210 protein-coding genes, 3 tRNA genes and 1 pseudogene (2 of these 214 only partly in view) are annotated in these 230,686 nt (G+C 36.2%); 112 read left to right on the top strand and 102 right to left on the bottom strand.

Annotation, left to right across the window (positions count from 1 at the left end; all coding sequences use genetic code 11):
- A protein-coding gene (locus tag AC06G9_RS17805) for a phosphoribosyltransferase family protein (RefSeq protein ID WP_045755329.1) crosses the window boundary here: on the bottom strand, nucleotides 1-249 show its 5' portion. Its footprint begins 264 nt before the window's first position; the window shows 249 of its 513 coding nt (coding positions 1-249); it begins with the start codon at nucleotides 247-249; its stop codon lies off the left edge, out of view.
- 104 nt (nucleotides 250-353) lie between these two features.
- A complete protein-coding gene (locus AC06G9_RS17800) occupies nucleotides 354-938 on the bottom strand; it encodes a C40 family peptidase (protein ID WP_045753017.1) in 585 nt (194 codons plus the stop codon).
- A 529-nt stretch (nucleotides 939-1,467) separates the two neighbouring features.
- On the opposite strand from AC06G9_RS17800, the gene thrA reads away from it, so the two are divergent.
- The 5 genes from thrA to AC06G9_RS17775 all read left to right on the top strand — a co-directional run bounded on the left by thrA (nucleotide 1,468) and on the right by AC06G9_RS17775 (nucleotide 8,829).
- Nucleotides 1,468-3,915, top strand: coding sequence for a bifunctional aspartate kinase/homoserine dehydrogenase I (thrA, locus tag AC06G9_RS17795; RefSeq protein WP_045753016.1), 2,448 nt, complete (start codon nucleotides 1,468-1,470; stop codon nucleotides 3,913-3,915).
- Between the two features lie 54 nt (nucleotides 3,916-3,969).
- Nucleotides 3,970-4,950, top strand: coding sequence for a homoserine kinase (locus tag AC06G9_RS17790; protein ID WP_045753015.1), 981 nt, complete (start codon nucleotides 3,970-3,972; stop codon nucleotides 4,948-4,950).
- A gap of 7 nt (nucleotides 4,951-4,957) precedes the next feature.
- A complete protein-coding gene (gene thrC, locus AC06G9_RS17785; protein ID WP_346568006.1) occupies nucleotides 4,958-6,265 on the top strand; it encodes a threonine synthase in 1,308 nt (435 codons plus the stop codon).
- Nucleotides 6,266-6,393: 128 nt separating this feature from the next.
- A complete protein-coding gene (locus AC06G9_RS17780) occupies nucleotides 6,394-7,581 on the top strand; it encodes a class I SAM-dependent rRNA methyltransferase (RefSeq protein WP_045753013.1) in 1,188 nt (395 codons plus the stop codon).
- Between the two features lie 45 nt (nucleotides 7,582-7,626).
- Complete coding sequence (locus AC06G9_RS17775) at nucleotides 7,627-8,829, top strand: MFS transporter (RefSeq protein WP_480956870.1); 1,203 nt, start codon at nucleotides 7,627-7,629, stop codon at nucleotides 8,827-8,829.
- Between the two features lie 52 nt (nucleotides 8,830-8,881).
- Here AC06G9_RS17775 and AC06G9_RS17770 read toward each other — a convergent pair whose 3' ends face one another.
- The 10 genes from AC06G9_RS17770 to AC06G9_RS17725 all read right to left on the bottom strand — a co-directional run bounded on the left by AC06G9_RS17770 (nucleotide 8,882) and on the right by AC06G9_RS17725 (nucleotide 17,395).
- Nucleotides 8,882-9,643 (bottom strand): SGNH/GDSL hydrolase family protein, encoded by a 762-nt coding sequence (locus AC06G9_RS17770; protein WP_045753011.1) that lies wholly within the window; start codon nucleotides 9,641-9,643, stop codon nucleotides 8,882-8,884.
- A gap of 37 nt (nucleotides 9,644-9,680) precedes the next feature.
- On the bottom strand, nucleotides 9,681-10,868 hold the full coding sequence (locus AC06G9_RS17765) for an aspartate aminotransferase family protein (RefSeq protein WP_248755729.1): 1,188 nt from the start codon (nucleotides 10,866-10,868) through the stop codon (nucleotides 9,681-9,683).
- A 56-nt stretch (nucleotides 10,869-10,924) separates the two neighbouring features.
- On the bottom strand, nucleotides 10,925-11,353 hold the full coding sequence (locus AC06G9_RS17760; RefSeq protein WP_045753009.1) for a hypothetical protein: 429 nt from the start codon (nucleotides 11,351-11,353) through the stop codon (nucleotides 10,925-10,927).
- Nucleotides 11,353-12,186, bottom strand: a complete 834-nt coding sequence (locus tag AC06G9_RS17755; protein ID WP_480956869.1) for a hypothetical protein — start codon at nucleotides 12,184-12,186, stop codon at nucleotides 11,353-11,355. Before AC06G9_RS17755 ends, AC06G9_RS17760 begins: the two co-directional genes overlap by 1 nt.
- Before the next feature lie 34 nt (nucleotides 12,187-12,220).
- Nucleotides 12,221-12,766 (bottom strand): RNA polymerase sigma factor, encoded by a 546-nt coding sequence (locus AC06G9_RS17750; protein ID WP_094771427.1) that lies wholly within the window; start codon nucleotides 12,764-12,766, stop codon nucleotides 12,221-12,223.
- Nucleotides 12,767-12,791: 25 nt separating this feature from the next.
- Nucleotides 12,792-13,745 carry a transketolase family protein gene (locus AC06G9_RS17745; RefSeq protein ID WP_045753007.1) on the bottom strand — a complete coding sequence of 318 codons (954 nt, stop codon included), beginning with the start codon at nucleotides 13,743-13,745 and terminating at the stop codon, nucleotides 12,792-12,794.
- Between the two features lie 114 nt (nucleotides 13,746-13,859).
- A complete protein-coding gene (locus tag AC06G9_RS17740; protein WP_021192485.1) occupies nucleotides 13,860-14,708 on the bottom strand; it encodes a transketolase in 849 nt (282 codons plus the stop codon).
- A 363-nt stretch (nucleotides 14,709-15,071) separates the two neighbouring features.
- On the bottom strand, nucleotides 15,072-15,626 hold the full coding sequence (locus AC06G9_RS17735) for a NifU family protein (protein WP_045753006.1): 555 nt from the start codon (nucleotides 15,624-15,626) through the stop codon (nucleotides 15,072-15,074).
- A gap of 74 nt (nucleotides 15,627-15,700) precedes the next feature.
- Nucleotides 15,701-17,050 carry an adenylosuccinate lyase gene (gene purB / locus AC06G9_RS17730; protein ID WP_045753005.1) on the bottom strand — a complete coding sequence of 450 codons (1,350 nt, stop codon included), beginning with the start codon at nucleotides 17,048-17,050 and terminating at the stop codon, nucleotides 15,701-15,703.
- A gap of 126 nt (nucleotides 17,051-17,176) precedes the next feature.
- Entirely contained in the window at nucleotides 17,177-17,395 is a 219-nt protein-coding gene (locus AC06G9_RS17725; protein ID WP_094771375.1) for a hypothetical protein, read from the bottom strand.
- A 125-nt stretch (nucleotides 17,396-17,520) separates the two neighbouring features.
- On the opposite strand from AC06G9_RS17725, the gene AC06G9_RS17720 reads away from it, so the two are divergent.
- Together AC06G9_RS17720 and AC06G9_RS17715 are read left to right on the top strand one after the other, a co-directional pair.
- Nucleotides 17,521-17,778, top strand: coding sequence for a hypothetical protein (locus tag AC06G9_RS17720; protein WP_480956868.1), 258 nt, complete (start codon nucleotides 17,521-17,523; stop codon nucleotides 17,776-17,778).
- Nucleotides 17,779-18,000: 222 nt separating this feature from the next.
- Nucleotides 18,001-19,350 (top strand): acyl-CoA dehydrogenase family protein, encoded by a 1,350-nt coding sequence (locus AC06G9_RS17715; RefSeq protein ID WP_346575912.1) that lies wholly within the window; start codon nucleotides 18,001-18,003, stop codon nucleotides 19,348-19,350.
- 392 nt (nucleotides 19,351-19,742) lie between these two features.
- Here the strand turns inward: AC06G9_RS17715 and AC06G9_RS17710 are convergent, their stop codons facing one another.
- From AC06G9_RS17710 to AC06G9_RS17695, 4 genes are all read right to left on the bottom strand, one after another.
- On the bottom strand, nucleotides 19,743-20,561 hold the full coding sequence (locus AC06G9_RS17710; RefSeq protein ID WP_094771377.1) for a ZIP family metal transporter: 819 nt from the start codon (nucleotides 20,559-20,561) through the stop codon (nucleotides 19,743-19,745).
- 340 nt (nucleotides 20,562-20,901) lie between these two features.
- Entirely contained in the window at nucleotides 20,902-22,095 is a 1,194-nt protein-coding gene (locus tag AC06G9_RS17705) for a dicarboxylate/amino acid:cation symporter (RefSeq protein ID WP_480956867.1), read from the bottom strand.
- Nucleotides 22,096-22,288: 193 nt separating this feature from the next.
- Nucleotides 22,289-22,765, bottom strand: coding sequence for a Cys-tRNA(Pro) deacylase (gene ybaK, locus AC06G9_RS17700; RefSeq protein ID WP_045754695.1), 477 nt, complete (start codon nucleotides 22,763-22,765; stop codon nucleotides 22,289-22,291).
- A gap of 396 nt (nucleotides 22,766-23,161) precedes the next feature.
- Nucleotides 23,162-24,217, bottom strand: a complete 1,056-nt coding sequence (locus AC06G9_RS17695) for an outer membrane beta-barrel protein (protein WP_293924113.1) — start codon at nucleotides 24,215-24,217, stop codon at nucleotides 23,162-23,164.
- 328 nt (nucleotides 24,218-24,545) lie between these two features.
- Between AC06G9_RS17695 and AC06G9_RS17690 the strand changes: the two genes are divergently transcribed.
- The 6 genes from AC06G9_RS17690 (at nucleotide 24,546) to AC06G9_RS17665 (ending at nucleotide 31,369) form a co-directional block, all read left to right on the top strand.
- Nucleotides 24,546-25,850, top strand: a complete 1,305-nt coding sequence (locus AC06G9_RS17690; RefSeq protein WP_045755626.1) for an ammonium transporter — start codon at nucleotides 24,546-24,548, stop codon at nucleotides 25,848-25,850.
- A gap of 415 nt (nucleotides 25,851-26,265) precedes the next feature.
- Nucleotides 26,266-27,405, top strand: a complete 1,140-nt coding sequence (locus tag AC06G9_RS17685) for a sensor histidine kinase (RefSeq protein ID WP_045754697.1) — start codon at nucleotides 26,266-26,268, stop codon at nucleotides 27,403-27,405.
- Between the two features lie 602 nt (nucleotides 27,406-28,007).
- Nucleotides 28,008-29,249, top strand: coding sequence for a quaternary amine ABC transporter ATP-binding protein (locus AC06G9_RS17680; RefSeq protein WP_248755734.1), 1,242 nt, complete (start codon nucleotides 28,008-28,010; stop codon nucleotides 29,247-29,249).
- A 2-nt stretch (nucleotides 29,250-29,251) separates the two neighbouring features.
- On the top strand, nucleotides 29,252-30,079 hold the full coding sequence (locus tag AC06G9_RS17675) for an ABC transporter permease (protein ID WP_346567995.1): 828 nt from the start codon (nucleotides 29,252-29,254) through the stop codon (nucleotides 30,077-30,079).
- A 10-nt stretch (nucleotides 30,080-30,089) separates the two neighbouring features.
- On the top strand, nucleotides 30,090-30,920 hold the full coding sequence (locus AC06G9_RS17670) for a glycine betaine ABC transporter substrate-binding protein (protein WP_260948412.1): 831 nt from the start codon (nucleotides 30,090-30,092) through the stop codon (nucleotides 30,918-30,920).
- A 143-nt stretch (nucleotides 30,921-31,063) separates the two neighbouring features.
- Nucleotides 31,064-31,369, top strand: coding sequence for a hypothetical protein (locus AC06G9_RS17665; RefSeq protein WP_045754700.1), 306 nt, complete (start codon nucleotides 31,064-31,066; stop codon nucleotides 31,367-31,369).
- A 155-nt stretch (nucleotides 31,370-31,524) separates the two neighbouring features.
- Here AC06G9_RS17665 and AC06G9_RS17660 read toward each other — a convergent pair whose 3' ends face one another.
- From AC06G9_RS17660 to AC06G9_RS17635, 6 genes are all read right to left on the bottom strand, one after another.
- Nucleotides 31,525-32,820 carry a TonB-dependent siderophore receptor gene (locus tag AC06G9_RS17660; RefSeq protein WP_480956866.1) on the bottom strand — a complete coding sequence of 432 codons (1,296 nt, stop codon included), beginning with the start codon at nucleotides 32,818-32,820 and terminating at the stop codon, nucleotides 31,525-31,527.
- Between the two features lie 70 nt (nucleotides 32,821-32,890).
- Complete coding sequence (locus tag AC06G9_RS17655) at nucleotides 32,891-33,937, bottom strand: TonB-dependent receptor plug domain-containing protein (protein WP_480956865.1); 1,047 nt, start codon at nucleotides 33,935-33,937, stop codon at nucleotides 32,891-32,893.
- A 325-nt stretch (nucleotides 33,938-34,262) separates the two neighbouring features.
- Nucleotides 34,263-34,799, bottom strand: a complete 537-nt coding sequence (locus AC06G9_RS17650; protein ID WP_480956864.1) for a dihydrofolate reductase family protein — start codon at nucleotides 34,797-34,799, stop codon at nucleotides 34,263-34,265.
- A 119-nt stretch (nucleotides 34,800-34,918) separates the two neighbouring features.
- Nucleotides 34,919-36,211 carry a DUF3108 domain-containing protein gene (locus tag AC06G9_RS17645; RefSeq protein WP_480956863.1) on the bottom strand — a complete coding sequence of 431 codons (1,293 nt, stop codon included), beginning with the start codon at nucleotides 36,209-36,211 and terminating at the stop codon, nucleotides 34,919-34,921.
- Between the two features lie 370 nt (nucleotides 36,212-36,581).
- Entirely contained in the window at nucleotides 36,582-36,764 is a 183-nt protein-coding gene (locus tag AC06G9_RS17640) for a hypothetical protein (RefSeq protein ID WP_045754703.1), read from the bottom strand.
- A gap of 68 nt (nucleotides 36,765-36,832) precedes the next feature.
- Nucleotides 36,833-37,117, bottom strand: a complete 285-nt coding sequence (locus AC06G9_RS17635; RefSeq protein ID WP_248755738.1) for a Bor family protein — start codon at nucleotides 37,115-37,117, stop codon at nucleotides 36,833-36,835.
- A gap of 429 nt (nucleotides 37,118-37,546) precedes the next feature.
- Between AC06G9_RS17635 and AC06G9_RS17630 the strand changes: the two genes are divergently transcribed.
- From AC06G9_RS17630 to AC06G9_RS17615, 4 genes are all read left to right on the top strand, one after another.
- Nucleotides 37,547-37,792, top strand: coding sequence for a hypothetical protein (locus tag AC06G9_RS17630; protein ID WP_293924994.1), 246 nt, complete (start codon nucleotides 37,547-37,549; stop codon nucleotides 37,790-37,792).
- 81 nt (nucleotides 37,793-37,873) lie between these two features.
- Entirely contained in the window at nucleotides 37,874-38,323 is a 450-nt protein-coding gene (locus AC06G9_RS17625; protein WP_045754706.1) for a lysozyme, read from the top strand.
- A 5-nt stretch (nucleotides 38,324-38,328) separates the two neighbouring features.
- On the top strand, nucleotides 38,329-38,706 hold the full coding sequence (locus tag AC06G9_RS17620; RefSeq protein WP_480956862.1) for a hypothetical protein: 378 nt from the start codon (nucleotides 38,329-38,331) through the stop codon (nucleotides 38,704-38,706).
- On the top strand, nucleotides 38,663-39,166 hold the full coding sequence (locus AC06G9_RS17615; RefSeq protein ID WP_346567988.1) for a hypothetical protein: 504 nt from the start codon (nucleotides 38,663-38,665) through the stop codon (nucleotides 39,164-39,166). Before AC06G9_RS17620 ends, AC06G9_RS17615 begins: the two co-directional genes overlap by 44 nt.
- A gap of 219 nt (nucleotides 39,167-39,385) precedes the next feature.
- Here the strand turns inward: AC06G9_RS17615 and AC06G9_RS17610 are convergent, their stop codons facing one another.
- Complete coding sequence (locus AC06G9_RS17610) at nucleotides 39,386-39,823, bottom strand: hypothetical protein (protein WP_260948418.1); 438 nt, start codon at nucleotides 39,821-39,823, stop codon at nucleotides 39,386-39,388.
- 448 nt (nucleotides 39,824-40,271) lie between these two features.
- Between AC06G9_RS17610 and AC06G9_RS17605 the strand changes: the two genes are divergently transcribed.
- A complete protein-coding gene (locus AC06G9_RS17605) occupies nucleotides 40,272-41,078 on the top strand; it encodes a helix-turn-helix domain-containing protein (protein WP_248755743.1) in 807 nt (268 codons plus the stop codon).
- A 441-nt stretch (nucleotides 41,079-41,519) separates the two neighbouring features.
- Nucleotides 41,520-41,942 carry a lipocalin family protein gene (locus AC06G9_RS17600; RefSeq protein WP_248755744.1) on the top strand — a complete coding sequence of 141 codons (423 nt, stop codon included), beginning with the start codon at nucleotides 41,520-41,522 and terminating at the stop codon, nucleotides 41,940-41,942.
- Between the two features lie 427 nt (nucleotides 41,943-42,369).
- Here the strand turns inward: AC06G9_RS17600 and AC06G9_RS17595 are convergent, their stop codons facing one another.
- Entirely contained in the window at nucleotides 42,370-42,732 is a 363-nt protein-coding gene (locus AC06G9_RS17595) for a hypothetical protein (protein WP_480956861.1), read from the bottom strand.
- A gap of 330 nt (nucleotides 42,733-43,062) precedes the next feature.
- Between AC06G9_RS17595 and AC06G9_RS17590 the strand changes: the two genes are divergently transcribed.
- The 20 genes from AC06G9_RS17590 (at nucleotide 43,063) to AC06G9_RS17495 (ending at nucleotide 59,207) form a co-directional block, all read left to right on the top strand.
- Nucleotides 43,063-43,452, top strand: coding sequence for a hypothetical protein (locus AC06G9_RS17590; protein ID WP_094771383.1), 390 nt, complete (start codon nucleotides 43,063-43,065; stop codon nucleotides 43,450-43,452).
- Nucleotides 43,453-43,543: 91 nt separating this feature from the next.
- Nucleotides 43,544-43,891: a hydrogenase maturation nickel metallochaperone HypA/HybF gene (locus tag AC06G9_RS17585; protein ID WP_045755029.1), complete on the top strand. Its 348-nt coding sequence runs from the start codon at nucleotides 43,544-43,546 to the stop codon at nucleotides 43,889-43,891.
- A gap of 6 nt (nucleotides 43,892-43,897) precedes the next feature.
- Nucleotides 43,898-44,626 carry a hydrogenase nickel incorporation protein HypB gene (hypB, locus tag AC06G9_RS17580; protein WP_248755746.1) on the top strand — a complete coding sequence of 243 codons (729 nt, stop codon included), beginning with the start codon at nucleotides 43,898-43,900 and terminating at the stop codon, nucleotides 44,624-44,626.
- A gap of 5 nt (nucleotides 44,627-44,631) precedes the next feature.
- The gene (locus AC06G9_RS17575; protein ID WP_293924999.1) at nucleotides 44,632-45,114 is read left to right on the top strand and encodes an urease accessory protein UreE; all 483 of its coding nucleotides are present in this window, start codon (nucleotides 44,632-44,634) and stop codon (nucleotides 45,112-45,114) included.
- Nucleotides 45,098-46,099 (top strand): ABC transporter substrate-binding protein, encoded by a 1,002-nt coding sequence (locus AC06G9_RS17570; RefSeq protein WP_480956860.1) that lies wholly within the window; start codon nucleotides 45,098-45,100, stop codon nucleotides 46,097-46,099. Before AC06G9_RS17575 ends, AC06G9_RS17570 begins: the two co-directional genes overlap by 17 nt.
- A gap of 2 nt (nucleotides 46,100-46,101) precedes the next feature.
- Entirely contained in the window at nucleotides 46,102-47,112 is a 1,011-nt protein-coding gene (locus AC06G9_RS17565) for a FecCD family ABC transporter permease (RefSeq protein WP_045755026.1), read from the top strand.
- A complete protein-coding gene (locus AC06G9_RS17560; RefSeq protein ID WP_045755025.1) occupies nucleotides 47,109-47,888 on the top strand; it encodes an ABC transporter ATP-binding protein in 780 nt (259 codons plus the stop codon). The genes AC06G9_RS17565 and AC06G9_RS17560 overlap by 4 nt, the downstream gene beginning before the upstream one ends.
- On the top strand, nucleotides 47,888-48,472 hold the full coding sequence (locus AC06G9_RS17555) for a GNAT family N-acetyltransferase (protein ID WP_248755750.1): 585 nt from the start codon (nucleotides 47,888-47,890) through the stop codon (nucleotides 48,470-48,472). Before AC06G9_RS17560 ends, AC06G9_RS17555 begins: the two co-directional genes overlap by 1 nt.
- Nucleotides 48,473-48,517: 45 nt before the next feature.
- Nucleotides 48,518-50,956 carry a TonB-dependent siderophore receptor gene (locus AC06G9_RS17550; RefSeq protein ID WP_480956859.1) on the top strand — a complete coding sequence of 813 codons (2,439 nt, stop codon included), beginning with the start codon at nucleotides 48,518-48,520 and terminating at the stop codon, nucleotides 50,954-50,956.
- 113 nt (nucleotides 50,957-51,069) lie between these two features.
- Nucleotides 51,070-51,465: a hypothetical protein gene (locus tag AC06G9_RS17545; protein WP_293925002.1), complete on the top strand. Its 396-nt coding sequence runs from the start codon at nucleotides 51,070-51,072 to the stop codon at nucleotides 51,463-51,465.
- 172 nt (nucleotides 51,466-51,637) lie between these two features.
- On the top strand, nucleotides 51,638-51,940 hold the full coding sequence (gene ureA / locus AC06G9_RS17540) for an urease subunit gamma (RefSeq protein ID WP_021192450.1): 303 nt from the start codon (nucleotides 51,638-51,640) through the stop codon (nucleotides 51,938-51,940).
- Between the two features lie 21 nt (nucleotides 51,941-51,961).
- On the top strand, nucleotides 51,962-52,336 hold the full coding sequence (gene ureB / locus AC06G9_RS17535) for an urease subunit beta (protein ID WP_045755022.1): 375 nt from the start codon (nucleotides 51,962-51,964) through the stop codon (nucleotides 52,334-52,336).
- On the top strand, nucleotides 52,333-54,054 hold the full coding sequence (ureC, locus tag AC06G9_RS17530) for an urease subunit alpha (protein WP_094771386.1): 1,722 nt from the start codon (nucleotides 52,333-52,335) through the stop codon (nucleotides 54,052-54,054). The genes ureB and ureC overlap by 4 nt, the downstream gene beginning before the upstream one ends.
- A 61-nt stretch (nucleotides 54,055-54,115) precedes the next feature.
- Nucleotides 54,116-54,706, top strand: a complete 591-nt coding sequence (locus AC06G9_RS17525; RefSeq protein WP_293925003.1) for a hypothetical protein — start codon at nucleotides 54,116-54,118, stop codon at nucleotides 54,704-54,706.
- Between the two features lie 2 nt (nucleotides 54,707-54,708).
- Nucleotides 54,709-55,206: an urease accessory protein UreE gene (locus AC06G9_RS17520; RefSeq protein ID WP_293925004.1), complete on the top strand. Its 498-nt coding sequence runs from the start codon at nucleotides 54,709-54,711 to the stop codon at nucleotides 55,204-55,206.
- Between the two features lie 5 nt (nucleotides 55,207-55,211).
- A complete protein-coding gene (locus tag AC06G9_RS17515) occupies nucleotides 55,212-55,901 on the top strand; it encodes an urease accessory protein UreF (RefSeq protein WP_045755018.1) in 690 nt (229 codons plus the stop codon).
- Nucleotides 55,902-55,915: 14 nt separating this feature from the next.
- Complete coding sequence (gene ureG / locus AC06G9_RS17510; protein ID WP_045755017.1) at nucleotides 55,916-56,554, top strand: urease accessory protein UreG; 639 nt, start codon at nucleotides 55,916-55,918, stop codon at nucleotides 56,552-56,554.
- 1 nt (nucleotide 56,555) lies between these two features.
- On the top strand, nucleotides 56,556-57,347 hold the full coding sequence (locus tag AC06G9_RS17505) for an urease accessory protein UreD (RefSeq protein WP_480956858.1): 792 nt from the start codon (nucleotides 56,556-56,558) through the stop codon (nucleotides 57,345-57,347).
- A gap of 50 nt (nucleotides 57,348-57,397) precedes the next feature.
- A complete protein-coding gene (locus AC06G9_RS17500; RefSeq protein ID WP_480956857.1) occupies nucleotides 57,398-58,294 on the top strand; it encodes an urea transporter in 897 nt (298 codons plus the stop codon).
- Between the two features lie 109 nt (nucleotides 58,295-58,403).
- A complete protein-coding gene (locus AC06G9_RS17495; RefSeq protein WP_480956856.1) occupies nucleotides 58,404-59,207 on the top strand; it encodes a DUF2490 domain-containing protein in 804 nt (267 codons plus the stop codon).
- On the opposite strand, the gene AC06G9_RS17490 is transcribed toward AC06G9_RS17495, so the two are convergent.
- The 7 genes from AC06G9_RS17490 to rplS all read right to left on the bottom strand — a co-directional run bounded on the left by AC06G9_RS17490 (nucleotide 59,204) and on the right by rplS (nucleotide 67,945).
- Nucleotides 59,204-60,091 carry a helix-turn-helix domain-containing protein gene (locus AC06G9_RS17490; protein ID WP_094771390.1) on the bottom strand — a complete coding sequence of 296 codons (888 nt, stop codon included), beginning with the start codon at nucleotides 60,089-60,091 and terminating at the stop codon, nucleotides 59,204-59,206. The two genes, AC06G9_RS17495 and AC06G9_RS17490, sit on opposite strands and share 4 nt — an antisense overlap.
- Nucleotides 60,092-60,298: 207 nt before the next feature.
- Nucleotides 60,299-61,084: an META domain-containing protein gene (locus tag AC06G9_RS17485; RefSeq protein ID WP_480956855.1), complete on the bottom strand. Its 786-nt coding sequence runs from the start codon at nucleotides 61,082-61,084 to the stop codon at nucleotides 60,299-60,301.
- Between the two features lie 131 nt (nucleotides 61,085-61,215).
- Nucleotides 61,216-63,027 carry a membrane protein insertase YidC gene (gene yidC, locus AC06G9_RS17480; protein WP_045755011.1) on the bottom strand — a complete coding sequence of 604 codons (1,812 nt, stop codon included), beginning with the start codon at nucleotides 63,025-63,027 and terminating at the stop codon, nucleotides 61,216-61,218.
- A 15-nt stretch (nucleotides 63,028-63,042) separates the two neighbouring features.
- The gene (locus AC06G9_RS17475) at nucleotides 63,043-64,677 is read right to left on the bottom strand and encodes a CTP synthase (protein WP_045755010.1); all 1,635 of its coding nucleotides are present in this window, start codon (nucleotides 64,675-64,677) and stop codon (nucleotides 63,043-63,045) included.
- 163 nt (nucleotides 64,678-64,840) lie between these two features.
- Nucleotides 64,841-65,965 (bottom strand): acyltransferase family protein, encoded by a 1,125-nt coding sequence (locus tag AC06G9_RS17470; RefSeq protein WP_293925010.1) that lies wholly within the window; start codon nucleotides 65,963-65,965, stop codon nucleotides 64,841-64,843.
- Between the two features lie 201 nt (nucleotides 65,966-66,166).
- Complete coding sequence (locus AC06G9_RS17465; protein ID WP_066852724.1) at nucleotides 66,167-67,261, bottom strand: carbohydrate-binding family 9-like protein; 1,095 nt, start codon at nucleotides 67,259-67,261, stop codon at nucleotides 66,167-66,169.
- Between the two features lie 336 nt (nucleotides 67,262-67,597).
- Nucleotides 67,598-67,945, bottom strand: coding sequence for a 50S ribosomal protein L19 (gene rplS, locus AC06G9_RS17460; RefSeq protein WP_094771394.1), 348 nt, complete (start codon nucleotides 67,943-67,945; stop codon nucleotides 67,598-67,600).
- A gap of 339 nt (nucleotides 67,946-68,284) precedes the next feature.
- Between rplS and AC06G9_RS17455 the strand changes: the two genes are divergently transcribed.
- Nucleotides 68,285-68,358: transfer RNA gene (locus AC06G9_RS17455), tRNA-Pro, on the top strand.
- 131 nt (nucleotides 68,359-68,489) lie between these two features.
- On the opposite strand, the gene AC06G9_RS17450 is transcribed toward AC06G9_RS17455, so the two are convergent.
- Nucleotides 68,490-68,621 carry a transposase gene (locus AC06G9_RS17450; RefSeq protein ID WP_411028114.1) on the bottom strand — a complete coding sequence of 44 codons (132 nt, stop codon included), beginning with the start codon at nucleotides 68,619-68,621 and terminating at the stop codon, nucleotides 68,490-68,492.
- A 469-nt stretch (nucleotides 68,622-69,090) separates the two neighbouring features.
- Here AC06G9_RS17450 and AC06G9_RS17445 point away from each other — a divergent pair, with 469 nt between their 5' ends.
- The 7 genes from AC06G9_RS17445 to AC06G9_RS17415 all read left to right on the top strand — a co-directional run bounded on the left by AC06G9_RS17445 (nucleotide 69,091) and on the right by AC06G9_RS17415 (nucleotide 78,600).
- The gene (locus AC06G9_RS17445) at nucleotides 69,091-72,258 is read left to right on the top strand and encodes a SusC/RagA family TonB-linked outer membrane protein (RefSeq protein ID WP_480956854.1); all 3,168 of its coding nucleotides are present in this window, start codon (nucleotides 69,091-69,093) and stop codon (nucleotides 72,256-72,258) included.
- Between the two features lie 45 nt (nucleotides 72,259-72,303).
- Complete coding sequence (locus AC06G9_RS17440; protein ID WP_293925012.1) at nucleotides 72,304-73,779, top strand: RagB/SusD family nutrient uptake outer membrane protein; 1,476 nt, start codon at nucleotides 72,304-72,306, stop codon at nucleotides 73,777-73,779.
- 23 nt (nucleotides 73,780-73,802) lie between these two features.
- Nucleotides 73,803-74,957, top strand: a complete 1,155-nt coding sequence (locus AC06G9_RS17435; RefSeq protein WP_248755763.1) for a DUF4859 domain-containing protein — start codon at nucleotides 73,803-73,805, stop codon at nucleotides 74,955-74,957.
- A 3-nt stretch (nucleotides 74,958-74,960) separates the two neighbouring features.
- Entirely contained in the window at nucleotides 74,961-75,929 is a 969-nt protein-coding gene (locus tag AC06G9_RS17430) for a hypothetical protein (protein WP_045753506.1), read from the top strand.
- 26 nt (nucleotides 75,930-75,955) lie between these two features.
- Nucleotides 75,956-77,812: a DUF6055 domain-containing protein gene (locus AC06G9_RS17425; protein ID WP_480956853.1), complete on the top strand. Its 1,857-nt coding sequence runs from the start codon at nucleotides 75,956-75,958 to the stop codon at nucleotides 77,810-77,812.
- A 212-nt stretch (nucleotides 77,813-78,024) separates the two neighbouring features.
- Nucleotides 78,025-78,098: transfer RNA gene (locus AC06G9_RS17420), tRNA-Pro, on the top strand.
- A gap of 136 nt (nucleotides 78,099-78,234) precedes the next feature.
- A complete protein-coding gene (locus tag AC06G9_RS17415; protein WP_480956852.1) occupies nucleotides 78,235-78,600 on the top strand; it encodes a hypothetical protein in 366 nt (121 codons plus the stop codon).
- Nucleotides 78,601-78,603: 3 nt separating this feature from the next.
- Here AC06G9_RS17415 and AC06G9_RS17410 read toward each other — a convergent pair whose 3' ends face one another.
- A complete protein-coding gene (locus AC06G9_RS17410) occupies nucleotides 78,604-80,163 on the bottom strand; it encodes a Fic family protein (RefSeq protein WP_480956851.1) in 1,560 nt (519 codons plus the stop codon).
- A 485-nt stretch (nucleotides 80,164-80,648) separates the two neighbouring features.
- On the opposite strand from AC06G9_RS17410, the gene AC06G9_RS17405 reads away from it, so the two are divergent.
- Nucleotides 80,649-81,050, top strand: coding sequence for a hypothetical protein (locus tag AC06G9_RS17405; protein ID WP_480956850.1), 402 nt, complete (start codon nucleotides 80,649-80,651; stop codon nucleotides 81,048-81,050).
- A gap of 300 nt (nucleotides 81,051-81,350) precedes the next feature.
- On the opposite strand, the gene AC06G9_RS17400 is transcribed toward AC06G9_RS17405, so the two are convergent.
- The gene (locus tag AC06G9_RS17400; protein WP_480956849.1) at nucleotides 81,351-83,462 is read right to left on the bottom strand and encodes a nitrite reductase; all 2,112 of its coding nucleotides are present in this window, start codon (nucleotides 83,460-83,462) and stop codon (nucleotides 81,351-81,353) included.
- 366 nt (nucleotides 83,463-83,828) lie between these two features.
- The gene (locus AC06G9_RS17395; protein WP_045753514.1) at nucleotides 83,829-84,338 is read right to left on the bottom strand and encodes a GNAT family N-acetyltransferase; all 510 of its coding nucleotides are present in this window, start codon (nucleotides 84,336-84,338) and stop codon (nucleotides 83,829-83,831) included.
- A gap of 386 nt (nucleotides 84,339-84,724) precedes the next feature.
- On the opposite strand from AC06G9_RS17395, the gene AC06G9_RS17390 reads away from it, so the two are divergent.
- A complete protein-coding gene (locus AC06G9_RS17390) occupies nucleotides 84,725-85,852 on the top strand; it encodes an MFS transporter (RefSeq protein ID WP_260948471.1) in 1,128 nt (375 codons plus the stop codon).
- Nucleotides 85,853-86,322: 470 nt separating this feature from the next.
- Here AC06G9_RS17390 and AC06G9_RS17385 read toward each other — a convergent pair whose 3' ends face one another.
- The 3 genes from AC06G9_RS17385 to AC06G9_RS17375 are packed head-to-tail and all read right to left on the bottom strand — an operon-like array spanning nucleotide 86,323 to nucleotide 87,848.
- Entirely contained in the window at nucleotides 86,323-86,643 is a 321-nt protein-coding gene (locus AC06G9_RS17385) for an NAD(P)-dependent oxidoreductase (RefSeq protein WP_480956848.1), read from the bottom strand.
- A 30-nt stretch (nucleotides 86,644-86,673) separates the two neighbouring features.
- A complete protein-coding gene (locus tag AC06G9_RS17380) occupies nucleotides 86,674-86,970 on the bottom strand; it encodes an NAD(P)-dependent oxidoreductase (RefSeq protein WP_480956847.1) in 297 nt (98 codons plus the stop codon).
- 26 nt (nucleotides 86,971-86,996) lie between these two features.
- Nucleotides 86,997-87,848: a DsbA family oxidoreductase gene (locus AC06G9_RS17375; protein ID WP_260948474.1), complete on the bottom strand. Its 852-nt coding sequence runs from the start codon at nucleotides 87,846-87,848 to the stop codon at nucleotides 86,997-86,999.
- Nucleotides 87,849-87,963: 115 nt separating this feature from the next.
- On the opposite strand from AC06G9_RS17375, the gene AC06G9_RS17370 reads away from it, so the two are divergent.
- Both AC06G9_RS17370 and AC06G9_RS17365 read left to right on the top strand, forming a co-directional pair.
- Complete coding sequence (locus AC06G9_RS17370; protein WP_045753517.1) at nucleotides 87,964-88,317, top strand: winged helix-turn-helix transcriptional regulator; 354 nt, start codon at nucleotides 87,964-87,966, stop codon at nucleotides 88,315-88,317.
- Nucleotides 88,318-89,036: 719 nt separating this feature from the next.
- The gene (locus tag AC06G9_RS17365) at nucleotides 89,037-90,326 is read left to right on the top strand and encodes a sensor histidine kinase (RefSeq protein WP_045753518.1); all 1,290 of its coding nucleotides are present in this window, start codon (nucleotides 89,037-89,039) and stop codon (nucleotides 90,324-90,326) included.
- A gap of 151 nt (nucleotides 90,327-90,477) precedes the next feature.
- Here AC06G9_RS17365 and AC06G9_RS17360 read toward each other — a convergent pair whose 3' ends face one another.
- Nucleotides 90,478-91,281, bottom strand: a complete 804-nt coding sequence (locus AC06G9_RS17360) for a DNA alkylation repair protein (RefSeq protein WP_045753519.1) — start codon at nucleotides 91,279-91,281, stop codon at nucleotides 90,478-90,480.
- Complete coding sequence (locus tag AC06G9_RS17355) at nucleotides 91,278-91,916, bottom strand: peroxiredoxin-like family protein (protein WP_045753520.1); 639 nt, start codon at nucleotides 91,914-91,916, stop codon at nucleotides 91,278-91,280. The genes AC06G9_RS17360 and AC06G9_RS17355 overlap by 4 nt, the downstream gene beginning before the upstream one ends.
- Nucleotides 91,917-92,008: 92 nt before the next feature.
- On the opposite strand from AC06G9_RS17355, the gene AC06G9_RS17350 reads away from it, so the two are divergent.
- From AC06G9_RS17350 to AC06G9_RS17335, 4 genes are all read left to right on the top strand, one after another.
- Nucleotides 92,009-92,350, top strand: a complete 342-nt coding sequence (locus tag AC06G9_RS17350) for a winged helix-turn-helix transcriptional regulator (RefSeq protein WP_045753521.1) — start codon at nucleotides 92,009-92,011, stop codon at nucleotides 92,348-92,350.
- A 41-nt stretch (nucleotides 92,351-92,391) separates the two neighbouring features.
- Nucleotides 92,392-92,898 (top strand): GNAT family N-acetyltransferase, encoded by a 507-nt coding sequence (locus AC06G9_RS17345; protein ID WP_260948479.1) that lies wholly within the window; start codon nucleotides 92,392-92,394, stop codon nucleotides 92,896-92,898.
- Nucleotides 92,899-93,101: 203 nt separating this feature from the next.
- Nucleotides 93,102-93,524 carry an NUDIX hydrolase gene (locus AC06G9_RS17340; protein ID WP_045755405.1) on the top strand — a complete coding sequence of 141 codons (423 nt, stop codon included), beginning with the start codon at nucleotides 93,102-93,104 and terminating at the stop codon, nucleotides 93,522-93,524.
- Between the two features lie 167 nt (nucleotides 93,525-93,691).
- Nucleotides 93,692-94,123 carry a nuclear transport factor 2 family protein gene (locus AC06G9_RS17335; protein ID WP_045753522.1) on the top strand — a complete coding sequence of 144 codons (432 nt, stop codon included), beginning with the start codon at nucleotides 93,692-93,694 and terminating at the stop codon, nucleotides 94,121-94,123.
- 157 nt (nucleotides 94,124-94,280) lie between these two features.
- Here AC06G9_RS17335 and AC06G9_RS17330 read toward each other — a convergent pair whose 3' ends face one another.
- Both AC06G9_RS17330 and AC06G9_RS17325 read right to left on the bottom strand, forming a co-directional pair.
- Complete coding sequence (locus AC06G9_RS17330; RefSeq protein ID WP_045753523.1) at nucleotides 94,281-94,718, bottom strand: RrF2 family transcriptional regulator; 438 nt, start codon at nucleotides 94,716-94,718, stop codon at nucleotides 94,281-94,283.
- A gap of 44 nt (nucleotides 94,719-94,762) precedes the next feature.
- Nucleotides 94,763-95,125 (bottom strand): cupin domain-containing protein, encoded by a 363-nt coding sequence (locus tag AC06G9_RS17325; protein ID WP_094772277.1) that lies wholly within the window; start codon nucleotides 95,123-95,125, stop codon nucleotides 94,763-94,765.
- A gap of 124 nt (nucleotides 95,126-95,249) precedes the next feature.
- Here AC06G9_RS17325 and AC06G9_RS17320 point away from each other — a divergent pair, with 124 nt between their 5' ends.
- From AC06G9_RS17320 to AC06G9_RS17305, 4 genes are all read left to right on the top strand, one after another.
- Nucleotides 95,250-95,642 (top strand): group III truncated hemoglobin, encoded by a 393-nt coding sequence (locus tag AC06G9_RS17320; protein ID WP_045755096.1) that lies wholly within the window; start codon nucleotides 95,250-95,252, stop codon nucleotides 95,640-95,642.
- A gap of 348 nt (nucleotides 95,643-95,990) precedes the next feature.
- Nucleotides 95,991-96,413 carry a Fur family transcriptional regulator gene (locus AC06G9_RS17315; protein ID WP_045755095.1) on the top strand — a complete coding sequence of 141 codons (423 nt, stop codon included), beginning with the start codon at nucleotides 95,991-95,993 and terminating at the stop codon, nucleotides 96,411-96,413.
- 60 nt (nucleotides 96,414-96,473) lie between these two features.
- Nucleotides 96,474-97,460 (top strand): P-type ATPase actuator domain-containing protein, encoded by a 987-nt coding sequence (locus AC06G9_RS17310; RefSeq protein ID WP_480956846.1) that lies wholly within the window; start codon nucleotides 96,474-96,476, stop codon nucleotides 97,458-97,460.
- Nucleotides 97,396-98,532, top strand: a complete 1,137-nt coding sequence (locus AC06G9_RS17305; protein ID WP_480956845.1) for a heavy metal translocating P-type ATPase — start codon at nucleotides 97,396-97,398, stop codon at nucleotides 98,530-98,532. Before AC06G9_RS17310 ends, AC06G9_RS17305 begins: the two co-directional genes overlap by 65 nt.
- A gap of 74 nt (nucleotides 98,533-98,606) precedes the next feature.
- Here the strand turns inward: AC06G9_RS17305 and AC06G9_RS17300 are convergent, their stop codons facing one another.
- Nucleotides 98,607-99,482 carry an SIR2 family protein gene (locus tag AC06G9_RS17300; RefSeq protein ID WP_045755707.1) on the bottom strand — a complete coding sequence of 292 codons (876 nt, stop codon included), beginning with the start codon at nucleotides 99,480-99,482 and terminating at the stop codon, nucleotides 98,607-98,609.
- Nucleotides 99,483-99,846: 364 nt separating this feature from the next.
- Here AC06G9_RS17300 and AC06G9_RS17295 point away from each other — a divergent pair, with 364 nt between their 5' ends.
- From AC06G9_RS17295 to AC06G9_RS17285, 3 genes are all read left to right on the top strand, one after another.
- Nucleotides 99,847-100,569 carry a ferritin-like domain-containing protein gene (locus tag AC06G9_RS17295; RefSeq protein WP_094772279.1) on the top strand — a complete coding sequence of 241 codons (723 nt, stop codon included), beginning with the start codon at nucleotides 99,847-99,849 and terminating at the stop codon, nucleotides 100,567-100,569.
- 20 nt (nucleotides 100,570-100,589) lie between these two features.
- Nucleotides 100,590-101,423 (top strand): ferritin-like domain-containing protein, encoded by an 834-nt coding sequence (locus AC06G9_RS17290; RefSeq protein ID WP_045755092.1) that lies wholly within the window; start codon nucleotides 100,590-100,592, stop codon nucleotides 101,421-101,423.
- A gap of 621 nt (nucleotides 101,424-102,044) precedes the next feature.
- Entirely contained in the window at nucleotides 102,045-102,314 is a 270-nt protein-coding gene (locus AC06G9_RS17285) for a hypothetical protein (RefSeq protein WP_045755091.1), read from the top strand.
- A gap of 24 nt (nucleotides 102,315-102,338) precedes the next feature.
- Here the strand turns inward: AC06G9_RS17285 and AC06G9_RS17280 are convergent, their stop codons facing one another.
- Nucleotides 102,339-103,103 carry an SDR family NAD(P)-dependent oxidoreductase gene (locus tag AC06G9_RS17280; protein ID WP_045755090.1) on the bottom strand — a complete coding sequence of 255 codons (765 nt, stop codon included), beginning with the start codon at nucleotides 103,101-103,103 and terminating at the stop codon, nucleotides 102,339-102,341.
- A gap of 82 nt (nucleotides 103,104-103,185) precedes the next feature.
- A complete protein-coding gene (locus tag AC06G9_RS17275) occupies nucleotides 103,186-103,593 on the bottom strand; it encodes a helix-turn-helix transcriptional regulator (RefSeq protein ID WP_094772280.1) in 408 nt (135 codons plus the stop codon).
- Nucleotides 103,594-103,888: 295 nt separating this feature from the next.
- On the opposite strand from AC06G9_RS17275, the gene AC06G9_RS17270 reads away from it, so the two are divergent.
- Nucleotides 103,889-104,131, top strand: a complete 243-nt coding sequence (locus AC06G9_RS17270; protein ID WP_045755088.1) for a hypothetical protein — start codon at nucleotides 103,889-103,891, stop codon at nucleotides 104,129-104,131.
- Between the two features lie 54 nt (nucleotides 104,132-104,185).
- Here AC06G9_RS17270 and AC06G9_RS17265 read toward each other — a convergent pair whose 3' ends face one another.
- Nucleotides 104,186-105,178 (bottom strand): GlxA family transcriptional regulator, encoded by a 993-nt coding sequence (locus AC06G9_RS17265; RefSeq protein WP_045755087.1) that lies wholly within the window; start codon nucleotides 105,176-105,178, stop codon nucleotides 104,186-104,188.
- 129 nt (nucleotides 105,179-105,307) lie between these two features.
- On the opposite strand from AC06G9_RS17265, the gene AC06G9_RS17260 reads away from it, so the two are divergent.
- The 4 genes from AC06G9_RS17260 (at nucleotide 105,308) to AC06G9_RS17245 (ending at nucleotide 107,659) form a co-directional block, all read left to right on the top strand.
- Nucleotides 105,308-105,730 (top strand): SRPBCC domain-containing protein, encoded by a 423-nt coding sequence (locus AC06G9_RS17260; RefSeq protein ID WP_045755086.1) that lies wholly within the window; start codon nucleotides 105,308-105,310, stop codon nucleotides 105,728-105,730.
- A gap of 21 nt (nucleotides 105,731-105,751) precedes the next feature.
- Nucleotides 105,752-106,201 carry an SRPBCC family protein gene (locus AC06G9_RS17255; protein WP_045755085.1) on the top strand — a complete coding sequence of 150 codons (450 nt, stop codon included), beginning with the start codon at nucleotides 105,752-105,754 and terminating at the stop codon, nucleotides 106,199-106,201.
- A 10-nt stretch (nucleotides 106,202-106,211) separates the two neighbouring features.
- On the top strand, nucleotides 106,212-106,631 hold the full coding sequence (locus AC06G9_RS17250; RefSeq protein ID WP_045755706.1) for a VOC family protein: 420 nt from the start codon (nucleotides 106,212-106,214) through the stop codon (nucleotides 106,629-106,631).
- Between the two features lie 116 nt (nucleotides 106,632-106,747).
- Nucleotides 106,748-107,659, top strand: a complete 912-nt coding sequence (locus AC06G9_RS17245) for an NAD(P)/FAD-dependent oxidoreductase (protein ID WP_248755783.1) — start codon at nucleotides 106,748-106,750, stop codon at nucleotides 107,657-107,659.
- A gap of 158 nt (nucleotides 107,660-107,817) precedes the next feature.
- On the opposite strand, the gene AC06G9_RS17240 is transcribed toward AC06G9_RS17245, so the two are convergent.
- Nucleotides 107,818-108,174 carry a hypothetical protein gene (locus AC06G9_RS17240; protein WP_260948490.1) on the bottom strand — a complete coding sequence of 119 codons (357 nt, stop codon included), beginning with the start codon at nucleotides 108,172-108,174 and terminating at the stop codon, nucleotides 107,818-107,820.
- A 54-nt stretch (nucleotides 108,175-108,228) separates the two neighbouring features.
- On the bottom strand, nucleotides 108,229-108,738 hold the full coding sequence (locus AC06G9_RS17235) for a ClbS/DfsB family four-helix bundle protein (RefSeq protein ID WP_045755082.1): 510 nt from the start codon (nucleotides 108,736-108,738) through the stop codon (nucleotides 108,229-108,231).
- 306 nt (nucleotides 108,739-109,044) lie between these two features.
- Here AC06G9_RS17235 and AC06G9_RS17230 point away from each other — a divergent pair, with 306 nt between their 5' ends.
- Both AC06G9_RS17230 and AC06G9_RS17225 read left to right on the top strand, forming a co-directional pair.
- Nucleotides 109,045-109,629: a DUF3267 domain-containing protein gene (locus tag AC06G9_RS17230; RefSeq protein ID WP_045755081.1), complete on the top strand. Its 585-nt coding sequence runs from the start codon at nucleotides 109,045-109,047 to the stop codon at nucleotides 109,627-109,629.
- Between the two features lie 298 nt (nucleotides 109,630-109,927).
- A complete protein-coding gene (locus AC06G9_RS17225) occupies nucleotides 109,928-110,209 on the top strand; it encodes a hypothetical protein (protein WP_260948493.1) in 282 nt (93 codons plus the stop codon).
- A gap of 66 nt (nucleotides 110,210-110,275) precedes the next feature.
- Here the strand turns inward: AC06G9_RS17225 and AC06G9_RS17220 are convergent, their stop codons facing one another.
- On the bottom strand, nucleotides 110,276-113,023 hold the full coding sequence (locus tag AC06G9_RS17220) for a substrate-binding domain-containing protein (RefSeq protein WP_045755079.1): 2,748 nt from the start codon (nucleotides 113,021-113,023) through the stop codon (nucleotides 110,276-110,278).
- A gap of 269 nt (nucleotides 113,024-113,292) precedes the next feature.
- Here AC06G9_RS17220 and AC06G9_RS17215 point away from each other — a divergent pair, with 269 nt between their 5' ends.
- The 5 genes from AC06G9_RS17215 (at nucleotide 113,293) to AC06G9_RS17195 (ending at nucleotide 122,079) form a co-directional block, all read left to right on the top strand.
- Nucleotides 113,293-114,654 carry a sugar porter family MFS transporter gene (locus AC06G9_RS17215; RefSeq protein WP_281046826.1) on the top strand — a complete coding sequence of 454 codons (1,362 nt, stop codon included), beginning with the start codon at nucleotides 113,293-113,295 and terminating at the stop codon, nucleotides 114,652-114,654.
- 2 nt (nucleotides 114,655-114,656) lie between these two features.
- Nucleotides 114,657-115,607, top strand: a complete 951-nt coding sequence (locus tag AC06G9_RS17210) for a carbohydrate kinase family protein (RefSeq protein WP_045755077.1) — start codon at nucleotides 114,657-114,659, stop codon at nucleotides 115,605-115,607.
- Nucleotides 115,608-115,673: 66 nt separating this feature from the next.
- Complete coding sequence (locus tag AC06G9_RS17205) at nucleotides 115,674-118,766, top strand: SusC/RagA family TonB-linked outer membrane protein (RefSeq protein WP_480956844.1); 3,093 nt, start codon at nucleotides 115,674-115,676, stop codon at nucleotides 118,764-118,766.
- Between the two features lie 128 nt (nucleotides 118,767-118,894).
- Nucleotides 118,895-120,505 carry a RagB/SusD family nutrient uptake outer membrane protein gene (locus AC06G9_RS17200; RefSeq protein WP_480956843.1) on the top strand — a complete coding sequence of 537 codons (1,611 nt, stop codon included), beginning with the start codon at nucleotides 118,895-118,897 and terminating at the stop codon, nucleotides 120,503-120,505.
- 83 nt (nucleotides 120,506-120,588) lie between these two features.
- Nucleotides 120,589-122,079, top strand: a complete 1,491-nt coding sequence (locus AC06G9_RS17195) for a glycoside hydrolase family 32 protein (protein WP_045755075.1) — start codon at nucleotides 120,589-120,591, stop codon at nucleotides 122,077-122,079.
- A 66-nt stretch (nucleotides 122,080-122,145) separates the two neighbouring features.
- Here the strand turns inward: AC06G9_RS17195 and AC06G9_RS17190 are convergent, their stop codons facing one another.
- A complete protein-coding gene (locus tag AC06G9_RS17190; RefSeq protein WP_045755074.1) occupies nucleotides 122,146-122,385 on the bottom strand; it encodes a hypothetical protein in 240 nt (79 codons plus the stop codon).
- Nucleotides 122,386-122,500: 115 nt separating this feature from the next.
- Here AC06G9_RS17190 and AC06G9_RS17185 point away from each other — a divergent pair, with 115 nt between their 5' ends.
- Both AC06G9_RS17185 and AC06G9_RS17180 read left to right on the top strand, forming a co-directional pair.
- Nucleotides 122,501-123,310 carry an alpha/beta hydrolase gene (locus AC06G9_RS17185; RefSeq protein ID WP_045755073.1) on the top strand — a complete coding sequence of 270 codons (810 nt, stop codon included), beginning with the start codon at nucleotides 122,501-122,503 and terminating at the stop codon, nucleotides 123,308-123,310.
- A gap of 47 nt (nucleotides 123,311-123,357) precedes the next feature.
- Nucleotides 123,358-124,551 carry a metallophosphoesterase gene (locus tag AC06G9_RS17180; protein WP_045755072.1) on the top strand — a complete coding sequence of 398 codons (1,194 nt, stop codon included), beginning with the start codon at nucleotides 123,358-123,360 and terminating at the stop codon, nucleotides 124,549-124,551.
- A 29-nt stretch (nucleotides 124,552-124,580) separates the two neighbouring features.
- On the opposite strand, the gene AC06G9_RS17175 is transcribed toward AC06G9_RS17180, so the two are convergent.
- The 5 genes from AC06G9_RS17175 to AC06G9_RS17155 form a co-directional block, all read right to left on the bottom strand.
- Complete coding sequence (locus tag AC06G9_RS17175) at nucleotides 124,581-125,171, bottom strand: HD domain-containing protein (RefSeq protein ID WP_045755071.1); 591 nt, start codon at nucleotides 125,169-125,171, stop codon at nucleotides 124,581-124,583.
- A gap of 158 nt (nucleotides 125,172-125,329) precedes the next feature.
- Nucleotides 125,330-126,343, bottom strand: a complete 1,014-nt coding sequence (locus AC06G9_RS17170; RefSeq protein WP_052627710.1) for an SMP-30/gluconolactonase/LRE family protein — start codon at nucleotides 126,341-126,343, stop codon at nucleotides 125,330-125,332.
- Nucleotides 126,344-126,752: 409 nt separating this feature from the next.
- Nucleotides 126,753-127,265, bottom strand: a complete 513-nt coding sequence (locus tag AC06G9_RS17165; protein WP_045755703.1) for a hypothetical protein — start codon at nucleotides 127,263-127,265, stop codon at nucleotides 126,753-126,755.
- Nucleotides 127,266-127,553: 288 nt separating this feature from the next.
- Complete coding sequence (locus tag AC06G9_RS17160) at nucleotides 127,554-128,267, bottom strand: response regulator transcription factor (protein WP_045755070.1); 714 nt, start codon at nucleotides 128,265-128,267, stop codon at nucleotides 127,554-127,556.
- An 11-nt stretch (nucleotides 128,268-128,278) separates the two neighbouring features.
- Complete coding sequence (locus AC06G9_RS17155; protein WP_094772283.1) at nucleotides 128,279-129,676, bottom strand: sensor histidine kinase; 1,398 nt, start codon at nucleotides 129,674-129,676, stop codon at nucleotides 128,279-128,281.
- A gap of 141 nt (nucleotides 129,677-129,817) precedes the next feature.
- On the opposite strand from AC06G9_RS17155, the gene AC06G9_RS17150 reads away from it, so the two are divergent.
- Nucleotides 129,818-131,224, top strand: a complete 1,407-nt coding sequence (locus tag AC06G9_RS17150) for an alpha-L-fucosidase (RefSeq protein WP_045755068.1) — start codon at nucleotides 129,818-129,820, stop codon at nucleotides 131,222-131,224.
- Between the two features lie 184 nt (nucleotides 131,225-131,408).
- Here the strand turns inward: AC06G9_RS17150 and AC06G9_RS17145 are convergent, their stop codons facing one another.
- Nucleotides 131,409-133,739, bottom strand: coding sequence for a carboxylesterase family protein (locus tag AC06G9_RS17145; protein WP_480956842.1), 2,331 nt, complete (start codon nucleotides 133,737-133,739; stop codon nucleotides 131,409-131,411).
- 616 nt (nucleotides 133,740-134,355) lie between these two features.
- Here AC06G9_RS17145 and AC06G9_RS17140 point away from each other — a divergent pair.
- A complete protein-coding gene (locus AC06G9_RS17140; RefSeq protein WP_094772551.1) occupies nucleotides 134,356-135,708 on the top strand; it encodes an FAD-dependent monooxygenase in 1,353 nt (450 codons plus the stop codon).
- 122 nt (nucleotides 135,709-135,830) lie between these two features.
- Here the strand turns inward: AC06G9_RS17140 and AC06G9_RS17135 are convergent, their stop codons facing one another.
- The 7 genes from AC06G9_RS17135 to AC06G9_RS17105 all read right to left on the bottom strand — a co-directional run bounded on the left by AC06G9_RS17135 (nucleotide 135,831) and on the right by AC06G9_RS17105 (nucleotide 144,706).
- The gene (locus tag AC06G9_RS17135; RefSeq protein ID WP_480956841.1) at nucleotides 135,831-137,996 is read right to left on the bottom strand and encodes a TonB-dependent siderophore receptor; all 2,166 of its coding nucleotides are present in this window, start codon (nucleotides 137,994-137,996) and stop codon (nucleotides 135,831-135,833) included.
- Between the two features lie 405 nt (nucleotides 137,997-138,401).
- Complete coding sequence (locus AC06G9_RS17130) at nucleotides 138,402-138,743, bottom strand: hypothetical protein (RefSeq protein ID WP_480956840.1); 342 nt, start codon at nucleotides 138,741-138,743, stop codon at nucleotides 138,402-138,404.
- Nucleotides 138,744-139,639: 896 nt separating this feature from the next.
- Nucleotides 139,640-140,935 carry a TolC family protein gene (locus AC06G9_RS17125; protein ID WP_480956839.1) on the bottom strand — a complete coding sequence of 432 codons (1,296 nt, stop codon included), beginning with the start codon at nucleotides 140,933-140,935 and terminating at the stop codon, nucleotides 139,640-139,642.
- 1 nt (nucleotide 140,936) lies between these two features.
- Complete coding sequence (locus AC06G9_RS17120) at nucleotides 140,937-142,070, bottom strand: ABC transporter permease (protein ID WP_045755063.1); 1,134 nt, start codon at nucleotides 142,068-142,070, stop codon at nucleotides 140,937-140,939.
- A 1-nt stretch (nucleotide 142,071) separates the two neighbouring features.
- Nucleotides 142,072-143,019 carry an HlyD family secretion protein gene (locus tag AC06G9_RS17115; RefSeq protein ID WP_170114502.1) on the bottom strand — a complete coding sequence of 316 codons (948 nt, stop codon included), beginning with the start codon at nucleotides 143,017-143,019 and terminating at the stop codon, nucleotides 142,072-142,074.
- Nucleotides 143,000-143,701 (bottom strand): ABC transporter ATP-binding protein, encoded by a 702-nt coding sequence (locus AC06G9_RS17110; RefSeq protein WP_045756057.1) that lies wholly within the window; start codon nucleotides 143,699-143,701, stop codon nucleotides 143,000-143,002. Before AC06G9_RS17110 ends, AC06G9_RS17115 begins: the two co-directional genes overlap by 20 nt.
- Nucleotides 143,702-143,926: 225 nt before the next feature.
- Nucleotides 143,927-144,706 carry an alpha/beta fold hydrolase gene (locus AC06G9_RS17105; RefSeq protein WP_045752133.1) on the bottom strand — a complete coding sequence of 260 codons (780 nt, stop codon included), beginning with the start codon at nucleotides 144,704-144,706 and terminating at the stop codon, nucleotides 143,927-143,929.
- Between the two features lie 336 nt (nucleotides 144,707-145,042).
- Between AC06G9_RS17105 and AC06G9_RS17100 the strand changes: the two genes are divergently transcribed.
- Nucleotides 145,043-145,609, top strand: a complete 567-nt coding sequence (locus tag AC06G9_RS17100) for a Crp/Fnr family transcriptional regulator (RefSeq protein WP_480956838.1) — start codon at nucleotides 145,043-145,045, stop codon at nucleotides 145,607-145,609.
- Between the two features lie 51 nt (nucleotides 145,610-145,660).
- On the opposite strand, the gene AC06G9_RS17095 is transcribed toward AC06G9_RS17100, so the two are convergent.
- Together AC06G9_RS17095 and AC06G9_RS17090 are read right to left on the bottom strand one after the other, a co-directional pair.
- On the bottom strand, nucleotides 145,661-146,044 hold the full coding sequence (locus AC06G9_RS17095) for a DUF6268 family outer membrane beta-barrel protein (RefSeq protein ID WP_052627423.1): 384 nt from the start codon (nucleotides 146,042-146,044) through the stop codon (nucleotides 145,661-145,663).
- Nucleotides 146,045-146,096: 52 nt separating this feature from the next.
- Nucleotides 146,097-146,846, bottom strand: coding sequence for a lysophospholipid acyltransferase family protein (locus tag AC06G9_RS17090; RefSeq protein ID WP_045752135.1), 750 nt, complete (start codon nucleotides 146,844-146,846; stop codon nucleotides 146,097-146,099).
- Nucleotides 146,847-147,134: 288 nt separating this feature from the next.
- On the opposite strand from AC06G9_RS17090, the gene AC06G9_RS17085 reads away from it, so the two are divergent.
- Entirely contained in the window at nucleotides 147,135-148,160 is a 1,026-nt protein-coding gene (locus AC06G9_RS17085) for a saccharopine dehydrogenase family protein (RefSeq protein ID WP_045752136.1), read from the top strand.
- Between the two features lie 172 nt (nucleotides 148,161-148,332).
- On the top strand, nucleotides 148,333-148,911 hold the full coding sequence (locus tag AC06G9_RS17080) for an NAD(P)H-dependent oxidoreductase (protein ID WP_045752137.1): 579 nt from the start codon (nucleotides 148,333-148,335) through the stop codon (nucleotides 148,909-148,911).
- A 206-nt stretch (nucleotides 148,912-149,117) separates the two neighbouring features.
- On the opposite strand, the gene AC06G9_RS17075 is transcribed toward AC06G9_RS17080, so the two are convergent.
- The 4 genes and pseudogenes from AC06G9_RS17075 to AC06G9_RS17060 form a co-directional block, all read right to left on the bottom strand.
- Nucleotides 149,118-150,545, bottom strand: coding sequence for a TolC family protein (locus AC06G9_RS17075; RefSeq protein WP_260948524.1), 1,428 nt, complete (start codon nucleotides 150,543-150,545; stop codon nucleotides 149,118-149,120).
- A gap of 76 nt (nucleotides 150,546-150,621) precedes the next feature.
- Nucleotides 150,622-153,760 (bottom strand): annotated as a pseudogene (locus tag AC06G9_RS17070) (efflux RND transporter permease subunit).
- Nucleotides 153,761-153,780: 20 nt separating this feature from the next.
- On the bottom strand, nucleotides 153,781-154,977 hold the full coding sequence (locus AC06G9_RS17065) for an efflux RND transporter periplasmic adaptor subunit (protein ID WP_094772288.1): 1,197 nt from the start codon (nucleotides 154,975-154,977) through the stop codon (nucleotides 153,781-153,783).
- Nucleotides 154,978-155,055: 78 nt separating this feature from the next.
- On the bottom strand, nucleotides 155,056-155,655 hold the full coding sequence (locus AC06G9_RS17060; RefSeq protein ID WP_045754343.1) for a TetR/AcrR family transcriptional regulator: 600 nt from the start codon (nucleotides 155,653-155,655) through the stop codon (nucleotides 155,056-155,058).
- A 354-nt stretch (nucleotides 155,656-156,009) separates the two neighbouring features.
- Between AC06G9_RS17060 and AC06G9_RS17055 the strand changes: the two genes are divergently transcribed.
- Both AC06G9_RS17055 and AC06G9_RS17050 read left to right on the top strand, forming a co-directional pair.
- On the top strand, nucleotides 156,010-156,723 hold the full coding sequence (locus AC06G9_RS17055) for a hypothetical protein (protein WP_045754342.1): 714 nt from the start codon (nucleotides 156,010-156,012) through the stop codon (nucleotides 156,721-156,723).
- A 65-nt stretch (nucleotides 156,724-156,788) separates the two neighbouring features.
- On the top strand, nucleotides 156,789-157,064 hold the full coding sequence (locus tag AC06G9_RS17050) for a hypothetical protein (RefSeq protein ID WP_186812849.1): 276 nt from the start codon (nucleotides 156,789-156,791) through the stop codon (nucleotides 157,062-157,064).
- Nucleotides 157,065-157,206: 142 nt separating this feature from the next.
- Here AC06G9_RS17050 and AC06G9_RS17045 read toward each other — a convergent pair whose 3' ends face one another.
- The 4 genes from AC06G9_RS17045 to AC06G9_RS17030 form a co-directional block, all read right to left on the bottom strand.
- Entirely contained in the window at nucleotides 157,207-158,757 is a 1,551-nt protein-coding gene (locus AC06G9_RS17045; protein WP_045754340.1) for a SusD/RagB family nutrient-binding outer membrane lipoprotein, read from the bottom strand.
- A 5-nt stretch (nucleotides 158,758-158,762) separates the two neighbouring features.
- Entirely contained in the window at nucleotides 158,763-161,945 is a 3,183-nt protein-coding gene (locus tag AC06G9_RS17040) for a SusC/RagA family TonB-linked outer membrane protein (protein WP_480956837.1), read from the bottom strand.
- A 355-nt stretch (nucleotides 161,946-162,300) separates the two neighbouring features.
- Nucleotides 162,301-164,469 (bottom strand): S9 family peptidase, encoded by a 2,169-nt coding sequence (locus AC06G9_RS17035; protein ID WP_480956836.1) that lies wholly within the window; start codon nucleotides 164,467-164,469, stop codon nucleotides 162,301-162,303.
- Between the two features lie 16 nt (nucleotides 164,470-164,485).
- Nucleotides 164,486-165,880 carry an aminopeptidase P family protein gene (locus AC06G9_RS17030; RefSeq protein ID WP_045754337.1) on the bottom strand — a complete coding sequence of 465 codons (1,395 nt, stop codon included), beginning with the start codon at nucleotides 165,878-165,880 and terminating at the stop codon, nucleotides 164,486-164,488.
- A gap of 223 nt (nucleotides 165,881-166,103) precedes the next feature.
- Here AC06G9_RS17030 and AC06G9_RS17025 point away from each other — a divergent pair, with 223 nt between their 5' ends.
- The 4 genes from AC06G9_RS17025 to AC06G9_RS17010 are packed head-to-tail and all read left to right on the top strand — an operon-like array spanning nucleotide 166,104 to nucleotide 173,312.
- A complete protein-coding gene (locus AC06G9_RS17025) occupies nucleotides 166,104-169,331 on the top strand; it encodes a SusC/RagA family TonB-linked outer membrane protein (RefSeq protein WP_260948534.1) in 3,228 nt (1,075 codons plus the stop codon).
- Nucleotides 169,332-169,343: 12 nt separating this feature from the next.
- Nucleotides 169,344-170,843, top strand: a complete 1,500-nt coding sequence (locus AC06G9_RS17020; protein WP_045754336.1) for a SusD/RagB family nutrient-binding outer membrane lipoprotein — start codon at nucleotides 169,344-169,346, stop codon at nucleotides 170,841-170,843.
- Nucleotides 170,843-172,036 (top strand): alkaline phosphatase family protein, encoded by a 1,194-nt coding sequence (locus tag AC06G9_RS17015; protein WP_480956835.1) that lies wholly within the window; start codon nucleotides 170,843-170,845, stop codon nucleotides 172,034-172,036. Before AC06G9_RS17020 ends, AC06G9_RS17015 begins: the two co-directional genes overlap by 1 nt.
- Nucleotides 171,975-173,312: an alkaline phosphatase family protein gene (locus tag AC06G9_RS17010; RefSeq protein WP_480956834.1), complete on the top strand. Its 1,338-nt coding sequence runs from the start codon at nucleotides 171,975-171,977 to the stop codon at nucleotides 173,310-173,312. Before AC06G9_RS17015 ends, AC06G9_RS17010 begins: the two co-directional genes overlap by 62 nt.
- Before the next feature lie 92 nt (nucleotides 173,313-173,404).
- Here the strand turns inward: AC06G9_RS17010 and AC06G9_RS17005 are convergent, their stop codons facing one another.
- On the bottom strand, nucleotides 173,405-174,550 hold the full coding sequence (locus tag AC06G9_RS17005) for a calcium:cation antiporter (RefSeq protein WP_480956833.1): 1,146 nt from the start codon (nucleotides 174,548-174,550) through the stop codon (nucleotides 173,405-173,407).
- Between the two features lie 277 nt (nucleotides 174,551-174,827).
- On the opposite strand from AC06G9_RS17005, the gene AC06G9_RS17000 reads away from it, so the two are divergent.
- Complete coding sequence (locus tag AC06G9_RS17000) at nucleotides 174,828-175,829, top strand: 3-keto-disaccharide hydrolase (protein WP_045754333.1); 1,002 nt, start codon at nucleotides 174,828-174,830, stop codon at nucleotides 175,827-175,829.
- Between the two features lie 43 nt (nucleotides 175,830-175,872).
- Here AC06G9_RS17000 and AC06G9_RS16995 read toward each other — a convergent pair whose 3' ends face one another.
- From AC06G9_RS16995 to AC06G9_RS16970, 6 genes are all read right to left on the bottom strand, one after another.
- Nucleotides 175,873-176,328 (bottom strand): PepSY-like domain-containing protein, encoded by a 456-nt coding sequence (locus AC06G9_RS16995; RefSeq protein WP_052627629.1) that lies wholly within the window; start codon nucleotides 176,326-176,328, stop codon nucleotides 175,873-175,875.
- Between the two features lie 12 nt (nucleotides 176,329-176,340).
- The gene (locus AC06G9_RS16990; protein ID WP_045755547.1) at nucleotides 176,341-176,772 is read right to left on the bottom strand and encodes a PepSY-like domain-containing protein; all 432 of its coding nucleotides are present in this window, start codon (nucleotides 176,770-176,772) and stop codon (nucleotides 176,341-176,343) included.
- A gap of 69 nt (nucleotides 176,773-176,841) precedes the next feature.
- Nucleotides 176,842-178,125, bottom strand: coding sequence for a sensor histidine kinase (locus tag AC06G9_RS16985; protein WP_045754332.1), 1,284 nt, complete (start codon nucleotides 178,123-178,125; stop codon nucleotides 176,842-176,844).
- Between the two features lie 68 nt (nucleotides 178,126-178,193).
- Nucleotides 178,194-178,865, bottom strand: coding sequence for a response regulator transcription factor (locus tag AC06G9_RS16980; RefSeq protein WP_045754331.1), 672 nt, complete (start codon nucleotides 178,863-178,865; stop codon nucleotides 178,194-178,196).
- 52 nt (nucleotides 178,866-178,917) lie between these two features.
- On the bottom strand, nucleotides 178,918-179,211 hold the full coding sequence (locus tag AC06G9_RS16975) for a Smr/MutS family protein (protein WP_045754330.1): 294 nt from the start codon (nucleotides 179,209-179,211) through the stop codon (nucleotides 178,918-178,920).
- Between the two features lie 65 nt (nucleotides 179,212-179,276).
- Nucleotides 179,277-179,681 carry a hypothetical protein gene (locus AC06G9_RS16970; RefSeq protein ID WP_094772291.1) on the bottom strand — a complete coding sequence of 135 codons (405 nt, stop codon included), beginning with the start codon at nucleotides 179,679-179,681 and terminating at the stop codon, nucleotides 179,277-179,279.
- Nucleotides 179,682-180,048: 367 nt separating this feature from the next.
- Here AC06G9_RS16970 and AC06G9_RS16965 point away from each other — a divergent pair, with 367 nt between their 5' ends.
- The gene (locus AC06G9_RS16965; protein WP_480956832.1) at nucleotides 180,049-180,765 is read left to right on the top strand and encodes a copper homeostasis protein CutC; all 717 of its coding nucleotides are present in this window, start codon (nucleotides 180,049-180,051) and stop codon (nucleotides 180,763-180,765) included.
- Nucleotides 180,766-180,807: 42 nt separating this feature from the next.
- On the opposite strand, the gene AC06G9_RS16960 is transcribed toward AC06G9_RS16965, so the two are convergent.
- Nucleotides 180,808-180,987, bottom strand: coding sequence for a hypothetical protein (locus AC06G9_RS16960; RefSeq protein ID WP_045754327.1), 180 nt, complete (start codon nucleotides 180,985-180,987; stop codon nucleotides 180,808-180,810).
- A 32-nt stretch (nucleotides 180,988-181,019) separates the two neighbouring features.
- Nucleotides 181,020-181,090, bottom strand: a tRNA-Cys gene (locus AC06G9_RS16955).
- A 287-nt stretch (nucleotides 181,091-181,377) separates the two neighbouring features.
- Between AC06G9_RS16955 and AC06G9_RS16950 the strand changes: the two genes are divergently transcribed.
- The gene (locus AC06G9_RS16950) at nucleotides 181,378-182,031 is read left to right on the top strand and encodes a porin family protein (protein WP_045754326.1); all 654 of its coding nucleotides are present in this window, start codon (nucleotides 181,378-181,380) and stop codon (nucleotides 182,029-182,031) included.
- Between the two features lie 126 nt (nucleotides 182,032-182,157).
- Nucleotides 182,158-183,267 carry an AI-2E family transporter gene (locus AC06G9_RS16945; protein WP_094772293.1) on the top strand — a complete coding sequence of 370 codons (1,110 nt, stop codon included), beginning with the start codon at nucleotides 182,158-182,160 and terminating at the stop codon, nucleotides 183,265-183,267.
- A gap of 263 nt (nucleotides 183,268-183,530) precedes the next feature.
- Here the strand turns inward: AC06G9_RS16945 and rpsJ are convergent, their stop codons facing one another.
- The 5 genes from rpsJ to AC06G9_RS16920 all read right to left on the bottom strand — a co-directional run bounded on the left by rpsJ (nucleotide 183,531) and on the right by AC06G9_RS16920 (nucleotide 189,041).
- A complete protein-coding gene (rpsJ, locus tag AC06G9_RS16940) occupies nucleotides 183,531-183,836 on the bottom strand; it encodes a 30S ribosomal protein S10 (protein WP_013667229.1) in 306 nt (101 codons plus the stop codon).
- A 76-nt stretch (nucleotides 183,837-183,912) separates the two neighbouring features.
- Nucleotides 183,913-186,030, bottom strand: a complete 2,118-nt coding sequence (gene fusA / locus AC06G9_RS16935; protein ID WP_045756103.1) for an elongation factor G — start codon at nucleotides 186,028-186,030, stop codon at nucleotides 183,913-183,915.
- Between the two features lie 128 nt (nucleotides 186,031-186,158).
- Nucleotides 186,159-186,626 (bottom strand): 30S ribosomal protein S7, encoded by a 468-nt coding sequence (gene rpsG / locus AC06G9_RS16930; RefSeq protein WP_045756100.1) that lies wholly within the window; start codon nucleotides 186,624-186,626, stop codon nucleotides 186,159-186,161.
- 19 nt (nucleotides 186,627-186,645) lie between these two features.
- The gene (gene rpsL, locus AC06G9_RS16925) at nucleotides 186,646-187,059 is read right to left on the bottom strand and encodes a 30S ribosomal protein S12 (protein WP_002993550.1); all 414 of its coding nucleotides are present in this window, start codon (nucleotides 187,057-187,059) and stop codon (nucleotides 186,646-186,648) included.
- Between the two features lie 131 nt (nucleotides 187,060-187,190).
- Nucleotides 187,191-189,041 carry an acyltransferase family protein gene (locus AC06G9_RS16920; RefSeq protein WP_045756101.1) on the bottom strand — a complete coding sequence of 617 codons (1,851 nt, stop codon included), beginning with the start codon at nucleotides 189,039-189,041 and terminating at the stop codon, nucleotides 187,191-187,193.
- A gap of 247 nt (nucleotides 189,042-189,288) precedes the next feature.
- On the opposite strand from AC06G9_RS16920, the gene AC06G9_RS16915 reads away from it, so the two are divergent.
- Nucleotides 189,289-189,855 (top strand): DUF1572 family protein, encoded by a 567-nt coding sequence (locus AC06G9_RS16915; RefSeq protein WP_248755840.1) that lies wholly within the window; start codon nucleotides 189,289-189,291, stop codon nucleotides 189,853-189,855.
- 222 nt (nucleotides 189,856-190,077) lie between these two features.
- Here the strand turns inward: AC06G9_RS16915 and rnr are convergent, their stop codons facing one another.
- From rnr to fsa, 3 genes are all read right to left on the bottom strand, one after another.
- Nucleotides 190,078-192,207, bottom strand: a complete 2,130-nt coding sequence (gene rnr / locus AC06G9_RS16910) for a ribonuclease R (protein WP_045753708.1) — start codon at nucleotides 192,205-192,207, stop codon at nucleotides 190,078-190,080.
- A 513-nt stretch (nucleotides 192,208-192,720) separates the two neighbouring features.
- Nucleotides 192,721-193,179, bottom strand: a complete 459-nt coding sequence (locus tag AC06G9_RS16905) for a Fur family transcriptional regulator (protein ID WP_045753709.1) — start codon at nucleotides 193,177-193,179, stop codon at nucleotides 192,721-192,723.
- 100 nt (nucleotides 193,180-193,279) lie between these two features.
- Nucleotides 193,280-193,939 carry a fructose-6-phosphate aldolase gene (fsa, locus tag AC06G9_RS16900; RefSeq protein ID WP_021188478.1) on the bottom strand — a complete coding sequence of 220 codons (660 nt, stop codon included), beginning with the start codon at nucleotides 193,937-193,939 and terminating at the stop codon, nucleotides 193,280-193,282.
- Nucleotides 193,940-194,108: 169 nt separating this feature from the next.
- Here fsa and AC06G9_RS16895 point away from each other — a divergent pair, with 169 nt between their 5' ends.
- Nucleotides 194,109-195,329, top strand: a complete 1,221-nt coding sequence (locus AC06G9_RS16895) for an MFS transporter (protein ID WP_045753710.1) — start codon at nucleotides 194,109-194,111, stop codon at nucleotides 195,327-195,329.
- On the opposite strand, the gene AC06G9_RS16890 is transcribed toward AC06G9_RS16895, so the two are convergent.
- From AC06G9_RS16890 to AC06G9_RS16870, 5 genes are all read right to left on the bottom strand, one after another.
- A complete protein-coding gene (locus AC06G9_RS16890) occupies nucleotides 195,315-195,758 on the bottom strand; it encodes an aspartyl protease family protein (protein ID WP_045753711.1) in 444 nt (147 codons plus the stop codon). The two genes, AC06G9_RS16895 and AC06G9_RS16890, sit on opposite strands and share 15 nt — an antisense overlap.
- A gap of 62 nt (nucleotides 195,759-195,820) precedes the next feature.
- On the bottom strand, nucleotides 195,821-196,345 hold the full coding sequence (locus AC06G9_RS16885) for a helix-turn-helix domain-containing protein (protein WP_480956831.1): 525 nt from the start codon (nucleotides 196,343-196,345) through the stop codon (nucleotides 195,821-195,823).
- Nucleotides 196,346-196,395: 50 nt separating this feature from the next.
- Nucleotides 196,396-197,334, bottom strand: a complete 939-nt coding sequence (locus AC06G9_RS16880; protein ID WP_045753713.1) for a malate dehydrogenase — start codon at nucleotides 197,332-197,334, stop codon at nucleotides 196,396-196,398.
- A gap of 129 nt (nucleotides 197,335-197,463) precedes the next feature.
- Nucleotides 197,464-199,767 (bottom strand): translocation and assembly module lipoprotein TamL, encoded by a 2,304-nt coding sequence (gene tamL, locus AC06G9_RS16875; RefSeq protein ID WP_260948583.1) that lies wholly within the window; start codon nucleotides 199,765-199,767, stop codon nucleotides 197,464-197,466.
- Nucleotides 199,757-205,030: a translocation/assembly module TamB domain-containing protein gene (locus AC06G9_RS16870; protein ID WP_480956830.1), complete on the bottom strand. Its 5,274-nt coding sequence runs from the start codon at nucleotides 205,028-205,030 to the stop codon at nucleotides 199,757-199,759. Before AC06G9_RS16870 ends, tamL begins: the two co-directional genes overlap by 11 nt.
- A gap of 281 nt (nucleotides 205,031-205,311) precedes the next feature.
- Here AC06G9_RS16870 and AC06G9_RS16865 point away from each other — a divergent pair, with 281 nt between their 5' ends.
- Nucleotides 205,312-205,746: a Dabb family protein gene (locus AC06G9_RS16865; protein ID WP_045753716.1), complete on the top strand. Its 435-nt coding sequence runs from the start codon at nucleotides 205,312-205,314 to the stop codon at nucleotides 205,744-205,746.
- 41 nt (nucleotides 205,747-205,787) lie between these two features.
- Here AC06G9_RS16865 and AC06G9_RS16860 read toward each other — a convergent pair whose 3' ends face one another.
- The 4 genes from AC06G9_RS16860 to AC06G9_RS16845 all read right to left on the bottom strand — a co-directional run bounded on the left by AC06G9_RS16860 (nucleotide 205,788) and on the right by AC06G9_RS16845 (nucleotide 210,191).
- Nucleotides 205,788-206,081 (bottom strand): DUF4342 domain-containing protein, encoded by a 294-nt coding sequence (locus AC06G9_RS16860; RefSeq protein ID WP_045755435.1) that lies wholly within the window; start codon nucleotides 206,079-206,081, stop codon nucleotides 205,788-205,790.
- A 69-nt stretch (nucleotides 206,082-206,150) separates the two neighbouring features.
- The gene (locus AC06G9_RS16855; RefSeq protein WP_480956829.1) at nucleotides 206,151-206,345 is read right to left on the bottom strand and encodes a YqaE/Pmp3 family membrane protein; all 195 of its coding nucleotides are present in this window, start codon (nucleotides 206,343-206,345) and stop codon (nucleotides 206,151-206,153) included.
- A 136-nt stretch (nucleotides 206,346-206,481) separates the two neighbouring features.
- A complete protein-coding gene (locus AC06G9_RS16850; protein WP_480956828.1) occupies nucleotides 206,482-207,354 on the bottom strand; it encodes a hypothetical protein in 873 nt (290 codons plus the stop codon).
- 221 nt (nucleotides 207,355-207,575) lie between these two features.
- The gene (locus tag AC06G9_RS16845; RefSeq protein ID WP_480956827.1) at nucleotides 207,576-210,191 is read right to left on the bottom strand and encodes a valine--tRNA ligase; all 2,616 of its coding nucleotides are present in this window, start codon (nucleotides 210,189-210,191) and stop codon (nucleotides 207,576-207,578) included.
- Nucleotides 210,192-210,529: 338 nt separating this feature from the next.
- On the opposite strand from AC06G9_RS16845, the gene AC06G9_RS16840 reads away from it, so the two are divergent.
- The 12 genes from AC06G9_RS16840 to AC06G9_RS16785 all read left to right on the top strand — a co-directional run bounded on the left by AC06G9_RS16840 (nucleotide 210,530) and on the right by AC06G9_RS16785 (nucleotide 223,379).
- Complete coding sequence (locus AC06G9_RS16840) at nucleotides 210,530-212,410, top strand: LTA synthase family protein (protein ID WP_480956826.1); 1,881 nt, start codon at nucleotides 210,530-210,532, stop codon at nucleotides 212,408-212,410.
- A 9-nt stretch (nucleotides 212,411-212,419) separates the two neighbouring features.
- Nucleotides 212,420-214,351 (top strand): LTA synthase family protein, encoded by a 1,932-nt coding sequence (locus AC06G9_RS16835; protein ID WP_480956825.1) that lies wholly within the window; start codon nucleotides 212,420-212,422, stop codon nucleotides 214,349-214,351.
- Nucleotides 214,352-214,748: 397 nt separating this feature from the next.
- A complete protein-coding gene (gene mnmE / locus AC06G9_RS16830) occupies nucleotides 214,749-216,125 on the top strand; it encodes a tRNA uridine-5-carboxymethylaminomethyl(34) synthesis GTPase MnmE (RefSeq protein WP_346605033.1) in 1,377 nt (458 codons plus the stop codon).
- A gap of 163 nt (nucleotides 216,126-216,288) precedes the next feature.
- Nucleotides 216,289-217,419 (top strand): site-specific integrase, encoded by a 1,131-nt coding sequence (locus AC06G9_RS16825; protein WP_480956824.1) that lies wholly within the window; start codon nucleotides 216,289-216,291, stop codon nucleotides 217,417-217,419.
- Between the two features lie 12 nt (nucleotides 217,420-217,431).
- The gene (locus AC06G9_RS16820; protein WP_480956823.1) at nucleotides 217,432-218,199 is read left to right on the top strand and encodes a hypothetical protein; all 768 of its coding nucleotides are present in this window, start codon (nucleotides 217,432-217,434) and stop codon (nucleotides 218,197-218,199) included.
- Between the two features lie 93 nt (nucleotides 218,200-218,292).
- Nucleotides 218,293-218,595 carry a helix-turn-helix transcriptional regulator gene (locus tag AC06G9_RS16815; protein ID WP_480956822.1) on the top strand — a complete coding sequence of 101 codons (303 nt, stop codon included), beginning with the start codon at nucleotides 218,293-218,295 and terminating at the stop codon, nucleotides 218,593-218,595.
- A 104-nt stretch (nucleotides 218,596-218,699) separates the two neighbouring features.
- Nucleotides 218,700-219,872 (top strand): VapE domain-containing protein, encoded by a 1,173-nt coding sequence (locus tag AC06G9_RS16810; RefSeq protein WP_480956821.1) that lies wholly within the window; start codon nucleotides 218,700-218,702, stop codon nucleotides 219,870-219,872.
- A gap of 97 nt (nucleotides 219,873-219,969) precedes the next feature.
- On the top strand, nucleotides 219,970-220,851 hold the full coding sequence (locus tag AC06G9_RS16805; protein ID WP_480956820.1) for a toprim domain-containing protein: 882 nt from the start codon (nucleotides 219,970-219,972) through the stop codon (nucleotides 220,849-220,851).
- An 83-nt stretch (nucleotides 220,852-220,934) separates the two neighbouring features.
- Nucleotides 220,935-221,270: a plasmid mobilization protein gene (locus AC06G9_RS16800; RefSeq protein WP_480956819.1), complete on the top strand. Its 336-nt coding sequence runs from the start codon at nucleotides 220,935-220,937 to the stop codon at nucleotides 221,268-221,270.
- Entirely contained in the window at nucleotides 221,254-222,711 is a 1,458-nt protein-coding gene (locus AC06G9_RS16795) for a relaxase/mobilization nuclease domain-containing protein (protein WP_480956818.1), read from the top strand. The genes AC06G9_RS16800 and AC06G9_RS16795 overlap by 17 nt, the downstream gene beginning before the upstream one ends.
- A 35-nt stretch (nucleotides 222,712-222,746) precedes the next feature.
- Entirely contained in the window at nucleotides 222,747-222,956 is a 210-nt protein-coding gene (locus AC06G9_RS16790) for a hypothetical protein (protein ID WP_480956817.1), read from the top strand.
- 33 nt (nucleotides 222,957-222,989) lie between these two features.
- Nucleotides 222,990-223,379: a hypothetical protein gene (locus AC06G9_RS16785; RefSeq protein ID WP_480956816.1), complete on the top strand. Its 390-nt coding sequence runs from the start codon at nucleotides 222,990-222,992 to the stop codon at nucleotides 223,377-223,379.
- Between the two features lie 17 nt (nucleotides 223,380-223,396).
- Here AC06G9_RS16785 and AC06G9_RS16780 read toward each other — a convergent pair whose 3' ends face one another.
- From AC06G9_RS16780 to AC06G9_RS16770, 3 genes are all read right to left on the bottom strand, one after another.
- Nucleotides 223,397-223,957 (bottom strand): hypothetical protein, encoded by a 561-nt coding sequence (locus AC06G9_RS16780; protein WP_480956815.1) that lies wholly within the window; start codon nucleotides 223,955-223,957, stop codon nucleotides 223,397-223,399.
- Between the two features lie 95 nt (nucleotides 223,958-224,052).
- Nucleotides 224,053-224,640, bottom strand: coding sequence for a hypothetical protein (locus tag AC06G9_RS16775; RefSeq protein ID WP_480956814.1), 588 nt, complete (start codon nucleotides 224,638-224,640; stop codon nucleotides 224,053-224,055).
- Between the two features lie 46 nt (nucleotides 224,641-224,686).
- A complete protein-coding gene (locus tag AC06G9_RS16770) occupies nucleotides 224,687-225,142 on the bottom strand; it encodes a hypothetical protein (RefSeq protein WP_480956813.1) in 456 nt (151 codons plus the stop codon).
- 259 nt (nucleotides 225,143-225,401) lie between these two features.
- Between AC06G9_RS16770 and AC06G9_RS16765 the strand changes: the two genes are divergently transcribed.
- From AC06G9_RS16765 to AC06G9_RS16740, 6 genes are all read left to right on the top strand, one after another.
- Nucleotides 225,402-225,764 (top strand): hypothetical protein, encoded by a 363-nt coding sequence (locus AC06G9_RS16765; RefSeq protein ID WP_480956812.1) that lies wholly within the window; start codon nucleotides 225,402-225,404, stop codon nucleotides 225,762-225,764.
- Nucleotides 225,765-225,793: 29 nt separating this feature from the next.
- Nucleotides 225,794-226,540 (top strand): metallophosphoesterase, encoded by a 747-nt coding sequence (locus AC06G9_RS16760; RefSeq protein WP_480956811.1) that lies wholly within the window; start codon nucleotides 225,794-225,796, stop codon nucleotides 226,538-226,540.
- Nucleotides 226,541-226,629: 89 nt separating this feature from the next.
- Entirely contained in the window at nucleotides 226,630-226,827 is a 198-nt protein-coding gene (locus AC06G9_RS16755; RefSeq protein WP_480956810.1) for a helix-turn-helix transcriptional regulator, read from the top strand.
- An 85-nt stretch (nucleotides 226,828-226,912) separates the two neighbouring features.
- Nucleotides 226,913-228,460: a type I restriction-modification system subunit M gene (locus AC06G9_RS16750; RefSeq protein WP_480956809.1), complete on the top strand. Its 1,548-nt coding sequence runs from the start codon at nucleotides 226,913-226,915 to the stop codon at nucleotides 228,458-228,460.
- A complete protein-coding gene (locus AC06G9_RS16745; protein WP_480956808.1) occupies nucleotides 228,457-229,710 on the top strand; it encodes a restriction endonuclease subunit S in 1,254 nt (417 codons plus the stop codon). Before AC06G9_RS16750 ends, AC06G9_RS16745 begins: the two co-directional genes overlap by 4 nt.
- Nucleotide 229,711: 1 nt before the next feature.
- On the top strand, nucleotides 229,712-230,686 hold the 5' portion of the coding sequence (locus AC06G9_RS16740) for an AAA family ATPase (RefSeq protein ID WP_480956807.1). It continues 279 nt past the right edge of the window; only the first 975 of its 1,254 coding nucleotides appear in the window; it begins with the start codon at nucleotides 229,712-229,714; its stop codon lies off the right edge, out of view.

The raw sequence follows: 230,686 nt of genomic DNA, 5'->3' as shown, positions 1-230,686 counted from the left end.
TTGATCGGTCTCTGCTTTTAATGAACGACTTGTTTTACTCATCGTCACCTTTAAGAGCTCAATATTTTTATCTGATATTTCTTCTAATATTTTTTGCAAGCGTTGTGCAAAAACATAACCTCTATCCGCAATACCTACTAACACCAACGTATTTTCTTCAAAATTATCTTCTAAAATCTGATAAGCGATACGTATCGATTTTTGTTTGATTTGTTCTTTATCTAGTATGAGCGTTTTCTTTGACGACATAATGGTATTAAATTTATTTAAGCGTAAAAGTACTAAAATCTTTGCAAAAAAAAGTCCGAATGTCAATACATTCGGACTCGTTATCGTGGCGTGAAAAAATCAAATTAATTGAATTTATCTGCTTTTTCACCATTTAATATCTCAGCAGTAAGTGATTTGTTATCATCAGGTAATCTACCACCATCATAATAATAACGTCTCCAATATGCTTCTCCTAAGTTGCTAATCATAACACCTTTGCTTGAAGAAGCATGGGCAAATTTATTATCACCAATATAAACCCCAACGTGCGTAATACTTTTACTTCTGATCTTAAAGAACACCAAATCACCAGCTTTTAAATCATCTTTCTTTACTGGTTTTATTTGAGAATATTGGTTACGGCTATTATAGCCTAAAGTTGTATTAAAAACTTTATCGTACAATTCAAAAGAGAATTTTGAACAATCGATACCTCTTTTGGAGTCACCTCCTAAGCGGTAAGGAGTTCCTAACCATTCATAAACAAATTGATATAATTTTGTGTTTGTAGTTGCTGAAACCGCAACACCCATGATTTGGGAGAAGTATTCTTTAGCGAGATTGTCCGGGTCTGATTCCGGTTTAGATTGGGTTTTGGTTGATTGTGCCTGCGACACTAGACATAAGCCTATAAATAGCATTGAAGCTAATATTTTCTTTGTTTTCATTAAATCGCTTTTATGTACAACTTTAACTTATTCTTTTATTATTAGATGTTAACTATTTTGGACATCACTGTTGCGAATATAATACAACTCATCTTACTTTGCAAAAAATATGACAAGTATTTAACGAAGTTTTAACGTTTTTAACACTTTTTTTATTGAAACGCAATTTATCGAGGTAGAATAAATTGTAAGCATCCAACGACAGGTATATGTGTATTATAAAAATTACATGTAGTACTTAATAATATGTTATTTATATATAAGATGAGCTTTTCTTAAGAAATATCAAAAAAAACATTAATTTATTTTGATACTTGATAAATAATCCCTTATATTTACGAAAGTAAAATAAAAAAGAATGAAAACGACTACAATTATTACATCGATTATTATTACCACCGGGATAAAACTTAGGAGGAGGTAGTTTCGTTGTATAGAAATGTAGACAAGATATTTCGCAAACGCCTTCCTCTCTGAGTGAAGGCGTTTTTTTTTATGCTTTAAAACAAACAACTAAACAGTATACATTATGAAAATTTTAAAATTTGGAGGAACGTCGGTAGGCTCTGCAGATAGCATCAAAGCAGTACTTCGTATTGTGAAGAAATCGTATGATTCCGGGGAACAACCGTTGGTAGTTTTATCGGCCATGTCGGGAGTCACAAATTTATTATGTAAAATGGCCGTAGATGCTTCTGAAGGAAAATCATTTCATGAAGATTTAGCATTAATCGAAACCAAGCACTTTGAGGTGATCAAGAAATTAATCACAGTTAAATATCAAAATCCAGTATTCACGAAACTAAAATTATTTTTCAATGAAATTGAAGAGTTATTACAGGGGATCTATGCGCTAAGGGAGCTGAGCGAACAAAGTAAGGATTTGATCGTCAGTTATGGCGAACGTTGTTCGACTTTTATGGTATCTAAGATTTCGGAACAAGATTTGGCGGCATCACTATTTGTCGATGCATCGCATTATATTAAAACCGATTCTCATTTTGGACATGCACATGTCAATGACCAGTTGACAGAGCAACTTGTTAAATCTTTGTATCTAACAAATAGCGATAAACTCATGTTTGTAACTGGGTTTATAGCATCTAATGAGAACGGACGAATGACGACTTTAGGTAGAGGTGGGTCAGATTATACAGCTGCAATCTTTGGTTCTATTTTAAATGCAACAGCGATCGAAATATGGACAGATGTAAATGGTATGCTGACAGCGGATCCACGTATTGTTAAAAAAGCATTTTCATTGCCCGTTCTATCCTATACAGAGGCTATGGAGTTGTCCTATTTTGGTGCTAAGGTCATCTATCCGCCCACTATGATTCCTGCTTTTCTAAAGAAAATACCAATTGTTATCCGCAATACTTTTGAACCTGATTTTGCAGGTACTTTTATTCAATTTGAAAGTGGTAAAACAACTTTACCAATAAAAGGTATCTCTTCGATCGAAGAAATATCTGTTATCAATCTTACGGGTTCGGGTATGATTGGTAAATCTGGATTTAGTGGTCGATTATTTACTTTATTAGCGCGAGAGCAGATCAATGTGGTTTTGATTACGCAGTCTTCGTCTGAGCACAGTATTACTTTTGCAGTCAATCCTGAGGATGCATTACGCGCCAAGAGTTTGATCGAGAATGAGTTTGAATTGGAAATACAAGTTAATAAACTCATCCAACCAGAGATCGAAAACAATTTATCTGTTTTAGCCATAGTAGGTGAGAATATGAAAAAAACTCCAGGAATGTCTGGCCGGTTATTTTCCTCTTTGGGAAGAAATGGGATCAATGTACGTGCTATAGCTCAGGGATCTTCGGAGTATAATATATCTGTTATTATTTCAAAGAGTGATTTATCAAAAGCACTGAATGCTGTGCATGATGCCTTTTTTGCGGAACTTAAAAAAACGCTTTATGTGTTTAATTTGGGAACAGGAAATATTGGTTCTACTTTATTTAAGCAATTGGAGAGTCAATATGATTTCTTGTTGAGTAAAAACGATCTTGAGATCAAGGTTGTCGGTATTTCAAATAGCAAGAAAATGTTGTTTAAACTAGATGGTGTTGATTTAGCAAATTGGGATACGGAACTAATGGAGCAAGGGGAAGATGCTGACCTAGCCGTTTTTGTAGAACGTATGAAAGGCTTTAATCTTCCAAATTGTGTATTTATAGATAATACAGCAAGTCGATTGCCTTCTACTTATTACGAGGGAATTTTTCAATCTAATATTTCGATCGTGACGTGTAATAAAATTGCTAATTCTGGAAAGTACGAACAATATAAAACACTACGTGAAACTGCTCATAAGCATGGTGTGGACTTCTTTTATGAAACCAATGTTGGTGCTGGTCTGCCTATCGTGCGTGTTTTGAAAGACCTGATGTTAAGTGGTGACCGTATCGTTAAAATCGAAGCTATTCTTTCTGGAACGATCTCTTATATCTTTAATAATTTTAAAGACGATGTATCTTTTTATGATGTGGTAAAACAAGCACAAGATTTGGGTTATACGGAGCCAGACCCTCGTGACGATTTAGGTGGAGTCGATTTTATGCGTAAAATGTTGATTTTAGCGCGTGACGCAGGTTATACCATCGAAGCGGAGGATGTCAATTTAGGCGCCATATTGCCTGAAGCATGTTTGAAAGCAGATTCAGTAGAATCTTTCTATGAAGAACTTAAAAATGAGAACAGTTATTTTGAGGCCTTAAAAGAAAAGGCTCGTCTTGAAAATAAAGTGATCCGTTATATCGGGAAATTGGAAGATGGAGTTGTGTCTATTTCTGTACAGATCGTTGATGACAAGCATCCTTTCTATGCCCTGTCGGGAAGTGATAATATTATCTCGTTCACCACAGAGCGTTACAAAGAAAGACCATTGGTGGTTAAAGGACCTGGTGCCGGTGCTGAAGTAACAGCTGCAGGAGTATTTGCAGATTTAGTAAATGTAGGCGCTTAATCAAAAGTTTCACAGACCTGTTATTGCTTTGGATAACAGTCATAAAAATTAAATATGAAAACTTCTCTATCGAAGAAAAAGATAAATCTGGATAATATGTTGGATCACGTTCATGTTTTCGCTCCAGCAACCGTAGCGAATATGATTTGTGGTTTTGATATTTTGGGGTTCGCTTTAGATGAACCAGGAGATGAAGTAATCATGCGGAGAAAAAGTACTGCAGGTGTTGTCATCACTAAAATTACGGGTGATGACGGTCGTCTTCCTCTGGATGCAGACAAAAATACAGTGTCTGCATGTGTACAGTTTCTACTGCAGCATCTGGAGTTACATGATGAGGTGGGAGTGGAAATAGAACTGCATAAACATATGCCTATAGGATCAGGTTTGGGATCAAGTGCGGCAAGTACCGTTGCAGGTCTATTTGCTATTAATAAAATGTTGGGTGATCCACTTTCAAAAGAAGAACTATTGCCTTTTTGTGTGGAAGGCGAACGACTGGCATGTGGACATGGTCATGCGGATAATGTAGCGCCTTCGTTATTTGGTGGCATTACATTGATCAGAGGACATGACCCATTGGATCTAATTCCTTTACCTGTACCAGAAGAACTTGTTGCTGCTGTGGTGTTTCCGCAGGTTGATGTTCCCACACGCGATGCGCGTCAACTGATTAAAGAAAAGGTGCTGTTAAAAGATGCCGTCATCCAATGGGGAAATATTGCAGGATTAATAGCAGGATTGTTTAAAAATGATTATGATCTCATATCGCGAAGTATGCAGGATGTACTCATCGAGCCAACACGAGCGATCTTGATCCCCCAGTTTTATGAGATGAAGCAAATTGCATTAGAAAATGGTGCGTTGAGTTTTGGAATATCGGGTTCTGGACCTTCAGTTGTAGCTATTACAAGAGATAAGGAGGTTGCTAAGCAGATTGTTGATCAGATTAAAGCGCATCTCTCCGAATCAGAAATTGAAAGTTATGGTTATGTATCGGGTGTAAATGTTGATGGCCCTAAAGTATTAAATTAAGATTATTATGAAATTTTACAGTACCAATAATAAAGCATTACGTGTTTCTTTCAAAGAAGCAGTTTTTAATTCATTGCCTGCCGATAAAGGACTTTATATGCCTGAGGCCATTCCTCAACTGGATCCTTATTTTATAAAAAATATACAGCAATATTCGCTGCAGGAAATTGCATTTACAGTAGCGCAGGCTTTTATTGAAGATGATATTCCTGCAGATGTGTTGAGGGATATTATCGCGGATGCTATTAATTTTGAAGCACCTGTCAAGTTTTTGAGCCCAGATACTGCGGTATTAGAACTATTTCACGGTCCTTCGTACGCCTTTAAAGATTTTGGAGCTCGGTTTATGAGTCGTGTAATGGCTTATTTTTCGGGTGCAGATGATGCTTTATTGGATGTTCTGGTCGCGACATCTGGAGATACGGGTGGAGCCGTTGCGTTAGGTTTCTTGGGGGTAGCAGGTACACGTGTCACCATCTTATATCCAAAAGGTAAGGTTTCTGAAATTCAGGAATTACAGTTGACCACCAATGGACAGAATATAAGAGCCATTGAAATTGATGGAACGTTTGATGATTGTCAAGCATTGGTTAAACGTGCTTTCAACGATCCGGAGCTTAATGAACATCTGAGATTAACTTCCGCTAATTCCATTAATATCGCACGTTTGATCCCACAGACATTTTACTATTTTTATGCTTATGCACAGTTGAAGGCACAGGGTTCAGATCGAGTTGTCTTTACGGTTCCAAGTGGTAACTTTGGTAATATCGGTGCCGGGTTATTGGCTTTCAAGATGGGTCTTCCGGTCGAGCAGTTTGTTGCTGCTACCAATGCGAACGATACCGTGCCCCGTTTTATTAAATCTGGAAAATATGAACCCAAGCCATCTGTACAAACATTAGCCAATGCTATGGATGTTGGTGATCCTAGTAATTGGGTTCGTATTCAAGATTTATTTGATAATAATCTCGATGACTTAAAGAGCATGATCACTACTTATACCTATACGGATAAGGAAACTAAGGCTGCTATGGAACAGTTACATCATACTTATCATTATGTTGCTTGCCCACATACCGCTATTGCTTGGTTAGGTTCACAAGCCTACCGCGGCGAACATCCAGGTTCTTATGGATCGGTGTTTCTATCCACAGCGCATCCTTGTAAATTTCCGGATGCTATTTCTGAGCAGGTATTCAGTAAAATTAAATTGCCTGTAGGGGTAGAACAGTTACACAACAAACCTAAAGTTGTAGAAGCTTTTTCTGCTGATTATGCTGTTTTTAAGAATTACTTAATTACGCATAAATAATTGAAAAGGCCCATTGAGATGGGCCTTTTCAATTCTCATGCTCTTCGTGATGAATTTGGATTTAATTTTCTGATAAATTTAATTAGCAAGATGTTTCAAATAACTTGAAAACCTGTACTTTTGTTGCGATGAAAAAAATTATTCTGAATAAGGGGAAAGATAAGGCAGCTTGGCAACTTCATCCTTGGGTGTTTTCTGGTGCAATAAAACGGATAGATGGTACACCCGATAATGGGGATGTTGTTACTGTTTTTAATGCAGAAAATGAGTTTATTGCTTTCGGACTTTTTCACGATTCATCTCGTGTAGCTGTTCGTTTATTAGAATGGCACCCTGATCAGCAAATCAACGAACAATGGTGGAGAAAGCGTATTCAAAAAGCTGTAGACGCACGCCGCCATTTATTAATTGAGGGAAAGAATGATACGGCAAGGTTGATCTTTGCTGAAGCAGATTTTGTGCCGGGATTGATTGTCGATAAGTATGCTGATTTTATTTCAATACAGGTGCATGCAGCTGGTATTGAAAAAATCAAGGATGTGGTTATAGATGAACTTAATACATTATTAAGTCCTAAGGGAATATATGAGCGTTCAGATCTGAAGTCGCGTGAACATGAGGGATTGCCCGATACAAATGGTTTACTTTTTGGTGAACTCCCTCCTGAATTTGTAGAAATTATTGAAAATGGTATCCGTTATCAGGTCAATATTATTGATGGCCAAAAATCAGGTTTTTATTGTGACCAACGAGAGAATAGGGCGTTAACAGCTCAATATGTGAAAGGTAAAAAGGTCTTGGATTGCTTTTGTTATTCAGGAGGTTTTACGTTAAATGCTTTCCATGAAGGTGCGGCAAGTGTTACATCTGTAGACAGCTCTGCTTTAGCGATTGAAACGTTAAGACGCAATATACTGTTAAATGGCTATAGTGAAGAGAACCATATCGCGATCCAGTCGGATGTGAATAAGCAATTGAAAGTTTTTGCTGAAGAGCATCAAAAATTTGATGTCATTGTCTTAGATCCACCAAAATATGCTCCTTCCAGATCTTCACTGGAACGTGCATCACGTGCATATAAGGATCTTAATCGGAGAGGTTTATTGCTTTTAGAATCAGGAGGCTTATTGGCCACTTTTTCATGTTCTTCAGCCATGGATATCGATACTTTTAAACAAGTATTGGCATGGGCAGCATTGGATGCGGGCAAAGAAATACAATTTATCAGACAATTTCATCAGCCAGATGATCATCCGGTGAGAGCATCATTCCCAGAAGGGGAATATTTAAAAGGATTATTAGTAAGAGTTATTTAAAAAAACAAAAGAGGTTTCTAATATGAGGGACCTCTTTTTTACGTTATGGAAGTACAAAATAATAAGATCAGACCTGAGTTTTCTATTTTACTCGCAGTTAGTTTTGCACATTTATTAAATGACTTGATTCAGGGAGTCATTCCATCAGTTTATCCCTTATTGAAAGAAGAACATCAATTAAGTTTTTCACAAATTGGTATGATCACATTTGTGTATCAAATTGCAGCATCGATTTTCCAACCTGTCGTTGGTTCTTTTACCGATAAAAATCCGATTCCTTATTCCCAAATTATCGGTATGACCTTTTCAATTGCGGGTATGGCGCTGTTTGCTTATGCACCTAGCTACGCACTGATTTTATGTGCTGTATTTCTAGTTGGAATAGGATCATCTATCTTTCATCCTGAATCCTCACGTGTGGCCTATATGGCATCAGGAGGTAAACGAAGTATGGCGCAGTCGATTTTTCAGATAGGAGGAAATGCAGGAACAGCATTAGCTCCTATTATTGTTGCTTATTTGGTTTTACCACAAGGACAGTCTTCTATTGCTTGGTTTTGTGCGATTGGGCTTATCGGTCAGCTTGTTTCGTTTTACATTGGAAACTGGTATAGTAGGAGGCTGAAAAATAGAGCCAAAAATGCTTTAAATGCTATCAAAATACCTGATCTCTCGGAAGCCCGAGTGGTGTCAACTGTTATTATATTGATGCTATTAATTATTTCTAAGTATTTTTATATCGCTAGTATTACCAATTACTTTCAGTTTTATACCATGGAAAAGTTCGGTATAACAGAGATTCAAGCACAAGTATATTTATTTTACTTCTTAATTGCTGTCGCAGCTGGCACCTTATTAGGTGGTTTATTTGGCGATCGTTTTGGAAGGAAATACGTCATATGGTTTTCGGTATTGGGAGTAGCACCATTTTCTTTACTGCTGCCTTATGTTGATTATACCATGACAGGGGTTTTAGTTGTGATTATTGGTTTAATTTTGTCTTCCGCTTTTCCTGCCATTATTGTGTATGCACAGGAGTTGTTGCCCAAGAAATTAGGTATGGTATCTGGATTGTTCTATGGTTTTGCTTTTGGTATGGGAGGTTTAGGTTCTGCATTGTTAGGATGGCAGGCCGATCACACATCGATTGAGTTTATTTATCATATCTGTTCTTATTTGCCTTTGATAGGTGTAGTTGCCTATTTCTTGCCCAATCTGCAAAAGACTCCATATAAAGAAGTTTTGTAAATCAGCTTAGCAGTTATATAAAATAAATAAAGCGCTCTATAGAGCGCTTTATTTATTTTATAACATCAAGCCAACCCTTGGCCATTAGACTAGCGCCTGCCAATGAAGTATGGACACCGTCTGTTGTCCAATAAGATCCAGAAGCTTTACGCTGTGCTTGATCAAAAATCGATTGGTACGAAATTAGTGCCGCATCAAATTCTTTGGAAATCTCAACACAAGCATTTTGATAAGCTAAGAAGTCTGGATACCAATCGTCAGTAACATGTTTTACATCTTTTACTCCAAATGGTTCTCCAATGATCAATTTCACTTGAGGTAATTTGGATAGTGTTTGTTGCAATAAATCTTGATATTGTTTTTTAAACAGTTCAGGTGTATTTGTTGCTCCACTATCTTTTGTTCTCCAAAAATCATTCACCCCAATCAAGATACTTAAAATAGTAGGTTGAAGATCGATGGTATCTTGCTGCCATCTATTTTGCAAGTCAGGTACTCGGTTGCCACTGATACCGCGATTGTATATTTTTAGATTTTTGTCCGCATATTTTTCAAGCAGACTTGCAGCAGCAAGATTGACATAACCTGATCCTAGGGCACCATTATCATTCACATTTTTATTGTTTCGATCTCGACCATTATCGGTGATCGAGTCTCCCTGAAATAGGATAATATCGTTCTGATTTATAGTAATCTTTTTTGATTTCTTTAAACTGGTCATACTTTCAGCCTGAGCAGAAAACAAATTAGCGTTCGTTAATAAGGTGGCGCCAACAATACTTTTGGTAATAAATGATCTCCTATTAGTTTTCATATTTGGTTATACGTTGATAGCTTAAATATAAAAAAAACTAACCATACTTTTCAATACCGTCAAGGATAATTTTACATGCCTTCTCAATTTCTTCGTTTGAAATGGTCAAAGGGGGAGCGACGCGCAACGCTGTTTCACAGTGTAGATACCAATCAATCATGATTCCTTGTTGTGCACAATAATTGCTGACATTATATACTTGTTCAAAGTTTTCAAGCTGCAGGCACATCATCAATCCTTTACCTCTAATTTCTTTAATTTTAGGATGTTGCAGGAGGTTTCTAAATAATTGTTCCTTTTCAGCTACTTGTTCCACTAATTGATCTTCTAGGATTACTTCTAAAGAAGCTTTTGCTGCAGCACAACTTACGGGGTGTCCACCAAAGGTCGTAATATGGCCCAGCATAGGATTATCTTTGATCACATCCATCACCTGCTTAGCTGCTACAAATGCACCTAGTGGCATGCCACCGCCAATACCTTTGGCAAGCATTAAAATATCAGGAACTATACCATAGTGTTCAAAAGCAAATAATCTGCCGGTTCTACCAAAGCCAGTTTGGATTTCATCGAATACCAGTAATGCTCCTGTTTCATCGCATCGTTTACGTAAAGCCTGCATATAGGCAACATCTGGTACACGTACTCCAGCTTCTCCTTGAATGGCTTCAATAATGACTGCAGCCGTTTTATCTGTAATATGCGCTAGGTCTGCGATATCATTGAAAGTTATGAATTCAATCTCCGGAAGTAGCGGTGCATAAGCCGTATGGTATTCTTCATTACCGATAAGACTTAAGGCTCCTTGTGTACTACCATGGTACGCTTTTTTTGCAGCGATAATTTGTCTTCTACCTGTAAAACGCTTTGCGACCTTCATGCTTCCTTCAACAGCTTCAGCTCCTGAATTTGTAAAATATACGGATTCAAAGTGTTTTGGAAGAACGGCTAGTAAATCGCTTGCAAATTCAACTTGTGGGGCTTGTACAAATTCACCATATACAGTCACATGTAGGTACTTCTCCAGTTGTTGTTGGATCGCTTGGATTACCTTAGGATTTCTATGTCCAATATTACTGACATTGAAACCAGACACCAAGTCCATATATTCTTCACCATTGGGTCCATATAAATAAACTCCTTCTGCTTTAGCTATTTCAATCATTCTAGGTGAATTAGATGTCTGAGCGGTATTGAGAAGAAAAAGTTGGCGGTTATTTAGCATCTTATGATTTGTTTAAAAAAAAGAAGAAGTCTTTTGGACTTCTTCTCATATGCGTATTAATTATTGTTTTTTCGATTATTGAGAGATTTGATCAAATATTCTCGGAACTCCTGCTCTACTTGAAAAAATTGAGAGGATCGCGAAGTTCCAATAACTTTAGAAAATTTCTCACGGTAATTTTTCTTGATCTCCAATTCTTTGGCATCATAAGCGATGACATCTCGAGACCCTCCTCTTAGATTATTTCGGGAAGGACTGTTTCCCGTTTTAGCTTTTTTAACGCTCCACATCTCCTTGGAGTATTCATTATAAATAGGAAAAAAATCTTGAGCTTCTTTGCGTGATAAATTTAGCTCTCTTGTAATAAAAGCAATTTTTTCATTTTCAATGATTTGAAAACGTTCATTGTCCTGTGCATAAGTTGTTGATAAACCTATGATACAGAAACAAAATATGATCATTATATTCTTAATTTTCGACATCATTATAACGTATATTTAAGATAATCCTCAATATCTTCGTCCTTAACTTTACTATTTGTTCCTACTATATCTTCATCGTCGATATATTTAGCAACATAGAGTAGATCGTCACTATTTCCTGTTTGTGCCAAGTAATTAATAATTTCCTGATCAGAAACATGACTCAGGTTTTTTTGTTCATCTTGAACGTTGTTATTTTGTATTCCAAAGTAACCACCTATACTTAAAACGGTTGCCAGAGATGCAGCTACCGCATATTTGTTCCAAGAAATTTTTCTTTTGATAGAACGAACAGTAGAAGTCTCAACAGGAATATCTAAATCCAAATCTGCACGAATCGTTTTAGTAATTGTAGCATTTAATGCTTCAAAATAACCCTTAGGAGCTTCAAAGCCATCTTTAGAAACGATTTGCCTTAAATTGTCCGTAGTTATTTTAGCGGATAGTTGATCATTGAATTCATTGAAATATAAAGACGGGGTTACAAATCCATCTTGAGTTACTTTCGATTTTAAATTATCTTCCGCTACTTTTATTAATATATCATTTTGTAAAGAAGAAAAGTAATGATCTGGATGACTAAAACCATCGGTTTTAACCTGATCTTTTAATTTTTCTTCAGATACTTTACTTAAGATATTTTGTTGAAGTTTTTCAAAATAGCCAACAGGTACATCGATATTTTTTTTCTGTAATGATTCCAATTTGACCTGGGAGATTAGAGACTCATGGAGATCTTTAAAGTATCCTTCAGGCACATCAAAAGGATTTACACGTAGTGAATCGGGTAGATTATTGGCTTCCATTCCCTCATGATATGTGTTATTTTCCTTCATAGTAAATCATTAGAGTATCTTAATCAAAAAAGGTTTAATCGTTGTTATGAAAAAAAGCTTCTATTTTTTTTACTGCTAAATGATACGATGCTTTTAAGGCACCGACACTTGTTCCTAATACTTGTGAGATCTCATCATATTTCATATCATCGAAGTATTTCATGTTGAAAACAAGTTTTTGCTTTTCTGGTAATGTTAATAAAGCTTGTTGCAATTTCATTTGTGCTTTATCACCACTAAAGTAACTACCACTTGATAAAGAGTCAGCTAAATAAGCAGAACTATCGTCATCCAACGATACGTTCTGCTTCAGTTTTTTCTTATTCAAGAATGTGATACATTCATTGGTTGCGATGCGGTAAAGCCATGTATACAATTGGGAATCCTCTCTGAAGTTTGCCAAATTGCGCCATACTTTGATAAATATGTCTTGTACAACATCATCCGCATCATCATGATCAATGACCATTCTTCTCACATGCCAATATATTTTTTGCTGATATTTAGTCAGCAGATGATTAAATGCTTCTTCACGCGTACTTTCGTTAGCAAATTTTGAAATAATTAAAGCATCTTCCATATAGTGACGTTGTGATCGTTGTTTTTTATTTTCTATTAATAACACGTTGTGCAGCCGCAACAATTGCAGCAGCATTCAAACCATATTTTTCCATTAATTGAGCGGGAGTACCTGATTCACCGAAGCTATCATCAACTGCAACAAATTCTTGTGGACTTGGTAAGTTTTTCGCTAATACTTGAGCAACACTGTCACCCAAACCGCCTAAACGATTGTGTTCTTCAGCAGTTACTACACATTTTGTTTTAGCAACAGATTTTAAGATCGCCTCTTCATCCAATGGTTTGATCGTGTGGATGTTGATGATCTCAGCATCAATGCCCAATTCTGCTAATTGCTCACCAGCTTGGATTGCTTCCCATACCAAATGACCTGTAGCGATAATCGTTACGTCAGTTCCTTCATTTAATGTTACCGCTTTTCCGATTACAAACTCTTGATCAGCAGGGGTAAAGTTAGGAACAACAGGACGTCCAAAACGTAAGTAAACAGGACCTTCAAATTTTGCAGCAGCAATTGTTGCAGCTTTAGTTTGATTGAAATCACAAGGATTGATCACTGTCATGCCTGGTAACATTTTCATCAAACCGATATCTTCTAATATTTGGTGAGTAGCACCATCTTCACCCAATGTTAATCCAGCGTGTGAAGCAGCTATTTTAACATTTTTGTCTGAATATGCAATAGATTGACGAATTTGATCGTAAACGCGACCCGTCGAGAAGTTGGCAAATGTACCTGTAAAAGGAATTTTACCACCAATTGTCAAACCAGCAGCAATTCCCATCATGTTTGCTTCAGCAATACCAATTTGGAAAAAACGCTCTGGGAATTCATTTATAAAATCGTTCATTTTTAATGAACCGATTAAATCAGCACATAAAGCAACAACATTTTCGTTTTGTTTACCTGCTTCTAATAATCCAGCACCAAATCCTGAACGGGTATCTTTTGATTCTGTGAAAGTATATTTTTTCATTTTTTACTAGTATGGAGTAGTTAGTATGGAATAGGTAGTATATAGATTTTTTTTAATGACGTTTGATGGTCAATTTCTAAATACTAATGTCTTAAATACTAATATCTAATATAATTAATAATCGCCCAAAGTTTCTGTTAACTGACCTAAAGCCGAAGCCAATTGATCATTGTTTGGAGCAACACCGTGCCATTTGTGAGATCCCATCATGAAATCAACACCATTACCCATTTCAGTATGTAATAATATAATAACCGGTTTACCTTTACCTGTATGCGATTTCGCTTCTTCAAGTCCAGCAACTACAGAGGTCATATCATTACCTTTTGCTACTTCTAGTACATCCCATCCAAAAGCTTCCCATTTCGCGCGAAGATCGCCTAATGAAAGAACTTGATCTGTAGAACCATCAATTTGAGCACGATTATAATCAACCGCTGCAATCAGATTGTCTACTTTATTATGAGGAGCATACATTGCTGCTTCCCAAACTTGACCTTCTTGCAATTCACCATCACCCATTAAAACATACACTAAATTTGTGTCTTTGTTTAATTTTTTAGCTTGAGCAGCACCAATTGCAGCAGAAAGTCCCTGACCTAAAGATCCAGAAGCAATACGAATTCCAGGAAGACCTTCGTGAGTAGTCGGGTGTCCTTGAAGACGAGAATTGATTTTTCTGAAAGTAGCTAATTCGCTTACTTCAAAGTATCCTGCACGTGCAAGTGTACTGTAGAAAACGGGCGAAATGTGACCATTTGATAAGAAAAATAAATCTTCACCGATGCCATCCATATCAAAAGATGGATTACGTTTCATTGCATTGAAATAAAGAGCAACTAAGTAGTCCGTACAACCTAATGATCCACCTGGGTGGCCAGATTGACAAGCATGTACCATGCGTACGATGTCACGTCTTACTTGTGATGCAATTTGTTCTAGTTTATTGATATCTGCACTCATTTTAATATATTGATTTCACAATTAGCCGTAAAGTTAGTCATTTTTAACAGAGTAGGGGTTATAAATTGTAAATTTTAAGGATAAAATAGCTATTCAAATAACGTCTTCTGGATCCCTATAAGAACAACATATATTTTTTTTGAAAACATGGCATTAAAAAGTCTTCCAAAAAAAATGTCCATGGAATAACTTTGATTGGGATTTTCTTGATTTCTTCCTCCATATGATTTCTTTTGTTCATATCCGAGCCCAATATATGGCGGTTAAAATTAGCGCAAGGGAGAGGTGTCCAAAGGTATTTTCAATCCATAAAAAAAGCCGTTCACAAGATGGAACGGCTTTATATTTGATATCGTTTTATACTTACATCGATTCAGCAACAACTTCTTCAACTTCTGGCACCATACGTTTTAATAAACCTTCTATACCAGATTTTAAGGTGATACTTGAAGAAGGGCAACCACTACATGATCCCCGTAGCTCTACTGTCACAATACCACTATCAAATGATTTGTATGCAATAGCACCACCATCTTGCTCTACTGCAGGACGTACATAATCATGCAATACCTGTTGGATCTTGATTTCGATATCCGACCCTTCAAAAGTAACATCCTCTGTATGTTCGATTGGTTTTACAGCAAGTTCAGATTCTATAGCACCTTTTATGAAGTCTTTTAATAGCGCTTCGATATCAGTCCACTCAGCATCATCACTCTTCGTAATGGTCACAAAATTACTTGCGAAAAATACGCCGTTTACAAAGTTAAATTTAAATAATTCCTTTGCGAAAGCAGATTCTTGTGCTTTATCCTTATCCGGATAATCCAAACTACCGTTGATCAACAATTTATTGACCAAAAATTTCATCGTAGATGGATTCGGAGTGGATTCTGTATATACGTTAATTGTTGCCATATTAATCAGTGTCTATTTCAAAAAACAAATATAAGCTAAATATCAGGTGATGTTAGTCATTAAAGCGTAAAAGCTTATAGACTTACACCGGTATAGTTAGCAGGGCTGATTGATTTTAATTCTGCCTTTACTTGGTCTGTCACCTTTAAGTTGTCCACAAATTCGGCTATAGTAACTTCCGTTACGTGCGTATTGGTACGTGTCAGATCTTTTAAAGCCTCGTAAGGTTTTGGATATCCTTCTCTTCTCAACACTGTTTGTATCGCTTCAGCAACGACAGCCCAATTGTTATTAAGATCCGCCTGTAGCGCAGTTTCATTTAAAATCAATTTGCGTAGACCTCGTAATGTAGATTTTATTGCTATTAACGTATGCGCAAATGGAACACCAATATTACGTAATACGGTTGAGTCTGTTAAATCACGTTGTAAACGAGAGATCGGCAATTTTGCAGCTAAATGTTCAAATAGTGCATTTGCAATCCCTAAGTTTCCTTCAGCATTTTCGAAATCAATAGGATTGACTTTATGCGGCATCGCTGAAGATCCTATTTGACCAGCTGTAATTTTTTGCTTAAAATACTCCATGGATACATAGGTCCAGATATCGCGACACAAGTCGATCAGAATTGTATTAATACGTTTGAATGCATCACAACTTGCAGCAAAGTTATCATAATGTTCAATTTGAGTGGTTGTTTGCGAACGGCTCAAACCAAGTGATTCATTGACAAATTTATTTCCAAAAGCGACCCAGTCGGTTTGTGGATATGCGACATGGTGCGCATTAAAATTACCCGTTGCTCCACCAAATTTGGCCGAGTAAGGCACTGCTTTCAGTTGCTCAAACTGACGTTCAATACGTTCTACAAAAACTTTAATTTCTTTACCCAAGCGCGTTGGGGAAGCGGGTTGACCATGCGTACGTGCCAACATGGATACGTTTGACCAATCTGTAGACAATTGTGTTAATTCTTGAATCAATTCTTCAATCGCAGGTGTGTAAACATGTGCAATAGCATCTTTCCATGAATATGGGATTGCTGTGTTATTGATATCTTGTGAAGTTAATCCAAAGTGGATAAATTCCAAAGAATCATGCAATCCTAATTTTTCAAATTTATCTTTCAAGAAGTATTCAACTGCTTTTACATCATGGTTAGTTACTTTTTCAGTATTTTTAATCCAAGTTGCATCTTCTTCTGTAAAATTTCTATAAAGGTCACGTAATTTTTCATTTAACGAGCCATCAAAATGACTTAATTGTTCAATTCCTGATTCAGAAAGTGCGATGAAATATTCAACTTCTACTAAAACTCGATATTTGATTAAGGCAAATTCTGAAAAATAAGCCCCTAATTCTTGAGTTGCGTTATGATAACGACCGTCTACTGGAGATACGGCGGTAAGTGATGATAAGGCCATAATACGTTTTTGTTTGTGCAAAGGTAAAAAAATGAGGGGAGCTTATCAATTTAAATCAGAGGTATATAACAAAAAAAAGCTCCAACAAGTGGAGCTTTTAATATTTTTAAAATCAGTTCCCTGAAATTAGTGAGCAGCTTTTGCTGAATCAATAGCAACTTTAGCTGAATCAACTACAGTTTTAGCTGAATCGATAGCTGTGTTAGCTGAATCAATAACAGTGTTAGCTGAATCAATAGCTAATGAATCAGAAGTAGTTTCTGATTTGTTAGCAGTACCATTACAAGAAGCGAAAGCTACAGTTAAAGCTAATCCTAAGAAAGCGAATTTGAATGAATTTTTCATTTTGATGTTATTAAATTTTATTAAATTTTTTTATTCATAGGTTTATACCTTAAATATGAAAAGGTAACCCATTTATTTTTATTTTTTTTTAAAAGAAAGCTTACATCACTAAAATGTAAGCTTTTATGTTGTCAACAGTACTAAATTATTTTTTAGTAACAGCAGAATCAACTTTCGCAGCAGCAGAATCAACTTTTGCAGCAGCAGAGTCAACTTTGTTAGCAGCTGAATCTAATACAGTAGCAGCAGAATCAACTAAAGCAGCAGCTGAATCAGCAGAAGCGTTAGTTTTAGTTTCAGCACCACCACAAGAAGCGAAAGCTACAGCTAATCCTAAGAAAGCGAATTTGAATGAATTTTTCATTTTGATTTTTCTAAATTAATGGAAACAAAATTGTTATTTAAACATTAATACTTAGAATGATAAAAGGTAACCTTCAAAATGGATTATTTTTTTATTAAATATTTATACGTTGATTATCAGTTATTTATATTTTATGTTTTTTGTAATTTATCTGTTGATTTTCTGTTGGAAGAACTTTTTATTTTAAATACCGTATATTGAAGAGACAAATTGTTGACAGTTAATTTTAAAGAAGGAGACTATGTTTGATAAAATGAAAAATATTTTAGACCTCTTGAAGGTCGTTGATTTAGAAAAACTGAACGAAATTTCTCAAAAAATTGATTTAGGTCAGGTATTGAATGCGGTATCCAAGATGGACGATCATCAGTTGAGGGGAGCGATGAAGCTGCTAACCGCATCCGGTAAGAAAAAAGAGTTGCCTCCTATTAACGGAGATTTCTATCATATTGAAGATAAGTTATCTACTGAAGACAAGATCATCCAACTGAAAGTGCGTGATTTTATGGAGAAAGAAATCAGCCCTATTGTTAATAATTATTGGTTAAGAGATGAGTTTCCGTTTGAAATTATTGAAAAGTTTGCGGCATTAAATATTTGCGGATATACCTATGAGGGCTACGGTTGTGCAGGCGGGAGCTCTTTGATGGAGGGAGTGATCGCTGCAGAGATCGCTCGAGTAGATGCATCGATAGCGACATTTTTCGGTGTGCAAAGTGGCTTAGCTATGGGCTCTATTTATATTTGTGGTTCAGAAGCGCAAAAAGAAGAATGGTTGCCGCGTATGCAGCAGATGAAAGTTATTGGTGCTTTTGGTTTAACAGAGCCCGAAGTCGGATCAGGTGCGGCAGGAGGGTTGACTTGTACCTGTAAAAAAACCGAATCTGGTTGGGTTTTGAATGGACAAAAGAAGTGGATTGGAAATAGTACTTTTTCAGATATCACCATTATTTGGGCACGAGATCTGGATGATGGACAGGTGAAGGGTTTTATCGTGCGTAAGGAAAATCCAGGTTTTGCCGTAGAAAAGATAAAAGGAAAGATGGCACTGCGAATTGTTCAGAATGGTTTGATTACGTTGACTGATTGTGTGGTACCAGAATCCGACCGATTGCAAAACGCCAATAGTTTCAAAGACACAGCTAAAGTGTTGCAGATGACAAGAGCGGGTGTAGCTTGGATGGCAGTGGGTTGTGCAAGAGGAGCTTATGAAAATGCACTTGATTATACGCGCAAGCGTGAACAATTTGGAAAACCGATTGCCTCATTTCAATTGATTCAAAACCATTTGGTCGAAATGCTCTCTAATTTAACGGCAATGCAAACCTTAGTTTATCGTTTATCTGAAATGCAAGATAACGGTGATTTAAAAGATGAACATGCTTCTCTAGCTAAAGTTTTTTGTTCATTAAGAACACGAGATATTGTATCCAAAGCACGAGAAGTAATGGGCGGAAATGGAATTTTATTAGAATATAATGTTGCTCGATTTTTGGCCGATGCCGAAGCAATATATTCTTATGAAGGAACAAAAGAAATTAATTCTCTAATTGTAGGGCGAAGCATAACGGGTTTCAGTGCATTTGTCTAACACATTATTTATGAAATAAAACTAAAAATAATTTTAGTGTTTTTGTGATTGCTGAAAGTTTGCTAGGTATAATTGAATTGTAAAATTTTTCAGTCTGCATTCTTTTGTCAAAAAATAGAAATACTGAAAGAAAGTGAGAATCAGGCTGTACACATTTGTTCTTGGATTAGAAATGTTATATGATTGCGTACTTAGGCGATTCTCTATCAATAAAAAAAGATCAGGCTAATAAGCTCTGATCTTTTTTTATTGACAGATGTACGATTTAGATGAGCACTCCTTGAATGATGTTCATTTTCTGTAGATCGTGTCGATTTTATTACAAATCTTTAATTAAAAACAAATTTCTGCCTGAAATAATGGTTGGTCATTTCTGTATACGCAGGACATTATTATCCTAAAGCGACATCCAATGTCATCATTAAAATAAATCCTCCAATAAATCCTATTGTTGCAATATCTGAATTTTTATTTTGTTGTGCTTCTGGAATTACTTCTTCTACTACGACAAAAATCATGGCTCCTGCCGCAAATGCCAGTGCGTATGGAAGTATCGGAGTAAAGGTGACTACAGCCATTGCTCCTAAAACACCAGCAATAGGTTCTACGATTGCCGATGCTTGTCCGTAGAAAAAACTTTTACGTCTGCTCAGTCCCATTCTTCTTAAAGGCATAGCGACAGCAATACCTTCTGGGAAATTTTGCAGTCCGATTCCTATTGCCAGTATAACTGCGCCTGCAATTGTCGCTTCTGGAACACCTGCTGCAACACTCCCAAAAAGGACACCCACGGCAAGTCCCTCAGGAATATTGTGAAGTGTAATGGCTAAAATCATTAGCGTCGTTTTCTGCCATGGGGTCTTTACACCCTCTACTTTCTTAAAATTGATATGTAGATGCGGTAAAACCTTGTCTATGCTAAATAGGAATGCGGCACCGATGAGAAATCCAACGACAGCTGGGACAACTTGTATAAAACCTGTTCCCTCACTCATGTCGATCGCCGGTATGAGAAGGCTCCAGACACTTGCAGCTACCATAACCCCGCCCGTAAATCCCAGCATGCCGTCCAGCACATTCTTATTCATTTCTTTAAAAAGAAACACAAAGGCAGCTCCTAAAGCAGTCACTAGCCAAGTAAACAATGTTGCATACAAAGCTGCTAAAATCGGGTCGATGCTTTCAAGGTAGGAGATAATTGATTCAATCATAGTATATGCTAATTCTTTATTTTATCCATCTTAAGATCTATTCGTTTATGGGTGCAACAGCGCTTTAACAAGGCGAAAATCTATTGATTTTGCTGGCCATTTTAGTTTAACTGTGTTTTAAAACTTCAAGCTTAAAAATATAATAAGTCCGAGATGGTATTTAACAAAAGTAATAAGTTAGATTGAACTAACAAATATATTTCTAACATTTTTGTTAGTTTGTGCTAATAATAATTAATTCAGCTATTATTAGCATGCAATTGCATTACCTTTAGAGGTCTCATTGTGTTGAATTGATTTTTAAAATATCCATGTCCCACGTTTTGACCGAGTTGCTTTTTTAAGCAGCTGCTTCCTGTGCTTGGTCTATTTTTCCTTTTTTAAAGATGGCATTTAATACAATTGCTATTGCGCCGTCTCCAGTTACGTTGCAGGCAGTACCGAAACTATCCATGGCGATGTATAACGCTATCATTAAAGCTTGATTTTCAGTATTGAATCCAAGCATACTGCCGATAATGCCTATAGCCGCCATAATGGCTCCACCTGGTACACCTGGAGCTGCAATCATCGTGACCCCCAGCATACAGATAAATCCCATCATTTGTACAAAATCTATAGGAATGCCTTGCATCATCATGAGTGCAAGTACACATGCAACTATTTTTAGTGTGCTACCCGCAAGATGTATTGTCGCGCATAAAGGGATACTGAAATTGGCAATATCTTCATCAACACCTAGTTTTTTTGTTTGTTTTAGCGTTACAGGAATCGTTGCTGCGGAAGATTGTGTTCCTAAGGCAGTGAAATAAGCAGGTAGCATACCGATCAATAATTTGAATGGATTTTGTTTAGAAGCTATACCTGCTATGATAAATTGAATGACAAGTAAAAGAATATGAATGACGAATATAATACCGATGATTTTAATAAAGACATGTAATATCGTGAATACTTTACCGGTATAAGTCATATCGTAAAAAATACCAAGAATAAAAAAGGGGAGTAGTGGTATGATCATTTTTTCAATGATAAAACTGATCACTTTTTCAAAATCAATAAATACTTTTTCTAATGTCGAGTTTTCCAATTTTGATAAACCGATGCCAATACAGAATGCAAGCACCAATGCAGACATGACATCAAATAGCGGTGGAAATTCAATGGTAAAATATGGGCTAAGTGTTTTCGTGCTTTCGGTAATGAGCTCGGTATTGATCTGATTTTGGAGCAAAGATGGAAATATGCTCATACTGACTGTGTATGAAAAAAGTCCGGCAAATAACGTAGATCCGTATGCGATCAGTACAGTCGTTAGTAATAGTTTTCCTGCAGTTTTTCCAAGTTGGGCAATTGATGGGATAATTAATCCAACGATAATCAATGGGATCAAAAATTTCAAAAATTGGTCAAAGAGAAAGTTATATGTTGTCAATATGCGCCCTAATGATTCAGGAAGATAGAGCCCTAGTAGAATTCCAGAAATAATAGCAATGATTACTTTAAAAAGAAGATTCTCCGTAATTTTTTTCATTTGATTCATAATTATATATTCATTTATCCCGTTTTCCTGTTGTAGAAATCAAAGGCGAAGTCACGAAAATAGGAATTTATAATTGAAAAGGTTGCTATTCTTTTTGGAATAAGTGGTCGATATTGGTTGCTTTTATAGGGTTAAAATGAAATCCTTCAATATTTTTTTTGTATTTTTATACAGTTGAATTGCGTTAGGCGATACAGATGATATCAGCAAAATTAGCATGTGTTACTTTGATCAAGTCATGGGGGTTGATTTCAATCTGTAGGCCCTTTTTGCCGGCGCTAATGATTATTTTATTTTCTAAGGAGGCGAGTTCTTCTAGGTATGTTGGAAATGCTTTTTTCATTCCTATAGGAGAACAGCCACCTCTGATATAACCCGTTACATGCTGCAGGTCTTTCATCGGGAGCATTTCACATTTTTTATTACCAGAGATATGAGCTAATTTTTTTAAGTCTACCTGTGCATTTCCTGGTATAACAGCGACGATATAGGGATCTTTCTGTCCAGTTAGCACTAGGGTCTTGTAGATCATTTCTACTCGAATTCCTAAAGTTTTCGCCACTTCCGTTGCACTTTGGTGCTCATCTTTTACTTCATAATTCTTTAATTCATAAGTAATGTCCAGGTTGTCGAGGATGCGAGCAGCGTTAGTTTTTACCATTTCTTTGAGATGTGTTTTTCTATAATCTAATAAGCGTCATGTAATAAAAAATGAATGTAACGATGTTTTTGTAAAAAAACAATTTGTAAATCTATGGTGTGAAATTTAAAAATTGGACTTTGATGATTATGGTGTTTTGGTTTTTATTGAAATACTAAGCGTTTGTTTTATGAAAAGTAATCGTATTGTTTTTGTGAATTATTAACAAAAAAGGGATTGAACAAATAAAATGAACAATCCCTTTTTTATTTAAAATCTTACTTCATTGTCAAAATAATATGTCCTGTTCTGAATGCTTAATTGTTCACATAAGCCTCCTGACTATTCCGAAAAACATAACCTATTATATTTTAAATAAGGGTTTTTGTATGGTTGACAGTCTGGTTATGTTATTTTTTAGAATGCATATACAAGTGCAAGTGAAAACTGTCCAGCATTTTTTGTTGGAGAAAGGTCTTGCTTGACAAACATTTGTGAATCGCTGTTGTCCAATCTAATTTCGGGGATAAATGTAAATCCATGATGTTTGAAGTTTGCTGTTAGAGTGGTTGCGATAATTTTATTACTGCTTGTTTCGGTTGCGGGCATTTCCTTTGTTTTGAAGTATTCTCCACGAATACCTATGCCAATATTTTCATTGATATTCACCTTTGGATATAGTGCTACTCCCGCATATCCACCTTCACCTTTTCTATTGTAATTTGTCGCATTTGCTCCTAATGAAAACATAGGGGAGAATGAATAGTTTCCTACGAAATCAATCAAGGTTCCGGAGCTATAATTAGCTGCGCCACCTTGTGAAGAACCCGTAAGAAAGTTTAGATAAAAACTTGATTTTTCATTTGGTGTTACTGATAATTGCGATCCAATGTGCGATACGCCATTTAGATCTTGGTATACATTCCAGTCATTAAAGATTCCAACCATCAGCCCCACTTTGTCAGAAAAAGCGTATTGCGCTTTTATTCCGGCATCTTGAAAAGGTCCGGCGCCAAAAAGATAAGAAGTAGAATAGTGAAAATTGAATGAAGGGCAAATAACCTCGTAGCCCACAAACGTACCCATAAATCCAGCTGTCAGACTAAGTTTTTCCGTAAGTGCGTACGATATATAAAGATTTTGAATATGAAAACTGTTTTTGTCATCTCCATCTTGACCATCTCCATTCAATATAGATCGATACTGGCCTCTTGGTCCAAAGGATAGTTCACCGACGAATGATGCTTTTCCAGTCGTTTTTTTAAGAGCAAGGTCGACCATTCCAATGGATACAGAATTGTTGTCTTCTGTAAAATAGGTATTGATATTCGGTTGTTTTTGAAAATCATATTTCCAATATGTATCTACCGAGCCTGATATTTCCAAGTCTAATAAGTCGTATTTTTTACTTTGCGCGTATATTTTTCCAAAAAATATGACTAAAAATAATGTTGCTGAGATGATTTTTTTCATTTTTTAATGTTTTTAAATGTTTGTTTTTAATTTTTACTCATTTAAAATCACTAAAACCTCTAGTTGTTATATGTATTTGTGCTGCATGTAGATTTTTTTTAATTAAAATTTATAGTTTTTAGCATTTATTCTAGTTGTTTTTGTGTTTTTAGGTTGATTATGTTTAGGATCCTACTGTAAATATATGATTTTTTTTATATTTTATTGATTTTTTAATTATTTGAAGTTATATTTGAATAAAATAAAATCAATTACATTTGTTTTTGGTTATTTTGTAACAAAAAATAGTATTATTTATGAAATTATTAAACTTAAATCTTTGAATATTATGAAAAAATTCATTCCTCTTATTATTTTGGTATGTTTAGCAATTGTCGGCTTACTTACACCTTCATTAGAAGTCACTAATGTAGCAGGTGTGGAAATTGACACAGGTGATACCGCCTGGTTGCTAGCATCGTCTGCTTTGGTATTGATTATGACTCCAGGTTTAGCATTCTTTTATGGTGGGATGGTCAGTAAGAAGAATGTAATCTCCACGATGATGCAAAGTTTCATCTGTATGTGTATTATTTCTGTGCTGTGGGTCATCTTCGGCTTTAGTTTAGCTTTTGGAGAGGATATTGGGGGTATTATTGGAGATCCTCGAACTTTTTATATGATGAAAGGCATGTTGGGTAATGTGTCTTGGTCAGCTCTGCCTACGATCCCGCTCGTATTATTTGCGATGTTTCAACTGAAATTTGCCATTATTACGCCCGCGCTTATTACAGGGGCTTTTGCCGAACGTGTTCGCTTTAACTCGTTTATGGTATTCATTATTTTGTTCAGTATTTTTATTTATATGCCCTTGGCACATGCTACTTGGCATCCAGAAGGTATACTAGCTAAATTTGGTGTTTTAGATTTTGCAGGTGGTACTGTTGTGCACATGTCTGCTGGATGGGCAGCGTTAGCATCAGCTATATATCTTAAGGGGCGTAAAAAGCCAACACACTCTCCAGCTCGTATTAGTTATGTGATTTTAGGAACAGCTTTGCTGTGGTTTGGCTGGTTTGGATTTAATGCTGGTTCTGCTGGTGGTGCAAATAGTCTTGCAGCATATGCTTTTGCTACAACAACAACCGCATCAGCTGTAGCGGCTATTGCTTGGATATTTGTAGATATCATTCGTGGCAAAAAACCATCTGCTATGGGCGCTTGTATTGGAGCTGTTGTTGGATTGGTGGCCATTACACCTGCAGCGGGTTTTGTTACCATTTCACATTCCATTGTTATTGGACTTGTAGCTGCTTTAGTCAGTAATTTAGTTGTGTTCTTACGTAGCAAAACAAGTATTGACGATACCTTAGATGTATTTCCTTGTCATGGAGTCGGTGGTATGGTTGGTATGATCCTTACAGGTGTTTTTGCTAATAGCAGTGTCAACAGTGTCGTGACGACCAATGGCTTATATTTCGGTGAAACGGGTTTGTTTATCGCGCATGTAGTGGCGCTTATTGCTGTGTCTGTATTTGCATTTTTCGGATCTCTTCTTTTGATTAAAATAACAGATCTAATCACGCCGCTTCGTGTACATGAAGTGGAGGAAGAACTTGGATTGGATATTACTCAACATGATGAGGAATTGTAACACTAACATTATTTGAACCAATATTAACTCTTGTAAAGGTGCAGTATTTGCTGCACCTTACTTGTTTTTAGGTCAGTTATTAATTTAATATCATCCTTTTTTTAATTTTCAGTCCTCACCGACCATCATTAATCTTTCTTTTCTATAGCTTTGATTAATGGTCTAATCTTGCTCCAGTATTTTTTATAGGAGGTGAACTTACCAAGTTTATTTTTTTATCTACATCCCTGTGAGAAACCAACAGTAAGCGCCATTGAGACATTTCTTCTGCTTCCTTTTTCGCTTGAGCATGTCTGTTGTTATTGTTAATTATAAAATTTCAGATAGGTGAAACGATTTGAATAGAAAATTTCAGATAACTTTGTTCAAAGATTACCCTATTATGTGATGGTGTGTGATCTAGACTTTGCGGAAAATGGAAGAAATCAATTATTCTGATAAAAATAGACGACTGGTGCCTACCCGTTTTAAACGGATGTTCTTGGTCGTATTTGCATTTGTTTTGCATTATTTAGTTTCTTACATCCTCGATCCGTATTCTGCCTATTGGCAAGATTATTTTAAAAGAAGCATCTCTGAGATTGTAGCAGAATGGGCGGTTTCTTTTTTATTTTGTTTTCTGATTTCTGAAGTAAGTATTTTTATCCATCGAAAGTTGAACATGCGCGTTCCTTGGACACAAAATAAATCGAAAAGGCTTTTCCTTGAAATCACCCTTAATTTCATCGCTGTACTGACGCTTATTTTGATGAATATGATTTGCTATGCGATCATAGATCCTCAGTCTGCTCAAATAGAATCAGTTCCTTCTATGGAGGAAATAAAAGATATTTTGCAATGGATCGTCGTGAGTTTAGTGATTTCTTTTATGATTATTTCCATCAATACCATGAGTTATCTGATCAACAATTGGATTGAAACAGCTACGGAAATGTCTGCCCATAAAATAAAAGCTGCTGAATTAAAACAAGCATCTGTAGAGGCTGAGCTTAATGCATTGAAGATGCAATTGGATCCTCATTTTATATTTAATAATCTCAGCGTACTTTCCGAATTGATATTGGAAGATCAACAGCTTGGATTCGAATATTCTGAAAATTTTGCTAAAGTGTATCGGTTTTTATTAGTGAATAGTAAAAAAAATATGATAACGCTCGATGAGGAAATTAGATTTTTAAATGCCTATATATTTCTAATAGAACATCGCGTTGGTAGTGGTGTCAATTTTACGATTGATATCCAAGATCATAGTCGTCATATGTATATTCCCTCATTGACTTTACAATTGCTCATTGAAAATGCAATTAAACACAATTCTACCAATAAGCGACGTCCTTTAATGATTCATATTTCTAATGCCGAAGTCGGCAAGGTTGTTATCGAAAATACGTTATCACCTCTTGATCATTCGGAAATTACATCGACTGGTATAGGGCTTAATAATATTACAAGCCGTTTTCAGTTGCTGGGAGAACAAGTTCCAGAGGTGACCAGAGATCAACATACTTTTCGCGTGAGTATCCAATTGGTAACCTATGATAGTGAACATACATAGGTATATGGTTGCACGGGTTACAGGATGTTGCCGTCGGTCAGATCAATTCAAATATTGAACCCAAACAGGAATTTCTATATTAAAATATGGAGAGCTGAATTGATTTGGATGAGCTTAGGAATAGTGTTTAAAAAACGGGGTGTAAAACTGTTTTGATACCCTTTTGATTTTTTAAATTGGTGATTATTAGTGCTATATTGGGTGCTCTGTAAGCCAGTGTTTTAATGGCATAAAATGTCATTTATTTTATTTTTCGTACCTTTGTGCCGTCATATGACACGGAGGCCATGTTTTTTTCCGTTAAGACAGTCTCCTTTTTGGAGCTCTGTCTGAGTTGTTCGCCATATACTTGTTAAGTATAAAAGAGGTATTATTTTTTTATATCTCGTCTTTTAAAAGATTCATTTCTTTTTCATGATTGCTCTTCATCGAACTAAGAGTAAAATGTATTTATTATCAAGTTGATTGAACAAGAAGTAGGTCTACGATCGAACTCAGCTTTAGGGATATGTTTGTGTTATTAAAAATAACATGAATGTATTTGCTATTTAAAATATGCCCAATGTGACGTGACAATTTGTTTCATATCAAAAAAAATAAAAATGGATAAAAACAGAAAAGTTAAGATAAAAGTTGAAGACTTGACAATTGTGTTCGGTAAACAAAAGAAGTTGGCTCTAAAATTACTGGGTGAAGGTTGTACAAAAAAAGAGATTCTAGAAAAAACCGGTTGTACGATCGGTATTAATGAAGCTAATTTTGAGATCTATGAAGGAGAGTTTTTTGTCATTATGGGACTTTCTGGAAGTGGTAAATCGACTTTACTAAGATGCCTGAACCGATTGAACGAGCCTACTATGGGTAAAGTTTTTATCAATAATGATGATATCACCAGTAAGAATAACAAAGAGCTTTTAGAAGTGCGGAGAACTGAAATGAGTATGGTCTTTCAGAAATTTGGATTATTGCCTCATCATACCGTTTTGACCAACGCTGCTTTTGGTTTAGAAATTAGAGGCGAGGACAAAATGTCTCGTGAAGCGAAAGCTCAAAAAGCGCTTGACATCGTCGGTCTGAATGGTTTTGAACAGCAGTTTCCAATCCAGCTGTCGGGTGGGATGCAACAACGAGTAGGCTTGGCTCGTGCTTTGGCAAATGATCCGGAAGTCTTGTTAATGGATGAAGCATTTTCAGCACTAGATCCTTTGATCAAAACCGAGATGCAGGATCAGCTATTGGACCTTCAAGATACTTTGCAAAAAACTATTGTATTCATTACGCATGATTTGGATGAAGCCATCAAGCTTGGTGACCGTATCGTGATTATGAAAGATGGTATAATTGAGCAGATTGGTACGGCAGAAGATATTTTAACCAACCCTGCGAGTGATTATGTGAAAGCTTTTGTGGATAAAGTCGATCGAAAATCTATTATCACTGCGGGTTCATTGATGACTGAGAAGCCGACATTGGTCAGATTTAAAAAAGATGGCCCTGAAGGAGCGCTCCGTAAGATGAGAACAACTGGATTGGAAATATTACCTGTAGTGGATATTCATGATACTTTCTTAGGCTTTGTCAATATTAATGAGGTTATTCAAGCTGCCAAGCGTAAAGATCCAACTGTAGAGTCTATTATTCATATGAATGTGCCGTCTGTATCAAAAGATGTGACGGTGGAAGAGATGTTGCCATTGATTTCTGAGACACGATCTCCAATAGCGGTGGTCAATGATCAGAATAGATTGTTGGGCATAGTGACACAAACGTCGCTCATTATCGAAGCAACAAAGTTTAACGAAGAGGAAATTAACGAATTAAAAGAAAAAGCAAATAATCAATAACAATGAGTAAAATAATAGATATAGGTCAATATATTGAAGTTGCAATTAATTGGCTTACAGAAAATTTTAAGCCTTTATTCGATTTTATAAAACATACTGGTAATTCATCCATTATCGGATTAGAGTGGATATTTTTAGCGATACCATTTTTTGTGGTGATTGCACTTTTTACAGGTTTGGCATGGTGGAAATCCGGCAAAGGAGTTGCGATCACAACTTTATTAGGACTGACGCTGATTTACATGATGGGGTTTTGGAGGGAGACGATGGAGACTTTATCATTGGTTTTGGTTGCAACGGCTACAGCTTTGATACTTTCTGTTCCCTTGGGTATTTGGGCTGCAAAAAATAAACTAGCTGCGAAGATTATCCGCCCCATGTTAGACTTGATGCAGACGATGCCTGCTTTTGTTTATCTGATACCGGCAGTGTTATTTTTTAGTATCGGTAAAGTTCCTGGAGCATTTGCGACTATTATTTTCGCTATGCCGCCAGCTGTTCGTTTGACGACTCTGGGTATCGATGCTGTGCCAAAGGATATTGTTGAAGCAGCACGTGCTTTTGGAGCTACCAATCGACAAATCTTGTTTAAGGTGGAACTGCCTTTAGCGATGAAAACTATTTTAGCAGGTATAAACCAGACTATATTATTGTCCCTATCCATGGTCGTGATTGCTGGAATGATCGCAGCAGGAGGTTTAGGAGAAAAAGTACTTGAAGGAATCAATAATCTGGATATAGGACTTGGATTTGAAAGTGGTTTGTCTGTCGTCATCTTAGCCATTATCTTAGATAGGATAACACAGGGTTTTGTACAGAATAAAAAATAATATGAAGAACATGAAATTAGCGTTAATCTGGGGTATTATCTTATTGCTAAGCGCTTGTCAGCCAGATGGTAACAAAAAATATATCAATGTAGGTATGGTGGATGGCTGGGCAGAAGGTGTTGCCATGACCTATGTTGCAAAGGCGGTTCTAGAAGAAATGGATTATCAACTGGTGATCCAGCGCGCTACACCCGATATGATATTAGCATCCATGAACAATGGCGATACAGATCTTTATATGGATGTTTGGCTTCCTTTGACTCATGGTTCTAAAATTGCAAAATTTCCCAATCTTGTTGATATCGGTACGAGTTATGCGCATGCCAGAAATGGTCTGGTTGTACCCGATTATGTGCCTATCAATTCGATAGAAGAGTTAAGAACACACGAAGGTCAATTTAATCATCAGATCATGGGTATTGAAAAAGGAGCTGGTATCACGGCTGCGGTAGATCGTACCATAAAAGACTATGATTTAAACTATCGACAGGTCAATTCATCCACCGTAGCGATGATCACTGAATTGCAGAATGCGATTAAAGAAAAACGCTGGATTGTCGTCGCGGCATGGCAGCCACACTGGATGTTTGGCAAGATGAAGTTGAAATTTCTAGAAGATCCGAGAGCATCTTTAGGAACCGCAGAGCAGATCAAGATTTTTACGCGCAAGGAATTTCCTGCTGAGCAGCCCGAGTTGACACGTTTCTTTTCTCAGGTTCATTTTGATATGGGCACTATGGCCAATTTATTGATGAAAATGGAAGAAAGTAAAGATAAAGAATCTACCGCAAAACAATGGGTTGCAGACCATCGATCTTTGGTCAATAGTTGGTTGCGATAGTAAAGATCTTGATGATTTTAATGGACTGAATTTTGTTTAATCTTTGGATTTTTGAATTTCATATAAAAAGCAAGTACTTTCGTATAATATTAAAATTTCTTCCTACCTTAAAGACTAGATTTGTTTAGCAGCATCGTTAATGTATGATGATTAATAATGCGGTATGGTTATATCTTAAATTAAGAATAATGATGGTCAAGCAGGTATTAATTTTTAAAAGCTCAGTAAAAACAAACGAAAAGAAAAACTTTTTAATGCAGATCTTAAAGGTTAATATGCCGGAAGTACAATCTGCAACCTTGGATCTGGATGACGAAGATTCTATCTTTCGTATAGAAACCGAAGGATGTTGTATGGATCGATTAATAAGTCTTCTACAAATTCATGACATTAAAATTGATTTCTTGGATCGATTTATAGTTGAAAATAGGAAAGCTGATACGGCATAAGGATACTTTTATGGTGTTTTCGCATAAAGATCTTTTTGTATGAAGATTGGATTTTCATTATTAATGCATAAAAATGCTTATTTTGTATTCGTATTTTTTTATTGGATAGTATTAAAACATAGAGGCTGCACTTTGGCAGCCTCTATGTTTTAATACTAAAAACGGTAGGCGATACTACCTAAGATATTTCTTGGCATTTGCGGATTGACCGTTGTCCAACCTTTAAAGTAAGTTTGGTTGGTCAGATTATTTGCTTTAACAGCAAACTCCATATGTTTGTAACCATAAGACAGGCTGGCGTTCAGTAATGTATAAGACGGCAGTACAAAAGTTCCTGTAGGGACACTGTTGGTAATGATATTTTCACTAGCGTGATTAATTCCAAAACCAATACCTATACCTTTTAACGTTCCTTGTTGTAAAGTATAATTTGCCCAGATATTCGATAGATGTTTTGGGCCAGCTTCAGTAGGACGAAGGTTATTCACAGTAGCAGCAGCTTTTTTTGTTTTACTATCATTAAAACTATAGCTTAGGATGATATTAAGGCCTTGAATAGGAGCTGCAGTGAAATCAAAATCAATACCGCGACTTAGGCGTGTTCCATCCTGTACACTGATGTTGTATTTTTGTCCGTCGATTTCTACTGTTTCAGGACGGATCATGTGGTCGACACTGATGTCATAGTAACTGGCAGTAAGACCGATTTTATCCTCAAGTAGATTGAATTTTACACCAGCTTCCCACTGCGAAGCCTGTTGAGGTTTGAAATCACCAGATATACTAGGGTGTGGTTGTACCACAGGTGATACGTTTTTAAAACCATTTTGATAGTTTGCGAAGAAGGAAACCTGATCTTTGATCGCTTCATAAACGAGACCGGCGCGTGGCGAAAAGGCTGTTTGGTTAAATGCTCCGGTAGTCGTATCCTTATCGATGTTATAAGTTCCTTTGTTATTGAAATAATCCATGCGTAAAGCAAGGTTTAAATGCAATTGTGAAGTTATGTCCAATACATTGGAAACATATGCACCAAATACTTCGGTGCGGCCGCGATTGTTGGTTTTTGAACCATTGGAAGCAGCAATTGCGGCGTCAATAAAAGCAGCGTTAAATTTGTAGTAATCCGGATCGTCGTATGAAGTATTGATCTGATCCGTCTGTACATAAGGAGAGTTGTGCGTTTCTGTTTTTTGAGAAAGAAAATCTAGGCCCACAAGTAATCTATTGCGCATACCACCGATATGAAAATCACCTGTAAAATTTTGTTGTGCATTGAAGTTAGTTGCTACATAATTTTGAAGAGCTGCATATCGGTTAATCAAGGTGTCGTTGGTATTTTGCAAGTACATAATGTATTGAAAGTAACCATCAGATTTACGTCTGTTATAATTGACAGTTGTGTTGGATGTCCACTTCTCATGGATACGGTAGGTCACATTTCCACGCAAGTTGGTACTTGGGTTTTTAAACGTTACATCATTGTTGGTGTAAGACTTGTTAAAGTTAAATTGTAATTCATCAGGCGTTCTTTGCGAACAATTGACGGGAACGATTGAGGAATACCATCATAGGATTAGTCGCTTTGCTCTGATAAATTTCCGCATCCAGTTGAATGTCTAATTTGTCATTTGGTCTGTAAAGTAAAGAAGGTGCAACAAAAAATGATTTATTAAATCCTGCGTCCTGGAATGTCCCAGTGTGCGAATATGCTGTATTGATACGGCCGAGAAGTTTTTTGTTTGCTGTCAAAGGGCCGTAAACATCTGCTGTCACGCGATGTTGTGCATAGCTACCAAAGATATAATTGACACGTCCACCTATAGTATCCAACGGTTTTTTAGTGATGTTATTGATCAATCCACCAAAGCCAACTGCAGCACCACCATACAAAGAACCTGAAGGACCTTTAATCACCTCGATTGTTTCTAAATTAGCGGGATCAGGATTCGTGCTGGCAATGCTGACCACTCCATTGACCATCGCTGCCTGTGTCGTAAATCCACGTAAGGTGTAGTAGGAGACTCCATCTCCGGGGCGACCGGTCGCTGCCCATAATTTGTCAATACCCGAAACATTGGCCAATGCATCGTCATAATTTGTATTTACTTGACTTTTTAGCAATTCTTTGGTAACAACAGCATAAGATTGCGAGTTTTCCATATTGCGAAGAGGCATTTTAGATACGTATAAGCTTTGTTTGCGCGTATACTTATTCTTGTTAGTGCCATTGATCACTATTTCTTCTAGTGTGGATTGGTTCTCGGTAAGATAGATGTCAGCAATGGTATTTCTTTTTTCTTCTATCTGGATCTCTCGGGTCTGAGATTGAATGCCAATGGCTGAGATATAGATTTGTGCAGGACCGGGTTTTACTGATTTTATGAGATAAGAACCGTTGGCTCTAGTAGAAACGCTGATGTCCTGAGGAAGTAGTTTGACCGTGATGCCTTCAACTGGCTTTCCATCCGCGGAGAATATCTTCCCATATATATCTGTTTTTTGTTGCGCCTGCGCTTGGAGAGCGCATGGAAGCAGCAGCATGAGGTAGATGATAATATTATTCATATTGTTTATTACTTTTTATTTAGATTAATTATAAACAGTGCAAATATATTATTCATGTTACACTTTTCAAAGCGTAATTTTATTATCCTTTATATTTATTGAAAAAAGACAGTTTGTGTTTTTTGGACGGTCACAATCGCGCTATATAAAATGCCCGAAAAGCTTATGTGGAGATCATGAGTGTGGTGAAGCGTTGACAATCATTTTATTTAAGATACTAATATTTTGTTGTCGTCTATGAAAATAGAGTCAATATGATCTATGGAAGATAAATTGACTCTACTTTTTAATCAACGATCTAATCAGAATATCGCAAGTAGCTCAATTACACTCCAATGCTTTTGTAATGCAGTTGCGTTAATCCTGTTTTGAACTGTTTGGTTGAGACAAGTTTTAGGTTTTGCTCCGGTCTCCCGTCCTGAAAGAGTTTGGTTCCATTTCCAACTAAGATCGGAATAATCGAAATCACAAATTCATCAATTAAATTGTCCCTTAAAAGCGCATTGATGATTTCAGCTCCACCATCAATAAAAATTTTTTTTCCGGCTTCACTTTTCAATTTTAATATGAGGTCCTTTAGATCCGCTGTGTAGAAACTGGTGTTGCCAATAGCTGGTTTTGGAGTTCTCGTTATGATGTAAGATCGCTTATCTGCATGGTGAAATTCCGGAACGTGCCTCATGATCCAATCATATGTTTTTCTCCCCATCACTACCGTATCTACAGATGCTATAAACGTTGCATAACCGTAGTCTTCACCTTCCTGTTCTACTAGGGATAAAAAACCCAGGTCATCATTTGGTTTAGCGATATAGCCATCTAAACTCATGGCAATATATAGGATTACTTTTCTGTCTACCATATGCTGTTTCTTTATTTTAAAATTATACTTCTTTCATTTACATACAATGGAAGTCAGGTTTCACTACTTTGATCTAGCATAGTAGGTTGAATCACGAACTTCTATATTTGATCATGGACTTAGTTATCTTTTAAGTTGACCTCTTTTTTTTCTCCATTTTTGTCTATGGTCACTCGTTTTTCTATATGAGCCTGATCCCTGTAATGCTGTCTAGCAGAGGCATAGTTAGTATTAGATCCGGTATATCCCCAGTAATTATAATAATTAGTATATCCAGTTACATACGAATAGTTATACGAGTTGGTAAAATCAAAACTGGCCATGATCACATATGTCCCAGGGAGAAGATCCGCAAATTCAAAATGTCCCTCATCATCATAAACCTTCGCTTTCTTAATTCCTGCTCCAAAATTTGAATCTAATGGTACCTCAGGTATTTTCCCTTGTTTTTTTATCTTTTTATTAACGGCGGTCCACTCTTCGTAGTATGCAGAATTTGGGAAAAGTGTGATTTCCGTACCCTTTGGAGCAAACTGTTTTTTGGCCGTATTGACCAGTCCGCCCAGTTTCTTGCCCGTGTTATCTTTTGCATAGGCCGTTCCTGTAATGACACTACTACCTGTTGTAATCTGCTGTACCGCCTGTTCTTTATTGAACTGACTTTTTATCGGTTGGTAGTCTAGTTCTTCATTGGTACAGATTTCCCACATGCCATTGCCCAAGGACATTTCCCGTTGCCATAAACGGTGATCTTTTTTGTCAATCACATAGTTGTAGATCGCTCCTGTGCTTTCTTCCAATACGGAGGCTAACCACGTATCATGGTTTCCGGTTTTAGGTGAACGATAAGCATAACTTTTAACCTCTTTGATGATGTAGTTGGAAGTTAAAGTATCCGAGTTGTCATCGTAATAAAACTGCGAAAAAGTTCCTTTATAGCCTACAGTGAGAGGTAAGGTAGTCATCATATTATCAGCTAGGTTGAAATCAATAAATGAACCTGGTGATTTTAAATTCAATATTTTATCCTTTTTGGTTTGTTTTGAATAATAATTCCCTCTTATGGTTTCTCCAAAATCGAGGTTGAATTTACTTCCGCTGCTTTCAGATTGGTAACTGATCGATCTTAGGGTCTTAGCATCTGCAACAGACGTTCGGATATTAGACCACTCATTACTTTTGTCTGTGTATTTGTAATGGAATATCAATTGATTGTTTTCGTAAGAGATGTCATAAGTCATCGTTCCTTTCTTTGTCCAGCTAGTATCCTTTACATAGTATACCGTGTATAAAGATTTTTGAGGTTTAAGATAAGACGTATTAATATCAGGACTGCCAGGTGCAATCATTTTTTGACAAAGTGCTATAAAAGGAAGCAGATTAAGTACGAGTATAAGAGTTTGTTTATTCATGTGCATTTTTACTATAAAAAAGATAAAAAGGGCGTTAAATATTCACTCATTTAATTTTTATCTAAGATAATAAAAATGTAAAAAAATAGAAGCACTTCAGTTCTTCGTATTTATCAAGCCACATTTATAGCCTATTTCTTTTTTTTCGGGTGCTGGGGATGTAATGATACTTATCTGAAGATATACTATGTTTATTACTTAATAGATATCTTGATGTTGCACTGTTTGATTTTGAAGTAATTAGATAATAGGATTATTAAAGTGAAGTACGCGGAGTGCAGAAGAATTTTAAATTTAAAAATTTATTTTTGATAGGTACAAGTCAGGTATAGCGTGTTAAAACTGAAATAGAGGTAGGCTGATATAGGACTTAATTTCTTTTGCGTATTGTTATGATAATAAAAATGAGGATGGTCAATAACAGAATTTTGCCTGCCAAAAAACCATAATCAAAACTGCTCATCGGAGTATTGCCGACAAATAGGATATTTAAAATACTGAATAGTATATATACACAAATTGCAATAGCTGTCCAGAAAAATACTTTTTTCATGATATAGATTATAGGATAGATTTAAAAGGCTGCCAGTAGACAGCCTTTCAAATTAAATTTAAGCGTTACTATTTCGTAACAGTCGTCACTGTTGGTGTGTAGATACCAAATGTGATTGCAGATAATAGACCATTTACAAAAGATTGTCTAGTATGTACGGTGTAATTTTCAGCACCTTCAGCCATTGCTTTTGAATCTGAAACTCCAACTGGAGCTAACCCGGCGATCACATAATGGTTCCATTTTGTTACTTGTTGACTTCCTTGTGCACCTTTTCCTACTACACTGGTGTAAGAATAACAAGAGGTTAGCATAGCAGAAACTGTTAAGACAGCTGCGAATTTGAAAAACATTTTCATTTATTTATAATTTAGTAATATATGTAGCTGATTTATTGTATATCTATATAGTTTAATTCCAAATATCGGTAGTCATTAATTTTTGGGATTATAAAATATAAATAGTGCAGCAAGATATTAATTTTAATTAATATTTATTGATAATCGTGATATTGAATTTAAATCTGTTATTCTACTGTAATTGATAAGCTACAGTAGTCATATGAAGATGAAAGCTCAATTCATTTTTATTTTACTTTAAAATAGCCTATTATTCTTTTCTTATTTCTCTGAATTTTAACACATTTCGATTGTTAAAGTGTGATTATATCTGACATTTTCGGTATCCCACCGATACCGCGTACAAAACATAGATATCCGGATTTTTTGTCTCATAACTGCTCTACTTTTGTAGTAGATATTTCAAACTAGTATAAAACAAAAATGAAAGAGAAAATTTCAGCAGCCCTTACAGCCCGATATAAAGAGCTGGGTTTTGAAGCAAAAGCAATTTCGGAAGTAGCCCATTATTTGGCTAAAAAAGTAATCTATGAAGAAGATATTGATGGTGCGATCCAAGATGTAAAAGGGCTGCTGGAAGTCTTTCAGCGTAATGCAAGTACACCAATTCGATGTGCTGTTATTAATCACAGCAAGTGTATCGGTCAAACTTCCATTTCATGCAAATAATCTAGGCGTTGGAATAGACGGCCATTAATTACAGATAAGCTCTCCGTCAGGGAGGGCTTTTTTTGACAAAAAGAAATGATTATGAAGATAGGACAAAAAGGATTACAACTGATAAAGGATTTCGAGGGTTGGTACAGCAAACCTTATCTCGATCCTATTGGGATACCCACTATAGGTTATGGATTTACCTATTATCTTCCCAGCAGACGGCGCGTCGCCATGCAAGATATTCCACTCACAAGAGAAGAAGGTGATCGGATGTTAACCGATATCCTTACATATTATGAAAATGATGTGCTGAGACTAGTGATGAAACCCCTCAAGCAATCACAATTTGATGCATTGGTATCTTTCACATACAATTTGGGTGCGACAAACTTAGGTAAATCAACATTGTTGAAGAGGATCAATCAAGATCCAAATGATAAGCGTATTGCAGACGAGTTTATGAAATGGGACAAAGCAGGAGGGAAGGTTTTACCTGGTTTGGTACGACGTAGAGCGGCAGAAGCAAAATTATATTTTAGTTAGGCGTGATGGAACTATTGGAATTAGTGGAACGATTTGGTACGCCTGTGATCACCGGAATAATTGGTTATTTCGTTGGGCGTCCAAAGCAGCAAGCAGAGGTGGAAGCCACCAATGTCGAAAATGCAGGAAAGGTGATTGATAAATGGGCAGGTTATGCAGATCGCTTGGAGAAGAATATCGAACAGCTACGCGCTGTCATTGACGATTTAAACGATGCTTTGCGCATTGCAAATGATGAGCATATAGCTTGTGCAAAAACATTAGCGAAGCTACAGGCGGAATATGATGACCTCATGAAACTTTTTAATGAATTACAAATTGAACTAAAGAAAATTAAAAATGAAGATAATAGCAGGAATGATCGTAGTCATACTTTTAGTTAATGGCTGTGGTTTATTTAAAAAAACCACAAAAATAAAGCAATCGGAAATAAATGAAAACATAAGCGCCATACAGCTTGATTTAAAAAAAGAGAATGAAACACTGGTGACAACGGAAACAGATTTGCAATCTTTTGTATGGCTGGATGGAGAGACTATGATACAATTAGAAGGAGAAAATGTTAGGATTGAGAAAGATGGTACCGTCCTTATGGGTAGAGGTAAAGTCCATCAGAAAAGCCGAGAGCAATCCAGTGCAGTGCAGTTGATGAGTAAAGCTACAAAATTGGAACAACATGAAAAGAAACAGACAGCGATTGAAACAAAACAAAAAAACACTTTCGAAAAGAAAGCTTCCAGTCGTGTCAGTAAGCTAGAATCGAGTATGATATTCTGGTTTTGCATCACTCTTTTTATACTAATTTTCAGTTGTGTACTCTGGATCAGGAAAAAGATCAGATAGAAATTGCACGATGTAAAAAAAGACCACTTACCTTTTGTTAAGATGGTCTTTTTTTTGTGTTCATGGACTACGAGTTTTGGACTTCTCGGGTTTTTACTTGCTCCATATTTCTGATATAATTTTGGAGATAAACTCATTTTTAATTGTATATAATGGGTGTTATCGTCTTCCGTTTCAGATTAAAAGTACCTGATGTTTTCGAACGATCACTTAAGGGCTCTATTTACTGTTATACCTCGTATGTATGAGGTAATAATTTGCGATCTGTTTAATTTCTTTTTTAAAATCACTGTACATGTCGTATTGATTACAGGCACAGATAATGGATTTTTGTAGAGTATCGTTACTAATATTCAGGTACGGGATAGTTTCCTTATAGATCGTGCTTTTTACTTTAGTCTTCAACGAAACCAATTTTTCCGGCTGAAAGATTCTGAGTACTACAGAAATGGCTTTGTACCGATGTTGGATGTCTTTATAGTTGATGAATTCACCTTTTATCTGTTCAGGATTGATTCCAACAAATGCGCAATAGCAATCTATTACTGCATGGATTTTGGATAGATCAGGTTCGTATATGCTATTGATCGTTTTGAGTACATCCGGGTGATTTTCTGTTAAAAAGTTCATAATAAAAGAATGATATAGTGTGTTCATGTTTTCAATTGTTAATGGTTTTATAACGCATTTAGTGGGCTAAAAAGCTTTGGTTATAGTATGTATGCTGATCGCTTTGCTTGTTCAACTAATGCCCGCAATAGGAGGAACATATTTTTTGAAGCTGCTTTCATGCAAGAATGGTATGGATTCTTTTCATCTGCTTATTTTTTTTGTGCTGTATACTGTTTTTATCGTTCAATGTAATTATTGAGTTAAACAAAGTTAAACAGAAAAGTTAAACTTCAAAGATTTTTTTAAATTATTTTATACACATATAGTTTTAATATAAATAATATTAAACTTTTTTGTTTATATTTAATATTCTTATAATCAGTATTTTAGATGATTATTATTGCTTATTGTTTGTTTGGGTTAACTAGATTGTGTAACTTAGCGTCAGGTTGTTATGTTTTTGTGTAACAATTGATTAAATACTATGAAAATCATGGAAACTTACCTAAATAATAATTTTGAGGTATTACGCTTGGAAATGAAAGTGACCAATCGCGAATTTGCGGCTATTTTAGGTGTGCGGGAACAGGTGTATTCGCGCATCAAAAAAGGCGAATATCCCATAGGTTTGACCATGAAAACCCGTATAGAAAATGCATTTCCGCAGGTCAATTATGATTGGTTGCTTTACAATCGTGGAAATCGTGAAAAGCGCGAATCCTTTGTTCAGTCGGATGCGGTTTCTATGGTCAGTGTAGGAAACGGAAAATCCATCGGTTATTTTTCTGATGAAGTGAAATTTATGGATGAAAATAAAAACAACATCTTTTTTGAAGTTTCCCCTGGCCGCTATTTGATGCAGACCAAATTGGTGACCGAAAAAGCAAAAGCGGGTTACTTATCTGGTTTTTCCGATTCTGAATATATGGATGAGCTGCCCGCACATTTTATCACGGTCAATGAGTTTCATAGGGGTGTATACCGTTCTTTTGAGGTTAGTGGTGATAGTATGACTGACGGTACAGATGCAAGTGTCTTGGATGGCGATATCGTTACCGGACGTTTGATCAAAAGGGAGTTGTGGCTATCTAAATTCCATACCCATAAATATCGCTATTGGGTTATTGTACATCGTTATGAAGGGGTCATTATTAAAGAAATCAGCCATCATGATGTAGAAAAAGGTATCCTTACACTGCATTCCCTGAATGCCGATAAAGTCAAATATCCGGACTTTACCATTACACTCGACGATGTCGATCAGATTTTTAATGTCGTGGATATCAGTCGGTCTTTATAATTCGATATCATAAAATGGCTTATTTATGCACTGAGATCCGATTGATTGTGCTGTTGCTGTTGTTGTATTATAAATAAAAATACATCGATTTTAGAGCTGTCTTGCTTTCTTAAATTAATTATTAAATATGTGGAATAAGCAGCATCTCTATTTTATCAAATAAATATACAGCAGGTGCAAGTTTGGGGTAGTCACTCGTAGATTATATGTTATTTGTAAATTTATTAGTTATAGACGAATGAAAAAAGAGCTGTTTTATAACCTTATCTTACTTTTTATTATCATTCCATAGAGTGGCTTGTAAGCCACAATTTGTGATTTAAAACTTGGATATTTCCGAGCTTTATTTAGTTTTGCGAAGATTTTGAATGAATATAAATCTTTGTGAAAGGAAATGGATTTAGTGATCAATATAAAATTAAATTAACCCCTATAGTATATATGAAAAAAATAGTAACAATTATTGTTCTTTTTGTAACGGTGTTTGTTGCATCTTGTTCAAAAGATGAGGCTTCCATAGATGGATCTGAAAGTATTGTTGGACGTTGGGTTCTGCAAGAGATGCAGGAGTTAAATACAATGAAAAAAGTTCCTTATACCGATGGAATCGAATATTCGTTTAAAGCTGACGGTACCTTCACAGGTATTACAGTCGAAATCGATTTTGACGAAATTGAACCCGTTTGGATAAAAGTCCCAGTTTCGGGTAAGTACAAATTTTCTTCGGATAGACAAGAAATCACAATAACAGAAAATGGTCGTCAACAAGAAGTATTTGATGTCTATACTCTGACAACAAAAAAGATGATTCTACGGGGTAAATATCAAGATTTTGAAGTGCAATCTACATTTACTAAAAAATAGATCAGCGTATCAAATTTTGTATAATTCTTAAATTTCAGCAGTTATATTTCTTAAAAAAATCTTAGGCTTACTTCTGCATTAATATGATTTTTGGAGAGGAGACGATTGCTTACGCTAACTTCGATAAACATATCTTTTATTTTGATCATACATATTTAATTTATCTATATCATTGGTTTATATACTTTTGTAGAATAATAGGGGACTATAAAAAGTAAAGTAATTTGAATATCTTGAAGAGAATGTATTGATAAGGCTAAGTACGTGTGACTATTCGAACTTGATTAGATCCGGTTCAAATCGTTTTTCAAATTAGAAAGTGCCTCAAAGTTGGACTACTTTTTAGCTTTGTCCATCCCTTAGTTGTGAAATAGTAAAACCTTTTTACAAATTTGCGAACACTTCTTGTCTAGAAGGGGATGATTATTTAGAAATTTCGATCCTTTATGGTAAAGTAAGGTTTACTATTTCCTAAAGTTGGTTCCCTATTTCTCAAAGTTGGTTCCCTATTTCCTAAAGTTGGTTCCCTATTTCTCAAAGTTGGTTCCCTATTTCTCAAAGTTGATTCCCTATTTCCTAAAGTTGGTTCCCTATTTCCTAAAGTTGGTTCCCTATTTCCTAAAGTTGGTTCCCTATTTCCTAAAGTTGGTTCCCTATTTCCTAAAGTTGGTTCCCTATTTCCTAAAGTTGGTTCCCTATTTCTCAAAGTTGGTTCCCTATTTCCCAAAGTTGGTTCCCTATTTCTCAAAGTTGGTTCCCTATTTCTCAAAGTTGGTTTGCTCTTTCTCAAAGTTGGTTCGCTGTCACGATAGTTTATTCCGACTTATTTTATCTAATGAGTTATTTACATGTTAGTTGGGTAATTGTTTCTACGCTTTTACCCCACCATATCAAGACTAATACATGTTGTTAAATATCAGTAGATGAGCATTAATTGTCATCGTACTTTTTAGAGGTCGTCTTTATAAGGATTTTTCATATGACCTATTAAAAGTTTAATAGACAAAACGAAGATTATCCTATTTCGTGAAACAAAATTCAAGATTTGTGCTATTTTACTTCTCATTTTTTGCTGTAAATTTGTTGAATTAAAAACAATGAGTTTTTAGAATCGTTATTTATGATGTTGAGACTAGTTATTTTTGTGCTGTCAGTATGGTTTTTTCCTTTGCAATCTTTAGGATCAACCACTCATGCTACAGTACGGAATCGTGCTAGTTCTAGCTCCTTCCAAAGGAGATTTGATCCTGTGGATCAGTTGATCGATCATGCAGACGACAAGCTATCTGACAAGAAAAATTCTCTTTTTCAAGAAATGTATTTTTGGGATATCGATTTCGATCTGGATAAGGATTTTAAATATGACACATTATTTGCCATCTACGATTTAACTGTTCGCTTGTTATTTCCCCATCAGACAGCATATCTGGATACCTATTCATCACAAGCTGATCTTCCGGTCCAATCCCGTAAATTCCTACTTTTTGAGCAGATAAAGATACCTTTTTAATCTGCTATCCTGACGTATATGTTATAGCGTCAAAAACCTGAATCGCTACACACAAAAATCAATTCTATATTATCTAAGATTAAACACTATTATGCACGAGCTTAGTATTGTAAAGGATATCTTCGATACACTGGAAGGCCATTATGGTTCTCGAGTGGAAGATGTTCAACAGATTCAAGTAACCGCAGGTCTGCTGTCAAATGTGCAGCCTGTTCTGATCCAGAATGCTTTTGATGCCTTTATTACTGAGAATAGGGGGTATGCAGATATGGAACTGGAAGTTATCGTTAACGATATCTTAGCATATTGTGATGACTGTCAAAAGAATTTTCCAGTTCATTACCACCGTTTTGTATGTCCCTGCGGACGCTCTTCATCAACAATTGTTCAGGGAAACGAATTGTATATTTCAAAAGTAATTTTTAAACAAGAAAAATAAGAAATTATGTCAACTAACTCATCTAATCCAAAAAGTGCTGGAAACCGCGTCGGTTCAGTACAATGTGATAACACAACATTACATTTATTAAAAGCCAATGATTATGTTGCAAATGCTATCCGCGAACGTTTAAAAGACGTTTGTGTCATTAATGTTTGTTCTTCTCCAGGTTCCGGTAAAACAACTCTGATGCAAGAAACTGGAAAACTACTTGCAAATGATCTTAATATTTCGGTATTGGTCGGTGATCCTGAAACGGAGCGCGATGCGATCAGAATGCGTGAGGTTGGTCTCAATGCCTTGCAGATCGTGACTGGTGGTATGTGTCATATCGAGGCGCAGATGATTTTGCAGGCGCTTGACCATATTGATATCACAGGGACAGATCTCTTATTTATTGAGAACGTCGGTAATTTACTTTGTCCTTCAGCTTTTGATTTAGGCGAAGATTACCGTGTTACATTATTAGCAACAACTGAAGGTGATGATAAACCGAAAAAATATCCACGTATGTTTCTAACGAGTGAATTGATGTTGGTATCAAAATCTGATTTATTGCCCTATGTGCCTTTTTCAGTAGATGCTGTAACGAAAGATGCTCGTGAGGTAAATCCGAATATTGAAGTGATTACTATCAGTACATTAAAGCATGAGGGTATTGAAGAGTGGTGCAACTGGTTGAAAGAAAAAGTGAAGCAAAAAAAAGAATCGAGACTTCAACCGGAAGTAAAATAGGAGCTATGCAAGCAGAGTCTGTATATATTGATGCTGTACTGCCACAGGGAGAGTTTGTTCAGGTTACTGAAGCGCTGCTTCAGCTGGAATGGTTTGAAGTGAATAAAAAAAGATTGACCAGGACAACAACTACTGGGCAAACTATAGTGATGGAATTAGGGAAAGGTAACGAATGGTGTTTTGGAGATGGTCTTTTCCATGACGGTAAATTGATTGCTACTATTGCGATCAAACCAACGTTGACCATTTGTTTTAATCCTGTCAATGCTGTGCAGGCAGCGGACTTTTCTTATTATTTAGGGAATAGGCATTTACCATTGTTTATGGATCCCGAAAGAGAGATGTACCGTGTTCCTTATGATGGTCGTTTATATGAACAGCTGCTTGCAAAATTTCAATCTCAGGTACAGTTGGAAGATGGGATGTTACTGTCAGAAAATCTCGTTAGGCAGTTGATAAAAAAATCAAGAAATGAAAATGAGTTATAAATTATTTTGCCTAGTAATCCTGTTATCAATAGTGACTATTGGTGGGTGTCGTCATGCTACTAAAAATGATCTATCGAAACCGATTAGTGCTACAGATAGTCGTGGAAAAGTAGTCAAGTTACCGGAGGTGGCGAAAAGGGTAGTGGTTTTATTTCCATCTTTACTTGATGAGGTGTATATGCTTCAAGCCGGTGATCAGGTTGTTGGTATTCCACAGCAGGTATATCAAATGGAAGATACTTATACCTTTTTATCAAAACTTGATCCGAGGATAGCCGCTAAAACATTGCCAACACCAACTTATGGGGGGCAGTCCAGTAATGTAGAGCGTATTATTGCTTTACAACCTGATCTGGTGATTACTTTCAATACCGATCAGGATCATATTCAACAATTAGAAGATCTTGATATCCCTGTTTTTACCTGTTCTTCTGCAGATGATAAAAGTATCATGGCTGAATTGCTTGGTATGGGAAAGCTTCTTGGAAAAGAAGAAAGAGCACAGGAAATCGTTGATTATGTTGATGCTGAACTCGATCGCATGCAGGTTCCATCGATTGAGAATGCGAAGTCCGTTTACTATGCTTGGTCAAAAGGTCGTGTGATGTCCACTTCTGGGAAAGGAAGTCTGATTGATATGGCAATCCGCCTTTCTGGGGCTGAAAATGCGTGTCTTTTACCGATGGAAGCGCCAAATATCAGTGCAGAAACGATGTATAAATGGAATCCTGATCTCATTATCTTGTGGAACTCTAAATTGTCAGATGTTTATGATCTGAAAGAGTTAGCAGATCTTCCTGCCGTGAAAAATAAACAGGTTTTCGTCATGTCACCATCGTTTCCTTTTGATCCACATACCGTTAAGTTTTTATTGTTTTCGAAACAAGTGCGTCATTGGAGCTTTCCAAGTTATTCGGAAGGTCAATTGAACACAGAAATGCAGGAAGCTTTTGAAGTCATGTACGGTAAAAAGGGTTTACTATAATCATGAAAAATATAAAAATCATCGTCCTGTTGATCCTATTTCCACTGCTGCTTTTTGTGCTGTCGCTTACCATTGGCTCTACACAACATATCGGTTTGGTCGAATTGTTCCAACGGATGTGTGTGCAATTGGGGTTGATACAAGATCAACATCTACTTGCAGATGGAAGTCTGAATACCATCTTATGGCAGGTGAGATTACCGAGAGTGCTGTTGACTTTTATGGTTGGTGCAGCTTTGGCTTCGTCAGGAGGAGTTCTACAAGCTATTTTCCGTAATCCAATTGTCGATCCGTTTACATTAGGTATTTCTTCGGGATCTGCTTTTGGAGCAGCACTCGCTATGTTGTTCCCGATTATGTCTGTTAATCTCTCCGCCTTTATTTTTGGGGTTTGTGCAGTGGGGCTGACTTATTTGGTTTCGTACTCTGGAGCAAGGACTTCCATTGTAGGGATGGTATTGGCAGGGATGGTGATTTCGGGTGTTTTCACAGCTCTTTTAACCTTACTACAGTATTTAAGTGATCCATATAAACTGCAAGCTATTGTCCAGTGGACAATGGGTAACTTACATACGGCTTCTTGGTCTAAGGTATATCACGCTATCGGACCAATTTCAGTTGGTTTATTTGTGATCGTACTCTATCGATGGAAGTTAAATCTTTTGTCTCTAGGCGATCAGGAAGCTTTAGCTATCGGTGTCAATCCTAGAGTGATCAAATTGATTTTGATCGGAGTAGCCACCATGATAACAGCATCTGCAGTAGCTGCAGTAGGGGTGATCAGTCTTTTTGGGTTGATTGTTCCACATATCAGCCGTATGATATTTGGCCCTAATAACAATATTTCGGTATGGGCTAATATCAGTATCGGTGGTAGTTTTCTACTCTTAATTGATGATTTTTCTCGTGCTGTCATGCCATTTGAGATTCCGATCGGTGTGTTTACCATGATCGTCGGAGCGCCCTTATTTATTTATTTGATGCGTCGAAACGCGATGAACTGGAACTCATGATACCTACGATTGCTACACAACAATTATCTTTCTCATATGGCAACGACGTCATATTGCGCGATGTAAATATCTCTTTTCCAAAGGGAAAATTATCGATCATACTGGGTCGAAATGGCAGTGGGAAATCGACCTTGTTTAATGTGATTGCGGGGTTGGAAAAACAATACAGCGGTCAGGTATTTATAGGTGATGTGGAACGGAAAAAGATCAAGGTCGGTAACAATGATCAGTTGCGCTTGGGTTTTCTCAATCAATTTCATCAAATGACTTTTCCTTATCAAGTGTTTGATGTGATCTTGACAGGAAGGGCTTCTTTTTCGCGGTTCTCACCAAGTCAAGAAGATCGTGAAGCGGTACATGCGATTTTAAAAAAGTTTGATCTGGAGCATTTGAAAGATAAACCGTATACCGAACTGTCTGGTGGAGAACGGCAGCTGATCTTGTTGTGCCGTGTGTTGGTGCAGCAACCTGACGTGCTGATGTTGGATGAACCTACCAATCACTTGGATCTCAACTATCAAATGGCGGTTTTACGAACAGCTAGGGAGCTTGTTAAAGAAGGTACAACAGTTTTATGCATTATGCACGATCCTAATCTAGCTTTTATGTTCGGTGATCAATTTTACCTCATGCGTGATCAAACTGTTCTTGATATTAACGGTCTGGAACGTGAAGAAGTGAAAAATTTGTTGGAAGAAACATATGAATTGCCTTTGTTGAGTTTAGAAAAACAAGGGAAATGGATTTTTGTTCCAATGCTTAATGAAAATCAATAATGAAAAATATTTCAATATATCATGTTGGATCCGAACATGTCGCGGAGGTACTACCCTATGTTCTGAATTTCAGAAGAAAACTATTTCCGATGTTGGATCCGAATCAGGTGCCTAAAGACCTAGCGGTATTTGAATATGTTTACTTACAGAACAGCGCCGGAACTTTTTTACAGGCAAGAACAGAGGATGGTAGATTAATCGGCGTGATCGGTATGCTCAATTACGATTACCGTTTTCCACACGTGGATATTGATGCGAGAAAAACGGTTGAAGTAGCCCGTTTATTTGTAGATCCTCACTATCGTAGGACTGGACTGGGGACAGCGTTGTTTCAAAGCTTACTCGTGGTAGCAAGGGAAAAACAGATCGAAAGACTTTATTTACATACCCATCCATTTTTGGAAGGTGCATATGAATTTTGGGTGCGGCAGGGTTTCCGACTGATAGAGTATTGTGATGAATCCGGATTTCCCACTATGCACATGGAGCTGATGGTGAGTGGATTGAAAGATCTTAACGCGTCGGATGAGGATTTGAAACTCGGAAGCATGCCATCAATAGAAGTTTGTAAGCTCGTGAAATAAGGACGATGTGTAGTATAAAAACAAATAATAGATAATTATCTCCCAATGAAATATAATATAATGACCTTGGCTTTTTCAATGGCTACAGGTGCTCTTTTCCCAATGGTTTTGCATGCGCAAAATAGTACTCAACTATTTGGCAAAACATATGATGAGGCAGGAGCTCTTGTCTCTGGAATAACATTGACTGTTAACGGTTCAAAGCAGGTGACAACTTCCAACGAGTCAGGGGAATTTACTTTTGGCGAAGCGATCACTTTTCCAGTCATCATCCATGCTTCTGCAATTGGTTATGTGGATCAAAAAATAACACTTTCGGCGAGTAACTGGAATGTAAAAAAAGGTCTATCTCTTGTCTTGATTAAAGATAATAAAACTTTGGATGAGGTGTTGATTACCGGGAGACGTAACAAATCATATCTCACCAATGATCTGGAATTGGGGGGTAAGTTTTCTGGGAAATTAAAGAATCTACCACAATCTGTTTCTGTTTTAAGTCGAGCGTTTATTGAAGATAAACAGGCTTTTACGACAGGTGCATTGTTTCAAGATCTGGCAGGGGTGACCGAAGCATCTTCTTATGATGACGTGGTTATCCGTGGTTTTAAAAGTGGATATGAAACCGGTGTGCGTTTGGTTAATGGTCTGCGTTCGGGATATGGTTATGGTAACAGTTACTACAATACACCATTGACATTGAACCTGGAAAGTCTCGAAGTCTTGAAAGGTCCGGGAGCTTCTTTGTTTGGTGATGTAGTACCAGGTGGTACGATTAATATGACCACAAAGAAACCTTTGGACACTTTTAAGGGGAATATCGGTTTTGCATCTGGAAGTTTTCAGACTATGCGTACAACACTGGATCTGGGAGGGCCTTTGGATAGTGCTAAGCGTATTTTATACCGTTTCAATGCGGGTTATGAGGACACGAAAACTTTTCGTGATGTCAATCGTCAAAAAAGAATTTTAGTCGCACCATCTTTTACTTTTAAACCACTAGCTGGTACACAGGTGGACGTTGATGTGGTTTATAATCAATTTAATGGTTATCTCGATCGGGGTATGGGAATTAAAGCAAATGATTTTTATGCTTTACCACGTTCATTTACATTAAGTCAACCTTCGGATTTTTATAATGCGAAGACATTTTCACTGAGCGGTAGGTTGTCCCAACAGCTTACGGAGAATTTAAGCTTTCACTTGAGCTATATGAAATCTGTGTATGAAGAAGATGTCAATGAACATCGGACCTTGAATACATTTGCTGATGCTCCTAAAAATACAATCATGAATATGCGTTTTTTTGATCGTCATGGTAAAGATTATACGGATAATGTCGTTGGTTATTTTAAATGGGATCATGATGGTGCTGTGGTAGATCATCACATCGTAGCGGGAGTTGATTTTGCGGAGTACAGAGGTGATCAGGAAAATCAGTTGCGGGAAGCTAGACAAAAGACGGTTAACGGACAGGTGGTACCTCTGACATTTGATTTGAACAATCCAACTTATACGACACATGATCTAACTTCTTACGTATGGCGAGAGCATGTAGCTTATCCATTTTTAAGTCCTTATAAAACTACAGGAAAATACATACAAGATCAGATGTCGATTGCTGATAAACTTAAAGTTATCGTAGGATTACGTCACGAGCATTATGCTTCCGAGACTATCGACGGGCAGAAGCGTTATCATGCTACACAAAATGCCTGGCTACCTAGAGCGGGATTAACGTACGAATTGAATAAGCAGATCAACTATTTTGCGAGCTATTCTCAGGGTTTCGTCCCGGTAGGTGCAAGTTTTATTCAGAATTACCAAGATTATGGTGCAGATAAACCTTTTATTCCGGAACGCAGTTTTCAATTGGAAACTGGCTTTAAAACTGGTTTTTTTAAAGATCAGTTGCAGATGGACCTTTCCTTATTCCGTATAGAACGTCAAAATATGATGATCGCAACGGGTGTGATATTAGATTCTGGATTTTCTGAATATCGTCAATCTGGAAAAGCCATTTCTGAGGGTATTGAACTGGATCTTCGTGGGCAGTTGACCAAAGAATTTCAGATTATGGCAAACTACACTTATAATCATACTGATGTGAAGGCATCATCGATCGCTTCTGAGGTTGGACAATCATTACCGGGAGCTCCTGAAAATATGGCAAGTGCTTGGTTAAAATATGTGTTTTCACAACATGCTTTGAAAGGTCTTGGTTTTGGTGCAGGGGCTTATTATGTGGATAGTCGTCGCATGGATAATAGTATCGGTAAAGATAGTGATGGTCAAGCGATGTGGGGTTACTGGCCTTCTTATACTACCGTGAATGCTGCGGTATATTACCATATCGGTGCATTGAAGATGGCTGTTAATGTCAATAATGTGTTTGATAAGTATTACTTTTTGGGTGGCTTTGATTATACACGTGCCTTTCCTGGAGCACCACGCAACGTGATGGTTTCGTTAGGTTATGCTTTTTAATAAAAAAACAGTTAAATCGTAGTTTAATACATAATATAGACTATTTTATTCAAGATTTGTGCTATTTAAAACTTGTTTTAGTTGGTACTTTTGTCTTGGTAATTAATTTAAAAATGAAAGCAATGTTTCGGAATGTATGGATACTTTTTGTGATGCTGTTCGCTTTGGCTACTGTCAATGGGAATACGCGATTGCATCTAGATGTCGATCAGTACAATCAGCTGGAGTTTTTATCAACACCTAATACTTCAATTCAGCTACCTGAAATCAGTTCCAATAGCCATCATATCGCATTATTTTCAGGTATGCTTGAAGCATGGGAGTGTAGTGATGCGCAAGAGCTCAAGGAAGTTGACCAATTGCTTTATTTTACCATCATTCCTATCTGGCTATCGGCAATGGGAGTCAGGTATGACAAAAAACAGGATTTCAGTTTCCCGACTGAACACATAGGTGTCATCCTCAATCCGAGATACATATTGTTCAAGTGTATCAAAATACCCATCTAATTTATTATCATTTTTTTCTTTTGCTAGGAGTCATGGAGGCTGATTAGGTCTTGTCATGTACTGTCTGGCGCTATCTGCACGTTTTTTTGCTCTAAACATCAAATCAGGATGTTGTGGATCAATGATATATATTTTAATTTTTACATATAAGTTAATATAAAACAGTAATTAAATGCATTTATTACCTAGAGAGACGGAGAAGCTGTTGCTTCATGTAGCTGGTGAACTCGCAAAAAAGCGTATGGCCAGAGGTGTCAAATTAAATTATCCAGAATCTATTGCGTATATCAGCAGTGAACTTATGGAGGGTGCACGTGATGGTCGAACTGTTGCAGAACTGATGCAATATGGAGCCACTTTGTTGACTCGTGAAGATGTGATGCAGGGTGTTCCTGAGATGATCCACGATATACAGATCGAGGCAACTTTTCCTGACGGAACCAAATTGGTGACCGTACATAATCCTATTCGTTAATTTAATAAGAACATTGAAAGTATGATTCCTGGAGAATATTTCATTCAAGATGGTGATATCATCTGTAATGAAGGTAGAGAAGTAACAACGTTGACAGTTGTCAATACGGGAGATAGACCGATTCAGGTGGGCTCTCATTATCATTTTTTTGAGGTCAATAAAATGATGGAATTTGATCGTTCGCTAGCGTTTGGAAAGCGATTGAATATTATCGCGAGTACTGCTGTTCGTTTCGAACCAGGGGAATCCAAAATTGTAGAATTGGTTCCTTATGCTGGTGCAAAAAGAGTATATGGTCACAACGATTTAGTGAATGGCGATACGGAAACAGAAGTAGGGAAAATGAATGCTTTGAAAAAAGCAGATGCAAATGGCTTTAAAAATAAAAAATCATGAGCTTAAAAGTTAGTAGATTAAATTATGCGGCGATATTTGGTCCAACAGGAGGAGATAAAGTTCGCTTAGGGGACACAGAAATCATCATTGAGGTCGAGAAAGATTATGCATACTATGGTGATGAGGCAAAGTTTGGGGGCGGTAAAACTATTCGTGATGGTATGTGTCAATCTTCGGTGCATACGCGTGATGAAGGTACATTGGATTTAGTGATTACAGATGCGATTATCATTGACCACTGGGGTATTGTAAAAGGTGATATCGGGATCAAAGACGGAAAAATCGTTGGTGTAGGTCGTGCTGGTAATCCGGATACGATGGATAATATCACACCAAATATGATTATTGGTGCTTCGACTGAAGTGCATGGTGGTGCTGGATATATTGTCACTCCAGGTGGTATCGATACACATATTCACTATATCAGTCCTACCCAAACAGAAACAGCTTTATACAGTGGTATTACGACTATGATCGGTGGTGGTACTGGCCCTGCTGATGGTACGAATGCGACAACGGTAACACCAGGTAAATGGAATATCCGGAAGATGATGCAAGCAGTGGAGGCTTTACCGATGAACTTTGGTTTCTTCGGTAAAGGTAATGTGGGTACAGAACAACCGATCGTCGAGCAGATCGAAGCGGGTGTACTGGGAGTGAAAATTCATGAGGATTGGGGCGCTACTCCTGCTACTATTGACCGTGCGCTTTCTGTAGCCGATAAATATGATGTGCAGGTAGCGATTCATACCGATACGTTGAATGAAGCTGGATTTTTAGAAGATACGATGGCAGCGATCAATGGTCGTGTCATCCATACTTTTCATACGGAAGGTGCTGGTGGTGGTCACGCACCGGATATCATTAAATCGGCGATGTACCCGAACGTATTGCCTGCGTCTACAAACCCGACTCGTCCGTTTACGAAAAATACGATTGACGAACATCTGGATATGTTGATGGTGTGTCACCATTTAAGTAAAGATATTCCTGAAGATGTTGCTTTTGCGGATTCTCGTATTCGTCCTGAAACGATTGCTGCGGAAGATATTCTACAAGATCGAGGTGTTTTCAGTATCATGAGTTCTGATTCTCAAGCAATGGGCCGTGTGGGTGAGGTGATTCTCAGAACATGGCAAACTGCGGATAAGATGAAGAAACAGACTGGTGCACTTCCAGAAGATGAGGGTACCGGAAATGATAATTTCAGAGTTAGACGTTATGTGGCTAAATATACGATCAATCCTGCCATTGCACATGGTATCTCTAAATACGTGGGTTCAATCGAACAGGGTAAAATAGCGGATATGGTGATCTGGCGCCCAGCTTTGTTTGGGGCTAAACCTGAAATGATCATTAAGGGCGGAATGATTATCGCTTCGAAAATGGGAGATGCTAATGCTTCTATTCCTACTCCTCAGCCCATCATTTTGCGCACGATGTATGGTGGTTATGGTAAAGCATTGACGGAGACTTGTTTCAACTTTGTTTCTAAAATTTCAATTGAAAAAGGAATTAAGGAGGAGTATGGACTAAATAAAACATTACTACCTGTGGAAAACTGTCGGAATATCTCCAAAAAAGATATGATCCACAATGATGCTACTCCAGAAATCATCGTGAATCCAGAAAACTATGAAGTGAGTGTCGATGGTGAGGTGATCAAATGTGAACCGATTGATCAGGTTGCTTTGGGACAATTGTATTTCTTGTTTTAACATGATCGCTAATTTTTATGGTGTGACACTAGGTCACACCATAAATTGTGAATAAATAATAATGAAAAATTTGAAACTATTATTAGCAAGCTGTTTAGCAATAGCATGCTTTTCGATACCATCTGCCTACGCACAAAAAGGTGGTGTTATGCTTTATGGTTCATTCAACTACCATGAAACTGAAGCAGGTCATCAGCTCAGTGCGGCACCACTGGGGATCGGTTATTTTTTTAATGATAATATGAATGTGGGGCTGAACTATGGTTTCAGTACTTCGAAAAATAAGGCATTGGATTTTACTGATCATTTTCATGAGGTCGGACCATTTTACAGCAATACTTGGCCTCTAGGTAAATATTTTAATTTAATCGGTCAGGTTGAGGCTCATTATATATGGGGAAATGAGCATGTTGTTAATGCTGGAGATGTGATGACGGACGGTAGCTATAACGGCTACTTGCTAAGAGCTTATCCTTTGGTGGGTATTAGCTTGGGTAAAGGTTGGGCATTAAAAGCAAAGGTTGCAGAGCTTTCTTATAAGAAGAAGCATAGTAAAGATGTTTCTATACCGAATGATCATGAAATTATCACTGGCATCAATGGTTCTACGGTTGGTCTTGGGATATCAAAAAATCTATTTATTAAGGGATAATAATGATTATTACAGAAATCACAAGAAATATCAAAAACGAGGTGGTCAATAAGCGTTGTGATCTGCTCATGATTGAATGGTACGAATCTACCAAACGTATTCAACGTTTGCGTACGGAGGAGGGTATGGATATCGCCTTTAAATTATTGGGAAACACTTCGCAATTGCATGATGGAGATATTCTGTACGAGGATGCTGACAAAATTGTTGTCATCGCCATCCGTGCTTGTGATGTGATCTGTATAGAAATGTTGAATTTTTTGGAGATTGCTTTTATAAGTTGTGAAATCGGAAACAAGCATTTGCCCTTATTTGTGAAGGGCAACGAATTACTGATTCCTTTTGAGCGAACGATGAAAAGCTGGCTGGATAAGCAAGGTATTTCTTATACACTTGCCTCTCGCCAATTACTGCGTCAGTTGAATGCTCATGTCGATGCAAATTATCATCGTCGGCTCAAATCTTCAACAAAGGGGATCCCTTTATTTATTAAAGCATAAAAAATATGGAAAATAAATTTCTAGGTAAGCTTCTTCATTTGTCAGATCCCACGTTACCGATTGGTGGATTTACCCATTCTAATGGATTGGAAACCTATGTGCAAAAGGAGATCGTGCATAATAAAGCTACCGCGGAGTCGTACGTGAGACACAATTTGTGGTATAACTTGAAGTATAATGATGCGGCTTTGATGCGCCTTGCTTATGATGCTACCCGCAATCTTGATATCGATCTGTTGCGGTCTTTGGATGAGGAGTGTACGGCATTGAAGAGTCCGAAGGAAATCCGTGAAGCGAGTAAGAAATTGGGTGTGCGCTTGTATAAGATTTTTTCACGATATCAGCAGCAACCGATATTGATTTCTTGGGGTGAATTGATTAAACAGAAGAAAGTGGATAGTCATTACTGTTTGGTGTATGGTATGTTGGCAGCTTTACTTGACATCCCAATCCGGGAAGCCTTGCATGGCTACTATTATAATGCCGCCATAACGATGGTGACCAATGCTGTAAAATTGGTGCCTCTTGGACAGTTGGATGGTCAGGATATTTTGTTTTATCTGCACGATGATCTGATGACTTTATGTGATGAAACGCTGGAAGTGGATCGTGATCTGATCGGTCTTTGTAATGTTGGATTTGATATCCGCTGTATGCAGCATGAACGGTTGTATACACGGGTTTACATTTCTTAATTAAATATGAACAAATGGAAAATAGAAAATATGTTAAGATAGGTGTGGGTGGTCCAGTTGGATCTGGAAAAACAGCACTGTTGGAGTGTTTATGTAAACGTTTGAAACATGAATTGAATCTAGCGGTTATTACCAATGATATCTATACGAAGGAGGATGCCGAATACATGGCTAAAAACAGCACGTTGTCTCCTGATCGTATTATTGGAGTAGAGACGGGTGGTTGTCCGCATACAGCTATCCGTGAGGATGCGAGCATGAATCTGGAGGCTGTGGAAGAACTTGCTGAGCGCTTTCCAGATCTTGAATTGATCTTGATCGAGAGTGGCGGTGATAATTTGACCTCAACTTATAGTCCTGATCTTGCGGATATCACCATTTTTGTGATCGATGTGGGTGAGGGAGAAAAGATGCCCCGTAAAGGTGGACCGGCGATTACCCGTTCAGATTTATTGCTGATCAATAAAATGGATTTGGCTCCTTATGTTGGTGCTAGTCTGGAGGTGATGGAGCATGATGCTCGTAAGATGCGAAAGGGGGCTCCCTTTTTATTTTCGAATTTGAAAACAGGAACGGGATTGGATGAAATCATTGGATGGATCAAAAAATATGCATTGTTGCATGATGTAGCTGAACCTAATTTATTGCGTTAATATGATCTGTTCTTTAAATATCAACGTCGCCCATCGTGAAGGAAAGTCTTATCTCAAGGATGCTTATGTCACACAACCTTTTCGTATCGTTCCGGTAGGACAATACAAGAGGGATAAAGGGGCATACTTGATGATTATGAGCTCATCACCGGGGTTACTGGATGGTGATGATCATCGGATCCAAATTACGATAGATCCTGGTGCTAAATTGCAATTGCAGACTCAAGCGTATCAGCGTCTTTTTCATATGAAAGGTAAATCGGTACAAAAAACAGAAGTGACGCTCGGCGAAGGTGCGGTGTTTTCTTTTGTTCCACACCCTATTGTTCCTCAAAATTCTTCTCATTTTCTCAGCCATAATATTATCCACATGCAAAAGAACTGTCACCTCATCTTGAGTGATATCGTGACTTGTGGACGGAAACTGTCGGGAGAGGTTTTTGAGTATAATCATTTTCAGAACCTGACCCAATGTTATGTAGATGGCGGACTGATATTGAAAGATAATGTGCTGCTGCAACCCGACAAAATGCCGATACAGGATATCGGGATATTGGAAGGTTTTACCCATCAGGGAACATTTATTTATCTCAATACGGCAGGGAAAGCTGTTGGGGACTGGATCGAAAAATTCCATCAGCAGTATGAGCATCTTACGGATATCGAATTTGGAATCAGTGCGCTACAGCAGGATGGGTTTATGATCCGAATATTGGGTTATGGTGCCGAGCAGTTGTTTACTATTTTTCAGGAGATCCAGCAGGAACTGTGGGATGCTGAACTCCTTATTTAATTATTTTAATGGGGCTATATTTTAGTCTTATCTTATCAATTTATCTCAAAATGAGGGATCAAGTTTTAGCTTATATAAAAGCTTTTTTTAGAGGTTTCGGACAGATCATGTTGCAGGCTAATGCTTGGACAGGCATATTATTTATCGGTGCTATTTTATATGACTCGACTTTGATGGGTACGGCTGGTATATTGGCCAATATTGTCGGATTCGCAACAGCGAAAATCTTAAAATACGATGAAGAGCATATCAATAATGGATTATTTGGTTTTAATGCTTCTCTATTTGGTGTCGCTCTGGTTTTCTACTTTGAGGCCAATATCTGGATCTGGATGACATTGATTGTTGGTTCCATGTTGACCACTCTGATGATGGGTTTTGCGCTCAAAAGAAATTTACCTGCTTTTACATTTCCTTTTATAGCAGTAACGTGGATTTCACTCTATATCTTGAGTATTCCACAGCTTGCTATGCCTACCGTATCACAACACTTTGTGGATATCCAAGAAATGGATGATTTCTTGATCGAGGGACATGCTTTCGGGCAAGTGATCTTTCAAGGAAGCCTGATTGCGGGATTGATCTTTTTCCTTGGGGTATTTATGAGCAATCCGATGGCTGCACTTTATGCTTTCGCAGCGGTGATCATCAGCATTTACCTATCTCATTATGGTCATGAATCGGAAACGATGATCAGCAACGGAACGTTTAGCTTTAATGCTGTACTCTGTGGTATTGCTTTAAGCGGTACTCGTGTACGGGATGGATTATATGTCCTTATTGCTGTCGTGATTGCTACTTATTGTGATCATGTGCTCGTGCACTATGGCTGGACAACACTGACTTTTCCTTTTGTAGTGGCTATGTGGGCTATGGAACCTGTTAAACGTCTGGATAAATGGATTGTGGGGCGGTTTGAAGAAACGTTTAAAAGCAGATTATCATAAAAATAACAAATGCTAGCTACTATATAAGCTGATCAATGGTGGAGTCGCCATTGGTCAGTTTGTACGGGTATAAAACAGGTCAATGTTCATAAAATAAAACTATTTATCGATGAAAAAAACGCTTTATAAAATATTATCCTTACTCTTCCTTGTTATCAGTCCATTTTTATTACTTCATGCTCAGATTAGTCCTCCTGGATTGGGAAAAGCAAAAACGGCCTCCTGGTCTGCCATTGGTCTTAAAACGCAACTGGATAGTACCGGTACGAAAGAAGCTTTGACTTACCTCGGCCTAGGAACCAAAAGTACACCTGATGATTCCAATCCTTTTCATAAACAAGCTATTTTTGTCCTCAATCATGAGGTCTATCACAAATTTGCTAAGAACCAGCAATATAGTTATGCGTTGAGCTATCGTCGTCAGAATGTATATGATGCAGATGCTCCTTATCATGGTGAAGGAGTCGAGCAGGAGTTTCGCTTGTATGGCCGCTATGCTTATACGTTCAGATTCGGTGAGCGCTGGAAATGGAAAAATACAGTTAGACAGGAATTTCGTAAATTCTTTACTGCGGATTTTAAGAAAGCAGAGGAGAATTTTCAATTGCGAACTAGACTTAAAACACAGGTGAATCTGAAGCTTTCGGATAAGAATAAACAGGAACTTGCGTTTAGTGCTGAGGGCTTGTTTGCGGTAAGTAAAATGTATGAGCCGAAAGATGAATGGTCAAAATTTGCTTATAAGGAATCGCGTTTGGCTTTATATTACATGACGGATATCCCGAATACTCCTTTGCACCTGGATGTAGGGTATATGAATGATTTAATCAAAGGCTATCGTCAAGCAGACTTTGGTGTTCATTATCTCGCTGTTGATCTGATCTGGAACCTTCCTTATAAAAAGAAACACTAATCGGATAGAAATTTATGTTTTCGATAATCACTGGGTGAATAACCGGTGACTTTCTTGAATAAACGGGTAAAGTAGGAGGGTGATTTATATTTCATTTCAAATGCAATGCCTGCAATATCCCTGGTAGCATCCTGTAGTAATATCTGGCTATGTAGGATACTGATTTCATTGATCCATTGTTTAGGAGGTTTATTGGTTGCTTCTTTCACACATTTGTTAAGGTAGTTTTCCGATATGTGCAATAAGTTGGCATAAAATAAAACATTCTTATGATCGGTGTGAAATTTCTGTACGAATTCTCTAAATCGAAATGCAATATCCAATTGTCTACTCATCGGTGCTTTTACTTCATAATCGGTTTTAATTATTTTTAACAAGACACATTGTAGCATCGATACACAGATTTCCATGACCTTTCCTTCGGTAAAAAGTTCTTCCTCTAAGAGTTCAAGCATTTTTTGGATCCATACAGAAACATGTTCTGAAAGAGGAGTAAAGGGATGTGAATTAAAAAATCGGATATCATTGATACCTAATTCAATATCTGTCACGATTTCATTTTCATAAACGATAAAAAAACCTTCGGCGTCATCAGAGATCGCTAACGTAGCGGTAATATTTCCTTGTTTTACATTAATCACCTGATTTTCTGCTAATGTATAGGATCCTGACTCGAGATGTTGTGTCAAGGTTCCTTTGGTTACAAAAATTAAAAAATTGAAGGTGGTACGGTATGGGATAACGGGCATGAGAATACTCCGTAGGTAATTTTCGATACGGTAGACTTGTATTTTGCTTTCATTGAAGAGATTATGCTCGGTTACATCAGGCAAAAAAAGCTTTTTGTATTCGTAATTGTTGATAATCTTAATCGACGATTTCATAGTGCTATTTCTGTAAAAAACCTTTTCATATCATGTTCATGAAAGAGATGGTGTATGTACAAATATACGATTTAGCGACCTAATTTACAGTGTAATCGTATCGATAAAATTTGTTTTAGTTTGAAGTGCTACGATATAATGGAGATAAAAAAAGCTCCAAATACTTGGAGCTTTTTTCTGTTTATTGTTTTTATTTGAGTTGATATTTTATTTTTTTTGAAAACGCATCATCGCAATATCCCCCATGATCAAAGTCAATGTAGTTCCATTGACATCGAATGAAGTTATTTTGCCTAGTGTGCTGAAATAAACGCTTTCTCCAGAGCCCTCACATGCCATTTTAGTCGATGCTAATGGACCAAAACTAATGTGATTATTTTCGGTTTTAAATGTACCATTGTAATTATTGCAGCTACTATTTCCTGATACTTTCTTTGTACTTAGATCAAATGTGATCGTAGGTTTTTCATTTGGATATAAACCCTGGAATGCAATACGTGGTCCAGAGATATAATCCAGTTCCCAAGTCCCAGCTAATGCTTGTTCGCCTTTTTCAGGTTTGATAAGTGTAAATTTAGCTAAGGTCTTAATACCTTTATTCAGACTCAATATTTCTCCAGCAATGGTGTAGCTATCTACAGCAATAATAGCTTTGGATAAGGATTGTTCGATATCAAATTCCGGACAAGCCATCATGGTAGAGATACCTTGTTCGAATTTAATTTTATTTTTTCCTACGCTATTTACTACTCCACCTAGCGTATTACAACCTGCATTGGCAGCATATCTGTTATCTTCAAATTGTAAGTAGGGAACGCGACCATTTACTTTTGCGGGTACTGTCTTGCCATCTACTTCGATTAATTGCCACTTGTTTCCTTTTAGCTGTATCACCTCTGCTGATGTTTCTTTATTCGTATTATTCTTGTAAATGGAACAACTGCTTAATCCCACGATCAACGTCGCCATGATTAAAATCTGATTGAATTTCATCTTTTATCTTTTTTGATATGTTTGTTTAACAATAGTTAGAACGTTTGGTTTGAACTTATGCTACATTTCATACGAAAAAAGAGGAAACCTATTCAGGTTTCCTCTTTCAATCAGCGATATAAAGTTCGCTATTATTTTTTATTTTGTTGTGCTTGACGCATCGCTTCTTCCATTCTTGATTGGAATGACGATTTTTTTTGCACTTTAGGATTCTTTTTATTGTCTTCTAATTTAGCTAAAATCTTATCATCATTAACCATTGAACGGATGATCAATTGTGTTAAGAAAGTAAGGATCGCACTCAAGAAGTAGTAATAGTTTAAACCTGCAGGGAAACTATTCAAAACGAAGAAGAAAATTAACGGCATAATATAACCGATATATTTCATCTGTCCTGTAGCACCTGAAGTTGCATTGTTATACCAAGTCGTCAATAGTGTAGTTAAGGTCATCAATACACACATTAAAGATACGTGATTCACGCCAAAAATTGGTGAGAATGAGAATAAGGTATCGTATGTCGACATGTCTTTCATAAACAGGAAGCTTTCTCCTCTCAGTTCGAATAAATTCGGGAAGAAGTAGAAAAAGGCAATTGTAAACGGCATCTGTAATACCAATGGAAGACAACCTCCTAATGGATTTACACCAGCTGTTTTATACAATTTCATTTGCTCCTGCTGTAGTAATACGGCATTGTCTTCACCGACCTTAGCTTTGATTTCATCCAATTGTGGTTTCAACACACGCATCTTTGCCATGGATAGGTAAGATTTGTATGTCAATGGTGATAAGACCAGTTTTAACAATAATGTCAGTACTAGGATCACGATACCATAGCTCAGGTGGAAATTGTCCAAGAAATCAAATACAGGTACAGTAATGAATTGGTTGATCCAGCGCATCGGTCCCCATCCCATATTGATGATCTTGTGAAAATCATGTCCCTCTGCTTTCAATGTTTTATATTGATTAGGGCCGAAAAAGAAATTTAACGAATAACTATTATCTTTTTGGGTTGCATAATCAAGGCGTGCTGTTGCGCTATAAAGTTTAACAACGTCGGCTTCGATTGTCGTTTTTACATTTACATCTGCTGTAGAGAAGCCTGTTTTGCTGGAAAGGATGTTGGAGAAATAGTGTTGCTTGAATGCAATCCATTCTACTTTTTCTTTAAGCTCTTTTTCTTCGTCTTTTGCTTCTGATAAATGATCTACATTACCTGCTTCTTTAAAATAGATGGTAGATTTTTGACGTTCAGAATCGATATTTTGTTCTTTCTGTAACAAAATTGTCTCCCAATCTAAAGCAATCGTTTTTTGATCGATCTTGTTTTGAATACCTTTTGTGTTGATATCAAGACCTAGGTTGTAACCATTACCTTTTATCGTATATATATATTCAATATACTGATCAGCTCCATAAGCCAATTGTAATTTAATCGATTTTGAATCTTCACCTGAAACTTTTACATCAGCATCTTCTGATGTGAAAAATAAATCATTGGTATTGATGTTCTCACCAGCGACATTGAATTTTAATCCAAATCTATTGTGGTCACCTTCGAATAATACTAATGGCTTGCCATTAAAATTTGTTTCACCTTTGAGTTGTACAGATTTTACACGACCACCTTTCGAACTTATTTTGGCGATGATTTTATCATTTTCTACGGTAATGATTTTTTCAGTTCCAACTTTTGTTGCTCCAAAAGGAAGTTTCAATGCTGCAGAATCAAGAGGTTTGGCCGCTTGTGCTGCTAGTTGTTGTGTATTCGCTTTTGTCGAGTCTGCCAAAGGCGCTAAACCTTTTTTAACGCGTGCTAACGAATCTTGTAGAACTTGTTCTTTCTTTATTTCTACTTCGGACGGTTTCATCAAATAAAATGAACCGGCTATGATTCCGAACATCAGAAGTAAACCAATAAGGGTATTTCTATCCATTTTTTTAAATTAAACTTACTTAATTGTTTCCTGCTTTTGTATCTTATTTTTCTTATTTGACAAAGCAGCGGCTACAAAGCTAACAAAAAGTGGGTGAGGATTTGCAACAGTTGACTTTAATTCTGGATGAAATTGTCCTGCCACGAAAAAAGGATGGTTTTTCAGCTCTACAATCTCCACTAAACCTGAAGTTGGATTGATACCTGAAGTAATCATACCTGCTGCCTCATATTGCTCCAAATAGTCATTATTGAATTCATAACGGTGACGGTGGCGCTCTGAAATTCTTGTTTTGCCATAAATGGCATATGCTTTTGTTCCTTTTTTGATATCACAGTCATAAGCACCCAAGCGCATGGTACCGCCCATGTTGGTGATATTTTTTTGATCTTCCATCAAATTGATTACTGGATGTGGTGTATCTGGATTCATTTCTGTGCTATTTGCATCTTTTAAACCCAATACATTACGACCAAATTCAATAACTGAACATTGCATACCTAGACATATACCGAAGAAAGGAATATTGTTTTCACGAATATATTTGATAGCCGCTAATTTTCCTTCTAATCCACGTTCTCCAAAACCTGGAGCAACGAGTACACCATCCATTTCTTTTAATTTATCCTGAACATTCTCATCATTCACACTTTCTGCTGCAATGTATTTTAATTTTACTTTACATTCATTGGATGCACCTGCGTGAATAAAACTTTCAACGATAGATTTGTATGCGTCTGGTAACTCCACATATTTACCCACCAAACCGATGTTTACTTCATTTGTCGGATTTTTTAATTTACCTAAGAAAGCCTTCCAGCTATCTAAATCAGGTTCATTTTTGTTCGAAAGTTTCAATTTAGCAAGAACGGTCTTGTCCAATTGCTCTTTCAACATATTTAAAGGAACGTCATAAATAGTTGGTGCATCAATAGATTCAACGACAGCATTGATGTTGACATTGCAAAACAAAGCTAATTTTTTGCGAATCTCTTGTGTCAATTTATGTTCTGTACGACACACTAAAATATCGGGTTGGATACCGTATTCTAATAATGTTTTAACGGAGTGTTGTGTTGGTTTTGTTTTTAACTCACCGGCTGCAGCTAAGTAGGGTACTAATGTTAAGTGTATAACAACAGAATCATGTGTGCCCAATTCCCATCTCAACTGACGAACAGCCTCGATGAATGGTAAAGATTCGATATCCCCTACAGTACCACCTAATTCTGTAATAACAATATCGTAATTTCCTGTTTCACCCAATAAACGCATGCGGTTTTTGATCTCATCTGTAATATGGGGAACAACTTGTACTGTTTTTCCTAAATATTCACCTGCACGTTCTTTTTGGATTACAGATTGATAAATACGTCCTGTAGTCACGTTATTGGCTTGTGAGGTAGGGACATTTAAGAAGCGTTCGTAATAACCTAAATCAAGATCTGTTTCAGCACCATCTTCCGTTACGTAACACTCACCATGTTCATATGGATTTAATGTTCCTGGATCAATGTTAATGTAAGGGTCAAATTTTTGAATCGTAACCTTGTAGCCACGTGCTTGGAGAAGTTTAGCAAGAGAGGATGCAATAATACCCTTCCCTAACGACGAAGTAACGCCGCCCGTAACAAAAATATATTTAGTCATATCAATAATGGATTTCAAAATATAAGGCCTAAAATGGCCTAAATATCTGCTTTATGTACGGGATACAAAGATAAGAATATTTGTGGAAGACAACGTTTTTTTTGTCTTTAATTTTTAAAAATTACTTTTTCTTATCATGCCACTGTTGGATTTATACTTTCTTCTAGTTTAATTTTGATCTGAATTTCATGAAAAAGTCCTCGAAATATTTTTTCGATAGATGTGCTGTAAGAAAGGTTCCTGTTATCACCAAAACATAGAAAATTAGGAAGCTGAGTTGTGAATCGAGTGCCAATAGGTACTTTTTTCCTAAGTGAATAACGGCAAATATCACGATCATATGATACATGTAGATCCCATAGGATATTTTCCCACCATAATCTAGAAATCGACTGCTAAATAAAGATGTTGTGTTTAATTTTACTCCAATATATAGGATAAGGTGAAGAAAGAGGGCATTAAGAATGATATAAGAAAAGACCCAATGCTCAAAAATATCGTATCCAATTAATGCCGTACAGGTATTTCTGAAAAAGAAATATACAAAAAGCAAGGCAAATAAAAGATAATTGACCAGGGCATACTTTTGATACCATGCTTGCAAGTTTAGGGTCGTACGGTATAAGAAATAAGCCCCAAGAGCCCCTATTGCCATAGATTCGAAGGCAAAAGTTTTAATGAGGTGTATGATTAATGGGTCGGTAATGATGTTGTTGAAACAAAGAACCAATAATAGGATCTTGATTAGAAATACGCTTATAATTAAAGCGAGCTTATTATTGATCCATTTAAATAAGGGAGCCCATATCATATAAAACCATTCTTCAACACCGATGGACCATAGAGGTTCCAATAGGTGCGAACCATATTTAAAGGTAACGAGACTGGGTAAAAATAGAATAAACAACAACCAAACTTGTCCTAGGGTATAGGGGAATGCATAGTTGATATGTAAGAACTGAAATAGAAAGGGAAAGATAACGATGCCTATGACAACCAATAAAAAATATAAGGGCCAAATGCGGATCACTCTTTTGAGGTAGAAATTTTTAATAGATATCGTGTTTTTATGATCTTTTTCTTTTAGCAACAAATAACTGATCAAGAAACCACTCAATACGAAGAAAAATTTGACAGCTGTGGTTCCATTTTGAAAAAAACTGAAATGTTCATAGCTAATGAAATCATTTTTTGCACGAATCACTTCTCCATGGTGAAAGATGACAAGCAGTGCTGCAAAAAAACGGAACGCATTTAGATTTGGAAAAAAAGATATATTCTTATACATTGTTGCCGTAAAAATAGTAATATTAGTTTATTTTCAGGTGTTATTTTTGTTCTTACAAATGGGCCTAACAGCCTTTTAAACACGATGTATTTGAGCCGATACGAGTATTCGGCTCAAACTAATAAGGTATGAACAGCATATTTTTTAGGATTGGGACACCCTTGAACCGTTGAAGGTACACTTTCGTATTTCTAAAGTATACTAGTAAAGATCAAAATTACCTCGGCTATCTAAGGATACCTGAATTTTTTTTGAATGTTTGTCCATAATTTTCATACTATAGCTCTGCTTATCTTTATTTATATCCAAAGTGACTTGAAAATCTTTTAAAGCAGGTAATAGGTATTGATTATACAGCGAAAGTGTAGTCAATTGATCACTATAGCGACGATTTTCTTTTTTAAACAATTGTTGTAAATAATGGATATTCCAAGCTAATTTGGTGACAGCGTAACTATCTGGAAGTGCTGGTTCTTGCTCTTGAGATTGTTCTACAAATTGTAGATATCCCCATCTCTCAGGATAGTGCATATTAATTAAACCGATGGGTGACCATACCCAATTGTCTTCTGGAAGGATTTTATTGTTTTCTTTTTTTCGACTATAACGGTTATTGTTGATGTCATGTTGCCACTGCACGCGCGAAAAGTTGCATAACCAATAATCATCTTTTTTTGGCATCGGAGAGTTTCCGAAGGCGTAGAGTGACTGATGTGGAATGGCAAATTCAACGGACCAGAAAGAATCGATATCGTGTGGATTGTTGAGCGAGCCATGGATATGTACGGCTGATTTTAGGTTTTTTACGTCCCAGTGTGTGATGGCTTGTCCGCCGAAGCGATAAGGTTTTGGTAGCATCAGATCAAAGATCGTATTTAGGGGATTGACTTCTATTTCATAATATTCCGCCTGTTGAAGGTTTGGTTTTAAAAATATTTCAAAGTCATTGTTGAGATAAATAATCTCGTCGTGCTGATCAATATCTCCCCAGATATGTGGCTCATATAATTTTGCATACACATATAGATAAGTGGAGTCCCAAAGCATTTTTACTTCGGTTTTATAGGAAGGTTTTTTAAAGTCACCGCCTTGTATATCTTCAAAATTGTTGATGGTCTTTGCTTTTGTCCAACTTTTTTCATCGTCTTTACCATCAATTGTTAGAGATTCGGTCGTTTTGAGGACTGCATAAGTTTTCGGAATAGATTGTAACGCTAAAAAATCTTGAATAGCGTTTTGAGCATAACTGTTATAAAAACAGCATAAGAATAGGAGACTGAAAATAGATTTGTTCATAATATACTTTTCTGCCCATAAGATAAACTAAAAAGATTTAGCATGAAAATGATTTTTGACATGTAAAGAAAATGTTGCTCATATTTAATGAGCTGCGGTAGTTTAGAGCTTGAATTGATTGGGGTTGAGACAGCGGGTTATACCATCCAAAAAAATAGGTAGACCAGTGGTCGAATGATACCTGATCATGTTTTTTAACCAAAAATGTCTTAGATTGAGTTGAAATAGGAGAAGCTAGAACCTCAGGTGTTACGATGTAAAAGTAGGAAGGGAAGAAAATAAAAAAAGGCATTTGAATTAATTCCAATGCCTTTTTTTATACTTGCGTAGTCGTGATTAGATTCTTTTAGATTTAATACGAGCAGCTTTACCAGTAAGACCACGTAAATAAAATAATTTAGCGCGACGTACTTTACCGTAGCTGTTTACTACAATTTTTTCAATGTTTGGCGAATTTATAGGGAAGATACGTTCCACACCAATGCCATTTGAAATTTTGCGTACAGTGAAAGTTGAATTAACACCTTCGCTGTTCAATTGGATAACCACACCTTGGTAAATTTGGATACGCTCTTTATTTCCCTCGCGAATTTTATAATGAACGCTTATGGTGTCTCCTGCTTTAAATGCGGGAACTTCATTTTTGATTACCGCTTGTTCTTCTACAAATTTTACTAAATCCATGATTTTGAGTAATTAAATACGATTATTAGCCTGTAAAAATCGGAATGCAATATTACAGCTTTTTTTTACTTTAAGAAATACTTTTTTCAAAAAGATGTAAGCTGCCTTAGTTTGTTGCAAAGATAGAAAAACCCTTTTAATATTTAGACCCCTAGGCTTGGATATATGATAAAAAGTTTTGCACATCCTGATTTTGATCTTTCCACATTTTATTAAATGTGGATATGATATTTTATTTCTCAATAAATCAGCTCTTTAATGAGGGAAGTGAAAAATAGTGTTGATACATTGAAAAATCGCTGTATATTTGCATCACAATAAAAAAAGGTGATACCTTTTCGGGGTGTAGCGTAGCCCGGTATCGCGCCTCGTTTGGGACGAGGAGGTCGTAGGTTCGAATCCTGCCACCCCGACAAAAGCCACTGATTATCAGTGGCTTTTTCTTTTTTAGACATTTTTCGGACAAACTTAATTGTTTTGGGGCAGTTTCAAAAGCTGTTGACCAAGCAAATAATCTAGTAATTCTGAACATCAATACTTCATGTCACCCCCTTCTATAAATAGGCTTCTTGAGATTTTTTATTCTTGCATGGAAAGATTCAACAGATGCATGTCCGATTTTGTTGTCGAAGTAGTTCCGTATGTTCTTGTGGTGTAATGGTATTGTGCTTGCCAAAGCGTTAAGGATTTAAAGCCTGCCTTTTCTACTTTTTTGATCCATCGTGATAATCGGATAAATCTGTGCTTCTTGTCCGTGGTTGTGCTGAATATCCAGGAAAGCTCCTGAGAATGCCTATATGTTTTTTTTAATATTTAGATGATCGTTCCAGCAGCATCGTTACCCTTTTTCCGCTGTTATACTGTCCACCCCTAAGAGCAATGATTATCCCCCCCCAGCTTTCTGATAAAAAAGTATCAATACCAACACTTTCTCCTATTTCTGTTAAAATATGAGCATGAGTTGGTAAAATTCGATGGAAATACTGTCTGTCCAAACACTAATTTTGGTCTATCAGAGTACAACTAATCAATTTAAGAAATACTATAATCGGCCTGATAGATTGGTATTTATATCGTGCTGTCCGTGCAAAATAGATGAAGTGACTGAACCTATGAAGAGCTGAATTACACCTGTTTAATAAATTATGAATATGTATGAAAATCCACCAAAAAAAAACCTATTTGGTATTTTAGTATTGTTGCTATTATTGTGCCAGCAGCTCAATGCGCAACAACAAAGAACGATAACTGGAATCGTTAAAGATGAAAAGGGAAAACCTTTGTCTGATCTGAGTATTGTGGAAAAAGGAATGGGAAATGCCTCCAAATCTGATGCTGATGGTAAGTTTTCCATGAAGCTCAAATCGGCAAATCCGACCTTGGTATTTAGCTATGTTGGCTATCTTAAGCAGGAGAAGCTACTAAGTGCTGGTGAAAATACGCTGCGGATCACGATGCAAGAAGATGGTACTGGGCTAGATGAAGTAGTTGTGATGGGGTATCAGGATGTGCAGCGTCGAAAGACAACCGGAGCGATCGCTACGGTAAAAGGTAAAGATTTTGAAAATACTCCTTATGCAACTTTTGACGCTATGTTACAGGGGCGTGTAGCTGGATTGACGGTATTGAGCACATCGGGCGAGCCAGGGACCAATAACATCGTTAATATACGCGGAACGAGTAACTTGGGATTGGCGGATAATGTCTTGCAGGCACCTTTATATGTGATTGATAATATCATCTACGATGTTAGTGATATTCAAGCAGCATATGGTAATACAAGTCCTTTGCAGGCTATAAACCCCAACGATATTGAGTCGGTCGATATATTAAAAGATGCATCTGCTTCGGCCATCTATGGTGCACGTGCTGCAAATGGAGTCATCATCATTAAAACCAAACGTCCAGCGCATGGTAAGCCTGAGATACGTATCTCTGCATACAACGGCGTTTCAAATCGCCCGGCGATGAAACCGATTACCGTAGGAGCTGCGGAAAGAAGAATGAAGATGAACTTACTGTATAATGGAGGAGCGTATGACTGGTTCAACAACGGATCGATTAGCCAGATGTTGACCGATAGTTTGAATCCTTCCTTTAATAATAATGTCGATTGGCAGGGACTTTTTCTGCAGTCTGCCAATATCAATAATGTGAATATGAGCATTGGCGCGACCATGGAGAAATTTATGTACCGTTTCTCTGCACAACGGTATTATGAGCAAGGGGTGATGATGGGATTTGAAAATGAGAACTTAACTCCTCGCTTGATGTTACAGGCCAATCCGACAGATAACTTCCAATTTGAGACCAATTTATTTGCAGGTTTTACAAAAGCTAAACACGGTTCTGGCGATGATCAGAAATACCCGTTCAGTACTTGGGGATTTCCTTCTTCTTTATATGAAATTACCGATGTTGAAGAACGGATTTATACTGGTCGTTATGATGGAATGATGGATCGCGACAACTCCTTCAGCCTGAATGGTAACTTTGCGGCTACACTTAAAAAATTTCTGATCAATGGGCTTACTTTGCGGTCTCAATTTTCATTCAACGTAAATAACAATACACGCGATCTTTTTCGTCCCAAACTTCTGACGGGAAACCGCAACTTTGCTCAAAATTGGGTTAATCAAAATAAACGATGGGAGTGGGAGACTTATTTCAACTACATCAAAAGTATTCGGAATATTCATAACCTAAGTGCAGTTTTAGGGACTGGTATCGAGCGTAATACCTCCAACAATAATTATATGTATGGATATAGTGATAATGGGGATTATGTGAAGACAGTTACCGGAATTCCTCCAGGATCCGATCTTTATGCTGTAACATCCATCAGTGAACGATCAAGGGTATCATTTTTCGGGCGCTTTGGATATGACTATAAGGATAAATACTTGGTTTCGGCAAGTTACCGTATGGATGCTTCCTCACGCTACAGTAAGGACAATCGGTGGGGTATTTTTCCTTCGATCTCGGCAGGATGGGTACTTTCGGAAGAGCCATTTTTTCAGGAAGTAAAAAATGTGGTGTCATTTTTTAAATTGCGAGGTAGTTATGGGTTGACTGGGCGCGATCCAGGATCGGTATATGCACGTTATAATACGTTGACATTTGATGCCTCCTACAATGGTTCGGTACTGGACAATGGTATCGAAGGTTCGTTATTGTCTTATAATGGTGTGCGAACCACCTATCCCAACTACGGTTCACCAGCGACGTCTGCTACTATTAAATGGGAACGGTCACCACAGCTAAACATTGGTTTTGACATGAATCTATTGCACGATCGGCTGACCGTGACATCTGATTTTTATATACGTGACTCAAAGGATCTGGTCTATGACCTGATGATGCCGATTACATCAGGCTATAGTAGTATCTCGAACAATTTTATTAGTGTCAGAAACAGTGGTGTCGAACTAACGCTTGTATCCCGCAATATGGCACCTGGATCGGCATTCCAGTGGACTACAAACTTCAATATTGCCTATAACAAAAATTACGTGACCAGCTTGCCTGATGGTGGAAAGGAAATACAGGTGGGCCCACCCTGGATGCAACGTGCATTGAATGTTGGCCAGCCTATTTTTCCGTTCAAGGTCTGGGATGTCGATGGAGTATATGCGACTAATGCTGAGGTACCTATAGATCCCCTGACCGGAAGAAGAATTTATCATTTCAATCAAAGTGTTCCTTATCAATCTGGAGACCCTAGACGTAGGGATGTCAACGGTGACTATGTGATTGATTATAACGATAAGATTGACATGGGAAATCCCAATCCTGATCTTGTGGGTGGATTTATTAACCAGTTTTCTTATAAAAACTTTAGCCTATCTACGCTGATAAGTTTTGTTGTTGGACGTTCTTTATGGAATGGTTATTTATCCGATAAGTTGCAGGATGCAGGATCTTCGTCTTTATATAATACATGGGGAACTAATTCTGCGATTGCTGGGGATTTCAAATCTAGTGATTTTTGGATGAAAGAGGGTGACCAGACCAAGTTTCCGAATTTGTTTCGCAACACGGTGGACAACTGGCATATAGCCAACAGTACTTTTGTAGAAAATGCCAGCTTTGTGCGTTTGAAAAATATACAACTGAGCTATACGTTTCCACAGGCAATGATCCAGAAACTTAAATTGAAAATGCTCCGCATCTATGGCGTGGTCGATAATGTGGCAATTAAGTCGTGGTCCTCAGTACCTGATCCTGAAGCTGTACAAGCCAATGGTTATTCAACAGGTAATGGCTATCCGATCCCAAAAAAATGGACGATAGGTTTAGATGTAACGTTTTAATCGTAGTCAACTCCGTCTGACCGATGGAAATAAAATTATTTACAGATGAAAAGAAAAATATTGTTTTTGATGCTGACTTCACTGTTGTATGTGGCATCCAGTTGCTCTAAGTTTTTGGATATTGAGCCTGTCAGCTCTGCTACAGATGAAAACTTTTGGAAGACGCAGGCCGATGCCAACGATGCAACGGCATCAATATATGCACTTTTGCGTAAGGCACTAAATCAGGCGAGTGGAACAGCCTTTTATGCGTATGGTGATCTATTGACTGACGAATTTACCTCTTCTTCGGATCAGGATTTTGCTCCGATTATCAATATGCAGCTGAATACGCCTGTGCCAGCGGGTGAATCCTTTAGGCCTATGTATCCACTACGTCGTTATGACATATTCTATCAGGTGATCGATCAGGCTAACCGAGTGATCCAGAAACTCCCTGAGATGGATGAAAGCTTGTTTGATGACTTATCAGTACGTGATTATTATATCGGTGAAGCGTATTTTATGCGCGCATTTGCTTATTTCTATATGGCAAGAGTATGGGGAACTGTCCCTATTATAACAGAGTCCGTGGCGCCAATCAATGCAGTCAACCTTGCCGTGAGTCGAGAAAGTGACGTGTTGGACCAGAGCCAAGCAGATCTGACCAAGGCTTTGACCTTGCTTAAATGGGAGAATATTGATAAGAATGATTTTGCGGTACGTGGCAGTATGGGAGCTGCGCTTGCACTGCAGGCACATCTAAGTGCCTGGAGAGGAGAATATCCCGACTGTATCCAAGCTGCAGAATCCGTATTGGAAAGTGGTCTCTATTCTTTTGTGGGTAGAGACAGCATCGGGTACCGGAGCATTTATCAGGGGAAATCTAATGAAGGAATTTTTGAAATCTCACAAAATGGAGTAAATGAGGGTTCGAGGAACGGAATAGGTTATTACACCTTGGCAGGACCTTACTATCGTATCCTGACCGATCCATTCTTTAGAATCAGTCAGGATTATATTAAAAATCTATTCAAAGACACCAAAGACAAGCGTTTTAAAAGTGTATTTGATGTGGAATATAATAGCAACTACGCGCTTTGTACCAAATATGCAAACGTCAGATATTCCAGTACCACTTCCAATGCTAATGCCGTATTTAAAAATAACATGGTGATCTTTCGGTATTCGGATATCAAATTATTGCTGGCCGAGGCTATGGCGGCCATCGGTAATAATGGTGCTGCGGAGACCATCTTGAATGAAATCCGTACACAAGCAGGATTGTCTGCTTACGACAAGGACGAACCACTAATTCAGGCGATCTTTAATGAGCGTGCACGCGAACTATTTTTAGAAGGGCACCGCTATTACGATTTGGTGCGACTATATAAGCATTTTGGTGTGTTTAAATTTCCAGAAGGCAAAATGAACCAATCGCAATTTAATGCAAAAAAATATTTTTGGCCCTTTGATCAAAGCTTGTTAGACGCTAATCCTATGCTTAATCAGACGCCATTCTGGGGAATGGTAAATATGTAATCCACTATCAAAACTTGAAATAAATGAAAACCTTATATCAATTAGCCCTACTGCTGTTCTTTGGCCTGACCATGGTCGCCTGTAAGAAGGCAGCGTACCTTACGGATGACGGGATCCATGTAGCTGAAGTGAATTTGTCTACTTATGACTACCTCGCAGCACATCCCAACGGGATGTTTGACACCTTGCTTTTGGTTATTGACCATTTTAAAATGAAAGATGAGATTAACCAGGCGAAAACATTTTGGGCACCGTCGGATTATTCTGTCAATCGGTATTACAAACAAAAGGCAGACTCTGTGAAGTTTGTGGATGAAAATGCACAATATTCTTTTACCCAATTTTTAAATGAAATTCCTGTTGATTCAGTCCGAGCTTACATCTATAATGATGCAGCCTATAATCTTGAGACAGCAACGACGAGTTACAAGGGGATTAGTAATTCGGGTAATTTTAATGGTTTTGTTTATCATAAACAAAAGCAAGGCAAAGCTGCCTGGTCTTCGCAGCCTGTCTATTACTTGTACTACGTTAAAGTACGGGGCGAGGCAGATCAGATTGGACCTGATGGTACCGTCACGGTCAAAGAAGATGATCAGTCAGATGTGCGTGTACGCTGTCAGACCACAGGTATCAGGACATCCTCCGGTACCATGCTCAACGTATTGGCTAATACCCACACTTTTATTGGTGATTTTGTGCCACGTCTACTTACAGGTCCCAAGATTGTGGAAAATGAGGCTGAAATTACGTTTGATTATGATTTGACTATCAAATATGATGCAGTCAGTTATACAGGAACTGCCGTGGATCTGTTATTGCCGCGTCTGGCCCGTTTTTACGGGATTCAAGCGAATCAGATTTCATCACTTGTGGGCAAAGATATCACTTACTATGCTGTTGAACCCAATGGTACATTAAATCCGAATAGTACCGCGAATGCACCGGGAAATTGGTTTGATTCAAAAGGTCAAACCTGCTTTTGGGGTACGGATGCACGAGTGGTCTCGGAGTTGGCTACTACGGCTGCAACAGGTGTCATGACCTTTAATATCCTGCAATATCCAGGACAAGCTGCCGTGGGTACAACCTATACCATAAAACAAGCGCTCGTGTATAAATCGAAATCAAAAGGCGACCTGAAAGCTGTTTTTGTTTTCCACATTAAGATCAAATAAATTATGAAAAAACGAAGTTTTATACTAGGCATAGCCAGTTTATCCATTTTGGTGTTTCAAGCTTGCAAGAGCGATCAAATTGGTTATTTGAGTGAAAATATGCGCTACAATGTGGCTAATTTACAGGTGAACCAAGGGATGGTTGTGTATACACAGTCTTTGATCGCAAATGGAAGTACAACTCCCTTGACAGTTAATTTACTGAACGTAAGAAATAAAGAAACAGGCGAATTGACAACCGAATTTTTTAAAGAACATGAGATTTCTACTTATTTGTCAGAAATCACGTGGCGAGATACCACGCTCGATCAACTGAACGCCAAGATTGGTAAAGCCAAATATGCAGCGATGACACTCAATACCATTGGGGGAAGGGTTGGTTTTTCGCCAGCCACACAATTTGTTAAACCTGGACAATACAGCATTGATGTGGAGGTAAGTAATATTGCAGGAAGTAGAACATTTAAAAATATCCTCGATTTTAATGTCATAGGAGCAAAAAAAGACTCGGTATTTTTTAAATCTTGTACGAGTTCGGATTATGGTGCGGAAGCCAACTTCTTACCTTATACAGATTATGAAATAACTATTGAACATCAACCTGAAGGGGAAAATAAGATTGTGTACATATGGGAAGATAAAAATGGGAAACCTTTTAATCCAAAAAAAGGAGAGGTCATTAAACGTGGTGACAGACCAACCTTCAAAAATTGGTCTCCTTATTATCCCGAACAAGTCAGCGATACAGCCTTGGTATATCGTTACCCAGACGTTTCGGGTCTAGTGTACCCCATTATGAATGGTACTTACGTTGGTTCAGAATATTGGTCTGGAGACCCAATTTCTTATTATCGAGTGATTGGTACTGCCACTAGTCTGGGGCGTAACCTTAACCCAGTATCCACTATCAAATTTTATAGAAGTGGTACTTACATTGTTCGGTTCAGGTTTTTAACGGTGACGCATAGTTGATCTCTAATTTATTAATAGCACAAATTATGAAAAGTATATTATATAAAATCTTGATGCTGTTTATTGTTTCTTTTTTGCTGATTTCGCAGGGGTGTAGCAAAAAGATGAATAACCTCAATGAAGAATTGCCTATCCAACCTACGGAGCCTTCTGTTGACAATAATGATTCGTTGAAGATCTATAAACCGAAGGAGTTTGCCGGCATGGATTATAACAATAAGGATAGTAAATGGGCGTATGCGCGAAGTCGTCAGTCGGAGCATTTTATCGTCTTTTGGGGGGCAAGCTATGGGAAAAATGATCCGAATGCCAGTGCTGTTCCCGAAGCGTATCGGGTCGATATAGATGATCTTCTTGCCAAAGCTGAACAGTTTTACCAATTGAATATCACAACCCTAAAATTTGCCGAACGTAAAATGAATCGGTCTAATCTAGATAAGTATAAGATGATGATTTTTGTTCATTATACGACCGATTGGATGGCTTATGGAGGTGGTTATGACGATACAATTGGCGCATTATGGATCAATCCAGCGACCTGTAAACCAGTGGGGGCTGTTATTGCACATGAAATTGGCCATAGTTTTCAATATCAGGTGTTTGCAGATCTGAAAGGAGGACATGGTTTTCGATATGGCTTTGGTGGCAAAAATGGTAACGGATTTTGGGAGCAGACGGCACAATGGCAGGCTTATCAAACCTATCCAGATCAGGCTTTTTCAGGACATGATTTTACGGTCTATACCGAAAACTATTATCGTCATATTCATCATGAAAAGTATCGTTATGCTAGCTATTTTATCCATTGGTATTGGGCTAATAAGCATGGAATAGATATGATTGGTCGGATTTGGCGCGAGGCTTTAAAACCAGAAGATCCGGTTCAGGCCTATATGCGTATAACAGGTATTAACGTGAATCAGTTCAATAGTGAAATTTATGAAGCTGCTACCCGTTTTGTGACCTGGGATCTAAATAGTATCAGGGAGTATGGGAAAAATTATATTGGTAAACTGACTACAAAATTTACAAGACAGTCCAATGGAAGTCTTCGCGTTACTTATGATCGTTGTCCAGGTACAACCGGTTACAATGTGATTCCTTTGGATCTACCAGTTGCCGGCACTAAGGTGACGACATCTTTTAAAGGATTGACCAACGTCCCAGGATTTAATACCGTAGATCCTACTCGTGCGGGCTGGAGATATGGTTATGTTGCTTTACTCAAAGATGGTACTCGGGTGTATGGTGAGATGGCACAGGGTGCTGATAATGAGGTGTCGTTTACTGTTCCTGTAAATTGTTCTAACTTGTGGTTTGTCGTTACAGGTGCCCCAACAGTTTACGAGCCACATGCTTGGGATGATGTAGATACCAATGATGAGCAGTGGCCCTATGAGGTCAAATTTACCAATACAACTGCAATAGGATATAATGATGTGATTAGTCAGCCGAAAGATATTACTTTTAATTATGATGTTAGCTTTGCTGCTGATGCGGCCTTATACTCCGGTACAAAAGTAAACGTTAATGCAACTCAACTCGGTGAGGCTTTTGCTATATCTTCAGCAGATCTAGCGGATTTGATGACCAGTGGAAAAATAAAATTTTACGCTGTGGAGTCGAATGGAAGTTTAAATCCAAATAATACGGCCACGGGCTACGGTCATTGGTTTACTGAGAAAGGTAATGTAACCCAATGGGGAGCTGCTTCAGCATTCTTTTCCGAATTTAATGCAGGTACAATCGGATTTTCAATAGGACAGTATCCAGGGGCTTTGACCGCTGGACAAAAATATACTTTCAAGCAAGCCATGGTGTATAATTATAATGGAACAAAGACAGTTCAAGCAACTTTTGTATTTACCCTCAATATCAAATAGCTCTGTTTTTAGTGATAATAACTTGGTTAAGTTTATTTTGTGAAATCATGTTCGTACAGTAAACAATAATAAAACGCTCCACACCTGTAATAATTTTACAGGGTGGGGCGTTTTTTTAGCCGATTATATGATGAATTTATTTAGGAGCATTTTACTTGCAAAAAATGAGTGAAAATATTATCTTTGCCTTTGTTAAAAAGGTGATACTTTTTCGGGGTGTAGCGTAGCCCGGTATCGCGCCACATTTGGGATGTGGAGGTCGTAGGTTCGAATCCTGCCACCCCGACTAAAACGACAAATGGTGCCATTGGAAGACAAATGGTGCCATTTTTCATTTTAATCCCTTTTTATTGCTATTACAAGGCTTTCTATAAAAATTCCCTTTAATTAAAGGTCTGATACCTGCTGCTAAAATCTCTACATTGATACAGGGCATATTTGTGGTATCTGTATCTGATAATTTCGATGAACGAATAGATAAAAAGATTTTCCATGCAGAAATTGTGGTGGACAATGATAAGGTTGCTGCTGAAGCCAAAGCCTACAAAAAGATACCCGAAATTTTATCCTTTGTAGATAGCCACGGAGAAGATAAGATGAAACAGGAAATTGAAGCTAACTACAGGCAAATTAAATTGGATATTGTCGATGTCATTGAAAGTGAACTGGAACGTATTAAGAATGATCCGGATTTACAGCATTTGGTACAGAGTTACAAAGCAAAAAGGATTGGCGGGATTGTCAATCCTTTTTGCTTTCAACATGATTATTTAACTTCGATGGATTAAAGGTTATGCCGGCAATTCAGCTACAGCTTTTCCTTTCATTCCCTCATTAACCAGATAACCAACAAAAGCAGCAAAAGGAGCAATATCCTGATCTACGCTTGCTTTTTCAAGCGCTTGCATATATTCATCTCTTCTTTCCACGGGTATCACTGTCCAAGGATAACCTCCAGAAGCCAACATGGCATTCATTAAGAACCTTCCTATACGTCCGTTACCGTCCATGTAAGGGTGAATGAATACAAATATAAAATGTCCTAAAACAGCCCTAACAGAAGCTTCTGGTTGTTCTTCGAGCATTTCAAACAATATAGGCATAGCATCTCTCATAGCGTCTACGCTAAGTGGAACATGCTTGGAATTACCTATATATACCTGATGGTTACGATAACCGGCAAGATCTGATGCTTTCAGTATTCCAGCAGTTACGCTTGGGTCAAACAGCTCTCTATACCATTTTGAATGATCCATATCTGCTTGTATACCGGCATTTTTCCCTTGTAAAACAGCTCTTATACTTTCTTTTACAGACAGGAAAGCTTGATAATAGCCCCTGGCGGCCATCGCATCACGTTGCTTTCGGTCTTCCTCATTTTCTTTGGCATTCCATTCGCCTGAACTTACCTTAGCAATAAGCTCGGGCGTTACTCGGTAACGCTCAATGGATAGTGAGTGGTAAGCATCTGTCAAATATATATCGTCTATATTTTTAATATACAAATCATGATTGGCTGGAATGCCGGGTGAAGCAGGAAAGTTTTTGATCACAACTTCACGCATTTGTGTCCACATCAGGCGTATACGGTTTGCGTAGGGTGACCGTTCACGGGTGGACAACTTTAGGTCCAGTTTGCTTTCAAAAGGGTCTTCTTCACGGATATCATAGTCTGCCTGCTTAAAAGTGTCTATAATTTGATCGGCTATCTTGTCCCTGTCAATATTACGGAAAGCGCCGGCAAGGCGTCCGGCTAAAGTAGTATGTCCGTTCTCTAGAAGTACTGGTAAAAGCTCCGAAGCATCGCGTATCAGCGACAATACTGTACGTGCATCAATAGCATTACGGGTATAGGTGCTGGCAGAACTGTATATTAATGCCGACTGTAGATTGTACATCCGGATACCGTTTGGAGTTACCATAAGCTGATCTGCAGATGGCAGTTCTCCACGCATATTGAACAATGAAGTATTATGTGGCAACGGCGTAGGATTGTTGTTTCCTTGTGGCGAACGAACAAGCAATTGCTGTGGTACCGACTGATTGGCCGCATGTAGCAATAGTGATTGATCGGCAGACAGGCACCAATTATCACCATACTTTCTTTCTAGAAATACAGCAACAAAATTCCAATAAGAGCTATACCAGGCTGTTGTCTCACCATCCTTTTCCTCCGGACTAGTGGTGATATACCATCCTTTAGCTACCTCTCGTATAAAACCATTTTTGGAAAGTATCTCACGGTATTTCCGGTTCGGCATATCATCGGTATGAATGCCTACAATCCCCTTTTCCTGTAGTTCTTGCAAGAATTTTAGGGCTTCTACAAATCTTTCACGTGGTGTTGCCATAACCTTATAAATTTATTAAACACTGCTGTGTTATTTTTATTAAAAACAGATGTGATAAATTTAGTAAATATTGTTGTGGTAATTATATTAAACCGTGTTATTTTTTAAATTAATACAGAGCTTTCGTAAACTTTACAATTTTGTAAAACTCATACTAAATGGAGGCATTTGAGCAACACCCGGAGAAGTTATGAAAGCCAGAGCACCGCCTTTACGGAGCATGTCCGTTCCCTTTGAAAAAAAATAGTTGTGAACACTGCGGACAGCTTTCGCTCTTGCAAGATCTTTCCCCTAGAATAGGAAAGGTCAAATACTGTAGTATCACCAAATGGAATATTGCTGGTAACCACATCGTAGCTTCCCTTTTCTTTTTGAGGTATCTCTTCAAATCCACATACACGGATCTGAAGTTCTTTTTCGAACGCTCCGCCTAAATCTCTTTTCTAAATCGGTGTGGATTAATTGAAAAAAACAATAAACAAACGATGGGTGATAAGAAAAAAACATTAAATGAGGTTACAGCAGGGGATCTTTCTGAGATTTTTGAAAATTTAAGAAAAGATGGATTTATATTCCGCGCAGATTTTTCGCAAATTTCGAAACGTCTGTTAAAGGAATGTTTATCGATAAATCCATTTTCAGAAGACTTCCAAACGCTGGATATTTCATATCTCGAACATATAGAATTTGATAAAAAAAGGAAAGATAAATTCGAAGATGAAATTTTCAAAGATTTTCGGAATGAGGAAAGAAAAAGAAAAAGAATATTGGCCGCAATTGAGAATGAAAAAGATTTTCATAAATACATCTGTAAGAACTATTTTGATTTAAAAAGAGAGCCCAAAGAGGAGCTGCTTGAAGCTTTTAATAAGTCGAGTAATCTGTAAGAAATAGACGAAACATTAGAAAAAATCCAAAAAATGATGGATGATATTTCGAAGAGGAATGATTCGGCAGAGCTTCAAGAGAAAAAACCAATTCTATATTACTATCAGGAACATAATGAAAAAGCAAAAGAATGAGATCCTTACTTTTTTAAAGAACGTGTCACTTCCTGATATTCCGGTGTTATATATCCGTTACATATTTCCCGTATTATATTTCCGTGATCGATCCATGATTTTATCAATTTAATGTTGTATGCGGCAGAGATCTCAACAATATAGTATTCTATAATTGTAGCTTGGTTAAGTGCTCTGAAGCTGTGACTCACGGTAAGCAATTGCTCTTGTATAAAAGTCCTCTACGATATTATAATAAGTATCTGCAAATTCAGAAGAGGATCCGTTTGTATTAATCTGGAATACAAGATCATGAAAAGAGCCGTCCCATTCAAACTCCTTACTTTCAATAAATGTAGGATCAAAGTTTTTTATCACACTGATGTGCGTATTGCAAGGCTTTTCTTTGGTTAATAATAACGCTTTCCCAGTATTTAATAGGGCAGTATAGCAATAATAAATACCTTCGACCCATTCTCTTTGGTTTATAGCCTCTTTAGCCCGATTTAAGGTTTCACGTACTTCTTCAAATACAACACCCACCATATCCATCATCGGAACGGCGCATTCACCAGTACCAATTTTAGTTTCGTAAATTTTTTCATTTCCCCAATCCATTAAATGGAATTGGTTAACTTCTTTCAGCTCGCCAAGAGGTTTTAAAAGAGTGTAAAAATGGTTCTTTCCCATTCGATTGTAATAATCGTTAAAGTTTTCATCGTCCTTCATGTTTTCCTGATAATTATTCAGTAGAGATCTTACAGCATCTGGAATACATTTGGATGGAAGTTTAATTATTTTTTCCGCGATGGCACCATTTCCGCTGCTATCCAGGCCTCCGCCTAACAATACCTGCATGGCAGGTAGGATATATTGACCGATCTTCATGGACATTCCGTGAAAACCGATTGATGCGATTGCATGATGTGCGCAACCGTTCATACAGCCAGAGATCTTTACTTTGATTTCCTTCTCAAAAACAATATCACCATATTCTTTTGTCAGCACTTTCTCAAGTTCCTCTGCCAATCCCACTGAACTTGCAATTCCGAGATTACAGGTATCCGTTCCCGGACATGCGGTAACATCATATAGAGTATCAAAACCAGGTTCGGCTAAATTTATTGTATCCAGCGCAATAAACAACGATTTTAAAGCCTCGGGTTTTACATATTTTAATAAAATACCTTGATTAACTGTAATGCGCATGTCAGCAGAGGCATGATCACGTGCTATTTTAGCCAGTTTCCGTGCATTTTCGGCATTGATATTACCTGAAGGAAGTTTAATCTGTACAGCACAATAACCTTTTTGTTTCTGTTCATATTGGTTGAGTCTTAACCAACGTTCATATTTTTGAAAATTTACAGGATCTTCAGAGCTCCATGCGGATCGTTCGGGAATCTCAGATGCGGTATAATCGTTCAGGTCAATAGGGAATGTTTTAACAGACAAAGATTCCCATTCGGTTTGAACCAGATCAAGGAATGGGTCTATACCCATATCCTGGATCAAGTATTTTAGTCTTGCTTTATGCCTTTTGGCACGTTCACCATATCGGTCAAAAATTCGTAAACAGGCTTCTGTGAAAGGAATAATCCTATCTTCTTCCATGAAATCCGTTATTCTATGTGCCATGAAAGGCTGTGCACCCAATCCACCCGCAAGTACAACACGGAAACCACGAACCAACTTTCCATTAATTTCCTTTTGTCTTGGAATAAAACCCAGATCATGGATAAAAGTAAATGCTGAATCTCGGTCAGAAGAAGAGAAGGCAATCTTGAACTTTCTTCCCAAATTCTGACATACAGGATTACGGAGGAAATAGTTGAATACAGCATTCGCATAAGGAGAAACGTCAAAGAGTTCTTCAGGATCGATGCCGGCATAAGGTGAAGCCGTTAAATTACGGATGGTATTTCCACATGCTTCTCTTAAAGTAATACCTTTTTCCTCAAGCTTTGCCCAAAGTTGAGGGGCACTGCTTAGATGTACATAGTGAAGCTGAATGTCCTGTCGTGTAGTAGCATGTAAATTACCACTTCCATAAGCTTCTGATATATCAGCTATCCGTTCAAATTGTTCAGGGTTAACGCGACCAAATGGCAGCTTGATGCGGATCATGTTGACACCATCCTGTCGCTGTCCATAAATTCCTCGGGCAAGTCTAAATGCCCGAAAACTTTCATCATTGATTTCTCCTTTTTTAAAGAGCTTGATCTTTTGATCAAGTTCTAATATGTCACGTAATGCTTTTTTATCAATATCTTCTGAAATTTCTAGGCTACTATTCATCGTTTATAAGTGTTTGTTATTTCAAAAATAAGTTCTTATAATCCTGATCCGTAGTAATTAATGTGGATTAAATAGTATTTATTACTTAAAGTACATAGAATAGGTAGATTATGTATGAAACAACAATAGTTTTCACGACTATTCTGCATGATTTATTGTAATAGTGTTTCCTAAATGCCTCCGGAGCAAGTTGCCTCTATTTTTTAAAAAATTTAATGAAATAGAGAAATTGATGATAAAAGGAATGTTTGTGCACTTTTTTATTGGTGGATTGTTCAATAGATAGCCTTTAAATCTATCTGTATTAAGAAGATTATTATATAACTTATTGATTATCGAATTTAGATGCCAAAAGTAGGGGATGTTCTATTCCTTATTTAAATAGGATTTTAATTCTATTTCCATCCAAATTGTGCAGGCATAATGGCCTGAATTACCAAGACATTTATCAATCGTCACAAATCCAATTTTTTCATATAAAGATACAGCCTTTTTTAGTTGTGGGAAACTCTCCAGATATAGTTTAGAATAGCCTAGTTTATTGGCACTTTCAATTGATTTTTGCAATAGTAATCTACCGATGCCCTTTCCTCTTGAATCAGGAGCAAGATAGAATTTCACCAATTCCGCATATCCTGAAGGTAGATCAACAGTGGGGTAAATACCACAACCGCCCAATAACACGTTATTTTGTTCAGCTACCCAGTAAACAGCATTTTCCTGATTAAAAAGAGAAAATAAATCATCTGTTGTAGGATCTGTATATACAGTACCTTCTTTTGTGAGCATAAATTCGTCAAAAGTGTTTCTGATAAGCTTGGCAAGTATCGGATTATCAGTTTTTTCAATGCTGCGTATATTGATTTTTTCCTTCATTTAGTATTGTCGATTTATTATTTTAATAATTTTGAAATATAAGATAAATGAAAATTTTAATGAAGTGTTAGATCTATATTAAATTGTACTTTTTAGGTATTTGTCATTGAGTTAACGCAGGTTACTGCTTTTTATAAACCTATTTGTTGCAATTCCAGTCTGTTTTAAAAAGGACTAATAAAAATGACTTGAATCTGTAAACCCAAAATCCTGTACGATTTCTGAAACAATGCCTCAAGCTGAACCGTTTTTATAAAAAAATATGGTTAAATGTACAAAAAAAGTAATCTTTTATACAATTTTTCCGTCATTCGGATTTCTAAATTTGCAGTCAAATAATCGAATAAATGTTAACGAAAAATAAGAGCCGACTGGTAATACCAATAATGGCGTTTTCAGCCGGGACAATTGTTGCCAATGTTTATTATAGTCAACCTATCTTAAAGGATATAGCGGATACACTCGGTAAACCCGAAGAATCAGTTGGGAAAATTGCAATGCTGGCTCAATTAGGATATGGTTTAGGAATGTTCTTCTTGCTTCCCTTGGGCGATAAACTCAACAGAAAAAAGTTAATACTATCCATCTGTGTGGCGCAGGTTTTTATGTTATTGTTGATAGCAAATACGCAAAACTTATCACTATTACTGATCCTAAGTTTTATTATTGGAATATGTTCAACACCAGCCCAGATCATCCTTCCAATGGCTGCGACACTTGGGAAAGAAAACCGAGGTAAAAACGTGGGAATTGTTTTTAGCGGGATTCTTTGTGGAATACTCGGATCACGTTTGATCAGTGGATGGCTCACAGATCTATGGGGATGGCAGAGTGTGTTTTTATTTTCAGCTCTACTTGTTTCAATAAGTATTTTATTGCTCTTTTTTCGATTGCCTGAAGTTCCGATTAAATTCAAAGGAAGCTATTTGGGTTTACTAAAATCAACTCTTGCATTGATCGGAAAATATAAAATTCTACGACAAGCTTCCTTACTTGGGGCGTTCACTTTTGGAGTCTTCTGTTCTTTCTGGACAACATTGACATTTCATCTCAGTGGACAACCTTTTAGTTTTCCGGCATCAACGATAGGTCTTTTTGGTATTATCGCAATTGGTGGAGCACTGGTCGCACCATATTTCGGAAAAATGGCAGAAAATGGTCAGGTATTCAAAAATTTATTCCTTACAGTTGGTATGCTGCTTTTAAGTATTCTCGTTATGTGGATATTTCCCCATTCCATATGGGTCTTAATCGTATCCATTTTCTTTTTAGATATTGGCGTGCAGGCTACGCAGATTACAAACTTTACCAGAATCTATTCTTTGGATGAAGCAGCTCACAGCCGGTTAAATACAGTCTATATGACAGCCTATTTTATTGGTGCTGGTATAGGTACATTTTTTGGTCTTTTAAGTTGGTCTTTAGGTGGTTGGGATATGGCATTAACGCAAATGCTGCTATGGAGCTGCGTAGCATTATTGATCGTTTGGTTGTCAAGTAAAAATAAACTTTAATAGTTTCCAAAAAACTTACAGTAATTAATGATTCAGGTAGCTATTATAAATGACATTCGTCGAAACCTGATTGTATTGCATAAAGTTTTTAAAGATAGCAAGAGCAGAACTATCAGACTAATCTCCACTGCGTCTTCTAAATTTATAAAAACTTAATCTTCTGTATACTTCATTGCATTGCAATTAAAATCATAAGAACATTTTGCAGCTCTCTTAATATTAATCGATTTGTTTCTAATAGTTGTCTCATGAGTATGGAGCGGACGATTAAACCATATCAACAGTGAAAATACAAAAAATGATCATCCAGATGACTAGGTCGTATAAGTATGGGTATCGTCTGATAAACTGGTGATCGTCTTTTTTTAATAGAAAATTGAGCTCGGTAGGAGCTTTTAGCTTTTTTAACAAATAACAGATACTCTTTTATTAGAAGGAGCATCTGTTATTTGTTAAGTGCTTCTAAAAAATTAATAGCCCGCCGTAAACCGAATCTGGTGGTGTTTAGGGTTCTCAACTTCATCTGCTATAACTACGGCTACATCTTCTACGGAGAGCATATTATTACCTTCATCGTCTAGTACAGGATAGTCTGTACCTAAACGGTATTTTCCTGTTCTACCAATAGTGATACTTGGATTCATTTGAAGAGCAGGGCTAAAATAGGCCCAATCCAATTCTTTCTCCTCTTTGATAATTTCAAAATAGTCTTTTGTAGCTTTTGCTTTTGGAATAAAATGTAGATCCTGCGGTAAAGTATCAATAATGGCCCTTCCGTCCGCCGTTAGCAAACTTCCACCTCCGCCAATGACGATAAAGCGTTACACACCTGCTTTTTTTACTGCTTCTTGTATTGCTTTCGAACCTTTCATAAATTCTTCGGCCAAATTGGAGCTTGAGGCAGCAGGACTAAATGCACTTATCACCACATCTGTACCTGTTAGAGCTTGGCTTAATGCATTGACATCTGCAACATCCACCTGTATATACTGAAGATTATTTTTGTCGGACTGATTCCCTTTTCTCGAAATCGCTACGACGTGAAGATTTCTGTCGATTAATTCATTGGTGATGTGGCTACCTACAAATCCGGTAGCACCGATAACAGCTATTTTCATTATTCTTAATTTTATACGTTTAAAAATTATTGATCACAAGTACCATCTGGTTTGCAAACGGCACCTTCTACGACTTCCAGTTTGGTTTGCGGGTTTTCGTTTCTCCACTCTTCAAATGATTTTTGTAGCATATCGAGAAATACTTGAGGATCCTGAGCTCCTGAAACGGCACGTTTTCTATTAAAAACAAAAAATGGAACACCATTTACGCCAATTTTATCTGCTTCTTGGATATCATTTTTTATAGCGTTTAAATAGGTCTGCTTTTCTAAAGCGCTTTTTAAAGCTGATCCGTCTAAACCTATCGATTTACCTAATTCGACCAAGGTATCCATGTCATCAATGTTTTTTCCATCGGTGAAGTACGCTTTGAACATCAGCTCTTCGGCTTCCACTCCTTTACCATTTGCTTTGGCAAAATGTTGGAACTGGTGCGCTTTTAGAGTATTTACCGGAACTGTTTTGTCAAAGTTGTAGGTCAGACCGACATCTTTTGCCATTTGGGTAGCGTACCCATTCAACTGTTTGGCTTGTTCCAAACTAATTCTTTTTTGATCTACTAACACCTCGTGGATACTTCTGTCTGGTTGAGTTTGTAAGCCGGGCATAATCTGGAAGCTTTTCCATTCTATCTCTACCTTGTTTTTAGCAGCAAATTCATTCCATGCTGTTTCAAATTTCTTTTTCCCGATATAACAGAAAGGACACATCACATCGCTCCATATTTCTACTTTCATCTTATTATCTGATTTGTGTTCTGAACTTATTTTTCTTTTTGGATTTGCAGTTAACGAGGCATCACTTCCCCACGCCGCAAATAAAAATCCACTGATTACGACGGTTGATGATAACAATCCGATGATTAGTTTTTTATTCATTTCAACGGCCACTTTTCGATTTGTTTTTATTATACAAATATACAATCTGATTACTTACTTTTGTATAGTGCTATACTAAAGTATAGTAAGATGGTTGACAGAAAATAATTAAAATATGGAATTGATCGATATTGACTTAATTCAGAAGTGTCCAGAAACATATCTTTTGGCTGTAAATGACACATTAAATGTACTGGCGGGAAAATGGAAACTGCCTATTATGGCATCCTTGCAATTTGGAAAAAAGCGTTTTAAAGATCTGGAAAAAGAAATTCCTAAAATTACTCCTAGAATGCTTTCAAAAGAATTGAGAGATCTAGAACTTAATGGAATGGTGACCAGAACTGTGCACGATACTTTCCCTGTCACCATAGAATATGAGTTTACAGAGTCGGGAAAATCATTTAAAAATGTCATCGACGCTATGATTGTATGGGGAATTGAGCACAGGAAGAAAGTATTGAAATAGGAATTTAGCCCAAATTTAATGATGCAGGTTAATTGGAACTTATTGTAACCTTAAAAGTTTTTTTTAAACATTATACAGCTACTATGCTTTTGTATAGTAATGTAAAGCAATTGGCAATGATCAGCCTATTATTCAGTACTTCCTTTTATTAAAGCTTACTGTTATTGTCCGGGGATGATAGATGTGATATTGCTGCCATATGAATTGTGAAAAATTGGGATGTCTTAAAAGCTCTAGTGCGCGTGCTTTTGGCAAAATATGTGAAATAAATCTTCTTCAAACATTTTAGTAAGCGCTGGATAGCTGATCCTGCTATCATGATGACAATTATAGGGTAAAATGGACCGCTAAAGATCTTTTGAGACTAGAAAGTAGATGTATAAGTAAATTAATTTAAAAATGCCTTTATTTATGGAAACTCATATCTGAAATATATTTGGTACAGAAGTGATCGATTTTAAATCTGTATGAAAAAGTTGTGAAGACCTCATAAATTTTACTAGTTTTGTTCCATAAAATTCGCGTCTCGTTTACTCGTTTGAATTGTATTGCAAAGAAGTGATGTGCACCTATATCGTATGCTCATCTTCATTCTGTTTAGCAGCAATAGTATGGATGTTACTATTTGCAAAGTATATAAAAACAAGTAAAGTATAATGAGAATTGCATAGCTATATGATTTAAAGCTATAACGAACTACCTAAAAAAATGTTCATTTAATGACCACTACGTTGTTTACATTCGTGAAACAAACCTTTAATAAACTCACGAATGTGGGGGTTTATCCAGATATGCCATATGTGGAGTCAAGATATACTAAATTGATCAACATATTGAATTGGATTGGAATGTGCTGCATGTTTACCTATGTTATTATCAATTTCACTAATGAACGCTATTTTCTCTCTTTTTTAAATTTGTTAAATGTATGTGATGCTGCTACTGTTATTTTTTTGAATAAATCAAGAAAGTATTTGAGTGCAAGATTAGTGATGGTCGGTTCAAGATTGGTTATTTACACCATCGCCGGATTGTATTTTCATAATGGGGGCGAATACTTTTTAGTGGCTTTATTGATTACAACTAGTCTCATGTTTGATACTAAATGGATCAGATTTTCTTTGTGTTCTTTAATTTTTGTAGCATGTGCAGCCGTTATTTTGTTTCCACAGCCGCCATTGCTCGGTTCACCAGTGCCCAAAGAGCAGGCTTATGTCAATATGATTGTAGGGATCATGCTGATCTTAGGTGTGGTCACTTATTTTAAGAGTATTCAAAGAAATTATCAACGAGAAGTGGAAAAGCAACGGCAAGCATTATTTTCTCTCAATAAGGACAAGGAAAAGATGTTTTCGATTCTAGCGCATGACATCCGTAGCCCGATGGCTACTTTAGAAAATCTACTGCAGGTCTTTCATCAAGACCTACTGACCGCTAATGAACGTGTTGAAACAATAGGACTACTAAAAAATCAGGTATCTCAACTGGGATCAGTTATTGATAATTTATTGCGATGGAGTGTACGTGGAATGCAGGGTATCCAAACCTTACCAGTTGTTTTTGTTCTCCAACCTTTGTTTAGAGAGATCCTTCAATTTTTTGACTTACTGATCAGGCAGAAACAACTCACGATTCATATCAATGTTCCTGAACGGTTAGCATTAGTAGCAGATTATGATCAAACAGCTGTTATTTTAAGAAATTTATTAAGTAATGCTGTTAAATTCAGTAAAACCGGTGGGCGCATTACGATTACTGCAGTCGATCGGGTTAATGAAATTGATATTCTTATTAAAGACGAGGGTATGGGAATGGATGACCGTCGCATAAATATGCTGTTTACATCATCACAATTTTCCTCCCGAGGGACAGCGGGAGAAAGAGGGTTTGGATTAGGATTGATTTTATGTGCCGAATTTACAAGATTGAATGGTGGTACAATTCATGTAAATAGTAAACCTAATAAAGGTTCCACCTTTACTGTTTCTTTGCCTAAAGGTGAAATTTAGTATTTATCAGCTCTGGTTGCCATGCTGACTATTCTATATCCTCTGCTCGCCCTATGATCTACTTCATGTCCATTGATTTATCACATCAAACCTGCACTAATTTTTAACGATTGAAACTATCCATGGCATAATTCAAGAATACTCTTTTACGCTAAGCTCCAATTGTCCTTAAAGCTTTCTTAATGATGTAATTGGTTTCTTTTGTTTCACTTTCTTTTTTCCAGCGTTGACATACCGAACGCACAAAATTTGCTTGTGTTTTACTGGCATCGTTGAGCCAGTTGCCTACACTATCCTGTACGTATCGCTCCGGATCAGATCGTAGTGGTTCTAAAATTTCCAGTGCTAACTCCGGATTTCGTTTGAGAATATCAATATGTTCGCACCAAACACCTCGTGGTCTTGTCGATTCGCTACTAAATCTTCTTATATTTTTGTCTTCATCTGAAGTCCAACGAGCGAGGATGCTGATACTGGTTATTAAATTGCTTGCGATCTGATGCCTTACTGCCATCCAACTAATTTCCCTTACTCCGAAATGTGTATCTGCAGAAAAAGGTTTAATCTGTTCCAATATTTGATCAATGCTCAGTTGTTGATTTTTACCAATCGTATAAGTTGCCCAACATCGAGCCATATCGGCTTGATGATGAGCTAGTATCTTTAAAAATTGCTGATCACCATTTTTAACTGACAGCTCAAAAAGAATAGTTCCGATAGCTTCATTGATGGTGTTTACCGTTTGTTTTTTCAACTGATCGATGGCTGATATAACTGGATCTAGATAAACTAACCGATTATGTTCATGTAATATATGTGCTAATAAAGAGCGTTGGTCAATAGCCAACCACTCTACGAGATTTGCTGTTTCTATTTCTCCACGATTTAATTGTATTAAAATATCTGGAGTAAGATCTTGAGTTGATCTTGCACCTTTTCTTTTTACTTCCATCATAACTGATCTATAAGGTCTTGAATATTTACTCTGTTCATATAGTTACTGTCAACAAATTGATAGATTATGGTATAGTCTGTGTCAATAATATATACAGCGGGAATGGGTAATTCGTTATGATCATTTTTGTTATAATCAGACAGGGAGATTCCTAGTTTCTCGTAAGTGTCGATTGCATATTTTGGTAGTTGAAATGAAATACCAAGCTGTTTGGCTAACAGATGATTTTGATCGGTCAATAAATCAAAATTCAATTTATGGCTAAGTTCTAATTCTTTATTATTATCCTCAGATTGAGGAGTTATTACCACTAATGTTACATCTTTTTGATGAAGAAGCTCTAAATGATCTTGCAGCGCTTTGAGTTGCAGATTGCAATATGGACACCAAGTGCCGCGAATGAAAGCGACGATTACTTTACCTTTTTTTAGCAGTTCATGTAAATGGATCAATTGATTATTGGTATTTCTTAAATTGAAATCAGGAAATTTATAACCCACTTGTATGCTGTTTTGGTCAATTTTGCTGTTTTTCAAATCTTCAATAGATTGACTAAAAACATTGATAATTTCTGCGGGTAACTGCTTTGCTAAGTTTTGGTTAATTTCTTCTATTTTCTTTGCTAAGTTTGTCATGCGATATGATTTGTTTTTGCAAATATTTAAAAGTAAATTCAGAATGACAATACCGCATATTATTATCCCTATGGGATAAAAAAGTCAATTTCATGAAAACAAAGCAACAAGCGATAATAGAAAAAATATGTCCATTGGAATTTGCTGTAAATACCATAAGTGGAAAATGGAAAATTCCCATTATTTGGCGAATCAATGAAGGGGAGAAGCGTCCAAGTGAAATGTTGAGAGGAATAGTAAGTGTGGACAGACGGGTATTGAATCAACAATTAAAGGAGCTGGAGGGGGATGGAATCTTAAGTAAAAAGAGCTTTAATGAATTGCCTCCTCGTGTTGAATATACGCTTACACCTCTTGGTGAAAAACTGGTGGAAGTGCTGTGGAAATTGAATGCTTGGGGAGAATTGTTAATGGAAGAAAAAGCAAATAATTAAGTCCACTGGATAAGGGTTCTGCTGTAAAATGTAATAGTATAATGATTGATAGTATAATGATTGATGTTTATTTGGTAAAGTTTAAATCACAGGATTTTGATGAATACTTTCAACTTGTAGGTGACGCTCGGGTTATGGAAATGATTACGGAACGAGCGATTCCAATAGAGGAGGCTCAAGTTGATTTTGAGCAACTGATCGATAATAATAAGTTGAATGAGAATTTTGGCAATTTCAAAATCTTAATCCTATCATCAAACGAGTTTGTTGGCCTTGCAAAATTAGCACTTCATGAGGAAGATCAGGTTGAAGCGGAGCTCGGGTATATGATTTTGCCTTACTATTGGGGTAAAGGAATCGCGAGTCAAGTCGCTAGACAATTAATCGAGCATGCGAAACAGCAGCAATCACTGGAAAAGTTAGTAGCCATTATTGATCCGAAAAATATTCCATCGAGAAAGATTCTGATCAATCATGGTTTTGTTTCGAAAGAGTTTAGGGATTTCGATGGATTGCCTGGTGAGATTCTGGAATTGGATTTGCAATGAAGGTGTGCTGAAAATCTCAGAAGTACTCCTATTACGTATTGATTTTTAGGAGCTCTTTACTGTGTGCTCAAGGAGAAAGATCATTATGCAGAAGATAAACCTTACTGCATTTATTTTTACAAAGTTTATAATAATTGAATCTTTCTATTGATTTTCATGTAAAAATTGGTAGATTATATTATCATACATTTAAAGTTTTTAATATGCATACAATATCATCACGTCTTCATACCGCAGGTCTGATCACACTAAAGGATCATAAATTATTGCTTGCTTATAGCAATAATAAAAAAGCATGGTATCTGCCTGGAGGTAAGGTAGATCAAGGAGAGAACTCATTGCAGTCGTTGAAAAGAGAAATAGAAGAGGAACTGATGATCGCGTTAGATCCTGAAAGGTTAAGATTTTATTGCCATATCACAGCTCCAGCATATGGTGAAATTCCTGTGGTGATTATGGAGCAAGATTGTTTTATATATGATCTTCAAGAAGATATCAAACCTAGTAATGAAATCGGAGAAGTTCGTTATTTCTCGCGAGCAGAATATTTAAAAGAACAATTTCAAGTTGTTGGTGTATTGATGGTTTTTGATCAATTGGAGGCTGACCATTTGGTAGGCGCTTAATACTTTACCTTTATTTTTCTGCTGTTTACCGAGTTTTAGCTATTGTTGATCTAAATGTAATAAAATTGATTGTTTACTTGTCTTAATTTTGAATCAGAAAGTTGAAAGAAATATTTGATTGACTAACTGATCACTAAAGAAAACTAAATCTATAAAATAAAGACATTATGAAAACATTAGTAAAAACATTCGCAGCAGCAGTATTGGTAGCAATTTCGACCTTGACCATCGCCGCTGAACGTCCGGAAAAAGCAATTAATCTATCAACTGCAGATTTTGCTATCACTCATTATGTAGAAGTGATCACGGAAGGGCAATCGCTTGGACTGGAACAATTATTTGCATCAGATTATAGTCAAAAGGTACATGGCAAAAATATCAAAACAAATAGTAGAGCTGAAGTGATCAGTTTTTTGAAGAAGCAAAAAGGGTATCAGTTAAACTGCAAAACAACAACTTCAATTTTAGAGAAGTTTGCAAACTATATGGTGGCAAAAATCACGATGCAGTTTGAAAATTTTACAAGAATGGAATTGGTTACCTTAATCAATGAAGGCGGTGTCTGGAGAGTTTCTGAATCAATCAATAGTTATTTGTAGGAATTGTTTAATTAAGTATCATATGTTTATGTAGGTCCTGTCGAGAGATAGGACCTTTTTTGTTGAGTTTTTCTTTTCAAATACGATCGTTCGATGTTACATGTATTATAATATGTTCGCTGTGAATACTCCTAAATAAAAATAAAGGAGTGAATTGTCATTTATATAAAGTAACACTTCCTTTTATGAGTTGGAGATTAAACTGTCCGATACTTGTCTTTTTGAGCATACTGCTTAATTGATTTCTTACTTTTTTAAAATCATGGTGAAGTGGACATGGATTTTTTTCCGAGCAATAATCTAATCCCATGCCGCAACCTGTAAAAATCTGTTCGCCATCTATGGCTAATACAATATCAGCAATGGGCTTTTTTAATCCTTCTGGATCAATAAAGAATCCACCATGGGGCCCTTTTGAAGATTGTATTATACCTACTTTACTCAAGTTTTGAAGAATTTTCCCTAAGAAGGGTTCCGGAGACTTTACTTTTTCAGCAATTTCTTTAATACCTACCTTTCGTCCCTCTTGAGAGCTTTGAGCGATATAAAATACCGCACGGATGGCATATTCACAGGTTTTAGAAAAAACACCCATTTTTTGATTCTATTAATTGTCGTATTTTATGCAAAGATACAGCTCTAATTGGTATTTAAGACATTCTGTACACGTTCCATATGATCCTTTTTATGTATGGAAAGCCTGATGATGCTATTCTCAGTTGCCTTAAGATTGTGAATTATGGCTCCTTCTATGCCAATGAGATCTCCTTTTGTCATGGTATGCATAACGCCTGCAATATTTAAGTTGATGGATCCTTCCTGGATGTGTATGACAATAGGAAAGGGGCTTTTATGATCGACCATCAGTACTCCTTTTGCTAGACATATCCGGAGTTCTTTGGTCGATGATGTTTCTAATAAAAGCGTCACTATTGGTTTTTCTGATGCATGAGATACTCCTTGATATAGCGATACAGGCGTGTTGTTTTTATTCATTTCCATGTCAGTTTTTTTTTGATTAATACAAATATAGTAATAAAAGACTTTTAACTCTTTTAATTATGATTATATTTGATCATACATATAATACTGAAAATAATCGTTTTATTAATTATGTACCGGGCATATGAAAAAGAAAGATATCACAACACTAGCAGATATTCAATTACTTGTTGATACATTTTATGGGCGGGTTCGTGAGGATTTGCTTATTGGGCCCATCTTCAATAATTTATTGGAAGGACGTTGGGAGGAACATTTAAAAAAAATGTATAGCTTTTGGCAAACTATTTTGCTGGAACAGCATAGCTACTTTGGAAGTCCATTTCCACCACATGCTGCCATGGCGCTTACTAATGCGCATTTTGATGCTTGGTTAAAGCTTTGGTATCGTACAGTGCACGAATTTTTTGAAGGAGAAAAAGCCGATGAAGCGATTCATAGAGGAGAGAAGATGGCCACTATGTTTTTATCTAAAATCAACTATTTTAATAACCTAAAGACTAAACCTCTCACTTAACACTCCCAAACCACCTTTTGAAAAGTAATTAAACCCTGTTGGCTCTACATTAGAGTATTGATATTTGAAGATATATGATCATGTTATGGATAAAATGTAATTAAAATATCATCCATTTTGCAAGGGCTAATGTTGACATCAGAAAGGTGGTATCTTAATTGTTGATGATAGTTTATTAATACATATCCATTTGAAATTATTAAGATGTACAGTTTATATATTTATATGTAAATTTCAGTAGCATAATCAATCATTTTTTTGATCGTATTTCTGTACAGCACGTTTGGTGGAAGATTAAATCTGGCTTTAAAAATTAAAATGGATGATATCCGGTTTAAAAACAAGTAAATGAATAGCGAAATTGAGAATAAACTTCGAGATAAAAATACGAAGCCAACGAGTATGCGGATTTTGGTTTACGATTTTTTGGCTTCACAACATATTGCTTTATCGTTGTCGGAAATGGAATCCCATTTCTATCCTGCAGACCGAATAACACTTTACCGCACACTCAAAACTTTTGAAGAAAAAGGTATCGTCCATAGTATACAAGAAAATAATACAAGTAAATACATACTCTGCCATGATGACTGTAATGAGGAAACCCATAAAGATTGGCATCTTCATTTTTATTGTAAGATCTGTAAGCAGACCACATGCCGGACAGATATCAGCTTTTCTTCACCCATTAATAGTGCAGTTCGAATGGATGAGGTTCGATTTTTTGCTAAAGGAATCTGTGAAAACTGTATGAATGAAACTATGCAATAGTATTGCATCTCATGAGTGAGTATCTTTGGTATTATTAATAGGTTTAAGAAATCTTATACAATGACTACACAACACAAACATACGTATGATCAGGCTGGAAATCAGCTTTGCTGTACAGAGGCGACAAAGATATATACACAAGCTGGTGCTCCTGAATTGGTTGACAATCAGAACAAATGTAAAGGTCATGATCATGAGGGACACGATCATACTAAACATAGTGATGATGATGGGCACAATCATGATCATGTAGCAGGCAGTCCATTGAAACTGTTTGCTCCTGCAATCATCTCTTTTGTACTTTTGATGGCAGCTATTGCTTTGGATAATTGGATGGCACAAGAGTGGTTTGAAGGTTGGATAAGGGTTGTATGGTATGTAGTTGCGTATGTTCCTGTGGGTTTTCCTGTTATTAAAGATGCGGTTGTCAGTATACGTAAGGGTGATGTTTTTTCAGAATTTTTATTAATGGTTATCGCTACCCTTGGTGCATTTGCTATTGGTGAATATCCCGAGGCTGTTGCGGTCATGCTATTTTATGCTGTTGGTGAAGTTTTTCAAACTTTAGCTGTATCAAGGGCTAAAGGAAATATTAAGGCGCTTTTGGATCAGCGCCCAGACGAAGTTACTATTTTGATCGATAATCAGCCACAAATCATAAAAGCTGCAAATGCAGAGATCGGATATATTATTCAATTAAAACCAGGAGAAAAATTAGGTTTAGACGGTGAATTATTATCGGATGAAGCTTCTTTTAATACAGCCGCTTTGACTGGAGAAAGTAAACCTGATCGTAAATCAAAAGGTGACTCTGTCCTTGCGGGAATGATCAATTTGAATATGGTCAGTATGGTTAAGGTAACGACTTCGTATACAGATAGTAAATTGAGTAAGATCCTAGAGCTGGTACAAAATGCAACGGCTCAAAAAGCACCTACTGAATTGTTCATCCGTAAATTTGCAAAAGTATATACGCCAATAGTTGTTTTTTCTAGCGATCGGTATTTGTTTATTGCCAGCGCTGTTTGTAGCAGATTACATGTTTAGTGACTGGTTATATCGGGCTTTAGTATTTTTAGTGATTTCTTGCCCCTGTGCTCTAGTTATTTCTATTCCTCTGGGTTATTTTGGAGGAATAGGTGCAGCCAGTCGCAATGGTATATTGTTTAAAGGAAGTAATTTTCTGGATACGCTAGCGACTATACAACATGTGGTCATGGACAAAACGGGCACCATGACTGAAGGGATCTTTCAGGTACAAGAAGTTAATTTTAATTCAGATTTTGATCAGGCAGTAATCTTAAAAATGGTGAATGCCTTAGAAAGTAAAAGTACCCATCCCGTCGCTACAGCTATCCATCAGTATGTCGGTGAGGTCGATCCCAACCTTCGCTTAGATCAAGTGGAAGAAATTGGGGGACATGGATTAAAGGCTGCAGTGGATGGAAAACAATTGCTGGTGGGCAATTTTAAGTTAATGGATAGATTTAATGTCCGTTATGATATTGACCCCGCGACGATTGTATATACGGTGATTGCTGTTGCGTATGATGGTCAGTTTGTTGGTTATATTACTATTGCGGATAGCATTAAAGCTGATGCATTGGATACCATTAAACAGTTGCACAAACTAAATGTAAAAGCAACTATGCTAAGCGGAGATAAAAGCACTGTTGTTCGCTATGTAGCTGATCAATTGGGTATTGATCAAGCTTTTGGAGATCTGTTGCCCGAAGATAAAGTAAATAAGCTAAAAGAAATCAAAGCACAACATCAACGGGTGGCATTTGTTGGAGACGGAGTCAATGATGCTCCGGTTGTGGCGTTAAGTGATGTAGGGATTGCAATGGGTGGACTAGGTAGCGATGCGACCATTGAAACTGCAGATGTAGTGATTCAAGATGATAAGCCATCCAAAATACCAGTCGCGATTCGTATAGGTAAGCAGACTAAACGCGTTGTATGGCAAAATATTACATTAGCTTTTGTGATTAAAGGAATTGTACTGATCCTGGGAGCAGGTGGGATAGCAACGATGTGGGAGGCTGTTTTTGCAGATGTCGGTGTATCTTTGATTGCTATATTGAATGCGGTACGAATTCAAAAAATGAAATTTTAATATGATCGTAATACGTTTGTTTATTTCAAAAAACAAACGTATTATATCTTTTATCTCTATATGATCGGTAGTCGCTATAATTTGAGCTTAATGCTGTTTATTATTTTTTGATAATACTTCGATTTATTTTCTTCATCGATAATCTCAACTTTCACATCATTAGCACGTAATAGCTGAATTTTATCGGATGAATCTTTTACATATTTGTGTGGGATGTAATAGTAGATCTGATTTTTTATAAAAGTATTTTTCTTATAAAATTTGTTTCTCGCTCGATAGGTCAAAAGCCACCACAGGTCGATCTCTACAAAATCTAATGAAAGTCCGAAAATATGAATGTCAGTAGTGAAGAAAAGGTCGATCCAGGATTGTAAAGCCATTTGTCTTCCTGCCTGTAACCTTCTGATCAGAGAAGCTTTATATATTTTTGTGCTTGCTGAATAATTTGGTCCATTGACAACGTAATCTCGCATTTTTTGTAATTGCCCGCAGTAATGTTCATAACCTAGATTAATAGAGAAGGGATTATTGCAATCTCCATGTATATGCCAGTAAGTCTTGTTTAAAGAATGATATTGTCTAAATACACTGTATGTCGTTTCATTTACCAGACTAGTTTTCTCTTTCGGATGTGTACCGGCTAAACTGAAATCATAATTGGTTGTCATGATATTTTCAACCGATAATTCCCTAATCAGTTCGTGAAGCTCATTTTGTTGGATATTAGAAACGGCATCAGCAATAAAGGTTTTAAGTTCCTTTTCATCCATGTGTTGTTGCTGTATGGCGCTTAAAAATATCTCTTCATAGAGCATAGGAAATGGTTTCCGACCATTTTCTAAAGTTTCAACATGGTATTTGTTTTTGATGCTAATTAACAGATCATTCCAACTTGTTCCTTTGTTGATATTGTTGATGTCGTTGCCAATGAGTAGTGCTGTATTAGTCATGATCATTAATTGTCTTGATAATAGCTTGATTAATCTATTTGATCTCTTGTAATATCGTTATTTTTTATTATTCTACCTGAAATTGATTTAATTTTATTATCCACAAAGTTATGCAACCGAAATGTCATGGAGGGCTACATCTGGTTTGGATGTATTTTTTTAAATCTAAGCACGCTAATAAACAGTTTTTTTGATTAATTGAACTAAAAAATATGAAGAGACACTGTTATTGTGTTGATATCTAATGATTTAAACGGGTTTTTAAATTATTTATTAAAAAAAGTAAAATTGTCCAATCCATGGAGTAACAGTTCTCGTATATAGTTTTAGAAACTAAAATTATACACTAAAAAACGAATATGTTATGGAAAAGATGTCATCTCAAAAAGAGTGTTTAATCGATGAAAAAGAACACCTCGATAAAAAAGACCTTCATAGAAGGGATTTCTTAAAATTTACTGGTGCTGGACTTGCCGGTGTCGCTTTGTTAGGTCTTTCAAGTTGTAAAAAGGATCGTAATGACGATGTTGATATGGGCGGTGATGGTTTTTATTTTGGTAGTGGCGACATTGCTATTTTGAATTATGCTTACGCACTGGAACAGCTTGAAGCTGCATTTTACATTAAAGTTGTAAACAGCCCTTTTTCTGGTATTACAGACATGGAAAAGAGCTTTTTTACAGACATTCGCGATCATGAAATTGCACATCGTGAGTTTTTCAAAAAAGCATTAGGAGACAAAGCAATATTAGATCTGGAATTTAACCTCTCGGGGATTAACTTTTCTAGCCGTGACAGCGTATTGGCTACAGCAAAAACATTTGAAGATCTAGGGGTATCTGCCTATAATGGCGCAGGATGGTTGATCAAGGATGTATCTTATCTACTGTTAGCAGGCAAGATCGTTTCAGTGGAAGCTAGACATGCTGCATGGATCAGAGATCTTATTGATAATGGAAGTTTCGCTAATCAGGAGGTCATCGATTCAAATGGTCTTGATGTTGCAAAAAGTCCTAGCATAGTGCTGCAAGCTGCTGCCCCTTTTATCAAATCTAAAATTGATGTAAAGGATTTACCTACTTACTAACTTTTTTAAATTTTATTGTTATGAATCTTTTAAATGTTTTTGACGAAATAAATAATGTTGATCCTGAATTTACAGATCGCATTAGCCCACGTAGAGAAGTTATTCGAAATATGACTTCATTTGGTAAAAAAATTACATTGGCTTCTTTGCCTTTCCTCATAAGTGATTTGTTTAAGAAAGCATACGGAGCTACTGCACCTACCGATGTGACTGGGGTGTTGAACTATGCGTTGACCTTGGAATATCTTGAAGCGGAGTATTACACGATGGGCGTGGCGGCTTCAAATCTGATTCCTTCAGGTAGACCATTGGGCGCCATCACGACGATTCGCGATCACGAAAATGCTCACGTTAAATTTTTGAAACAGGTGTTAGGTGATAAGGCTGTTTCTAAACCTACATTTGATTTTACAGCAGGTGGTACTTTTGCCAATGTATTTAGTGATTATGATACATTTTTAGCTTTAGCTCAGGCTTTTGAAGATACTGGTGTACGTGCTTATAAAGGTCAGGCTGGAATATTGTTAGGCAACAAGGTTGTACTAACTGCTGCTTTACAAATCCATTCTGTAGAGGCTCGTCACGCATCTCATATCCGTCAGATGCGAAGAGCTCGCGGAGGTGGAGCAGCCAATCAAAAGCCATGGATAACAGGAGCTAATGATAGCGGGATTGGTGCAGTTGTAGATCCTGTTTATATGGGTGAAGATAATAAAATGCAAGCAAATGTCGATATTACAACTTTAAAGGGAGTGTCGGGAAATATATCTCTTGCCGCAGCAACTCAGTCTTTTGATGAACCATTGGGTGCTGAAGCGGTACTTAATATTGCAAGTCTGTTTATTAAAAAATAGTGTATTAAATTTTTGTGAGATCGCTCCTCATTCATATTGAATGGGGAGCATTTTTTTAAAGATAAGAATTGGATCATCTTCACGATTTAAATCTCAAATATTCCACAACTCTCCCTAATGGTGGAATTAGTATTTTCCTGATTCTCCCCAAATTTAACTATCTCTCCATAAATCCGGATAGATCATTCGAAACTCGTCTTCTCTCGCTTCACATTTCAGTTACAGCCTTAAACTTTTAATTGTAAAATTGATGGTTCTTCGGATAATTTGAAATTTCATTTATTTTACCCCAAAAAGTTGAAACATTTCATCGTGAATAGTTGTTTGGCAATAAGAAGATTAATAAAAGGTCGGATCATAGAAGGTAGTGTAATAATGAAGTTTATCGTAAATTATTAATAAAATGTAAGGCTCGATATTTGAGTTATTGATCTCTAGAAAAATATTATTTTGGAACTTTTGTCGCATTTTGAAATATCCTGTCTTGTTTAAAAGATTTTCAAATATAGACGTTGCCTAAATTTTAAACGTTTGGCAATACATTATAAAGAGCATTTACGATTAAGTAATTAATTTTTATAAGAGCTGGATATTTCAACTGTATGCACTTTATTTTAATGTATGAATATGCAATTTTTACCTGTTAACTATCATTTATTAAGGCAGCTGCAAATTAGAGGTTATAATATTTTAGCATCCGCTCAAGGGATCGATCATGAAAATCCAAGTTACTATCCCATTCAGGTCACGGACGTGTGGGATTATCTAGTGCGCATAGATAGTACATCTAAAGTTGGTGAACCAGCATTAATTGTTATCGATGATGCGCTCAGGAATGTGGAAGAACAACATTTTGATGGTGCTGTTTTTGTCGATTTTGAAATGGATTAAGATGATGTTACTATCATTTCTCTGCTACAAAAACATACCTCCCGATACTTCAATACGTTGTGCATTGATCCATTTCGCATCTTCGGTACATAAGAATGCAACTACACCTCCGATATCATCTGGCAATCCTACTCTGCCGAGTGCTGTTTGCGCTGCAATGGCGCTGTTAACATGTTCGTTGTCGCGCACCATACCATTTCCAAAATCAGTTTCAATTGCACCTGGAGCTACAATATTGGCTCTGATTCCTCTTGCTCCAAGTTCTTTGGCTTGATATTTTGTTAATGTTTCCATAGCGCCTTTCATGGACGCATAGGCTGCATATCCTGGAGTTGAAAAACGAGCTAGTCCTGATGAAATATTCACGATAGCACCTCCATCTTGAAGAAGTGGTAAAGCTTTTTGCGTTAAGAAGAATGCTCCTTTGAAGTGAATATTTACTAAATTATCAAATTGTTCTTCTGTTGTTTCAGCGAAAGATGCATGTATTCCTATACCAGCATTGTTGATTAAAAAATCAAATCTATCCGTATTAAATACAGATTTTAGGATTGATTTTACTTCTGTAAAGAATGCATCAAAGATTTTGCTGTCAGCTACATTAAGCTGTAAGGAAGTCGCATTGACACCAAGTTTTTTTATTTCTTCAACAGTATTTTCTGCTTCTTTTTTTTGAGATTGATACGTTAAGATGATATCAATTCCTTTTGATGCAATTTTGAGAGCTGTATTTTTTCCTAGTCCACGGCTACCGCCAGTTACCAGTGCAATTTTATTTTTTGGTTCCATGTGCTTTTAAATTGAAAACAAAGTTAAGCGACCAATGTTGATAAAAATGGTGACTGTTTAAGTATTTATCAATGATTAAGGCTTATCCGTTAGTCCCATCAGGATTCTGAGATAAATTCAACAAAAAATCGGCTCGGTATTGTTTAGGAGTTTGTCCTGAAAAACGTTTAAAGAATTTAGTAAAGTTTGAGGGATCGTATGTTAGTGTCCTTGCAATTTCAGCAATCGGTATATTGATTTGCTGTAACATTGATTTTGAAATTTCCATTAAACGATTTTCCATAAAATAACAAGGAGAATGTCCTGTTGCAGATTTGATGGTATTACTGAGATGTATGGGATGAATATGCAGCACGGCAGCAAAATCTCTGATCTCATACATTTGGTCCTTATTGCCACATAATATATCTGAAAGATGATTATCTAGCGCTCTTAAAAAATCAGCAGTTATTTCCTGCTCACGGACGAAGAGTTTTTTTGGGATTTTCATATCTTCGAAAATGCAATTTCGTACTTGCTGTTTTAAAATAATACAAGTACTGTTTTATCTCATTTGTACACTTATATAAATGTAAGAATAAAAAAATATTTTTTTATTGTATTCTTGTATTTACGCTGAGTTTTTTGACAGTTCCTAATGACTATATACTGCAATTTCGGTGATTTATCCTTTAAAGTTTACAATCATGCATATGAATTATAAACAATGCAAATGATTAGAAATTTCTAGCAGAACATTGCTTCTCTATAAGTATGAAAATAAGAACTAAATAAGTTAAAGAAATATGAGTAATTATAATTTAGAGCGTATAGTCCCATCTCAATGGCGAAATTATAAGTTAATCAGAATAGAGGCTTTAAAGACAAATCCTGAATTGTTTGGAAGTACTTATGAGAAAGAAGCTTCATATCGTGAAGAGGACGGGCGAATAATGATGCTTCAAAAGCAGCAAATCAAAAATTTGGTTTTGAATACACACATTCTAAGAACACCGTTTGGTCAGATGGTAATGTGGCAGAAGAATTGATGTATGCATGGTTATTGTAAAGATAAATTAACAAAATTGTGTTTTTTTCAAGTACTAATGCTCTTTTGTAGTCAGCTCATTTCCAACTTTTGCAAAGTTATTTCTATATTCTATTGGACTAAGTCCTGTTATTTTTTTAAAAATATCTCTAAATGCTTTCGTGTCGGTATAACCTACCTGAAACATCACTTCGGAGACATTTTTTCTAGATGCTTCGAAGTACTTTTTAGCTGCTTCGATACGTACACGTTGAATATATTCAATCGGTGTGTTGCTTGTAGCATCTTTAAACCTTCTTTCGAATGTTCTACGGCCGACATTGATTAAGTTTGCTAGATCTTCAACCGTGATTTTATCATGATAATGCTCTTCTATAAAATCTTGGACTTTTTGGATATCGGTAAAATTATGATTTCTTTGACCTTTGAACATGGAAAACTGAGACTGACTATTTCTACCGATATCTAAGGCAAAATATTTCGATACCATTATCGCAGTTTCACGATCCGAATATTTCTCAACTAGATATAATATCAAATTCCACAAACTATTGGCACCACCGCTACTATAAATACGATCATGCGCTGTTATAATGGTACCATCTTCGATTTCAATATCGGGATATTTTTCTCTAAACTCATTGACGTAAGCCCAATGGGTAGAACATTTTTTTCCTTTTAACAGTCCTGTTTCAGCTAATAGAAATGCTCCTACACATAAGCTAGCAACAGCAGCACCCGCTTGATGAAGTGTTTTGAAGTAAGGTATAGCATCCGCATTGGCTCTAATACCTTCATCTATGTCTCCAAAAGTTGGCGGTATGATCAATAGATCCGTTTTAATAACTTCACTAAGCAATCGATTCGTTTTTATCGTGTACTCACCACTATTTGCATGTACATATTCATGTAGACCGACGTATTCGATATGGAATATCGGTTTCTTGCCGAAGAATGTCAAGAATTCATTGGCGGTGTGAAATGTTCGAAATGCAGGTGTAATACCTTCTATGGTACCATATTGTGGAACGAAAATGGAGATTTGCATCGTCTTTAGATTATATCATAAATATACAAATTGTTTTTGTCGCAATGCACCCTTAAAGTTGTCGTTTTTGCAATAGATCAAATTTTGTAAACTGTAGCATCTTTGTATAAGCAATATAAACATAGAACAATGACAACACAAACAAAGATTAACGTAACAGCGGTCGTGCATGCTTCTGCGGAAACGGTTTGGAAGATTTGGAATACACCCAGTGATATCATGCAGTGGAATTGTCCAGACCTGAGCTGGCACTGTCCGAAAAGCGAAAATGATGTACAGGTAAATGGAAAGTTCAAAAATAGAATGGAGGCAAGGGATGGCAGTTTTGGCTTTGATTTTGAAGGTACCTATGATGAAGTTGATTTATATAGGAAGCTATCGTATCGCTTGGCCGATGCTCGGAAAGTCACAACAATATTTACAGAATATGATGGTAAAACAACTGTAGTTACTACATTCGATGCTGAAACGGAGAATGATCTAGAAATGCAAAAGCAAGGATGGCAGGCTATTTTAACCAATTTTTCAAATTATGTCGAATCAAAAAATTAGTAAATCCTAAAATTTAGTGTTATGAAAAAGAATACAGTTTCCTTACATCGGATTATTCAGGCAAGTCCTGAAAAAGTATTTCGTGCTTTCTCAGATCCAATAGCGCTGGCAACTTGGTTACCTCCTTATGGTTTTATATGTACGGTGCAACAAATGGACTTTAAAGTAGGCGGTAACTTTAAAATGACCTTTATTAATTTCAGTACTGGAAATGGTCATTCATTTGGAGGAGAATATTTAGAGATTGTACCGAACGAATCAATTAAATATAGTGATCGTTTTGATGATCCTAATCTTCCGGGAGAAATGATAACCACAGTTTCATTGAATAAGGTGTCCTGCGGTACTGAACTTAAAATTGTGCAAGAAAATATTCCAGATATAATACCTGTAGAAATGTGCTATTTAGGTTGGCAGGAATCATTAGATAAAATGAAGAGATTGGTTGAAACTGAAATACCTGATGCTTAATGGAAATACAATGTTATTTAAAAATACCAACAAAGTGGTAAGTGGAATCTTCCTCACATTTTCTGGAAATTGTAAAGAAGCGCTAACATTTTACCATAGCTGTTTTGGTGGTACATTACATTTTGATACATTCACGAATCAATTACAGGATTTTCCAAAAAATCCTGTAACTTTTGGATCACTCATCTCTAAGGATATTGTTATTAACGGTTCGGATTTAGTTGCTGATGAAAGACGAATCATTGGGAACCATCTATCTGTCTTTTTAATGTGTGAAAATATTGTTTATAGAAATTTGTTAGTTGATAAACTCGCAAGCAATCATGATCATTTCCCTAAAAGGCATCATGATTTACAAAAACTAATTGAAATAAGCGATGCTTATGATGTGAAGTGGTTGTTAGCAATTTCCTGTGTCATGCAACCGTAAGAATTAAATTTATATTTTATAAAATTATTGCAACTTTATTGCAATAAAGACGGTAATCATTATCTTTATTAAAATTAGATCCTGCACTTGTTACTGGATCAATAAAACTATGATATATGATGAAAAAGGTTGAAATTTATGATGTTACTATTATTGGAGGCAGTTATGCAGGACTTTCAGCAGCACTGGCCTTAGGGCGTTCTTTGAGAAATGTGCTCATCATCGATAGTGGAATACCCTGTAATCGACAGACACCTTATTCCCATAATTTTTTGACACAAGATGGAAAAACTCCTTTAGAGATTGCAACGTTAGGAAAGGAACAAGTTGCTCAATATGAAACTGTACAATTTTATGAAGATCAGGTAATAAACGTGAAATTTTTGCCAGAAGGATTTGAACTTATAACAGCAGGTGGACATAATTTTAAAGCTAGGAAATTGATTTTTGCTACGGGAGTTACGGATATTTTGCCAGATATAAAAGGATTTGCTGCTTGCTGGGGTATTTCTGTTATTCATTGCCCATATTGTCATGGTTATGAGTTTCGTCATAAAAAAACAGGAATTATTGCACGTGGAGATCGTGCACTTCATCTTGCTTCACTAGTTAATAATTTGACTGATCAGTTGAGTATTTTGACAGTGGGGGAGGCTGATTTCAAAGGGGAGCAATTGGATAAATTAGGCCGCAATCATATTGATGTCATAGAGACGGAAATAGCTGAAATTATACATGATGCGGGGCAGGTCAAAGAAGTGATATTTAAAGATGGTACATCGCAACGTTTTGACGCAATTTATGCTGCGGTTCCATTTGTTCAACACGCTCTTATTCCTAATAAGTTAGGATGTGAGTTGACTGAACAAGGGCATATCAAAGTTGATAATTTTCAGAAAACTACCATTCCTGGTATCTATGCTTGTGGTGATAATAGTACGATGATGCGTTCTGTAGCCAGTGCAGTGAGTACAGGAAATATTGCTGGAGCGATCGCTAATATGGAATTGACATTAGAACGTTTTTAAATTGTTTGCTTTTATTCTGGAAATAGAATTATAATGACTTGCAACAAGGATAGGTAATGGACTATTATGGACTTCTATCTGTCATATAAATCAAAATAAAATCTGTAAAATGGTGCTCAAATAATATAAAACGCCATTTTACAGCTATGTTATAGCTCTTATTTTAATTTTATGTATTGATTTGAGATACCATCGTATAATAGCGTTAAGGTGTCTTTATTAATGGTATAGTTACACTCAGATTTTTCCTGACTTTCTTTTTCTACAGTTATGATTTTGTCTTTTTCAATTTTGTAACTTGATATTATGGTATGCTGCATCTTTCCTTCTCCTAGATGTTGGAGAAACTGTCCATCTTTAGTAAACTCTAAGATGATTTTTTCTACTAGTTTTCCTGTTTTTGCATCTTTAAGAGAACTATCCCATTTTCCAATGATCTTTGGATTTTCTTGGGCATTACAACTTAAGAACATACAGCATAAGATAACAAATACTTGCTTTATTTGATTTTTCATAGGAATTGGGATTAAGCTTTATCGTTCGTTAAAAGATTATTGATATGAATCCGATTAAATTTCTTTCTGTTTTTTCCATTTACGTATTCTTCCAGTTGCGTTTGCATAAGGTGATGAGGTATTAAATTGTATCATTCTTCCTAAGGTCCAATTTTCATACCAATTGATTTCATAGAGTTCTTGATTAGATTTTGTCGCTATGAGTGATAAAATCTGGTCAACATGGATGTCCAGATTTTGCTTTAAGGTTGTAAAATCGTCCGTTTGATAATCTTCGTAAAATTTTTGAGCTAGCCTGCCCAGCTCATTCCATTTATAGCCTGTTTCAGGAAAATCTACAGACTCATTGTTATCTTTCTTTAGGTTCCATTTTAAAACTAATGCTCCCCAACCGATCAGGTAAGCTAAAAGATTATTGATACTCATCTTTGTTCCTTTTGCGTGCCCTTCCAATTCCTGTATCCTTGTCAGCTCTTGTGGAATGCTGCTCAGTTCTTTTTTTAGTTTATTATAATTGATCTCGACAGCTTGCCGTAATTCTTCTTTGTTTGTTGGAATTGCCATTTTAATTGATTGATGTTAAGAACTGCTATTGATAACCACAGTTTCTGTTTTATTTGTGGTGAGAAGCATCTCCTCCTACTATAGGAATTGGGTTTACATATGGTATAGAATTTTATTTTATGGAGTTATTTTACTATTCAAAAATAGCTCTTTAATTTCTATGGTAATAATTTTATTCCTTTTTGTGAGAAAAAAAATTGTTGGTGTGATGCTTTATTTTTATCTTCAAGATTAATGTCGTATCCCATCATATTTTTTTAGATGATGATGGAAAAGTAACAAATTAACTATTAAACCGATTTTTATATGGAACCAGATTTTACAGAAAGCTATACTAAAGAAATGCGAACCATAGATCTATATCGCGCTAATGTTGTGGCGTTGTATTTATTTGCAATAGTGATCTTAGCATATGGTATTCCATTTTATTTCCTCTGGTCTACACAAGATTTTATCAGCATAATGAAAGATTCTTTTGGAGGTAACCTTATTTCTGCTCCTCTTCTTATCTTTTTGATTATGATTGTTGGAATTGTTCTGCATGAGCTGATCCACGGTATAACTTTTTCCGTGTATGCTAAACATGGATTTAAATCCATTAAGTTTGGTTTTTTAGTGAAAATGTTAACTCCATATTGTCATTGTAAAGAACCGTTAAAAGTGAACCATTATATTATAGGGGCTTTAATGCCAGGTATAATCCTAGGCATTATTCCAGCTTTGATTTCATTGATAACTGGAAATATATTCTTATTGTTATTTGCCATATTTTTTACTGGCGCAGCTGCAGGAGATTTTTTAATTGTCAAGCTTATTTGGAAGGAGGATCGATCATCGATGGTTTTAGACCACCCTTCAGAGGCAGGATGTTATATTCTTAAAAAAATATAGCGTTTGTTATTTTGTCATTTTTTTTGACTTCTCCTTGATTGGTAGGTATGTATCATCCTTTCATTAAATTTCCTTAATTTTATGGATATAACAAACCATTCGATTACTGTAATTGTTATTGAAAACAAAACTTATGGTTAGGTTATCTGTTCTTGTAATTTTTAGTATGTTTCTTATTCATACTGCCTGTGAGTCTCCTCACTCAAGGGAACCTCTACATGCAAATCAAAATTCAGAGGATAGCGTGACACAAGAACCATCTCATATTTCATTTTATGGTGGGAGCTTCTTGAAAAATATGAACAAAATATCTGGGATAACAGATACTATTTTGATCTCCGTAAATAAGCCTGATTCGGCCGTTATCACACTGCTTAGTCCAGCAGATACCGCAAATATTCGAATAGCCCAACTTTTCTCGCCAGACGGTACCGTTGATGGTCCATTTGGGAAAGACTTAAAATATCGATTTAAGGACACGGGAGATTATTACATCACGGTCAATGAGAACCTCATGGTGGGTAATCATTATACAGGTCCTTACCAAGTGAAGATGGTTATTACAAATCATAGTCATTAGTGCACATTTATAATCAAATGGATATAAATTGTTATAGATTTATTTGTCTATTATCATCATATCCATTTATTTAATTTTTTCCTTTTTAAAGGCAGATGGAGTAATTCCGTAATATTTTTTGAATGCGGATGTGAAATAAGCGGCTGATGAAAATCCGACCTTTTCTGCTATTTCATTAATATTAAGTCCTTCCATAATGAGGTGTTGAGCCTTTTTCATTCTTCTTTGCAGCAAATGTTCATTAACACTGCATTGTAGTAGGGCTTTTACTTTTCGGTACAATTGTACACGTGACATGTGGAGCTCTGAGCTAATATCTTCTACGCTTAGTTTTGGATCGGATAATCTAGACTCTACGACTGCAGAGAAGTTGTTGAGAAATCGCTTGTCCTGTTCCGAATACTCACGTTCGCTCAGATCATCAGATGGATCTATCTCACTCATATACCGTTCTTTTAAGCCTTTGCGTAGATATAATAAATTCTCGATTACAGCTTTTAAGTGATCTGTATTGAAAGGTTTAGTTAGGTATGCATCTGCCATAGCTCTCATACCTGCGATCTTGCCTTCATCTGAATCTATTGCTGTGAGCAAGATAATCGGGATGTGTGAAGTCTGTGCATCGAATTTTAGATATTTTAGTACTTCTATACCACTTTTGTCTGGTAACATAACATCGCAAACGATTAAGTCTGGATATTTAGTCGTGGCTAGCTCCACTGCACGATCATAATTTTCTGCTGTATAAATATTATACTCCTGTTTCAACAGATCCTTTAAAAACATCCGGATATCAGCATGATCATCGATAAGCAGTATGCTTGGAAGTCTGCTGGAGGTAAAACTGACCTCTTCGTCGAGCTGCTTCGAGTTGTAGGTCGATAATGCTTGTTTGGGAATTGATGCCGTTGATGGCACGGTCTCCCTAAGTTCATTGTTTTTGAGGTGTAGATGACCTATAGGTAGCCGTATGGTGAAACAGGAACCCTCATTTAGTTTACTACTGACAGTAACCTGTCCGTGATGAAGATTGATAATTTCCTGTACATATGAAAGTCCGATACCAGAACCATCAGGATTATAACCGCCCTGATAGAAAGGGTCAAATACATGATCAATATGTTCTGGGCTGATGCCTCTGCCATTATCGATGACGCGGAGGTAAACATAATCGCCAAAAGTATTGCGCTCCAAAATGATTTCGATCTTCCCGTTCTTCTCGGTAAATTTGATAGCATTCGAAAGTAGATTGGACATGACTTGCTCAAGCAGGTATTCGTCAAACCAGAGCTCTTTGATTTGTGCCCTATTGCTATAGGAAAGTGATATTCTATTTAGCGTTGATAAAGGTTTAAATGTTGCGATCACCTGATGTATAAAATGATCTATTGGTACAGGTGCTGCCTGTAATCTGATCTTGGATTTTGATATCTTATGCATATCAATAAGTTCATTTACAAGCTGGAATAATTTATGCGCGCTGCGTCTAATCCGTTGTAATTGTTCCTTAGCACTCACTGAAATTCCCTTTTCTTTCAATAATTCTTCTACAGGAGCTAATATCAGGGTAAGTGGAGTTTTAAATTCGTGTGATACATTAGTGAAAAAATTACTGCGTGCTTCAGAAGCTTCTTTGACTTGTTCGCTCATCTCGATGAGTTGCTGTTGCTGCTGTAAGATTTCTTTATTTTGGCTCTCTAAATCTTTATTTTTACTCCAGTTACTTTTGATCACAATGATGGACACGCCGCCAAATACCACAGCCATAACTAAACTTATGATCAGTACGTTAAGAATGGTTTTCTGATCGTTGTAGATTTTGCTCTGCTCCGTGATCAGCATCTGTTGCCTATCGATATCGCTTTGTTGCACTTCGATTTTTTCAGATTGGAGTGCCATCAAATTAGCATTGCTACTATCGATGACTAATGTGCCTAACAGATTGTCCCTTTGATAAAATTCCTTTTTTAGTATAGCTATTGCTGTTCTTATAGCTTCGGCTCCTCCGGTTGGATATAGTAGGGAAGCTTGCAGATAGCCTTTATTGATCTGTTCTAGTCCATTGCCGGAACCTGGTAGCGCATCTACACCGATGATGTTTTGATTAGCTTTGGTATCAAATCGCTGCAGAATTTCTCGTACTCCTAATGCCATCTGATCATTGAAAGCAAAAATGAGGTCGCTACTTGCTAATTCTTCCAAATGATCTTGGGCTAGCGTACGAGCCTTCGCTCGTTCCCAATCTCCTTCTAGAACATGGGTAATTTTTATGGCAGGGTGATCCCTTAGGGATTCGCGAAGACCTTTTTCTCGTTCTATGGATGCTGAGGTTCCTTTCAGCCCTGTGATGATCGAAATATTGCCTTTTCCTTTGAGTGTGTTTGCAATGTATTTGCCTGCCAAATTACCAATAGCTACATTATCGGCACCTACGTAAGCATTATATAGATTAGATGAGGTCTTACGATCAGTTACAATAACCGGAATATTCTGTTGATAGATGGAGTTGACTATCGGTGTAAGTGGATCTGCTTCGTTGGGAGATACGATCAGTAAGTCAATATCTTGTTTTAAAAAAGTTTCTATCTGTTGGATCTGCTGTTTGCTATTACCTTTTGCATCTGCATAGAGAAATGCTATTTCAGGATGGAAACTCAGTTCACGTTTCATCTCTTGCAGCATGGTTTGTCTCCATGCATCAGTCCCTATACACTGAGAAAAAGCGATGGTATATTTTTCTTGAGGTTGATGTTGCTGACAAGAAATAAAAAGCAACATGGACAAGAGGAATACATATATAAGACTTCTAGGCATACTTGATTATATAAACGAAAGGCAATATACATTTTTTTATTTTTTGAAGCTTCTCTATTCAAACTTAGTGTAAAAAGTACATTAGTATTATTGGGGTATAAAATGAATCAGGATTATAATTTTTTGTTCAATTTTCATTAATCAATACATGGGGGTCAATATTTAATCAACTGAAAGTCATTGTGTTTGTGGGTATTTTGTTTCATGTATCAAATTTTATTCAATTTGTCTGCTATTTGTATCTCTAAAGTAGACTTGGGCACATAGATTTGCTTCTAATCAATTATAAAAGTGATATGAACAAAAACATGGTGTTGGCCTGGTCATTTGTCGTGGCCCTGGGAGGATTTTTATTTGGATTTGATACAGCGGTAATTTCTGGAGCGGAGAAGGCAGTTCAGGTATTTTGGAATTTGACTGAGTTTGAGCATGGATTGACGATGGCTATCGCTTTGATAGGAACTGTTGTTGGTGCTGCTCTTGGTGCATTACCTTCTGATCGATTTGGTCGAAAAAATACGCTTTTCGCAGTTGCTTTACTCTACTTTTTCTCTGCTATAGGTACTGCGTTAGCCTATGACTGGTCGCTCTTTTTGATATTTCGATTTTTAGGAGGTATAGGTGTTGGCGTTTCCTCGGTCACCGCACCGATCTATATTACAGAAATCTCACCTGCCAAGTCTAGAGGTAAGCTTGTTGGTCTTTTTCAATTTAATGTCGTATTGGGTATACTCATTGCATATTTGTCCAATTATTTGATTGGACAATGGGGGGAGGAGTCATGGCGATGGATGCTAGGTGTCCAAGCTTTTCCAGCTGCATTATTCTTTATACTTATATTTTTCATTCCTGAAAGTCCAAGATGGCTTTTATTACATCGTAATAGACGTGAAGAAGCTGAGGAAACCATGAAGAAGATCAATGCGGACAATTATAAATATGAAGTACAGTTGATTATCGATAGTCGACAAAACAGTCAACGTGCAGGTGAACAGTCGAGTGCTCTTTTTTCTAAACAATATCGCACTCCATTGATCTTAGCCATATTATTTGCTGTTTTTAATCAAGTTTCTGGTATTAATGCAATCATCTATTATGCACCTCGGGTATTTGAAATGGCAGGATTAGGTGCTCAAAGTTCTTTGTTATCGAGTGTGGGTATCGGGCTTGTAAATTTTATATTCACGCTACTGGCTATCAATTTCATTGATAAAGTAGGTCGACGAAAACTCATGTTAGTGGGATCAATTGGACTTATCCTTTCGCTATCATTGGTTTCATTTGCCTTCTTTTCTGGGCATACAGAAGGGTTGTCTATTACTTTTTATTTGATGCTTTATATTGCTTTTTTTGCATTCTCTCAAGGAGCTGTGATCTGGGTGTTTATTTCCGAAATTTTTCCAAATGATGTTCGGGCTAAAGGGCAAACAATCGGGAGTCTGACACATTGGGTGATGGCTGCGCTTATTACATTTTGTTTTCCCGCGCTAACTGAATTTTTAGGGGGCGGATACACCTTCTTGATTTTTGCAGGCTTCATGGTATTGCAATTGATTTTTGTGATCCGTATGATGCCTGAGACTAAAGGAACTTCATTAGAAAATATGGATCAAACGATTAATTTACATTAAGGATGAGGAGAGAAAAATTAACCATTCGTGGACTTTGCTTTGGTGAAGTGCTGTGGGACAACTTACCCACAGGTAAAAAACTTGGTGGAGCTCCTTTAAATGTTGCTTATCACCTCAATAAGCTTGGCTTAGAAACTCAGATCATCAGCCGGGTGGGAAAAGATAGTGGTGGAGGTGAATTGATTACAGGGTGTGAAGAACGTGGTATTCCTACTAAACTTTTGCAGGTCGATGAGGAGCATGCCACTTCAACTGTGGAAGTACATGTGGATGAACAACTGGAAGTTACTTATGAGATTGTTTTTCCTGTAGCATGGGATTATATCCAGTTAACTGAAGATGATATCATTGCTGTTCAGCATGCTGATTTTCTAGTGTATGGGAGCCTTTCTTCACGTCATGAGGTTTCATATCGTACGCTAAAGGAACTATTAAAGTTGGCGAAGTACAAAGTGTTAGATGTTAATTTGCGAGCACCTTTCTATTCACAATCGCGCTTGTTGGATTTGCTGAGTTATGCTGATCTCGTGAAGATGAATAAAGAGGAACTCGGGATCATTGCGCAGTGGTTAGATCTACCTAAGGAAGACAATGATGGACAGTTGGTGGAGCAGATTATGCAACGATATGCTATTGATGAGGTCATTGTAACCTATGGTGCTGCTGGAGCAATTTATCACGCTAAACGAACGGGCGTCAGTTATCATTTTGCGGCATATCAGGTTGATGTGAAGGATACCATTGGGAGTGGAGATTCTTTTTTGGCTGCTTTTTTATCGAAACGTATGCGCAATCAAGTTGATATCAGTATTGAAGAAACCATGGGGTTTGCGGCTACGCTAAGTGCTTTTGTTACGCAAAGTACTGGAGCATGTCCAAGCTATGATGCGAGTACGATCAACAGATTTGAATGGATTCATTATTTGGGAAGAGGGGAGGCCAATTCAAGTTAAGAAAAAGATTGACCTAACCTATATCTTGATAAACGCTAATTATAAACAACTAAAATTTACTAAATTATGAGAAGAATAGTTTTTACACTATTGTTCCTGGGATGCCTGTTGTCAACGGTGTATGCCCAAGACATTCTGTTGTCTGGAAAAATTACCGATAACAAGGGACTTCCACTATCCGATGTGACAGTCACCATAATGGGAACACAGCATGTGACTGCTAGCGATGAAAATGGAAATTATAAAATAAATGCCACCAAAGGTACTCAGATCCGCTATACTCGTGTCGGCAAGAAAATAGTATATGTAACTGTGGGCGAGCAACGAGTCGTAAATGTGGTGATGGACGAAGGAGAAAACTTGGATGAGGTTGTCGTTACGGGATATCAAACGCAGCGTAAAGCAGATCTGACGGGGGCAGTCGCAGTAGTGAGAATGGATGAAATAAATGCACCCTTAACAGGCAATGTCATGAAAAGCCTTCAAGGTCGAGTACCTGGTGCATTTATTACGACTAGTGGTTCACCTGACGGTTCTGCCAATGTGCTCATTCGTGGAATTGGAACTTTGGGCAACAGCAGCCCTTTATATATTATTGATGGTATGCCAAGTACTAAATCCATGAATGAAATATCTGGACTTGATATTGAATCGATTCAGATTCTTAAAGATGCATCTTCATCAAGCATCTATGGCTCTCGCGCAGCTAATGGGGTAATCATTATTACGACAAAAAAAGGGGGTAAAGGTGCTACACGTGTAGATGCACGTGTATCTACTGGTATCAAAAATTATGCAAAATCATTGGACTGGCTGGATACCCAGCAACGGGGGCGTGTACAATGGCAAGCTGCACGTCATGATGGTACAGATCCAAACTTTGGAGTTTATACGTTTAAAGATGTGCAAAATAGTGATGGCAGCTGGCAACTGAATGAAATTACAGTACCCGAATATATTGATGATGCTAAGACAATGCGTGCTGCCAATACCGATTGGGTACAGGAAGTGGGACAGACGGCTTTAGTACAGAATTACAATTTAAGCTTAATGACGGGTAACGATAAAAGTAGAGCACTCTTTTCTGTGGATTATTTCGATAATCAAGGAACGGTTAAAGGAACGTATTTTGAGCGTCTGTCCGGTCGGTTAAATACAGATTTTAATTTACTGGAGGGTCGTGTGAAAATAGGTGAAAACTTATCGATCACCAAAATAAAACAAGATGTACTAGGCAATGTGTTAGATCGCACGCGTAATATACAACCGATCGTTCCTGTACATACTGTAGATGGTATGGGTTGGGGTGGTCCTGTAGCAGGGATGAGCGATCGTCAAAATCCGGTTAGACTGATCGCCGATAATGAGCAGAATAGACGAAATATGCTGCGTTTATTTGGCGATATGTATATCGAAGTGAAATTGTTAGAAAATCTAAAATTTAGATCCATGCTTGGGATGGACTATTCTTTCCTTTGGGACCGCAATATGCAGAAAACCTATGTTTCTGGATTCATGTCCGAAAATACAGCAAGTTTAAACAATGTTAATAATAGATGGGGTAACTATGTGTGGAATAATACGCTGACCTATAAATGGATCCTGAATGAAAAGCATCATTTTGATTTTTTGGCTGGTCAGGAGCTCATAGATTATTATGCTGAGAATCTGCAGGCAGGACGTCGTAAATTTGCTTCTGAAGATCCCGATTATATGTATCTGGATGCTGGAGAGGGTATCCAAACAAATAGTGGGAGTGGTACTGCCTACCGACTGCTTTCGTATTTTGGAAAAGTAAACTACAATTTAGCGGATAAATATTTGCTATCTGCAACAGCAAGATACGACGGTTCATCCCGATTTGGAGCTAACAATCAATTTGGTTGGTTCCCTGCTTTATCTGCAGGTTGGCGTTTAAGTCAAGAAGATTTCCTGAAATCTGTCGATGTCATATCGGATCTGAAAATACGCTATGGTTGGGGAAAAGTAGGTAATCAAGAGATTGGTGATTTCGCTTCTTATGGGATGTATCAAGCGAGTTATGCGACTAATCCAACATGGGATCCTGACAATGGAACCGCATACGACATCAAGGGTGCTGGTACAGGTACACTACCTTCTGGATATAGACGTGTACAGCAACCTAACCCAAATCTACGCTGGGAATCGGCTACTCAGCATAATATTGGTGTGGATTTTGGATTTTTTAATCAAAAACTAACAGGTTCATTCGATTATTTTAAAAAGAACACCTCGGATATCCTGATATCGCCACCTTTTATTGCCACTTTGGGTGAAGGGGGCAATCGTTGGGTAAATGGAGCAAGTATGTCAAATAGGGGATATGAATTTTTGTTATCCTATTCATCATCTCATAACAATTGGAAGTATTCCGTAACGGGAAACATGGCTGGATACCGCAATAAAATAGTCAAACTACCAGAAGATGTTATTAATTCTTATCCTGGAAATGGGGTAGATCAAACCATTTTAGGAAGGCCACTTAATTCCATGTTTGGATATGTAGCGGATGGTCTTTTTAGAACCATGGAAGAGGTGAATGCGCATGCAGAACAGGTCGGCAAAGGGTTAGGACGAATCAGATATCAAGATATCAATCAAGATGGTCGAATCGGTGATGAAGACCGAACTTGGCTAGGTATTGCCGATCCAGATTTTATTTATGGAGTAAATTTCTCGGTAGGCTATAAGCAATGGGACTTGAGTATGTTCTGGAATGGGGTTTATGGTGGTTTGGTTAACAATTCTGCTAAAGGTTATACGGATTTTATCAGCTTTTTTGGTGGTGAAAATTATGGTACACGCGTACTGGATGCATGGTCGCCTCAAAACTCGCAATCAGATATTCCAGCTTTATCATTTAACGATCTCAATAATGAAAAAAGATTCTCTAGTTACTTTGTAGAAAGCGCCTCTTATTTTAAGTTGAGAACACTGGAATTGGGATATAGTTTGTCCTCATCTGTATTGAAAAGAATTAAAAGTCAGGGAGTAAGATTCTATGTATTAGGCGAAAACCTGTTGGCATTTAAAAAGAGCTGGGGAAATTATAAATATACAGGTGTAGATCCAGAAACCCCAAATTCGGGGTATCCAATTCCGTTTTCAATTACCGCAGGTATAAATGTTTCATTTTAATCGTAACCTTGTCATGAAAAAATCAATATATATATGTTACACTGTGTTATCGCTAATATTAGTGAGCAGCTGCAGTGATTATCTGGATATCAATCCCAAAGGTCAATTGGGCGAAAATCAGTTGAATAATGTGGAGGCAGCAGAAAAATCTGGTCATTGCTGCATATTCTTCATTGGGTAATGAAAACTATAATAATAAAACAAATAGCCTATGGCCATATGGCGATTTGAGGAGTGGAGATGCTTACAAGGGAGGTGCTGGTACGGGTGATATGGAAGAATGGAACCTCTACGAGACCTTTGTCTCTATGCGGGTAGATGTTGGCGGATTGGATCAAAAGTGGTATCGACAATATGTTGCCATATCACGTGCAAACAATGCGTTACGAGTTATAAATGGTCTGAATGCAACTGACTATCCTAAGAAAGACATCCGCACCGCTGAAATGCGGTTTTTGAGGGCTCATTATATGTTTGAGCTCAAATTACTTTTCAAGTATATCCCTTTTGTAGATGAAAACTTAGCACCAGAGGATTATGTTACCCTATCCAATCGGGAGTATTCTGATACTGAACAATGGAATAAGATTATTGATGAATTTAGATTTGCAGCCACTACATTGCCCGAACAACAGGAGGGGCAGAAAGGGAGAGCTAATCAATTTATGGCTAAAGCATATCTAGCGAAGGCTTTACTATATGCGGCATATGAGCAAAATGAGCAACATCAGGTGACAGGTATTAATAGCCAAAAATTGGAAGAAGTGGTGAAGCTTGTCACGGAACTCGAGGGACGCTATGACTTGTCACAGGATTTTGCTTTTAACTTTCTGTGTGAATATGAAAATGGTCCTGAGTCTATTTTTGCAGTGCAGAATTCGCTGAATGATGGAACAGAATTTGGTCGTTTAGATTGGAGTGCTATGCTCAACTATCCCATGAACAATGAGTATGGTTGCTGCGGTTTCCATCAACCAAGTCAAAATCTAGTCAATGCATTCAAAACCGATAATGAGGGTTTACCACAGTTTACAGGATTTAACAATCTAGATATAACAACTGCTGCACAGGTGAAAACACAAAATGTGGATCCTAGATTATTGCATACGGTAGCTATCGTAGGTCTCCCATATAAGTATAAAACTGATTTTATCTTTCAGAATAGTTGGGTTCGCCAAATCGAAACTTATGGCAACTATATGTCATTGAAAGAAGTGGTGTTATATGATAACCCTTGTTTTAAAAAGGTAAATCCATTTATGAGCAGTAGTAAAAATAGGGATATTATCAGATTTGATGATGTCTTGCTCTGGAAAGCTGAGTCTTTGATCGAATTGGGTAGACATACGCAGGCATTACCCATTATAAATAAAATCAGGAAACGGGCAGCTGAGAGTACGTTTAGATTGGTGGATCGTGAAGGTGCGCCTACAGGTCAATTTAAAGTTGCCGCATATGTAGATGGGGTAAACTGTACTTGGAATCAAAATTATGCACGTGAGGCATTGCGTTGGGAGAGAAGATTGGAATTTGCTATGGAAGGGTTTCGGTTCTTTGATCTGGTACGTTGGGGAATTGCGGATACATATATCAATACTTACTTGCAGAAAGAAAAAACACGACGAAATTATTTGGCAGCTTCGGTATTTAAGAAAAGTAGAGATGAATATTTTCCGATACCATTGTCGCAAATCAATTTCAGTAAAAAACTATATGTCCAAAATTTTGGTTGGTATTAATAATATTAAATTGAACTATGGGAAAAAGGTGGAAAAGTAATGATAGATAATCTGGAATTTTATAAACTTAAAAGCATATGGTAATGAGGAAATTATTAGGTATTTTATTGGTTTTGACAGTATTTAATAGCTGTCATACGTCGTCGAAAACAAAGTCTGTAAAGAATGAAAAATATAGACCTACCTATCATTTTACTCCCAAAGCGGGATGGATGAATGATCCGAATGGAATGATATTTTTAGATGGAACTTACCATCTGTTTTTTCAACATAATCCAGATTCGACTGTATGGGGACCGATGCATTGGGGACATGCTACGAGTACGGATTTAATTCATTGGGAAGAACAACCTATTGCTTTATTTCCAGATAGCCTCGGGACTATCTTTTCGGGTAGTGCTGTAATTGACAAAGACAATACTGCTGGATTTGGTAAAGATGCCTTAGTGGCTATCTTTACACATCATAATCATAAAATCGAAAATCAGAAAACAGGGTTGCACCAATATCAAAGTATCGCTTACAGCTTGGATAAAGGAAAGTCATGGACGAAATATGAAGGTAATCCAGTGTTGCCAAATCCAGGGATTTGGGATTTTCGTGATCCAAAAGTGATGTGGCACGCCGAAAGTAAGCAATGGGTGATGACATTAGCTACCAAACAGTCGATTACTTTTTATGGTTCTCGCAATCTGAAAGAATGGGTCAGGCTCAGTGAATTTGGGAACGAAGTAGGCGCACATGGTGGAGTTTGGGAATGTCCAGATTTACTTCGCTTTTCGACGCCTGATGGTGAAAAATGGGTATTACTTGTGAGCATCAATCCAGGAGGACCTAATAATGGTTCGGCAACGCAATATTTTGTGGGTGAGTTTGATGGTAAAACTTTTACTTCGAATCAGCACGATATTAGATGGATGGATTATGGACCTGACAACTATGCTGGAGTAACTTTTTCTAATACTGGCGACCGCCATATCTTGATGGGGTGGATGAGCAACTGGGAATATGCCAATACTGTGCCAGCATCGACTTGGCGAAGCGGAATGACAATAGCAAGGACACTTCATCTACAACAGGTCAAGAACCATTGGTATTTGGTCTCGACACCGATCACAGGGACGGGCAGCGTGGAAGAGATTGGAGATGCAACGCTGGAAAATGGGTCATTAGATTTGAGTAAATATATAAAAGGAAGTAATGGTGCGTTTGAATTGTCATTTGTCGTCGATCAAGTTGCTCCTTTTAATATCATATTGGGTAATGAAAAAGGAGACGAATTAATGCTTGGATTTGACCAATCAAATCAGCAATACTATGTAGATCGGTCTAAGTCTGGAAATACTAATTTTAGTTCTGCCTTTATTCAACGTACGGTATCACCTCGTATCTCAGATCATAAAACGATCTCCTATAGATTATTGGTCGATCATAATTCGGTGGAGATATTTGCGGATGGAGGAATATCTAATCTGAGCAACTTATTCTTTGTTGAACAGCCTTTTGATGTATTGAATTTGAAGTCTTCACACCCAGTTGGTATTAAGGATTTGAAAGTAAAAATTATTAAGTAAATTTAACACTATTTTAATAGTACAAAGAAGTGCTGTACTATTAAAATAGTGTTGCTATTCAGTATGTTATTCTTTAGTAAAAGTAAATTCACCTCCGCCTTGTTTCAAGACCATTGTTTTTTCTTGTGGATCAAAAGATAATACAATACCCGCTTTCTCGAGTTTGAATGTATCTTTCTCACTAGGTTCTAACTGATTGGCAGCCTGTCCTGTGGCTTGTACAATGAGTGTGTGCCCAGATTTAGTTATGGTGAGTTTAATCGGCACCTGATTCGACGAATAAACTCCTATATATTGATCTAACATAGAGCGATCTACTTGATAAGTTGACCATTGCTGATGAAAGTTTCAGCGTATCTACTTTTGCTATATTTAATTTATTGATTAACTTTAAATTTAGTTTATTTTAAAATATATCAGCATGTTATACAAAAGCCTTATCTTCTTCTTCTTCGTACTCGCTCAATTTCCGCTTTCAGCTCAGGACTATAAATTGTTAAAGGATATTTCTTATGTAGAGAAGAGTGACTCCGATTTGTATAAACAAGAACGGTGTAAATTAGATTTGTATCTTCCGGAAAACAAATCTGATTTTGCTACGATCATCTGGTTTCATGGTGGAGGCTTAGAGGAGGGTGCTAAATATGTTCCACTGGAATTGCAGGGTAAAGGAGTGGCAGTTATTGCCGTAAATTATCGGTTAAGCCCTAAAGTTAAAGGGCCGGCTTATATTGAAGATGCTGCTGCTGCTGTTGCTTGGGCTTTTAATCATATTAGTCAATACGGGGGTGACCCTGCTAAAATTTATGTTTCCGGTCATTCTGCAGGAGGTTATTTGGCCTTGATGGTGGGGTTGAATAAGGCATATTTGAAATCTTATGGTATTGATGCCAATAACATCAAGGGATTAGCACCTATCAGTGCACAGACTAATACTCATTATACCATAAAGAAGGAGCGAGGCCAGTCAATGGAAATCCCTATCATTGATCAATATGCACCTTTAACTTTTGCTAGAAAAGATGCACCTCCTATTTTATTAATCACAGGAGACCCTAAATTGGAGATACCTGCAAGATTTGAAGAAAACGCTCATTTAGCTGCAGTGCTGTTAAGTTTAAAACACCCTCAAACTGAGTTTTTCCAGTTGCAGGGCTTTGATCATGGCGCTGTATATGCACCAGGATGCCTCTTACTGTTAAAGTGGATCGCTGCACTTGAAAAAAAATAAAGTAATTTGGCACGGCATTCGTCTACTCTATAAGAGCGTTTGACGATATGGCAAAAAGACTTATTTTATTTCTATTACTATTCTTGATCAGTGATATTTACTTTTATCAAGCTGTAGTTACACTTTTTTCGGGTTCATCAATTCCAATTTTTTATTGGTTTGTTGACGTTTTAATAATTGTCTCGATTGTATCAATTATTTATCTTCGCCAACGAATAAGTGATATTCAACGCATTGCTTCTATTTTGATTACAGCAATGTTGCTTGTTTTTATACCAAAGTTGTTTTCTTTTCCGATCCTATTCATAGAAGATATTGGACGATTGTTTCGCGGTTTTCCTGCACGAAGTGTTTATGTGAGTGAAATAGTCGTTTTTATTGCAGTAGCGATCTTTTTAGCTATTGTTTTTGGGCTTACCCGAGGTAGACATCTGTATCGTGTCAGAAAGGAAATTCTATATTTTTCAGATCTGCCCGAAGCATTTGATGGTTTTACGATTACACAGTTATCGGATATCCATTCGGGCAGTTTGAGTAATATAAGAGGGGTGCAGAAGGGTATTGATTTGGCTAATGCACAGAACAGCGATGTCTTATTATTTACGGGTGATCTGGTCAATAATATGGCATCGGAGATGGATCCTTGGATCGATACCTTCACAGGTTTAAAAGCCCCGTATGGTAAATATTCAGTGTTGGGTAATCACGATTATGGTGATTATATTAAATGGAATAATGCATCAAGTAAAGAAGCTAATCTACAGCGTGTAAAAGAAATACACAGGGAGATGGGGTTCAATCTGTTATTGAATGAAGCTGTAACACTTCAGAAACAAGGACAACGCATTGCATTAATTGGCGTGGAGAACTGGGGTAAGGGAGGTTTTCACCAATTTGGCAATCTGACTCAAGCAACGGAAGATATTCCTATAGATTCATTCAAAATCTTGATGTCTCATGATCCATCACACTGGGATGCGGTGACAGTTGATCATGAAAAACATGTCCATCTCACTTTAGCGGGGCATACTCATGGTATGCAGTTCGGAATTGAAGTTTTTGGTTTTAAATGGAGTCCGATTCAATATTTTTATAAGCAATGGGCAGGTTTGTATCAGCGTGATGGTAAATTTTTATACGTCAATAGAGGTTTTGGTTTTCATGGATTGAAGGGGCGGGTAGGAGTATGGCCTGAAATTACTGTACTGACTTTAAAACGTTCTGATTCTGCGACAGCATAAGACAAATAGCACAATACCTTGCTTAGGGCCTATTTTTTTAAAATCCCCTTTTCCACACTCTCATCAATTAGTTTTTCAGCAAAATCCCATATCGTCTTGGAACCTTCATCAATTATTTTCTTTTTATCGTATACTTTGCTGTAGTTAATGTCAAATTCATTCCAAGTTCCACCACTGTTTGAGGTGTTTTGTAGCAGTGGTTCTAAGCGATCCATTGCTCTTGCAAATTTGGCCTCATGAGTGAGCCCTGCTTCAAATTCTTCCCAGATTTCAATGAGCCCTTCTGCCTGCTTTTGTGGAAGTAATCCAAAAATCCGTTTAGCCGCAAGCCTTTCTTCGTCGGTGTTTGTATGATTTTTCTGAGTATCGTAAATAAAAGTATCACCTGCATCGATCTCCACTATATCATGTATGAGTACCATCTTGACAACTTTTAGAATATCAATAGGTTCGTTGGAATGCTCTGCTAATATAATTGCCATCACGGCTAAATGCCAACTATGTTCTGCATCATTTTCATTTCGATCGCTATTAAATAGCTTGGTTTTTCGTTGTATATACTTGACTTTATCAATTTCTTTAATAAAATCGATTTGTTGCTGTAAATTTTTAAGATCCATCTTGATGAAATAAAAGCTGTACTACAGTTCGTGTATTGATTGGTGTAATTTTTTATCTGCACGAGTTATTCCTTATATCCTGCGATTAATATAAATTTTGCACAGCTGATCGGAAAGTTTTTATTGACCATAAATATAGAAAAATTGCAGTACATGCATTAAATCTTTAGTAGCGGAATACGTAATAATTTATCTGATGCAGTTATATACAAGTATCCGTCTCCGCCGAAATTACAGTTCGCAGTAGCAATACCAAGTTTAATCCTGCCTAACAATAATCCCTCACTATTGAAGATAACGATTCCATTGCCAGCTGCTGCAAATAAATATCCACCAGCCTGTACTTTGATCCCATCAGCTGCCATCGGTTCTGATGGAAATTTTGACCTAAAATCTACGAAGATCTTACTATTAACAACTTCCAATTTATTATTGAGCGTATACTCCATAATTAAGGGCTGCTTATGATCACTGATGGCGACATATAATTTATCTTGTTTTTCAGATAAGGCAATACCATTTGGTCGAGTCAGGTTGGAGATGATCTGAGTAGCTTTTCCAAAACGATCCAATCGATATACACCGTTTTCTTTAATCTCCCTATTTACTGTATCGCGTTCTCTGTGCGGAAGTCCATAAGGAGGGTCTGTGAAGAAATAATCACCACGTTGATGCTGACAAATATCATTTGGTGAACTGAACCTTTTATGATTCCAGTGTGTACCCAATGGTTTAAGTTTTCGGGTAGTAAGATCAATTTGTACGATACGTCTATTTCCATGATCACACGCTATCAAATGTCCTTCCTGATTGATCAATAATCCATTTGTGCCCGGTTCGTCACTATAGATATCAGGGCCTTGATATCCGGCAGGTTCAAGAAATTTCTCAAGTCCATTTTTTAAAGACCATTTATATATGGTATTAAGTCTTGGATCGCTAAATAATAGGTAATTTTCATCGTAGTTCCATACGGGACCCTCCGTCCACTGCATGCCATCTGCTAGCAATTCTACCTTTACAAAAGGATCTATTATTTTATTAAGTTCAGGATGAAATACTTCAATGGTCGCACCATCTGAAAGTTTCGAATTACTTTGCCCGAACATGGTGATGGGAAATAGAATGGTCAAGATAAGTACAGCAACTGGGATCATTTTATTGGGTGTCATTCTTTTTTCTGTATTGATTTTTTTATTAAATTATTCTGAACAGCTTTAAATATATGATGTCATTTCTGACCTTTTCAAAGCGAATAATAACGTAATGATCATGAATTCGATCATTACTAGTACTTTAGGTTAAGTAAAGATAGGAATATTTATGGTTTAGTCGAATTTATGAATTTTTGTGGGTTTGTAGGATTAAATTTTTGTAAGAAATCGCTTGGAGGCATGTCTAAAATCTAATCTCAATAAATTATGAATAGATCAGGTTAATCACGGTAACGAATGTGTGCTGATCTATTCATAATCAGGGAGTCAAAAGTGATATCCTCTTGTAAAAAACAAAAACTCCTGAACTTCACAAAAAGTGATCAGGAGTTTTTGTTTTTTAATGCTTTTTAATAAAGCAAAAAAATTATTTTAAAACGAACTTAAATCCCATAGAAAAACTTGATGGATCAAAGTTAACGTCATGTGAAATATTCCACCAAGGTTTCCAGTCAAAATGCATCGCTAACGGTGCCGATGGAATTCTAAATTCTAAACCTAATGCGGGACGGATCGCAAAATCCACATGGGTGTCATCATTTTCCCAGTGGTAGTGTTTATATCCTTTGGTATAATCGATAAATGATACTTGAGGACCTACACCGACATACCAATATAGACCTCGAGCGCCCTGAATACGTCTGTTATAAGAATAGTCAACACCTAGGACAGTGATATGATCCCCAAATAATACCTGTGCATTTACTGCATCATTTCCGCCAAAATTGTGTTTAATCTGAGGGCCAAATAAAGTCTCCCCATCGCCCAAATCTATTCCCAACCCAATAGCTGTCCGATAGGGTGTTTGTGCATTTGCCTTTTGCTGCGTGGCAAAAAATAAAGTAAAAAGAGTAAGAAAAGGTAGAATTACTTTTTTCATGATCATTATAAAATATTTTAAGTGAGCGTTTTCAAAATGAAAACTTTCGCTGTTGCAACAAATAGTTTGCCAATTATACTCTGAAATAATTATTGGAATTTTATCATGTTGTTTATGAGGTGATTGCCCGTTAAATAGTTGTGATTACCCATTTTCAATAATCAACGAAGCTCTTGTTTATGATTAGGGGTGACTGGAGAACATGCTTATTTATAATTTGAATAAAAATTTAAATAGGATGGGTTTACGACTATTCCAGTACAATTGTTAGATCGGTCAGGTAATTTATTATGATTCTTCATACACAAATATATATCCAGCTCCATAGACACTATCAATTCTGATGTTTTTTTCAGAATTGACTAGTTTCCTTATTCGCGAAATGAACACTTCTAAGCTTTTTCCATTAAAATAATCTGTATTTCCCCACAACTGCAAAAGAATATCTTTTTTTAATACCAATTGATTCTGATTTTTAATTAATAAATCAAGAATTTCAGTTTCACGAACAGTTAATTTTTTCTGTTTGCCATTGGACATTGAAAGTAACATACGCTCTTTTATAAAGGTTATGCTTCCTACTGAAACAGGGGCGATAGTAGCCACTTTAATTGGAATTTCTTTCTTTAATTTTAAGAAGTTTTTAATTTTTAATATGAGCTCTTCCATTTCAAAGGGTTTCCCGATATAGTCAATCGCACCTAGCTCTAAGCCTTTCATTCGGTCGATTTTTTCATGAAGTGCAGTTAAAAAGATGATGGCCTGATTCTGATTAATTTTTTGAAGTTGTTTTGCTAATTCAATTCCGTTCATATCAGGAAGCTGGATATCGATAATTGCTAAAGTATATATTCTTTTTTTATACTCATCTAGAGCGATTTCAGCAGACGGGCTCCAATATACACTGATACCTTTAAATCGCAAATATTGAGATAATACTAAGCCCAAATCGGGTTCGTCTTCTACCAAAAGTATATCAAAATAATGGTTTTTATCATGCATACGTAGCGTGGTTATGGTTGTATTATTATTAATTTAAATCTGGATCCTTTACCGATCTTAGATTCCACTTTTAAATCCCAATCCAATAAGTCTATAATTGTTTTTACGTAATATAGTCCTAAACCTAAACCTGGTTTTTTACCACTTGATTTAGAGCGATAGAATTTCTCAAAAATATGTTTTAATTCTTCCTGATGGATACCAACACCATTGTCTTCAATATTTAAAATTAACTCATTTTGTGTCTCTTCCCAATAAAAAGAAACTTTCGGTGAAGCTCTTTGATTGAATTTTAACGCATTGTTCACCAGATTGTCTAAAATAGAAAAATATAAAGAAGAATCTATCCATATCTTTTTAGATAATGATAGGGGAGTATAACTGACTTCAATTTTTCCTGAATGGCGTAGCGATATATCTTTTAAAAACTCTTTTGTTAATGAACATATATCTTCTTGTTTTAAATCAGGTTTCTGTTTTGGCAAAGAGACAGATTCTAAGATTTGTTTAAAATAAGTTTTCAATCGATCGGCTTGCCGCTCTATCACATTGCCTAAAGATCCAATCTCGGCGGTATTTAATATGGCCTTTTGTTCCTTTAGGGTTTCTGCACAGATCAAAATGGTCGTGATGGGAGTATTAAATTCGTGCCGTATATGATTTAAGAATTCAGTTTTTAATTCCGTTTCTTTCCTTTGATCGATCCAATTTTGATAGGTGAGGTAGTTAATTGTGATAATCAGTAGGATACATAAGATCGAAAAACATAATACAGGCAGCATATCCATCAATACTCTTGTCATTCTGTCGGGGTAATCGACATATAGACTGTAGGTAAATCTATAGGCGACATGACTCGCTACACTGACGGATAATTGGAGTATCTTGTTATTATTATTTATATCTTTTAAATTTCCGGCTATCTCGGTATTAATCTTTCCGTCATCTTTAAGGAAAAAAGTCTTCCAATCATGTCCATTTGGTAATAATAAATCCAATCGATCAAATACTAACTTATATGATAATGTGGTATCCAAATGATGTTTTGCTAATATTTCATTAAACACCATATCCATGTTTTGATATCGGCGCAATTCTCCCAAAAAAGAGGATAGCACCTGCTGTTGTTCCTGTTGTAGTGCCTTTGGATTATTTGCTAATGTACGATATAGACTTGATAACTGTGGCTCTAAAAACTGTTGAAACAGTTTATTTCCGCCAGGGAATAGTTTGTCATTCATCACATATTGACCATATGATTTTTCGATTTTCTGTTTTTGAATATTTTGAAAATTTTTATCCTTGTATTGATAAGTATTGAATACCAAAAAACCAATCAATAAGCAAAGCATAAAAAAACTACAGCATAACACCCATTTATAAAATCTGGGATTGTGTCTTAATATCATATTATAAATCTAGGATAATTTCAGTTATCCTAATCATCATTAACCTTTTATTAGGTTTTCATTATCCTTCTATTAATCACTTGAGCGTATTATAAAGGTTATTTTTGAAGCATAATTAAATTATAAATCTATTGATGTCATATGAAAAATAACAAATTTTTGACCGCAGTGTTACTTATCTTAGGCTTAATGCAAGTAAACACGATTGTGGCTCAAGTAAAGGAATCTGAATTAAGGAAGCAACAACTTGATTTTGTAAATCTAGGCTTTGGAATGTTTATCCATTATGGAATGCCAACCTATATGGATCAGGATTGGTCAGATCCGAATGCTTCGCTAAGTTTGTTCAATGCTCCTAAATTGGATGCAAACCAATGGGCTCTCGCTGCAAAGTCAGCTCATATGACTTATGGCTGCCTGACTACGAAACATCACAGTGGATTCCCGATCTGGGATACTAAGACCACAAACTATAATGTGATGAATACTCCTTTTGGACGTGATGTAGTGAAGGAATATGCTGATGCTTTCCGTAAAAATGGATTAAAAGTGATGCTTTATTATTCTATTTTAGATACGCATCAAGAAATAAGACCTAACCATATAACCAGCAACCATATTCAGATGATCAAGGATCAATTGACGGAACTGTTAACTAATTACGGTGAAATTAATGCATTAGTAATTGACGGTTGGGACGCTCCATGGTCTCGTATTTCTTATGATGATATTCCTTTTGATGATATTTATTACCATATTAAATCTCTTCAACCTCAATGTTTGGTTATGGAACTTAATTCTGCGAAATACCCTGGTGATGCGTTATTCTATTCAGATATTAAATCATATGAACAGGGTGCTGGACAGTTTATCTCCAAGGAGCATAATAAACTTCCTGCGATGGCTTGCTTACCACTTCAACAGAATTGGTTTTGGAAAAAATCATTTCCTAAAACTCCCGTTAAGGAGGTCAAGAGTCTTGTCAATGATTTCATAATCCCTTATAATGGTGCCTATTGTAATTTTATGCTTAATGTAGCTCCTAATGCTGACGGACTTATTGATGAAAATGCATTGATCGCACTCCAGGAGATCGGAAACTTATATAAAAATAAACCCTCTTATTCGGAATTACCGGCTTATGAAAGTCCTGTAATAGGAAGTAATATGGCACTAAAAGCATATACAAATTCGAGCTGGAGTGACGATATGAATCTTATGGATTTTGCAAATGACGATAACTTTGGGAGTTCTTGGGTGTCAAATGCTGCCGCTTCTGCTAGTCCATGGTGGGAACTTGCTTTTGAACGATCAAAAGCATTCAATACAATTGTGATTACAGAAGGAAAAGATCATCCATCGGTTTACAATCTAGTTTATTTTAAAGACGGAAAGTGGTACCCAATCCTTGCTGAGCAGAAAGATCAAGGACGTATCAAGATATTCAAATTTAAGACTGTGATAGGTCAAAAAGTGCGGTTGAATATGAAGCCAAAAAACGGGAAAGTTGTACTGGCAGAGGTAGGGATATATCATGAAAGAACATAAATTTTGCCATTAAATATAAAGACATTCAAGAGTAATAATTTTTATTACTCTTGAATGTCTACTTTGAGCGAAAATTTTATCCATGATAATAAGATAGCTATACGATTTGGTACTTAATTCGCTGCAGGATCGATAAGCTCATTGCTAAGGGATATAAATTTTAAAAGATTATATCTCAATTCGTTTATTTTTGATTTACTTTCCATTCATTTGTGAAGAATCCCGCGTCTATAATTCCTGCTGGTCCATTTTTTAACATAGTTAAGTTGAAAAACATATAATCAGGAAAACTACTTGCGCCAGCAAAATATTGATTTGCCCCTGCTGCTTGCATACCACTAAGTCCTGTGCCGGTAATCACCCCAACAGCTCTTGATTGTGTGCCTGGTTTTTTCCAATAAAAATATCCGCCTAGATCACTTCCATTATAAATTTGTTTATCTATTTTGATCTGACCTGGGAGTACCGTAATTGGACAGTCTTTTAATAAAATATCCCAAGCACTGTTTGTTTTTGAATTACCAATGAGTATGATGTTATGTTCCGTATATTTATTTGCTTCAAAATCACGGTCAGCGATTATTTCAAATGCTCCATTTCCTCTATAATACCAGGCTTCTGCATCATGGCGTACTTTTTCTAATGCCCACTTATTTTCTTCCTTGGTACCCATGGTTCCATAAACATATACCATCCCATGGTTAAATGCTTCTTTAAAAGTACCATTACGATGTGGCCCCTTTTGATCTAATGATGGCTTTGTTATGATGCTCCAGATCTGATCTTTTTTTTGTAAAAAGATGAAAGACTCGTTCGTTGTATTCCTTTGGTATGTAATGGTATTTAAACTATCGAGGTCAATAGTCAATGCAACATTTTTATCAAAATCTGCTAAATCCAACGAGAGCACCTCTACATTCTCTGTTTTGCCGATTATGGTTCCTCTCTCCCGATCTCGTGTTAGGACAATATGTGAATAATCTAGTGGCTTTTCCTGTTGATATACTGTACCCCAATAGTAGGAGGAGGATATCCCAGGATTAGCGGTTTTAAAATCGATATGATTGACGTCAATGGCAGCTTTTCGTTTATGTATTTTAAAATAATCAAATAAAGGTTTCCAGTCTACACTTTCATTACTGTACCAATGTGATCCACCAGGATATTCATAATAATTGAAATCGGGATGGAATGTACCCAATAACTTACGCATCTGACGAGCATAATCTACGGATACTGTACGGTCTGCATCACCATGCAATACATATATCCCAAGTGGCTTATAATTGGTTGCATATGCTACTACGTCGCTTTGATTGCCAGATCGTAATAATATATTTTCTAAGGCATTTCGTCCTTTTTCTGGAATCAATCCGTCGGCAGAACCGTAACCCTTTAAGGTTGGATATCCTGCACATGGTGCTATTGCAGCCCATTTGTCAGGATACGTTGCCCCCAAAAACCAAGTGCCATGTCCTCCCATAGAATGGCCTGTTAGATAGATTTTTTGCGTATCTGGTTGCAAAGTTTGTTTCGCTAAACTGAGCACTTCCAACGCATCTATTCTCCCCCAATCTTCCCAGTTGAATCCTCGTGGTCGACGATTGGTCGGTGCCACCAGAGTTCCCCAGTCTTTTGCCTGATATGCTTGTGCTTGACCAATGGCTTCTACTCCAGCTCCATGAACGGATAAAAAAAGCGCATCATCAGATTTTTCGCCACCCAATGCTGGATTTACCGCATAGTATTGTAAACTATTGTCTATCGTACTTATAAAGGTGACCCGATATGGCGTATTACTATTGACACTTTTCAATGGAATTTTTTTCTGATCGATTAATTGACTTTTATTCCAAATTGAAATATCCGAAAGAATCTCTCCTAAGCTATGGATTGTTGAGGCATCGATAGGAACAATAACTTTTCGAGTACTATGCGCCCTGATTACGGGTGAGATGACAGATGCTTTTTGATTTCCTGTGTTGCTCTGTATCTTTAGATTATGTACATCTTTATTACTATTGTTGATGATTACAATACCTAAGAGCAAATGTTGGTTATTTTTGCCTTGTACAATATCGGGTTGCGTCAGATCTTCGGTACCGATGATGAGCTGGTTTTTAATGAAACTCAGCTGTGCCGCGATGGACGAACCTCTAACATAAAATTCATTTAAACCTTTTTTTAACTGAATTGGAATATTTAACCATCCCATGCGGTATGGATCTCCAGTATGCAATTCTCCATTAATTAATACAGCACTATTTCCTCTAATATTAAGTAATGCAGACTGTACTTTGTCGGATTGATAAGTGAGATATAGATAACTTGAACGAGGACCTCTATAAGTGGTCGACATCGACCTGCTGGTTTGATCTTGTTGAGCTACACGGCCAGGCCCTGGAGGATTGTTGGGTTGCTGCAGGTTGGCATCCATATTTTGCTGACGCCTAAAAAAACCATTTGTATCTGCTTTTGCAGCAATCCATAAAGATTTTTCTGAAGTTCCATCCATGTTTTTCCAGCTATGGGACGAGGGAGTCCATGTTGGTAATATTGTGACAACAGCTCATCAGTATATACTGCTTCCCGACCATAACTGTAAGGAATATCTACCGTAAGTCCTTCTGTGAATTTATATGTATTTTGTGCAGAAGAAAGGGTGGAGATTACAGTTAAACATAAGCATATACATATAGTTTTTACACTTAATCGTAATAAATGGTATTGCATAATAAAAGGGTTTAGTACGTCTAATATACGGATCTTTATTTTATCTCCTTTCTATTTCAGTATAAAACAAAGCCAAAAATCTTCTCGATGAGCATCGAAATATCGACTTGAATAAAAATTAGCGCATAAGTTTTCTTTTTATCGGATTGTTAATCACTATTTGTCTTAGATTTGTTTTATTCTTATAAACTATTATCTGTTCAATAGGTATAAGTTTATCGTAAGTCTAGTTGAAAATGAACTTTTTAATGTGTAATAGTTGTGGAAAAGATCTCATTATATAGCAGTAAAAATAAAATAGAAAGCAGGTGAAAGAAGCTGAAATTGAACGAATAAATTGGTGTATTTGTCAGGAATGCCAGGGTCGGGGGAAAAAAAGTCGAAAGCTTAATAAAAAAATGCGACTGAACTACCAAGCAGCATATGATCAATTTGAAAAAACGGGTGGTAATGGTACAGCTCCTGTTAAACCAAAAGGACATCTTTCTCTTTGTTTGAACTGCAATGGTTCTGGTTTAATACAGTCATCAAGTTGTCCGCTCGCCAATAATGAAAATTATCCTCACGTTGCTATTGTAGGTGGTGGTATCGGTGGAGTAGCATTAGCCGTAGCTTGTCTGCACCGGGGTATTCCTTATACGCTCTATGAGCGTGATCTTAACTTCAATGCGCGTTCTCAAGGTTATGGTCTCACCTTGCAGCAGGCTAGTAAAGCGATTTCAGGGTTAGGCATTCTATCATTAGAGGATGGGGTAATATCTACAAAACATGTCGTTCATACGATTGACGGAAAAGTGATTGGTGAATGGGGAATGAGAAAGTGGGTACCTGAAAAAACAAACACAGGTGATAAGCGTTCAAATGTGCATATTGCACGACAATCCTTGCGTTCAGCCCTTTTAGATCAATTAGGTAGTCATGATGCGGTTCTGTGGAATCATCAATTGGTAGATTTTAAAGAAACGGAGTCGGATGGTCTTTTGCTAAGCTTTCAAGTTGATGGAGAAGTGAAAACTGCCAAAGCCGATCTTTTGGTCGGAGCTGATGGCATTCGCAGTTCTGTCCGGAGATTGTTAATAGGAGAAGATATTGCTCCTTTACGTTACTTGGGCTGTATCGTTATATTGGGTATATGTCCTTTGAGTGCTTTAGAAAATTTTCATAGCCCTTTACTCGATTCTGCAACTGTGTTTCAGACTGCTAATGGTAATGAACGCATCTATATCATGCCTTATTCATCGGACTCAGTCATGTGGCAGCTTAGTTTCCCTATGAGTGAAAATGAAGCTAAAGCGTTGAGCGATCGAGGATCACAAGCCCTTAAAGAGGAGGCATGTCGACGGACGCTATGGCATGATCCGATTCCTCAGATTTTAGCTGCGACCCAGGCAGCTCAGATCTCTGGCTATCCTGTGTATGATAGAGAAATTCTTGATGCAGAATGGTTGAAAGGAAAGGTGACACTTATCGGAGATGCAGCTCACCCAATGAGCCCATTTAAAGGTCAGGGGGCAAATCAAGCGTTGCTGGATGCACTTGCGTTAGCGAGAGGCATATCAAGCGCATGTGGGTCATCACATTGGAAAAAAGATGGTATTAGAAAAGCGGTACTGGTTGATTATGAAGAAGAGATGATCGTGCGCAGTGCGATTAAAGTGAAAGATTCAGCTGATGCAGCAAAATTTTTACATTCTGAAATGGTGCTGATAGAAGGAGATGAACCCAGAGGAAGCTGTGTCAAGAAGAATTAATCTAACTTGTTGATGAATAAGAAGTATTGGAGTGGGGAAGCTGAAATTTTAAATGTATGGATCATCTTATTTAATCAGTTGGATGATCGTCCTCTTTAAGCTAAAAGAGGACGAATGGATTTTTAGAAATGTAAGCGCATAGATAATATACATTGACGTAAATTTCCTTGCGTGATAAATCCTCTTCCTCCATAATAGTAACGTTGGTTGAACAGGTTCTCTGTGGTAAAGTTACAGGAAAATTGCTTGTACTGATATCCAATAGTACTATTAAACAGTGTATAATCGTCTGTAGAGAAGCTTCCTGCCGTTTTGCTGTTGATGATTAAATCCTGACCTACATAATTACCACCGATACCCAGTATCCATTTACTTGCATTGACGATTGCTGTTTCATAATTCACATACCAAGTTGCTGACCATGTAGGACCGGAGTTAACGGGTCTCAAACCTGTTGTTGAGTTTTCAGCTTTTGTTATTTTACTTTCATTGTAGGCAGCACCACCATGTATGAATAGATTTTGAATAGGTTGTATCTGGATATCCAATTCTATACCTCGGCTGTATTGTTTACCATCCTGAATATATGTTGTGGCATCATTTTGATCCGCCATCACGGTATTACGGACGTGAATATTATAATAACTAAATGTTGCATCTAACAATTGATGAAGGCCAGATATTTTAACTCCTGATTCCCATTGTGTACCATATTGAGGTTTGAAATTATATAAAATTCCATTGATACTTGTGGGAGCAATGTTCTGAAATCCGCTCATATAGTTCGCGAAAAAAGTAAATGTTTTAGGAATGATCTGGTAGGTCATACCTATTTTTGGTGTCATAGATGTCTGTTTATATGCCCCTGTTGTGATTGCTGTAGATACATCTTTTGTCCCGTTGTTGATTAAGCTGCTGTATCTAGCACTTAGCATGATCGATAATGCATTAAATGGTTTGATAACATCCGAAATGTACGCTGAATAGGTGTTTTGAGGTGATGTAGTATGGTTAGGTTGTTGGAACAGCACTATTTTCGTAATCAGGTCAGCATTAAATAAATTGGCAGACAGGGAGGGATTATCTATAGATACGGTATCGATATAGCCTGCACTTTTATAATTTGCCATATAACTATAGCGATAGTAATCCAGTCCAATCAGGAGTTTGTTGTCCCAATTGCCAATGCTGAAATTACCGATAAAATTTTGTTGTACTTGGTGGTTGGTGATATCTTCGGCGTCGTACCGCAACACCTTTCTTGCTACAGCCGTATTATTGGTTACTAATAAATTGGTTTGATAAGTGCCATTTGAAGTACCGTACGTCGTAGCAAGATTGGTTTCTGATTGCCAATGGTCGGAAATTAAGTAACTTATTTTTGCATAGAAATTGATCGATGTTGTTTTCCATAATAAGCTATTATCCGTATACGATTTGTTATAAGCGAGGTCCAAATCTTTAGAGTTCTGTACATTGACCAATTGACTATTTATGAGTGGGCTGGCGGGAGTAAATAGCGGACTATTGGTCGCGATTTTACGTAAAAACTCGGCTTCAAGCTTAACTTTTAACTTGTCATGGAGTTGGTAAGTAAAACTTGGTGCCAAAAAGATGTTTCTATTTAATCCTTGATCTTGAAAGCTTTTTCTGTCAGAATAGGTGCCAAAAATGCGAAATAGCGCTTTATGGCTAGAATCTAAAAGGGAGTTGACTTCTATGCTTGAGCGTTGCAAATTATTATTACCTGCCGCAAGTGAAAAATTTGTAAATGAACTATCGATGGGTGCGTAAGTTTGTACATTGATAAGACCTCCAAAAACCATATTTGCGCCACCGAACAAGGTTCCGCTTGGACCTTTGATCACATCTAACTGTTGTATGTTACTGTTATCATCACTGTATTGTAGGTAAGCATTTAAACCATTTCTAAAATTGCTTCGGGTTCTAAAGCCACGAATTGAAAAATTTGGAGCTAATCCAGCCCAACTTGGAGTGACCCCGGTCGCATTGGACAACAGGGCTGTTTGGGTATAATAATTTCTGTTTTGAGTAAGTTTGGGTCCTACACTAGTTGTCACCTGTGGATTTTCATAATCAGTAATATTTAATCTTGCTGTTTGAATGCTTGATCTGTCTTTTTCGCTGACACGAGCTTTTACGAATACCGAATCTAATTGCTTTAATATAGGTTGGTCTTTGGACTGTGCGTGTGCTGTATGAATGGAAAGAAAAATGATAATTGCATTGACAATTAAAAGTGTAAAATGTGTTATGCGTATGAACATAAGTACTTGCGTGGTAAGAAAAATATGGAGAATTATTTGGAATCAGTACCCTAGACCTAACCTGCTAAAATTTGGATTAGGATCGGGTATTTGCTTATGTATATTTGTAGCAAAATCGATTTTGGTTAAACTCGAACTTTTTGCCTTGCTTTAAAATCAATTCCTGTACTTCAGCACATCTAACTATTGTGCTTCGTATTTAGAATTGCATATGATCTTTTTGTTCTGTGCAAGGATATGGCGCAGTTTAAGACTATGTGCGCATAGACCCAAAATAGGACTTCGTAATTTCTATTTTTTAAGAAGTCGATATAAAAAATGACAGAGAAGACACTATGTTTTAGAATAATGCAGATCGCTCAGCTAGATAAATCGAGAAAAGGCATTTTTAAGGAAATAAATCGATTATGCCATATAACCTGTAGGAGGCTTGAGTTGTCTGTTAAAAACGTACAGCTTCCACATCGGGGTGTTGGATAGTCGCACATGATTTTGAGATGTAATTGGAAAATACTGACTGTCTTTGACGACTGGGAATTGATGATGACAGATTAATAAGGTAGATTTTGAAAAATTTTCTTGAAGATCTTTATGCTTTTGTGTATCTTTTTTCAAGGCTCTCATCAAGAAGCAATTACCGTTGCAGTGCATCGTGATATTGTGCTTGTTGATACAATATTTTGTAGCAATTTCACTTCGGTTTGCATAAAAACTCAATACAATAAATGCCTTGCTAAAAGTCATCATGGTGATGGATATCAAGAGTAATATTGTCGTAATTAATTTCAAAATCTGTTATTCGATGATTTAGTGAGCTGTTGCGAATATAGCTGATTTTTTTTAAATCTTCTTTTAGCGATCGCTAATTTATACTAATACCTCGTACAAATTTTTCAACTGCTATTTGAAGCTTTTATAAATTCAGTATTGCGCCTGCTTACGTGTAGCGATACGTTATCATTTAGCAACGTTTTATCAACCCAAAAGCTACTGATGACAGTAGCTCTTTAGTAGCTTTTTAGTATATCTTCAGTACATCTCCAGTACACTATTGGTAGGGAATTAGTACACTCCCGGTACACTCTTCGTACACTTTTCGTATGTTAATTGTGATTAATTTGCGCAAATAAAAATGATGTATCCTGTCATATAACGCCTGATCATGCCTATTTCTGCCATTTTGGTCATATGATGCCATTGTGGATATCTTTTTTCTTTCCACTCTTCATCTTTGTGTTGTCAACAAAAAATTAAAATCATGGTAAAACAAAAAAGTTTAATCAAGTGTATAGTGGATTTTTTCTTTATCAAACCTTGTCATCAGAGTGATGTAGTTCGTATGAAAAGCGGTTTATACAAATCTCAAATCTACACGTATTCCAATTTTAAGATGAAGCTTGAAAATATGGTTACATTTTGTCCTGTGGTGCGTAAGGCTCTTCTGTATGTACGATTAAACAATTTGCTGATGCTACTCATAAGTAACAGATTGTCTTTGCTGGTTTATCGGAATCAGAATGCCAAGGTGATCAATGGAGGCGAAAGGCATATGGGAGGTAAATATTCATGTTGATCCGATGAGGTGTATCTTGATTGATGCAAGAGTGTCAAAGCGAGGATGATGTTTTTGTACTTATGTATTTTTAATTAATAGAAGGATTGTTGTCTGAATCATCCAATAATAACTTGATCAAATCGTATTCTGCCTGCCAAATATCTTTTTTGGCTTTTTGGTAACTAAGGACTGATTCGTGGTATTCTGTCAAGATCAATCTACCTCCACGATAGGCAGAATCTTGTTCTTTTACAGCTTGAGCGACTAATTTTTCAATGTGGTGAAGGCGATCAATCTTCAGCCGTGCAGTCTTAATTTTAGTATTCTGTTGCTGTGTTTTGATCTGGTCAATGTGCTGTTCTTCTTGTAATTGCAATTCCAAAACATGAGCATTTAGTATTTCTTTTTTTAATGTAGGTTGCGCTGTGAAATAAGCAGAAAGGGGGATACGGAGTGCAATATTGACATAACTATTTCCATACCAAGCATTATTTTTATCGAGGCGAAATTCATTGCTGAAATATTGTTTTCCTAAATAGGCATTTGCAGTTAATGTCGGTAGTAGTTGCTTTTTAATGCTCCTTCTCTGCAAGAGATTGATCTGCTGATCAAGCGCTATAGATTTGATGGCAAAATTTTCTTTTTTGAGGTGTTCGACAAAGCCCTTGATAGCTTCGATATTTGAACTTAAAGTCTGTGTGTTTTCTAAGTTGGTATATTTACGTAGCTCTAGGTCTGCATCTATGAGAACAGACCATGCTTCATATAGAGTAATGCGTTTGCGCTCGTATTCTTGTTGGGCGCTAAGGTATTGATTGGATGGAAGTCGTCCCTCTTCATAACGCGCTTTGCTAATCTGTAAAATATCCGCATAAGATGCAGAATCTTTTAATGCCATTTCATATTGTTGTGTGGCGAGTACAACAGAAGCGTATGCTAATGTCGCATCATGTTTCCAATCATGTTTATGTTGATCTCTAATGATTTCCGCTTTTTGGATTTCTAGGGACTGCTGTTTTTCATTAAGCTGTCGTTTAGGATCAAATAAGCTCCACTCCATTTGGATCCCAGCTTTAGAAGACCATTTAGTAGCAAACTTTAAGGGTATAATAGCTCCATCCAATGCATTGGGGTCAAAAGCGATGGCGGGTACTGGTGTTGTTGGAATAATGAGATTGCGCTGCAAATTTGCATCTATATAAAATACTGGAATACGATTGCTTTTTATTTCTTTTAATTCCTGTTCTTTGATTTCTTTACGTAGTAAATCTTGCTGGTGAGTGAGGCTTTGATCGACATTGTTCCATAATTGTTCTATGCTCAAGGCCTGCGCTTGAACGAAGATTGGAAAAATGGCCAGTATAATGATTACAATCTTTTTCATACTAAAAAACAGACGCTGGTTCCAGTTTAGCAATTTTACGAACCGCAAATAATGAACCGCCAACTGAAATAATTAAAGTGATCAATAATAAAAATAAAGCAAATATTGGTGAAATATCAATAACTAAACCTGATCCTGCTACACCAAACTTGAATCCGATAAGTAAAAGCATGGCAATCAAATAACCTATTATAGCATATAAAAAAGCTTGTGCTATAATGAGCTTGTTAACATAACTTTTTTTCGCTCCAATAGCTTTTAATGTACCATAGTCTTTGATTCTGTCTAAAGCTGAAGAATAGAGGGTGAGCCCAATGATGAAAAATCCACTGATCATGGCAAAAAGGACCAATGTACCGAAGCTCATGCCCATATTGGATGTTACCAAGATTTCTTTGATTGTAGATTTTTGCAATTTTTTGGCATCCCAAGCCCGTAATTGTGGAAATAGTTGCGTAATCTCATTACTGATCTTTTCTTTATCTGTTCCGGGTTTTAATCTAGCAATGATGATATTCACTTTAAATGGTGGGACATTTCCTAAGAGTCTTGCATTGTTGGTGGAGGTGTACATCAGACTGGCTCCGAATGCTTGTGCTTGTTTCGTTATCAAACTTATTTTAGCCCTTTGTCCATTGATTTCAATAGCTTTGTTGACGAATAGGGTGGTATTCCAGGTTTTTGAACTAAAAAATTCAGCTGATACTGAGCCTGGATCTGTGAGTGAGGATAATATCCCTTCTTTTATCCGATCTTGATCAGGACCCATAACATAATCTGGAGCATCGGCTCCAACTAAAGTCACTGAAGCTGTTTTTCCATCTAAAAAAGTAGCTCGAGCTGGTGCTAGGATCACTGGAAAAGTTTGCGCTATATCGGGTAAGCTTCCGATTTGTTGTACTAATCGCTGATCGAGACTATTGACTGTATTGATATTGCTACTCTGGGCTTCTATGATCCATAGATCGTTATCTTGAACAGGAGCGTTTCCTACTAGATTACCCATTAGCCCCATTAGAAAAAAAAGAAGTCCCAATTGTTGACCGATTAGAAATATACTGATCACAATAGCGGTGATAATACCGACACTTTTTGCTCGGTCGTATTTGATGAATTTATAGGCCAATCTCAACATATTACTTGATCTTGATCGTACAGTCTACTTTTGCGTTAATGGCCAGTTCGTTGTTCGTACTTAGCTGTATTTTGATTTTTCGAACACGACGGTCTTCGCCTTCATTGGCGGTTTCATGAAGGATGGATTTATTGGATAATATAGGACTTGTATAAATGACATGTCCCTCTATTGCTTTATCTTTTCTTCCCACTTGGGAAATGGTGACCAACTGACCAACTTTCACGTCTTGCGCAAATAATTCATCTACTTCGGCCTCTACAATTGGTTCAACTACATTTACTATTTTTCCAAGCTCAGTCGTACTACTGATACTTTGTCCAACATGAGCAGTTAAATCCATGACGATTCCTGATTTACGCGCTTCAATAGTAAAATCTGTAACCAGATTTTTTGTTTTCTGTATCTGTAAATATTGTTCCTTTTCGGCAATCTGTTGAGCTTTGTATTTTTTTTGAAGTCCTTCTAGTATAAATTCTTCTTGACGCCAGTTGGAGTAATCTGTTTCCATTACTTCTCTTGTCTCCGCATTTTTGGAAAATAGTTGTTTTGAAGTTTCATATTTATCTTGCAATTCTTGCACATGTAGTTTCCCTCTATGGATATCCTCCAGTGATATTGCGTTTTGAGCTTTTATACTGTTGAGCTTTGCCAGCTCCTGTTTGATATCCAACGGAGCATTTCCTTGCTCAAGCTGGATAAGAATCTGTCCTTTTGTTACCGAATCACCTTCTTTGACCAATACTTCCTTAATCAGTGCTGGGGTGGTACTAGCAATAAGGGCCCAATCTTCTGCTGGAATAATTTTTCCTATTGCCTTTACTTCGCTTACCTGTTTTAGGATCTGGTCGCTGCTTTGGGTAGCTTTTGGTTTCTTATCCGAACTGCATGCACCTGCAATCATGGCAATGACCATCATGATCGTTAACCTATTTGTAATCTTCTTCATTTCTAATTGCATCTGAAACTTTTCCTTCTTCGACATATATTACTTTGTCCGCATATTGGCGCAGTCGTAAATCATGAGTGACGATGACGACTACTTTGTTTTTAGAAGCTAGTGTTTTGAGCTCTTTCATAATGCTCTCAGCGCTTTTTGCATCTAATGAAGCTGTAGGTTCATCACAAAGAATCATGGATGGACTTGTTACTAAAGCTCGTGCTATGGCCACTCGTTGCTTCTGTCCACCACTGAGTCTTTTTGGAAGCGTATACATACGGGTATCTAATCCGACTTCTTCCAAAGCTATTTTTGCTCGTTTGGTCGCCTCATTTATTTTTATCCCTTGTAATATAAGTGGTTGCATGACATTTTCTAAAGCGTTTAATGGTTCGATAAGGTTAAACTGCTGGAAAATAAAGCCTATTTCATGTAGGCGTAACGTCGCTAAATCTGATTCTTTTAATTCGCTCACTTTTTTGCCTTTATATACGACTTCACCTTCTGTTGGATAGATCACAAAACCTAGAATAGATAATAGCGTAGTCTTTCCGCTGCCCGATGGACCCATAATTAAGGTCAATTTATTCGTTTCAAAACTGATAGTCGTGCTGTCTAATGCAGTTATGGTCGTATCGCCTGTCTTATAAATCTTTTTGACATTTTCTAATGTGACGATTTGCTCTGGCATATCATATTTTAGTAAAAACAACTATAGTGAGGCCATGTTTGCCTTAGATATACGAATATCGACAAAATTTTAGACACCAAGAAAATGTAAAAAAAAACAATCTTTGGGATTTGATAATAACACTCCCGTACTTAACGTATAGGAGTGTTTTTAAGCTTCATTTAATGATTTTTTGGTACAAGAATCGTTTCCTCTAAAATGGGGATGTTCATGTCCTAAGTTTTGTTACTGATCCAAAAACTCAGCAACAAAAGTGTCGAAGGCTTGTGGATTTTCTGCTTGTACCCAGTGACCGGAATTGGGAATAGTTTTGATCGTAGCTTTTGGAAATTGAATTTCGATGTTTGTCTTGTCTTCTGGAAGTATATATCGAGATTTTTCGCCTGCTAAGAATAAAGTTGGGCCTTCAAATACTCCTGATTTGATCCCTACTGTAATGAAATCAGTATATTTTCCTTTTAAAACATCTAAATTAAAACGCCAACCTAGTTTTCTATTTTCTTTGATGTAGACGTTTTTTAATAAAAATTGAATTACGCCGGGCTCTTTGATATATTTTTCAAGCGCGGTCTGCACATCTTTTCTATTTTCGACATTTTCAATATTTACGGCACTTAGGGCATTGAATATATCTTCATGATGCGGCGGATATGGTTTCGGTGCAATATCTGCCACAATAAGCTTTCTTACTTTTTCGGGATGATCGATTGCAAATTGCATCGCAACTTTACCACCTAGTGAATGCCCTAAAAGATCAATTTTATCTGCTCCAATTGCTTTGATATAAGTATATAAATCATTGACCATAGCTTCTATAGACATCTCATCGCTATGAAAACTCCGACCATGATTACGCAGGTCCAGCAGATGTACCTGCCTTTTTTCACCGAAACTGCGACCAAAAGTCCCCCAATTGTCCGACATGCCAAATAATCCATGTAAAACCACTAAAGGAATACCTGTGTTTTGTGCTCCATATATCTTGCTGTATTGTAGTTCTTCCAATGTTAATCTGTTTTAATAAATGCTTCAGTTCTTATTCAAAATTACTAAAATTAATTTATAGGGTTGTACTATAAATCCATTTGCATCACTTAAATTGGTTGTAAGTGAGATCGATTTTATAATAAATATTGCTCGTAACTCCATCCGAGTAAACTGCTGCTCATATGATTTTGTAAACTGGTGCCTGCAGTATCTTTTTATGATGGCCGTACGTTTTTACATACTGTCGGAAGTAAATGGCTGAATAGATGATAGCATCAATTGCTGAAAATATTAATGTAGATTTGTACTACTAAAGAGGCTAGATGGTCTGAAGAATATATATAATAAGCAGTAATGATAGCAGATTTTTTTCGCGATTTTGAAATATTTACAGAACAGGAAATTAGTAAAGTGATTCAACTTTTTGAATTGAGGGTTTTGGATAAAGGTGATTATTTTGTTCGAGAAAATCAAAGATGTAATGAAGTCGCATTTATACAATCGGGAATTTTTCGTTCATTTTATACAACTCCTAAGGGCGATGATATTACGTATTGTTTTCGATTTCCAAATGATTTGATTGCAGCCTATTCATCTTTTATAACAGGAAATCCAAGTGTAGAAGCGATACAGGCTATTTCTCAGGTGTCACTGCTGGTGATTCAAAAAAATAAACTTGATGAATTAGTGCTTGAAAATCAGATCTGGACCCAATTTCTTAAAGTTATTGCAGAGCAGCAGTATCTTGAATTGGAAAAACGGGTGTTTCAATTGCAAAAGGAAACTGCTGGACAACGATATGCTTCTTTACTCAAAAATCAACCGCAATTTATTTTACAAATCCCGTTACACTATTTAGCTTCTTATCTCGGAATTACCCAACGCCATTTGAGTCGTATTAGAAAAGAGATCACTTTTTAGTTGTTCATGTGCTATTGATTCATAAACGTGATACCTAGCTCTTTAGTTTTATTATAAATGCATCTTTAAACCTGCAGATGCGTAGGGAGATGCTCGGAAGTAATATTCTTTATCTTGAAACATACTTTTCAATGTTCTATCTGTGATCTGAGCTGGTCGCCACAGATTCATGCCAATGGTTAGCGGTATTGATATCTTTTTTCCGATTTTTATTTCTGGGCGAAAACCAGCAATCATATATAAATGTGAAAACATTTTGTCTTTTCCTTCTTGTTGTAGTAAGGCTGTTTGCCCATTCATTTCTGCAATAAGATTCAATCTTAGGTTTTTCGTAAAATCGTATCCTAATGACATTTCTAAACCTTGCATTAGAGCTATCCTTACCGCATATTTTCCTTCGGTTTTCCAATTGAGGTAAAGGGCAGGAAAGACCATTGGGAAATTTGATTTTTATTAAGACAATTGGTAGGTACTTTACCCTTTATTTTTATTTCCAATGACGATGTGTCCACAACCACCAACTAGGGTCTTCTTGTATACTTTTTTCCAGCATGGACGCAAATTGCTTAGTTATCAATCCTTCTGAAGTTGCTGCTGCATGATCACATATCGGTTTAATATCAAGTTCCCATACTTGTTTATTTAAAGGTTTTAAGGAAACATACCCTACATAAGTATCTAACTGTCTTGCTAGTTTTTCGGCACCTGAAAACATAAAGGTCGGTTGCTGTAAAAATTCAACAGCAATTCCATTGTCGTGTCCAGGAAATTGATCAGCAATAAAAAATGTGATGGAAGGAGTTTGTTTTTCGCGTAAAAGTGTTCTTAATGCATGCTGAGCAGGTAATAGACGCATACCATGCTTTGTTCTTTTTTTATAACTTAAATAGTTGAAAATTTTGTTTTTTAAGGGTTTATACAAGGCTTGTATTGGTATATGGGTCAATTGTGGAATTTTTGCTATCACCTCCCAATTTCCGTAATGTCCCAATAGAAATATAGTTTGGCGTCGTTGTTTCTGGAGCTTATTGATGATTTCAAGTGCTGATTCCGATAATTGCACTTTTACCTGACTGGAATTGAAATTTTCCCATATAATACGGGCGAGATTTCTATAAAAATTATCACGGTGCGTGTTAATTTCATGATAAGATAGGTGAGGAAAGGAGCGTGCAAGATTTTGTACGCATACGCTTAACCGATATTTGCAAATCTGTCCAATGAAATAGCCTAACATAATGATTGTGTTTTATTGTTCTGTAACGTTTTTATACTGTGATGTAATTGGTGGAAATTGTAAATTCTATGGTATCAGAAATTCAATAAGCATCCCTTTTTATCTATGACAATCGTATGCTTCTTTACCCTTATTCATTTTTATAAAAAAGTAGAGGTCTACGATTGATTGTAGTACTGTCAAGAAAATTAATCTTTATAGTCAAAACTGTTCTTAAGTGACAATTACCTTTTAGACATATGTCCTGTAAAGAGTAAGTTTTCAACGATATTTTTGTATAAAAAAAAGATGCAAAAAAATATCTTAATTATTGGAGGTAAAGGATTGGTCGGGAAGACGATTTATAGGATACTTAAATCAAGAAACCCGGATGCTCATCTTTTCGTGGGAAGTAGGAAGACCGCTGTGGAAGATAATGATTTAACGATCGATGTCAATCAACCAGGTACTTTTCAGTCTATTTTAGATAAAAAAATAGATCTTATTGTGTTGAGTGTAAATGATAACGAAGACAATGTTTTACATTTTGCAGTTAAGCATCGTTTGGATTATATTGATATTACAAAACCAACTCCAGCATTAATGAAGGCATACCACGCGGTTGTAGATAATGACATCAATAGCCGAATTGTGTTTAGTTCTGGATGGATGGGGGGTATTGTCAGCGGATTAGTGAAGGCTCATATTCCTAATGATACAGATATTGAAAAGGTAGACTTATTTGTCTATTACTCCGTCAAAGATCTTGCAGGAGAGAGCTCTGCCTATTTTATGGCTGAAAATGTCGCCACTCCATTTGTACGCTATGAAGATAATAAACCCGTGCATATCACACACTTTTTAGATACTGATTATTTTGATTTTGGTTTCGGAATCGGAAGACGTCAAGTCTATAATTTTGATGTCCCTGATTTGTATATTCTCCATAAAATCGAGCATATTCCGAATGTCTCTGTAAAAATGACCTACAACTCTAAATTTATAACTTGGCTGTTGGGTGCTATGCAACGATTTGGTATATTTAAGAGGCTTTCTCTCAAGAGCAGAAGAAAAGTTTTCTCGTCCAGTGGAAATGGTGATTTATCTGTTTTCGATGTGGTGATATATGCTCGTGATGGGAAACAGAAGAAAATTAGTGTGCTGAGTGAGAAAGGTCAAGCTGAGCTGACGGCTCTATCAACTGTTTTACATATTGAATCATTATTTAATACTCATGTTGAAAATCGAATATACTTTGCCCATGAATTGCATACGAAACAAGATTTACATCATCTTCTAGTTGATTATAAAACGATAACGGTCAATGTAATTTAATAGGTAATGGAAAAGATCAGGTTTTATTAAATTCGATGTTGATAACATACTGTAGTGTATAAATAGGAGGCTATAAACTTTTGAAATTAGGACAGGATGCAAGTGCAAAATGAATACTATCTGATGTCAATAATGATGAGATTGCCTTTGTCTAAGAATATAAATAAATTCAATGAAAAAAATAGTGATAATAAATGGACATCCTAATGCGGATTCGTTCAATTTTTCTCTTGTAAAGGCTTATATTGATGGCGCAAAGCAATCAGGAGCTGAAATCAGAGCAATTACGATTGCAAATCTGGATTTTAATCCCAATTTGCAATTTGGATATAGTAAGCGGATGGACTTGGAACCCGATTTACTTGAGGCGTGGGAAATGATTTTGTGGGCTGATCATTTGGTTTGGATTCATCCCGTGTGGTGGGGTGGTCTTCCTGCTATAACTAAAGGATTTATTGATCGCTTATTTTTACCGGGGATGGCTTTTAAATATCGACCCAATTCGGTTTTTTGGGATCGGCTTTTGAAAGGAAAGACAGCACATATTATTACGACTATGGATCAACCTGGATGGTATTATCATCTTGTTTATGGACGACCAAGTGTCAACCAGTTGAAAAAATCAACCTTACAATTCTGTGGTGTATCTCCAGTGAAAGTAACTTATATCGGCATTGTTAAAACTTCTGATGAAAAGTTACGTAAAACTTGGATCGAAAAAGTAACGAAATTGGGAAAAGGAAATCTTTAAGTTAAAGTTTTTTAAAAAATAAGGAGCACAGTAAGTTTTATAACGGCCAACCAATTGAAAAATGAAATAGTTGGTTGCTTATACTTTCCTTAAAGGGTGTACGGATAAAAATGATAAAAAAAGGAGAGGTTGTATTTTTTAACAACCTCTCCTTTGCCTCATATTGACGGTCATTAGATCGTCTTTTCAATTTTGATTCTTTTTTATTAATCAGCTGTCCATCCTCCACCTAAAGATCGGTAGAGATTAACCACTGCAGCAAGTTCGGCTTTCTTAACTTGAGCCAGTTCCAATTCACTTTGCAGCATATTGCTTTGTGCTGTGATAACTTCTAAGTAAGTCGCCATACCAGTTTCAAAAAGCAGATCGGCATGCTGGATAGCTTTCTTCAATCGATTGGTTCTTTCCTGTGTGATATGTTGCTTTTCTTTTAATTTTTGTATTGATACTAAAGCGTCAGATACTTCACCAACTGCTGTAATCACTGCTTGTTTGAATCGAATGACATTTTTTTCTTGATCAATTTGTGCTATTTCATATTGTGTTTTTAGTTCACGACGTTGAAATATAGGCTGTGTGATACTACCTGCGATAGCGCCAAATAGAGATGCTGGTATATTGAACCAATTGCTGCTCTTGAACGCATTAATTCCTGCTTCGGCACTGATCACCAAGGAAGGATACATCCTTGCTTTTGCATATTGCTGATAGGCTTTAGCGCTTGTGACGGCAAGCTCTGCTTGCTTAACATCGGGTCTACGGCTCAATAGATCGGCAGGTACTCCAGCTGACCAATGGTGTGGAAGTTCAATATTTGCCAGTTTTTCCTTGATTGTAATCTCCTGTGGTAATCGACCACTCAGGATTTGAATGGCATTCTCCTGTAAATGGATCTGCTGTTCGAAATCTGGGATGAGACTCGCTGCTGCCAGACGTTGTGCATCTACCTGCTCTACAGCTAGCATACTGATATCACCAACTTCGTACTGTTGTTGGACAATGCGCAAGGTGCTGTCACTAAGACGTAGATTTTGTTGCGCAATCTCATGTAGCTGATAAAGCATAAGCAATTGGTAATATCCCTGTGCTACTTGAGAAATCAATTGTGTCTGCACTGCTTTTTTTGCTTCTTCGGTTTGTAAATAAGAAGATAATGCTACTGTATTCTGATTCTTTATCTTTCCCCATAAATCGGCTTCCCATGATAATCCTAGTGATGCCGTATAATCTTCAACGTGGTTTTTACCTAGAAACTGTCCTAGACTTAATCCGTTCATACTATTGTTGGATGGATTGGTACTGTTTGCTTTTATCTGCAATTGCAAATTTGGCAAATAGTTAGCTTTAGCCTGTTTTAACATCAGTCTCGATGACTCGATGTTTTTGATGGCGAGCTGCATGTCTACATTTTGATGGATGGCACTATCAATCAGATCTTGTAAAATACGGTCCTGAAAGAAATCTCGCCATGGAATGGAACCGATGCTCGTTTCTTTTGCTCCTTCTTGCTGGTCACGAAATTGTGTAGGAAGGGCAGGGGCAAGATCCTTGTTGCTGATGATTTTTTCTGTTTTACAAGACCATACAACAAAGGGCAAGATGAAAGCCATCAGTATGTTTACTTTTATATTCATGTATTTCAATTTTGTCATTATTTCACTAAACATTAGTATGTGCTGGCACTCTAACACCTTCTGGTCGGTCCAACTCTTATTGTCCAGTAGGCTTTTTACTTACTTTCTCTTGTAAGTATTGGAAGAAAATAAAGAGTACTGGGATGATAAAAAGCCCTAACACAACTCCACTGAGCATACCGCCTGCAGCTGCAATACTGATGGAGTGATTTCCTTGAGCAGATGGTCCTACGGCTGTCATCATCGGGATCATTCCGACGATGAAGGCGAGTGACGTCATAATGATGGGCCTCAAACGTAATTTTGCAGCTTTTAGAGCAGCACTCGCAATCGAAAGACCTCTTTTACGTCCCTGAATGGCAAACTCTACGATAAGAATGGCATTTTTGGCTAATAAGCCGATAAGCATCACCAGGGCAACTTGAACATAAATATTATTGGATATATCTGTTAGACTAATTGCTGCAAATACGCCGAAGATTCCTGTCGGAATAGATAGGATAACCGCTAAAGGAATGATATAACTTTCATATTGCGCAGCTAACAGGAAGTAAACAAATATTAAACATAGGATGAAAATTAGAGTAGACTGCCCACCTGAAACAATCTCCTCTTTGGTCATACCTGAGAATTCGTAAGTATATCCGGTCGGAAGATGTTGTTTTGCCACCTCTTCTACCGCACGAATAGCATCTCCTGAACTGTATCCAGGTTTTGGAATCGCATTGATACCAATAGAATTGAATAGGTTATAGCGTGATGCTGTCTCTGGACCATATACACGTGTCATGGTAACCAGCGTATTGATAGGAACCATATCTCCCTGACGATTTTTAACGAAAATTCCGTCCATAGAAGAGGGCTCGGTACGGTCCTGTACGTCAGCCTGAACCATGACGCGGTAATACTTACCGAATCTGTTAAAGTCTGAAGCCTGCGAGCTACCGAAGTATGCCTGCATGGTCTGCAAAATACTTTTGGTACTTACACCGAGCTGTTCAGCCTTGATGTCATCAACCTGCAGTTCGTACTGCGGATAGTCGGCTTTGAATGTGGTAAAGGCCATCATAATTTCAGGACGTTGCATCAGTTCTCCAATAAACTGTTGTCCTACGGTACTGAATTTGCTCAGTTGACCACCAGTTCTATCTTGTAAAACCATATCGAGTCCATCAACATTACTAAATCCAGGTACAGTAGGGAAAGTGAAGACGAAAAAGTTAGCGCCTTTGATTTTGGATAATTTCTGGTTAACATCCGCCATAATGGAATTGATATCTTTTATAGCTCCCCGTTCTTTATGTGATTTGAGGAGGATAAAAGCGACCCCAGCAGATGGACTCGTTGACTGTGTTAAAATATTAAAACCAGCTAAAACGTTCAATGTTTTTGTGAAATCAGCATTTTGCAACTGTTGTTCTGCTTCGGCTAATGCACTTGATGTGCGGTCTAAAGATGCTCCTGCCGGCATAGAAAGTGATACGGCGATAAAACCTTGATCTTCCGAGGGGATAAAACCAGTTGGAGTTTTGCGAATCATAACAACAGTCAGAAGTAAAATAACGCCCAAAGCACTAAATGCAATCCATTTGTAACGAATTAAGAAACGCAGACTACCGATGTAATTTTTAGTCAATCGATCAAAACCGACATTAAATCCAGCAAAAAAGCGTTCTTTAAAGTTGAGCTGCTTTTTATCAGACTGGTTATGATGCGTAGGCTTTAAAAAAAGTGCACAGAGTGCCGGGCTCAAAGTCAAAGCATTGATCGCTGAAATAACAATGGCAATGGCCAAAGTGAAAGCAAACTGCCGATAAAATACACCTGTTGACCCCTCCATAAATCCAATGGGAAGGAATACTGCCGACATCACCAAAGTAATGGAAATAATGGCTCCTGTGATTTCACTCATGGCTGATGTGGTGGCCAGCTTCAGGAGACAGATGTTCATTCTCCATCTTGGCATGTACGGCCTCGACGACGACAATCGCATCATCGACCACAATACCGATAGCAAGGACTAGGGCAAATAGTGTCAGCAAGTTAATGGAGAAACCGAACAGCTGCATGAAGAAGAATGTTCCGACAATCGCTACAGGAACTGCAATGGCAGGAATCAATGTTGATCTAAAATCTTGTAAGAATAGAAATACGACTAAAAATACCAATATAAAAGCTTCAATTAAGGTATGCTTTACTTGATCGATGGATTGGTCCAGAGCATCTTTCGTATTATAAAGTACTAAGTATTTTACACCTTTTGGAAAGCTCAGTGATGCTTTTTCCATAAACTCCTGGATCGCAATCTGAATTTCATTGGCGTTGGATCCTGCCAATTGCATTACACCAATATTAAGTCCTGGCTTACCATTGATGCGAGTGTGGCTGGCATAGGTATAAGAACCCAATTCAACACGGGCAACATCCTTCAGCCTTAAAACAGAACCATCTGTATTGGAACGGATAATGATATTTTCGTAATCGCTTGGCTGATTTAGTTTTCCTTTGTATTTGATCACAAATTCAAAAGCCTCTTTACTACTTTCTCCGAATTTTCCGGGAGCAGCTTCAACGTTTTTATCCTGAATGGCCGCCATTACTTCCTCTGGTGTCAGTTTGTAAGTCGCCATCTGATTAGGTTTGAGCCATACACGCATCGAATAATCTTTACTTCCACCAAAAGGCAGAGCTTGACCTACTCCGGGGATACGTTTAAGTTCAGGAATAATATTGATCTGCGCATAGTTGGTAATAAAAGTTTGATCGTATTTACTTTCGTCTTCGGTATACAGATCTAAAACCATGATCAGACTGTTTTGCTGTTTTGCGGTCGTGATCCCTGCCTGTACGACTTCGCTAGGAAGTTGGCTGGTCGCTTGGGAAACACGATTTTGAACATTGACTGCCGCTTGATCAGGATCAGTTCCTAATTTGAAATAAACAGTAATCATCAGGGATCCGTCATTACTAGCTGTGGAGCTCATGTAACTCATATTTTCTACACCATTGATGGACTCTTCTAAAGAAGGGGCTACGGCACGAAGTACCGTCTCGGCATTTGCTCCGGGATAAAGCGCCGTGACCTGTACTGCGGGTGGGGCAATATCTGGGAATTGTTGTAAGGGAAGTTTTAGGATACCGATGATCCCCAATATGACGAGCAGAATGGAGATAACTGTAGCAAGTACGGGTCTTTCTATAAATTTTTTAAACATTTTGGTTGTCGTATTATGTTTTAGTTGATGCTGTCTTTCGATAATGCTTGTGGGGTGATCACTTGACCATCTTGAAGCAAATCAATGCCTTTATAGACGATACGGTCTCCTTCTTTAAGGCCGTTACTCACGAGGTAATTTGATCCGCTTTTGCCGATGACTGTGATAGGCTGTTGCACTACTTTGTTTTCTTTGTTAACCGTATAAACGAAAATTTTATCCTGCATCTCGAGTGTTGCCATTTGTGGTACCAAGAGGGTATTGTCATATTTCTTCTGTAATCGTACACGACCTGTATTTCCATTTCTTAAAACTCCTTCGGGGTTTTTGAAAGTAGCTCGTAAAGTAATGGCTCCTGTATTTTTGTCAAATTGACCGTCCACCATATCGATCTTTCCAACCTGATCATAAATACTTTGATCGGATAGCACCAAGTTGATAGGAGGGAGGTTGTTCAATTTTTGCTGTAGGTCGTTACCCGCTGTATTATTTTTAAATGCGATGAAATCGTTTTCACCAAGAGAGAAGTAAACGTGCAGATCTTGTACATTGGATAGTGCTGTTAAAGGTTGGGAATCAGCTGGACTAACTAAACTTCCCTGTTTTTTTTGTAATCTTCCGATGTATCCATCTGTCGTAGCACGGATCAAGGTATATCCAACATTGATTTTAGCTGATTCAATTGCTGAAATGGCCAATTGTACATTTGCTTGAGCGGCATTACGGGCACTAATTGCTGTTTTGAGCTGAAAATCTGTTAATACCTTGTTGTCGACCAAGCGTGTCTTTTTTTCTACTTCTAATGTAGCATTTTCTAATGCTGCTCGGGCAGAGAGTAAATTGGCTTTCGCCTGATTAAGTTGCTCTTGATATGGGCGATCATTGATTTTGAAGAGTGCTTGACCTTTCTTAACTTTTGCCCCTTCATCTACAAAGATGCGGTCTAAAATACCCTCTACCTGTGGTCTGATTTCAATATTGGCAGATGCCTCAATACTAGCAGGATATTCTTGATAGACCGTTTCCTGACCGCTTGCAATGGTCATCACTGGTAAGCTAGCAGGTGGTGGAGGTATAGTTTTGCTCGTTCCTGTAGTGCAGCTGTATAAGAAAATTGCCGATAGAAGATAAAGATACTTTACTGCATTAGATTGTTTAACACTGTTAAGTAGAGGCGCATAAATTTTCTTAAAATCTAGTAATAGATGTGTTTTCATATTGTATTAAAAATTGATATATGGTATATTTAACGCTGTTAGATTTTTTAACGTTGTATTATTTTGGGTAAAAAAAAACTAATCAGTGAGTGAACGCGTGATTCCGTAAATCGCATCTTTTAAAACTTGTTGATTGGTAATATCTCCATTACCTTGATTAACCAGATTGATCGATATCAATCCATGTATAATCGACCAGTATGTAAAGTACTTTCTACAGATCAATTCTTCTGATGGATTTTTTTCTTTCATAATCTCGCGGATGACATCGCTGATCATCTTACCGTGTGATTCGGCACATTTATATGTTTTTTCAAATCCACAGCATGCAGTTCCAACTCCAAACATTAATTGATAAAGTTCGCGTTCTTGAAAGGCAAAATCCCAATAGCTAAACCACATCGCTTCCAATTGTTTTTCGAGATCAGTTTCTGTAGATTTTGCTTCTCTTACTTTTTGAGCAAGGAGTCTGTAACCTTGGTTAGCAAGTTCTGTTAAGATGGCATCTTTGTTTGCAAAATATTCATAAATCATGGGAGCCGTATATTCGATGATATCGGCGATCTTACGCATGCTCAATGCTTGCCATCCTTCTTCTTTTACAATCTGAAGAGAGGCGTCAAGAATATTGCTGCGGTTTTCGTCTTTAAGACGTTGTATGCGATCTTTACTAGCCATGCTTTATTAGCATAAATGATTTAACAGTGTTAGGACAAAATTGTGATTTTTACTTTTTATTTGTGACATCTCAAAGTCATTAAATAAAATTGTGTACTAAGATGCCTTCAGGTTTATATTAAGCTGTATTTTCTCATTCTTAAATTTATACTGTAACCTACTATAAGTGTTATTCCTCTCCAATAAAAGTACAAAATAATGGTTAACTAAACCAAACTGCTATCTGAACACTATAAAAAGTTAGTAATGTATTTCATGCTAAATTACTTATAAAAATTTTGACATTATTAAAATCAGCCATTACCAATACTTATCTTTTTATTTAAAAAATACAATTTTTGAATACAAACCACTATGCAGAATAAATATAATTATGAAGTTAATGTAATGTTTTTACATATAAAATTTCTTTTAAAAACTTTTTTTGTTATATTTGATAATATTGGAAATTTTATATTAAATATTATGAAAAAGACACTAGGATCTTTGTTACTCCTTTTAACTATTTGTTTGTCATCATGCACAAAACAAGAAGTATTGCCCATCCAAGATAATCAATCAAAATTTGTTAATATTGGCGAAATTACTTATAATTCAACATCAAAAACTTATTATGATAAACTAGGTAAACAAGTAAATTTAGATAGTATAAAACTTACTTTGTTACCAAATCAACATATTGAAGTAACCGCTTTAACTATTATTTCAGATGAACAAGAAACTCAGGAAAACGATAATTCTGGTGTGAAAAGTGCTAAAAACAAGGCATTTTTAGTTGGATCTGCTCACAGCCAAGGATATATAGTTAATATTGATAACCATGTCTGGTGGAGAGCTGACGACTATGATGGAGGGGGAGATATTGGAATAGTTACTCGTGAACAAGCTTTCATCTTTAGACCAGGAGAATTATATATGAGAGATGGGAAATTTAAGTATGCATCGTCTTCTGATAGCGATGGCGCAAGGCTTTCTAGAGAATTTCTTTGGGCTTTATATACACACGATCCTTCTGATACTGTTTATTTATCAGATTTTAAGGGACCTGCAATGAAATACCCTTATTGATAAATTAGTTTTACTATGATAATATTAATTAAATTTTATTATTTTTAACTTTAAAAACGTGAAACTTGAATAGATTATTTTATGTCATGAATACCGATTCTTGGATGCACAATGGTCTATTTGATAATATTACGGGTTTATTAAATATGTATAACAGTGGCATGCAGATGAATACGGCTACACCAGAACAGAAGGAGAAAGATCTGCTCTATCCACTGACAGATCCTTTGATGAAGAAGTTGAATTTAACTCAGGATGAGATTGGAGATATTCAATCTTTTTTACAGGCTATAACAGCATCTAAATACAGGATGAATCGTCCGGATAGTCTGCCGCGATAAAGTTTTGACAGAAGCTATTCATTCAATTGCCATTTACAAAAAAACCATTCTCATTGAGAATGGTTTTTTTTGTGTTAAAATATTTGTAGCGTTTTGGACTGCTTATTTTTTTATAGATAGTGATCGGTATAATCAGAATCTACTATTTGTTCCACCATAATTTATTTGTGATCAAATCATCGCCTTGCTGTGCTAGTGCAGCTTGATAGTTGGCTTTGTTGGTACTTTGCTCTTTTATTGGATATACCAAACGGCTAGGGATAGCATCTCCGACCTCAGGATTGAAGGTGTAGGTTACTTGTTTACCTTCAACAAGACCACTCCATACCACATCTCCTTTTTTGATCAAGTATAGTGGATATCCTGTACGTCTCACTTCTGACCAAGACTCGATACTTTGGTTAAAGAGTGCCAAGTATTTTTGCGATAGCACACGTTCTTTGTTGGCTGCAGGAAGCTGATCTAGATAAGCTGTAATGTCTGTTGCTGATACCCCCCATTTCTCTAAAGATGCACGTGTGCCATTTAGATATTGAGTTTGATCCCAATTGTTATTTTCGGATAGTAAGAAAGCTACTTCAGCATATTCCAATAATACCTCGGCATAGTCAGCCGCATTGATAATATCTCCAGGTAAAGAGACTTTGTCTATCGGGAATAAGTTACCAGCAGCTAATGGTAGTCCATAAGGTTGCCCAAAATAACTACCGTTTTCGGTCGTTGGTTTTGCATATTTCGCTAGTCTTGGATCCGCTGTACTAAAAGGGCCTCTTTTCCCCTGTAGAGCTTCTACGATAACATTGGAAATAGCAAAATCTTTTCGATTTGCTGTAACTGTTGCCCGGTATAATGGTGCTTCATTTGGAGAAGTCTTAGAATATTTAAATACAGCATTGTCACTATTGGAGGTAAATACACCTTTTTTAACGGCATCTGTGATATGTGATGTTGCTAAAGATGCATCTTTAGTCTTGATGCGATTTGCTATACGTAAACGGAGAGAATTGGCAAATTTCGCCCATTTACCGTTTTCGCCTTTGTAAATAACATCAGATGTGCCAAATGTTTTTTCTGCTTGATATTTGATTAATGTATCAGCAGCTTGTTGCAGCTCATTCAGGATATCTTTATAAATTTTCTCTTGACTTGCATATTTAGGCGTTAAATTGTCCGGATCCTGTTGTAAAGCTTCAAAGTCAGGGTCCGTATTACCATATGATTGGTAAGGAATATTGCCGAAAACATCTGTTAGAGAGTGAAATGCATATGATTTTAAGATACGTGCAATCGCAATTTGATTGGCGTTAGTTCCCGCAGTTCCTGCTGATGCTAATGCTTTTGTGCTTTCAGCTGAATTTAACTTGATGATTTCATTCAAATTATTTAAAGCTTTGTAGGTAGCGGTCCAATAATTATCTGAATAACTTGTTGGAATTTGATATCTGGATGGATCTGTGTAAATATTTTGACTAAAGTATTGTGTAAAAAGTTGTGCTCCTCTCAAGCTGATATCTTCACTTCTTAGAGCATTGACTAATTGCTTTTCTGCTGTAATCAATAATGTTGGTGTGGTTACCAAAGCAGGGCGATTCGGATCTGTATTGATATCGCTCAATGTTGATTTCGAACAAGAGCTTATAGCGAATAGACTTAGACCGATTAGAGTTGTATATAACAAATATGTGTTTTTCATTTTTTCTAGAATTTAAGATTAACATTAAAGCCATAAGTCACAGGAGTAGGGATATTACCTCCTTCTATTCCTTGTACATTGCCTCCACTGGAAGTAAACTCAGGATCAATGTATTTGCTCTTGGTATAGATGTTCCATAGGTTTCTGCCATAGATATTAACCCCTACATTTTTAATCAGTTTACTATTTGTAATAGGGAAGTTGTATCCTAGTGTTACTTCTCTCAATTTAATGAAAGTTGCATCGAAAATAGAAAAAGCAGTAGGACCGTTGTATTCATTTCGTGCCCATTGTTGTGCTGTAATGTTCGTAGTGTTTTCACGAATATTCGTTACTTCATAAGTCCCGTCGCTGTTAAAGGCAACATTTGCTTTAACACCGTCTAATGTTATGCCTGTCTCACGGATATTATTGGCTGCAGTTTTATCCAAAATACCGGAGTACATTCCGACTTTATAGGTTTGTGAGAAGAACTTTCCACCCACACGTCCTGCAACTAAAAATCCTAAATTGAATCTTTTGTAGCGGAAGCTGTTTTGAAAGCCAAATGTATAGTTAGCTAATATAGAACCTAATGGCACCAATTGAGAAGTTTTCATAAAAGTACCATCTTCTTGAACAACACGTTCTCCATCTGGAGTATAAACAAAATCATAACCCAAAAATTGACCGTAAGACTGACCTTCACGTGCGACAAGCTCGACTAGGGTATTGCTTAAACTTAAAGTATTGACTTGTTCATCCAATTTAATTACTTTGTTTTTGTTTTTTGCCCAATTGATGGTCGCATCCCAAGAGAAATTTTCGGTTTTAATAGGCGTTCCATTTAATACGACTTCAATACCTTTATTATTGATCTTTCCTGCATTAAATATTTTGTTGGCATACCCAAAAGAGGATGAAACGGGTACTGCAAGTATTTGATTTCTAGAGTTGTTGTTATAGTAAGTAACATCTAGTCCTAATCTGTTTTTAAAAAATTGTAGATTTAAACCTGTTTCCCAAGAGCTTGTGATCTCAGGTTTGAGAGACGCATTTGGTTTTGTATTTGGTAAACTGTAACCTGGCGTTCCTTCGAATGCTTGCTCTGCATCATAAACTTTATAGAGTTGATATGGATCTGTATCATTACCAACTTGTGCCCAACCAAGACGTAATTTACCAAAGCTCAACCAATCCAATTGCTTAAATGCTGGTAATTGTGAAAATACAAAACTACCAGTCAGCGATGGGTAAATAAATGAATTATTTTCTACAGGAAGAGTGGATGACCAGTCATTTCGAATAGTTCCATCCAAGTATAAAAGATCATTATAACCTAGTGAGAAACTCCCATAAATAGAAGCTATACGGCGATGATATTTAAAATTATCTATTTTAACTGCTGAAGCATTTTTTAAATTATAATAGTTAGGAAGAATTAATCCTCCTTGTGTAATGGCGTAATCATTTTTACGTTGTTGATCACGTAGATTGGCACCTACATTAGCAATTAGGGAAAATTTATCCCAATTCTTTTTTGCAGTAGCTAAAAATTCGTAATTATATTCATTCAATTTATTACTCATTTCTTCGTATTGAGAAGTGCTTCTAGAATATACCGCAATACGGTCTTGAGATTGGAATGAATAAATATCGCCATGTACTTTAGCCCCTACGGATAACCAATTGTTAACATCATATTGTAGGCCAATGTTTCCATAAAAGCGATCTCTACTGTCTTCCATGTAAGATTCATATGCAGACCAATACGGATTATCGATAAAACGAGTCGCTTCGGCTGCAGTTGTATTTTGCCAGCCTGTGCGGTTCCATGCTAGTGGTGTGCCATCTGCACGTTTGTAGTTTTCAAGTATTTTATAGTCGATTTGTACAGCACCCCATTGGAAGGCTTCTAATATGATATTTCTATTTGATGCTCCTGTCCAAGGACGACCAACAGAAGAATTACGGATATAATTAAAGTTAGAAGTAACTTTAATTTTACCTAATTGTGTACCTCCAGAAAAGTTAAACGTATTTCTTCCTAAGCTGGAATTTGGTACTGTGCCCGTGACGTTTTTATTCGTGTAAGAAAAACGATAGTTTGTATTACCTGTACTGCCAGCAATAGCAAAATTATTGGTATTAGCAATCCCTGTTTTGAAAAAGTAGCTCACATCATTTTTTGGATACAACCAAGGTGATGGATTCAAATAATTTACTTCATCCTCTGGATTGAGATTATACCATTGCAATACAGGGGTGCCATCTAGTTTAGGACCCCAACTTTCATCGGAAGCATAATCAACGATTTTATAATCCTTTCCATTGATGTTCTGAGTTTGAAAACTAGTAGAATATCCTTGACCGTAAAGATGCTGACGTTTTGGTAAGCGCGTGATATTTTCAAAATCTAGACCTGTGTTCACCGAAATATCAACCTTTTCACCTTTTGAGGCACGCTTCGTAGTGATTAAAATTACACCATTAGCTGCTCTAGATCCATACAATGCAGCAGCTGATGGACCTTTAAGGACAGAAATATTTTCAATATCATCAGGGTTAATATCCTGAATCATATTACCGACATCTTTACCGGCACTTCCATTAATGGTTGAACTTGAATTAAGATCCGTATTGTCGATAGGCGTACCATCTATAACATATAGGGGCTGATTATTACCTGAAATAGAATTGATTCCACGTAATAAAACATGTGAGGAACCACCCATGTTGCCACCTGATGTGGTCACTTGAAGCCCAGCGACTTTACCTGATAAGGCGCTAAGTGCATTCGTCGGGCGAGTTTGCAATTCAGTCCCTTTTACTTCCTGTACGGCATATCCTAATGATTTCTTTTCTCTCGATATTCCCAATGCAGTAACGACAACTTCATTAAGTTGTGAACTGGTAGGTGTTAACTGTATCGTATTTAAACCTGAAATGTTTGCTTGAATCGTTTTAGTTTCAAATCCAATGTATTGTACTTGTAGTGTAACCGTATTTTCGTTTGAGGGAAATTCAAATAGACCATTTACATCTGTTTGAATTTGCTTTTTACTATTAATATCGGTAATCGTAGCACCTTGAATTGCAGTATTGTGCTCGTCAATTACTTTTCCTTTTATGGTAGATTGTGCGTATAGTGTGCTTGAGCTGAGGCAAAGCGCGGCTGCTACGACAAAATTTGTTGTATGTTTTGTCATGTTAATAAGATTGTAATATATGAAGTGAGGTAGTTTTGTTGTCGGAGATATTTGTATATAATTAATCTTAAATACCTCCTAGGAGCATTCGTTTTATATACATATAGGTAGCATATTTTGTCATTATTTATTGTTAATGGTGCAAATATATAAAATCCACCTGATAAGTAGTCTTTGTTTTCTGATTTTTTGTTAAAAAAATGTTAAAAAGTGTCTTATTTACTTTTAAATGGCATTTTGTAAATGTGTTGGGTGTAAGTATCTAAACTTATTCATGCTTATACATGACTTTAAAAAAAGTAGATATCTACAGATATCTACTTTTTGGAATATTTTTATTTTAGAATTATGTGTCTTATCTCGCACCTGGAGGACAGTGCTGTTTTAAATAGTTGGTAAACAAAGTTTTTAAATGTAGAGATGTTCCAGCTCCTTCATTAATAGAATGACTTCTGTTTGGATAGGACATCAATTGAAACTGTACGTTGTTTTTAACTAACTCATTGATGAGAACTTCGGCATTTTGATAATGGACATTGTCGTCTCCAGTGCCGTGGATATAAAGTAAGTTACCCTTGATGTTTTTTGCATATTTTAAAGGTGAACCATTTTGAAAGTCTGCTAAATTCTCTTGAGGTAATCCCATATATCTTTCTTGATAAACATTGTCATATAACAACTGATCTGCTACAGCCGCAATAGCTATTCCTGTCTTGTAAATATCAGGATACTGCCCCAGAAGGTTTAGCGTGCTAGATCCGCCGCCGCTCCAGCCCCATACTGCGACGCGTGTACTATCGACATACGGCCACTTTAGAATTTCTTTGGCGCCCATTGCTTGATCTCTAATATTGAGCTGCCCAATCTTACGATAGATGCTTTTTCGCCATTGACTGCCTTTTGGCGCAGGTGTACCCCGGTTTTCTAGGGATATATAGATATACCCATCTTTAGCCATACTTCCTTGATATAAATGATTCATACCAGCACCAAAGTTATCAAGGACAGTTTGAGATGCTGGTTCACCATATACCATAAATACAACAGGGTATTTTTTATTTGGATCAAAATCAACTGGTTTGACCATCCAACCATCTAATTCTATATGATCGATCGTCGTTATTTTAAAAAATTCAGCGATACCATTTTCAGATTTTTTGATTAAAGACTCACTAAAATCGACCAATGTCTTGTGATTGGGCAACTCGATTACCGCATTTCTTTTATATTCTTTGTGGTTATTAAAGTCGAATATGGCTATTTTTCCATTCTTAGCGATATCATATTCACAAGTGCCTGCATATCCTGCTGGAGTTAATCTTTTTGGTGTACCACCTTTAGTCGAAACTGAATATAGGTAGTTTTGTGTGGCATTAGTAGGCGATGCACTAAAGTAGATCGTTTCCCCTTTCGTATCCATTAACTTTAGATTGATGATATCGTAGTCTGCCTTTGTAATCAATTTTTCATTGCCCATGAGGTCAATTTGATATATTTTACGCCAGCCATCTTTTTCCGAAACCCATATAAAAGCTTTGCCATTTTGAATCCAATCCCAACCTGATGGGTCATTATTATTCCATCGTGATTTAATATCTATCCACGAATCACTTGTTTCAGTATAAATATTCTTAGGGGTATTAGTTGCGACATCGACTAAGTAAATTTTACTTTCGTTTTGTTTGCGATTAAGTTGCTGCAATATTATTTGTTTGCTATCCAAACTCCATTCCATACGAGGAATGTAGTGTTGAATAGCATCTCCAGGAACTTGTACAGATGTCGTCGCATCTGTTGTTAATTGGTAAGTCCATATAGAGCATGCACTAGGTGATTGCCCGACTTTTGGGTATTCGATAGGTATCGTATAAGAATAGATGCTGTCGGTATTGTTGATCATTAAAAAGTTGCGTATCGTACTAGCATCAAGTTTCCAGTAGGCAATCGCATTTCCATCCGGAGACCACCGAAAACCATCTTTGCATCCAAACTCTTCTTCGTACACCCAGTCAAATGTTCCATTAATGATGCGGTCTGTTCCATCTTTTGTGATTTGTTTTATGGTTCCAGTTGCAAGATCTTCAATATAAATATTGTGATTGGATTTATTAACATAAGCCACTTTTGTCCCCTGAGGATTGAATTTTGCAAACATGAGTTGAGAAGGAGGGAATGTTTTTCCAAGTTGGGTCAATTGATTTGTCTTTTTTTGATAAACCCAATAATCTCCTCTGGTTTCTTCACGCCATACCCTTTTGCTATTGGTATAAAGTAAAATATGCTCTTTATCTGGTGAAATGGAGAAATCACTTATTTTTAATGCAGCCGATTGACCCTTGGGTACGAGTGCTGCACTTGGTAAAAAAATCGTGCGTTGTGCATTTATTGGGTTGACAATCTCGATTCCATTGTCAGAAAATTCATAATAATGACCACCATCTTCAGTCCAAAGTCGCTGCGCCAGGAGCAAGTTTGGGATATAACACAATAGGGTGAAAAAGAATATAATACGTAGTTTTTTCATTTCTTATTTTGATTTTTTAGTCTGTACCTAAATCTTTTAATGCATATATTTCATCGATTTCTCGTTCCAAATATTTTCCAAGACGATGATATCCCGAATCTTGGATGACATAATTATCTTCTATGCGGATACCTCCAAAGTCAAGGTGCTTATTGAGCAGATCGTAATTAATAAATTCGTGATGTAAATTTTGCTGTGCCCACATTTGAGTAAGTTCGGGGATGATATAGATGCCGGGTTCTACTGTTAATACGTTACCTGCCTCTAATTTTTTTCCTAATCGTAAAGATTTTATGCCAAAGGTTTTGGTGTCTTTTGGCTCGTCTGCGGTGTATCCCACATATTGTTCGCCAAGATCTTCCATATCGTGTACATCTAGTCCTAGCATATGACCTAAACCACATTGGAAGAATAAAGCATGGGCATGTGCCGCGACGGCATCTTGCGCGTTTCCTTTCATGAAACCAATCTGGATTAATCCTTCAGCAAGTGCTTCGCAGGCTTTTAAATGGATGTTTTTAAAAGCAACCCCGGGCTTTAATGCTGCTTCAGCAGTTTTAAAGGCATTTAAAACAATAGCATATAATTCTTCTTGTAGCGGGTTAAATCGTTTTCCTACAGGAAATGATCGTGTTAAATCTGACGCATATCCTAGAGCAGTTTCGACACCAGAATCATTAAGTAGTATATCACCAGCTTTAATTTTATGATATTGGATATGATTGTGTAATATCTCTCCATGTTTGGTCACAATGGGAGGATATGAGAATGACATTTGTCTATTTTGTGCGAGATGTTGAATGGCATTGCTTATCTCATATTCGTGCATACCTGGTCTAGTCATTTTAATAGCTAGACGATGCATCTCAACAGCTACGTCCACCGCTTTTTCTAATTCTGCGATCTCTTCCGCTGCTTTTATATTGCGCTGTGTTACGACGGCTTGTATCATGTCGACCGATGGTTTGATCTGGTCAATAGATAAGCCTAATAAGTGCTGCAGCAATAACTTGTTGTGCGCTTGATAAGGAGGTAGGTAATGTACCTGATTATTATTTTTAACCACTTTTTCCAAATACGGTTGGAGCTCATGAAAAGGACGAACTGATGCGATTCCTACCCATTGTGCTTTTTCCCTTAAAGTCTGTTGTTGTCCCATCCATACGATGTCATCTATAGTCATTTCATCACCAAACAATACCGTCTCACCCGCTTGAATATCTAAAACTGCAGCTAGCTTTGGACTTTTAATCCCGATGTAGTATAAAAAGCTACTGTCTTGACGGAAAGGGTAGGTGTTGTGCTCAAAATTAATTGGATTTTCAATATTTCCTAAAAGCAGAAGTAGCCCGGATGTAAATTTAGAACTAAGTTCATTTCTTCTTTTGATGTATATATCTTTTTCAAACATGATTGGGAATCTTTTTGTATTTAAGTATAAATCTATGAAAATACACTTGAACAAAAACATACGTAAGCGCTATTTTTTTTAATATGTTACTTTACGGTTCTAAAATGTTAATAAGAGGTTGCAATGTTAAGACATTGTTGTTTTTAGTTTACTCTTTTAAACTTAATACAGATTTCATTATTCGTTAATATGCATGTCATTACTTTGCGCCAAATCGCTCAGCATGATGAAACCATACTCATTAAATTTAATTAAGAAAAGTACCCAAATGACACTCTGTGCAGCACTTTTATATGCGATGCAGACAGAAATGGTTTGGGCAAACAAAATTGCTTCTCATACGTACATGGGAACTGTTATAGATCAGGAACTCATTAAAGGAGTGCTCCGTGACCAACAAGGTAATCCAGTAGATGGGGGTACTATCGTCAACGAAACGAATAAACAAAGTACTAGAACGGAGTTTAATGGAAATTTTGCTATTAAAGGGAAAACTGGTGATCGACTTCGGATTTCTTCTCTGGGTTATAAAACTCAGTTTGTAGAGGCAGGAAACACTAGTCTAGATATAGTTCTAGAAAAGGATGCATCTAAATTGGATGAAGTAGTGGTAACAGCTATTGGTATCAAACAGCAAAAAAAGCAAATTGGATATGCAACTCAAGAGGTGAAAGTGGATGTCCTAAAGGAGTCGAAAACGATGAACATCGGTACAGCGCTGACGGGTCAAGTTTCAGGTTTAATTGTGAATAATCCGACTGGTATCTTCCAAGCTCCTTCGTTTCAATTGCGTGGTAAAAATCCATTGATCGTCGTCGATGGTATTCCGGTAGAGACAGATTTCTTTGATATACCGAGTCAAAATATTGAAAACATCAACGTGTTGAAAGGTACAGCTGCCTCGTCACTTTACGGATTAAGAGGTAAGGATGGTGCTATATTAATTACTACAAAAAGTGCTAAGAATGAAGGTTTAGAGTTTTCTTTTGGTACCACCAATATGTTTTCTGCAGGATTTACCGTTTTTCCTGAATCACAAAAGGAATTTGGAAGTGGATCAAATGGTAAATACGAATTTTGGGATGGAGCGGATGGAGGTATTTCTGATGGTGATATGACATGGGGTCCAAAGCTCAATGCAGGACTTAAAGTACCGCAATGGAACAGTCCGATCCGGGATAAGGTGACAGGTGAAGTGACACCATGGTGGGGTGACGTGAAAGGTACGAAATACGATGATAAGTCACGTTATGAAAGAGTACCAACAGATTGGGTGTCGCACAATAATTTGGAAGATTTCTTAGGAACAGGTCTGATTACAGAAAATAATGCGACCGTATCTTACCGTTCTGAAAAGGTGAGCATATTTGGTTCTGGAAAATATGCTTTTCAAAAAGGGCAGGTGCCGAATACAAAACTGACAACGGGAGGTCTGAATTTAAACACCTCTTTTCGCTTTAGACCAGAAGTGCAGCTGGATTTGAATCTATCTTATAATAAAGTAAAATCACCTAATTATCCTCGGTATAACTATGGTCCTAAAAACCATATGTATACCATCTTATTGTGGATGGGAAATGATGTCAATGGCAAGGAGCTCAATGAACATCACTATATTCCTGGGCAGGAAGGGTATCGTCAAGCAAATTACAATTATGCATGGTATAATAATCCTTATTTTGCAGCTTACGAACTTAATCAAGTATATGATCAAGACGTATTGCAAGGTCAGACAGCATTAACTTGGCGCGTGACGCCCGATTTCACATTAAAGGGCCGTGCTTCAGCTAGACAAAAAAATGTTTTTCAGGATATGCAGAGTCCTAAGTCTTATATGAACTACGGTGATTCAAGAAATGGTGATTATAAAAATTGGGATAGCAACCAGTTAAATTTTGATGCTGATGTTTTGGCCACTTACAATAAGGAGTTCTCAGATCAGTTTGCACTGACCTTAAATGCAGGGGCTTCAACTTTTAAAAAGACATATCGACAATTGTACCAAACGACAGACGGATTGGTGGTTCCATTTATTTATAGTTTAGGAAATACGCAAGGACCTGCCAAAGCTGAAAGTTTATTTCATGAAAAAGTAGTTCGTAGTGCCTATGCGACGGTAAATTTGAATTTATTTAAATCAACTTATCTTAATCTTTCAGGACGTAATGACTGGTCATCTACTTTTTCTAAACAGAATCAATCTTTTTTCTATCCTTCGGTATCGTTAAGTTCTGTAGTGTCTGACTATTTTAAACTACCGGAACAAATTGATTTTATTAAATTATACAGTTCATGGGCGTCAGTTTCATCAGATTTAGATCCGTACAGCATTTTAGCTACCTATAAAAAAGATGTGACATACGGTTCAACACCTTCTGTGACTTATCCTGCCGGTATCGTAAATCCTAATATATTACCACAACAATCTAATTCTTTAGAAGTTGGTGCGGCATTTTCATTATTTAAAAATAGATTGTCAGCAGATGTAACTTATTATGACGTTGTCGATAAAAACCAAATCATTGATCTAAGTATATCACAAGCTACAGCTTTTACCTCACGTAAAGTTAATGGCAATAAGTACCGTACAAAAGGATTAGAGATTTCTCTGACAGGTAATATTGTAAAACAGCAACAGTTTTCGTGGACTTCAACTGTTAATTGGTCGAGAGCAGTAAGGAGATTGGAGGAGATATACAATGACCAACCTAAAATGGGGAACTTAAAAAAGGGTGATCGTGCCGATAGTTATTATGCAACTGTCTGGGAGAAGTCGGCCGATGGACAATTGGTTCTTAATGCCAATACAGGTATGCCAATCCGTAATCCATTTCCGCAATATTTAGGATATTTTCAACCCGATTGGCAATTTGGTTTTGCTAATAGATTTAAGGTCAAGAATTTTACGGTGAATATAGATGTCGATGGATCTATTGGAGGAGTCATGAATTCGACTACAATCGAAAAGATGTGGTGGGGAGGGAAACATCCTTCTTCTGTACTGTATAGACAAGAAGAATATGATGCTGGAAAACCTATTTATGTACCTGAAGGCGTAATCGTAACAGGTGGTGAACTGACCAGAGATGTCAATGGTAATATTACTTCTGATACGCGTACCTACGCCCAAAATACTCGGGCTGTTGATTGGCAGGCTTGGAGTCAAAACTACCCATATCAAGCCCGTGTCACAGAAGCAGAAAATAAACTCTTTGCCAATGTATTTGATCGTTCATTTGTTAAACTCCGTAGAGTATCTGTTGGTTATGATGTCAACAAAATATTCAAATTAAAACATCTGAAAGCTTTAGATGCTTCTATATTTGGTTACAACTTAGCTATGTGGAAAAAAGTACCCTACCTAGATCCTGATTTTGGAGTAGGAAATGACGGTAATCTTCAAGATCCATCTACACGATATATTGGTTTATCTCTTGATTTTAAATTTTAAACGATTCATAATATGAAACTTGTTTTCAAACATATAATATTTGCGTTGGTTCTGTTTGCAGGAGCAGGATTACAGTCATGCGAAAAATTGACAGATGTTAATAATAATCCTAACGAAGCATTGATCACTCATCCGCAGGCATTGTTGACCAAGGTGGAATGGGATGCTTTTCGTACTTGGCATGGTACTTCTCCTTTATATGCATTAAAAATGATTGTGCAGACTGATGGTGAAAATGCTAATCAAATCTATAACTGGCAGAGGGGAAGTTTTGAGCAGTATGGTTTTCTGCGTAACGTCACCAAGATGATTGAAGAAGCTGAAAAGATTGGGACGACTAATTACATTGCTTTAGCTAAGTTTTTCAGGGCTTATTATTTCTATAATTTAACTTTGACTTTTGGTGATATTCCGTATTCGGAAGCGACAAAAGGAGAAAATGGTTCTTTATACATCCCAAAGTATGATACTCAAAAAGAGGTTTTTGTTGGAATTTTGAAAGAATTGGACGAAGCTAATAATTTATTAAAGTCAAATAATAACCCCATTAATGGAGATATTATTTATGCAGGAAATTCTGAAAAATGGCGCAAGCTGATCAATTCATTTCGATTGAAAGTTTTACTTACGCTATCCCGTAAAAGTGCTGACTTTCCTGTAGATATCAAATCTGAGTTTGCAAAGATTTATAATGGAGAGACTTTGATCACCAATGCCGCAGGATCTGATGATGGACAGCTAATTTTTTTAAATCAAGAAGGCAATCGGTATCCTGAATTCAATTCTAGTGGTTATGGATCGGGTATGTACATGGACTCCACATTTATCCAGCGATTGCAGGCTCATAAAGATCCACGCTTATTTGTTTTGGCTACGCAAACACGTTTAGGAAAAGAAGCTGGTAAGGCACTAGATGATTTTAGTTCTTACGAAGGAGGTGATCCAATTGTACCTTATGCTGAAGTCAATGAAAAAGCTGTAAAAGGGAAATTGTCTAAGGTACACGAGCGCTATTATAAAGATCCAACTGCCGAACCTCTGGTTTTAATGGGATATTCGGAGTTACAATTTATCATTGCTGAGGCAATAGTAAGAGGATGGATTACAGGGAATGATAAAGAATGTTATGTGAATGGCATCAAGGCATCTTTTAAATTTTATGAGAATTATGCCAAAAATTTAAATGCTTATGTTGATGCAACTCGTGTAGAGAGTTATTTGTCACAAAAATTGGTTAATTTGGATAACGCAAATAATTCGGAAGAAAAGCTGGAACGTATCCTAATGCAAAAGTACTTACGTTCTTTTCATCAAGGAGGCTATACCGCCTATTTTGATCATTTAAGAACAGGTTATCCAAGCTTACTTAAAGCCGATAACGTAAAGATAGCTTATCGTTGGATGTATCCTCAGGATGAATACAATAATAATACGGTGCAAGTCTCTGAAGCGATAAAACGTCAGTTTTCAGGCAATGATAATATAAACTTACAGACTTGGTGGTTGAAATAATGGAATCTCGAAGACAATTTATAAAAAAAGCGTCAGCATTGGCTGGCGCTACAGCTGTCGTTAATTGGTTACCTGAATCAATTCAACGCGCATTAGCAATTGAAGCACCATCGGGATCAACCTATATGGATGCGGAGCATATTGTCTTTTTGATGCAAGAGAACCGCTCATTTGATCATTGCTTTGGTACTCTTAAAGGGGTGCGTGGTTTTAATGACCCTCGAGCACTAAAATTACCTAATGGTCTTCCTGTGTGGGTACAGGGAAATAAAAAAGGAGAATATTTTGCTCCTTTTCATTTGGATATTGTTAATAGTAAATCTACTTGGATGGGTTCATTGCCACATGGTTGGCGAGATATGGTTGCAGCTCGTAATGGTGGTCGGATGGACAATTGGCTGGAAGCTAAAAGTTCAGGTATTAAAGATTATAAAGCTATGCCACTTACGATGGGCTATTACAACCGGGCAGATTTACCGTTCTATTATGCATTTGCAGATGCTTTTACGGTCTGCGATCAGCATTTCTGCTCTTCCTTGACAGGGACAAGTGCTAATCGGTCCTATTTTTGGACAGGAACAGTTCGTGAAAATCCACGTGATCCAGAATCAACTGCCCATGTGGATAATGGACAGATCAATTACAAAGATGTGAGTTGGAAATCTTATCCAGAACGCTTGGAGGAATCTGGAGTATCGTGGAAAGTATATCAAAATGAACTGAGTATCCCCGTAGGATTTGAAGGAGAGGAAGAGGATTGGTTAGCTAACTTTACCGATAATAATCTGGAATTTCACAAACAATACGGTGTACGTTATCATCCTGCACACCGTACTTGGATGGAATATAAATTGAACCAGTTGGAAAAAGAGGTAATCGATTTAAAAGATACAGTTGAAGAATTCAAGCTAAAGAAGCACATCGAGGATCTAAAACAAGATTTACAGCGTTTTTCAAAAGAGAATTTCGCAAAGTTATCAGAGCTACATCAGGCGATTCATAAAAAAGCTTTTGTAACTAATGTGGGAGATCCTGATTATCATCGGGTAGAAAAATTGGTCTATGATGATGGTCAAGGCAAGCAGGAAGTTGATGTTCCTGCAGGAGATGTATTTTATCAATTTCGTAAAGATGTCAAAAAAAAAGAAATTACCTACTGTATCGTGGTTGGTAGCTCCATGTCGTTTCTCTGATCATCCTGGATCTCCTTGGTATGGAGCCTGGTATGTTTCAGAAGCATTGGATATTTTGACAAAGGATCCTGAGGTCTGGAAAAAAACAATCTTTATTTTGACATATGATGAAAATGACGGATATTTTGATCATATTTCACCATTTGTCCCGCCAATGGAAGGGAATAAAGAGTCAGGTAAGACTGCCGTAGGTATTCATACGGCTGATGAGTACGTCACTAAAGAACAGGAGCGTAAAAGAACAGGGAAAATGGATTCTGAGCTGGAGAGTCCAATAGGATTAGGATTTCGGGTTCCGTTAGTAATTGCTTCACCTTGGACTAAAGGTGGATGGGTAAATTCGGAAGTTTTCGACCATACATCTTGTTTACAGTTTTTAGAACAATTTCTAAAGAAAAAAACTGGAAAACTTATCAAAGAAACAAATATTTCTTCATGGAGAAGAATGATCTGTGGTGATCTAACGTCTGTATTTCGTCAGGCGAGTGATACTTCTCATGATTCTTTACTTACTGTCAATCGAGATGAATATGTAGCGCGTGTATATACAGCACGATCAAAGAAATTGCCAACAGATTTTGTTCAGGTGCATTATTCTGAATTGGAGCAAATTCGTGAAAATGGTATATTCAATTCCATTAAAGTTATTCAAGAGAAAGGTATCAAGCCTGCATGCGCATTGCCTTATGCATTGGATGTCAACGCCAAGTTGGACAATAATGGTTTTGAAATTACTTTTGAGACTACAGTTCCTGTTAAATCAAAGAAGAAAATCGGAGTTCCTTTTCAAGTAAGAGGACATATGAATTATGGATCGTTGGGAGTCGGTCAGGTTTGGAATTTTGCGGTCAAAGAAGATGAACCGTTAAAATATGTCTGGAATAAGGATCAATTGAAAGACAATCATGTCGAAATGGAGGTGCATGGACCTAACGGCTTTTACCGCATGTTTAAGTTACATAAAGAAAGGCCGCATGCGATTGTGGTTAGACAGTATCAAAAAAAGGATGCAATAGCTTTGGAATTGAAACAGCTTAATAATTATTATACTTATTTAATCAGAGATAGATCGTATGGCAGCTTTGAATCCTTTGCTATAGGGCAATCGTTTTTAAATTCGAAAATACTTGACTTCACCCAAAGCCATGGCTGGTATGATCTGGAGGTAACTTGTAAAGAAGACCCTGAGTTATTATTTGTATTTGCAGGACATATTGAAAATGGGAAGCCAAGTAAAACCGATCCCTTAATGGGAAATGTTGTTAATCGCTCGTAGCGCGTATGAATATATGTTGTAGGGACACATAGTAGGGTATATAGCGTAAATCAATATAGGTTCCGTTCAATTTTTTGAACGGAACCTATTTTTTATGGATTAAAAACAAGCATCATATAGATGGCGAATAGGGCTAAATGAATGATACCTAAAATAGGTGTTGTTCTCTTACCTAAGAAGCTGATCAAGCTTAGTAAGAGCGTCATTGTGAATAAAATTGTCTCTGTGCCAGTTAAACCAAATAAAACCAACTTTCCTTTTAAAAGCCCGATGAGTAGAACTGCAGGAACTGTCAATCCAACGGTCGAAACAAAGGCGCCATGGCATAGATTGATACTTCTTTGGAATTCATTGTTGATTGCCGCTTTGATGGCAGTAATAGATTCTGGGGTAAATACAATGATAGCAATAAGTATTCCTCCTAGTGCTACTGGAAGTTTTGCTGTAGCTATTCTGTAATCAACCACCACAGCCATTTGATGCGAAAGTAATACTATTGGTAAAATTATTAACATAAGAAGAGCCGATCGAATCCAGATTTCTTTTTTGCTTTGAGATTTGTAGCTATCATCATGTATAGGATTTTGATCCTGTTTGGGATACTCAATTTCAAGCTTTCCTTTTTCAGGCTGTACATATAAATGGCTGTAATCTTTTAATTGATAATAAAGGAATGCCATGTACACGAGTATAGTTATAGTTGATATAAATATCGCTTGTAAAGTAGTATATGAACCATTGCCTGCTCCTTGTATAAAGTTAGGGAGTAAGAGTGAAGTAGCTCCAAGTATTACGATCATTGAAAAATATGACAATGTCCCTTGAGCGTTATATTCCTGTTCTTTGTATTGAGCACTTCCAAGTAATATGCAGAGTCCTACCACCAGATTCATGATAATCATCATGACTGAAAAGATTGAATCTTTTCCGATTGTCGGAGATTCAGCTGGACCAAGCATAACAGCAGCAATCAATACGACTTCAATCGTTACAATAGAGAGCGTAAGGATAAGAGTACCGAAAGGTTCACCTAACTTATGCGCAAGCTCATCAGCTTCTTTTACTACGCCAAATGAAGCGGTCAAAATCGTAGCTAAAAGAACTATGAATATAGTAAATGCTGCTATTGGAGAAAATGTTGTCCTAAAAATCTGTTGATCAAAGAGCATCAGTCCAATGACAATAATCCATATGATGAGTAGTCGGATAATTGTTTTTGTATTCAGTATTATTTTCATATTGCTGCGGTATATAAATTACTGATACAAATATCTTTACTAAAAGTGGGATTAATTTTAACATTTGATAAAAACTATAAATAGCGGAATTATTTGTTTTATGGGCAAAGCGCAATTTCTATTGTATCACAACTTCATCTTATTATTTTTCAAGGATGTGTTGGTAATTTTTTTGTTTTGATTCCTAGCTATTCGACTCATTACTTGATATTTTTAGTATATTCGTTTTGATAATTATCATAATAAATCTAAACCATTGTCACAATTCTTTAAAACTATGTTAACAAATCGTTTAAAATATAGTGTTCTCTTTTGCTTATTGGGAGCAAGTGTAAGTTCATGTCAAACTGCAGATCAAAAAAAAGAACCGGAAGTAGAACATAATCCAGCTAAACAAGTCGTGCCAGAAAGAGCAAAAGATTTGATCGGTCGTTGGGATTTAAATGTGGACAAAGATGGAAAGGTCGTACCATCATGGATTGAAGTAAAACTATCTGGATTTAATACCTTAGTGGGGAGTTATGTTGGCGATAGTGGCAGCGCTCGTCCAGTTTCACATGTCAAACTGGAGGATGGAAAATTTTCATTTGCTATACCACCACAATGGGAAGGTGGCGAAGGGGACTTTGTGATTGCAGGCGAATTAACAGCTACAGGTATTAAAGGTACTGTGACGACTAATAAAGGTGTTAGCTATAACTTTACAGGTGAAAAAGCACCCTATTTAAATCGTACAGGAACTGTTCAATGGGGAGAGGCTATTGAGCTTTTTAATGGTCAGGATCTGACAGGTTGGAAAACCATTGGTGGAGAGAATAATTGGTCAGTGAAAGATGGTGTCTTGACGAATGCAAAGGCGGGAGCTAATCTGGTAACGGATCAAAAATTTGAAGATTTTAAACTGGAAGCAGAATTTCGTTATACATCAGGGGGAAATTCGGGTATCTATCTGAGAGGGCGATATGAATTGCAAATAGAAGATAGTCCTAAGGATCAGCATCCTGGAAGTCTTTATTTTGGCGGTATCTATGGTTTTTTAGCTCCAAATGAAATGGCTACTTTAGGACCGGATCAGTGGCAGAAATATGAAGTTACATTGGTCGGAAGATTGGTAACTATTGTCGCAAATGGTAAGACTGTCATAAGTAATCAAGAAATTCCAGGTATTACAGGGGGCGCATTGGACAGTAAAGAGGGCGAACCAGGACCTATATATTTACAGGGAGATCATGCTCCGGTAGAATTTAGAAAAATAAAGATTATACCGGCTAAGAAATAAAAAAAATTAAAAGCCTCTTTCGGTAGAAAGAGGCTTTTAATTTTTATAAGATTATTTTCACAAATTGACCACTTGGATCGAACAATAAATCGACATCATTTGTTAATTCGACTTCAAATCCAGAAGTAACTTTATAGATGGCACTGATTTGTGCTGTTCTATAATTTGTATCCACATAGCTGACTATCGTAGATGAGATAAAACCTGTTGGAATAGCGGTATCATTGTCGGATTCTACCTCTTTCCAATTACCTTCTTGATCAAAATCAACTTCGATTCCATTGGCTAACTCTACACTGTAAGCGGTTTTATTTGTTACAGTAGGAGTTTGTTTCTCAGCTTTTCGAATGGTGACATCTTTGAAGAAGGTGTTAAGAAATGTTGATGCTGATGCTGGTAAAGATGTAGCAGGGACTTGATGATCATCATCTTTATCACAGGATACCACAATGATTGCAAATGCAAGTAGAGCTGTGCATGTTAAAATTAGTTTTTTCATATTTTAGTTCTATTAATCATCTATTTTAGTAAACTGCCCCTTTTTATTAAACTCCAACTCAAGTCCATTCGAAATCTCTACTTCATATTTACGTAATGATTTTTTTATTTTTACGATCTGTGTATTTGGAAAACTTTTTGCCACATAATTTTGAATAGTCCTAGGTACAATTTTTAAAGGAATGGCAGTCTTGTGGCCATCGACTTCTTCCCAATTTCCAGATTTATCAAATTCTATTTCTGTACCATTGTTAAGAATAACTTTATATTCCTTTGAAAATAAACTTTCTTGTTCTTCAATTGTACTGCTGATTTGATTAATCGCAAAATTATTCTTAATGAATGTTTGCGCATTTGCTGGTAATTGGTTGTTGTTGATTACTTTTTTTTGTGCAAATCCAAATGTCGATAACGCCATTAATGCGATGATAGCTATTGTTTTCATTTTGTTCATAATAAATACTCCTTTTATTTTATAACAAAGTTCGTAGACGATTTGGTAAAGAATTGGGAATTATAGTTTGTGTATTTTAAAAATGTGTAAACTTTCTGAATATAAATAACTTATGTTTATATCTTTATTTGTTTCTATAATTGTTTTAACGATAGAAAGTCCCAATCCATTCGAATTTACAGCATCGTTTTCTTTATGAAAGCGGTCAAAAATATGCTCTGCCATTAGTGCTTTGCCTTTACCAGTATTAGCAATTGTAAATTGATGTTGATAAACCTCAATTTTAATGAGACCAGATGGTGATTTGTTATAATTGATCGCATTCCTCATTAAATTGGATAATAGAATTTTAGCTAAGTCTACATTAAAATCTATTGTAAATGTACCATGTTCATTGATCTGAATATCAATTCCTTTGAAACTCATCAAATCTGTAAGCTCTTCAGAGATCTCATGGATCAATGAATTAAAGTTTATTTTTTCAATAGCTTCAAATTGATTATTTTCAATGCGGGATAGCATAAGTAATGCTTTATTCAACTTGATCATACGCTCTAGTGATTCCTTGGTTTCACTGATCGTGATTAAATGATGCTCAGCTAAGTCTTCATCTTCTAATAATAATTCTAGTTTATTAGTACTTATAGCTAATGGGGTTTGTAGCTCATGCGAGGCATTTTCAATAAATAGCTTTTGTTGTTTAAATATTTTTTCATTACGATCTAACATTTTATCAATCTCTGTATCCAATAGGTTAAATTCTCGGACATTGCTTTTAATGGGTTCGGATATTCTAATCTTTCCAAACTGATATTGTTCTAGTTTATCCAGTATTTGATAAAAGGGTTTAAAAGCTCGGTAGAATACCAACGTATTGAGTAAAAATATACTGATTATGATCAAGAAATAAAGGATGATCAATGCGGTTGCAAGATCGTATTTTAACTCATCTTCTTCAACAGTAGAAGTACGAATTTCTAAATGATACAGTTGATTATCCTTACCGTAGAAATAGGTTGTTAGTACACGGTAGGGCTCCATATCATCATCATATGGCATATAAATAAGTTCATTCCTGAACGTACTTTTTTCTAGATGCTTCTTTTTAACGTTTGATTTTGTAATCTTAAATTGATTGATTCCAAAAGTATCTGTTTTTAAGATCGATTCATCTTGATAGGCTGCACGAATAATTTCAATTTTTTGATTTTTTAAACCATCATCTACATTATCATATACCTCTTCAATTATATAGGCATAAAATAATGTAGCCCATACCGCAATTACAATCAAAATGATAATCGTGATATAGCGTAAAGTATAATTTTTGAGAGATTTTTTCATCAAAATAAATTGTTATAATAGGGAGCGCTGATTGTACTACATCATGATGTTAATTTCACTCGGTTGTATTAAATCAATTTATATCCAATGCCATATACCGCTTGAATATCAATTTCTGCATGATTATCTTTCAACTTTTTTCTTAAATTTTTAATTTGAGAATAGATAAAGTCTAAACTGTCAGCTTGATCAATATGATCTCCCCAAATTGATTCAGCTAAACTATTTTTCTGAATAAGCTTAGTGGGTCTTATGATGAAATAATAGAGTAGATCAAACTCCTTTCGGTTTAGATTTACTAGTTTGTTATTTACCTTTATACTTCTGTCGGTAGTGTTAACTGCTACATTTTTATAAACTATCACATCATCGCCATTTTGATTTTTTCTTCGTATGATCGATTTTATCCTTGCATGCAGTTCTGCTAGATGAAAAGGTTTAGCAAGATAGTCATCTGCTCCTAGTTCTAGACCCTTTACTTTATCATCTACTGAGTCTTTAGCAGACAGGATAATCACAGACTCATCTTTTCCGAGTTCTTTTATTTTCTCCAAAAGTTGCAAACCTGAACCTCCTGGTAACATAATATCTAGCAAAATACAGTCATAGGTATAAATAGCTATTTTTCCTAGGGCAGTTTGATAATCAAAAGCTTGTTCTACAAGATATTTTTCGGCAAGAAGGGATTGCATAATAACTTGACTTAAAGCAGCTTCGTCTTCAATCAATAATATTTTCATATACACTCATTATGGTACAAAAGTAATATCCAAATTGGGAAAGAATTAGGAATCAAAATCCAATAATTACCACTACGATATCTTCATTATGGTAAGCTGGGTGAAAATGCGATATGGCTTTCTGATCTTTATAAAGCTTTAGTTCATCGTATACCAATTTTTTTAGAATACCTTTACCTTTACCGTGTACAAATTTTATTTCTGGCATATCCCAATATATAGCAGCATCTAACATATCACGCATATAGATCAATGATTCATTTGCTAATTCATCTGCAGCATAATCTTGCCAGTCGGATAAGAAGGCTTCGGCATGTAAATCTATTTGTACAGGTGGTTTTTTCATGTAGCTCTATTTGTATTCGAACAAAAGTACGATTAACGAACTAACAAATAAAGTCATTAGTTCGTTTACTGTATATAAATAGCTACATAAAGTAGGTCATACCATTTTTTTATTGTGGCAGCTTCTTCATAGAGTTCCTTTTCAGCATAATCGAACATGATTTCTTGTACTTGAATAATCATATCATGTTGATCTTGGAAGATACCATTGCAATCACGATAATCATTAATAATTTCCAATAGATAATTAAGTGATTTCATCTTATGATATAAAGAATGATGTTTTTTGCCAATTATATCTGCAATTTCTTCATTTTGCACTTCGCACTCGACAGCTGTATGACGTGTCTTATTATATAAATGGGTGTAGTCAGCAATACGATCTCTTAGATCATAAATGTTATTTTGAAGATCTTCAATGAGTACAATGAGATTTTCTTGAATTTCAAAATCTTTTGATACGATTGACATATTACGCCTTTTTTCAATCAATATAAATAGAATTAATATCATTTTTTATTACAATATAAACAAACAAATTAATATTGTAAATGTTTTGTTGTCTCATAATTAATATTTTACGATATAATAGCTCCTATATACTGTATTGGTAACATATATTATAAATAATATTTATTGTACATTTGTTGCGTAAATAAATTGAGGAATTGTTTTAACGAAAGACTCTACATCTATTACTTAAGCATATTTGGGATTTTGTGCTTAAATACAAAAAGGGAGAAAGTTCGATTGAATTTTCTCCCTTTTTATTCAACTGTTTTGAGATTAAGATATATACACTATAATGGGAAGAGAAATCAGTATAAACGGGTATCAATTGGAAATATGCTCAAATTCACCCCAGTCAGCTCTACATGCGGCGCAAGGAGGCGCTACAAGGATTGAATTTTGTCAAAACTTAGAAAACGGTGGGACGACACCTTCGTATGGTCAGATTGTTCAAACTAGAAAGTTAATTAATATTGGCATGCACGTACTTATTCGTCCTAGAGCGGGTGATTTTGTTTATTCTGATTTGGAATTTGAAGAAATGCTAGCTGATATCAGGTTTTGTAAAGAGAAAGGCTGCGATGGCGTTGTTATAGGAGTAATGAATAGAGATGCAACAGTTGACATTGAGCGAACAAAAGCTCTTGCCGATGCTGCAAGACCTATGCATGTAACCTTTCATCGAGCATTTGATAAGTGCGCGGATCCAATGTCTTCTTTAGCTATTTTAATAGAATTGGGAATTGATCGTCTATTGACATCTGGATTGAAGAATAAAGCAGAGAATGGAGTTGAGCTGCTTAAAAAATTGGTCGAATATGCTAACGGAAAAATTGTTATTATGCCCGGTGCCGGGGTAGACAGTCATAATATCGAAATGATCTTAAAGATAACTGGAGCGACTGCAATACATAGCTCCGCAAAAGATACGGTCTCTTCAGAAATGTCTTATGATAGAATGGAGGTGGCAGGGATGAATGAACCTATATACATGACATCAAAAGAAAAAGTCCACCAATTGGTAGACATCCTTAAAAAACAATAGCGTTGTAATTTACAACGCTATTGTTCTTAATATTTTTTTAACCTATTTAGCTTCTGAAACTAATTGGTTTAAGATAGCATCGTTTTTAACGATTTGATTTGATTTCTTCATTTTAGATCTTGAACCAAGTTCAACATTACTACCTAAACTTAAGAACTGAACTTCAACACGTGAAGTAGTTTTATTTCTTCTATCTTTTCTTTTTAAACGTGTAACTCCCATTTTGATAAATTTTTTTATTGTTCAATAAAACGAGGTCGGAAGCGGATTCGAACCGCTGTAGGAGGTTTTGCAGACCTCAGCCTAGCCACTCGGCCATCCGACCCTATTTGTTCCCCTAGGGGAATGCAAAAGTAAAATTAATATTTGGATTAAAAAAGACTCTTGTGCAATTATTTTTTAAATAAATCATTATCAAGCTGTTTTGTTTGAAAATTATTTTGTGTTATTTGCTATTTTAATAATGCTGCTGCCGATAAATAAATACTTGTCTATTTTTTAATACAGTTAATATGTTGGTTCCTGTTTTATTATCGTATTGTAAATGAGGCTTTTAATGGTTTGGCTTGTAACTTGCAATACCCATCACAACACTAATAATATAATAGAGCGATGAAAAAAATATTACTAACATTAGGCGCAGCATTTTTATTAACTGCTGGAGCTTATGCACAAGGAGGATTAGGATATGGTATCAAGGCAGGAGTTAACTTACCTTCTTACAGTTATGGCGGAAGTGATCTTTCTGATTCGAAGTCAACAGTTAATTTTCATGTTACCGGTTATTTAGATGCTCCTATAACCAGTAACTTCTATATTCAGCCTGGAGTGTCTTTGCAAGGAAAAGGTGCAAAGTTTGCTGATTATAAAATAGGAGAGAGCACCTATGAATTGAAACAAAATACGATGTGGTTAGAGGTTCCTGTTAATTTTGTGTTGAAATTTCCCACTGCTGGTGAAGGTAAATTTTTCGTTGGTGCAGGTCCATATGTATCTTTTGGTTTAAGTGGAAAAAATAAGTTTGATAGAACAAATGGAGATGGTACAACCACTTTGAGTGATAGAGAATTTAAATTTGGTAAAGATGAAACTTTAAAAGGCACAGATTTCGGAGTAAACTTTTTAGCTGGATATCAGTTGGGAAGTGGAATATCGATTAATGCTGGTTATGGTTTGGGTCTAACAAACATTGCTGGGTCTAAATTTATTGGATCAGGAGATGTTAAAAACCGTGTTTGGTCAGTAGGTATTGGTTTTGGAATATAATATCAAATTCACAAGATTATATCAAATGAGTTTAAATTAAACCCTTGCTTTTTAGCAAGGGTTTTTTATTTTCCTTTAAAACTTTAATTTAGTAAGGTTGTTTGAGATTTATAAATATATGATACTATGACAAAGTTTTTAGGCCTACCGTTTTACTTAAAATTAGCTTGTACATTAATTTCTATTTTAATTTTAGGTTATCTTGCTAAAATAGGGGATACAATTCTAGTTCCATTTATATTGGGTTTACTTTTAGCTTTACTGCTTGTTCCAGTCAGTAATTTTTTTGAAAACAAGTTGAAATTCCCGCGCACAATTGCAGGCATTGTGACCGTTTTACTTTTCTTTGGTCTAGTTGGTTTTGGATTCTATATGCTGGCGTCGCAATTATCAATGATTAAAGATGATTGGCCTGCTTTTAAAGAACAAATTTTAGTTGGTTTTCATAACGTACAAGTTTGGGTTACAGATCGTTTTGGTGTGAGGCATAGTGAACAAATGGATATCATTAATAAAACAGCTACAAAATCACTCGATAGTGGAACGTTATTATTAGGAACAGCATTATTGTCATTATCGTCTCTTTTTATACTTCTAGTGTTTACATTTCTGTATACTTTTTTTTTATTGATCTACCGAAGTCATATTGTTAAATTTCTCCTGATGATAAATCATCAGGATCATCATGATATTGTTTTGGATGTTGTGGGACAGATACAATATGTGGTGAAAAAATATTTAATTGGATTACTCTTGCAGATGCTGATTGTATCCACCTTAGTATTTGCAGCATTGAGTATAATAGGAGTAAAATACAGTCTGTTGTTGGCCATTATTACAGGTGTATTTAACGTGTTGCCCTATATTGGGATCTTTACCTCGATCTTAATTATTGCATTACTTACTTTTGCTACTACCTCATTTACCCATGTGCTCATCGTGATCGGTGCACTTATTATTATACATCTTATCGATAGCAATTTTATTGTACCTAAAGTCGTTGGATCTAAAGTAAAAGTAAATTCTTTGTTTGCCATGATGGCGATTATTGTGGGAGAAATGATATGGGGTATTTCTGGAATGTTTCTAGCTATACCTATCCTGGCTATCTGTAAGATCGTGATGGATCGGGTCAAGGAATTAAAACCTTGGGGATTTTTGCTTGGAGAAGAGGATACTAAGCCTGATAAAGATATGAATAAAGTTAAAACAATAAGTCTTAAAAAGAATCAATAAGTAGAATGTTAATACTTATTTGGTATCAATAGGTTTTGAAGATTATAAACAATTTAGATTTCGCTACTGTTGTTGCTCATTAGGTATTTAAAGCTTACTTAGCGATTTATTTAATGATTAGGGTAGAAGCCTGCTTTTATATAATTATTTCAATATAGCGGCTAAGATGAGTTAAAAAGCATATGTAAGTAGTGACCTGTCATAAAAAAGGCTTCTAATTTAACATTAGAAGCCTTTCTTGTTTTTTAATCAGTGCAATTCTATCACACTTTGATTTCTACTTCAACACCTGAAGGTAATTCAAGTTTCATCAATGCATCAACAGTTTTAGAGTTAGATGAATAAATATCTAACAATCTCTTGTATGAACATAATTGGAACTGCTCACGCGCTTTTTTGTTAACGTGTGGAGAACGTAAAACTGTATAGATTTTTTTCTCAGTAGGTAATGGAATAGGACCACTAACAACTGCACCTGTAGGCTTTACTGTTTTTACGATTTTCTCAGCTGATTTGTCAACTAAATTGTAATCGTATGATTTCAATTTGATTCTGATTCTTTGGCTCATTCTTATTTTTGTTTAAATTGATCTCCCGTTAGAGCTATTATCAACAGGAGATCGGTTTGCTTTATATTAGAAAGGATTATTCTCCTTTTAATTTACCTTTTGCTTTTGCAACAACTTCGTCAGTTACGTTACGTGGAGCTTCTTCAAAGTGATCAAATTCCATAGTAGAAGTTGCACGACCTGAAGTGATCGTACGTAATTGTGTTACGTAACCAAACATTTCTGAAAGTGGAACTAATGCTTTAATTACTTGAGCACCATTACGGCTATCTAAACCTTGCATCAAACCACGACGACGGTTTAAATCTCCCATTACATCACCCATGTTTTCTTCTGGTGTTAAAACCTCTATTTTCATAATTGGTTCCATTAACACTGGAGAACATTTTGGTAATGCTTCACGGTATGCCGAACGAGCAGCTAATTCGAAAGATAATGAATCTGAATCGACAGCGTGGAATGAACCATCAATCAAACGAACTTTCATTCCTGATAATGGGAATCCTGCTAATACACCATTTTTCATTGATGTTTCAAATCCTTTTTGAACTGAAGGGATAAACTCTTTTGGAATTTTACCACCCACGATTTCATTCACGAATTGAAGAGGTGATTTAGTTAAATCGTAATCTTCGTCTGCTGGAGAAATAACAACTTTGATGTCCGCAAATTTACCACGACCACCTGATTGTTTTTTGAATACTTCACGGTGCTCTGTAGTACCCGTGATAGATTCTTTATAAGATACTTGAGGAGCTCCTTGGTTCACCTCAACTTTGAATTCACGTTTCAAACGGTCGATCAAGATCTCTAAGTGAAGCTCACCCATACCAGAGATAACTGTTTGACCTGTTTCTTCGTCAGTTTTTACTACGAACGTAGGATCTTCTTCAGCTAATTTACCAAGACCAATACCTAATCTATCAATGTCAGCTTGAGTTTTTGGCTCAATAGCTAAACCGATAACTGGCTCAGGGAAATTCATTGATTCTAATACGATAGGGTGTTTTTCATCACATAAAGTATCACCAGTTTTGATGTCTTTGAAACCAACGACAGCACCGATATCACCAGCCTCGATGAAAGGGATAGGGTTTTGTTTATTCGCGTGCATTTGAAAGATACGAGAGATACGCTCTTTGTTTCCTGAACGTGTGTTCAATACATAAGAACCTGCATCTAATTTACCTGAATAAGCACGGATGAAACACAAACGACCTACGAAAGGGTCAGTTGCAATTTTGAAACCTAATGCTGCGAAAGGCTCGTTAACATCTGGTTTACGTAGTAATTCTGCACCTGTATCAGGATGAGTACCTTTAACACCTTCTGAATCCATTGGAGAAGGCAATAATTCCATTACTAAATCCAACATAGTTTGAACACCTTTGTTTTTGAAAGATGAACCACAAACCATAGGAACGATAGAGTTATCCAATACTGCTGCACGTAAAGCATTTAAAATTTCACGCTCAGTTAATGAATTAGGGTCTTCGAAGAATTTCTCCATCAAAGATTCATCATAACCAGCAACAGCTTCTAATAAACGCTCACGGTATTCAGCAACCTCTTCCAACATATCTTCTGGAATAGGAACCTCTGTAAAAGTCATACCTTTATCATGCTCATTCCAAACGATACCACGGTTGTTAATTAAATCAACAACACCAGTGAAAGTATCTTCAGAACCAATAGGAAGTTGTAAAGCTACTGCTTCAGAACCTAACATTGATTTTACTTGACCAACAACTTTTAAGAAGTCAGCACCTGAACGGTCCATTTTGTTTACGAAACCAATACGTGGAACAGCGTAGTTATCCGCTAATCTCCAGTTAGTCTCTGATTGAGGCTCAACACCATCAACTGCAGAGAATAAGAATACTAATCCGTCTAATACACGTAACGAACGGTTTACCTCAACCGTGAAATCTACGTGACCTGGAGTATCGATAACGTTTACTTGGTATTTGTTACCACGGTACTGCCAGAAAACTGTAGTAGCAGCAGAAGTAATCGTGATACCACGCTCAGCTTCTTGCTCCATCCAGTCCATTGTCGAAGCACCTTCGTGTACTTCTCCAAGTTTATGGTTAACACCTGAGTAGTAAAGAATACGCTCAGTTGTAGTTGTTTTACCAGCATCGATGTGAGCAGCGATACCAATATTTCTAGTGAATTTTAAATCTCTTGCCATAATATTTTTAAGCATTAGCCCAGATAAGGCCGTATGTTTTTTTGTCTAAATAAGTACACCGATCCTGATAAAAGAATAAACGTTTACCTAAGATCGGTGTAATCATATTTGTGTGTGTAAGTTCAAAACTAGAATCTGAAGTGTGAGAACGCTTTGTTAGCTTCAGCCATTTTGTGCGTATCTTCTTTCTTCTTAACAGCAGCACCTTCACCTTTAGAAGCTGAAATGATTTCTCCTGCTAATTTTTCGAACATTGTTTTTTCACCACGTTTACGTGAATATGAAATTAACCATTTCATACCCAAAGCAATTTTCCGTTCAGGACGAACTTCCATAGGAACTTGGAAGTTAGCACCACCAACACGACGAGATTTAACCTCTACAGCTGGCATAACGTTGTTTAAAGCTTTTTTCCAAGCTTCTAAACCGCTTTCGCTAGTTTTTTGCTCTACTAATTCAATCGCGTTGTAAAAAATATCATATGCTGTAGATTTTTTACCATCATACATCATATTGTTTACAAAACGAGTTACCTGAGTGTCGTTAAACTTTGGATCAGGTAAAATGATTCTCTTTTTTGGTTTTGATTTTCTCATTTTTCTTTCCTCCGTTTAATTATTTCTTTTTACCTTTTGCTGGCGCAGCCGCTGCTTGTCCTGGTTTAGGACGTTTAGTTCCGTATTTAGAACGACGTTGGTTACGACCTGCTACACCTGAAGTATCTAATGCACCGCGGATAATGTGGTAACGTACACCTGGTAAATCTTTAACACGACCACCACGAATCAAAACGATTGAGTGCTCTTGTAAATTGTGACCTTCTCCAGGGATGTAAGCGTTGACCTCTTTACCGTTTGTTAAACGTACACGAGCTACTTTACGCATTGCTGAGTTTGGTTTTTTAGGGGTAGTAGTATATACACGTGTACATACACCTCTTCGCTGTGGACATGAGTCCAACGCTGGTGACTTACTCTTGTCAACCAGAGCTACTCTACCTTTTCTAACTAATTGTTGAATAGTAGGCATTTACCTGATTTTGTTATTTAATTTAATTCTTAAATTATTATAAGTTCGCAAAGATAACGATTTTATTGTTAAATCGTAGCACCTCGCCAATTAGTTTTCCACATTTTGCTTGAATATCTTTGACTTAGCTTTTAGATCAACTTGTTTTTAAGTAAATAAGCAACAATCTGATCCGCTCCATATTTTGACAAATGGTCGTCATCATGCATATACGGGTCTTGACCGTTATATTTATTTACTTCAGGTAGATTATAAACATCTATATAAATATCTTTAGAAATAAAAGTTTGAAGATAATTATTGACATGGGCAGACTTCGGATCAAGATAGTTCGCTTCTTTTACCGCGCTATTTTTAGTTTGTAACGCCAATATATTGGGGAAAATGATAGAATAGCTAGGTGTTTGTCCGATCATTTTCAGTACAATATTCTTTTCTTTAAAATATTGTATTACTTTTTGAAGTTTGAACTTTAAAGTTTCATCTGGATATTGTTGTGAACCCCAAAAACCAACAAGGATAACCTCGTCTATATGCGCTGCATTTTGAGGGATAAATTTCTGATACATATAGTCTATGAGTTCACAAGATGCTTTAGGCCCCTTTGTATCTAATAACGGATAGGTTGTAGATACTGTTGCTTGCAACAGATTGATATCTTGTTTTGCGAGTTGCTCTTTTAAACTTTGTGCAAAAACGCCAGCGTGACTATCACCCAATAAAAGTATATTTTTTTTATTAGGGGCAATGTTAGCGCAGATGTCAAAATTATATTGACTGAATGTATTGTCTATATCCAGATGGCAGATTCCCTTTCTAAACTGAAATGGAAGATGTTGTTTTCTATAATTTGTATTGTAATTAGTGAGGTGTTCAATCTCCTTATTAATTTTCAATTGATCATATGGGAATAGCATCATGACTGCGGCTACTATAGTAATCCCTACCGCTGTAGCTAAAGTGAAACGTACTTGATTAAATTTTTTATTAGACTCAATGGTGTAAAATGAGATGCACGCAAAAATAAAGGAAAGAGTAAGGATGGTAATAATAGTGTAAGACTGATTTAGTCCCAAATAGATCGTAAATACATAGATTGGCCAATGCCATAAATATAGCGAATACGATATCTTGCCGATCCATTGAAGTGGTTCGAAAGATAGTGCTTTAAAGTCATATTGTACAAGGAGGATGATAAATGTAGCCACTACCGGAATAAGAGTGTAATAAGACGGCCAACTGATATCGTCCTCTTTGAGTAAAATAATGCATCCTATTAGGGTACTATATCCAAAGAACGCAAATAATTTTCTCCACAATTTTGGTATTTTTTTGGGGATATCTGCCCCCCATAGGCATGCAAGTCCACCAAATAGCATTTCCCATGCGCGTGTTGGGAACATATAAAAGCTGAATGATTGATCTCTATGATTAAAATAAAGGTTCAGACCGAACGAAAGGATGATCAAGCTTATAAATAAATAAATGAACTGCCTTTTGTTTGTCAGATAGTAATTTCGAAATGGATAGAGGAGTACGGGATATAGTAGATAAAATTGCCATTCGACAGATAAAGACCATGTATGTAATAATATGTTGTTTTGCGAAGCGAGATCAAAATAGCCACTATGGATGTAGTAATCTATATTAGAAATAAAAAGAATACTGAAAAAGGAATTGTTTCCAAGTTGTTGTAAATCGTTGGGTAAGAGAATTAAATTGCCAATTATCGCTAGACCAATAATTAGAAAAAGAAGGGCAGGGATGATGCGTACAATCCGCTTGATATAAAACTGCCGGAAAGAAAATATGTGGTCTTCAAATCCTTTAAGAATAATATGGGTCATTAAATATCCCGAGATGACAAAGAAGATATCTACTCCACTGAATCCACCATCAAAATAGGGAATTTTGAAATGAAAAAAAAGTACCGCTAATACAGCTAATGCACGTAGTGCTCCAATATCATTTCTAAATTTCATTATTAAATATGACCTGTTGTAAGCTGCAAATCTGAGCAAAATAATTTAGTTCACCTACTAATTTTTTTCATCTATTATCGAATCAGTATTGAAAAATCTAAGTAAGCATCTATAGTAAGATTTTTTTCAATGAATTGTCAATTTTTATAATATAGCTGAGAAAAGATGATTTTTTCTAACTAAATTTAAACATCTGTCAAAAAAGAGTAAATAGGAGGAGTTTTTTATCAAGTAAAATAGCTGTGTTATGAATTATTTAGAAGATGTTCAAAAATTGTTTTTGTACTATAAACATTTAGTTGATAGCACTATAAATCAATTAACTGATAGTCAGTTGTTTTGGCAGTATAATCAAGAGAGTAATAGTGTCGCGATATTGATTCAGCATATATCAGGAAATATGAAATCACGATTTACAGATTTTTTAACTTCGGATGGTGAAAAAGAATGGCGTAACCGAGATGCTGAGTTTGAGTTGGCTGATCAGGATAAAATGAGACTGTTGCATGAATGGGAGGAAGCTTGGAAAAACTTATTTGTCACGTTGAAAAATTTGCAGTTTGAAGACTTGGGTAAGACAATTTATATTCGAAATCAAGGCCATACTGTTGTAGAGGCTATTAATAGGCAACTGTCACACTATCCCTATCATGTTGGACAGATTGTTATGTTAGGGAAGATGATGAAAGGGAATGATTGGCGCTCTCTATCTATCCCAAGAGGAGAGTCTGATGTATATAACTCGGTTAGATTCATACAATCAAAACGAACAGAACATTTTACAGATGAAATATTGCGCCATTTAGATGGTTAGTTAGTTAGTTAGTTAGTTAGTTAGTTAGTTAGTTAGTTAGTTAGTTAGTTAGTTAGTTAGTTAGTTAGTTAGTTAGTTAGTTAGTTAGTTAGTTAGTTAGTTAGTTAGTTAGTTAGTTAGTTAGTTAGTTAGTTATTAGTTAGTTAGTTAGTTGAAAAATGCCCCCAAAAAGAGTAAGAAACTCAATTTGGAGGCTGTAGTTGTTATTGTTTCAGGATTTGATTAACTGATTAAAGTAAAGTCAATTTGACGTTTGTCAAGATCAACTTTTTTAACTTTGATCTGTACTTCATCACCTAATTGATATTTCTTTTTCTTTCTTTGACCAATAATCGCAAAATTCTTTTCATCTAAGACATAAAAATCATCGTTAATATCTCGTAATCTAACCATACCTTCGCATTTATTCGTTTCGATTTCGACATACATTCCCCATTCAGTTACGCCAGATATAATTCCTGTATATTCAGTTCCAATTTGTTCTTGTAAAAATTCAGCTTGTTTATATTTAATCGAAGCACGTTCGGCTTCAGCAGCTTTCTTCTCCATCTGTGAAGCGTGCTCACACATTTTTTCATAATGGTCTACATTGATTTTATTACCACCATCTAAGTAATGTGCCAATAATCGGTGGACCATTACATCAGGATATCGACGGATGGGGGAAGTGAAGTGCGTGTAATAATCAAAAGCAAGTCCATAATGACTTGTTCCTTTGGTCGTGTAGATCGCTTTTGCCATTGATCTTATTGCAAGAGAGGTAAGCATGTTTTGCTCCTTGCTACCTTCAATTTTTGTCATTAGCGCATTTAATGATTTCGCGGTCTCTTTATCTGATTTTATAGTTAGCTTATGTCCAAATCGAGATGCAAATTGAGAAAATGTTGCTAGTGTCTCTGGATTGGGTACATCATGAAAACGATATACAAATGGTAATTTATTTTTACCCTTACCTTGTTTACCAATATATTCTGCTACTTTTCTATTCGCAAGAAGCATGAAATCTTCAATAAGTTTATGTGCATCTTTTCTCACCTTGGTGTAGACTCCCGTTGGCTTACCATTTTCATCCAAAGTGAACTTTACTTCTTCGCTTTCAAACGCAATTGCGCCATTTTTAAATTTGCGTTCTCGCAGAATATAGGCTAACTCATTTAATTTTAGTATTTCTGCAGTAAAATCTCCTGATTTTGTTTCAATAACCTCTTGGGCTTCTTCATAAGAAAATCTCCGGTCGGAGTGAATGATAGTTCTTCCAAACCATTGGTTTACAATATTGGCTTTCTCATCGAGCTCAAAGACTGCAGAGAAACATAGTTTATCTTCATGTGGACGAAGTGAACAAACTCCATTGGAAAGTCTTTCAGGAAGCATTGGAATCACCCGATCAACTAGATATACTGAGGTCCCTCTTTCGTAGGCCTCTTTATCTAGTTCAGTGTCTGGGATGACAAAATGTGAGACGTCGGCGATGTGTACACCAATTTCATAATTGCCATTCTCAAGTTCTTGAAAAGATATCGCATCATCAAAGTCTTTTGCATCAACAGGATCAATGGTAAAAGTAGTAATATTTCTAAAATCTCTTCTTCTGGCAATCTCTTCTTTCGAATAGCTATCAGGCAGTGCATTTGCCTCTTCTTCGACTTTTGTCGGAAATTTTAAAGGAAATCCATAGTCGGCCAAGATGGCATTCATCTCCGTATTATTTTCTCCTTTTTTACCAAGAATTGTCTTTACTTTTCCAATAGGATTTTTTGCCCCTTGTGGCCAATCAATAATAGAGACGACTACCTTTTCACCATCTTTTGCACCTTCAAGGTTATCCAATGGAATGAAGATATCATGTAACATTTTGCGATCATCAGCAATGAAAAATGCGAAGTTCTGAGAAAGGTTGATGATACCGGTAAAATCTGTTTTTGCACGTTGGATGATTTCTACGACTTCACCTTCTTTTTTACGTCCTCTACTTTTTTCAAAAGTGTGCACTTTAACGATGTCTCCATGAAGAGCTTGTCGTAATTTTCTCGGCGCTACAAAGATGTCATTTTCGAATTCATCTTCAGGTATAATATAAGCAGATCCTTCGGCAGTCATATCGACTTTCCCAGTTACGTAAACTTTGAGTTGACGTAGCTTAAATTTTCCCTTTTCAACCTCTAAAAATGGACTATTTTTTGGGTGCTCAGTCAGGATATTGGCGATGGCTATTTTGGAATCGGAATCGTGAACATTCAATTTTGATGCGACTTGTTTATAGTTGAGGGGTTTGTTGTTTGACTTCTCAAAGATGTCGATGATGAGCTGTGTCAAAACCTCTTGGTATGGGTTTTCTTTTTTTGTCGTCATACGTGTTTTTTTTACTTTTTATTATGTTTTGAATAGGGGAGAGCCATATAGTTGATCTTGAAATTTGTGATCATAAATTATTGCTGTTTTGTATCCCTGTATCACTTACAATATACACATATTAATCTGAAAAATGAGGCAATAGTATTTTGTTTGTTTCATGTTTTCTTTTGAGTATATTTTTAATTTGCTTTAGCTTTGTTATGTTGTTGATAAATAGGTGTTTATATTTGTTTTTGCTTAATTATTCTGATGAAGAAATTTTTCGGACGTTTGTATTTATACTTTAAGCTGATCTTTTTATATTTTGCTAAAATATAAGGTATAACAAAATTATTTAATGTAGTTTTTTAATAACCTTTTAATGAGCGGGTTATTTTTTAATTGCTAAATTTTAGCATTTAAATATATTAAATAATTAGCTTTGATCATTGTTGTAAATTAGAGGAAAATGATATTTCCATAAGGAAAGTAAAACCAGCAAATACCATCGATTTGGAAGCAGTATCGTGTTTAGTTTTCCGTGCAATGATCACAGAGCCCAAGTGCATTTATAGCTACTGTTTCTAGTTTGTAACCTTGTGGAAGATTAAATTTTGGAAGATTGATTTCTTCCATACAATAGACAGAATTACACCGCCTGCAGATGAAATGAACATGTTGATCGTGGTGATTATGTTCGGAACAATTTGTGGAACAAAGGGCATAAGTTGCCGTTCCATTGAGATCAAAAATTTTATGCAATATACCCTTCTCTTCAAAAGAAGCTAGTACACGGTATAGCGTAACCCGATCAATTTCTTTACCAATTAATTTTTCCAATTCTGGTTGTGAAATTGCTGATTTCTTAGTCGATATTGTTTCTAAAGTTCGGAGTCTAGGTTGCGTTACTTTTAAATGATATTGCTTTAGCAAAGCTGTAAAATCGACAGGCTCAAGTACTGCTTTTTCATGTTGTTGATCTTTACTCATAATACAAAAATACATCATTATTCCTATATAAAAAAACGGTCAAAAAACAAGTTTATGTTACTTGCTTTTTGACCGTTTTATAAAAATGCTTTATCTCAAATTATTTACCCGCAGCTTTGGCGTGATCAGCTAAGAAAGTAGCAAGACCGCTATCTGTTAAAGGGTGTTTCAATAAAGCAGTGATAGCTGATAATGGGCCAGTCATAACATCAGCTCCAATTTTAGCACAACCTAAAATATGTGCACTATTACGTACTGATGCTGCTAAGATTTGTGTAGGGAAACTATAATTATCGTAGATCAAACGGATCTCTTCAATAAGCCCTAGGCCATCTGTCGAAATGTCATCTAAACGTCCGATGAAAGGTGAAACATAAGTTGCTCCAGCTTTTGCAGCTAGTAATGCTTGACCAGCAGAGAAAACCAAAGTACAATTTGTTTTGATTCCTTTTTTACTGAAATATTTAATTGCTTTAATACCATCTTTGATCATTGGAACTTTAACAACAATCTTGTCATCTAGTTTTGCAAGCGCCTCTCCTTCTTTGATCATTTCTTCGTAATTTGTAGAAATTACCTCTGCACTTACATCCCCATCTACGATAGCACATATGGCTTTGTAATGATTGATTACATTTTCGTCACCACTAATTCCTTCTTTGGCCATTAAACTTGGGTTTGTTGTTACCCCATCTAATACACCTAAATCTTGTGCTTCTTTGATTTGCTCTAAGTTTGCTGTGTCAATAAAAAATTTCATCTCGTATTGAATTGATTGTTAATTGTTTGGTTTATTTACCTTTAAGGGGCAAAGTTATCGATTAAAATTCACTAATCTTGTGCTGAATTGAAATTACTGCACAAATATTGCTTAATATGAACTGTTCATAATAGCTTACCATTTTCATTTACTTCTATTACATGTTGATATGCAGATATTTCGTTCTCTTGAATACCCGAATTTTCGATTACATATAATCGGTCAAGCGATTTCATTGATGGGGACGTGGATGCAGCGTGTTGCCATTAGTTGGTTGGTATATAAATTAACGGACTCTGTATTTTGGCTAGGTTTTGTTTCATTTATATCGTTGCTTCCTTCTTTAGTATTATCACCTTTTATAGGAAGCTTTGTCGATAAGCACAAGAAATATAGGCTTGTGTTTATGACTCAGATAGGTTTGATGATCCAAGCAGGGATTCTCACATTATTGGTATATCTAAAAATGGAAACGGTTTTATGGCTATCTATTTTGGGATTTGCACAGGGGGTAATCAATGCATTTGATGTATTAGGAAGACAATCACTGATGGTACATCTAGTTGATAATAGAAAAGATTTACCTAATGCTATCGCACTTAACTCTTCTATATTCAATGCTGCGCGTATGGTCGGTCCAGCTATAGGAGGGATCCTTTTGAGCACTTATGGAGAAATGATGTGTTTTAGTAGCAATTTTTTGAGTTTTATACCTGTTCTGATTACGCTATGGATGATGAATGTGACTGAAAATACTGCTAGTTTAAGTAAAGGAAGCAATTGGCAAGGATTAGTTGAGGGTTTTTTCTATTTGAAGCGATCTCCACATATTTTTTCGCTCATCATTGTCATGACTTTTTCAAGTCTATTGGTCATTCCGTATACCTCGTTGCTGCCTGCTGTAGCCAAGGAGATGTTCCATGGTGATGCAGGTACCTTTTCCTGGTTTGAAAGCGCTGCAGGTCTTGGCGCAATGATTGGCGCGATTAATATGGCCAGATTGAAGTCGGGTACAAATATGCGCTATCAAGTAATGGGTGCAGCCTTATTAATGGGTGCGGCTTTATTCTTATTAGGTCATTCCTCTGTGTTGGTTTTGGCTTTAGTCTATACAGCAGTCGTTTCTTTTGCTATGATGATGCAGAACTCTAGTATCAACACTTATATACAGACGCATGCGATGCCCATGTACCGCGCTCGAGCAATATCATATTATGTGATGGCGTTCCAAGGTGTTTTTCCAATAGGAAGTTTACTAATAGGAGCATTAGCAAGCTATTTTGGGTTGCGAAGTGTTTTATATTTTATGGGCGGAGCAGGAATACTGATTGCTATCGCTTACTATTTGTATTTAAGGATGCATATACATAAAAGACTATTTAAGTTTTAACCTTCTTTTAAGCAGTTTGAGCGTCTTCTTTTTATAATCAATCACAGCACCATAACGAGCTAAAATGTCTCCTCCTAACACTCCAATTACAGGTTGTAAATTCATCTGTTCATAGGCATAGTTGATTGAGCTCAGGTCTAGTACAGCAGCTTTGTAGTTTTTGATGGTCCAGTCCTGCATACTAAGATGCGGTATATGGATCAAAAAACTTTGCATGGTATTAGTGCCCAATCCAGATGAAAGTGTATCTGTACTTTCCAATTGAAATTGATCCGAATGTATAGTTTCCAATTGATTTTTATCAAATACAGTCTTTGAAGCTCCAGTATCCAGGACCATAAGATGAGCAGTATTGAATAATGTAACTTCAACTAGGATATGAGTACCTTGTTCTTGTAATTGTAAAAGCCTTAGTGGAATAATTGCCATATTTCAAACATAGAAAAAATATATGCTTACCGAAAGGATAAATTATATTTTTAACATAATTATTATACCTGATCTAAGGTTCGCCTAAATGCGGTTGGGTTATTCAGGTTTTTAAATTGAGTCGGTGTAAGACCTGTATTTTTTTTAAATTGGTTGCTGAGATAAGCAGTACTCGAATAATTGAGTTTTTCCGCGATCTCCGCCAAAGTTAGTTCATCATAAATTAACAACTCTTTGATGTATTCTATCTTTTGAAAAATAGCATATTTTTCAATACTCGTTCCGCTTACAGATGAAAATAATGCACTCAGAGTACTATATTCCAGAAATAGGTTATCACATAATATCTCTGAAAGGTTTCTATTTAAATATTGGTATGGCTGACGTGTGTAATCGATGATCACTAGTTTTATTTTCTCAATAACACGCGTGTTTTTATCATCTATCAATTCAAATCCAATAGCATGCAAGCTTTCTTGTATATGTTCGCGTTGTGTCGGTTTCAAGGTTCCTTCTAAAGTAACGACACCTAATTGAAGATCACTATAAGGGATATGCAACTCTTTAAATATATGTTCTACAGCCATTTTGCATCTGTTGCAGACCATATTTTTAATAAAGAGTTGCATATAATTTTTTATAAAACGTTAATTTCTTTTAATACATTATTCATGTTGCGGACCGCCTCAGCACTTTTATGTAATTTTTGCTTTTCCTCTTCCGACAAGTTCAAAGGTACGATTTTATCCCAACCATTTTTATTAATGATAACAGGGACACCTAAAGTGATATCTGATAGTTCAAATTCTCCATCTAAAAATACACTAGCTGTGAAGAGTTTATTTTGATCACGAACAATACTCTCGACGACAGCTGCAGTTGCTGCTCCTGGAGCATACCAAGCCGATGTACCAATTAAAGCTGTCAATGTAGCACCTCCTACCATTGTTTTTTGTACGATTTCATCTTGCTCGTCTTCGTTCAAAAAATCACTTACAGGAATACTGTTCCAAGTAGCATGTTTGATCAGCGGAATCATTGTAGTATCGCCATGACCACCTATAACAATTGCATTAAGGTCCCCTGCAGAAGCATTTAATTTATCACTTAATTGATATTTGAATCGAGCAGAATCCAGTGTTCCGCCCATACCGATAATTCTATTCTTAGGCAGGCCAGAACTTTGTAGGGCAAGATAAGTCATTGTATCCATAGGATTAGAAACGATCACAATAATGATATCTGGTGAATGTTTAACCAAATTATCGACCACCGTTTTAACAATATTAGCATTCGTACCAATTAACTCTTCTCTAGTCATTCCAGGTTTTCTAGGAATTCCAGATGTAATAACCGCCACTGTCGAACCAGCTGTAGCACTGTAGTCATTGGTAACGCCTTTAATTTTAGAATCAAAACCTAATAAGGCAGCAGTCTGTGACATATCTTGTGCTTTACCTTCTGCAAAACCCTCTTTAATATCTAAAAGTATGATTTCTTCAGCAACTTCTCTTCTCATTAAATTATCTGCAGTGGTCGCTCCAACTGCTCCTGCACCAACTATTGTAACTTTCATAAGCTTATTAATTTTGGTCCTTAGACATTAATTTTTCTTTGAATTTACTCATTAAATGGTAGGAATACAATTAAGTTTTATAAAAAGTAATTCCAAATAAAAGGGAGAAACTTTCGTTCTCCCTTTTATTTAGAATGGATAGCCAATCGCTAAATTAAACATCAAATTGTTTTTTCGCCATTGGCTACTTCCCAAATCGATATCTTTAAATACCCAACGATCTCCTTTTTCTAAGTAGGGGATACGGAATGGAATTGAAAAATCTGTTCTTAAAATTAAAAAAGTAAAGTCAAATCTTAAACCTAGTCCACCGCCAACAGCCAATTCTGTTAGGAAATCTTTACTAAACTTTGCTCCAGGTTTTTCATCATCCGTATTTTGCAACCACACATTACCCGCGTCAATAAACGCTGCCCAGTGTACAAATCCTGCAAGTTTAGCACGATATTCAGTATTGAGCTCCAATTTGATATCACCGGTTTGATCCGCATAAAATTTGTCCGTACCAATATTCTGAGGTTTCAAAGTTCCAGGACCGATTGCACGTGCTGCAAATGCTCGGATACTATTAGGACCACCCACATAATATTGTTTTAAATAGGGGAGTGCACGTGAGTTTCCATAGGAATAACTTAAACCCACACTAACGCGAGAAGCCAATTGCGAATTTTCACTCAATTTAAGATAGTGTCTACCATCACCACTTACTTTAATATATTGAGAAAAGTAAGCGTTAAATAGTTTAAAAGTCTTGCCTTCATTATAGTTAGCGCCCTTAAGAAGTCCCAAAACATTGCCCGATAAATCTAAATTTCCTTTAAAATAAAAAGTGTTCTTTAGATTTTTATTCATCGTATTTGACAAGGTGAAATTGTAGTTTGGACCAATGGTGAATTGCGGCTCAATAGCATGTCTTAAGGTAGGCACAGTATCCAGTTGAGCTTTATATTCATCAGACACACGACTAGGTTGTACATAAGTGATTTCTAATAATCCTAGATCATGTTGTTTTTCTTGTGATTCTTGCCAAATATAACCGTAGTCGAGTTTGAGAGAACGTAAAGTATAAGCTTTGGTTCTATTCAAGAATTCAAACCCTGTTTTAATATATGTTTTTGGTATGTACCTACGACTCGGATCTATTTTAAAAGGTGACAGAATACGGGGTAGTGTCAAGGTAAGATCAGCTCCATAGCGATAATAGCTCGAATTTAAGCTAACACTTCCCCCCGTCTGCGTTTCGTAACCACCAAATACATTGAGACTAAGTAATTCAGCTCCTTTAAATGCATTGTGCAGTTGCCAGTTTACATTAAGCTCCGTACCATTATAGACGGATGCCATTTTACCTAAAAGCTCCACCCGAATTGATTTTTTAGGAAGAGGAGTAAGGTAGTAGTAAACATCTAATCCATTTTTAACATCCTTACTATCTACAAAATTGTTTTTAACAAATTTGAAACTGTTTAAATTGACAAGATGACTGATCGTCTTGTTATGTGCATCACGGTTATAAAGATCCCCTTTTTTGAAGAAAATATGATTGGCAAGAACGGGTTTTCTGAAGGTGTTTTGCCTATCTATAAAATAATACGAACTATCAAATAGTTCGGCATTACGAGGTGCACGCTGATAACCTGTTCCGGCATCTGTATAATTTGGATAGATGTATATATTATTAATTTTCGATGGCGCTTTGGCAATTTCTGGTGTTTCAGGCTTCAGGGTTACATACAAATTTACTTTATTGTTTCCAATGGTGCTATCCACTTGTACCAATAAATAATCAGGACTGAAATAATAGTAACCAATCTTTTTGAGTTCATTGTCTATTCGGTCGCGTTCGTTTAATATATCATCAAGATCATAATGTTTACCCACTATTAAGAGTGATTTTTCACGTGATTGCAATATATCTTGACCAAGCTGGGTGGTGCTATCCACGTCAAATTTGACTGATTTTATTCGGTAGATTAAATTGGTTGTAGCAATATAGTGAATAGTCGCTTCTTTATCTTTAATGGTTGTATCAGATTTAACCTCAGCATTAAAAAAACCGATATTTTCTAGTCGATTCCGAAGTAAGTTCTCATTGTATTCTCTGTTAACATCACTTAACAGAACAGGCTCTTCCCCCATTTTTTTCAATTGCTTCTTTATGAAATTTCTTCCAACTGAATCACCAGCCATATTATTGAAAGCTAGTTTATAACGCCATCCAAATAATGATTTATTTGGTTTTGGCATAAGCACTTGTTCCAAATGTGTCGCTAATATCTTTTTTTGTTCTTTAGGAATCGTATCTGACTCAATGTCAACATGACCGTCAACGTATAAGGATTGACCTTCTTTTAAATTTTTAGTTGTTGAACAAGAAGCAATGAAAAGCCCCAATAATAAAACTAAAGCTATAAATTGATTACTATTTTTCATTCTTCTCCCTTTCTTCATTTCTAATCACTTTTTCTCCTATTGTATCTACTTTCTGATTTGTCGAATCAGTTTTATTATTTGAATCTGTCTTTTGTATTTTTGGTTTTTGATTATCATAGCGTTCCTTGTATTTTTTAGGATCGTTACGCATTATGCTATCACGTATCACATACCTGACGCTATCACGATAAACCGAATCTGTTTCCATTCGCTCTACATCAAAACGTTTTCTAAAACTTTTGCTGCCAGAATTATATTCGTTTAGCTTTTTAGAATTCATCCAAATTTCTTTAAATTTATTGTAGCTCATATTGATGATAAATCCAATACCCGTTTCTACATATTGTCCCTGAAGAGTTACTTGATACTGATTTTTACGGTACACACGTGCAAAATAGCGTCCATCTGGTGACAATTGATAATCTAAACTGATATCGCCAGCGATATTAGCAGCCTGTTCCCCAGGTCTTGAATTACCTTCAACCTCAAAATTAGAACCAATCGTTATTTTCAAACGATCATTGAATAACATTTTTGAAACTCCAATATTTAGGTCAGTACGCGTTTCTCCAACTCCAGTGGTGAAATCTTGTTCCGATTGTAAGTCAAAATCTAATTCCACACCTTTTATAAGATCTGATGCCAAGCGATTTAATTGCGAAGTAAGCAACGAACTTACGCTATTTCGTGCCATCGATTCAACGCCACCACCACCGGATAAACTTTCAAATGGGTTGGAAGCCATAAATCGACCTAAAACGATCAAAGAGAAAACTTGTTTATTGATTTCTGAGGGATCTGTACGAAGCTGCGAAAGGGCATTGTTAACTTTACTTACAACATCTTGAGAGGCGATTGCATTATTTTCATCCAAGTCAATATCAAATCCCAATTTAGGTTCAAAAAGTTGTTCTGTTATCAATAGATTCACATTAAAAGGAACACGTTGTTTGTAAAGATTGGAGTTCTCTGCACCCAGTTGAGTTTGTACAAGTTCTAGCGTAGGAGCTTTTACTTTATATACAGCAGTAATATCCAATCGTGCGTCTAATGGATCGCCTGCCCAAGTAATTGTGCTACCTTCTTTAAATAAGAATTCACGTTTAACAGGTCCAAATGAAAAGGAATAGCTGCCTTTTTCTACGGTGTAAGTACCTGACATGGTGATTTTATTACTCGCATCGATTCCGGCATTTAATTCTGCCTCACCTTGAATATTCAACGCGTCTTGAGAACCTTCATCCAAGATGACTTTAAATTTAGCATTTTTATCTGTTTGTAAATTTAAAGTAACATCTATGCCTGTAAGCTTAGTGGTCGTTAGTGAATCTAATTTAGCAAAAACATTAGTCCTTGTTGTATCGCTTTTATCCACAAATTCTACTACACCTTTTCTTTCCACCATTCCAGGCTCATCATTTGGCATAATGAAGACAAAATCAGTTTTATCTTGCACCTTGATATTTCCATCTACAACAGGCTTATCAAGCGTGCCTCGTATTCGTAAATCTGAAGAAACGTACATCTTACCGAAAAATAGATCATTATCTTGTCGAGTAGAGTTCACTACCTCAAAATTATCTGTTTTAAGATTTAAATTAAAATCATAATCGATGTAGTTTTGAGTTAGAATGGTGCCATTCATAGTACCACTATTTCCTTTCTTATCTTTTATGTTGAAATCCGATAATGTAATGCCTCTATTATTAAAGGCAATTTTTTCGTTATCAATAAAGAATGCCGCATTTAGCATAGCAACATTAAACTCTGCTTTATTAAAGTTCAAATCACCATTGATGGCGGGTTTATCGGTAGTTCCCGAAATTTTTAATTGTCCCTCAACATCTCCCTTTGATTCTTTTAAATAACCAAAACTAAATGCTTGGATGGTTTTCATCTTTAAAGGGGCGATGTTTAGAACAGCATCAAATGTTGCTGCTCCTTTTGGAGGACTTATAAATTCACCGATTAAACTGACGTTATTACCATTTTCAGTGATACTCACATTTGCTGCATATGTATTTTCTTTTTCATTATTTACTTTAATATTGACATTACCAATTGTATCTGTCCCTAAGTAAAATTTATCAATGCCAATGTCAGAAACAAAAACAGGACTGCTTTCCAGACGCGAAATAGTTGCTTGTCCATTAATACCCCCGCCTAAATTCATATCATCTGCAGCGACCATTTTACTGAGAGTTTCAATTCTAAAATTTTTGAAAACGAGATCAATAGGGGAGTTTAGAACACTATCTTGTGATTTAATTTCTAATAATTGTCCGTTGTTTTCAAGGACGAAGTTATGTGCTTGAATACCAGCATTTCCAAATGAAATAACATTTGTACTATCGACATTCCATTTTTCATAGTTTAACATCAGCCCATTTTCAAGTAAGCTAAAGAGAAAGTTTCCACGGTCGACTTTCATATTAGCACCTAAATGATATTGTTCCTTATCTTGTTTATCCTTAATCCAAAGACCAAAATCAAGGTTGTTTTTAATGACCTTACCACTGAAAACAGTATTGATCAATTCAATGTTGCTTACTTTAATCTTATTGATAAGAGCTGAATAGTACATTGTGCTGTCAACTGTTGTTAAATCTAGAGATACGCTATTGATATCCGTACCTGCATAAACAATTTTTGGAGCGTTGAGTTTAGCTTGAATCAATTTACTCTTACTGTTAAACATACCGTCCAACGTAATGTCTTTCATCTCAGTAAGATCAGGTAAAAATTCTTTGATAAATTTGGTTCTGGTCAACTGCGCTGAAAATTCGAATTGCTGATCCTCATATTTTGGAAGGACAACTGGTGCCCCAGGTTGGTAATATACATATACAATATCCTGGATAGCAGTACCTAATTCCATTAATTTATATTTACCAACTAAATGGGCATTCAAAAATGTCGATTTTAACATTAAAAGATTAGAGCTACTATCTGATCTCGCAATTAGTGAAATACTATCAACACTATAGCGGTCATTATTATATGCAATAGACGAATTGATGACATGTGCTTCCCCATTCAAATAATTTGGATCTGCAGTTTCAAAATGTCCAACCAATTTACCATGATAGCGAAAGTCATCCTCCATCAATTTTAAATTTTGCAGATTGACACTATCCACCATCAATTCAAAATTAACTTTTGGATACTTTTGACTCATATCGGCATCAGCATTTAAATTAAATTTGATATTAGGATCAACACTGCTGACATTCGCTTCAATATCACCAGCATTGGCACGCATGTTCATGTCGATGTCATGGTAACGGTATCCAAGTGCATCCAGTTGAATCAGTTTGCCATCTACGTTAGCTATTGCTTTCTTAGGATCAAGTCCGTGACCTTTTACATTGGCTTCAAAGGATAAAATACCTAATACAGAATCTTGCTTTAAAATCTTTCCGATATCAAAGTCCTTAATAGATACAAAAGCATCATATGTCGTATCACGCTTTGAAATATCAAATTTACCATTGACTTTGGCTGTTCCTTTTTCTGTGACCAATGCCAAGTTGGTATTGAATGATTGCATTCCACCCTTAAATGTTCCCGTTAGCCCAATTGCATTTGGAAGTTCAAGGTTTTTGGGGAATAGCGATTTAGCAACGAGCTGTTCAATATCAGATCGTCCAGTAGTGAATTTTTTGAGCGTAAGGTCGATGGACATCTTGTCAACATCAGGAAGTCCCTTAATCCTGGCACTGGCAATTACTTTCGTATTTGATAATGTACTGAAGTCCAGGTGGGGGATATTCAGGTCATTCAATTTCCCAATTACTTTTCCGTCGATGTTGAATTTTTTATTCATTAACGGATGCATGATCTCCATCGTATCCAAGAAAGGTGCGAAATAATAAATATCGCGCATATCGACGTGACTCTTTTTTATATTGGCATTGACAGTAAGTAGTTCTGGTTTTTCCGATATGGCTTCCAAAGATGGATAGGATATCTTAATATAATCTTGTAATAATGTTTTAGCTGTTGCTGCATATAGATTTTTGATTTCAGCACCCGTATTGGTATAGATAAAATCACCTTTTAAGCTTTTAATTTCGAAACCAGAATGATCTTTTGCTGTTAGAGATTTTAACGACCCACTGATTGAGTCTGCACTGTAGAACAAGTCCGTCATCGCTGTATTGATCGCGGGGATTTTAATATTGAAATAATCAAATCCCTTCATGCGAGCCTGATTGTCATCTTTATACCAAACGTTGGTATTGTTGATGTTGATATCAGAAACAGAAACAACCCAATTTACTTTACTAGGAGTTGATGCTGTGGTGTTACTTTCAGTTTTAGGTTGAGTTGCTTTTGCTATTTTATCAAAAAATACTTGTGAATCAGATCCTTCTAAACTTATTTTTTTTATATCAACAACTTCTTTATTAAGATCGATACTATTGATATCAGCATATAGTTTTTGAATAGAAAATTTTGTTCTCATTTTGGATGATTTATCCTCATAGTGAACATTTATATTTCTCAGGTCAGCGATGTCGATACCAATATCAGGTAAAAGAGAAGTAGCAATAGTAGTGGGATCTGTAATTCCAAAATCTTCAACACTAGGACCGTCGCCTTCGTCTGTAGGATTCCATTGTGTAATGATAGCACCCAAACCATCAATATTAATTTTTGGCATATCAAATGCCATATTTTTTGTTAGGTCAAATTTCTTGATCCGCGTATCAAAATGTTTTAAATAGACATCGGCATTTGTACCGATAACATCATCTGCATAAACAACGTGAAAACGTTCAAATATGACTTTATCCATATTGAATACCATTGCCGAAGTAGTGTCGGTTTTGGCTTTAGTAGTTTCGGGACTGGCAAATGCCTTAATAATATAATCAAAATTGAAACTGCTATCAGGCATAGACCTACGAATTTTTGCTGTTATACCCGTAGCTTCCAATTGTTGAATCTCGACTGTACTTTTAAGCAATTTTATCATATTGATATCTACCTTTATTGCTTCTCCCGCAATTAGGGTGTCCTTAGATTGATCTTCAAGATAGATATTCTCTAAAACAAGTTTTTTAGGAAATTCTATATTAACACGTCCAATGCGGACGGGTGTTCCTATTTTTCCCTCCACATAAGTCGTTACTTTTCCTGCAATATAAGTTTGCACAGAAGGAAGTCGAATTAAAAAAATAACGAGAAGTATGAGTCCAATTACAGATCCAATGATCCATAATAGGGTCTTTAATGCGATACGGCTAAATTTATTCAAAATATATTCTAGTCTTTTGTAAACCCCTAATTTAATATTATAACGTAAAACAGGTAATTATGTTTATACTTTGCTCATTATTTTATAAACTTTTTAAGGTTGAATGATATGTTAATATTACCCCATTTAATTGTATATTGGAGGTTAATTTTTCAATCTTAGCGATGTTAATCAAAAATAATGCCTTAATTCCACAAAAATAGCATACTATTATCTAGGTTTTAGCAAGATTGATAATTTATTTTTTTCTGTGTATATTCGTTAAAATCAACATTAAACAAATGGAAAGAAAAAAATTTTTAAGTTCATTGGCGCTAGCAGGCGTCGGGGGTACTATATTCACTTCATGCTTAAATTCTGAAGACAAATCACAAATGAAAGATACACACGCAGGCTTTTCTCCAGGATTTATTTTTCATAGTGTTTATTTTTGGCTAAAAGATGGAATCAATAAAGAAGAAGAAAAGGATTTTTTGAATTTTTTTGAAATTTTAAAGAAAGTGCCAGGAATAGAATCTTGTCATATCGGAAAACCAGCAGCGACAAATCCACGACCAGTTGTAGATAATACATTTTCATACCATATTATGTTGACATTTGCCAATATGGAAGCAATAACGAAATATGAGACCCACCCGGATCATCTGGCAGGTATTGATCAGTATAGTAAGTATTGGAAGAAAGTAGAAGTAAAAGATACCCTACTAGGCGAGTAGGGAGTTAACTAATATAGTGAGAACCATATGTTCTCACTGTATTAGTTAACCTCAATATGTTGAGAAGTATCCGGATTGTCTTGATCATTCTCATCTTTATCCTTCCTTTCGACCGTTATTTTACACTCGGTTAATAGTGCAGCCATAGCTCCAACTGCCGCAAATACGGGGGCAAATATGAGTCCGATAGCACCCACTGTAACAGGAAAACTCATTATTTCTTTCCCTGATTTATCAGAAATACTGATCTTCGTTACGTTTCCATCAGCAATGAGTTCTTTAATCTTCTTTAATAGATTTTCACCAGTAATCGAAAATGTTTCTTTAATACTCATAATGTTTTGATTTTTAATTTGATAACTTTTAAATATAACCATTTTTCATCAGTAATTATAGTGAAAATTTTAAAAGCGGTGTTCACGTTTAAATTCATTAAATCTGGATTTATTTTTACCATCTACCCTTGATGCTACCGCCCATATTGCTGCGGGCAACCAACCGATAAGCGTAATCTGCAAAATCAAACATAAAATTCCAGAGAAAATTTTCCCTCTTAAAAAAAAGGACAACCAGGGTAATAATACAGCTATTAAAATCATATCTTCTATTTTTAAACTTGTTCAAATATAAATTCTATTTTACTGGACATTCGCTGGTTTTAGGTAAGACTATTGAAAATATCGGCGAATACATGCTATTAAAAGGTAAAAGAAATGTGCGATAATGGGCCATGATTTACTTCAATTCAATCAGCTCGCTTAAAATATGACCATCCCACCTATACTTGATTTGGCTTTTAGTCTCCATATAATTAGGCTCATCCAAATTGTCATCGATATTCTCAGCCTCTACTATTTTTTTATAAATCATCGTCGGATCGCCTTTATGTTCTGAAGGAAATAATATAGTTTCGTCACGATAGAATACTCCTGCATCAGAAATGGTCATTTTACTTGGAAAATGAATGAGTTCTTGACCATTCCACGCAAAATAGTAATATTGGGTAGCTATCCCACATGCTTCACCTAAAAAAGCTGAACGATGAATATTTTTAATATTTTTTAACCCCATTGCTCCTAAGATCTTAGTATCGGTACCAGTTTGATCGTTTACTTCTGCTTGATATAAAGCGCGAGCAATGACTTTTTTTTCTCGATCAAAGACTTTGATCTCAGCATCATAGTAAGATGCTGAATTTTCTGTAGATGGTCTAAATTTTTTAAAACCATAAATGAATTGTTCGCCATCTTGATTTTGTACACTATTAAGAGCTAACAAACCTAGCCAGATGAAACCTTCTTTTTTAACATTATCTTTTACATAGCTTATTTTATGCCATGGAGCATAAAATCCTCTTACTGTACTACCATTGTATCCATCACTTTTAATTATAACCATTTTACCTTCTTGAAGAGAATCTACTAATTTAGATTTTGTATCTGGATATTCTCGAATATAAGCCATTTCAGCAAAGACATAAGTTGTGTCACCTTTTTGAAGATTCCATAAGTTATACTCTTCGTTTAAAGCATAAGCAGCAGGTTGCTCCTGTGCATGAATCAATAAAAATGCTAAGGAAGATATCAATACCGTGATTATTTTTTTCATTTTTTATTAACTAATTTTCAGTTGTAAAATTCATTTAGTGTGTAAAATCCCAATGTTAATTACAAATCTGAGTCCAAAAAAATAGTTACGTTTTGACTATCTATTTTTCAATAATAACTTTATCAACAATGAAGATTTTATACTATAATCAGTGGGATAGGCATAAAAATGCCTCAAAAAATAAACATTTTTTGAGGCATTTTTATATTTTACGAGATGAATTAAGATAAACTCGCCAAGCTTTCTGCCAATATTTTCATCTTGGATTCAGCATCAGCTTTTTTATTTTGTTCATTTTGAATAATTTCAGGTTTCGCATTTTGAACGAACCTTTCATTTGATAATTTCTTGTCTACAGAAGACAAAAAGCCTTTTAAATAGTCAATTTCTTTTGTTATCCTTTCGCGTTCAGCGTCCACATCTATGTTTTCTTCAAGAGCGACATAACATTCTTCTTTACCTGCCAAGAAACTAACTGCTCCAATGACTTTCTCGTGTACAAAAGTTAATTGCTCAATATTGGCCAATTTGATGATGCTTTCTTGATAATTTGTAAAATCAATCTCTGTCGCATTGATCGCAAGGGGTAAAGCAATCTTAGGAGAGATTTGTTTGGTATTGCGGATATTCCGAACTTCAGATATAATCTGTTGTACAAAAGTAAACTCTTTGATGATTTTTTGATCGATATCACCTACGGTAGGATATTCAGCAACGATAATACAATCTTTCACATCGCGTTGTCCAAACAATTCATCATGCCATAATTCTTCAGATAAGAAAGGCATAAATGGATGTACTAGTGTCAGTATACGTTTGAAAAATTCTTTTACGACTTCAAACGTTTCCGTTTCAATAGGCGCCTGATATGCTGGTTTTACCAATTCTAAGTACCAAGCACAGAAATCATCCCATATCAATTTATAAGTTGACATCAAGGCATCCGATAGGCGATAATTGTTAAAATGATCTTCTATCTCGATTAATGTAGCATTAAATTTACTTTCAAACCATTTTGCAGCAGTTTTCTGAGCTTCAGTGGCAGGAGTATTTGTGGTCTCCCATCCTTTAACTAAGCGAAATGCATTCCAGATTTTATTCGCAAAATTACGACCTTGTTCACAATACGATACATCAAACATTAAGTCATTTCCAGCAGGAGAAGACAGCAACATACCTACACGTACACCATCTGTTCCGTATTGTGCCATTAATTCGATAGGATCAGGAGAATTACCCAATGATTTAGACATTTTACGTCCTAGTTTATCACGAACGATACCAGTTAAATATACATTTTTGAAAGGAGCTTTACCGGTATATTCATGTCCCATAATCATCATGCGGGCTACCCAGAAAAATAGAATTTCAGGAGCTGTAACCAGATCATTGGTAGGATAGTAATAATTAAATTCTTCATTTTCAGGATTGCGAACGCCATCAAAAACCGACATTGGCCATAAACCAGATGAAAACCAAGTATCAAGAACATCTTCTTCCTGACGGATATTTGATGAAACTTTTCCCTGTGCTTCAAACTCGGTAATGGCTTCAGCTTCAGTTTTGGCAACCACCCATTCATTTTTCTCATTATACCAAGCTGGTATACGTTGTCCCCACCATAATTGGCGGGAAATACACCAATCTTTGACATTTTCCATCCAATGTTTGTAGCTGGATGTAAATTTATCAGGAATTAGATTAACCTCTCCACTGACAACATAATCAAGTGCTGGTTGTGCCAATTTATCCATTTTGCACCACCATTGCATCGATAGCTTGGGTTCAATTGCAGCATCCGTACGTTCTGAAAAACCTACTTGAGACTTATAATCTTCGATTTTTTCGATTTGACCTACTTCTTCTAAAAGTTTTGCAATCTTTTTACGAGCTATAAAACGATCTTCACCTACTAATATTTGAGCATGAGCATTTAATGTTCCATCATCATTTAATAAATCGATAATTTCTAAATTATGCTTTTGACCTAACGCATAATCGTTTAAATCGTGAGCTGGAGTTACTTTTAAACATCCTGTCCCGAACTCTATATCTACATATTCATCTTCGATTATTGGAATCTCGCGATTTATTAAAGGGATGATCACCGTTTTACCTTTTAGGTGCGTATAACGTTCATCATTAGGATTGATACAGATGGCAGCATCTGCCATAATTGTCTCCGGACGAGTCGTAGCAATGATGATGAATTCATTCGAATCCTTAATCTTATAACGGATATAATATAATTTTTGATTCACTTCCCGACGGATTACCTCCTCATCAGATAAAGCTGTTTTTCCTTGAGGATCCCAGTTTACCATACGGACACCACGGTAGATATAACCTTCTTTATAGAATTTAATAAAGGTGTCGATAACCGATTCGGAAAGATCAGCATCCATGGTGAATTTCGTGCGCTCCCAATCGCAAGAAGCACCTAATTTTTCCAATTGTTTTAGGATAATACCACCGTATTTTTCTTTCCACTCCCATGCATGCTTAAGAAAATCTTCGCGAGATAATGATTTTTTATCAATACCTTGTTCTTTTAGCATAGCTACAACCTTAGCTTCTGTAGCAATAGAGGCATGGTCGGTACCAGGGACCCAACATGCATTTTTACCTTGCATACGTGCGCGACGAATCAATACATCTTGAATAGTATTGTTCAGCATATGTCCCATGTGCAATACGCCAGTGACGTTTGGAGGAGGCATTACGATAGTATACGGTTCACGCTCATCGGGTGTAGAACGGAAAAATCCATTCTCCATCCAATAGCTGTACCATTTGTCTTCAGCTTCTTTAGGATTGTAAGTTTTTGCTATACTCATGATAATTTTTTTTCAAAATCGTTTGCAAATTTAACGATTTTAGTTGTTTTATTGAAGTTTAATATTGCTATTTCAAAAAATGGTTTTTGGACTGTTTTTCGAGATTTCGGGGAAGAGTAAATTAGGTGAATTGGAGGTATTATCGTACGATTTCATATTGGCAGTTGAAGAGAGGTTTAACTTATTGATAACTTGGTTTTTATTTTGTAATCTAATCTTAAAGTATCATATTATGAAATTATTGATAATATCGTAATATTTTTATAACATAATCTTCACAATCCAATCAATTATTATTGAAATAGCGTACATTTGCGTGTTTTAATTAAATACTAAAAATGAACAAAATTGCCAGTGAGTTGAAGGCCTTGACTCAGTATTTTTTATTTTGGCTTATCATATGCTTTATCGATCGATTACTTTTTATAAGTGCTTTTTATGATAAAATTGGATCCAAGCATTTTTTTGATGTTTTTAAAATCTATTATCATGGCCTGAGTTTAGATTTTTCAGCAGTATCATACATCTGTGTTATTCCTTTTGTTATTTATTGTATCTTATCTTTTATACCACATAAACGCTTTAAAAGAAAGGTTTTAGATATTTATACTATTAGTTTATTGGTCATTTACTTTGTGGTATCTTTTATTAATATCAACATTTACAGAGAGTGGGGAGATAAGATTTCAAAGCGGGCCATTGATGCCTTCTTGGCATCGCCTTCTGGAGCTGTAGCTTCTGCTGAATCGACTCCTGTTTTTTTCCCTGTTTTTGGTATGATCATAGGTATTGTAGTAGGCTATTTTTTATATCGATGGATGTTCAAAAAAGTTCATTTTTATAATATTATATTGCCACGTCAGAATACGATCAAATTAATATTGGGCGCCCTTTTATTATTTACCTTCATAAGAGGTGGATATGGAAGAGCTACCCTAAACCCTAGTAAAGCTTATTTCTCTGAACAAAGTTTCTATAATCATGCAGCTGTAAATACACAATGGGCATTATTACGTGATTATTTCTCTAAAAGTACCCGTTTAAAGAGTCCTTATCATTTTTATGATGATGAGTCACAAGTACATGCTGTATTAAAACCGGCATTCCTATCAACTCCAGATTCATCTGTTTCCATATTAACCACAAAGCGGCCAAATATTGTTGTCATTATGTTGGAAAGTTTTGTGGGTGGTTTGATTGAATCCATGGGGGGAGAAAAAGGAATCACTCCTAATTTCGAAAAGCTCATTAATCAGGGTGTATTTTTTGATCATGTTTATGCCGCTGCAGATCGATCGGATAAAGGTATGATTGGTATATTTAGTGCTTTTCCTGCCCAAGGACCGGAAAGTATTATTAAGTATATCGATAAACATGAAAACTTGCCGGCAGTTGGTCAAGAACTTAGCACTGCAGGTTATCATGGATCATTTTATCATGGTGGGCAAAGTGAATTTTATAATTTTAAGTCTTACATGCTCATGCATGGCGTTTCGAAAGTTGTTGATAATGCTAACTTTGGGGTAGAGGCGGCAAGAGCATCATGGGGGGTTTATGATCATGTTGTTTTCAAACGAATGTTGCATGATTTTGATACTGAAAAAACACCCTTTTTCTCCACTATTTTTACATTAATCAATCACGAGCCCTTTAACTTACCGGATGGTTATAAATTCGGAACTAAAACCAATGCTGATAAATTTAGAAGTACAGCTTTTTATACAGATTCTGTAGTGTATGACTTTATCAATCAAGCAAAAAGTAAAAGCTGGTACAAAAATACGTTATTTGTTGTCGTTGCAGATCATGGACATCGACTTCCTGCTGAAAAATGGGAGTTGTCAAATCCGCATCGATTTCATATTCCGTTATTATTTTTTGGCGACGTTATTAAACCTGAGTTTAGAGGTAAGAAAATTGAACAAATTGGTAACCAGACTGATATAGTGTCTACTTTATTGCATCAGTTAAACCTTTCTTCGGAAAGATACCATTGGAGTCGAGATTTATTAAATCCTACAACACCGCAAATTGCATTTTACAATTCCAAAGATGCCTTTGGTGTGATTACGCCTGAGCAGGTTGTCAGTTTCGATAATGTAGGAAAAATCATCAATTATAAACAACATAGTGATTATTCACAATCGAAAACAGATAGTTTGCTGAATATCGGAAAAGCTTACTATCAGGAAGTGTACAAAGAGTTTTTAAAATATTAGTCAGAAAATATGATAAAGTTGAAAGGATCATTTGCACCATATTTGGGTTTGTTGATTCGATTCCTGATGTTGCTGTTGATTTACGCTTTTTTAAGATTTGGATTTTATTGGTTCAATTATTCGTTATTTCCGAATATCAGTGTTGATCAATTGTTATACATGTTTTGGGGAGGAGTCAAATTTGATATTGTAGCATTATTATATTTAAATGTGCTGTATCTATTGATGCAGATTATACCAGCTCCATTTAAATATAGTACAACTTATCAAAATACCGCGAAAAAGATTTTTATCATCACCAATTCAATAGGAATTGCCTTAAACTTAGTTGATTTCGTATATTATCCTTTTACTTTGAAGAGAACCACTGGTACAGTATTCGACCAGTTTTCGCATGAACAAAATCTAGGGTCTTTAGCTCTTGATTTTTGTATGGATTATTGGTATCTTTTTGTACTACTAGCAGTATTGATATATATACTGGTCAAGATCTATGATCTAGTATATATAGTCAGACCGAAATCTTTCAAGTGGGCTGCATATGGTATTCAAACCGCTTGTTTTTTATTTGCTATTTTTCTATTTATAGGTGGAGTTCGCGGGGGATGGGCACATAGTACTAGACCCATTACATTGAGTAATGCAGGGGACTATGTAACAAATCCTGAAGAGATGAATATTGTGCTGAATACACCTTTTAGCTTAATGAAAACATTGAAAGCTGTTAATCTAAAACCGATTCATACTTATACCCCAAAAGAATTAACAGCGATATATAATCCGATCCATTACCCACAAGGTAAAGCATCATTTAGAAAGATGAATGTGGTCTTTTTAATTTTGGAAAGCTTTGCTAAAGAACATTTCGGTGAGTTAAATAAAGATATTCAAGACGGAAAGTATAGAGGGTATACACCATTTTTAGATTCATTGATACGTGGAGGTTATACATTTGAACATACCTATGCCAATGGACGTAAATCAATTGATGCACTCCCTTCTGTTATAACAGGCATTCCTTCGATAGGAGAACCGTTTGTCCTTTCGGTATATTCAGGTAATAAAACAACCAGTATTGCTAAATTATTGGGAGATGAAGGCTATGAGACAGCATTCTTTCATGGAGCTCCAAATGGTAGTATGGGATTTTCAGCTTATATGAAATTAGCAGGTATTCAACATTACTATGGTAAAAATGAATATAATAATGATGCAGATTTTGATGGTATATGGGGCATTTGGGATGAACCTTTTATGCAGTATATGGCAAAGGAAATCAATACCTTTAAGCAACCATTTTTTGCCAGTTTCTTTTCACTATCTTCGCATCATCCTTTTAAAGTTCCAGCAAAGTATGAAGGAGTTTTTCCAAAAGGACCCTTACCTGTTCAGGAACCAATTGGATATACGGATAATGCCTTACGTCAATTTTTTAAAACTGCAGCTACCATGCCTTGGTACAGAAATACCCTGTTTGTCATCTGTGCAGATCATGCAACTGTAAGTGCTTTGCCAGAATATCAGACAGCTGCAAATAGCTTTGCTATTCCTATTATTCTATATACTCCAGGAGGGGAATTAAAAGGCAGAAGTGATAAGTTAGCACAGCAAATTGATATTATGCCAACCGTTTTGAATTATTTGCATTACGATAAACCTTATTTTGCTTTTGGGTTTGATGCATTGAACCCTACAAAAGAAAATTTTGTCGTGAATAATAATGCAGGAATTTATAATTTTTACTACAAAGATTATCTGTTGATTAATGACGGGAGAAAAAATCTATCATTACATAATCTTAAAGATGATCGTTTCATGAAGCAAGATTTATTAAAACAATCACCACTTGTGCTAGATACAATGGAAACCAAGTTCAAAGCTTTTGAACAACAGTATAACAATAGGATGATTGAAAATAAACTTATTTACGAAATTAAATAATCGATCATAAGTCCTTAAAATATAAAAGCATCTCCATGCCGGAGATGCTTTTATATTTTAAGGACTAGTTATCTCAGTTTCGTGTTGTTTGATGTGGGGTTAATATAATAGCATATTAACGTCTATATCTATTTTGAATTCATGAGTTATTCAAATAGCCAATCGGTATTTACCCTAATGAGCTTACAGAATGACTATAGGTTGAAACTTATTCTTATAGTGATTTGTCAGGTTTTAATACAGAACTTTAGAAAAAATGTAAATTATAGACAAAGACTCCTATCTTTTTAGAACCTGAAAAGAGCTATTTGATATCTATTCCCTATTCATGATCACAAATGTATCAATTTGTAATCATTAGTCCGTGAACTACAGCAGTAATCCTTATCTTTGCATCATGTCTGAACACGCTATTTTGGAACAAGAAACAATTGTGGCATTAGCCACAGCAAGTGGTAATGGTGCTATTGCGGTAATTCGTCTTTCAGGAAAAGATGCTATTGTGATTACCAATCAGGTATTTAGAGGAAAAGATTTATTGAAACAACCCTCACATACCCTTCATTTTGGTACGATACGTGACGGTCAGGAGATCATTGATGAAGTGTTGGTTTCACTATTTGTTGGCCCCAATTCCTATACTAAAGAAAATGTGGTAGAAATTTCTACACATAATTCAAAGTATATTATTGAAAGAGTCATGAGCTTACTGATTAAAAAGGGAGCTCGCGCTGCTAAAGCTGGAGAGTTTACACTTCGTGCTTTTTTGAATGGAGGGATGGACCTTTCTCAAGCAGAAGCTGTTGCAGATTTGATTGCATCAAACTCTGCAGCTTCTCATCAGATTGCGATGCAGCAGATGCGGGGAGGTTTCTCTAATCAATTGAAAAAGTTACGGGACGACTTGATCCATTTCGCATCCTTAATCGAATTGGAATTAGATTTTTCTGAAGAAGATGTTGAATTTGCAAACCGTGATCAATTGAAAAGTCTGATAAAAGAGATTAATCAAGTGGTGAGCAAATTGATTTCGTCATTTGAACAAGGAAACGTACTGAAGAATGGAGTACCAGTAGTAATTGCGGGAAAGCCTAATGTGGGTAAATCGACTTTATTGAATGCTTTATTAAATGAAGAGCGCGCCATTGTATCCGATATTGCTGGTACCACAAGAGATACGATTGAAGATGAAATAAATATCAAAGGGATTACATTTCGATTTATTGATACAGCTGGTATTCGCGAAACAATAGATGTGATCGAAGCCAAAGGCGTTGAGCGCACGCGCGAGAAAATGAAGCAGGCACGTTTGATCATCTATCTATTTGATCCGACCCAAGATCAAGTGCAAGATATTCAAAATCAGATCACCGAAGTTTCGATATTAAATATCCCGTTTGTTACGATAATTAATAAAGCAGATTTGCTTACACAAGAACAAAAATTACACTATGAGCTTCTTAAGCCGTTGTATATATCTGCAAAAGAGCAAATAGGTGTGGAAGAACTTAAAGATGAGCTATTGGCACAAGTAAATCTGGCAAATTTAAATACGGATGACGTTTTAGTGACCAACATTCGACATGTAGAAGCCCTCCAACATACACGGTCATCCTTAGAACGTGTGCTTTATGGTATTGATAATCCTGTAACATCCGACTTTTTAGCCATGGATATCCGTCAATCTTTATATCACTTAGGAGAAATTACAGGATCGGTATCAACAGATGATTTACTTGATAATATATTTTCAAAATTCTGTATCGGGAAATAAATCTGTTTTTCTTTAGTTTACTTTGTGTTCTTTTGTTTGACTGTCAGTCTTTTATGGTCGACTTGTCTTTTCTTTAAATTACTTTATTACTATATTCGTTGACTATTTGCTACACCTCCAAATTATTTGGAGGTGTAGCATTGTACACCTTGAATATAGTCTAATGAAAATAACACTAAAGGAGAAGAAGCTGAAGAGCGGAATGATTAGTCTTTATATAGAATTTTATAAAGGCATGAAAGTAGGTGATGATGGGAAACGTACTCATCTTAGAGATTTTGAATATTTAAAGCTCTACCAATTTGAAAAACCTAAACTAGCTAGTGAAAAGAAAAATAACAAAGAGAATCTTGAACTTGCCGAAAGTATCCTAGCTATCCATAAGGCAGATTATGCCCAGGGTAAATACGGTCTTAAAAATAACATTAAGGCAAAGAGACCTTTTCTAGATTATTTTAAGGAAAAATCTAATGATCACATTAATTCAAGTAATAATTATGGTGTTTGGACATCTGTACAGTCTCATCTGGTAAGGATCATAAGTCCCAACTTAATTTTTGATGAGGTAACAGAAGATTTCTGTAAAAAGATTCGACATTACTTTGATCAAGAAGCTCGCACCAAAAGTAATTTACCTTTGTCCGCTAATTCGAAGTACACCTATTTTAATAAATTCAAAGCTTGCTTAAAAAGTGCCTTTAATGATGGTTACTTAACCATAAATCTTGCTCAAAAACTAAAGAGCTTTGATCAAGGGGAATCCCAAAGAGAATACTTAACCTTTGAAGAACTCCAAAAACTAATCATTACTTACTGCAAATATTCTGTTCTAAAGAACGCATTTCTGTTTTCATGCCTTTCAGGACTTCGCTGGTCTGATTGCAATAAGCTAATTTGGTCAGAGGTTCGTGATGAAGGTAATGGGGTTTATCGTATAAATTTCAGACAAAAGAAGACTGATGGTGTGGAATACCTTTATGTATCTAAACAGACGGTAGACCTTCTTGGAGAACGAGGTAATCCTAATGAACGAGTTTTTAGGGGCTTGAAGTATGGAATGACCTATAACAATGAATTAGCCAAATGGGTGCTCAACTCAGGAGTCATGCGCCACATTACTTTCCATTCGGCACGCCATACGAATGCAGTGCTTTTGCTTGAGAATGGTGCTGATCTGTATACTGTTCAAAAACGTTTAGGGCATAAAGTCATTAAAACTACGGCTATATATGCTAAAATAGCAGATGCAAAAATGCGTGAATCTGCTTACTTAATTCCTGAACTTAACTTTTAAAAATATATCAATATGTTAAACGATTATATATACTACACCTCAGTAGTAATCCTTTTATATCAAATATTCAGAGCAGCTTGGCATTGGGGTAAATCATTTATTGAGTTTATGTTTGGTGAACAATCAAAGAAATTTAAACCAAAAATAGAAAAACCTAGAATGTTCTTTCATTTAATTACTATTGGATTTTCAGTTACAGCATTTATTCAATTGACAAATTTTTCTGATGATGTGAACTATTTAAACTATATACAATTATTCTATTTGATAGTGATTATCTTTTTTGGAATAATGTTTCACTTAACTTGGTGTGATATATTTAAAACGAGATTTGTACCCGCTATTAAGAGAAGTCTGAACAGGCCTTCTTCTGATTTTAAATCTAATTATCAATATGAAGAAGGTATTGCTATATTTAGAAGTTTGGTTTCAAATGGATATTTAATTTATGAAGATGTAAACGTTCAATTGAATATGGAAAAGCAATTTATAGACATACTAGTAAAAGGAGTTTTACCAGAAAAGTCTCTCTTCTATCTCCAAATGAATTATCATCAGATCAATGTTATATACGAGAGGATGTTACCTAGAATTTCACAATTCCCTTGGGATTATTTTTTAAGAATATTTACAGATTTTGAAGGAGAGATCAATCTTTCGTCTCTTCAATCATCAGTTTCTACAGCCAAAAAGAAAATGTTAATTAAAAAAAAGAATCAATATGCGCGTGAACAAAATATAATTGAATCTATATTTTTACCTACTCCAAAATACGGTTAAGAATATTGGTTAATTTGGTTAAGAACTTAACTTTCGGCCAGATTTTATTACCACTCTATATTTCTTTGCTTGACTTAACAAACAAAGTTGATCATGGAGAAAAACGAATTAATATTAGAAAAATTAGACCGATTAGAAAAATATTTAATCGGTTTTAAAAACATTTTGAATGTTGATGACCTGGCATTTTATACAGGTTATAAACCTGCCTACATTTATAAGCTGGTTCACGAATCAAAGATCCCCTACTCTAAGTCGGAGTCGGGTGGGTCAAAACTATTTTTTAGTCGCGAAGCTATTGATTCATGGTTGATGGGTAACAGCCATAAATCTAAAAAAGAATCACAAATTAAAGCTTTTAATCACATTTCAGGAACCTTAAAAAAGAAGGGATAAGTATTGCTACTTATCCCTTCTTTGGAATTTCTTATTGATGTTATCGACAATGCAAATATAAGAAATTCAGTTGTATATATTTTTAAAACATAAGAGTTTCTATTATGAGTGTGATTGAATTAAAATTAATTCGTGTTATCAAAATGCTGAAAGAGTACTATGATTTCCGATACAATATTGTCCAAAATATAATTGAGGTAAAACCTAAGAGTCAAATTGACTATACAGAGGCTAATGAAAATGATTTAGTCATTGAATTACAAGCTAAAAAACTTGCGGCGTCTAATAATAATGTAATAACCTTTCTCAAGTCAAATAGAATTGAGAAATACGATCCTTTTCTGGAATATTTTCAGAAATGTCACAAAAAGTATGTAGAATCTAAACATTCTGGATATATACGTGCTTTTTTGGAACACGTAAAGACTGAAGATCAATATAGATTTATTGTTCAATTTACTAAATGGTTTATTAGGACGGTTAAATGTGCATTATGCAATAATTACTTTAATAAAAATGCAATAGTGCTTGTTTCTTCTGGTAGACAAAATTTAGGAAAATCTTCATTTACAAGGTTTTTACTCCCAGAAGAGCTCACCAGCTATTATATAGAAAATCCAAGATTGGGAACTGATATGGATATTGCTTTATCAGCTAATTTAATCTGCATTTTAGATGATTTAGGCAATATGAAGAACACCGATCTAGAAGAATTCAAATCATCTATGTCACGGTTACATGTTAATGTAAGACGACCATATGCCCATAATCCAAAAATGACTCCAAGAAGAATTTCTTTCATTGGTTCAACGGATACATATTCTTTTCTCACCGCAGATGCAACGGTTCGATGGATATGTTTCGACGTCTCGGAAATTGATTGGGCATATTCAAAAGACACTGATATAGATCTTGTTTGGGGTGAGGCTTATGATTTATTTCTGAATGGATTTGACTGCGAAGTATCTAAGGATGAGATAATCCACAACGAACAATATAATAGCTTATTTAAAACACATACGCTGGAGTACGAAATGATTTCTAAATATTATGCTATTGGCACAGAAGAAGATTATGATGCAATTATGATGTCATCAGAAATACTAAATGATCTGCAAAGTAAAACCTACTTAAAATATAATGATAAAAAAATTGGACAGGCATTACGATCACTAGGGTTTATTGCTGTAAATAGAAGAAATCATATGAATGCTAAAGGTGAACTTATTTCAGATTCAAGACGTGTATACTTTATTAAATATATACCGACTACATGACTACATATAAAGTAAAGAGTAAGATAATTAGTGTTTAAACCTTGTTTTTTGTGTAGTCAGTAAAAAATATGTTAGTGACTACACAACAACAATTAAAATGAAAATAATTATGAGGACCAAAGAGATCAATACGATACCAATACCAGATTTTCTTCAATCAATCTCAATCTATCCAGAATGTAAATATCATGGATATTGGATGTATAAATCTTTAATAAATCCAGAGCAGAAGACTGGAAGTTTAAAAGTGTCTGCTAACAACCTATGGGTTGATTATTCTGCTGATAATCTCGGTGGCACCTTAATCGATCTAATTTTGCTGCTATTTCCGAGTTTAACTGTAAAGGATATTATAGGTAAATTCTCTAATGGTGGTTTTTCTTTTCACCAGCAAGCACTTTTGTCAAAGGCGAAGTTGTATAATTCCCCTTCCCTAAAAATAATCGCATATGAATCTATCTTGAATCATCCAGGGCTATGTAGGTACCTACAGAATATGAGAAAGATTGATATTGAGGTAGCATCACGGTATTTGAAGGCTTTTCAATATCAAGTTCATGGTAAAATATATTGGAATCTTGGTGCGAAAAACCATCTTAATGGATATAACCTATTTGCTGAAGGATTTAAATGTGCAACTAAGCAGGGAGTAACAATTTTTAGCCGCACAGATACAAAATCTATAATTTGTTTTGAAGGAATCATCGATTTTTTAAGTTTTCTAATGCTGTTCCCAGATCAGGAATATAAGGTAGACTATTGCATTTTAAATTCTGTTAATAATATCAAAATGACACAAGAACTTTTGACCGCCAAAAAACATATAATAAGTTGTCTCGATAATGACAAAGCGGGAGAGATGGCAACAAATAAATTAAGGATACTGTCAAGAATTGAAGGTCTTAAATTTTCAGATATGAGATATCGTTTTAAAGGATTTAAGGATCTGAATGATTTTCTTTTGAGCAAAGAAAAATGAAGAGATCGAAATAGAGCAAGCTATGTGGTTGTCGGACAAACCACGCTTGCTCATTCCAAAATTCTCACTGTGTTCGCATTATTATGAGTAAAGAAAATAGACCTATAAAGATTACATTTCGTGTTTCTAAAGCAGAGCTTATGGAAATCGAGCGTCTATGCAAATTTGCTGGATTGAATACCTCAGATTTGATACGTATGGCTGTTCTGACGGCAAAGATTAAACCAGCAGATATACCTTTAGTAGATCAGGCTTCATTTGTTGAATTAAAACGAATAGGAAACAATTTCAATCAAATTGCACGCAGTATAAATGCGGATACCATCGAACAGGGCGTCCTCCTCGCAAATATTCAGGCTATAAAAAACAAGTTAGATATGCTTACTAATTATTTGGTCAATCATGATAGCAAAAATTAAAATCGGCAAAAACTTTATAGGTGCATTGGAATACAATACCAATAAAATAAATCACCCGGATGCCAAAGAGTGTGCTGAATTACTAGAATCAAATCTTATTTCTTTAGATACAGATTCTGTTAGAAAAGAGCTCAGTTTTTTGGAATATTTAAATCCAGGACTAGAACGGACAACGTTCCACACCAGTTTAAATTTTGGCAAGGAAGAAATAGTGTCAAATGAGAAAATGCTAGCTATTGCTAAAGAATATATGTGTGGAATGGGGTTTGGAGAAAATTTGTACGCTATAGTCCGGCACAATGATACGGATCATCCGCATTGTCACATCCTTTGTCACAGAACCAAGCTTGATGGAAAGACAGTTTCCGATAGTAACAGTTATCATAAAAGCAATGAAATTCTTAGAGATTTGGAGAGTAAATATGATTTGATGAAAGTCAACAGCATTTATGATTCAAAAAATAAAAATATCACTAAAAATGAGATTGAGTATACGCTGCGAACGGAAAATCCAACAATAAAAGCTGAGCTTGAGCTATTGGTATCCGTTTCGAAAGATAAAGCTGCCGATATAAATGATTTCGTCAATCGATTACAACAAAAGGGAATAAAAATATTCTTCAGACAAGATTTCAATAGTAATCCAACTGGTTTACTATTTCTTTATAAAGGAAAAGTGATATCTGCTTCGAAACTCAAAAAAGATTTTGTATTGCCCAGGGTTTTAGAACATTTTAAACTTACAAATCATCATAAATTACCTGAGTTTGCGAATTACATCAACGAACGTACAAATAAGGCTTTGGTGTCGCAGGGATTCAAGGACTTGTATGCAAATACCACAAGGGAGGGATCTTCTGTATTTATAAAGGCAGTTATAAATCAAGCATTAGTGCAGAATAAATCAGTAGGGTCATTTACAAGAAGTTTAGAGCAAAGTGGCATCAATTGCCTATTCAATGTCGCCAAAACCGGACGAGTGACTGGAGTGAGCTTAATCTATAATGGTAAAGCTTATAAATCAAGCGATATAGACAGAAATTTCAGTTCCAATAAAATATTTAAAAAACTAGGTTATGAGCAAGTTAGAGACAGCCAGACAATTAGCAAATCAAACGCTACAACAAGAGCGCGCTATGGAGATCAAATTCCAAATGCAAGTGTTGGAGAGGTTCGAAACATTGAAAAACAATCAGGCGGTAATCTTCAATCGAGTCAAGACGGAGAGCTCAAAAGCCGAACAGTTAATCATCCAGATTTCAAATCAACTACAGGTGCAGCAAACTCAAATAATATACCTTATAAGGAAGCAGAAACGATTGGAGAAGGGGTTGCTGATTACATTAGTGGTATCAGTAGTATGTTTAATCCTGGTTATTCTAAAGATGGACTGAATACTCAGCGCAATGATAGAAAAGCTAAAAATAAGCCATCTTTATAATATTAACATTTTTAATATTTATGTATCTTTAAAATATGGACCAAGCGAAAAAGAAACTTTTAAATCAGATTCATGAAGGGATAATAGAAAGGTACAGAAAAGCTGACGTCCCAATGATTTTCCAAACCATGGATTGTGCAAGTGATGAATGGTACGGTAAAAATTTAAATACTGGTAAAGTCTCGAAACTTAAGTTTATTCCCTCAGATATGGGGACTAAAATTGTAGCGTTATGGAGCGAGTAAAATTTTTTGTGTTTTAAATTTCAATAAATTAAGATGAGTTATTACGAAGATGAGGAAAATTACAGGTCATCTGTAAAATTTTATGGATTTTTATTTAAGGTAGCGTTTAACTTTGCCATCATAATGATTTTGTATAAGTTGTTATATATCCCTAATTATCCAGAAGAATTGAAAAGTTCAGCAGCGCTCTATATAATGCCAATAATTGGAATTATAGGTGCGTATTTTTATTTATCCTATTGGTTTGGTCGTAAGAGTAGTTTATATATTGTCGGAATAGGTGGTTTCTCTATTGGTCTGATAGCATTAACAAGTGTTCAAACGTTATTTACCCTTTACGGGCTATCTTTGCTAGTAGCTTTGGGTTATGGTGGTTATTTATTGATAAAGGTCATTATTCAAGCTTTTATCAAAAGGCATTAAGAAGGATTATAATTTTTTTAATAGATAGACTTTCGCTCATTATATCTTTCTAGATTTCTATAGTATACCAGTTTCTCCGTGTAAGTTTCAATATCGGTCCGGCCATCCGAAAGATCAAATTCACTAGCGAAATTGTAAATCATACCGATTGTTTTTTTGAATAAATAGTCTGGCAAACAATCATGTTGTTTAGCAAAAAGCTCCTCTATTGTAAATCCATTCATTCCTTCATCCTCTTCCGAAAACGATCCTAAGTTATATTCCAGTGATTGTTCGTCAGACCTTAAAAGATCAGTAATCAATAGGGAGAGAATAGTTTGGGACGATAGATTCAAACTATTCATGTGCAGAAATATTTCATAATCTAAATCAGGGTTAGTATCACCACAGGCATAATTTAATCTACTAAACAAATCTGTTGGATAAACGAATCGTTTATTTCTTTTTTCAATAGCAATCTCGTTTAACAACTGCTCGATAAAAGAAGTAGATGTTAATTCAGACGATTTGATAAAATCTGTCGCAAACAGCGCTTCGATGAATTCTTCATGGTCACCCTTGTAGCTTATTTTTGTCATATCGATTACTTTAAGAATTATTAATATTTAGTGCTTGATTTAAAGATACTTTATAATATAGTGATATTTGATTGTTATTCCCCAGATAATTGATATTAATCAAGAAATCTATTTGTTCCTAATACACCTTCAGTCGTATTATAAATCCTTTTTCTGATATATTCGTCTGCAGCAGACATTCCTTCAAATTCCTTAACGATCTTCGTTTCAGTGTCGGCTACAATTTTTGCTTTTTCCTCATTAGGTAAGTTAGAAAATTGTGGTGTTGCAAGGGTGTCGAGTTCTAGTGCAATTTCAAAAGATCTTTTAACCCCGCCTAACATCGATTTTCTAAAAACTTTACGTTGCGCTCCAGTGAGATGCTTGTCATATCTTTCGACGTTATTCGTGTATAATGATATCAATTGTTTTTGATTTGAAAAGATATCTTCTGGTGAGACTTCGGCATCTGCAGACGTTAAAATATCAACTACCTTCTTTCGATAAGCTTCCAAAGCTGGATGAGATTCTTTTATGAGATTTTTGATTGTGGGAATGTTATCGTGTGAGATAGTATCAATAATAGAAATTGTTTGTCTTATTGCGTTTGACTCTTTTTTCAATGAAGGTTTGCAACCTGTTACAAATAATAGCGTTACTGCTACTGAAAATAGTTTGAAAGAAATGAAGTTTTTATTGAGCATTTGAATATTTGTTAATTTGAGAACTAAAAAGATTTTATATAGGGTCTTATTTAAATATTGAAGTATTTTCTTTGGTATCTTCAAAAGGATCTTCGTATTCTTTTCCCTGAGGAAATATGTGTTCCATCATGTAAGTCATAAATTCCTTCATATCTTCTTCGCGTCTGAAATTTCTCATCGTTATACATTCATCACACATACACCATGGCGCTTCGTGATGACCACAAGAGAGACATTGAACAAGTTGTCTGGACTGAATTGTATTAGCTGGAATCTTGTAGTAAAGTGTATCTCCACAAGAGCATTTATTGGCTGAGATTTCGTACGGTAAATGTTTATAAAGGTTTATTCGTTTTATTTCTGCTTTAATGTCGAGTTGTAGTTTAATCTGTTCAATTGACTCTTTTCGTTGATAGAGAGCAATTGCTAATTCAATCTCTTGATCTGTTAAAATCTGTAGGACTGATTTCTTGTTCTTGAAGAAAAAACGAGGTTGTGCCATATTTCGAAAAATAAGAAAGGCGTGAAACTAAAATCGATCCGTTACAGAGGTACTGCGAAGAACCCTAACCCAGAAAGACTTAGCCCACGCCCATATAAGGCACGGGCGTAAGTCTGACTAGTTTTGGGTTATGAGAAGATTCGCAGTTTTCTGTAACCAACTAATCAGCTTACGCTGTTACGTTCAATAAATATATTGTGGTAAAGATAGCAATGTTAGGAGTTAATGAGTAATTTTAAACGATATAAAATTATGAGAAATGAATAAATATTTAATATTATTACTTGCTCTACTTTTTTCCGTTAATACATATTCGAGGAGTTTGGACAAATTATATTATAATATTGATGAAGAAAAAGTGTCATACGCATATATTCGGGTTGAGGGTAAATTCCTTTCGAAAAAGGTGAAAGTAAAAGTTGATTTAGGAGATTCTGAACCAGAATTGAATGAAGGTGATAGGTTGTCTGAAATTTTAACGAATAAAAAATCGTACGCAGCGGTACTTAATCATATGTCGGAATTAGGTTATGAATTAGTCAATACACTGGATTTGACCAGCAACTACAACGGTTCTGGGGGAACCTCAGGTATTGTATACGTCATGAAAAAAGTAGAATGACATTAAATTAATTAACTCATAATTTGTGCATGACTATTCAAATAATTAGTGATTTACATCAAGAATTTGGTGTATCGGAATTGTCTTTCGATAATGCTGATGTTGTAGCGATTGCTGGTGACATTGACTTGGGAATAAAGGGATTACATTGGATACAATCAAGGGTTAAAAAGAAGCCTGTGATTTATGTGCTTGGAAATCATGAGTATTACAAAAGCTCTTATCCTAAAATCCTAAATAAACTAAAGGCGTTGGTGAAAAACACCAATGTTCATGTATTGGAAGATTCATTTATTGATATAGAAGATGTTCGATTTCATGGCTGTACTTTATGGACAGACTTTTCAATTTTTGGCGATCCGATGGAGTATGGTATTATTTGCCAGTCTGCTATGAACGATTACAAGATGATAAAACGTGATCCCTCGTATTCTAAAATACGAACTATTGACACGTTTAAAATTCATCAAATCTCTCGTAAATGGTTGAGCGAAAGTTTAGAAATGTCTGAAAAGACTAAAAATGTTGTTATTACGCATCATGCGCCTAGTTTGCAGTCCGTTCCCAAACAATACAAAACTGATCCTGTGACAGCTGCCTATGCGTCGAACATGGAGGATTTCATCTTAAAGCATCAGCCTAATTTTTGGATTCATGGTCATATACATACCCCGACACGTTATCGTATTGGTAAAACAGAAATTATTTGTAATCCTCATGGTTATATTGATGAACCTTATAATGGTTATGACAGAGAGTTGATTCTTGAGTTGTAAAACTCATCAAAAATATATTCTAATTGAGTGTATAATTAATAATTCATTTTGTGTATTTTTAACACAAAATGTTAATATAATAACAGCTAATGAGAATCAATAGATTAAAGGTAATTCTTGCTGAAAAATGCAAAACTAATAAGTGGCTAGCAGAAAAATTGGGTAAAAGTGAAGTCACTGTTTCAAGGTGGGCTACGAATGAAATACAACCTTCAATGGAAACTTTTTTGGAAATATCGAGATTGTTGGACATAGATGTTAAAGATCTGATTAATTCAAGTAAGTAAAAAATAATATATTAATTATAAGTGAATATTTTATTAATGCTACGCAATGTGATGTAGTATTTGTGTAAAGAGATAAACAATAAAAATGACGAGTACAGTTCAAAGAGAAATATTACAAAATAAAATATGGAAAATAGCCAACGAGGTACGTGGCTCTGTAGATGGATGGGATTTTAAGCATTTCGTATTAGGAACACTTTTTTATCGATATATTAGTGAACACTTTGCAAATTATATGGAAGGTGGTGATGATAGTGTTGATTACTCAAAGTTACCAGATGATTTCATAACGCCTGAAATTAAAGCCGATGCAGTAAGAACAAAAGGCTATTTTATATATCCTAGCCAATTGTTTGTAAATATCGCTGAAAAAGCAAATACAAACGAGAACCTCAACACCGACTTAAAAGCTATTTTTGATGCAATCGAGAGTTCTGCAAACGGCTATCCTTCTGAACAAGACATCAAAGGACTGTTTGCTGATTTCGATACAACCAGTACACGTTTAGGAAATACGGTAGAAAATAAAAACAGCCGTTTAGCTGCTATTTTGAAAGGTGTGGAAGAGTTGAATTTTGGGAGTTTTGAGGACAACCAAATCGACCTTTTTGGTGATGCCTACGAATTTTTGATTAACAACTATGCCGCTAATGCAGGAAAATCTGGTGGCGAGTTTTTCACCCCGCAACACGTATCCAAGCTTATAGCACAGTTGGCAATGCATAAGCAAACTACGGTAAATAAAATATACGATCCGGCAGCAGGTTCGGGTTCTTTGTTGCTTCAAGCCAAAAAGCACTTTGACAACCATATTATCGAAGATGGTTTCTATGGGCAAGAGATTAACCATACAACCTATAACCTCGCTCGTATGAATATGTTTTTGCATAACATCAATTACGATAAGTTTGATATTGCATTGGGCAATACCTTGATTGACCCTCATTTTGGCGACGACAAGCCTTTTGATGCTATTGTGTCCAATCCACCGTATTCGGTCAATTGGATAGGTTCGGACGATCCTACCCTGATTAATGACGATCGTTTTGCACCTGCTGGTGTATTAGCTCCTAAGTCTAAAGCCGATTTTGCCTTTGTATTGCACGCACTCAGTTATCTTTCCAGTAAAGGAAGGGCAGCTATAGTATGTTTTCCTGGGATATTTTATAGAGGGGGTGCCGAACAAAAGATTAGAAAATATTTGGTAGATAACAATTTTGTAGAAACCGTTATCGCTTTACCTTCCAATTTGTTTTACGGCACCTCTATTTCGGTAAATATCCTGGTACTTTCCAAGCACAAGGGAGATACGAAAACCCAGTTTATAGATGCTACGGGAGAGGGTTTCTTTAGAAAAGTAACCAATAACAATGTGTTGGAAGACAAAAACATTGAAAAGATAATGGATCTCTTCGATAGCAAAACCGATGAAGCGCATGTAGCCGTATCTATCGACAATGCTAAAATTGCAGAAAACGACTATAACCTATCCGTAAGCTCGTATGTAGAAGCTAAGGACAATCGTAAAAAGATTGATATAGTCGAATTGAACAAGGAAGTTGCCAAAAAAGTAGAAAAAATAAATACACTACGTGCCGATATTGATAACATTATAAAAGAGATTGAAGCATGAGTTATTTAGATAAATTATTGGAAGGCGTTGTCGTGGAGTGGAAACCTTTGGGTGATGAGGTAGAAATTTCTAACATTGGGGTAGATAAGAAAATCAGCTCAAATGAAACAAAAGTAAGGCTATTAAACTTTGTTGATGTTTTTAAAAATCAATACATCTCAAATGAAACGCCAACTATGTTTGTAACCGCAAGTGAAAGAAAGATTATTGATTGTAATATAAAAGAAGGAGATGTTTTTATTACTCCTTCATCAGAACTTATTGATGAAATTGGCTTTTCTGCAATGGCAATTGAGGATTTTGATAATGCAGTATATAGCTATCATATAATGAGATTAAGGATTAATGATAGAAATGTTTTATCTCCTCCTTTTTTAAACTATCTATTTAATTCAACAGATGTTCGAAAACAAATTCGCCTAAAAGCACAAGGGATAACTCGATTTGGATTGACACAGCCAAATTGGAAATCACTCCAAATCCCCGTCCCATCACTAGAAATTCAGCAAAAAATAGTTAACGTTCTCGATAAGTTTACAGAGCTTACAGCAGAGCTTACAGCAGAGCTTACAGCACGTAAACAGCAGTATAATTATTATCGTGAAGCTTTGTTGAGTTTTGATGAGAAGGAAGTGAAGCATTTATCTATGGATGATGAGAGGATCGGAGCGTTTCAAAGAGGTAAACGTTTTGTAAAAACGGATTTAATCACTGACGGAGTTCCTACTATTCATTATGGCGAAATGTACACACACTATGGTACTTGGGCAGATGAAACAAAATCTTTTGTGAGTGAAGAGCTCGTTAAAAATAAAAACCTGCGTTTAGCCCAAAAAGGTGACGTGGTCCTCGTTGCGGCTGGTGAAACAATCGAAGATATTGGAAAAGGGACAGCTTGGTTGGGCGATGAAGGTGTGGTTATTCATGATGCCTGTTTTTCATATAAAACTGTTTTAAATCCAAAGTTTGTAGCCTATTTTACACGAACCAAACAATTCCATGATCAGATTAAAAAGTATATATCTTCTGGTAAAATTTCTGCCATTAATGCAAAGGGTTTAGGCAAGACGGTAATTCCAATACCTACTCCTGAAGAACAAGAACGTGTAGTTTCCATTCTAGACAAATTTGACATCTTAACTAATTCAATAAGTGAAGGTTTACCAAAAGAAATAAAATTACGACAAAAACAGTATGAGTATTATAGGGATATGTTATTAACCTTTCCTAAAGATAATATAGAAGCATAATATGGGACAAACACTAACTGAAATAGCCCAAAGACTTAAGGATGCAACATATGTAATTAATGCTAGACCTGAAACTACTGTAGATGTAAAAGTACAACTTATTTATGCTTTTAACGGAACAGGTAAAACTCGCCTTTCTCGCGAGTTTAAAAAATTAATAACTTTAGTAGAGTTACCATTAGAAGAAGTAGATGCAAGTGAAAATACCGAAGTAAATGAATCTACAAATAATGAAGAAGGTGTAGCTGGCGATAATTTAAGTGCATTAGATCATGACGAAGTAATAGATGATTCGGAAGAAGAGAAAATTAAAGTATTGTATTATAATGCATTTACCGAAGATTTGTTTTATTGGGATAACGATACAGCGAATGATACAATTGAGCCAACTTTAAAAATTCAGCCTAATACTTTTACAAATTGGGTACTTGCTGAAGAAGGTCAAGATCAAAATATTACATCAGTTTTTCAGCATTATACTAATGATAAATTGACCCCTAATTTTAATGAAAATTTTTCAGAAATAAAATTTTCATTTGAACGAGGAAATGAAGAACATTCAGAGACTGTGAAAATTTCTAAAGGTGAAGAGAGCTGTTTTATCTGGAGTGTTTTTTATAATTTATTGGATCAAGTTATAGAAGTATTAAATGTACCTGATGCAGATGAACGTAGTACAAATAAATTTAATAATCTGGAGTATGTGTTCATTGATGATCCTGTAAGTTCATTAGATGAAAATCATTTAATAGAGTTGGCTGTTAGTTTAGCTAAACTAATAAAGTCAAACGAATCAGATATTAAGTTTATAATCACCACTCATAATCCATTGTTTTATAATGTTTTGCATAATGAATTGAAAGACGGAAAATATAAAAAATATCTTTTAAAAAAATTGGATGATGGGACATATCAAATATCTAATCAGTCTAATGATTCTCCTTTTTCATACCACTTGTTTCTAAAAAAAGAAATT

This window comes from Sphingobacterium sp. MAE (assembly GCF_056711605.1).
Note: the sequence above shows the minus strand (reverse complement) of the source record. Positions and strands in the feature narration are given on the sequence as shown.

Bases quoted from the DNA above. Each gene is read 5' to 3' on its own strand.
- AC06G9_RS17665 (WP_045754700.1), top strand. From the start codon at position 31,064: ATGATGATTAATAATGCGGTATGGTTATATCTTAAATTAAGAATAATG.
- AC06G9_RS16880 (WP_045753713.1), bottom strand. From the start codon at position 197,334: ATGAAAGTTACAATAGTTGGTGCAGGAGCAGTTGGAGCGACCACTGCA.
- AC06G9_RS17340 (WP_045755405.1), top strand. From the start codon at position 93,102: ATGCATACAATATCATCACGTCTTCATACCGCAGGTCTGATCACACTA.
- AC06G9_RS17620 (WP_480956862.1), top strand. From the start codon at position 38,329: ATGGAACTATTGGAATTAGTGGAACGATTTGGTACGCCTGTGATCACC.
- AC06G9_RS16950 (WP_045754326.1), top strand. From the start codon at position 181,378: ATGAAAAAAATATTACTAACATTAGGCGCAGCATTTTTATTAACTGCT.
- tamL (WP_260948583.1), bottom strand. From the start codon at position 199,767: ATGAAAAATAGTAATCAATTTATAGCTTTAGTTTTATTATTGGGGCTT.
- AC06G9_RS17375 (WP_260948474.1), bottom strand. From the start codon at position 87,848: ATGAATAAAAAACTAATCATCGGATTGTTATCATCAACCGTCGTAATC.
- AC06G9_RS17715 (WP_346575912.1), top strand. From the start codon at position 18,001: ATGTTTGATAAAATGAAAAATATTTTAGACCTCTTGAAGGTCGTTGAT.
- AC06G9_RS17275 (WP_094772280.1), bottom strand. From the start codon at position 103,593: ATGAAAATCCCAAAAAAACTCTTCGTCCGTGAGCAGGAAATAACTGCT.
- AC06G9_RS16980 (WP_045754331.1), bottom strand. From the start codon at position 178,865: ATGAAAATATTATTGATTGAAGACGAAGCTGCTTTAAGTCAAGTTATT.
- AC06G9_RS17675 (WP_346567995.1), top strand. From the start codon at position 29,252: ATGAGTAAAATAATAGATATAGGTCAATATATTGAAGTTGCAATTAAT.
- AC06G9_RS17090 (WP_045752135.1), bottom strand. From the start codon at position 146,846: ATGTTAGGCTATTTCATTGGACAGATTTGCAAATATCGGTTAAGCGTA.
- AC06G9_RS17220 (WP_045755079.1), bottom strand. From the start codon at position 113,023: ATGCCTAGAAGTCTTATATATGTATTCCTCTTGTCCATGTTGCTTTTT.
- AC06G9_RS16810 (WP_480956821.1), top strand. From the start codon at position 218,700: ATGAGTGTGATTGAATTAAAATTAATTCGTGTTATCAAAATGCTGAAA.
- AC06G9_RS16970 (WP_094772291.1), bottom strand. From the start codon at position 179,681: ATGTCAATCGTATCAAAAGATTTTGAAATTCAAGAAAATCTCATTGTA.
- AC06G9_RS17195 (WP_045755075.1), top strand. From the start codon at position 120,589: ATGAGGAAATTATTAGGTATTTTATTGGTTTTGACAGTATTTAATAGC.
- AC06G9_RS17760 (WP_045753009.1), bottom strand. From the start codon at position 11,353: ATGATGTCGAAAATTAAGAATATAATGATCATATTTTGTTTCTGTATC.
- AC06G9_RS17670 (WP_260948412.1), top strand. From the start codon at position 30,090: ATGAAATTAGCGTTAATCTGGGGTATTATCTTATTGCTAAGCGCTTGT.
- AC06G9_RS17170 (WP_052627710.1), bottom strand. From the start codon at position 126,343: ATGACACCCAATAAAATGATCCCAGTTGCTGTACTTATCTTGACCATT.
- AC06G9_RS17280 (WP_045755090.1), bottom strand. From the start codon at position 103,103: ATGGAACCAAAAAATAAAATTGCACTGGTAACTGGCGGTAGCCGTGGA.
- AC06G9_RS17025 (WP_260948534.1), top strand. From the start codon at position 166,104: ATGATGAAACCATACTCATTAAATTTAATTAAGAAAAGTACCCAAATG.
- AC06G9_RS17740 (WP_021192485.1), bottom strand. From the start codon at position 14,708: ATGAGTGCAGATATCAATAAACTAGAACAAATTGCATCACAAGTAAGA.
- AC06G9_RS17640 (WP_045754703.1), bottom strand. From the start codon at position 36,764: ATGAAAAAAGTATTTTTCTGGACAGCTATTGCAATTTGTGTATATATA.
- AC06G9_RS17130 (WP_480956840.1), bottom strand. From the start codon at position 138,743: ATGATGACTTTTAGCAAGGCATTTATTGTATTGAGTTTTTATGCAAAC.
- AC06G9_RS16840 (WP_480956826.1), top strand. From the start codon at position 210,530: ATGAACAAAATTGCCAGTGAGTTGAAGGCCTTGACTCAGTATTTTTTA.
- AC06G9_RS17100 (WP_480956838.1), top strand. From the start codon at position 145,043: ATGATAGCAGATTTTTTTCGCGATTTTGAAATATTTACAGAACAGGAA.
- AC06G9_RS17065 (WP_094772288.1), bottom strand. From the start codon at position 154,977: ATGAAAACACATCTATTACTAGATTTTAAGAAAATTTATGCGCCTCTA.
- AC06G9_RS16890 (WP_045753711.1), bottom strand. From the start codon at position 195,758: ATGGCAATTATTCCACTAAGGCTTTTACAATTACAAGAACAAGGTACT.
- AC06G9_RS17010 (WP_480956834.1), top strand. From the start codon at position 171,975: ATGTCAAAAAAAAAGAAATTACCTACTGTATCGTGGTTGGTAGCTCCA.
- AC06G9_RS17030 (WP_045754337.1), bottom strand. From the start codon at position 165,880: ATGTTTGAAAAAGATATATACATCAAAAGAAGAAATGAACTTAGTTCT.
- AC06G9_RS17145 (WP_480956842.1), bottom strand. From the start codon at position 133,739: ATGGATGGAACTTCAGAAAAATCTTTATGGATTGCTGCAAAAGCAGAT.
- hypB (WP_248755746.1), top strand. From the start codon at position 43,898: ATGTCAACTAACTCATCTAATCCAAAAAGTGCTGGAAACCGCGTCGGT.
- mnmE (WP_346605033.1), top strand. From the start codon at position 214,749: ATGTCTGAACACGCTATTTTGGAACAAGAAACAATTGTGGCATTAGCC.
- AC06G9_RS17790 (WP_045753015.1), top strand. From the start codon at position 3,970: ATGAAAACTTCTCTATCGAAGAAAAAGATAAATCTGGATAATATGTTG.
- ybaK (WP_045754695.1), bottom strand. From the start codon at position 22,765: ATGGTAAAAACTAACGCTGCTCGCATCCTCGACAACCTGGACATTACT.
- AC06G9_RS16855 (WP_480956829.1), bottom strand. From the start codon at position 206,345: ATGATTTTAATAGCTGTATTATTACCCTGGTTGTCCTTTTTTTTAAGA.
- AC06G9_RS17005 (WP_480956833.1), bottom strand. From the start codon at position 174,550: ATGAAAATAATACTGAATACAAAAACAATTATCCGACTACTCATCATA.
- AC06G9_RS17285 (WP_045755091.1), top strand. From the start codon at position 102,045: ATGAATATGCAATTTTTACCTGTTAACTATCATTTATTAAGGCAGCTG.
- AC06G9_RS17725 (WP_094771375.1), bottom strand. From the start codon at position 17,395: ATGAAAAATTCATTCAAATTCGCTTTCTTAGGATTAGCTTTAACTGTA.
- AC06G9_RS17295 (WP_094772279.1), top strand. From the start codon at position 99,847: ATGGAAAAGATGTCATCTCAAAAAGAGTGTTTAATCGATGAAAAAGAA.
- AC06G9_RS17585 (WP_045755029.1), top strand. From the start codon at position 43,544: ATGCACGAGCTTAGTATTGTAAAGGATATCTTCGATACACTGGAAGGC.
- AC06G9_RS16795 (WP_480956818.1), top strand. From the start codon at position 221,254: ATGATAGCAAAAATTAAAATCGGCAAAAACTTTATAGGTGCATTGGAA.
- AC06G9_RS17315 (WP_045755095.1), top strand. From the start codon at position 95,991: ATGAATAGCGAAATTGAGAATAAACTTCGAGATAAAAATACGAAGCCA.
- AC06G9_RS17575 (WP_293924999.1), top strand. From the start codon at position 44,632: ATGCAAGCAGAGTCTGTATATATTGATGCTGTACTGCCACAGGGAGAG.
- AC06G9_RS17645 (WP_480956863.1), bottom strand. From the start codon at position 36,211: ATGAATAAACAAACTCTTATACTCGTACTTAATCTGCTTCCTTTTATA.
- AC06G9_RS17355 (WP_045753520.1), bottom strand. From the start codon at position 91,916: ATGACAAACTTAGCAAAGAAAATAGAAGAAATTAACCAAAACTTAGCA.
- AC06G9_RS17310 (WP_480956846.1), top strand. From the start codon at position 96,474: ATGACTACACAACACAAACATACGTATGATCAGGCTGGAAATCAGCTT.
- AC06G9_RS17225 (WP_260948493.1), top strand. From the start codon at position 109,928: ATGAACAAAATATCTGGGATAACAGATACTATTTTGATCTCCGTAAAT.
- AC06G9_RS17410 (WP_480956851.1), bottom strand. From the start codon at position 80,163: ATGGCAACACCACGTGAAAGATTTGTAGAAGCCCTAAAATTCTTGCAA.
- AC06G9_RS17135 (WP_480956841.1), bottom strand. From the start codon at position 137,996: ATGTTCATACGCATAACACATTTTACACTTTTAATTGTCAATGCAATT.
- rpsL (WP_002993550.1), bottom strand. From the start codon at position 187,059: ATGCCTACTATTCAACAATTAGTTAGAAAAGGTAGAGTAGCTCTGGTT.
- AC06G9_RS17060 (WP_045754343.1), bottom strand. From the start codon at position 155,655: ATGGCTAGTAAAGATCGCATACAACGTCTTAAAGACGAAAACCGCAGC.
- AC06G9_RS17610 (WP_260948418.1), bottom strand. From the start codon at position 39,823: ATGAACACACTATATCATTCTTTTATTATGAACTTTTTAACAGAAAAT.
- AC06G9_RS17095 (WP_052627423.1), bottom strand. From the start codon at position 146,044: ATGGTCTTTCCTGCCCTTTACCTCAATTGGAAAACCGAAGGAAAATAT.
- AC06G9_RS17040 (WP_480956837.1), bottom strand. From the start codon at position 161,945: ATGACAAAACATACAACAAATTTTGTCGTAGCAGCCGCGCTTTGCCTC.
- AC06G9_RS16745 (WP_480956808.1), top strand. From the start codon at position 228,457: ATGAGTTATTTAGATAAATTATTGGAAGGCGTTGTCGTGGAGTGGAAA.
- AC06G9_RS16895 (WP_045753710.1), top strand. From the start codon at position 194,109: ATGCAGATATTTCGTTCTCTTGAATACCCGAATTTTCGATTACATATA.
- AC06G9_RS17080 (WP_045752137.1), top strand. From the start codon at position 148,333: ATGAAAAAAATAGTGATAATAAATGGACATCCTAATGCGGATTCGTTC.
- AC06G9_RS17400 (WP_480956849.1), bottom strand. From the start codon at position 83,462: ATGAATAGTAGCCTAGAAATTTCAGAAGATATTGATAAAAAAGCATTA.
- AC06G9_RS16805 (WP_480956820.1), top strand. From the start codon at position 219,970: ATGAAAATAATTATGAGGACCAAAGAGATCAATACGATACCAATACCA.
- AC06G9_RS16790 (WP_480956817.1), top strand. From the start codon at position 222,747: ATGGACCAAGCGAAAAAGAAACTTTTAAATCAGATTCATGAAGGGATA.
- AC06G9_RS17260 (WP_045755086.1), top strand. From the start codon at position 105,308: ATGACAACACAAACAAAGATTAACGTAACAGCGGTCGTGCATGCTTCT.
- purB (WP_045753005.1), bottom strand. From the start codon at position 17,050: ATGGCCTTATCATCACTTACCGCCGTATCTCCAGTAGACGGTCGTTAT.
- AC06G9_RS16785 (WP_480956816.1), top strand. From the start codon at position 222,990: ATGAGTTATTACGAAGATGAGGAAAATTACAGGTCATCTGTAAAATTT.
- AC06G9_RS17800 (WP_045753017.1), bottom strand. From the start codon at position 938: ATGAAAACAAAGAAAATATTAGCTTCAATGCTATTTATAGGCTTATGT.
- AC06G9_RS17650 (WP_480956864.1), bottom strand. From the start codon at position 34,799: ATGGTAGACAGAAAAGTAATCCTATATATTGCCATGAGTTTAGATGGC.
- AC06G9_RS17120 (WP_045755063.1), bottom strand. From the start codon at position 142,070: ATGTTGAGATTGGCCTATAAATTCATCAAATACGACCGAGCAAAAAGT.
- AC06G9_RS17590 (WP_094771383.1), top strand. From the start codon at position 43,063: ATGATGTTGAGACTAGTTATTTTTGTGCTGTCAGTATGGTTTTTTCCT.
- AC06G9_RS16860 (WP_045755435.1), bottom strand. From the start codon at position 206,081: ATGAGTATTAAAGAAACATTTTCGATTACTGGTGAAAATCTATTAAAG.
- AC06G9_RS16945 (WP_094772293.1), top strand. From the start codon at position 182,158: ATGACAAAGTTTTTAGGCCTACCGTTTTACTTAAAATTAGCTTGTACA.
- AC06G9_RS17240 (WP_260948490.1), bottom strand. From the start codon at position 108,174: ATGAAAAATCAAATAAAGCAAGTATTTGTTATCTTATGCTGTATGTTC.
- AC06G9_RS17245 (WP_248755783.1), top strand. From the start codon at position 106,748: ATGATGAAAAAGGTTGAAATTTATGATGTTACTATTATTGGAGGCAGT.
- AC06G9_RS17550 (WP_480956859.1), top strand. From the start codon at position 48,518: ATGAAATATAATATAATGACCTTGGCTTTTTCAATGGCTACAGGTGCT.
- AC06G9_RS17020 (WP_045754336.1), top strand. From the start codon at position 169,344: ATGAAACTTGTTTTCAAACATATAATATTTGCGTTGGTTCTGTTTGCA.
- AC06G9_RS16755 (WP_480956810.1), top strand. From the start codon at position 226,630: ATGAGAATCAATAGATTAAAGGTAATTCTTGCTGAAAAATGCAAAACT.
- AC06G9_RS17525 (WP_293925003.1), top strand. From the start codon at position 54,116: ATGAAAAATTTGAAACTATTATTAGCAAGCTGTTTAGCAATAGCATGC.
- AC06G9_RS17335 (WP_045753522.1), top strand. From the start codon at position 93,692: ATGAAAACATTAGTAAAAACATTCGCAGCAGCAGTATTGGTAGCAATT.
- fsa (WP_021188478.1), bottom strand. From the start codon at position 193,939: ATGAAATTTTTTATTGACACAGCAAACTTAGAGCAAATCAAAGAAGCA.
- AC06G9_RS17490 (WP_094771390.1), bottom strand. From the start codon at position 60,091: ATGAAATCGTCGATTAAGATTATCAACAATTACGAATACAAAAAGCTT.
- AC06G9_RS17565 (WP_045755026.1), top strand. From the start codon at position 46,102: ATGAAAAATATAAAAATCATCGTCCTGTTGATCCTATTTCCACTGCTG.
- AC06G9_RS16750 (WP_480956809.1), top strand. From the start codon at position 226,913: ATGACGAGTACAGTTCAAAGAGAAATATTACAAAATAAAATATGGAAA.
- AC06G9_RS16845 (WP_480956827.1), bottom strand. From the start codon at position 210,191: ATGAGTATAGCAAAAACTTACAATCCTAAAGAAGCTGAAGACAAATGG.
- AC06G9_RS17075 (WP_260948524.1), bottom strand. From the start codon at position 150,545: ATGAATATAAAAGTAAACATACTGATGGCTTTCATCTTGCCCTTTGTT.
- AC06G9_RS17555 (WP_248755750.1), top strand. From the start codon at position 47,888: ATGAAAAATATTTCAATATATCATGTTGGATCCGAACATGTCGCGGAG.
- AC06G9_RS17505 (WP_480956858.1), top strand. From the start codon at position 56,556: ATGATCTGTTCTTTAAATATCAACGTCGCCCATCGTGAAGGAAAGTCT.
- AC06G9_RS17750 (WP_094771427.1), bottom strand. From the start codon at position 12,766: ATGGAAGATGCTTTAATTATTTCAAAATTTGCTAACGAAAGTACGCGT.
- AC06G9_RS17345 (WP_260948479.1), top strand. From the start codon at position 92,392: ATGATTGATAGTATAATGATTGATGTTTATTTGGTAAAGTTTAAATCA.
- AC06G9_RS17615 (WP_346567988.1), top strand. From the start codon at position 38,663: ATGAAGATAATAGCAGGAATGATCGTAGTCATACTTTTAGTTAATGGC.
- AC06G9_RS17180 (WP_045755072.1), top strand. From the start codon at position 123,358: ATGGCAAAAAGACTTATTTTATTTCTATTACTATTCTTGATCAGTGAT.
- AC06G9_RS17690 (WP_045755626.1), top strand. From the start codon at position 24,546: ATGAAAAAATTCATTCCTCTTATTATTTTGGTATGTTTAGCAATTGTC.
- AC06G9_RS17390 (WP_260948471.1), top strand. From the start codon at position 84,725: ATGGCGTTTTCAGCCGGGACAATTGTTGCCAATGTTTATTATAGTCAA.
- AC06G9_RS16915 (WP_248755840.1), top strand. From the start codon at position 189,289: ATGAATTATTTAGAAGATGTTCAAAAATTGTTTTTGTACTATAAACAT.
- rpsJ (WP_013667229.1), bottom strand. From the start codon at position 183,836: ATGAGCCAAAGAATCAGAATCAAATTGAAATCATACGATTACAATTTA.
- AC06G9_RS17470 (WP_293925010.1), bottom strand. From the start codon at position 65,965: ATGTATAAGAATATATCTTTTTTTCCAAATCTAAATGCGTTCCGTTTT.
- AC06G9_RS17775 (WP_480956870.1), top strand. From the start codon at position 7,627: ATGGAAGTACAAAATAATAAGATCAGACCTGAGTTTTCTATTTTACTC.
- AC06G9_RS17140 (WP_094772551.1), top strand. From the start codon at position 134,356: ATGCGACTGAACTACCAAGCAGCATATGATCAATTTGAAAAAACGGGT.
- AC06G9_RS17755 (WP_480956869.1), bottom strand. From the start codon at position 12,186: ATGAAGGAAAATAACACATATCATGAGGGAATGGAAGCCAATAATCTA.
- yidC (WP_045755011.1), bottom strand. From the start codon at position 63,027: ATGGATAGAAATACCCTTATTGGTTTACTTCTGATGTTCGGAATCATA.
- AC06G9_RS17155 (WP_094772283.1), bottom strand. From the start codon at position 129,676: ATGATATTAAGACACAATCCCAGATTTTATAAATGGGTGTTATGCTGT.
- AC06G9_RS16820 (WP_480956823.1), top strand. From the start codon at position 217,432: ATGTTAAACGATTATATATACTACACCTCAGTAGTAATCCTTTTATAT.
- AC06G9_RS17435 (WP_248755763.1), top strand. From the start codon at position 73,803: ATGAAAACCTTATATCAATTAGCCCTACTGCTGTTCTTTGGCCTGACC.
- AC06G9_RS17330 (WP_045753523.1), bottom strand. From the start codon at position 94,718: ATGGGTGTTTTTTCTAAAACCTGTGAATATGCCATCCGTGCGGTATTT.
- AC06G9_RS17560 (WP_045755025.1), top strand. From the start codon at position 47,109: ATGATACCTACGATTGCTACACAACAATTATCTTTCTCATATGGCAAC.
- AC06G9_RS17765 (WP_248755729.1), bottom strand. From the start codon at position 10,868: ATGCTAAATAACCGCCAACTTTTTCTTCTCAATACCGCTCAGACATCT.
- AC06G9_RS17570 (WP_480956860.1), top strand. From the start codon at position 45,098: ATGAAAATGAGTTATAAATTATTTTGCCTAGTAATCCTGTTATCAATA.
- AC06G9_RS17440 (WP_293925012.1), top strand. From the start codon at position 72,304: ATGAAAAGAAAAATATTGTTTTTGATGCTGACTTCACTGTTGTATGTG.
- AC06G9_RS17250 (WP_045755706.1), top strand. From the start codon at position 106,212: ATGTTATTTAAAAATACCAACAAAGTGGTAAGTGGAATCTTCCTCACA.
- AC06G9_RS17015 (WP_480956835.1), top strand. From the start codon at position 170,843: ATGGAATCTCGAAGACAATTTATAAAAAAAGCGTCAGCATTGGCTGGC.
- AC06G9_RS17045 (WP_045754340.1), bottom strand. From the start codon at position 158,757: ATGAAAAACACATATTTGTTATATACAACTCTAATCGGTCTAAGTCTA.
- AC06G9_RS17605 (WP_248755743.1), top strand. From the start codon at position 40,272: ATGGAAACTTACCTAAATAATAATTTTGAGGTATTACGCTTGGAAATG.
- AC06G9_RS17500 (WP_480956857.1), top strand. From the start codon at position 57,398: ATGAGGGATCAAGTTTTAGCTTATATAAAAGCTTTTTTTAGAGGTTTC.
- ureC (WP_094771386.1), top strand. From the start codon at position 52,333: ATGAGCTTAAAAGTTAGTAGATTAAATTATGCGGCGATATTTGGTCCA.
- AC06G9_RS16920 (WP_045756101.1), bottom strand. From the start codon at position 189,041: ATGAAATTTAGAAATGATATTGGAGCACTACGTGCATTAGCTGTATTA.
- AC06G9_RS17630 (WP_293924994.1), top strand. From the start codon at position 37,547: ATGAAAGAGAAAATTTCAGCAGCCCTTACAGCCCGATATAAAGAGCTG.
- AC06G9_RS16800 (WP_480956819.1), top strand. From the start codon at position 220,935: ATGAGTAAAGAAAATAGACCTATAAAGATTACATTTCGTGTTTCTAAA.
- AC06G9_RS17405 (WP_480956850.1), top strand. From the start codon at position 80,649: ATGGGTGATAAGAAAAAAACATTAAATGAGGTTACAGCAGGGGATCTT.
- AC06G9_RS16770 (WP_480956813.1), bottom strand. From the start codon at position 225,142: ATGGCACAACCTCGTTTTTTCTTCAAGAACAAGAAATCAGTCCTACAG.
- AC06G9_RS17680 (WP_248755734.1), top strand. From the start codon at position 28,008: ATGGATAAAAACAGAAAAGTTAAGATAAAAGTTGAAGACTTGACAATT.
- AC06G9_RS16885 (WP_480956831.1), bottom strand. From the start codon at position 196,345: ATGGCTGTAGAACATATATTTAAAGAGTTGCATATCCCTTATAGTGAT.
- AC06G9_RS16775 (WP_480956814.1), bottom strand. From the start codon at position 224,640: ATGCTCAATAAAAACTTCATTTCTTTCAAACTATTTTCAGTAGCAGTA.
- AC06G9_RS16780 (WP_480956815.1), bottom strand. From the start codon at position 223,957: ATGACAAAAATAAGCTACAAGGGTGACCATGAAGAATTCATCGAAGCG.
- AC06G9_RS16835 (WP_480956825.1), top strand. From the start codon at position 212,420: ATGATAAAGTTGAAAGGATCATTTGCACCATATTTGGGTTTGTTGATT.
- AC06G9_RS17685 (WP_045754697.1), top strand. From the start codon at position 26,266: ATGGAAGAAATCAATTATTCTGATAAAAATAGACGACTGGTGCCTACC.
- AC06G9_RS17365 (WP_045753518.1), top strand. From the start codon at position 89,037: ATGACCACTACGTTGTTTACATTCGTGAAACAAACCTTTAATAAACTC.
- AC06G9_RS17085 (WP_045752136.1), top strand. From the start codon at position 147,135: ATGCAAAAAAATATCTTAATTATTGGAGGTAAAGGATTGGTCGGGAAG.
- AC06G9_RS17270 (WP_045755088.1), top strand. From the start codon at position 103,889: ATGAGTAATTATAATTTAGAGCGTATAGTCCCATCTCAATGGCGAAAT.
- AC06G9_RS16815 (WP_480956822.1), top strand. From the start codon at position 218,293: ATGGAGAAAAACGAATTAATATTAGAAAAATTAGACCGATTAGAAAAA.
- AC06G9_RS17770 (WP_045753011.1), bottom strand. From the start codon at position 9,643: ATGAAAACTAATAGGAGATCATTTATTACCAAAAGTATTGTTGGCGCC.
- AC06G9_RS17705 (WP_480956867.1), bottom strand. From the start codon at position 22,095: ATGAAAAAAATTACGGAGAATCTTCTTTTTAAAGTAATCATTGCTATT.
- AC06G9_RS17300 (WP_045755707.1), bottom strand. From the start codon at position 99,482: ATGACTAATACAGCACTACTCATTGGCAACGACATCAACAATATCAAC.
- AC06G9_RS17150 (WP_045755068.1), top strand. From the start codon at position 129,818: ATGAAAAATAACAAATTTTTGACCGCAGTGTTACTTATCTTAGGCTTA.
- AC06G9_RS16995 (WP_052627629.1), bottom strand. From the start codon at position 176,328: ATGAAAAAACTAATTTTAACATGCACAGCTCTACTTGCATTTGCAATC.
- rpsG (WP_045756100.1), bottom strand. From the start codon at position 186,626: ATGAGAAAATCAAAACCAAAAAAGAGAATCATTTTACCTGATCCAAAG.
- AC06G9_RS17515 (WP_045755018.1), top strand. From the start codon at position 55,212: ATGGAAAATAAATTTCTAGGTAAGCTTCTTCATTTGTCAGATCCCACG.
- AC06G9_RS17160 (WP_045755070.1), bottom strand. From the start codon at position 128,267: ATGCATGATAAAAACCATTATTTTGATATACTTTTGGTAGAAGACGAA.
- AC06G9_RS17200 (WP_480956843.1), top strand. From the start codon at position 118,895: ATGTGGAGGCAGCAGAAAAATCTGGTCATTGCTGCATATTCTTCATTG.
- AC06G9_RS16985 (WP_045754332.1), bottom strand. From the start codon at position 178,125: ATGAAAAAATCTCTCAAAAATTATACTTTACGCTATATCACGATTATC.
- ureB (WP_045755022.1), top strand. From the start codon at position 51,962: ATGATTCCTGGAGAATATTTCATTCAAGATGGTGATATCATCTGTAAT.
- AC06G9_RS17710 (WP_094771377.1), bottom strand. From the start codon at position 20,561: ATGATTGAATCAATTATCTCCTACCTTGAAAGCATCGACCCGATTTTA.
- AC06G9_RS17475 (WP_045755010.1), bottom strand. From the start codon at position 64,677: ATGACTAAATATATTTTTGTTACGGGCGGCGTTACTTCGTCGTTAGGG.
- AC06G9_RS17625 (WP_045754706.1), top strand. From the start codon at position 37,874: ATGAAGATAGGACAAAAAGGATTACAACTGATAAAGGATTTCGAGGGT.
- ureG (WP_045755017.1), top strand. From the start codon at position 55,916: ATGGAAAATAGAAAATATGTTAAGATAGGTGTGGGTGGTCCAGTTGGA.
- AC06G9_RS16905 (WP_045753709.1), bottom strand. From the start codon at position 193,179: ATGAGTAAAGATCAACAACATGAAAAAGCAGTACTTGAGCCTGTCGAT.
- AC06G9_RS17695 (WP_293924113.1), bottom strand. From the start codon at position 24,217: ATGAAAAAAATCATCTCAGCAACATTATTTTTAGTCATATTTTTTGGA.
- AC06G9_RS16975 (WP_045754330.1), bottom strand. From the start codon at position 179,211: ATGAAAAAACCACCTGTACAAATAGATTTACATGCCGAAGCCTTCTTA.
- AC06G9_RS17035 (WP_480956836.1), bottom strand. From the start codon at position 164,469: ATGAAAAAACTACGTATTATATTCTTTTTCACCCTATTGTGTTATATC.
- AC06G9_RS17115 (WP_170114502.1), bottom strand. From the start codon at position 143,019: ATGAAGAAGATTACAAATAGGTTAACGATCATGATGGTCATTGCCATG.
- AC06G9_RS16850 (WP_480956828.1), bottom strand. From the start codon at position 207,354: ATGAAAAAAATAATCACGGTATTGATATCTTCCTTAGCATTTTTATTG.
- AC06G9_RS17520 (WP_293925004.1), top strand. From the start codon at position 54,709: ATGATTATTACAGAAATCACAAGAAATATCAAAAACGAGGTGGTCAAT.
- rnr (WP_045753708.1), bottom strand. From the start codon at position 192,207: ATGACGACAAAAAAAGAAAACCCATACCAAGAGGTTTTGACACAGCTC.
- AC06G9_RS17255 (WP_045755085.1), top strand. From the start codon at position 105,752: ATGAAAAAGAATACAGTTTCCTTACATCGGATTATTCAGGCAAGTCCT.
- AC06G9_RS17720 (WP_480956868.1), top strand. From the start codon at position 17,521: ATGTTGTCAACAGTACTAAATTATTTTTTAGTAACAGCAGAATCAACT.
- AC06G9_RS17205 (WP_480956844.1), top strand. From the start codon at position 115,674: ATGAGAAGAATAGTTTTTACACTATTGTTCCTGGGATGCCTGTTGTCA.
- AC06G9_RS17430 (WP_045753506.1), top strand. From the start codon at position 74,961: ATGAAAAAACGAAGTTTTATACTAGGCATAGCCAGTTTATCCATTTTG.
- ureA (WP_021192450.1), top strand. From the start codon at position 51,638: ATGCATTTATTACCTAGAGAGACGGAGAAGCTGTTGCTTCATGTAGCT.
- AC06G9_RS17780 (WP_045753013.1), top strand. From the start codon at position 6,394: ATGAAAAAAATTATTCTGAATAAGGGGAAAGATAAGGCAGCTTGGCAA.
- AC06G9_RS17395 (WP_045753514.1), bottom strand. From the start codon at position 84,338: ATGAAGGAAAAAATCAATATACGCAGCATTGAAAAAACTGATAATCCG.
- AC06G9_RS17055 (WP_045754342.1), top strand. From the start codon at position 156,010: ATGCAGAATAAATATAATTATGAAGTTAATGTAATGTTTTTACATATA.
- AC06G9_RS17635 (WP_248755738.1), bottom strand. From the start codon at position 37,117: ATGTTTTTCAAATTCGCAGCTGTCTTAACAGTTTCTGCTATGCTAACC.
- AC06G9_RS17235 (WP_045755082.1), bottom strand. From the start codon at position 108,738: ATGGCAATTCCAACAAACAAAGAAGAATTACGGCAAGCTGTCGAGATC.
- AC06G9_RS17445 (WP_480956854.1), top strand. From the start codon at position 69,091: ATGAATATGTATGAAAATCCACCAAAAAAAAACCTATTTGGTATTTTA.
- AC06G9_RS16960 (WP_045754327.1), bottom strand. From the start codon at position 180,987: ATGGGAGTTACACGTTTAAAAAGAAAAGATAGAAGAAATAAAACTACT.
- AC06G9_RS17545 (WP_293925002.1), top strand. From the start codon at position 51,070: ATGAAAGCAATGTTTCGGAATGTATGGATACTTTTTGTGATGCTGTTC.
- AC06G9_RS17000 (WP_045754333.1), top strand. From the start codon at position 174,828: ATGTTAACAAATCGTTTAAAATATAGTGTTCTCTTTTGCTTATTGGGA.
- AC06G9_RS17110 (WP_045756057.1), bottom strand. From the start codon at position 143,701: ATGCCAGAGCAAATCGTCACATTAGAAAATGTCAAAAAGATTTATAAG.
- AC06G9_RS17600 (WP_248755744.1), top strand. From the start codon at position 41,520: ATGAAAAAAATAGTAACAATTATTGTTCTTTTTGTAACGGTGTTTGTT.
- AC06G9_RS17185 (WP_045755073.1), top strand. From the start codon at position 122,501: ATGTTATACAAAAGCCTTATCTTCTTCTTCTTCGTACTCGCTCAATTT.
- AC06G9_RS17190 (WP_045755074.1), bottom strand. From the start codon at position 122,385: ATGTTAGATCAATATATAGGAGTTTATTCGTCGAATCAGGTGCCGATT.
- AC06G9_RS17655 (WP_480956865.1), bottom strand. From the start codon at position 33,937: ATGAATAATATTATCATCTACCTCATGCTGCTGCTTCCATGCGCTCTC.
- AC06G9_RS17495 (WP_480956856.1), top strand. From the start codon at position 58,404: ATGAAAAAAACGCTTTATAAAATATTATCCTTACTCTTCCTTGTTATC.
- AC06G9_RS17735 (WP_045753006.1), bottom strand. From the start codon at position 15,626: ATGGCAACAATTAACGTATATACAGAATCCACTCCGAATCCATCTACG.
- AC06G9_RS17290 (WP_045755092.1), top strand. From the start codon at position 100,590: ATGAATCTTTTAAATGTTTTTGACGAAATAAATAATGTTGATCCTGAA.
- AC06G9_RS17485 (WP_480956855.1), bottom strand. From the start codon at position 61,084: ATGAAATTCAATCAGATTTTAATCATGGCGACGTTGATCGTGGGATTA.
- AC06G9_RS16990 (WP_045755547.1), bottom strand. From the start codon at position 176,772: ATGAAAACAATAGCTATCATCGCATTAATGGCGTTATCGACATTTGGA.
- fusA (WP_045756103.1), bottom strand. From the start codon at position 186,030: ATGGCAAGAGATTTAAAATTCACTAGAAATATTGGTATCGCTGCTCAC.
- AC06G9_RS17465 (WP_066852724.1), bottom strand. From the start codon at position 67,261: ATGAACAAATCTATTTTCAGTCTCCTATTCTTATGCTGTTTTTATAAC.
- AC06G9_RS17175 (WP_045755071.1), bottom strand. From the start codon at position 125,171: ATGGATCTTAAAAATTTACAGCAACAAATCGATTTTATTAAAGAAATT.
- AC06G9_RS17165 (WP_045755703.1), bottom strand. From the start codon at position 127,265: ATGAAAAAAGTAATTCTACCTTTTCTTACTCTTTTTACTTTATTTTTT.
- thrA (WP_045753016.1), top strand. From the start codon at position 1,468: ATGAAAATTTTAAAATTTGGAGGAACGTCGGTAGGCTCTGCAGATAGC.
- AC06G9_RS17360 (WP_045753519.1), bottom strand. From the start codon at position 91,281: ATGATGGAAGTAAAAAGAAAAGGTGCAAGATCAACTCAAGATCTTACT.
- AC06G9_RS17370 (WP_045753517.1), top strand. From the start codon at position 87,964: ATGGAATTGATCGATATTGACTTAATTCAGAAGTGTCCAGAAACATAT.
- AC06G9_RS16825 (WP_480956824.1), top strand. From the start codon at position 216,289: ATGAAAATAACACTAAAGGAGAAGAAGCTGAAGAGCGGAATGATTAGT.
- AC06G9_RS17210 (WP_045755077.1), top strand. From the start codon at position 114,657: ATGAGGAGAGAAAAATTAACCATTCGTGGACTTTGCTTTGGTGAAGTG.
- AC06G9_RS17125 (WP_480956839.1), bottom strand. From the start codon at position 140,935: ATGAAAAAGATTGTAATCATTATACTGGCCATTTTTCCAATCTTCGTT.
- thrC (WP_346568006.1), top strand. From the start codon at position 4,958: ATGAAATTTTACAGTACCAATAATAAAGCATTACGTGTTTCTTTCAAA.
- AC06G9_RS17320 (WP_045755096.1), top strand. From the start codon at position 95,250: ATGAAAAAGAAAGATATCACAACACTAGCAGATATTCAATTACTTGTT.
- AC06G9_RS17350 (WP_045753521.1), top strand. From the start codon at position 92,009: ATGAAAACAAAGCAACAAGCGATAATAGAAAAAATATGTCCATTGGAA.
- AC06G9_RS17265 (WP_045755087.1), bottom strand. From the start codon at position 105,178: ATGCAAATCTCCATTTTCGTTCCACAATATGGTACCATAGAAGGTATT.
- AC06G9_RS17325 (WP_094772277.1), bottom strand. From the start codon at position 95,125: ATGGAAATGAATAAAAACAACACGCCTGTATCGCTATATCAAGGAGTA.
- AC06G9_RS16865 (WP_045753716.1), top strand. From the start codon at position 205,312: ATGGAAAGAAAAAAATTTTTAAGTTCATTGGCGCTAGCAGGCGTCGGG.
- AC06G9_RS17230 (WP_045755081.1), top strand. From the start codon at position 109,045: ATGGAACCAGATTTTACAGAAAGCTATACTAAAGAAATGCGAACCATA.
- AC06G9_RS17380 (WP_480956847.1), bottom strand. From the start codon at position 86,970: ATGAAAATAGCTGTTATCGGTGCTACCGGATTTGTAGGTAGCCACATC.
- AC06G9_RS16760 (WP_480956811.1), top strand. From the start codon at position 225,794: ATGACTATTCAAATAATTAGTGATTTACATCAAGAATTTGGTGTATCG.
- AC06G9_RS16765 (WP_480956812.1), top strand. From the start codon at position 225,402: ATGAATAAATATTTAATATTATTACTTGCTCTACTTTTTTCCGTTAAT.
- AC06G9_RS17745 (WP_045753007.1), bottom strand. From the start codon at position 13,745: ATGAAAAAATATACTTTCACAGAATCAAAAGATACCCGTTCAGGATTT.
- AC06G9_RS17425 (WP_480956853.1), top strand. From the start codon at position 75,956: ATGAAAAGTATATTATATAAAATCTTGATGCTGTTTATTGTTTCTTTT.
- rplS (WP_094771394.1), bottom strand. From the start codon at position 67,945: ATGGATTTAGTAAAATTTGTAGAAGAACAAGCGGTAATCAAAAATGAA.